A 227,413-nucleotide genomic window follows, 5' to 3' on the forward strand; every position below is an offset into this window, starting at 1 on the left:
ACGACAAGCGCTTCGGCGAGCTGAACGTGAACCCGGCATTTGGCGTGGGCGACTTGCGCGCCGTGCCGCCCGAGTGGCGCGAAGGCATCCCCGAGTACGTCAAAGACTACGTACCGCTCAACCAATTCATGTAAGTCATTCAAGGCCGCCCAAGCGGCCGAACGAGAAGAACAACACCATGCTGGATACCGATACCAAACGCCGAATCGATTCCTGCCGCGACATCCTCGTCGGCAAGGTGCCTGACCCCAAGAGCCAGGTCGAGCAGATCACGATCGCGCTGATCTACAAGTTCATGGACGACATGGATGCACAGTCCGAAGAGTTCGGCGGCAAGCGCAGCTTCTTCGTCAACGGCTTCGAGAAGTACAGCTGGAGCAAACTGCTGGCGCCCAGCATGGGCGGCCAGGACACGCTGAACCTCTACTCCGAGGCCATCGGCAAGATGACCGAGAACACCCATCTGCCCGGGCTGTTCCGCGACATCTTCAAGAACGCCTACCTGCCGCACCGCGATCCGGAGACGCTTAAGGCGTTTTTGAAGGAGATCGATGGTTTTTCCTACGATCATTCTGAGCGACTGGGCGACGCTTTCGAATACCTGCTGTCGGTGCTGGGCAGCCAGGGCGATGCGGGCCAGTTCCGTACGCCGCGACACATCATTGATTTCGTGGTTCGAGCTGTTGGCCCCCAAAAAGGTGACAGGGTTTTGGACCCTGCTTGCGGCACCGCTGGGTTCCTAATTTCGGCCTACAAACACATCCTTAGAGAGAACTCGCCAATCGAAGAACGAAATAACTGGCAATTACAGCAAGGTGCGTCAGTCGCTGAAACCTCAATTGAAAGTCCAATGCACTACAGCGGGGGGCTTTTGACCCCGATAGAGCGCCAAAGAATTCATGAAAACATTAGAGGATTTGATATTTCGCCGGACATGGTAAGGATTTCACTAGTAAATCTCTACCTGCACGGATTTCGCTCCCCACTGATCGAAGAGTATGACTCTTTAACTCAAGAAGATTACTGGCAAGAGAGTTATGACACGATCTTGGCCAACCCGCCTTTTATGACGCCTAAGGGCGGAATTAAACCCCATAAGAAATTTAGCCTGCAATCAAAACGGGCGGAATTACTTTTTCTTGACTACATCGTTGAACACTTGTCGCCAACGGGAAAAGCTGGGGTGATTGTGCCTGAAGGCATCGTTTTTGTCGGTCAATCCGCCTACATCGGGATGCGAAAGCGATTGATTCAGGAAAAATCTCTAATCGCAGTCGTTGAATTGCCTCATGGTGTATTCAAACCATACGCTAGCGTTAAAACTCACATCTTGATTATTGACAAGCAGATAGCCAAAAGCACTGATAAAGTTCTTTTTATAAACATTGGCGCTGACGGGTATACGCAAACAGACACTAGACAAGCAGTTGATGAGAACGATCTACCAGCAGCATTGGAGCTAATTGAGAATTTCAAGCGCAATCAGCTGGAAAGCACACGGACCTCATCAAAGCTAAATTTTATCACAGTCAAAAGAGAGCACATTCTTGCCTCAACCGGATGTCACTTGGTTGGTCGATGGTATATGCTCGAGAGAAAATTTCGAGAGCTGCGGGAACGCATGCCTAGCGCTAGAGAGTTGGGCGCGATTTGCAATATTCATCGGGGCAAGCACTCAAACATGAGTTCTCCGCCCGGAGACTTTCCACTTGTGGTTCCTGCAGCTGATAGAAAAACATCAGCCGATTTCTCCTTTGACTTCAAGGCAAGCTGTATACCCCTTGTATCCTCCTCTGGGCACGGCAAAGCTGACATTAAGCGCCTCCATTATCAAGAAGGAAAATTTGCTCTCGCAGACACTATGTGCTGCCTCGAAGCAAAAGAACCCGAGCAAGTGGAAATGAGATATATCCACGAATACCTGTCAAAGTTCAAAGATGAGCTATTAGTGCCAATGATGTGCGGCGCCACCAATGTAACTTTGGATGAGAACGATCTGAAGAAAATCCTCATTCCTTTGCCACCCATCGACGAACAGCAAAGTATTGTCCAAGGAATCCTTGCCAAAGAGGCCGCAGATAAGCTGCAAGCCATTGGGGAAGAAATCAGCTTTGGCATCACCTCATCCGAAGAAGTTGTCTCCAATATTAAGAAACAAATTGAAAGGCTACTTGCTATTCGAGATGCATCCCCTTCATTAAGCATTTCATGATGCACTATGCGTTTTCTGTCCGAGATAAAGGCGGAGGAATGATGGCCGCAATCAGGAGAAGAACATGAGCCAACCCTGGCCTTACCCCGGCGCACGCTGGTGGAAGTTCGATTTCCATACCCACACGCCGGCTTCCAAGGACACCGGGGCATGGCAGGCCGCTATCGGCACGCCCAATGAGCTGACACCGCAGAAATGGCTGCTCAAGTACATGGCCGCCGGGATCGACTGCGTAGCCGTTACCGACCACAACACCGGCGAGTGGATCGACAAGCTCAAGGCGTCCTATGCAGAGATGAAGCGCGAGGCCGACGCAGGTACGCCGCCGGCCGGTTTCCGCGAGCTGCACCTGTTCCCCGGTGTGGAAATCTCGGTGCAGGGCGGTTTTCACCTGCTGGCGATCTTCGACCCGTCCGCCACCAGCCAGACCATCAGCGACCTGCTGGCGCAGGTGGACTACCAAGGCACGCGTGGCGACAGCGATGGCGTCACCCGCATCGGCGCCGCCCAGGTGGTGGAGCGCATTCTGGCGGCGGGGGGCCTTGCCATTCCGGCGCACGTCGATGGCGACAAGGGCCTGCTACAGGTCGAGCCCGGTACGCGCAAATGCCTGATGGATACCACTACGGTCAAGCAGGTCTTGCAGGAGCCCGGCATTCTGGCGCTGGAGTGGACCGCCTCCAACAGCCCCGTGCCGATGGTGCTGGATGAACTGAAACTGCGCTTTGCCAGCGTGGTGGGCAGCGATTGCCACAGCTTCCAGAGGGCAGCGGTGCCGGGTTCGCGCTACACGTGGATCAAGATGGCGCGGCCTAGCTTGGAAGGCTTGCGTCTTGCCTTGCTGGATGGGCAGGAAGTCTCCGTTCGGCGCAGCGATGAGAGCGACGGCTTTGCGCCGTTCAATACGCCCGAGCATTTCATTGAGTCGATTGAAATCCGCGACGCGCGCTACATGGGGCGCGGCAAACAGCCTGCCAGCTTGCCGCTCAACCCCTACTTCAATGCTTTGATCGGTGGACGCGGCACCGGCAAATCGACCATCGTGCATGCCCTGCGCCTGGCCTATCGCCGTGAGAAGGAGCTGTCGTCCAGCTCGGAAGCCGGGCAGACCTTCAAGCGTTTCAATCAGGTCGCCAGGAGCCGCCATGACGAAGGCGGACTGCGGGCAGATACGGCCATCTGCGTGCAAGTGCAGCGCGATGGCATGCCCTATCGCCTGATCTGGCGGCAGGATGGCCAGGGCCATGCAGTGGAGGAATGGGACGCCGCTACGGGCAGTTTCAAGCCTTCGGCCAGTCAGGCCGTCACCGAGCAACGCTTTCCGGTGCGCCTGTTCAGCCAGGGGCAGATCGCCGCGCTGGCCGGTGACAGCCAGCAGGCGCTGCTCAAGGTGATTGACGATGCGGCGGGCACGCAATCGGAGCAAGCCGCTTTCGAGGAAGCCAAGCGTGCCTTCCTGGCCGCACGGGCGCAAATGCGCGAGCTGGACGGCAAGCTGCAAGGGCGTGAAGCGTTGACGCTGACCCTGCAAGATATTCAGCGCAAGCTGGCCCGCTTCGAGGGCGCCGATCATGCCGCCCTGCTGAAAAACTATCAGCGCACCAACCGGCAAAGCCGCGAGCTGGAACGCCAGTTCGACGCCTCCGCCGAACTGGCAACCCGCTTGAAAGCGCTTGCCGACGATCTGTTGGCGGAAGATTTGCCGGAAGGCTTGTTCGATACCGCCGAAGACGGACCCGCACTGAGCATTGTCCAGGCGCTGCACGCCGCCATCGCCAAGGCGCAGCAGGACGTCGAGCGCGCGGCAAACGTGCTGCAGGAGCGAGGGCAAGTCCTGAGAGGTGAACTGGAGGCTTCGCCCTGGTTTGCGCGGATCGACGCGGCCAAGATGGCTTACGAGCAGCTCAAGGCCGACTTGCAGCAACAAGGCGTCAGCGACCCCAGCGAGTACGGCCGTCTGGTACAAGAAAAGCAGCGCCTGGAAATCGAGCTGAAGAAGCTGGAAGCCTTGCAGAGGCAGCGCACCGAGTTGCGCGAAAAGGCCAAATCGCTGCTGGAGCAGGTGCAATCCGCCCGCCGTGCCATCAGCGCCCAACGGAGCGCATTTCTGCAGGCAACGCTGCAAGGCAATCCCTTTGTGCGCATCGAACTGATCCCTTACAGCCGGGACGCGCAGGGCATCGAGCGCTCCTTGCGGGAGGTGCTTGGGGCCGCAGAAGGCAAGTACGTGGACGACCTGTATCAGGAGCAAGAGGGGGCATCCCCCAAAGGGCTCGTGGCCGATCTGCTGGGCACGGTTGATCTGGTCGATCAGCCGGGCGTATGGGATACGGCGGCCTTCGAGCAGGCGCTATTGACGCAGAAGAAACGCCTGTCGCAAGCCGGTCGCGGGCAGGCGGAGTTTGGCGGGTGGTTCAATAAATTCCTGAAAGCGGAAGCCGACAAGCGCCCGGAATTCATCGACCACATCCTGTGCTGGTTCCCCGAAGATGGGTTGCAGGTGGAGTACAGCCGCAAAGGTGACGGGCGGGACTTTCAGTCCATCGGCCAGGCCTCCGCCGGGCAGCGTGCGGCGGCCATGCTGGCCTTCCTGCTGGCGCACGGCAACGAGCCACTGGTGCTCGACCAGCCAGAAGATGACCTGGATAACCACCTGATCTACGGACTGGTTGTGCAGCAGATCCGCAGCAACAAACTGCGCCGTCAGCTCATCATCGTGACCCACAACCCCAACATCGTGGTTAATGGCGATGCGGAGTTGATCCACGTACTGGATTTCAACCATCAGTGCCATGTGAAGCAAACCGGCTCGTTGCAGGATCAGGCCATGCGCCGCGAAGTCTGCCAGGTGATGGAAGGCGGCGAAGAAGCGTTCGAACGGCGTTACCAGCGCCTGGGAAGAGAGGTTTGACATGTTCGACAACATCGCCGACCTGATCGACAAGATTCGCCTGGGAGAGGACTCCTACCTGGAGTTGAAGGAAGTCCGCTTTGCTGGCCAAAAGGTGTCAGCACCCCATAAAGATTCGCTGGCCGATGAGTTGGCCGCCTTCGCCAACAGCCGGGGCGGGGTGTGCGTGCTGGGCGTGGACGACACCCGTGAAGTGCTCGGTATCCCGCTGGAGCGCCTGGACCTGGTGGAGGATTTCGTCCGGCAGATTTGCCTGGACAGCATCACCCCGCCGCTCGCGCCGGTGATCGAGCGTCTGAGCCTGCCCAGCACGTCAGGCGAGCCCTTGCCAGTATTGAAAGTCGATATCGCAAGCAGCCTGTTCGTGCATAAAAGCCCCGGCGGCTATTTGCACCGCGTGGGCAGCGCCAAGCGTGAAATGGCTCCGGACTATCTGGCGCGTTTGTTCCAGCAACGCAGCCAGGCGCGCATCATCCGCTTCGACGAGCAGCCGGTGCCTGGCGCCACACTCGACGACCTTGTAGATGATCTGTGGCAACGTTTTGCCAGTCCGCGCGTGCAGGATTCGCGCGAGGTGCTGCTGGATAAACTGGCCATGGCGCGCACCGATGCCGACGGCGCACTTCGGCCAACCATCGCCGGCGTGCTGATGGCAAGCGCTGACCCTCGCCGCTGGCTGCCAAATACCTTTATTCAGGCCGTGGCATACCGTGGCACCGAGGTGCTGCCGCAAGGCGACACGGCCTATCAACTCGACGCCCAGGACATCACCGGACCGCTGGATGCCCAGGTGCTGGCGGCTTGCCACTTCGTCCGCAAGAACATGCAGGTCTATGCCACCAAGAATGAGGGCCGGCACGATCTGCCGCAGTACGACATGACCGCCGTCTTCGAGGCCCTGGTCAATGCCGTTGCGCACCGGGATTACTCGATCCATGGCGCCAAAATCCGCCTGCGGATGTTTGCGGACCGGCTGGAGCTGTATTCGCCAGGCGCCATCCCCAACACCATGACGGTGGAGAGCCTTCCCTACCGCCAGGCCGCGCGAAACGAAGCCATCACCAGCCTGCTGGCCAAATGTTCCGTGCCCGAGGCGGACAAAGCGATCACGGGCCGCAGCGCCATGATGGACAAGCGTGGCGAGGGGGTTCAGATCATTCTGGATCAGAGCGAACGACTGTCCGGCAAGCGGCCGGTTTACAGGTTAGTGGATGACTCCGAGCTGTTGTTGATCATCCCCGCTGCCGAGCCTCCCGAAGCAGTTGAGTGAGATTGAGAGGATAAGGAAGCACCATGGCCAAGGCTGAAGCCAGCGTTGAAGAACTGGTCTCGATGATCGAGCGCGGTGAGCTGCGCTTGCCGGAAATGCAGCGGCAGTATGTCTGGCGCTCCACGCGCGTGCGCGACTTGCTCGACTCTCTGTATCGGGGCTATCCCTCGGGGGCGATCCTGCTGTGGGAAACCGATGAGGCCGTGCCCCTGCAGAGCTTCGCCGTCAGCCAAAGCAATAACCCTTATCAGAGCACCCGCCTGTTGCTCGATGGACAACAGCGTCTGACCTCGTTATCTGCCGTCATTCGTGGCGAGCCGGTGTCGGTGCGCGGTCGCCGTCGGCCCATCGATTTGCTGTTCAATCTGGAGCATCCCGACCAACTGGCCGTCGTGACCGAAGTGGATGAGAACGGCGATGACGCTGAGGTCGATGAGGAAGGCGAGCTGGGAGGCGACGAGGCCGACGCCAGCGAGGACGAACTGCTGACGCGCTTCAACAAAATGACCTTCGTGGTGGCGACCCGGAAGCTGGAGCAGTTGCCGCAGTGGGTGAAGGTATCCGAAGTCTTCAAGACCGACAGCGATGCGCCTTTCCTCAAACGTGCGGGCATCAGTGGCTTTGATGATCCGCGTTACGAGAAATACAGTCAGCGCCTCGCTCGGCTACGCGGCATCCGAAAGTACGTGTACCGCATGGACGTGCTGGAGCGAACACTGTCCTACGACGAGGTCACGGAAATCTTCGTGCGGGTCAACTCGCTGGGCGCCAAGCTGCGCAGCTCCGATCTGGCTCTGGCGCAGATCACGGCCAAATGGCGGCACTCGCTGCAGACCTTCCTGGACTTCCAGAGTGCTTGCGCCCAGAACGGTTTCGAGCTTGATCTGGGTTTGCACCTGAAGAATTTGATGGCCTTTGCTACCGGGCAATCCCGTTTTCTGACCGTCGGCAGCCTGACCCTGGACGTACTGCAGCAAGCCTGGAAAGAAGCCTGCGAGGGGATGGAATTTGCCCTCAATTTCGCACGCAGCAATCTGGGTATCGACAGCCCTGCCTTGCTGTCATCGCCCTTCTTACTGGTGGTACTTGCCTACATTGGGCATCGCCGTGACTATGCCCTCAGCACGGAAGAAGCGCAGCAGTTGCGCTACTGGGCCTTGGCCGCCAATGCCAAAGGCCGTTTCTCGCGGGGTTCCAGTGAGACCATTCTGGATCAGGATTTGGCGACTATCCGCAATGGCGGTGATATCAATGAACTGATCGACCGGCTGCGCCTGCAGTTCGGCCACCTTGAGATCACGCCGGAAGAGCTGGAAGGGCGCAACCAGCGCAGTGCGCTGTTCAAGACCATGTTCCTGGCATTTCGTGCGGCAGGTGCCAAGGATTGGCGCAGCCACCTTGCCATTGCTCTGGACCACTCGGGCAGTCAGCACCGCTTGCAGTTTCATCACATTTTCCCCAAGGCATTGCTGCGCGGCAGCTACACCCCTCGCGAGGCCGACGACATCGCCAACCTGGCTTTCATCGGCGGCAAAACCAATCGTGCGATCAGCGACAAAGCGCCTGTGACCTACCTGTTGCCGCTGGTGGCACAGCACGGTGCAGCACCATTCGCAGCACAGTGCATTCCGGTAGAGGAGGAACTGCTGGCACTGGATCACTACAAGGCGTTCTTGCAAGAGCGCCGTAAACGCATCGCGGCGGCACTGAATATTTTCATCCATGCGACCGCTTGAGCTGTCAGCGCCACCTTGTTGCCACACTGTGACCCACATGTCACCACAATGCTGCCGCCATGTTCAACACAATGCTGCCGCCATGTTCACCACATTGACGCCACTTTGTGCACACAGTGTTGCCACCATGCCTGACACATTCCGGGCGGGACGCAGCCTGAGAGTCGCTTGTCCCCGGCGCGATGAGCATATTCTTTGTGCTGGCTCGCGAGAGCACAAAGAATGTGGCCGCTGGGCTCGATTTCGCCAGAAATCGGGCGCGGCGGCGTGGGGACAACGAATGGTCGATGCGTCCAGCCTGCACCTTATGAAACCCCGCTGCGGCCATGCGCCGGGTTGCCGCCCTGTGCGGCTGGCGGGTGAGAGCATGCCGCACAGGGCATGCCTGCTCGGTGGAGGGAGACTGAACTGATATGGCCAACCCTCGCTCGCTGGTCTACGCGCTTTACACCCATTGGGACACCGTGGAGCTTCTGGTGCGGCTGTCGCGCGAGTTTGCCGTGCTGACCAGCGATCAGGTGTTGAACGGTATTGCCAAGGTATCCGGGCAACGGGATGCCGAAACGCAGGGCGCGGTACTGCGCGCCCTGGTCAATGCGGATATCCTGCAAACCTTGCCGCGCAGCAGCGATCTGCAGCTCAATGCCTATGTGCTGGAGTTCGTGCGCGGCCTCACCCGTGAACATGAGCTGGGCCTGGCTGCCGTACTGCAGGCGCGTGTTGCTGCGATCCGTGAAGCCACCGAAGCACTCAATGAAGGGATGCTCGGGGCCGACATGGATCGCGTGCGCGGGGCCGCCAACAAGCTGGCAGAACTCTTCCGCCAGATCAGCCTGCAGCTCGATCAGGACCGGCACGCGCTCTTTGAGCTGGCGGAAAACGCCAAAAGCGCCGACAGCAGCATGCCGATCAGCCAGCGCTACCGCGAGGTGCTGGAAGCCTACGATCATTATGTGGAGCCGATGAACCAGATGATGGACAGCGGCTCGCAGGGTACCTTTTATCGCTATCTGGAAGAAGCGGAGCGTGCGCTCGACCTGAGCCTAGAGCAATTGTCGGTACAGGGTGCGCTCTACTCGCATCGCCTGCAGTTACGTCAGGTGGCGCACCAGGCCAAGGAGCTGCGGCGCTTTGGCCGGCTGGTTGCGCAACAGTGCGCCGATACACTGCTGCCCTTGCGCGAAGAGCTGCGTCAGCACAATGCACTGACCAGTGCCATCAGCTTGCTGTTGGGGCAGGTGCGCAAACGCGGCCTGCGTCGCGCACTGTCGCGCCCGGCGGATGAGACCGCACTCCCCGTCTGGCGCAATGAGCGCGGTTTCAAATTGCAATTGGGCGATGAGGTACGGGCGGTCATGGCTGCCGCGCGCCAATACCAGCCGCAGGCGGTGGCCTTTCCGAAGGATGAGCCCGGCGATGACGCTCCCTTGCTGGAGCAGGTGGACGAAGCCGCTATTCGTGCGCATCTGGCCCGCAGCCTGCCGGTGGAAAATCTGCTCGATTGGCTGCGCCGCCATTACGCCCACCTGCAGGATGCCACCCTGCTGCGCCTGTTCCATGACCTGCAACATGAGCCCGGCTGGCAGTTCGAGGCAGCCAGCCAGCCTGAAAAAACCACGCTGCAGACGATTCGCGTCCTGCATCACCCTCACCGCGTGAGTATCCCGCAATGACGATCCCACATGCTCTGGCAGCCGCCCTGTCGCAAATGCCGGCATTGGCCGAGCTGTTCCGCTTGTTTCTCTCCGGCAAACACCTGAATCGAATGGCCGAGCCCGCGCTGTGGGCGGAGCTGGAACAGCACGAGGCCAGCTATGTCGGCTTGTTTGCCGCGCTGGGGTTCGAACTGCGCCTGGATGCCAGGGGCTTTGCCTGGTTTCACAACAGTGACGCCAACAGCAACATCGGCAAAATCAGCCGCCAGCTGGCCTTGCTGTTCATGGTGATCTTCGATGCCCAGGCCAACGCCGGCAAGGCCCTGCAGCGCTTTACCGATTGGCTGATCGACAGCGCCTGGCTGGCCGAGGTCTACAAGCAACAGCAAGACCTGCTGGATGCCGAGGGCCTCAACCCCGACGCCCTGGTGGAGCTGATGGGCCGCGCCTGCAACCTCGGCTTTGCCGTGCCAGAGCCGGCGGGCTGGCGACTGCTGCCCGCTGTATGCCGTTACCTCGATCATTTCGAAAGCCTGGCGTTGACGGCCAAGACCGATGGCGACGAAGAGAGCACGCCCGCAGCGGAAGACTGGACTGCGGATGCACCAGACGACGAGGAGAACAGCTGATGCAGTACGGCTTCCAACGTCTGGTCCTGCTGGGGAGTGCCGGCTACTCGCGCGCCGAGCTGCCGCTCGACGGTGCGGTCTCTCTGGTGGCGCCCAACAATACCGGCAAGACCAGCCTGATCAATGCCCTGCAGTTTCTGCTGATCATCGACCGCCGCCGTATGGATTTTGGTGCGCACGATGTGGATAAGAGCCGGCGCTTCTATTTCCCCAACAACAGCGCGTATGTGCTGCTGGAGGTGTCGCTGCCGGAGTCCGGCACCGTCGTGCTGGGCTGCGTGGGCAAAGGGGTAAGCTTCGAGTACGAGTATTTCGCCTATGCCGGGCCGCTGAAGGTCGAGGAGTTCTGCCTGCCGGATGGCACCTTGGTGGCACAACCGCAACTGGCCAGCCATCTGGCGAGCTTTGGGCGCCGGGTGTTCAGCTACAGCAGCAGCGAATTTGCCGACATGGTGTATGGCGGGCGCAGCCGCAAGCTTGCCAGCCAGCAGGATTTCTGCGTTTTCCGCCTGGAGCACGCCAGCGATGCCAGCGTTTTTCAGCGGGTGCTGACCCGTACGCTGCGCCTGGACAAACTGCGCTCCAGCGAGGTAAAGGACTATCTGCTGCAGATTTTCCGGCGCGATCTGCCGGATGCCAGCATCGACTTCAAGGCCGAATGGGACAAGGCGTTTGCCGACCTCAACGCCGAACGCAGCCAGTACCTGGCCGCCGTGCGGCTGCAAGCCACTCTGAGCGAACTGGAACAGAAGCAGGAGGCCCGCTTGGTGTTGCGCGGCAAATTGCTGTGCTGGCGCCCCTTGATCGACGCGGCACTGGGTCAGTGGCAACAGCATTACGAGACCCGCCAGCAAACCTTACAGCATGAGTTGGCGCAGTGCGAAGTCGAGCTAGCCCGCCTGCGCGAACAGGATATGCAGTCCGCACGCGAGCAGAATCAATGCGAGCAGGAACAAAAGCAGCTTCACCAGCAAAGCGAACAGCTGCGCAGGTTGCAGCAGCGTTTTGCCTTGATCCCCGACCGCGCCCTGCTGGAGGCGCGCCGCCACGAGTTGCTGGCGCAACGGGATGCGTTGGTGGTACGGATCGGCCAGGCCCAGAGCCGCACGCCTGCGGCCATCGAGCGCGAGCTGGCCCGGATCGAACGGGAATCCGCGCAGCTGGCGCAGGAGTTGCGCACCCAGGGGCAGAATCTCTATCAGCAATTGGCTGGTGTCGTATCTGCGGAACAACTCAACGCGCTGAACAAGGTGCTGGCCAAGCCGGTACTGACCCTGGGCAACGAAGATTTCCGCCTTGATGGCAAGGCCCTGCTTGCGGCCTTGGTCGATGCGAATGCCGGACAATTCAATTTGCCTGGCTTGCAATTGCGGCTGGAAGCCCTGCCGGCACAGTATCAGCAACGGACCCTGGCGGAACTGAGCGAATTGCAGCAGGAGTTGCAGCAACAGCAGGCTCAGCTGCAAGAACAATTGGCCACCGCACTGGCTCTGGAAAACGTCAAACAGCAACGCCAAGCGCTAGAGCAGCAACTAGCCGAACTGGATGCCGAATTGCGGGACTACGCGCAGATGGAGGAGTTGCAGCAGGGCGAGGCCGAGCGCAAGACACGGCTGCAGACACTGGCGGAAAGGCTCGCCGAACTCGGCACCCATTTGGCCCAGTCGGCAGAGCGGCACCGCGCATTGGATCAGCAGCGGCAGCAGCGGCAACAGGATTTGGCGGCCTTGCAGCAGCAACACCGGCAGATCGAGCAACGCCGTCATCAGCGCATCGACCACGAAGGCCCCTTCACCTGGCTGGCCGACCTGCCGCACAGCCCTTGGTTGGCCCAGCCCGAGTTCGCGCTGGAGCAACTGGCCGAGCGACTGCAGACCTATCAGGTCGACTGCCGCCAGTTGCTGGAGCTGGATGAGCAGATCCGCCATCTGCTGGGTGAAATCCATAGCGGCGGATTGACCAAGTATCAGTTTGTCGGCGAACCGGAAAGCGAGATTGTTCGTCTCGTTGAATTCGCCCATCACCTGCCGCAGGAAGCCGAAGCCCTGGAAAAGAAAGTACGCTCGGCGGTGGTGAATGTGGCCGCCTGCCTGCGCGAACTGCGCGACGGCCTGTTTGCTTTCAAGCGCCGGATGCGCGAGTTCAACCGCAAGATCAGCGGTCGGCAACTTTCCGATCTGGCAGTGTTCAAGATCGAACCCGAAGACGAAACCATTCTGGTCGAAGCCATCGAACTGCTGATCAGTACCGCCGCCACTGTGGACAGCGGCGAAACCTTCGAACTGTTCAACCAGCAGAGCGTGCTCGACGATGATCAACTCAATCGCGCCAAGACCCTGCTGATCGAAGAGGGCAACGCCCGCCATGGCCTGCGTGTGGCCGACCTGTTTCGCCTGCGCTTCTGGGTCGGCAAGGCAGATCGCGAGCCGGAAGCCTTCGATGACCTCGACAGTGCCGCCTCCAATGGCACCGTGCTGATGGCCAAACTGGTGACGGGGCTGGCGATGCTGCATCTGATGCAGGATCAGCGTCGCCCCATCCAGGGTATCTGCTACCTGGACGAGGCACTGGCCCTGGACGCCCGCAATCAGCGCAGCCTGATCGACACGGCGGCGGAGTTCGGCTTCTCGCTGATTTTTGCCTCACCCGCGCCGCTGACCACCGTGCGCTACTGCGTGCCGATTCACACGCGCAACGGCAGCAACCAGATCAGCCGTCATAGCTGGCAGATCATCGAACCGCTGGACGCCTGAGCATGGATCGAACCCTGCGCGCAGCCTTGCTCAAACTGCATGGCCAACAAACCCTGCCGGCCAGCCATTTCACCGCCGCTCAGCGCAGCGCTCTGGATCGCTTTGCCCGGCGGACCAGAGCGGTGACCTGCCAGCGTCAGGGGCGCGGTGATGTTTACCGTGTCAGCGATCCGCGACTATTCGATATCCACCTGAGCGCACTCTCCCCCCAAGTCGGGATGCTGGCCACGGACGACCTGCCGCTGCGGGCGCAACACATCGCCCACGCGCGCGACAGCAAAGCGCGCAATCATCAGCATGAGTGCTACTACCCCTTGCTCAAGGCCGTTGGCGAAAAGGTTCTCTGGCGGCAAGGCGAACACGGGAGCGAACTGCCACTCAGCCAGCTCACGCACCACTTCGGGGCTGCCAGCCTGCGCATTGAAACTGACGACACCTGGCAAAGTAGGCAGCCGCTCTGGCTGGTGGAGAACCAGGCACTGTTTGATCGCACGGATTGGCTGCCAGCAGGAACGCAAGCCACCCTGCTGTACTACGGCGGACAGCTTGATGGCCGGCTGCTCGCCTGGTTGGGGCAGCGCCCGCGTGCCAGCCGTGTCGTACTGTTCCCGGACTATGACGGTGTGGGGCTGGCCAATTTCGCGCGACTCTTTGCGCAGCTTGGCGACACTTGCGAATGCTGGCTGATGCCCGACTGGCAAAGCAAGCTGGCACGCTATGGCAGCCAGCGGCTCTGGCAGGATACGCTTCGGGAGTTCACCAGTGCCGTTCCACAGTTGCCTGACTATCTGGGTCCGTTAACCGAACAAATGCGCCAATCCGGACTGGCGCTCGAACAAGAAGCGGTCTGGATATCTGTTCTGTAGGTGCCTTTCGAGTAAGCGTGCTATGTCGCCTGGGGACATACCCGCTTCCAGAGCCTGTCTCAGAATCAGCTCCAGCCGCTGCCAATCTTGCGGCGAGGCGGCATTGCTACCAACGGTTTCTGTCAGGTGGAACATCAGTCCTTCCCGCAGTTCTTCGTCACCCACATCCGCTGCGGCCTGCTCCGCCAGCGCCAAGAGGACGTTGTGTGCCGATGCCAACGAGTCGATTGGCACCCCGGCCAATGCTGCATGGGTGCAGCGGGCTTTGGGCTCGGCAGCTCGTGATGACCGAGGAGTCGTCCAGGTGCAAGACATCAGGCCGCCGGTCGAGATCAACCGCCGTGGTGTTGGCTTTGTCAGCGAGGGCTGGAATTGAGGTTGGCGATCCAGGCCGCACCGGCGGCCAGTGCATCGGCCTCGCTGGGGTAAGTGGTCGATGGGCCGCTGATGATGCAGGGCTGGGTTTCGCCGTCGCCTTCCACCGTCCACAGATCCCAGGTTCCGTCATTTTTCCAGCTAGGGATGGCGATGTAGGGTTTGTCTTTCAGCGCAGCCAGCGCGGCATCCACTTCGGGGCGGATCTGCAACTCACCCGAGTAGATATAGGGTGTCGCGCAGCGGGCATCAGATCGGCTCATGTTCCTTGCTCCAGAAAAGCTCCAGTAGTGCGCTCGCCTGCAAGTAAATACCGGGGTTGCGTGCTTCACTCGGGCCAGCAATGTTGAGAATAGCGATGGGATGGCTAACCAACCAGTCTTGCCATGCCGCCAAAAGCTCTTCTGTAGGGTCATGCAAATCGCACAGCAGCAGCGGCTTGCCGTGTCCCGTCGCCAGATCGCGAGTGAGCAGGCTGCCACCTTCGATCCTGTCCCGGTAAATGATCAGTGTGGCATCAGCGTCCAGCACATTGCGTTTGGTGCGCTGGCGATAACCGCTGGATTCGGTTTCTAGCAACTGGTAGCGAGCATCCAGGAGGCCGTCAGCGGCCCGTCGGCCTGCCGGGCACCAGCCGCCGTGTGGAATTTGCTGGGCGATGGCGAAATCAAGCGCCGCCCGGTCTACGCCGGTTTGGCCGCCGGAGAGGATGCGCTGAATGCTCACCCTTGCTCCGTTGCGGCGACCGTGCAAGTCACTTGAACCTCTGCGCTGGGCTGATCTGCCGAGAGCTGGCCGATGCGCCCGCGCTGGCTGGCAAGCTTCAGTTGCTTGCGCACCTGTTCCAGGCTGCGTTTTTCAATGACGGATGTATAGCTCGCAGCCAATTCACCATCCGGGTCGATGAACAGCTCGATACGCGTCACCGGCAACCCGAACACTGTGAAGCTGCGTGCCGGTGTCAGCGACCAACTGCCGGGAGCATTGGGCGCAATGCCGTCCAGTACGTGCAACGGCAAGGCTTGACGGCATTCCACGGCGGCGACGATGGCTGGCTCGATCCGCAACCAGTGGTTGAGGTCTGGGGCAGTGCCATCCATCAGCACCACCGGCATGGCTGCCAGTAGCAACGCTTTCATCCCTTGATGTTCCTGATCCAGAAGCGGCGGTCATCGACCGTGAAGTTGGGGTCGTAGCCGACCAGGGTCAGCAGCGAACCGACATAGTAAAGACCGAACTGATTCATCAACCAACGCTCCATCGCGGGGTCGCCGGGCAACTTGCTGTAAGGCGGGGTCGGTCCATCGCTACGAACCTGACCGCTGATTTTGCCGGAAATTGAAAAGCTCTTCCAGGTCAGCACGAAGTTATTTGACTGTTTCGGCAGCTCCGGCGCGCAAAGCGACAGATTGCTGAAGCGCTCGGAGCGCTTGGCGTCGTGCCAGAGCACTGCGTCAAAGCGAATGCAATCACTGGCTTTGAGCGTGAGGCTACGGGTCAGCGTCATCTGATCAGCCGGAATTTGCAGATTGCTGATCACCACCTTGGCCACTCCGGGGCGCGACCGTCGGTAGACAGATTCTGGCGCAAGGCGTTATGGGAACGTCTCAGAAAACGGAAAATAAAGCACGTTAAGCCCATTGCAGACGCTAGATATTGACGAGTACGTCGGGTTTTCTCTTGTTTGAGTTGCCTCTTGTGGTAAGATAGTAATCAATTACTATCTTACAAGGAGTGCTTGTGGACACCCATCCAAAGCATCTGCCGGCCGATGAACGTCGTGCCGTAACTGTCGAGTCCGTCGTGGCGCTTGCCGGTTCACAAAACCCAAGCGAGATAACCACTGCGGCTATCGCTAAACACATGAACTTGACCCAGGGAGCGTTGTTTCGGCACTTCCCGAACAAGGAAGCCATTTGGCAGGCGGTCATGGAGTGGGTAGCAGAGCGCCTATTAGCCAGAATCGATCGATCCGCACAAGGAATCGAGTCGCCCTTGGCAGCCATGGAGGCGATGTTCATGAGTCATATCGAATTCGTAGCTGAGCACCCAGGCGTGCCAAGAATGATGTTTGGTGAGCTTCAGCGTGCCGAATCGACACCGGCCAAGCGCATGGTGCAAACCTTGATTCAGCGCTACGGCGAACGTTTGCATCGTCTCATCGAGAAAGGCAAGGCCAGCGGCGAGTTGTCTCCCTCGCTTGACAACGAGGCGGCGGCAACGCTGTTCATTGGCACGATCCAGGGCTTGGTCATGCAATCGCTGCTGGCGGGTGATGTGGGACGTATGCACCGCGATGCGCCGCGCGTCTTTGCAATTTATCGGCGTGGCATAAGGAGTGCGCAATGAAAAAGTTACCCTTGCAAGGCCGCACCCTGGCGCTGCTTGCCGTCATCATTCCTTTGTTGGTGCTTTTTATTTATGTCGGTCTGCGATCAGGGCCGCTCGCCCCGGTCGCTGTGACGGTGGCAAGTGTGGAATCACGGGCTATCACACCGGCGCTGTTCGGCATCGGTACGGTGGAGGCGCGCTACACCTACAAGATCGGGCCGACGTTTGCCGGGCGCGTCAAACGCCTGGAGGTGCATGTAGGCGACCAGGTCAAGGCCGGACAGGTGCTCGGCGAGATGGATCCGGTCGACCTCGATGATCGGGTGCGCTCACAGGAGTCGGCATTCAAGCGTGCGGAAGCGGCTTTGCGCGAGGCAGAAGCCCGGCAAGCCTACGCGCAAACCCAGGCGCGCCGCTATGAGCAATTGTTTGCGGTGCGCTCGACCAGCGAGGAAATCGTCACCACCAAGCGGCAGGAACTGCAGATCGCCGATGCCGCCCTATCCGCCGCTCGGGAAGATGTTGCCCGGGCACGCTCCGACCGCGAAGGACTCGTCGCGCAGCGGAGCAATCTGCGCCTGATCGCGCCGGCCGACGGTGTAGTCGCCGTGCGCGATGCCGATCCCGGCACGACCATCGTCGCGGGCCAGGCCGTGGTGGAAGTGATCGACACCAAGAGTTTGTGGATCAATGTGCGCTTCGACCAGATCAGCGCATCGGGGCTGGCTGGGGGGTTGCCGGCTCACATCGTCCTGCGTTCGCGTGGTGGCCAGACCTTGAAAGGTCGCGTGCTGCGGGTGGAACCCAAGGCCGACGCGGTAACCGAGGAAACGCTTGCCAAGGTGACATTCGATAACAAACCAGAACCTTTGCCACCGGTGGGTGAACTGGCCGAAGTCACAGTTGACTTGCCGGCGCTCCCGGCCGCTCCACTGATCCCCAACGCTGCCGTCCAGCGTGAGGGCGACAAAATTGGTGTCTGGCAAATCGTGGATGGTGATCTGCATTTCTCCCCGGTCAAGCTCGGTGCTTCCGACCTCAATGGTTACGTGCAGGTGCGCGAAGGGCTCAAGAATGGGGACCAGATTGTGACCTATAGCGAAAAGGCACTGACGGCGCGCAGCCGCATCCATGTGGTCGACCATATCCCAGGAGTGTCACGATGATCAGCCTTGCCGGCCGCGACATTCTCCATGCCTGGGGAAAGTTCGTCTTCACTGGCATCGGGCTGGGTCTGCTGATCGGCGTCACCCTGGTCATGGCCGGGGTGTACCGGGGCATGGTGGACGACGGCAAGGCGCTGCTCGACAACAGTGGTGCCGACCTTTGGGTGGTGCAAAAGGATACTCTGGGTCCTTATGCGGAGTCGTCAAGCCTCAACGATGACGTGTATCGCGCCATCCTCGCCATGCCGGGAGTCGCCCAGGCAGCGAACGTGACCTACCTGACCATGCAGGTACGCAAGGGCGAGAGTGATGTACGCACCATGGTGGTCGGCATCGCGCCCGGCGCGTTGGGGGCTACACCCGGATGGCCTCCTTATCTCGTCGCTGGACGCCAGATCACGCGCGGTCACTACGAGGCTGTGGCCGACATCGCCACCGGCTTCAAACTGGGAGATCGTCTTGCCATTCGCCGAAATCATTACACCGTCGTGGGGCTGACACGGCGCATGGTGTCGCCCAGCGGCGACCCGATGGTATTCATTCCGCTCAAGGATGCCCAAGAGGCTCAGTTCCTCAAGGACAACGATGCGATTTGGCAAAGCCGGCGTCGCACCGAAGCCAACCCGGCCTTCAATCGACCCGGTGTTCCAGGTTTGCTGGATGCCGTGATTGCTTCACAGAGCAGCAACGCGTTCGTCAATGCCGTACTGGTCACACTGAAACCTGGCCATGCGCCGGACGAGGTTGCCGAATCCATCCGGCGCTGGAAGCGTTTGACGGTCTACACCCGGGCACAGATGGAAGACATCCTCGTCGGCAAGTTGATCGCCACCTCGGCCAAGCAGATCGGCATGTTCTTAGTGATTCTGGCCATCGTTAGCGCGGCCATCGTTGCCTTCATCATCTATTCGCTGACGATGGACAAAATCCGCGAGATCGCGGTGTTGAAGCTGATCGGCACACGCAACCGAACCATCGCCGCGATGATCATGCAGCAGGCGATCGCCCTGGGCGTGATTGGTTTCGTGGTCGGCAAGATCACAGCCACTTTCTCAGCGCCGCTGTTTCCCAAGTACGTACTGCTGATGCCGTTCGACTCCATCGCCGGTTTTTTCGCCGTGCTCGTGATCTGCGTTCTAGCCAGCATCGTCGCCATTCGCATGGCACTCAAGGTCGATCCGGCCGAAGCCATTGGAGGTTGAGATGAGTGGTAAAGGCATCCACATCGAAAGTTTGAGCAAGCGGTATGGCGATGGTGACACCGCTGTCTTTGCCTTGAAAGACGTGAATATGCATGTTGCGCCAGGTGAAGTGGTGGGGCTGATCGGCCCTTCCGGGTCCGGCAAGAGCACGCTGCTCAAATGTCTGGGTGCGGTGATCGAACCGACCGCTGGTCGCATGACGCTGGGCGATGAAGTGATCTACGACGATGGCTGGAAAGTCCGCGACTTGCGCGCCTTGCGGCGCGACAAGATCGGTTTCGTTTTCCAAGCACCATACCTGATTCCGTTTCTCGATGTCACCGACAACGTGGCGCTGTTGCCGATGCTTGCAGGCGTCGCGAATGGAGAGTCGCGCGCGAAGGCACTGGAATTGCTCACGGCGCTTGATGTGCAACACCGAGCTCGCGCAATGCCCTCTCAACTCTCCGGTGGCGAGCAGCAACGGGTTGCCATCGCGCGCGGATTGGTCAATCGCCCGCCAGTGATCCTGGCCGATGAACCCACTGCGCCGCTGGATTCCGAGCGCGCCATGGCTGTAATCCGCATCCTCAACGACATGGCCCGCAAGTTCGAGACCGCCATCATCGTCGTCACCCATGACGAAAAGATCATCCCGACCTTCAAGCGCATCTACCACATCCGCGACGGTGTAACCCATGAGGAAGCTGGCGAAGGGCGGGAGTTCGAATGAGAGAACGATTGAATTACAGGAGAATTTCATGACCCACCGCATTTTAAAGTCCTGTTTCGATTCGTTGAGCCCTGCTCAGGCGCGATGCTTGAGCAGGAGTAAATGGGTTGTTACGGCAATAGGGCCGCGTTCTATCTCCCGGCCTTCTTCGCCTTGGGTCGATAGAAATCCTTGATTCTTTAGGCGGCCACCAACATATCGCCCAGCTTCTATCGCCCATCTATCGACGATAGCGCGCAGGTTGTCCGATAGGCTGCTCATGCCAGCGCCCAGTAGCGCCGCCAGCGCTTGTTACCCTCAAAGCGGACGTCCCCGCGCTCGATCAGCTCTTCCAGCGCGCGCTTGACTTGCTTGGGATGGATTTCGCCGCCGACGCGCTGATGGATGTCGCTGATGGCCGACCTGGGGTAGCGCTGCAGGTCTTCCAGTACCAGCGCGGCCAAGCGGTGCGGCTCAATGCGCTTGAGTGTGGTCTCGCCGGTGAACTGGAGGCTGCGCAGCAAGCTGGGGTCAACAAAATAGCGTGTTGCCTGGGTACGCCCGGCGCTTTGCACCAACTGCCAATCCAGCAGACGCTTGAGCCAGGGCTGCAATGCTTCAACCGATGGCAGCTCAAGCGACGTTGCCAGCTCGCGTGCCGTCAGGGCATCGTGTTGCGCCAACAGGCCCAATGCGATCCGCTCGCGCTGCGTGAGCTGATAGGTCTGGTCCGCTTTCGCAATGAAGTCGATGATCTCGGGCTTGAGAATGCGGCGGCGCACTGTAACCTGCACGCGGTCGTGGGTCTCGATCAACTCGGGAGCCGGGCGGCCTTGCGAGAGCAGCACTTCGAAGATCTTGTCGAAGCCGCTGCCTTCCCGCTCCATCAGCTTCAAGTCATGGAACAGGCGTGCCAGGTGTTCGTTGCGACGTACGGTAGTGTGGAGCACGTTCTGCGGCGAGACGCCCAGCGGTAGCGGTCCAGGGTTGACCACTTCCAGCCGGTCTGGATGCAGGTTCAAGAAGATGTCACCGCGCTGGGTGTAAGGACGGTGTACCAGCGCATCACCTCGGCTGCCACCACATCATGGGTGGCAGCATCCACCGCCAGATGCATCTTGCGCCATTCCCGCCGCCGCTCAGCGCCGTGTTTACGCACCTTCCATTCGCCATCGCCATAGACCTTCAAGCCGGTCGAATCGATGACCACATGCGCCACCGGGCCACGGCTAGGCGGCCGGTAGTTGACGATCACGGTCTTGGCTCGCTTGCTGATGCTGCTGTAATCCGGCGAGACAAGGTCCACCTTCAGCAGGCGGAACAGCGAGTTGACGAATCCTTCCAGCGCTCGCAATGGCAGCTTGAACACCGCCTTTCGCCTTGTCCAGTCTGGGCGATGGCCGCGTGTCCTGGCCTGCCGTGTTGCTGGTCGGCCCGGCGGGCATCGGCAAAACCGAGGCAGCACGCTGGCTTGCCGATCAGTTGTATTTGCCCTTTCGTGTATTCGATATGGCGAGTACGCAATCGAGTTCGCCGCTCGCCGGTTCGGAAGCGTTCTGGAGCAACTCCGAGCCAGGCCAGCTTTTCGAGCTGCTGGCCTACCAGCCACTGGCCAACCCGGTGGTGGTACTCGATGAACTGGACAAGGCCAGTAACGGCCGACCGCAATACGATCCGCTGGCGGCGCTCTATACGCTTCTGGAGCCTCGCAGTGCGCGGGATTTCATCGACCTGTCGATCCGTGATTTCTCCATCGACGCCAGTCATGTCAATTGGATGGCGACCGCGAATGAGCTGGAGGCCATTCCGGGGCCGCTGCGCTCACGGCTGACAGTGCTGCACATTCAAGCACCCAAGCCGGAGCAGGTCAGAAGCATTGCGCAGTCGATCTACAACCGGCTCCGCGACGAGTCGAGCTGGGGCACAGCTTTTGCCGATCGACTGGGTGATGATGTCCTGTCCCGTCTGCAAGCCTTGCCGCCGCGCAGTGTGCGCCTGATTCTGCAGCGGGCCTTGGGCTCGGCAGCTCGTGATGACCGAGGAGTCGTCCAGGTGCAAGACATCAGGCCGCTGGTGGAGATCAGCCACCGTGGTGTTGGCTTTGTCAGCGAGGGATGGAATTGAGGTTGGCGATCCAGGCCGCACCGGCGGCCAGCGCATCGGCCTCGCTGGGATAGGTTGTCGATGGGCCGCTGATGATGCAGGGCTCGGTTTCGCCGTCGCCTTCCACCGTCCACAGCTCCCAGGTTCCGTCATTTTTCCAGCTGGGGATGGCGGTGTAGGGTTTGTCTTTCAGCGCAGCCAGCGCGGCATCCACTTCGGGGCGAATCTGCAACTCACCCGAGTAGATATAAGGTGTCGCGCAGCGGGTATCAGATCGGCTCATGTTCCGTGCTCCAGAAAAGCTCCAGTAGTGCGCTCGCCTGCAAGTAAATACCGGGGTTGCGAGCTTCACTCGGGCCAGCAATGTTGAGAATAGCGATGGTATGGCTAAGCAACCAGTCTTGCCATGCCACCAACAGCTCTTCTGTAGGAGCATGCACATCGCACAGCAGCAGCGGCTTACCATGTCTCGTTGCCAGATCGCGAGTGAGCTGGCTGCCGCCTTCAAGCCTGCCTCGGTAAAGGATCAGCGTGGCGTCAGCGTCCAGCACATTGCGCTTGGTGCGCTGGCGGTAGCCGCTGGATTCGGTCTCCATCAACTGGTAGCGAGCATCCAGTACGCCATCAGCGGCCCGTCGGCCTGCCGGGCACCAGCCGCCGTGCGGAATCTGCCGGGCAATGGCGAAATCCAGCGCCGCCCGGTCTACGCCGGTCTGGCCGCCGGAGAGGATGCGTTGAATGTTCACCCTTGCCCCGTTGCGGCGATCGTGCAAGTCACTTGAACCTCTGCGCCGGGCTGATCTGCCGATAGCTGGCCGATGCGCCTGCGCTGGCTGGCAAGCTTCAGTTGCTTACGCACCTGTTCCAGGCTGCGCTTTTCAATAACCGCTGTATAGCTTGCACCCAGCTCACCATCCGCGTCGATGAACAGCTCGATCCGCTTCACCGGCAAGCCGAATGCCGTGAAGCTGCGTTCCGGCGTCAGCGACCAACTACCGGGAGCATTGGGCGCAATGCCGTCCAGCACGCGCAACGGCAAGGCTTGACGGCATTCCACGGCGGCGATGATGGCCGGCTCGATCTGCAACCAGCGGTTGAGGTCTGGGGTAGTGCCATCCATCAGCACCACCGGCATGGCCGCCAGCAGCAACGCTTTCATCCCTTGATGTTCCTGATCCAGAAGCGGCGGTCATCGACCGTGAAGTTGGGGTCGTAGCCGACCAGGGTCAGCAGCGAACCGACATAGTAAAGGCCGAACTGATTCATCAGCCAGCGCTCCATCGCCGGGTCGCTGGGCAGCTTGCTGTACGGTGGGATCGGTCCATCGCTACGAACCTGACCGGTGGTTTTGCCGGAGATGGAAAAGCTCTTCCAGGTCAGTACGAAGTTATTTGACTGTTTCGGCAGCTCCGGCGCGCAAAGCGACAGATTGCTGAAGCGCTCGGAGCGCTTGGCGTCGTACCAGAGCACTGCGTCAAAGCGAATGCAATCACTGGCTTTGAGCGTGAGGCTACGGGTCAGGGTCATCTGATCCGCCGGAATTTGCAGATTGCTGATCACCACCTTGGGCCACTCCGGGGCGCGACCGTCGGTAGACAGATTCTGGCGCAAGGCGTTATGCAGTGGAGTTCCCAGCAAGCTGTTGCGGTTTGCCGCGCTTGCGGGCGTAGCAACTTGCGACAGACTGGTTCCAATGGAGTGTCCTATTCCGTTCAGGGAGTCCAGCACCCCCTGCATGTCGGTTGTGGCACAACCTGTCAATACAAAAGGCAGAAGCAGCAAGCTCCGGTAGTGTTTCATCGCAGTTCCTCGCGAGGTTATCCGTTGAAGATGGCATTGAGCCGGGCACACCAGGTTTCCGCCGCCCGACGGCTCATGGGAAAACTGAGCACTGGTCGTTGCGGATCGGCGGTTTGCAGCTCGATGGCGAAGTCTTTGGTGCGTACCGTGCGCTCGAAGGTCGGCACGCTCATGCCGCTGGCGTTGACCTGACGGCTGCCGCCGTTCATCTCCATGCTCTCGACCTCGCGCCAGGTCATCCGCCAACCAAGCAGCCAGGAGAAGTCGTGGATTCGCCAGGCTTCATCCACGACTGAACAGACAGCCAGTTTGCGATGCTGCTGGTCAAACACCAGAAAGGCCGGCGCGGGGTAGCCCAAGAGTTGTCCAGCATCGAACGACAGGCCCTGCTGGGCGTTGATCCTGGCGACAAGGGCCTGACAGCGGGCCTGCAGACGCGCCAGAAAGCGGAAGGACAGCATGAAGATCGCCAGCGAAATCAGCAGATAGAGCATCAGCTCACTGGTCAACAGTCCCCAAAGCGATGTCTGTGACAGGCGCGCAGGCCCCACGCCGAACATCGCCAGTACAAGAATCAGCGTAAGAGCAGTGGCAGCAAGACCTGAAAGCCCAGCCACCGGAACTGCCAGCCCCGCAGCCGCCCCCATCCCAGCAGTCTTCCAGACGCTTGCCATACGTCATCACCTCCATGTTGTTACTCATAGAAGTCATTCTATGGCGCTTGAATTAAATTGTCACTTATAGTGCGGGTACCTATCGGGCGTAGCCCTATAGAGGGGGTACTCATAGAGTCATTTCTCTTTAAGAAGAGAGAAATATGGCCCTTGATCCCCGACTACGCTTCGGCTTGAAGCTGATAGAAATCAGAAAGACCAGAGGGTGGTCGCAAGAACGCCTGGCACTGGAAAGTGGCTTGGCGCGCAGCTATCTGGGGGGTGTTGAGCGTGGGCAACGCAACATCGCCTTACTCAACATCTTCAAGCTGGCCGAGGCGCTGGGGGTGGAGCCTTCAGTACTGCTGGAGGCGCCGGCTGCTGGACAGGAGCCTGCACCGTAACATCGTAGCGCTACGTTATCGTAGCGTTACGATGGTCACCGCATGATCGCTCGCGGCAGCTATCGCAGCCATCTGCTTTCAAGAATAAGTAAAGCCCACTACAATGGCGCTTACGCAATTTTTTTCGCGTTAAGGGTCATAAAAGTGACTTTTAATCTCTCGACTCCCGCTGAGATCCTGCATGCGCTGGGTGTTCGTCTGCGCGAGCAGCGGCTTGCCCAATCGCTTACGCAGCGTGAACTGGCGCAAATGGCAGGACTGTCCTTGGGGGCGTTGCGCAAACTCGAAAGCGACGGTCAGTGCTCACTGGAAACGCTGGTCCGTGTCGCGCAGGCACTTGGCTTGCTGGAGGCGCTGGACGATCTCTTCGTGCTCAAACGGCAATCCATCGCCCAGATGGAGCAGGTGGACCTTGTGAGCCGCCGCCAGCGTGCGCCGCGTAAGAGAGCATCATGAAGCTGCTTACCGTGCATTATTGCGGCTGGGGAGAAGACTGGCCGTTGGGACGCCTGGCCGATGATGGTCAATCCCTGCTCTTCGAATATTCTCCCGAAGCTCTGTCTCAGGGCTTGGAACTGTCGCCCTTGCACCTCAAGCTGCGTGCGGATGCCTACGGTGGTTTTCCGATCCATTTGCATCGCCTTCCGGGCCTGATCGCCGACAGTCTGCCTGACGGCTGGGGTTTGCTGCTGATGGATCGGTTGTTCCGTCAACACGGCTTGCGCCATCCCGGGCCACTGGACCGCCTGGCCTTCATTGGTGAGCGCGCCATGGGCGCGTTGCGCTTCGTTCCGGCAAGCGACGCCGGTGCCCGGGAGCCCGACTGGTCCTTGCTGGTGCTGGCCGAGCAAAGCCGTCTCGCGCTCGCGGGCGAGGCGGGGGCAGCCCTGCGCGAGCTCGCGCTCACCGGCGGCTCACCGCAAGGGGCCCGACCCAAGGCCTTGGTGCAGTACGACGCAATGACCGGGCAAGTCAGCACCCGTCCGGATGCGCCCGGCAGCCCCTGGCTGGTCAAGTTTCCGGCGCAGAACGAACACAAGGAGGTTTGCGTCATCGAGCAGCTCTATGCCGAGTTGGCTCGGGATTGCGGACTGGATGTGCCCGCAAGTCGCTGGTTCGACCTTGGCCCCGAACTGGCCGCCTTCGGCGTCGCGCGCTTCGACCGGGAGGGTGGGCAACGCGTCCCGGTACACAGTCTGGCGGGATTGTTGCAGGTGGATTTTCGCCTGCCCGGTGCCACCGACTACACCGCCTTCTTGCGGGCGACCCGTTTCCTGACACGCGACGAGCGCGAAGTGGAGAAAGCCTATGCACGCGCAGTCTTCAATGTGCTCTTTCACAACCAAGATGATCACCCCAAGAACTTCGCCTGGCGTCTCGGGCCTGACCGGCGCTGGCGGCTGGCGCCGGCCTTCGATCTGACCTTCAGTGAAGGCCCGATGGGCCAGCATCACCTGGACGTGTGCGGCGAAGGTGCTGCCATCGAACGCCGGCATTTATTGCGTCTGGCGGAGGAAGGTGGCGTCCCAAGGAAACGGGCGGAGGAGGTCATCGAACGGATGTTGCTGCAGGCAAGCTCATTGGGTGAGCGGTTGGAGCGTGCGCCGATCAGGCAGATGCTGGCGCAACAGATCAAGTCCACCATTGATGCCTGTCGCCGGCGCCTGGAAAGCTGAATCCGAGCCGTCGCAACGGCGCCAGATCACGGTTGAACATACTCAATGCTGAGTTTCTTGAGTACAAACATGAGTATGTTTTTTAATGGAGCAGCATGGTTAACTGTTCATTCAATGACTTGCAGTCACAATCGCTGTTCAACGTCTAATTTTTGCTGGATCTCGGTAGCGCTCAGTAGCGTTTGGTGGACAGGTTGACCCATTTTAAATCAATGGGTTGCGTAAACAATACGGTCTACTGAGCGTTCCTATTGTTCATCGAGGTCTGAAAAATTCGGGGGTAGCGTTGGGGGTACTCGTGTTCAACCGTGGGGGTACATCTCCCCGCAGTGGAGTCCAATGATGCCCGAGAATCTACTCACCGACGCCAAGGTCAGGTCGGCCAAATCGACTGATCGAGATTGGAAACTTTCAGACGGCGGGGGCCTGTTCCTGCTGGTCAAGCCCACCGGCGGCAAGCTTTGGCGGTGGAAGTATCGCCTGCAAGGAAAGGAGAACCTCTTTGCCATTGGCGGCTTTCCTCAAGTAAGCCTTGCGGAGGCGCGTGCGGCCCGTGAGAAGGCACGCGCCTTGGTCAAGCAAGGCATTCATCCTTCCCATGAGCGGCGGCAGGTCAAGGAGCGCAACCTGGAGGCGCTGGAGGAACGCAAGCGCGCTCGTGAAAGCTCGTTCGCCAAGGTGGCGCAGGCGTACCTGGCCGAGATCAAACCGGTCTTCACGCTCAGTTCCTATCGTACGAAAGAGTCCCGCATCAGGAAGTACCTGTCGCCCAAGTTCGATGGGATGCCGATGAGCGACATTGGCGTGAAGCAGATTCGCCCGCTGCTGGAGGAATGCAAAGCCCACGGCGCGTGGGCAGCCATCCACGTCAAGGGCGACCTGTCGGCCATCTTCGAGTTCACGGTGGTGCGGGGGCTGGTCGAGGCAAATCCAATTCCCAGCCTGCGCGGGCTGCTACGCGTGCCGTTCAGCGAGAGCAAGGCGGCGATGACGCGAGAGCAAATCCAGAGGTTCTATCAGGAGTTGCGCGGCTACCGGGGCTATCCGGAAACCTCACTGTGCCTGCGGCTGATTGCGCTGACGGCCTGCCGTCCAGGGGAAGCGGCGGATGCCGAATGGGACGAGTTCGACTTTGAGGATGCACTGTGGCGTCGGCCTGCGGCGAAGATGAAGGCGCGGCGTGACCATGTCAGCCCGTTGTCGGTACAGGCCATTACCGTGCTGAAGGATTTGCAGTGCATCACGGGCGATGGCCGCTATCTGTTCCCGCACCGGAGCGGCAAGGGCTTCACTACGCCCAACCGACTCACCTATGCCATGCGTGACATGAACCTGGGCCGGGGTACGACGCCGCATTGCTGGCGGACGACCTTTTCGACCTGGGCCAATGAGAACGGATACCGGCCTGATGCAATCGAGCGGCAGCTTGCTCACGTGGAAAGCAACAAGGTGCGGGCGACTTACAACAAGGCGCTGCTGCTGGATCAGAGAAGGACGCTGTTGCAGGACTGGGCGGGCTATCTGAGTGCGGCGGAGGACAGCGGTACTGCATAGGGACGATTTGGCCGGGTGTTGCAGAACGAATGGACGGGGACGGCCTTTTCCTTTACTGGATAGGGCCCGTTGTCCCCTGAGGGCCGTTCCCTTGCCGTTTGCCTTTGCCGAAAGATGGGCGCAGGGAATGGGGTAGTCACTTTGGGGTATTGAGGTAATTTTTATTGGATTACCCCATTTTGTGTCGCCGTATCAAGGTTCCCCTGGTTGTTCGGCAATGTTTATCAGTGGATGATATTATTGTAAGTCGACGTGTCTTTGGATTTATGCGCATGAAACGCTGCATTGTGGGTGTTCGACAACTGGATCGCCCGCCCCAGCAGGGCGGCGAGGTTCCCAGCATCTGGTTCCCATCCTTGGCGTCGCTGGCCGCCGTGCTATCGGATGACAACCGCCGTCTGCTGCACCTAATTCATAACAAGCAGCCTAAGTCTTTGACGGAGCTGGCTGAACTCAGCGGCCGCAAGGTGCCAAACCTGTCTCGCACTCTGAAGACGATGGCCAATTACGGACTGGTTTCACTGCAACGCAATGTTCGCGATGTTCAGCCGACTGCGTTAGCAACCGAATTTCTGGTTGTGTTGGATTGAGGGTCATGGACGAAGAGGATGACGTCGCTACACAGCTACAAGATCGCGCGTCGAGCACCGAACGACAGGCAGGAACAATGGGGAAAGGCCGCATGGAAGGAACTACATCCTATGAATAAGCAGGCGCTCAGCGAACGCGACATCTGCACCAAGTTCATCACGCCGGCTCTGGAAAAATCCGGATGGGATGTTCTGGCCCAGGTGCGCGAGGAGTTCCTGCTGACCAAGGGGCGCATCATTGTGCGCGGCAAACTGCACACACGTGGTCAGCACAAGCGCGCCGACTATGTGCTGTTCCACAAGCCCAACCTGCCCATTGCTGTCATCGAAGCAAAGGACAACAAGCATGCCATCGGTTCGGGCATGCAACAGGCCCTCGGCTATGCCGAAATGCTGCAAGTGCCTTTCGTATTCAGCAGCAATGGAGATGGCTTCCTGTTCCACAACAAGATCGCCAAGGACGGTGTGATCGAGCGCGAACTGAGCCTGGATGAGTTCCCCAGTGCCGATACGCTGTGGCAATGGTGGGCAGAGCATCAGGGGTTGAGCACGCAGCAACAGGCCCTGGTAGCCCAGGACTACTACAGCGATGGCAGCAACAAGACGCCCCGTTACTATCAATTGCTCGCCATCAACAAGACCATCGAGGCGATAGCCAAAGAGCAGAAGCGCATTCTGCTGGTGATGGCCACGGGCACAGGCAAGACCTATACCGCCTTCCAGATCATCTGGCGGTTGTGGAGGTCGCGTGCCAAGAAACGCATTCTGTTCCTGGCGGACCGCAACATCCTGGTCGATCAGACCATGACCAACGACTTCAAGCCGTTCGGCGCTGCGATGACCAAGATCCAAAAGCGGCAGGCCAACAAGTCCTATGAAATCTACCTGTCGCTTTACCAGGCCGTCACCGGTAACGAAGAAGAACGGAACATCTACAAGCAGTTCAGCCCGGAGTTCTTCGATCTGATCGTGATCGACGAATGCCACCGAGGCAGCGCCGCCGAAGATTCGGCCTGGCGCGAGATCCTGACGTATTTCCATTCCGCCACCCAGATCGGCCTGACCGCTACGCCCAAGGAAACCAGGGACGTTTCCAACATCGACTACTTCGGCGAGCCCATCTACACCTACTCGCTACGCCAGGGCATCGACGATGGCTTTCTCGCCCCCTACAAGGTAGTGCGCATCGACCTGGACAAAGACCTGACCGGCTGGCGTCCCGACAAGGGCATGCTCGACAAGCACGGCAACGAGATCGAAGACCGGATCTATAACCAGCGTGATTTTGACAAGACGCTGGTACTGGAACAGCGCACGCACATGGTGGCGCGCAAGATCAGCGAATACCTGAAGGCCAGCAACCGCTTCGACAAGACCATCGTCTTCTGCGACAACATCGACCATGCCGAACGCATGCGCCAGGCGCTGGTCAACGAAAACGCCGACCTGGTGGCACAGAACCATCGCTACGTCGTACGCATCACTGGCGACAATGAAGAAGGCAAGATGGAGTTGGATAACTTCATCTTCCCGGAAAGCAAATACCCAGTCATCGCCACCACGTCCAAGCTGATGACCACGGGCGTCGATGCCCAGACCTGCAAGCTCATCGTGCTGGATCAGCGCATCCAGTCGATGACCGAATTCAAGCAGATCATCGGTCGCGGAACGCGCATCAACGAGGACTTCGACAAGTACTGGTTCACCATCCTTGATTTCAAGAAGGCGACCGAGCTGTTCGCCGATCCGGCTTTCGATGGCGATCCTGTGCAGATTTATGAGCCAGGCCCAGGCGAGCCACCGCTTCCTCCAGATGAAGAAGATGGGGAGGTGTCGCCTGACGATGAATTCACCTATCCCACGCCGGACGACAACCCCACGCCCCCCGGTGGCGTAGCCGAACCGCTGCCAGGTGAGGAAGGCAGCAACGTGCGCCGTTACGTTGTCGCCAACGTCGAGGTCAAGGTGGTGGCCGAGCGGGTGCAGTATTTCGACGCCAACGGCAAACTGATCACCGAGTCTCTGAAAGACTACACCCGCAACACCATGGCCAAGGAATTCGCGTCGCTCGACGATTTCCTGCGCCATTGGAGCAAGGCCGAGAAGAAGCAGGCCATCATCGACGAGTTGGCTCATCAAGGCATCTTCTTCGAGGCTTTGGCCGACGAGGTAGACAAGCAAGCCGGCAAGGATTTCGACCCCTTCGATCTGCTGTGCCACGTGGCCTGGGATCAACCCCCACTCACGCGCAAGGAGCGGGCCGAACAGGTCAAGAAGCGCCATTACTTCGCCAAGTACGGCGAGCAAGCGCAAAAGGTGCTTGAAGCCCTGCTCGACAAGTATGCCGATGAAGGCGTGGCATCCATCGAGGAAACGCAGATCCTCGCCATCGCCCCCTTCAACCGCCTGGGCACACCGATCGAACTGGTGCGTGCCTTTGGCGGCAAGACCCAATACCAACAGGCCGTGGGCGAGCTCGAGCGTGAGCTCTACCGTGCCTGACCAGAACTAGACCCAGGAAGTATTCATGTCACTCACAACCCTCATCAAAGCCATACAGGACATCATGCGCAAGGATGTCGGCGTCGATGGCGACGCACAGCGCATCAGCCAGATCTGCTGGCTGTTGTTCCTGAAGATCTTCGACGACAAGGAACAGGAGTGGGAACTGACCCAGTCCAGCTACCGTTCGCCGCTGCAAAGCCGCTTTCGCTGGAGCAACTGGGCCAAGGATCCGGAAGGCATGACCGGCGAAGAGCTGATCGACTTCGTCAACAACGACCTGTTTCCCTCCTTGAAACAGCTTGCCACCAAGGCGGGCGTGTCCGCGCAGGGCCGGGTGATCGGCTCGGTGTTCGAAGATGCCTACAACTACATGAAGTCCGGCACGCTGCTGCGCCAGGTTATCAACACCATTGAAGAAGACGTGGATTTCAACTCGTCCAGCGACCGGCACCTGTTCAACGATATCTACGAGAGAATCCTTGCCGACCTGCAGTCGGCTGGCAACGCGGGCGAGTACTACACCCCGCGTGCGGTCACGCAATTCATGGTCGATATCCTCGACCCGAAACTCGGCGAAAGCATCCTCGACCCAGCCTGCGGCACGGGCGGCTTCCTGACCTGCGCCATCGAGCACCTCAAGAAGCAGGTCAAGACGCCAGATGACAACCGGCTGCTGCAAGAAAGTATCCACGGTGTCGAGAAGAAGCCCCTGCCGCACATGCTGGCCATGACCAACATGATGCTGCACGGCATCGACGTGCCCACCCGCATCCGCCACGACAACACGCTTTCCCGCCCCTTCAAGGACTATGGCCCCCGCGACCGGGTGGACATCATCATCACCAACCCACCCTTCGGTGGCATGGAAGAGGATGGTATCGAGAAGAATTTCCTCGCCAAGCACCAGACCCGCGAGACCGCCGACCTGTTTATGGCGCTGATCATGCACCTGCTCAGGCACGACACCGGCCGCGCCGCCGTGGTGTTGCCGGATGGCTTCCTGTTCGGCGAGGGGGTGAAAACCACGCTCAAGCGCGAACTGCTGGAAGAGTTCAACCTGCACACCATCGTGCGCCTGCCCAAAGGCGTGTTCGCCCCCTACACCAGCATCGCCACCAACATCCTGTTCTTCGAGAAGGGCGGCCCCACTAGGGATGTATGGTTCTTCGAGCATCCCTACCCGGCAGGTTACAAGAGCTATTCCCGCTCCAAGCCGTTGACCATTGAGGAATTCGATCTTGAGAAAACCTGGTGGGACGGCCCGCAGCGTAAGGGGCGCAAGACCACCGAGCATGCCTGGAAGGTCTCTGCCAAGGATCTGGCTGCTCGCAACTACAACCTGGACTGCAAGAACCCGCACGAGGTGGCTGTCGAACTGGGTGATCCGGACGAACTGATGGCCGAATACCAGGACATCACCCGCCAGTTGCAGGCCGCCCAGCAAGCGCTGAAAACCGAACTGCTGGCCGCGCTCAAGGCCACCAGCGGGGTAGCGGAATGAGCGACAAGCCCGTCTCCCTCGTTCCAGCTCCGGAAGGCTACGCCAACTGGTTGGGCGAGCTGAAGAACCGCATCCACAGTGCCCAGCAACGGGCCGCGCTGGCCGTCAACCGCGAGCTGGTGCAGCTCTACTGGCAGATCGGTCGTGACATCCTGCAGCGGCAGGCCGAGCAAGGCTGGGGGGCCAAGGTCATCGAGCGGCTGGCGCACGACCTCAGGACAGCCTTTCCCGAGATGAAGGGCTTCTCCCGCGCCAACCTGATGTACATGCGCTCCTTCGCCGACGCCTGGCCGGACGCGGCAATTGTCCAACAGGCTGTTGGACAATTGCCCTGGGGCCACAACCTGGTGTTGCTCGCCAAGCTGAAGCAGCGAGAGCAACGCCTGGCCTATGCCCAGCGTGCCGTGGAACACGGCTGGTCTCGCGCCACGCTGGAAATCCATATCGAATCCCGCCTGCTGGAGCGGGAAGGCCAGGCAATCACCAACTTCGCCGACCGCCTCCCCGCGCCGGGAACCGATCTGGCCCGGCAAGCCCTCAAGGATCCCTACCTGTTCGACTTCCTGGATGTTGGCCAGGAAGCCAACGAGCGGGAAATCGAGTCAGCGCTGGTCAAGCACATCACCCAGTTCCTGCTCGAACTAGGTGCGGGCTTTGCCTTCGTCGGTCGCCAGGTTCATCTGGAAGTGGGCGGTGACGACTTCTACATCGACCTGTTGTTCTACCACCTCAAGCTGCGCTGCTACGTGGTCATCGAGCTGAAAGCCGAGAAGTTCAAACCGGAACACCTCGGCCAGTTGAGCTTTTACCTCACCGCCGTCGATATGCAGGTCAAGGCCGAACAGGACAACCCCACCATCGGCCTGTTGCTGTGCAAGAGCAAGAACACCGTGGTGGCCGAATACGCATTGCGCGACAAGACCCAGCCCATCGGTGTGGCGGAATACCAATTGATCGAATCCCTGCCTGAAGAACTGCAAACCAGCCTGCCCAGCATCGAACAGATCGAACGCGAACTGGGGGGCGAGCATGAATAATCACGCTGCCGAACTACTGGAAAATCATTTCGATACCGCCTTTGCCGCACCCGATGGCATCAAGAAACTCCGCGAGCTGATCCTGACGCTGGCCATGCAGGGCAAGCTGGTGCCGCAGGATCCGAACGAGCAGCCTGCTAGCGAACTGTTGCAAAAAATCGAAGCCGAGAAACAGCGGCTGGTGAAGGAGGGCGAGATCAAGAAACCCAAGTCCTTGCCACCGATGAGGCAAGAAGAAAAACCTTATGCGCTGCCGAAGGGGTGGGAATGGGTGAGATTGGGAAACATCGGCCTTATCAATCCTCGCAACAACGCAGATGATGATATGTTGGCTGGGTTTGTGCCCATGCCGCTTATCCAGGAGGGTTACTCGGAATTTCACTCCTTTGAGGAGCGACCTTGGGGTGAGATAAAAAAAGGCTATACGCACTTCGCGGATGGCGATGTCGGGATGGCCAAAATTACCCCATGCTTTGAGAATGCGAAGTCTTGTGTATTTTCCAATCTCCCCAGTGGAGTCGGTGCCGGCACAACCGAGCTCCATATATTTCGCAACGCCTTTCACGCAGTTGACCCGCGTTACCTTCTCTTCTTCTTGAAGAACCCAAAATTCATTTCCGCAACAGCGGCAAGAATGACAGGTTCGGCGGGCCAGAAGCGTGTGCCAACGCCTTTGTTTGCGGGATTGGAATTGCCTTTACCTCCTATCTCCGAACAGTACCGCATCGTCGCTAAAATTGACGAACTGATGGCGCGTTGCGATGAACTGGAAAAACAGCGTACTGCGCAACGGGGGGCACGCCTGACCGTTCATGCCGCAGCCATCAAGCAACTGCTGAACATCGCCGAACCAGACCAACACCAGCGCGCCCAGGCCTTCCTCGCCGAACACTTCGGCGAGCTCTACACCGTCAAGGAAAACGTCGTCGAACTTCGCAAGGCCATTCTGCAACTGGCGGTGATGGGCAAACTCGTCCCGCAAGATCCGAACGACCAACCCGCCAGCGAACTGCTGCAAGAAATCGAAGCGGAGAAACAGCGGCTGGTGAAGCAAGGCAAGATCAAGAAGCCGAAGTTTTTGCCACTGGTGACGGAAGAAGAAAAGCCGTACGCGTTGCCGCGGGGGTGGGAGTGGGCAAGGTTAGGAAGCCTTGCATTGTCCAATGACTCAGGATGGAGCCCGCAATGCCTCCCGGGAATGCGCAAAGGCCAAGAATGGGGAGTTCTCAAAGTCAGTGCCGTCTCTTGGGGAAAGTTCAACCCGGATGAGAACAAGGCACTTCCTGCATCGCAGAATCCAAGGCTGGATTGCGAAGTCAAGAGCGGTGATTTTCTCATCTCGCGTGCAAATACAGACGAGCTCGTCGCACGCAGCGTAGTAGTCAATGAGGTACCTCCTCATCTGATGATGAGTGACAAAATAGTGAGATTCACGCTTAGCTGTAGCGTGAATAAGACATTTGTAAACATCGTAAACGGAGTTCCATATTCACGTGCTTATTACATGGAGAACGCATCTGGAACCAGCAGTTCCATGAAGAATGTGAGCCGGGAAACGATGAGTCTACTGCCAGTTCCACTCCCGCCATTGCAGGAGCAGCGTCGCATCGTCGCGAAAATCGATGAGTTGATGGGTTTCTGTGACTTTCTTGAGCAGCAGATCGATGCAGCAACCGGCAAGCAGACCGAATTGCTGAATGCGCTAATGCTCGCCCAATCACGAGACAACACAACGGAAGAGCAGCAGCAAGAGCCGCTTTCAACAGCCCAAGTCATCGATCTGGCAGCCTATCGCGCCAGCATCGGCTGCTATACATTCCGCAAACTCGCCAACGCCCAATACTTCGGTCGAACTGCTGCCGCCAAGGTGATGTACTTGGCTCAAGCTCATATTGGCCTAGTACTGGAGCTGAAGCCCGAGCGTGAAGCGGCCGGGCCACTGGATAAGTGGATTTATGATTTCGAGCGGCAAGGTCAAGACAACCGCTGGTTCGAGGTCAATGAAAAGACCTTGGCCAACGGCAGGAAGAAGACGGAATACCGCTGCTTGCCGGCGTTGTCGGCACCCGCAGCGAAAGCCGAAGCCCTGATGTCACCCGGCCAGAAGACTGAGTTTGACCGCCTGATCTACGCCCTGGCAGACAAGAAGACCGAAGAAGTCGAAATGATCGCCACGCTTTTCGCGGTCTGGAACGATTTTCTGATCGATGGTGTTCAACCGACGGATACGCAGATCATTTCCGATGTTCGCGAAAACTGGCACGAACGCAAAGCACGTTTCACCCCCGCCGAGCTTGGCCGATGGCTTGATTGGCTACGCAGAGAAAACATCATTCCTCGAGGACTGCCACCGAGAACCGTGCAGCAACCAAGATTAAACCTCGATGGATGATTTCTTTTAAACGATTGCGAGAATTAGGCAAAGAGTCGAGTAGATAAGGCATCTACAAATACTCAATGAATTGGTAAGCGAGGGAGGCGATGATTCTGACGGACAACGAAACCAAAGTCGATCTGCTCAATAACGAGGCTATTGCCTCAACGATCATTGAGTTGCTTCGCGCCAGACCTGACCTGTGCTGGGGCAAGAAGGCCTTGGACAAGATCATGAAGTGGGAAGGCCCGATGAAGTTCGGCGACTACCAAGAGGCGGGCATCACCTACACCTACAAGGTCAACAACCTCGCCGACTGGGCCAAGAAGCCCGAGGTGCAGGCCGCCTTCCCTGTCGTGAAGAGCGTCCTTGACGGCGCTGGCAGCAAGGAATCCAAGCACGCGGTCAAGCTGACCTCCCAAGGCTGGGAAGCGAAAGGACTGGACTGATGAGCTACGCGAACGAATGGGCCGCCGCCATTGAACGATCGAAGCGGTTTGGCCTCGAAGTGCCCGGGCACGAAGTGCAACCCGAGCACCGCTATCTCACCGATGCACGGCAAGCCGAATTTCCCTACGTCGTGCAGCGGGGCCTCGGTGATCTCGACTACCCAGACGTGGTGGCACAGTGCATGTCCATTCACTACCGCCTTGTGCCGGTGTTGGAGGCATGGCTAGGGTGCCCGGTTTTATACACCATCGGCTGGGTGGACGACGGCACCGCCACGGGCATGTTCAAGTTCGATGACACCTTCGTCGCTGACAAGCTCCAGAACGGGCACAGAGGCAGCACCGCAAACATCCACGCATGGCTAACGTTGCCCAGCATGGAAGTCATCGACGTGGCTTTGGCCACCACCATCGCGGTCGTGCAGAAACTGCCTCAAGGGCATGGAGCTGTGCTGGCGAAGCACGCTGACGAGCTGCGTGGCATGGCCTACAAGCCAATGCTGGTCGGCCCCGATTTCCTACGCAAGAGTGGCTTGCTTCAGGAGTGGGGCATCTACTCTCTGCAATAGGCAAATGGGACTTCCTGCCTTCGATGCGAACTGGCGCGAGAAGCAGCGGATCAAGCCTCGCATCTGTGTGCTGGAGGTTCGGGATCGGCTCAAGCCCGATGGCGAGCCGATAGCTCGGCTGTTTGTCCAGCGACAGGAGAACTATCGTCGCGACGACAGGGACGGTCAGATGTACGAGGCCTCGATTCGTCTGTCCTACCAGACCATCGAGCCCAAGCACTCGCTTCGATCCCGCATCAGCGGATCGTTCGAAGGCAGCTATTCGCGCGGTTTCCGCGAAGGCGAAGCCTCGGTGTCGCTGATAGGCGGTGCACTCTTCTTGGACCCTGCCGAGCTGCGCGGCCAGCGGATCGGCACCTACTTGATGAACGAGATCGTGGTCTGGGCGCAGCAATGGCCGGAAGCCAAGGTGAGGCCGATCAAGTTGCTGTCCGGGCAGGCGGAAGAGGAAAACCGAGACAGACGCAACCGCTTCTATGAGCGGTTCGGCCTGGTATTCGCATACAGCGACCCGGAGCACCGGGAAGGAGTGTCGAAGTCCATGCCAGTCAAGAAACTGACCCCTGTCACGTCCTGGGAGGTGAACATCCGGGAGAGATATCCTCGTGAATACCTGGCCGAACTGCTCTATGAGCGAGAGCGAATGGTGATGGAGGCATCGCAACGCGACACGGCCATCAAGAACCTCTCCGCGACGCTGGAAGATGCCAGGAATCACCCTGTTCGCTGGGCCGCACGCCGGCTGTGGTGGCGGTTGCAGCCCATCCTCCTGCAAGGCGCAATGCTGCTGGCGTTTGCGGGGCTCGTCTGGGCTAGCCTCCGGTCGAAATAGGTGAAAGCGAAATACGTCTCCACGGCGATTCATCACCGCGTCTCGATCAACTGGACGTTGACCGCCGCCATCACCAGCGCCCGCACCTCGACGGAGTGAACGATCAGACGGGCTCCATCATCCGCCTCGATCTGCACCATGTCGCGCCCCTCGGCGATGAACTCGGCCCGCAAAGCCCGGCCGATGTCAGCGAGCACGTCCTGCTGGTCAATGCGCTGGTGCATCGCGACTATTTCGCCAGCGCCTCGATCCGTATCCTGGTGTTCACCGACCGGGTGGAAGTCATCTGCCCGACAGCCTGAGCGTGGAGGATGTGCGCCAGGGCAAGACCAACCGGCGCAATCCGACGCTGACGGAACACGCTTTCCGGGTGCTGCCCTATCGCGGCCTGGGCAGCGGCATTCCGCGTGCGCTGGAGGCATGGCCGCGCATCGACCTGGCCGGTGACATGCGGGGCAAACAGTTCAGCGCGGTGGCGCACCGGCCGGAAGCGGAATGGGCGAGCGCGACCGACCAAGTCACGCAGGAGGTGCTTCGCCTTCTGTCCATGATGCAGGGCGACATGTCACGAGCCGAAATCCAGGACGTACTGGAACTGAAGCACCTGCCCCATCTGCGCGAGGCCTATCTGAATCCGGCGCTGGATCGAGGTTTGATCGAAATGACCCTCTCCGGCAAGCCCCGCAGCCGCCTGCAAAAATACCGCCTGACCGCCGCCGGCCGGCAGTGGCTGCAATCGCGGCAGAAGGACTAGTCATACGCTAAGCGATCCCCATATTCTCCGCGAACGTCTCTGCCGTATATCCGCGCCGGAACCTGCCCGCCTCTACCAGCCTGGGCACCAGTTCATCGAGCAGCAGATCCAGCGACTGCGGGGCGCCGCCCGGCAGCGCGATGAAGCCGTCGGCAGCCTCGGCGCCGATGCGCTCGATGATTTCGTCGAACGCATCATCGACCGTGCCGACGACGATCCAGTGGGCCGAACCCGCTGCTTCCGGGCGGGAGAGCAGATCGTTCAGGCTGGGCCGTTCGCGGACGACCAGGCGGCGCAGCAATTCGACGTGGGTGGGACTGCGCGCGCCGGCCGGAGGCTCGCCCAGCATGGCGGGTGTGATGGGCTGGTCGGGCGCGAGCTGCGCGAGGTCCAGCCCTAGCGCCTGCGAGGCGTAGTTGAGCTTGCGCGCGCTGTCCTGGCCTGCGTGAGTAGTTTCGTACAGTTCCCGCGCCTGGGCGCGGCTGGCGCCCAGATAGAGGCTGAGGCCAGGCAGCACACGCACTGCGCCGGGCGAGCGGCCACACGCGGCGGCACGCCGGCGCAGATCCTGGCGTAGCTGCGTGCCACAGGCGATATCTGGCGTGGCGGCAAACACGGCGTCGGCGACGCGGGCAGCGAAGTCACGGCCGGCATCGGAAGCGCCAGCCTGGAAGAGCGGGATGCGGCCGCCCGCGCGTGCAGGCACGTTGAGCGGGCCACGCACACAGAAATGCTCACCTTCGTGGCCGATGGCGTGGATGCACGAAGTGTCGGCATAGCGCCCGGTTCGACGGTCGGCCAGTACGGCTTCCTGCGGAAAGCTGCGCCACAGTGCGCGCACGACCTCGGTGAACTCGCTGGCCTTGCGGTAGGCCTCGGCCGACGTCGACATCGGAGCGCTGCCGAAATTCCAGGCGCCGTCCAGTGCGGTGACGATGTTCCAGCCCGCCCGCCCCGCGCTGATCCGGTCCAGTGACTGGATCTGGCGTGCGACGACGTAAGGCGGGTTGAACGAGGTGGCGGCGGTGGTGACGAGGCCGATGCGCGAGGTATCGCGGGCCAGTGCGGCCAGGAGCAGGGTGGGGTCCAGGCTGCTGAAGCCTGGGCCGTGCTCCAGCGCCGGCACATCGATGAAGAGGGCATCGGGGCGGAACACGAAGTCCAGGCAGGCAGCCTCGGCACGCCGAGCGACGCCGGCATAGAAGTCGGGACCATGGACTTCTTCCACCCGGCTGGCAGGGTGGCGCCAACCACCCGCGGACAGCCAGGTGGCGGCCAGGGAAAGTCCGATGCATAAAGAGGAATGGGGCATGGCAGGCTCCTTGTTCCGGGTCGATGAGGGATGTCAGTCCGCGTGCGTATCTGCGCCGGCCATCGGCACGACCAGCGGCGAACCGGTGACCGGATCGGGGATGACCACGCTGCGGATGCCGAATAGCCGCTGCACCAGTTCCGGTTCGATGATCTCGGCAGGCGGGCCGACGGCTTCCACGGCCCCTGCCCGCATGGCGACGATGTGGTCGGCGTAGCGTGCCGCCTGGTTCAGGTCGTGCAGGACCATGACCAGGGTCTTGCCGTCCTGGCGGTTCAGGCGGCGGCACAGGTCCAGCATGTCGAGCTGGTGGGCGATGTCCAGATAGGTGGTGGGTTCGTCCAGCAGCATGAGCGGCGCATCCTGGGCCAGCGCCAGGGCCAGCCAGACGCGCTGGCGCTGGCCGCCCGAGAGCGCGTCGACCGGGCGGTCGGCCAGTTCGACCAGGCGGGTGCGGATCAGGGCCTGCCGCACGGCAGCTTCGTCCTCGGCCGACCATTGCCGCCACAGCGACTGATGCGGATGACGGCCGCGCGCCACGAGCTCGGCCACGCGGATGCCGCCTGGCGCCAGCGGAGACTGGGGCAGCAGTCCGAGCCGGGTAGCCAGTTCACGCGCCCCGTAGCGGCGGATGTCCTTGCCGTCCAGCACGACCTGCCCCGCCTCCGGTGCGAGCAGACGCGCCAGCGCCCGCAGCAACGTGGACTTGCCGCAGGCATTGGGACCGACGATGACGGTGATGCGTCCGCGCGGAATGGCGAGATCCAGGCCCTGGCAGACCAGATGGCCGCCGTTGGCCAGCCTCAGGCCATGCGCCTGCACCGTGGGGATAAGGGTATCGGGAGGCAATGATGTCATGCGGGGCAGACCGTCTCAGGCGCTGCGGCGGCGCGTGAGCAGCCAGATCAGGTAGAGGCCGCCGAGCAGGCCGGTGAGCTTGCCGATGGGCAGGTTGAGTTCCAGGGGCTGGCTCTGGCCCAGCAGATCGGCGGCAGCGACCAGGCAGGCGCCCATGGCCGCCGAAGCCAGGACGGGCGGCCCGCCCGCGTCGAGCAGGCGGCGGGCGAGTTGGGGTGCGGCCAGGGCGATGAAGGCAATCGGCCCGGCCGCGCCGGTGGCCAGCGAGGCCAGCATCACGGCGCAGAGCACCATGCCCAGCCGCAGCCCTTCCACCGGCACGCCGAGCTGGCTGGCGAGGTCGTCGCCCATTTCCAGGATCGCCAGCCGGCGCGCGCACAGCAGCACCGGCGGAATGAACACGACGGCCGCGCCGATGGCCAGCCAGGCGTGGGTCCAGGCGCGCGCGTTGAGTGAACCGGCCAGCCAGAGATTGGCCAGGATCGCGTTGTCCAGATTGCCTTTGGCGAGCAGCAGGCCGTTGACGGCGTGCAGCATGGCGCCTGCGCCGATGCCGATCAGGACCAGGCGCTGCGACCCGAGCCGGCCATGGCGCCGCGCCAGCAGCCAGACCACGGCTGCCGTGAGCAAGCCGCCCGCCGTGGCGCCCAGCGCCGCCCCCGTGATGGAAGGGCCGTACAGCACGATCTGCAACAGGGCGCCGGTGGCCGCACCGGTCGTGAAGCCGATGAGATCGGGCGAGCCCAGCGGATTGCGCGACAGCGACTGGAACACCGCGCCCGACACACCCAGCGCCGCGCCGACGAACAGCCCGGTCAGCACACGCGGCAGGCGGATGTCCAGCAGCAGACGTTCGCCTGCCGTGGCTGCCTGGCCGCCGATCCAGATCTCCGCGATGCGGGCCAGCGTCAGCCCGCCGCGCCCCATGGCCAGCGCCGCCAAGCCCAGGAGAAAAGCCAGCAGCAGGAGCAGCGCGCAGGCCGCCGCGGCACGCGGCCGCGCCGCGATGGAGAAGCGGCCCAGCCGCCAGGCGATCGGCAGCGCGGCGCAGTTGCGTGGCGCGGACATCTAGCCGGCTCCCATGCGGCGCCGCGCCAGCGCGATGAAGACAGGCCCGCCGATGAGCGCAGCCATGATGCCGGCGCCGGCCTCGGCGGGATGGATGATGATGCGGCCCAGCGTGTCCGCGGCCAGCAGCAGGCAGGCGCCGACCAGCGCGGCGCAGGGAATCAGCCGCCGGTGGTCCGGGCCGCAGGCATGTCGCGCCAGGTGTGGCGCAGCCAGGCCGATGAAGGCCAGCGGCCCGGCCGCGGCAGTGGCGGCACCGGCGAGCAGCACGATGGCGAGGGCCGCGCCCAGCCACACCCGTTGCGGCCTCGCGCCCAGTGACTTGCCGAGGTCGCGCCCCAGGGCGAGTGCGTCGAGCGGGCCGGCCAGCGCCAACGCCGCCAGCCAGCCGAGCAGCATGGCCGGCAGGACGGCGGCCAGCACCTCCATGCCGCGTCCCTGCAGCGAGCCGGTCGCCCAATGGCGGAACTGGTCGAAGACGCGATCGTCGCTGTTGAGGGTGATGATCTGGGTCAGCGCGAACAGCACCGCGGACAATGCCGCACCGGCCAGCACCAAACGCAGCGGATCGTGGCCGCGATGCAGCCCGCCAATGAGGTAGACGGCGATGCCGGCCAGCGCCGCACCGCAAAAACCTGCCGCCATCTGGCCAGCCGGACCGTAGGCGCCGGCCCAGGCCACCGCGGCAACGATGGCCGCCGCCGCACCGGCGGTAACGCCCAGCAGGCCGGGGTCGGCCAGCGGGTTGCGGGTCAAGGTCTGCATCAGCGCGCCGGCCGCACCCAGCGCGCCGCCGGCGAGCAACGCCAGCAGCGTGCGCGGCACGCGCAGGTGGCGCAGCAGCAGATGTTCGCTGTCGCCGGCATCGAAGGCAGTCAGGGCTTGCCAGACGGTGGCGGCCGCGAGCGGACGGGCACCGACGGCCAGGCTTGCCACCGCGAGCAGCAGGATACCGGCCAGGCAGGTGGCGGCCAGGATCGCAGGGCAGCGGGTGTCGGCCGGCATGCGCATCAACGGGCGGCGAACCGCGCCAGCAGCCCGTCGATGATTTCGCCGGCGCTGTAGGCGTCGATGCGGAACGAGTTCCTGCCCAGCCCGTAGACTTGCCGGGCCCGTACCGATGGCAGGTTGGCGAGCACGGGATCGCGCAGCATCGCGGCGGCTCCGGAGTCATCCGCGCGCAGCACGAAGGTGGTCTGCGCGGTGAGGCGGGTCAGGGCTTCATAGGGCGCCCAGACGAAGTCGCCTGCCTGGCCCAGCGCGCCGTGCCAGGCAGGATCGGCGGATTCGATGCGAAAGCCCAGTGCCTGCAGCAGCCGCGCGTGCGGGCTGTTCGCGGTGGCGATGGGATTGTCCACGCCGGGGCCGTTGTAACTGACGATGTTGGCCAGGCCTTCCGGAATCCGCAAGTGGGCGCGGGCCTCCACCACCCGGGCGTCGAAGCGCGCAATGGCGTCACGGGCCTCGGCCTCCATGCCCAAGGCCAGGCCAAGCTGAACGGCCAGGCCCTGCCAATCCTGGCGGCCGTAATCGACCATGATGGCGGGGGCGATGGCTTGCAGACGGTCGAACTGTTCGCGGGCCGAATCGGCGCCGTTGCCCGAGACGACGATGAGATCGGGCTGGGCGGCATAGGCAACCTCGAGATCGACCTGCCCGGCCGGCCACAACCTGGTCACGCCGCGCTCGCGTGCCACCGCGGCCCATTGCTCGAAGAATGCGCCATTGGCGGAACTGGCACTGGCGGCAACCGGTGCGTCAATCGCCAGCAGGGTGCCGGTCGCGGTGACCGACGTCGACAGGATGCGGCGCGGGCGCCGGGCAATCTCGGTGACCGAGCCATCGGCATTCTCGAAGCGGCGCGGCCAGCCGGGCGCCTCGGCACCGGACTGCGCAGCCGCCGTCGCCCGGCGGCCGGGATGCAAGGCCAGCAGCGAGGCGGGAAGCAGCCATCGCGCTGCGGCGAGCGCGGTGATACCTGCAGCAGTCGTCGCCATGAAACGGCGCCGTCTCACCAGCTCAGCCTCGCATTGGCCATGACCGTGCGCCCGGTGCCGTAGTAGCACGAGGTGGCGGCGGTGCAGGTGGCGACGTAGCGCTTGTCGGCCAGGTTGCTGGCGTTGAGCGACAGGCGCAGGTTCATGTTGCCGACCTTGCCGACGTCGTAGCGGATCGCCGCGTCGTACAGCGTGTACGAAGGAATGTGCAGGTAGTTGGCCAGATCGCCCCGGGTCTCCCCCACGTAGCGCGCGCCTGCGCCCACGCCCAGCCCGCGCAGCGGCCCGCCCTGGATGGTGTAGTCCATCCACAGCGAACCCATCCAGTCGGGCACGCGGACCATGCGGTTGCCGGTGTAGCCATCGTTGTTGCGGACGACCTCGGAGCTCATCCGCGTGAGCGCGCCAATCACGCTGAACCCGGGCTGCGGCGTGATGCGGCCTTCCAGTTCGATGCCGCGCACGCGCACCTCGCCGGTCTGCACCTGGAAGCTTTCGTCGGCGGCGTTGCGCGGATCGGCTGTCAGCACGTTCTTCTGCGTCAGTTCATAGGCCGAGAGCGTGATCATGCCGTCGATGCGGGCCGGCTCGTATTTCACGCCGGCTTCCCATTGCTTGCCGGTCACGGGTTTGAAACTGCCGCCCTCGCGTTTCGTGCCAGCGGTGGGCTGGAAGGATTCGGCATAGCTCAGATAGGGTGCGATGCCATTGTCGAACAGATAGCTCACCCCAGCACGGCCGGTGAAAGCCTCGTCGCGCGTATCCTGCCGCTGCCCATTCAACCGATTGAGCGAATCGATACGGGTCTTGTCGTAGCGGCCGCCCAGCGTGAAGCGCCAGCGATCCAGCGCAATCTGGTCCTGCAGATAGATGCCGGCCTGGGTGTCGGTTTCGCGGGTGGACATCTGGGGAAGCAGCGTGGGTGCGAAATCGTAATGGGTATGGATCGGATCGTAGACGTCGATGGCGATGGCGGCGGGCGAGACCTGCGCGGCATGGCGCAGGAAGGTCCAGTCGCTTTCCTGCCAGTCGAAGCCGGCCACCAGCGTATGGACTGCCGCGCCGGAGCCGAACGTACCCTCCACCCGGGTATCGATGGTCAGCGCATCGGAATCGCCGATACCCTGCACCGCGCGCCGCTGCAGGCTGCGGCCGTCGATCAGGGTATTGAAATCGGTGAGCGGCGCACCGCGCCTGCCATTGCCCACGGTGGCCCGATAGAGCGAGTCCACGTGCGTGTAGCGGGCGTTCTGGCTCAGCTTCCAGGCATCGTTGAACTGATGTTCGAGCTGCCAGCCGGCCGCCCAGATCTCGCGGTCGTAGACATTCCAGTTCGGCTCGCCCAGGAAGGTGTCGTTCTTGATGTAGCCCCTGGCGCCCTTCACCACCGTCCCCTGATAAGGCAGGAACTGGAAGGTGCTGCCGCCGCTGTCCTTCTGGTAAAGGCCTTGCAGCGTCAGGCGGGTGGCGCCGCCGTTGAAGCGCAGCGTGGCGCTGGGTGCGATGAACCATTGCTTGTGATCGGTGTGGCGGATCTGCGTATCGCCGTCGGCATACAGGCCGACCAGCCGCCACATCAGATTCCCGTCGCCATTGGCGCCACCGATGTCGAACGCCGTCTGCCCGCGTCCGTGGCCGTCGACCTGCAGTTGCAGAACCTGCTCCTGGTCCAGCCTGGGCCGTTTGCTCACCTGGTTGACCATGCCGCCGGGCGCCAGTTGTCCGTAGAGCACGCTGGACGGCCCCTTGAGCACTTCCACCCGCTCCAGGTTCCAGGTATTGAAGGAGGTCCGGTTCCAGCTCAGGCTGCTGTCGGATGGCGCTCGCAGCCCGTCGAGCATGACGTTGGCGCCGAAGCTGCCTGCGTCGAAGCCACGGATGTACAGGTCATCCACCCGGTTGTCGATGCCCTGGCTTTCCGGCAGCACACCTGCGGTGTAGCGGGTGGCTTCGTTCAGGTTCTGCACGCCGCGCTGGTCCATTTCGCGGCGCTCGATCACCGATACCGATTGGGGTACTTCGACCAGCGGCGTGTCGGTCTTGGTCGATGCGCCGATGCTGTCTGCAGGCCGGTAGGCATTGACGGTGACCGGTGCCAGCATGACGGACGTTTCTTCGGCGTGGAGCGCGCCGACATGGACGAGCAGTGCAGCCAGCAGCGGATAGACCGCCGCATGGCGGGAAAGGGACGGCCGCAGGCGAATGAAGCAAGGCGAGGGGGTCGTGGCGATGGCCGGCACGAAGCATCTCCTGAGGATCAATGAGAGTGGTTCTTATTCATTTTTCCATGGGGATGCGAGGCAAGCCTTCGTGTGAACGGCAGAATTCTTCGCGATAACGGCAATGTGCGCAGCGCGCTGGCTAGAGACCTGCGCGCACCTGCCTGGGCGTCAAGCCGAACCGGCGGCGGAAGGCAGTGGCAAAACTGCCGGGATTGGTATAGCCGGCCAGTTCCGACGCCTGCGCCACGCTCAGCCCATCGTGCTCCAGAGCATGGCGCGCCAATGACAGGCGTTCGCGCTGCAGGAAATCGAACACCGTCATGCCCATCGCTTGCCGGAACTGCCGCTGCAGCGTGGTGGCCGTGGTGTTTGCGTGCCGGGCGATCTCGTCGATGCTGAGCGGCAGGGCTGCGTTTTCGCTCAGCCAGCACCTCAGTTCGAGCATGCGCCGGTGGACGACCGGGCGCAGCGGTCCGCCCGATGCTGCGCAATCGCCGGCCTGCGTACGGGAAAACGCCTCCATGACCAATTCGATGGCACGGCTTTCCAGGTACATGCCGATCAGCATGGACGGCATGAGCGGCGGATGCAGAAGCTGCTCGGCGAGCACGCGCGCCTTGCTGGAGGCGGTCCACAGCCGAGCTTCCAGATGCGCGGGAAGGGCCGGCGTGCGCTCTGCCCGTGCGCCAAAGGATTCTTCCAGCCATTGGTGACCCAGGCCGATGCAGATACGCCGCGACCAGTCGCCCCGGTGCGCGACTCGCCGGCATTCCTCGGGCTCGTGCAGCACCACCATGCCCGCATCCGCGCCCTGGGCATGCGCCAGCTTCAGCCCGCGCCCGCCGTAGGCGACATCGATGGCGCCATCCAGCACCATCACGATGCGTACGCCTTCGTCCACCGTGGCTTGCCGGGACACGCTTTCATCGTGCATGTCGCAGGCGGAGTTCAAACTGAGTCCGGGCCGCAGAACACGGTTCAGCCGCAAGAGCTGCATGGCGACCGGCTCGCGGCACACGCCGTTCGGGACGAGGGGCATGGCAGAGCCTGATGGGGGCAAGGGGAAACCGGTTAATGGTAATAATTATCAATTACTGCCACAAGCCCGTCGACTTTCCGGTCGTGCCGGACGTGTAGATGATCAACGCCGGATCATCCGCGGAGGTGTCGGCAATCGGCGCATGCGTCACGGCGTGGCGTCGAAGCGCATGAAAACCATGGTCAAGGGCCGCCAGCAGAGCACGCTGGTGTGGAATACGCCGGCAAGGCCTCCGCCGCGCTGGAGCAGATCAACGGCCACATCAACAGATCAGCGACCAGAACCTCCAGGTCGCCACCGCCACCGAGGAGCAATCCGACGTGGTCGGGGAGATCAACCACAACATCGAGGGCATCAGCCAGCTCACCGCCGGCACCACGCAGATCGCCGCTCAGTTGAACGAGGCCAGCGGCAACCTGCAGGCGCTGTCGACGCAGCTGGACGACCTGTTGGGCCGCTTCAGGCTGTGAGCCGCAGCCGCGAAGTGCGCGGGCGCCGCCGCGCCCGCATGCGGCGCGGCGGTAGCCGGGCGTTCACCGCCCTGTGACCGCCTTCAGCACATCCACCACCAGCCGCCAGCGGCTCAGCACCAGCGCCGAAAAGATCAACCCGCAGCCGAAGAGCTGCAGTTCGCTCATGCGTTCGCCGAACCACCATGCGGCGACCATCGCGGTCCACATCGGCTCCAGCATCAGGATCAGCGCGGCATGGCTGGGCGTGGTCAGGCTCTGGCCGTAGAGCTGGACGAAGAAGCGCAGGGTGGTCGCCAGCAGCGCGCTGGCGAGCAGCCAGCCCAGCACCGGCATCGACACCGCTTCGGGCCAGGTTTCGAACAGCGCCGACAGCGGCAGCATCAGCACGCCGACCGTCATCACCTGCACCGTGCTCAGCGCCAGCGGCGGCACGCTGCGCACTACCCGGCCGTTGAGATTGATCAGCACCGCGAACACCACCGCGGCAGCCAGGAAGAACCATTGCCCGGGCTCGAAGCGGAAACCGTGCTCCAGCGACAGACAGGCGAAGCCGGCCAGCGCCAGCGGCATCGACACCCAGGCGACGCGGGGCGGACGCTCACCGAAGAACAGGCGGCCGACGAGCGGCACCAGCACCACGCCCAGGCTGGAGATGAAGGCGCCTTCACCCAGGTGGCTGGCGTGGTGGAGGCCGCCGATCCAGAAGCCCATCGCCAGTGCGAACAACACGCCGATCAGCAGCGCGCCGCGCCAATTGGCTCCGCTCATCGCCCGCAGCTGCGTCCAGCTGAAGGCCGCCAGCACCACGCCGGCCAGCATGAAGCGGGTGCCGATGAACATCAGCGGCGGCAGGCCCGCGAGCGACTCCTTGGAGAAGATCCAGCCGGCGGCGGCCACCAGGGTCGCCAGCACGAGCAGCAGATCCGCCTTGAGCGGATGGCGGGTATCGGACATGGAGAACGGCCTCAGTCGCCGCTCGGCGGACGGGCGAGCTTGCGTTGCAGGGTGCGACGGTGCATCTGCAACGCCCGCGCGGTGGCCGAGATGTTGCCGTCGTGCTCGCCCAGCACGCGCTGGATGTGCTCCCACTCCAGCCGGTCGACCGACATCGGCGCATCGGGCGCATGCTCGTCGATGACGACGACTTCGGCCTGCAGCCCTTTGACGATGGCATCGACCTCGGCCGGCTTGGCCAGGTACTGGACGGCGCCGAGCTTCACCGCGTCGACCGCGGTGGCGATGCTGGCATAGCCGGTCAGCACCAGGATGCGCGCATCGGGGCTGGCTTCGAGCAGCGGGCGGATGAGCTTGAGGCCGGATTCGCCGCCGATGTTGAGGTCGAGCACGATGAACTCGGGCGCATGGTCCTGCGCCAGCTCGAGCGCGCCTTCGCTGTCGGTGGCGCCGTAGGTGTCGAAGCCGCGCTGCGCCAGCGCACGCGACAGCACCCGGTTGAAGGCGGGATCGTCATCGACGACGAGCAGGACGGGGGCGTGTTCGGGGCTCATGCGGCAGGCGGAGGGGTCAGGCGTGCAATGGTGCCACCTCCCGGGCGCGAAAGGAATCCGGCCCGCCATCCGTGTGAGCATGGACTGGATGCTTGCCTTAATTGCATTTGCTGCAATATAATTTATACAAATGTTGATGCACTGCTTGCATCGAATTCCTTTCGCCGATTCCTGACTGCCTGCTTCTGCGCCGGCGCGGTCGGCTTCATTCAACGGCCTGAGCGTCGCTTGAGTTCCTTTGTAGGCCCTGCGGGGCCGGCCGGCAGGTGATCCTGTTCCCTGACGGTTTGGTGTGCCGCTCGCCATCCGCTGGCAAACGCCGCACCACCGACAAACAACCCATGGCATGAACGACACGGACCGAAGCACCACGAGCATCTCCCCTTCCCTTCATTTCCGCTCCGCACGCCCCGGCGACGGCGCCGCCCTGTGGCAACTGGTCGATGCGACCGGCGCGCTGGAACTCAACTCGGCGTATTTCTATCTGCTGTTCGCGGCCGATTTCGGTGACACCTGCCTGGTCGCCGAACGCGACGGCCGCATCGTCGGCACCGTCGTCGGCTACCACCCGCCACGCCGGCCCGACACGGCCTTCGTCTGGCAGATCGGCGTACTGCCGGAACTCCGCGGCCAGGGCCTGGGGCTGAAGCTGCTGCAGGAATGGGCCGCGCTGCCGGCCAATCGCGGCTGCAAGTGGGTCACCGCCACCGTCGCCGACGACAACGCGGCGTCACAGGCACTGTTTCGCCGCTTCGCCCGCGACTGCGGCGCGGACTGCGAAGTCTCGCCGCTGTTCACACCGGAGCTGTTTCCCCGTCCGCACCCTGCGGAACCCCTGTACCGCATCGGTCCGCTCGACGGCTCGGCACACTGAGCCTCTGCACCGGGGACGGCGCCCGCCCGGCGCTTTGCCGGCGCCGTCGGCCGGCACCACTCGCGGGTACCCGCCCGCTGGCGCCACCACTCGAACCACTACAAGGAGGAGTCTGATGAACGTCTTCGAACGACACGAATCCGAGGTCCGCGGCTATTGCCGCAATTTCCCCGCAGTATTCACCACGGCCAAAGGTCCCTGGATGAGCGACCAGCGCGGCCGGCGCTATCTCGATTTCTTCTGCGGCGCCGGGGTGCTCAACTACGGCCACAACCCGGAGCCGATCAAGCGCGCGCTGACCGACTACCTGCTGGCGGACGGCATCACCCATACGCTGGACATGTACAGCACGGCGAAGGCGCGCTTCATCGAACGCTTCAACGCGCTGATCCTCGAGCCGCGCGGCCTGAGGTACAAGCTCCAGTTCCCCGGCCCCACCGGCACGAACGCGGTCGAGGCGGCGCTGAAGCTGGCGCGCAAGGTCACCGGCCGCGAGCAGGTGGTGAGCTTCACCAACGCCTTCCACGGCATGACGCTGGGTTCGCTGGCGGTGACCGGCAACGGCTTCAAGCGCGCCGGCGCCGGCGTGCCGCTGTCGCACGCGGCTTCCGTCCCCTTCGACGGCTATCTCGGCAGCGACGTCGACACCCTCGACTACTTCGAAGCGATGCTGCTCGACAACGGCAGCGGCATGGAAGTGCCGGCCGCGGTGATCGTCGAGACGGTGCAGGCCGAAGGCGGCGTCAACATCGCCAGCGCCGAGTGGCTGCGCCGCCTGCGCAAGATCACCCGCGACAACGGCATCGTCCTGATCGTCGACGACATCCAGGTCGGCTGCGGGCGCACCGGGCGCTTCTTCAGCTTCGAGGAAGCCGGCATCGAGCCCGACATCGTCACGCTGTCGAAGTCGCTGTCCGGCTACGGCCTGCCGCTCGCACTGGTGCTGATCCGCCCCGAACTGGACCAGTGGGAGCCGGGCGAGCACAACGGCACCTTCCGCGGCCATTGCCCCGCCTTCGTCACCGCCACCGCGGCGCTGGAGCACTTCTGGCAGGACGACCACCTGAGCCGGGCAGTGGAACAGAAAAGCGCGCTGGTACGGAAACGCCTTCAGCGCATGCTGAAGTCGCACGGTGTCGACGGCACGGTGCGGGGCCGCGGCCTGATCCAGGGCGTCGAGTTCGGCAACCCCGAACTCGCCGGCCGCGTCTCGCAGGCCTGCTTCGAGCGCGGCCTGATCATCGAGACCGCCGGCATCAACGACCAGGTGCTGAAGCTGCTGCCCAGCCTGACCATGGACGAAGCCACGCTGGGCAAGGGCCTGGACATCATCGACGACGCGCTGGCCTCGGTGCTGGCCGAAGACGTCGGCCAGGTCGCCTGAATCGCGCCAGCACTTCCCAAAACAAAACAGACATCGAGGACCCGAACCATGATCGTGAAGCATCTCGACGACATCCTCGGCACCGCCGCCGACGTGGACACCGACGGCTGGACCAGCCGCCGCCTCATCTACAAGCAGGACGGCATGGGCTATTCGGTCAACGACACCATCATCAAGGCCGGCGCCGAGCTCGAAATGGAGTACCGCAACCACCTCGAGACGGTCTATTGCATCGAAGGCGAGGGCGAGATCACCGATCTCGCCACCGGCCTCACCCATTCCATCCGGCCGGGCACGCTGTACGCCCTCAACGACCACGACCGCCACATCCTGCGCGCCAACAAGGGCGTGCCGATGCGCATGGTGTGCGTCTTCAACCCGCCGCTGAGCGGGCGCGAAGTGCATGACGAAAGCGGTGCCTACGCGCTGGCCGACTGAGGAGGAGCATGCCATGACGACGACCCTGTCAGCGCAGGCCGCACAGGCGCGGCCGCGGGACGACGACCGTTATCCGTCCCGCTTCTGGCCCGAGCCGCGCATCACCGAGCGCCGGGATCCGGTGGTCCATGGCGGCGTCGGCGACGGCCCGCTGGACGAGGCCGAGCTGCGCTTCTACCGCGACAACGGCTATCTGACTTTCGAGCAGTTGATCGGCGCCGACGAGCTCGACGCCTACCTCGCCGAGCTCGACGCGCTGCGCCGCGACGAAGCCGTCAGGCAGGCGGCGGAAGCCGTCATCGAACCCGACAGCGGCGAGCTGCGCTCGCTGTTCGAAGTCCACAAGCGCAGCGCCGTGCTGCGCCGGCTGTGTGCCCACCCCAGGCTGGTGGCGATCGCGCGCCAGTTGCTGGGCAGCGAAGTCTATCTGCACCAGTCGCGCATCAACTACAAGGGCGGCTTCCGCGGCAAGGAGTTCTACTGGCACTCCGATTTCGAGACCTGGCACATGGAGGACGGCGTGCCGGCAATGCGGATGGTGAGCTGCTCGGTGAGCCTGACGCCCAACACGCCGCACAACGGCCCGCTGATGATCATCCCCGGCTCGCACCAGCGCTACATCTCCTGCGTCGGCGCCACGCCGGAGGCGCACTACCTCGCCTCGCTGCGGCGCCAGGAGGTCGGCGTGCCCGACGATGCCAGCCTGAAGCAGCTGGTCGAGGACTTCGGCATCCTCGCCCCCACCGGCCCGGCCGGCTCGGTGACCTTCTTCGACTGCAACGTGATGCACGGCTCGAGCTCCAACATCACGCCGCTGCCGCGCAGCAACGTCTTCTTCGTCTACAACAGCGTGCACAACACGCCGGCCGCGCCCTTCTGCGGCTTGCCGCCACGGCCTTCGTTCATCGCCGAACGGCAGGACTTCACGCCCATCCAGACGGAGGTTTCACCATGAACGGGCAGCGACGCCTCCGCCGCGGCGGCCTGCTCGCCGCGCTGATCGCCACGGCGCTGGCCGGCATCGGCCCCGCCGCGGCCGAGACCACGCTGGAACGCATCCAGCGCGAAGGCAGCATCCGCGTCGGTTTCGCCAACGAGGCGCCCTACGCCTACGCCACCACCTCGGGCGAACTCACCGGCGAATCGCCCACCGTGTTCCGCCACATCATGAAGCAGCTCGGCGTCGGCAAGGTCGAAGGCGTGCTGACCGAATGGGGCGCGCTGATCCCCGGCCTGAAGGCCGGGCGCTTCGACGCCATCGTCGCGTCGATGTACATCACGCCCAAGCGCTGCAAGCAGGTGCTGTTCGCCAACCCCACCTACGGCGTCGGCGACGCCCTGGTGGTCAGGAAAGGCAACCCGGACGGCATCCACACCTATGCCGACGCCGCGAGCAGCGGCAAGAAGCTGGCCTTCGTCGCCGGCACGGCGGAGATCGAGCACGGCCAGTTGGCCGGCATGACTCGACAGCAGCAGATGATCGTGCCCGACTTCGCCGCTGCCGTCGCCGCGGTCAAGGCCGGCCGCGTCTCGGCCGCCGCCTTCAATGCGATGGCCGCAGGCGAGCTGGCGGGCAAGGACGAGGCGATCGAGCGTGCCGAACCCTTCACTTTCACCCACGAAGGCAAGCGCTATCGCGGCGAAGGCTCCTTCGCCTTCCGCCTGGAGGACACCGAACTGCGCGACGCCGTCAATCGGGAGCTCGCCAGGTTCGTCGGCACCGAAGAACACCTGGCGATGGTGAAGGCGTTCGGCTTCGACGCCTCCAACCTGCCCGAGATGACGGCCGATCAGCATTGTGCCGGCGAATAGGACGGGCCCGACCGGGTCCAGTCCTGCCGCCGGCGCGCTGGCCGCGGTCGCCATCCTCGGCTTTGCCGGCGGGCTGCTCGTCTCCAGCTTCGCCGGCTTTCGCGATTTCCTGCCCGAGCTGCTGCGCGGCGCGGCGACCACCGTACAGGTAGCCGCCGGCGGCAGCTTGGTCGCGGTCGTGGCCGCGCTGCTCGCTACCACGGCACGGCTCTACGCTCCACTGCCGCTGCGCTGGCTCGCAGTCGCCTACGTCGAGCTGTTCCGCGGCACCTCCGCCCTGGTGCAGCTGTTCTGGCTGTTCTTCGTGCTGCCGATGCTCGGCATCAGCCTGTCGCCGATGACGGCGGGCATTGCCGCGCTCGGCCTCAACATCGGCGCCTACGGCAGCGAAGTGATGCGCGGCGCGATCGAGGCCGTGCCGCGCGGCCAGTGGGAGGCCGCCAGCGCGCTGAACCTCGGCCGCTTCCGCACGCTGCGGCGGATCGTCCTGCCGCAGGCTTTCGTCGCCATGATCCCACCCTGGGGCAATCTCTTCATCGAGCTGCTGAAGGCGACGTCGCTGGTCTCGCTGATCACGCTGTCCGATCTCGCCTTCAAGGCCCAGCAACTGAACCAGACGACGCTGCGCACGGTGGAAATCTTCGGCATCGTGCTGCTGATCTACCTCGCGCTGTCGCTGCTGGTGACGCTGGCCATGCGCGCGCTGGAGCGCCGCGCCGGCCGCCGGCTGCTGCGTGGCAAGGAGGCGCGATGAACGCACATTGGGACTGGAACTACGTCCATGAGATCCTGCCGATTCTCGGCGAGGCCGCGCTGATCACGCTGCAGGCCACGCTGCTCGGCTTCGCCCTCGCGCTGGTGATCGGCCTCGTCCTCGCCGTCTGCCGCATGGCGGCCAATCCGCTGGTACGCCATGCCGCCGCCGCGGTGGTGGAGTTCATCCGCTCGACGCCGCTGCTGATCCAGATCTTCTTCCTGTACTACGGCCTGCCGGAATTCGGCCTCGCGCTCGACGCCATGCTGGCCGGCCTGATCGCGATCGGCCTGCACTACGGCGCCTACTGCGCCGAGGTCTATCGCGCCGGCATCGACAACGTGCCGCGCGGGCAGTGGGAAGCCGCGGCCGCGCTGAACCTGCCGCCGCAGGCCACCTTCCGCCGCATCATCCTGCCGCAGGCCATTCCGCCGATCGTGCCCGCCCTGGGCAACTACCTGGTCGCGCTGTTCAAGGAAACGCCGCTGCTGTCGGCGATCGGCGTGCTGGAGCTGATGCAGACGGCAAAGATCCTCGGCTCCGAGAGCTTCCAGTACACCGAGCCGATCACGCTGGTCGGCCTCTACTTCCTCGTCTTCAGCCTGCTTGCGAGCGCGCTGATCCGGCTCCTCGAACGCCGCCTCGGCGTGCGCGCCGCTCCCCGGTCATGAACGAATCCCCCGCCTCCTCATCCGAAACACCGATGGTGCGCTTCGAGCGCGTCTCCAAGCGCTACGGCGCGCTCACGGTGCTCGACCAGCTCGATCTCGACGTCGCCAGCGGCGAGAAAGTCGCCATCATCGGCCCGTCCGGCTCGGGCAAGACCACGGTGCTGCGGGTGCTGATGGCGCTCGAGCGCATCGACGACGGCGTGATCCACATCGACGGCGAGCCGCTCACCCACATGCCGCAGGGCGACGGCCTGGTGCCGGCCGACGCCCGCCATCTGCGCAAGATGCGCAGCCACATCGGCATGGTGTTCCAGCACTTCAACCTGTTCCCGCACATGAGCGCGGTACAGAACTGCATGGAAGCACCGATGAGCGTGCTCGGCCTCGGCAAGGAAGAGGCCCACACGCGCGCCGCCGAATTGCTGACCATGGTCGGGCTGGCCGACAAACTCGACCACCATCCCGCCCAGCTGTCCGGCGGCCAGCAGCAGCGCGTGGCGATCGCCCGTGCGCTGGCGATGCGCCCGCGCGTGATGCTGTTCGACGAAGTCACTTCGGCGCTCGATCCCGAGCTGTGCGGCGAAGTGCTGAACGTGATCCGCGAGCTGGGTTCGGCGCATCAGCTCACGATGCTGATGGTGACCCACCAGATGGGCTTCGCACGCGAATTCGCCGACCGCGTCTGCTTCTTCGACGCCGGGCGCATCGCCGAACAGGGCAGTCCCGAGGAACTGTTCGGCAACCCGCAGCACGAGCGTACGCAGCAGTTCCTGCGCGCCGTCATGGAAGCGATCTGATCCCGTTTTTCAGGGATTGGGAGCCTGCCCGAACCGGCGCATCAGCGTGCTCCTGAGGCTGGCGGTCGTCAGTTCGCCCATGTGGGTATCCACCAGCCTTCCTTGTTCATCGAAGAACAAGGTGGTGGGCAGGCCGCGCGAACCGAAGACCTGCATGGCCTGGGACGAGGGGTCGAGCAGCACATCCTTGAGCCTCAAGCGCTCGCCTTGCAGGAAAGCGAGCGCCTGCTGCGCACTTTCTCCCTGGTTGAGCATGACGAAGGCGACCTGCGGGAAATCCTGCTGCGCCTGCTCGAACACCGGCATCTCGCGGCGGCAAGGCGGGCACCAGCTCGCCCACAGGTTGAGCACGACCGGCCGCCCTGCATAAGCACTCAAGCTGAGCGGCCGGGCATCGAGCGTGCTCACCTGCACGTCGGGCAGCGGCGGCCCGGATTGGTGCAGCAGCGCCAGCACCCCGCCGCCGGCGAACCAGCCCAGCACGCCCGCCGCGATGCCCGCGACCACGGGGACGCGCAGCGCGGACATCGTGCGGCTTCGCCACCAGACGAACAGCAGGGCCGCGACAACGCCGATCCACCAGGTGAAACCGCCGTCGCCGATGGCGATCATGGAAGCCGGCGCCGCGGCGTATTCTTCCCACCACTGCACGATGTAGCCCAGACGGGCGGCCAGCACGCCCCAGAACACGCTGTCGAGCAGCAAACCGCCAGCCGCCTTCTTGCACGCCCCGTCCGGCAAGCGCCTGGCGACCAGCCGTGCCACTGCCCAGGCCAGCAGCACGGCGCCAAAGACGATGACGGCACGAACCGGAAACGGGCCGATGCCGATCATGTCGCAACTGCTTCATTCAAGCCGCAGAGGAAGGCATGCATGTCGGAGCCGTGTGCCCGTTCCCTGCGTGCCAGGGCGTTTTCACGTACGCTGGACGGGGAGATGATCTGGATGTGTTGCATGGCATCGAAGTGTGAAACATGAATCCGGTACAGCATATCGGCTCCCTGGCATTGCCATGGCCCCTGCTGCTCGCCGCGGGAGCCGCGGCCCTGGGTTTGGCGGTCGGCATGGTTCTGGACCGGCGCCAGGCCGCCGGGTTCTGGGCGATGGCCTGGCGGGTGCTGCTGGTCACGCTGCTTGCCGCGCGGCTGGCTTTCGTGTTCGAGTACCGCGAGGCCTTCCTGCAGGCGCCGCTGGACATCCGCGACGGCGGCTGGAACGGCCAGATCGGCGTGATCGCGGGCTGGCTCTACGCCCTGGCGCTGATGCGCAGGCAGCCATCCGTGCGCAGGCCACTGATGGCCGGCATGGGCAGCGGCACCGCCGCCTGGGTGCTCGGCTCCATGGCCTTGCTGGTGCACGCGGGCAACGACATCCGCCTTGCTGCGGCCACCGCCCGGACCCTGGACGGCACGCAGATCGAGCTGCAGTCCTTCTCGGGCAAGCCGACCGTCGTCAATCTCTGGGCCACCTGGTGCCCGCCGTGCCGGCGCGAAATGCCCTTGCTGCAACAGGCGCAGATCGAGCATCCACGGGTTCATTTCGTCTTCCTGAACCAGGGCGAGCCTGCCGAGGAAGTGCGGCGCTTCCTTGCCAGCCGGCAGCTCGAGCTGAGCCACGTGCTGCTCGACCCCAAAGGCCAGGCAGGCGCGAACCTGGGCGGGCAGACGGGCTTGCCCACCACGCTGTTCTTCGATGCCCGGGGACGCTTGAGCACACGCTACGTGGGCGAGCTTTCCCACGAGACGCTGGAGCAGATGCTGGCCTCAACCGGCGCCCGTCACGCTCCCGCGGCAGCGCGGTGACTACCGCCGGTTGTGCTCAAAGGCCACCGGGCCGGAGCGCGAGGCCGTGAGCTCCGATCGTCGAGTGCGCAGCTCGGCGACGGAAGCACCGCGACGGAAGCCCCCCGGTTCAGGCTGCGGGCGGGCTCAGCGGCACGACAACGCGTGCGATGGTGCCGCCGCCGGGGCGAGCAAGGAAATCCAGCCCCCCGCCGTGGTGCTCGACCGCCGCGTGCGCCAGCATCAGCCCGACGCCCATGCCTTCGGCGTGGCTGCCGAGCGGAGCATGGCGCGCTGCCTCGAGCCGCACGCCGTCGATGCCGGGGCCGCAGTCCAGCACCTCGATCCGCAGCATGCCGCCGTCCGGCGCGGCATGCATTTCCACCTCGGTGCCGGCCCGGCCCGCCGCCGCGTTGGCGTTGGCCGCGTTGTCGATGAGGTTCTGCAGCGCTTCGGCCAGGCTCGCGTCGGCAACGAGGCTGAGCGCGGACAGTTCGGGCGCGATGTCCAGCCGCAAGCCGGCTTCCGGGCGCAGGCGCTGCCAGCGCGCCGCCGCGGCGCGCAGCCATGGTCCGGCGTATTCCGCCCCGCCGCCTTCGGCGCGCTGCTGGCCGGCCTCGCGCGTCAGGCTGTTGAGGATGCCCCGGCAGTGCTCCAGCTGCTCGCGCATCAGGCCGAGGTCTTCGCGCACGCCGGCATCCAGATCCTGTCGCCGCAGCAGCTCATCGGTCAGGATGCGCAGCGTGCCGAGCGGCGTCCCCAGCCGGTGCGCGGCACCTGCGGCCAGATTGCCCAGGCCGACGACGTAGGCGTCGCGCGCCCGCGCGGCGCGCGCCTCGGCCAGCGCGGCCTCGCCTTTCGCCAGTTCGGCATTGAGCCTGACGATGAACCACACCACGGTTGCCGCAGCCAGCGCGAAGCTGATCCACATGCCGGCGAGATGCCAGCGCATCGCGGTGGCGGCATCGGCCAGATGCACCGGCCAATGGAACTCCCACAGCACCGCGTAGACGCCGACCGCCACCGCCGCCAGCAGCCAGGCCTGGCGCGCCGGCAGGACCGACGCCCCCACCGCCACCACCGGCAGCAGCAACGAAATGGCGGGGTTGGTGACACCGCCGCCGAAATACAGGAAAGCGCCCCAGCCGAGCAGGTCGAACAGCAACTGCACGCAGGCGCCGCCATGCCCGTCGAGCCAGCGCACCGGACCGGCAAGCAGGAGCAGGTTCGCCAGCGCGAGGATCAGCGCCACGCCCAGCAGCGGCTGCACGGGATGGAGCGGCGCCAGCAGCGGAAACACCAGCACCGCCATCGCCACCATCGCGGAGAACGACAGCCAGCGCAGGTGCAGCAGGCGGCGACCGCCGGTGCGCAGCGCGGCGATCTCGGGCTCGGCAGTTGCAGCGCCGGCGGGCTGCAGCTCCGTGGCAGCGGGCAGCGGGGTGTCGGGCGGGCGGTACGGCCGGTTCATTCGATCGAAATCCAGTTGCAGGAGAGTCCAGATACGGTCAGGGCATGACGAACATCCTTAACACAGATCAAGGATCGCAGTTCTGGCCCGATCTAGAGTCTCCCTGCGACAAAACGCCACAGGGCATCTTGTCAGAGGCATCCATTCCGCGCACAGGCGGGGCTCGGGTGTCCGGACGAACACCGATCAAGCCAGAACGGGAGCGACACGATCATGAATGAAGTAGTGAAGATGGACCAGGCCGGTACGATGCCCGACCCGAGCCGCCGCAAGTTCCTCAACACCGCCGCCTTCGCCGGCCTGGCCGGTGCCGGCCTGTCGGTCGGGCTTTCGGCATGCAACAACGAATCCGCCCCTGCCGCTGCGTCCGCCCCGGCGGCCGCACCCGCGCCTGCTGCGGCCCCGGCCGCCGCACACAGTTCGGTCCACCTGGCCCCGGGCGAGCTCGACACCTACTACGGTCTGTGGAGCGGCGGCCACACCGGCGACTTCCGTGTGCTCGGCCTGCCGTCCGGGCGCGAACTGCACCGCGTGCCATGCTTCGTGCCCGACGCGCTGGTGGGCTGGGGCATCACCAACGAATCGAAAGCCGTCATGGGCACCAAGCCCGACGGCAGCCTGCGCTACACCGTCGGCGACACCCACCACACCCATGCCTCCTACAAGGACGGCAACTACGACGGCCGCTATGCCTGGATCAACGACAAGATCAACAGCCGCATCGCCCGCATCCGGCTCGACTACCTGGTGTGCGACAAGATCACCCAACTGCCCAACGTGCAGGGCTTCCACGGCATCTTCCCGGACAAGCGCGACCCGGTCGACCCCGCCATCAACTACACCACCCGCGTGTTCTGCGGCGCCGAGTTCCATACTCCGCTGCCGAATGACGGCCGTGACATCGACTCGCCGGAACAATACCGCGCGCTCTTCAGCTGCGTCGATGCCGAGACCATGGAGGTCCGCTGGCAGGTTCTGATCGACGGCAACTGCGACCTCGTCGCAACCTCGTACGACGGCAAGCTCGCCGCCTCGAACCAGTACAACACCGAAGGCGGCTACCACTATGAAGGCATGATGTCGGCCGAACGCGACGCCTGCATCTTCTTCAACATCGGCCGCATCGAGCAGGCGGTCAAGGACGGCAAGTTCACCACCTACGGCGCCTCCAAGGTGCCGGTGGTCGATGGCACCAAGGCAGCCAACGCCGACCCCACGACCGCGCTGGTCGCCTATGTGTCCGTGCCGAAGAACCCGCACGGGGTCAACGCCAGCCCGGACGGCAAGTACTTCATCTGCGCCGGCAAGCTGTCGCCGACCGGCACCGTGATCGAACTCGCCAAGGTGCTGGACTGGTTCGACGGCAAGCTCGACGACGTCGACAAGGCCATCGTCGCCGAAGTCGAACTCGGCCTCGGCCCGCTGCACACCGCCTTCGACGGCCGCGGCAACGCCTACACCACGCTGTTCCTCGACAGCCAGATCGTGAAGTGGAACGTCGATGCGGCAATCAAGTTCCACGCTGGCGACACCAACGTGCAATACGTCGTCGATCGCCTGGACGTGCATTACCAGCCCGGCCACATCAACGCCTCGCAGTCCGAGACCATGTTCGCCGACGGCAAGTGGCTGTGCGTGGGTTGCAAGTTCTCCAAGGACCGCTTCCTGCCGGTCGGCCCGCTGCACGCCGAAACCGAGCAACTGGTCGATATCTCGGGCGAGAAGATGGTGCTGATGGCCGACCACCCGGTCCGCCCCGAGCCGCACGACTTCATCATCTTCAAGCGCGAGCTGCTGCAACCGAAGCAGGTCTATGACCTCGGCGACTTCCCGAACGCGGTCAAGGATCCGAAGGAAGCCGGCGTGTTCCGCGACGGCAACAAGGTCACGGTCAAGATCACCTCGCTGGCGCCGGCCTTCGAGCCGCGCGAGTTCAGGGTCAAGGTCGGCGACGAAGTCACCATCATCCTGACCAACCTGGACAAGATCGAGGATCTGACCCACGGCTTCGCGATCCCGAACTACAACGTCAACTTCATCGTCAATCCGCAGGAAACCAAGTCGGTCACCTTCACCGCCGACAAACCGGGCGTGTTCTGGTGCTACTGCACGCACTTCTGCCATGCGCTGCACCTGGAAATGCGCAGCCGCATGATCGTCGAAGCCTGACGATCGCACTCCGGCAACACGGAACACAGGGGGCGCCAGCCCCCTGTGGCCTTTCCGGGCACGCGGCACGCCCTCCGGGCAAATTGATCCGCGACAAATACAGCGCCACTCCGCTTTCCTAGACTTCATCGCAATTCACTTATGGAGAGCGCCATGAAGCTGCTGTCCGCACTGCGCGACTCCCTGTCCGCCCTGCTCCTTACCGCCGCCATCGCCTGTACCACGGCCCCCGTCCAGGCCCAGACCGCCTACGAGGCCAAGCTGGCGCCCGAAGTGAACACCGCCCCCGCGCTGTGCGACTACGTTCCCTGTAGCGAGGTGCTGCCCGGCGCGACGAGCTTTTCCGAGCGCAAGGGCCAGCCTTTCTACGTCGAGGGTTATGCCGAGGAGAACGGTACGCGCAAGCTGGTCGGCTACGTCGTGCTGTCGACCGACGTCACCGACACGCCGGCCTACTCCGGCAAGCCGGTGATCACGCTGATCGGCCTGACCCCCGACGGCCACTTCGCCGGCATCAAGATCCTCAAGCACTCCGAACCCATCCTGCTGCTCGGCATTCCCGAGTCCGCGCTGATCAAGTTCAACGACCAGTACCTGGGCAAGTTCGTCGGCGACAACATCGAGATCGGCCGCTCCCGCCCCGACGAGGACATCATCGGCCTGGATGCGATCTCCGGCGCCACCGTGACGGTCATCGCCCAGAACCAGGTGATGATGATGTCGGGTGCGGCAGTCGGCCGCCAGGTCGGCATCCTCGAAGCGACCGTGCGTCCGCAGGCGAGCTTCGTCGACCACGGCCGTGCGCTCGACTGGAACACCATGGTCAAGGAAGGCGTGGTCCAACGCCTGGCGGTGATGCCCGAGCAGGTCGGCCTCGAGCGCAGCAGCGAACCCTTCATCGAGCTGTGGTACGGCTATCTGAACCACCCCGAAGTCGGCCGCGCGATCATGGGCGAGACCGGCTGGCGCTCGCTGATGAGCCGGCTGGCCGAAGGCGAGCATGCGCTGTTCGTGATCCGCACCCGCGGCAACGAATCCTTCAAGGGCTCGGGCTTCGTGCGCGGCGGCATCTACGACCGCATCCAGGTCCGCCAGGGCCAGGACGCCTTCACCTTCCGCGACCTCGACTACCTGAACCTGTACGGCCTCGCCGCGCCCGGCGCACCGGCCTTCAACGAATCCGGCATCTTCATCATCCGTTCGCCGGCCTTCTCCGGCGCCTTCCCGTGGAAGTTCATCTTCCTCGGCAACCGCGTCGACCGGGCGACGGGAGCACGCACCTTCGTGAACTTCGACCAGGAATACTGGCTGCCCGCAAGCTATCTCGAAGGTGGTCGCCCGGTGGTGAAGAAACCGGATGCGCCCTGGATGCGGGTGTGGAAGACCCGCGCCGTGGAGATCGGCCTGTTCGCCGCACTGTTGCTTGCCGTAGCCGTGGTCTACGGCAACCGCGACGCGCTGACGCGGCGCTCGACGCGCAAGAACAAGTGGCCGGTCAACGCCTTCAAATACACCTTCTGGGTGATCAGCATCGTCTTCGTCGGTTTCGGTCTGCTCGCACAGCCCTCGATCACCCAGGTGCTGACCTGGTTCCATTCGCTGCTGTTTCAGTGGAAATGGGAGCTGTTCCTGACCGATCCCTTCATCTTCCTGTTCTGGATCTTCATCATCCTCACCACTTTCGTGTGGGGCCGGGGACTGTTCTGCGGCTGGATGTGCCCCTTTGGCTCGCTGTCGGAGCTGATCCACAAGGTGGCCGAAGCGATCGGCCTCAAGCGCTTCCAGTTCGAGCTGCCGATGAAGTGGCACAACCGCCTGAAGTGGGTCAAGTACGTGGTGTTCTTCGTCCTGCTGGCAGTATCGGTGTTCTCGATGGGCTTGGCCGAGATGCTGGCCGAGGTTGAGCCGTTCAAGACCACCTTCCTCGTCGGCATGTTCAACCGCGCCTGGCCCTACACCTTGTTCGTGGCGGTGCTGCTCGGCCTGTCGATCTTCATGGAGCGGCCGTTCTGCAAGTACCTGTGCCCGCTCGGCGCCTCGCTGGCGATGCCTTCGACCTTCCGCTGGTTCGGCCTCAAGCGCAAGCAGGAATGCAGCACCTGCAAGGCCTGCGCAGTGGGCTGCGGTTCGCTGGCGATCGACGAGCACGGCCGCATCGACCATCGCGAATGCATGCACTGCCTCGACTGCATGGTCCTCTACACCGACGAGAACACCTGCCCGCCGCTGGCGCAGGAGCGCAAGCGCCGCACCAAGGCCGGCCTGCCGCTGACGCCGATCGGCAAGGACGGCTACTACATCCCGATCCAGCCGGCGCCAGCCGCCCAAGGCCTGAGCGCCGTCGCATCGACGAGGAGCGCATCATGATCGACCCCCGCAGCATGACCGAGCCGGTGGAGCCGCCCTACCCCGGCGGCGTCCTGGCGCACATCGGCGCCGAGATATGGGACCACCTGTGGCCCTGGAGCCGCAGCGGCTTCCAGCGCCAGCGCACGATCCAGGCCGCCAGCCTGGCGATCGCGATCGCCGCCACCCTCGTCTGGGTGCTGGCGGCACTGGGCAACGACCTTGCCCCCAACACGATCATCGGCTGGTGGTTCGGCTGGAGCGTGTTCGAAGTCGTGGTCCGCCTCGGCTCCAAGCCCTACGTCAAGGAAGGCCCATGGTGGAGCCAGCGCTACCGCAAGGCGAGCGTGATGGACATGATCTGCTACGTCGGCTTCAAGAACCTGCTGATCGGCGCAACGCTGTTCATCGCCCTCAAGAGTCTCGGCCTGCTGGTGCTCTGAGTCTTCCTCCGCACGATCACCGTCCGTCCCCGCGGGCGGTGATCGTTTGCGACGCAGCCGGCGCCGCGGCCGCCAAGGGGCAGGTCCCCACTTTGCCAAGATCAAGGCACACTGAGACATTGCGTCGCATAATCGCCCCACGCTCAAGCACCGACGGATCAATGCCTCTGCCCGCCCGCCTCTTTCGCCTTGCTGCAGCTCTTGCCTTGCTGGCCACACTCGCCCTGCCGGCTGCTGCCGCGGTGTGGCGGGTGAAGGCGGGCGAATCCATCCAGGCCGCGATCGACCGCGCCGCACCGGGCGACACCATCGAAGTCGAACGCGCCCGCTACGTCGAGAACCTGCTGATCACCCGGCCGCTGACGCTGCGCGGCATCGACCGCCCGACGATATCGGGCGACCTGCGCGGCGACACCATCCGCATCAAGGCCGAGCACGTCACCATCGAAGGCCTGATCATCGCCGACTCCGGCGCCAGCCTGCGCGAGCAGAACGCCGGCATCTACGTCTGGCCGGGTTCGCACCACACCGTGATACGCAACTGCGACTTCTCCTACACCTTGTTCGGGCTGTGGATCGAGCAGTCGAACGACGTGCTGATCGAAGGCAACCTGATCACCGGCAAGCGCGAGCTGCGCTCCTCGCAGCGCGGCAACGGCATCCAGCTCTACAACACGCGTCGCGCGCGGATCATCGGCAACAACATCAGCTTCGTGCGCGACGCGCTGTACGTCGATGTTTCGCACGACGCGCTGTTCCGCGACAACCGCCTGCACCACAGCCGCTACGGCACGCACTACATGAACGCCTACGACAACGTCTGGGAAGGCAACGACAGCTGGATGAATCGCGGCGGGCTGGCGCTGATGGAAGTGCGCCGCCTGACCGTGCGCAACAACCGCGCCTGGGCCAACTCGGACCACGGCATCATGCTGCGCACCATCCAGGACTCGGTGATCGAGAACAACGTCGTCGCCGGCAACCAGCGCGGCTTCTTCATCTACGATGCCGAATACAACGCGCTGCGCGGCAACGCGGTGATCGACAACCGCGTCGGCATCCACCTGTGGGCGGGCTCGAAGAACAACCAGGTCGAAGGCAACGACTTCATCGCCAACCGCGAGCAGGTGCGCTACGTCGGCGCCCGCGACATGGTCTGGGGCGAGCAGACGGGCAACTACTGGAGCAACTACCTCGGCTGGGACCGCGACGGCGACGGCGCCGGCGACGTCCGGTACGAAGCCAACGACATGGTGGACCGCCTGTCCTGGCGCCACCCGATGATGAAGCTGCTGCTGGCCAGCCCCGCGGTGCAGACGCTGCGCCTGGTCGGCCAGCAGTTCCCGCTGCTGCGCGCGCCCAGCATCGTCGACCCCAAACCGCGCATGCAGCCGCACAACCCCGACTGGAGCCAATGGCGTGGCCGATATTTCCCCCGCTCCGAGTGACACGACCCGCGCGGTGATCACCGCCCGCGGCGTGCGCAAGCACTATGGCGCCATCCACGCGGTCGATGGCGTCGACCTGGACGTGCGCGAAGGCGAACTGTTCGGCCTGATCGGCCACAACGGCGCCGGCAAGAGCACGCTGTTCAAGATGATGCTCGGCCTGATCCCGCTTTCCGCGGGCGAGATCCGCATCGACGGCGCGCCGGTGAGCGGCGGCGACTTCCGCGCGGTGCGGCGCAAGATCGGCTACCTGCCCGAGAACGTGGTGCTGTACGACAATCTCACCGGGCTGGAGACGCTGCACTTCTTCGCCAGGCTGAAAGGCGTGGCCGGGCAGAATCATGCCGCCCTGCTCGAGCGCGTCGGCCTGGCCCACGCCGCCCGGCGGCGGGTGCGCGAGTACTCCAAGGGCATGCGCCAGCGCCTCGGCTTCGCCCAGGCCCTGCTCGGCCAGCCGCGCATCCTGTTCCTCGACGAACCCACCACCGGCCTCGACCCCGAGGCGATCCGCGGCTTCTACGCCATCCTGCGCCAGTTGAAGAGCCAGGGCGTGACCACGGTCATCACCTCGCACATCCTGGCCGAGATCCAGGAGCGGGTGGACCGCCTGGCGATCATGGCCGCCGGCCAGGTGCAGGCCAGCGGCACCGTGCAGGCCCTGCGCGAGCAGATGGCGCTGCCGCTGTGGTTCAGCGTGCGCGTGGCGCCCGAGGACTTCGAGGCGGTGCGCGCGGCGCTGGGCAGCCTGCCGGTGGGCGCGATCGAGGCGCGCGACGATCACGTCGCGGTGCAGTGCCCGCGCGAGGCCAAGATGGCGGTGATCGCCGCGCTGGCCGCGCTCGGCGACAAGGTGCGCGACCTCGGCGTGCGCGAACCTTCGCTCGAAGACGTGTTCTTCGGCTTCTCGGACTAAAGGGGCGGACCATGGAGTTTTCGCAGATCGCCGCCATCGCCGGCAAGGAATTCTGGGACCGCATCCGCAACCGCTGGGTGCTGGCGGTGGCGCTGGTGTTTACCGCCTTCGCGCTGTCGATCGCCTATTTCGGCGCCGCCCAGCAGGGCGCGGTGGGTTTCCGCTCGATCGAGGTGACCATCGCCAGCCTGGTCAGCCTGGTGATCTACCTGATCCCGCTGATCGCGCTGGTGCTCGGCTTCGACGCCATCGTCGGCGAGCGCGAGCGCGGCTCGCTCGACCTGCTGCTGTCGATGCCGATCACCCGCGTCGAGCTGCTGCTGGGCAAGTACCTCGGCCTGGCCGGCGCGCTGGCCTTTTCCACCATCGCCGGCTTCGGCCTGGTCGGCGTCGTGCTGTCGGCCCAGCTCGACCTCAATGCGCTGTACCACTACCTGGGCTTCATGATCAGTTCGGTGCTGCTCGGCTGCGCCTTCCTCAGCCTGGCGGTGATGCTGTCGGTGTTCGCCGCCGACCGCACCCGCGCCTCGGGCCTGGCGATCGCGATGTGGTTCTTCTTCGTGCTGATCTTCGACCTGCTGCTGCTCGGCGTGCTGGTCGTCACCGCCGGCCAGTGGGGCGGCGAGGCGCTGCCCTACCTGCTGCTGCTCAATCCGGCCGACGTCTTCCGCATCCTCAACATCTTCTCGCTCGAGGACGTGCGCACGCTGTACGGCCTGGCCACCGTGTTCCCGCCCGCGCTGGCCAGGCCCTGGCTGCTCGGGCTGGTGATGGCCGGCTGGATCGCGCTGCCGCTGGCCATCGCCGCCTGGCGCTTCCGCCTCGGCGCGGGCCGCGCCTGACAACCCAAGATTGCGACAGGAGAACAGACATGTGCACACACCACGGCTGCCGCCACACCCCCCGGTCATCCTTCGACCGGCGCCGCTTCCTGGCCGCCGGTGTCGCCACCGGCCTGCTCGCGGCCTGCGGCGGCACGGACGGCGGCAGCGCTTCGGTCGTCGCGCTCGAGATCGAGCGCAGCACCAGCTGCGCGCTCGACGGCATGCTGCTGGCCGACTACCCCGGCCCCAAGGCGCAGATCCATTACGCCGGCGTGGCCGAACCCGACTGGTTCTGCGACACGCTGGAGATGTTCAACATCCACCTCAGCCCGGAGCAGGCGCGCCGCGTCACCGGCATTTTCGTGCAGGACATGGGCAAGGCCGACTGGGACGCGCCGGCCGGCCACTGGATCGATGCCCGCCAGGCCTTCTACGTCTTCGGCTCGAAGCGGCTGGGCTCGATGGGGCCGACCGCCGCTTCGTTCGCAACCGAGGCCGACGCCCGGGCCTTCGCCGCACAGCACGGCGGCAAGGTGCTGAAGTTCAGCGACGTCACGCCAGACATGGCCATCCTCGATGGCGGCGCGCTGCACGACCAATCCATGTAAACAAGGCCACGACATGAGCGCAACGATCTACGACGCCCTTCCCCCCGAAGCCGCCCCCGAGCTCGAACGGCTCGCCCGCCTCGTCTATGAAACGCGCGAGCACCGGCGCACGGTGCTGCAGGCCGTCGGCGCAGCGGACGAACAGACCCTGCTCCAGCGCATCATCGACGGCGGCATCGACGAACACCCTGCCTATGAACACTATCTGGCGGCACGCATCCTCGCCGAGACGCACCAGGCTGCGCGCGAAGCGATGGCCGCCAGCCTGAAGGAGCTGAACCGCTGATGAAGCTGCATACGGCCATCCTCGAACACATCGGGCGCGAACATGCGGATGCGCTCGCCACGCCGCCACGGCTCACGCAGGACGCGCTGACCATCGCCCTGCACAACGGCGTCATGCTGACCGTGCGCTATGCCGCGCCCGATGCCTATTCGCTGCGCTGGAACAGCGGACCGGACACGCCGGAAATGGGCATCGACACCGCCCCCATCCACACCCGGCTGCCCACCCGCCCCAACCACCTGCACCGCGCCGACGGCACCGTGGCAGCCGATCCCGTCACCCGCATCGACGCCAGCCCCGAGGCCAACGTCGGCGCGCTGATCGCCGCCCTCATGCGCGATCCCCTGCTCGCTTCACAGCCATGACACCCGCCAGCCGCCGTCCCCTCCTGCTCGGCGCCGCGGCGCTATGCACGGCGGCGGCCGGCGCGCTGTTCGTACATTACGCGGCCAGGAGTCCGGCAGTGGAGTTCGTGCCGCCCGCCGAGGACATCTGCATCGTCGCGCCGGCACGGGTGTCGGCCGCCCATCCCTACGACCCCGCATCGGGCCTGGACATGCTTGCAGCGCGCCCGGTACCGGCGGATGCGCGCTGCCCGGTGTGCGGCATGTACCCGGCACGCTTCCCGAACTGGGCGGCGCAGATCATCTTCAGCGACGGCTCGGTGCATTTCTTCGATTCGCCGGTCGACCTCTTCGCCTTCCTCGACGAGCCGGCCCGCTTCGACGCCGAGCACACCGCGGAAGACGCCGCCGCGCTCTACGTTGCCGACCACCTCAGCGGCGGCTGGCTGGATGCGCGCAAGGCCGTCTTCGTCATCGGCTCCGGCGTACGCGGCCCGATGCGCGGCCCCGACCTGCCGGCCTTCGCCGAAGCTGCTGCGGCCCAGGCCTTCATCGCCGAACACGGCGGCCGCGCCCTGGCCTTCGACGAAATCGACCGCAGCACCGTGCGCGACCTGCGCAGCGCGGCCCACAGCGGGCACATGCACTGAAACCCCCGCACGCGGCAGCGCGTTGCCGTGCCGCGCAGACCCTGGCATGCCAGCCGGGGCCGGTAAACGAGAAACGGAGGCTTTCGCCGCCTCCGCCTGTCTGTCGTGCCCGATGCGCGAGCCGCCAGGGCTCGCGCATCGGGCATGGTCGTGGCTTACTGCGACTTCGCCACCATGAAGTCCACTGCGGCCTTGACGTCGTCGTCGGGCAGCGTCGCTGCGCCGCCGCGGGCCGGCATCATGCCTTTTTCGCCGGTGAAGCCTTCGATCGCGTGCTTGTACAAGGTCTCGGTACCCTGGGCGATGCGCGGTGCCCATTCGTCCTTGTTGCCGGGAATCGGCGCACCGGCGACGCCTGCGGCGTGGCACAGCGCGCAGGTTTTCTTGTAAACACTCTCGCCCCCGGCATTGGCCGGGGCAGCGGCCGCCGGAGCAGGTGCGGGGGCCGGTGCAGCGGCAGCAGGCGGGGCGGCGGGCGCGGGCGCAGCGGGCGCCGGTGCAGAACCGGCGGAACTGCCAGAATCCTGCCCGCCACAGGCGGCAAGCAGCCCGGCAAGGACGGTGGCGAGGATCAGCGGGGTCTTTTTCATTGGAGCTCTCCGGTGGGTATCTGACAAACGATGCGGCACAGGACACGGCGCATCGCACCCGGGAATGCTACGTGCCGAGCCGAGAGCCTGTGATTGACAGGAATCAATTTGTCCTGCTAAAGCATCGGTCCGGCGCATGCAGCACGGCCCGTGCCGAAGCCGACCGCTGCAAGCGCTGCAGAATCGAGGAAAATCCCCTGCGGGCAGCCCCGGTGCCGCGGCAGCCCCCCGGCCTGCATCCGCCCGACCTCTCCATGAACACTCTCGACCTCGCTTCTTCTTCGCCCCCCCATGTCGGCCGCTTCGCGCCCTCGCCCAGCGGCCCGCTGCATTTCGGCTCGCTGGTCGCAGCGGCGGGCAGCTATCTGGAAGCGCGCCGCCACGGCGGGCGCTGGCTGCTGCGGATCGAGGACGTCGATACGCCGCGCACCGTGCCCGGCGCGGCCGAAGGCATCATCGCCACGCTGGCGCGCTTCGGCTTCGAATGGGATGGCGAGATCGTCTGGCAGAGCCGCCGCAACGATGCCTACCGCGCCGCGCTGGAGCAATTGAAAGCGGCCGGCCACGCCTTTCCCTGCGCCTGTACGCGGCGCGAGATGGCGGATTCGGCGCTCGCCCGCGACGGTTCGCGGCGCTACCCCGGCACCTGCCGCGACGGCCTGCCGCCCGGGCGCATTGCACGCGCATGGCGGGTGCGGGCCGAGGGCGTGATCGGCTTCGACGACGCAATCCAGGGCTGGCAGCAGCAGGATCTCGCGCTCGACGCCGGCGACTACGTGGTGCTGCGCGCCGACGGCCTGTTCGCCTACCAGCTGGCCGTGGTGGTGGACGACGCCGAAGCGGGCGTCACCCACGCCGTGCGCGGCGCCGACCTGCTCGACTCGACCGCCCGCCAGATCCATCTGCAAGGTCTGCTCGGCATGCCGCAGCCGGCCTACGCCCACCTGCCGGTCGCCACCAACGCCGCGGGCGAAAAGCTGTCGAAGCAGACCCTCGCCCGCGCCATCGACGAACACCCGCCGGCTGCGGCACTGTGCGCGGCGCTGCGCTTTCTCGGCCAGGCGCCGGCGGCCGGACTCGATCACGCCCCGCTCGCCGAAGTCTGGCGCTGGGCCTTCCGGCACTGGCGGCTCGACGCCGTGCCGCGCCAGCGCCACGCTCCCGCAACCACCATCGACCCACCGAGGACATCATGCACCCCAACGACCTCTCCGCCGACCGCGGCGCCATCCGCGAACTGCTCTCCACCGCCCGCAGAATCGCGATCGTAGGCATCTCGCCGAAGCCCCATCGGCCGAGCAACGCGGTCGCGCGCTACCTGCGCGATGCCGGCTACACCATCATTCCGGTCAACCCGGCCCACGACGAGGTATTGGGCGAGAAGTGCTACCCCAGCGTGCGCGAAGCGCCCGGCCCGATCGACATCGTGGACGTGTTCCGCAAGCCGGACGAAGTGATGGCAGTGGCCGAGGACGCGATCGCCGCCGGCGCCGGCTGCCTGTGGATGCAGCTGGGCGTGATCGCGCCCGAGGCGGCGCAACGTGCTGCCGACGCCGGGCTGAAAGTGGTGATGAACCGCTGCGCCGAAGTCGAGCACATGGCGCTGAGCCGGCAGGGCTGAACACTGCCGTACAGGCAGCAAACCCGCACGGCAAGGCCTCAATGCTTGCCGCCGTAGCCCGCCAGGCCGATCGCCAGGCGGACGATCTGGTACGAAGCCCAGGTCAGGGCGCGCTGCAGCAGCGACAGCCGGCGCCAGTCCGACGGGCGCAGCTCCACCGCGCCGGCCTCCATCTCGCGCGCCAGGCTGGCACGCAGCCCGGCGGCGAAGGCCTCGTCGTCGACGACGACGTTGGCCTCGCGCGCCAGCAGCAGGCTGAAAGCATCGATGTTGCTCGAACCCACCGTCGCCCAGCGGCCATCCACCACTGCCACCTTGGCGTGCAGCTGGCTGCGCTGGTATTCGAACAGCCGGATGCCATGCTTCATGAAATACGGATAGAGCGCGCGCGTGGCGTGGCGCTGCAGCGGGTGGTCGCCCACGCCCTGCAGCAGCAGGACGACCTCCACGCCGCGCTCGGCGGCATCGACCAGTGCTTGGCGGAAACGCCGGCCGGGAAAGAAGTAGGCATTGGCGATGACGACCTCGTGCCGGGCGCTGCCGATCGCGTCCAGGTAGGCATTCTCGATCGCATGGCGAAAGCGCAGGTTGTCGCGCACGACGAAGGCGGCGCGGATGTCGCCGGCCGCCTCGGTCTGCGCCGGCGCGCCCAGCGGCTGATGCGAACGGCGGCGGAAGCTGACCCATGACAGCAGGCGCCACAGGCGCTGCGCGGACGCGAGGATCGGCGCCAGGATCGGCCCCTGCACATGCACGGCGTAGTCGTAGCGCGGATGCGCCGGGCCGTCGGCATGGAAATCATCGATGATGTTGATGCCGCCGACGAAAGCCTCGCGCCCGTCCACCACCACCACTTTGCGATGCAGGCGGCGCAGGCGATGGCGCCGCAGCGACAGCGCGCGCAGCTCGGGACGATAAATCAGCACCTTGACGCCATTTTCGAGCAGCCGCGGCATCAGGTGGGCGACGAAGCTGCGGCCGCCGAAGCCGTCGACCATCAGCCTGACCTCCACACCGCGCGCGGCGGCGCGTTCGAGCGCGGCGGCGATGCTGCGCCCGGTCTCGTCCGGCTCGAAGATGTAGCCCTGCAGGAATATCTCCTGTCCGGCGCGGTCGATCGCGTCCCGCAGTGCGGGGAAATACTGTTCGCCGTTTTCCAGCAGACGCACCGCGTTGCCGGACCGGAAGGAGATCAAGCCAGCGGCTCCAGTTCGGCCGTCAGCGCTGCGTGGTCGGAAATCTGCGCCCAGGGCGCACCGAAATGCACCTCGGCGCGCCGGATGCGGAAGCCCCGCACATAGATGCGATCGAGACGGAAGAAGGGCAGTGCGCTCGGAAAGCTGCGCGCCGGCCGCCCGCGGTCGCTGCCGAAGGCTTCGACCAGGCCGAGCCGGCTGGCCAGCAGGCGGTCGGCATGGTTGCGCCAGTCGTTGAAATCGCCGGCGATGATCAAGGGTTCACCGTCGGGCGCGACGTGCTCCATGCGTTCGGCCAGTGTTTCCATCTGCCGCCGCCGGCTGCCGCCCATCAACCCCAGATGCACGCAGACACAGTGTACCGGCGTGTCGAAGCCCGGCACTTCCACCTCGGCGTGCAGCAGGCCGCGGCGCTCGAAGCGGTGGTCGGACACGTCGTGGTTGGCATGGCTCAGGATCGCATGGCGGCTGAGGATGGCATTGCCGTGATGGCCGTGGTCATACACCGCATTGCCGCCGTAGGCGGTCTGGTGCCAGTTCTCCTCGGCGAGGAACTCGTGCTGTGGCAGGGCGGGCCAGCTCGGATGACGCTCGGGGTGGCGCAGGTGCAGCCCCTGCACTTCCTGCAGAAAAACGAGATCGGAATCCAGCGTCCGCAGGCGGTCGCGCAGTTCGTGCACCACCATGCGGCGGTTGAACTGCGAGAAGCCCTTGTGGATGTTGTAGGTACAGATGCGCAGATTCATGAGCGGAAGGGTCCCCGGTCAGCATGCGGTCACGGGACATCATATGCGGCCCGCACGTGGAAATTAAAGCGTTTCCGGCACGAAAAGCATGCACGGCACCTGCGGGATCACGATGTCAGGCCTTTTCGGGCGCGACCGGACGATGCCGCGCGGCGGCGCTTCAAGTGCGCTCCCACGGCGGCAGCGGCTGGAAATGCCCCAGCAGGGCGTCGAGAAAGACGCGCAGCTTGGGCAGGCGCACCCGGCTGGGGGTGTAGCAGGCGTACAGGTCGCGACCGAACACGATGTCCGGCTCGTAGTCGTCCAGCACGGTCTGCAGCACTCCCGATGCCAGCTCCCGATGGCACAGGTAGGTCGGCAGGATGGCGATGCCATGGCCGGCGCGCACCGCATCGAAGATGCAGTCGATGTTGTTGAAATGGATGCGGCTGCGCACCGGCACCACGGTCTCGACACCCTGGCCGTCGATCAGCACCCAGCGCTTGTTGTCGCCGAGCACATAGCTCAGGCACTGGTGCTGCAGCAGATCCAGCGGCTGGCGCGGGCAGCCATGGCGGGCGAGATAGGCTGGCGCGGCGCACACCACCCGGCGCAGGCTGACGATGCGGCGAGCCACCGCGTCGTCCGGCGGCAGGCGCGTCATGCGCAGCGCGAGGTCGATGTTGTCGCCGACCAGGTCGACGACCTGATCGGTGAGGATCAGCTCGATCTCGAGTTCCGGATGGGCGGCCACGACCTCCGGCAACAGCGGCGCCACGCAATGGCGGCCGAAGGCGACGGTGGCGCTCACCCGCAGCGTGCCGCAGGGCCGGTCACCGAGATTGCGCACCGCGAGCTCGGTGCTGTCCACCGCCTCCAGCGCACGCAGCGCATGCTGGCGGAACACTTCGCCGGCCGGCGTCAGCGCCAGCCGACGCGTGGAGCGCTCGAACAGCCGCGCCCCCAGACGGCGCTCCAGTTCGGCCATCTGCTTGCTGACTTGGGCGCGGGTGCAGCCCAGCGTGCGTGCAGCCGCCGCCATGCTGCCGCCTTCGGCGACGCGGACGAAGCAGTCCCAGGCAGGCAGCCAGTTCATCGGGCCTCCGTCCAGCGGTTCCCGGTTGGCTTCATTCTCGTTTTCTCCTGTGGTTCGGATGAAGACCCCTCCGGGACCCCTGTAGCGGCTTGAGCCGCGACGGCAGCGTTTGGAGCGGCAACAAGGCGGCGGGAGCAGCTCGGCGCCCCCGATTCAAGCCGCTGCGAAAAAGCTGGGTAGCCGACTGATCAGGTAGAGATGGTCTTCCTTCGGAGGCGACATCGTCAACGGTTCGTTGACACGACGCATCGAATCGCGGGCTTCTCCGTATACGATGAGGAAACTATCCTCACGCCATCTCCAGCCGCGCCGACGCCCTGTCTCTTCCATCCCACCGAACGGCTCCATTTCTCACTCCTCTCCGGATCGCTCCGAATGTTCCGCTCCCTGCGCCAGCCCGGCGTGCTCGCCATCACCCTCGCCGCCGCCGGCATCCTCGCCATCACGATGGGCGCACGCCAGTCGCTCGGCCTGTTCGTCAGCCCGCTCAACAGCGCCACCGGGCTGGGCATCGCCTCGATCAGCCTGGCGCTGGCCGTCGGCCAATTCACCTGGGGCGCGATCCAGCCCATCGCCGGCGCCGCCGCCGACCGCTGGGGGCCGCGCGCGGTGCTGGTCGCCGGCATCCTGGTGCTGGCGCTGGGCAGCGCCATCACGCCTTTCATGGATTCCACCTTCGGCCTGGTGGTGTCGCTCGGCCTGCTGTCGGCGATCGGCTCGGGTGCGGGCAGCTTCTCGGTGCTGATCGGCGCCGCCGCCCAGCGCCTGCCGGCGGAAGCGCGCGGCGCGGCCTCGGGCGTGATCAATGCCGGCGGCTCCTTCGGCCAGTTCGTGTTCGCGCCCTTGCTGCAGAAGCTGATCCAGCTGTTCGGCTGGATGGGGGCGCTGTGGTCGCTGGCGGTGATGACGCTGGCGGCGCTGCCGCTGATCGGCAAGGTGGCCCAAAGCGACCATGCGGCTGCACGGCCGGCAGAGGAAAAAGGCGGCCTGCGGCGTGCGGTGCGCGAAGCGATGGGCGATCGCAGCTATCTGCTGCTGCATGCGGGTTTCTTCACCTGCGGTTTCCACATCGCCTTCCTCGTCACCCATCTGCCGGGCGAAGTGGATCTGTGCGGCCTGCCACCCTCGGTGGCGAGTTGGTCGCTGGCGATCATCGGCCTCGCCAACATCTTCGGCAGCCTGTATGCCGGCTCCTGGGTGGCGCGCTATCGCAGCCGCAACGTGCTGGCGCTGATGTATGCCTCGCGCGCAGTGCTGGTGGCACTGTACCTGATGCTGCCGAAGACGGAATGGACCTTCTACCTGTTCGCCGCCGGGCTGGGCTTCACCTGGCTGGCCACCGTGCCGCCCACCGCGGCGCTGGTCGGCAAGCTGTTCGGCATCCGCTACCTCGGCACGCTGTTCGGCCTGACGCTGCTGTCGCACCAGATCGGCGGCTTCCTCGGCGCCTGGCTGGGCGGCATCAGCATCACGCTGACCGGCGACTACAGCTGGATGTGGTACGCCGACATCGCCCTGGCCGCGCTCGCCGCGGTGCTGAACCTGCCGATCCGCGAAGCACCGGTGGTACGCGTGCCGCAGCCGGCCTGATCCGAACGCTGCCGCCAGCCCGCAACGACGCCCCACTTCAACCGCCCACTGCCACCACGAAGGAAACACAACCATGAGCGTCCTGCGCCCCGACATCGACGTCGCCCTGCTGAACGAGCGCGGCGGCGAATACCTGCCCGGCTACCTCGGCATCGAGATCCTGAGCGTCGCCCAGGGAACTCTGAGCAGCCGCATGCCGGTGAAGAAGCTGCACATCGCCCCCAACGAGTTCCTGCACGCCGCCAGCGTGGTGGCGCTGGCCGACACCAGTTGCGGCTACGCCACCGTCGCCCATCTGCCGGAGGGCGCGGAATCCTTCACCACCATCGAACTGAAGAGCAACCACCTCGGCACCGTGCGCGAAGGCGCGATCCGCTGCGTCGCCACCGCCCAGCACCTCGGCCGTACCACCCAGGTGTGGGACGCGACCGTCAGCGACGAAGCCAGCGGCCGTACCATCGCGTTGTTCCGCTGCACGCAGATGATTCTGTGGCCGAAGTGATTCGTGCTGCTGCGGGCGTGGGCAGCGGCACCGCTCACGCCTTCGCCGGCGGCAGCTCAATGCGACGTGCCGCCGATTCTCGAAAATAACGACACGTTCTGAGGACATGTCGCCAGCAGCGACATATCACCCAGACGTGTCGCCGTTTCTCAGTTTTGTCGACACGTCGCAGCAAGGCCTGATGCAAAAAGGGCGGCTCCCGCGAGGAAAGCCGCCCTTTTCGTTCCTGCAGGTGCGTGTTCAGGACACGGCGAGCATGCGGTCGAGGGCGATGCGGGCCAGTTCGGCCTCGTGTTCCGGCACCTTGATCTGGTTGACGACCTTGCCGTCGGCGAGGTTTTCCAGCGTCCAGGCAAGGTGCTGCGGGTCGATGCGCTGCATGGTCGAGCACATGCACACCGTCGGCGCCATGAACTGGACGTGCTTGCCTTGCGGCTTCATTTCCTCGGCCAGCCGGCTGACGAGGTTCAGTTCGGTGCCCACCAGCCAGCGCGTGCCTTCGGGCGCGGCGGTGATGGTGTTGATGATGTACTCGGTCGAGCCGACATAGTCGGACTTGCGGCACACGTCGAGGCTGCTTTCGGGGTGCGAGATCACCAGGCCGCCCGGGTTCTTCTCGCGCCAGCGGTCGATATGCACCGGCTGGAACATCTGGTGCACCGAGCAGTGTCCCTTCCACAGCAGGATCTTCGCGCTGCGGATCTGCTCGGGCGTGAGGCCGCCGTATTCGAGGTCGGGATCCCACACCACCATTTCGTCGAGCGGGATGCCTTTCTTGAAGCCGGTCCAGCGGCCGAGGTGCTGGTCGGGGAAGAACAGCACCTTCTCGCGCTTGGCGAAGGCCCAGTCGAGGATGGTGGGCGCGTTGGTCGAGGTGCAGACGATGCCACCGTGCTCGCCGCAGAAGGCTTTCAGGTCGGCGGCGGAGTTGATGTAGGTGACCGGCGTGATCAGTTCGTCGGGCTTGTCCAGCACTTCGGCAAGCTCGCGCCAGCAGCGCTCGACCTTGGCCAGGTTGGCCATGTCGGCCATCGAACAGCCGGCGGCGAGGTCGGGCAGGATGGCGACCTGGCTTGGCTTGGACAGGATGTCGGCGACTTCGGCCATGAAGTGCACGCCGCAGAAGACGATGTACTCGGCTTCGGTCTGCGAGGCCAGGCGGGCCAGCTTGAGCGAATCTCCGGTGAGGTCGGCGTGCTGGTAGACGTCGGCACGCTGGTAGTGGTGGCACAGCAGCACCGCGCGATCGCCGAGGCGGGCGCGGGCGGCACGGATGCGCTCCTGCGCCTCGTCGTCGGCGAGCGCGTTGAAGCGGTCGAAGCTGATGGTGGCTACTTGCATGATGCGGGTCCGGTTCCTGTAGGAAGGGATGCAGGCCTGTCGGCCTTCGTGACTCGGAGCAGCCTCGCCCGGAGGGGTTCCGGTGGCGGGCGCCCGGATTGTAAGGAAAAGCTCAGCCCTGCCGCCAGGGCAGGCCGGCATGGCGCCAGCCGCCTACCCTGTTGCGCTGGCCGTTGGCGTCCTTGTCGCCTTCGAAGCCTTCGAGCACGTTGTAGCAGTTGCTGTAGCCGGCTTCGACCGCCACGCGGGCGGCATCGTCGGAGCGGCCGCCGGAGCGGCACAGGAACATCACCAGCGCCTCGGCATCGACCTGGTGCTTGAGCTGATTGACGAAATTGGCATTGCGCTGCATACCGGGCCAGGACAGCCACTCGATCTCGACCGCTCCGGGCACCCGTCCGACCCAGTCGAGCTCGGCACGCGTGCGCACGTCGACCAGCCTGGCGCCCGGCGCGAGCTGCAGCACCTGCCAAGCTTCGGCCGGCGTCAGCGCACCCTGGTAGGGCAGTTCGAGGTCTGCGGCGCGCTGGCGGGCCAGCGCCAGCAGGTCGGACAGGGTTCCCATGCGAGCATCCGTCTAGAATCGTGTATCGCGCGAAGTATAGCGCGTCCTTCCCAGGCTCCCGCATGAACCACGCTCATCCGCACCCGCCCACAGCCCGCGCACCGTTGCCGCCGAACGGCGACGAGGCCGTGCGCAGCCGGGGCATCCAGCGCACCACGCTGATCGCCATTGCCACCAACGCGCTGCTTTCGCTCGCGCAGATCACCGTCGGCCTGTTCGCCAATGCCTTCAGCCTGGTGGCGGATGCGGCCCACACGCTGTCCGATCTGGTCACCGACGTGCTGGTACTGTTCGCCGGCCGCCGCGGCGCCGACCCGGCCGACAGCAACCACCCTTACGGCCACGGCCGCATCGAAACGGTCATGACAATGCTGCTCGGCGCCGTGCTCGCGGCAGTCGGCATCGGTTTCCTGTGGAGCTCGGGGCTGCGCCTGCAGCACATGGACGCCTTGCCGGACCTGCATCCGGCCGCCCTCGCGATGGCATTGCTGACCCTGGCCGCCAAGGAAGGCCTGTTCCGCTACACGCTGGCCGCCGCGCGGCGGCTGAAGGCGCCGCTGCTGGAAGCCAACGCCTGGCATGCGCGCTCGGACGCGGCATCATCGCTGGTGGTGGCGATCGGCATCGGCGGCAGCCTGGCGGGCTACCCTTTCCTCGAGCCGCTGGCCGCCGCGCTGGTGGGCTTCCTGATCGTGGGCATGGGGGTCCGCCTGGCCTGGAAGGCCATCCGGGAACTGATCGATACCGGCTTGTCGGAAGACGAACTGGCGCGCATCCGGGAAACCATCGAAGCGACGCCCGGCGTCATCGGCCTGCACGACATGCGCACACGGCGCATGGCCGGCCGGGTGCTGTGCGACGCCCACGTGCAGGTCGAACCGCGGCTGACGGTATCCGAAGGCCATCGGGTGTCGGACGAGGTTTACCTTCACGTGCGCGCGGCCCACCCCGAAATACAGGACATGCTGGTGCATATCGACCCCGAGGACGACGGCGGTCCACGGGCGATGCCTGCCGGCCCGCTGCCCGCGCGCAAGGACGTCGCCGCCGCGATCGGCCAGTTGCTCGGCATCGGGCCCGGCAGCGATGCCCCCGCCCCCCTGCGGATACAGATCCACTACCTGGGCAAGCGGATCGACGTCGAGGTGCTGCTGCCTGCCGCCGTGCCTGCCGGGCAACTGGAAGCGCTTCGCCGGCGCACCGAAGCCTGGCTGGAAGCACATGCCGAATACCGTTCGATCCGCTTCTTTCAGCAAATCGCACCATGATGGTGCATGTGGCGTGAATCAGGCACTGCCATGGTGCATTCCCCTGGCGGGATGGCACCGCCATTGCGCATCAGCCCTTGTGGCACAATGAGCCGCGGACAGGAATTATGCCTGGCACGCTTGATGCTTACTCGAACGACGAATTCCCGCTCACGGGTCCAGTACCGGTGTGCAAACCACTACGCAACCAACGCCTCATCTCATCAGGAGTGAACATGAACGCCCAAGACGTCATGAAGATGATCCAGGAAAACGAAGTCCGCTTCGTGGATCTGCGCTTCACCGATACCCGCGGCAAGGAACACCACGTCGGCCTGCCGGTTTCCGCTTTCGAGGAAGAGCACTTCGAGCACGGCCACCCCTTCGACGGCTCCTCGCTGGCCGGCTGGAAGGGCATCCAGGCTTCGGACATGATCCTGATGCCGGAACCCGCGTCCGCCTACATCGACCCCTTCTTCGACGAAACCACGCTGGTGGTGACCTGCGACGTCATCGAGCCGTCCGACGGCAAGGGCTACGACCGCGACCCGCGCTCGATCGCCAAGCGCGCCGAGGCCTACCTGAAGAGCACCGGCATCGGCGACACCGCCTTCTTCGGCCCCGAGCCCGAGTTCTTCATCTTCGACTCGGTCGAATGGTCGGTCGACATGTCCGGCGTCTACAGCAAGATCATCTCGGAAGAGGCCGCCTGGTCCACCGCCGACAAGTTCGAAGGCGGCAACACCGGCCACCGTCCGCGCGTCAAGGGCGGCTACTTCCCGGTGCCGCCGGTCGATAGCCTGAACGACATCCGCGCCGCCATGGTGCTGGCACTCGAAGCCTGCGGCGTACCGGTCGAAGTGCATCACCACGAAGTCGCCAATGCCGGCCAGTGCGAGATCGGCACCAAGTTCAGCACGCTGACCAAGCGCGCCGACTGGACCCAGGTGCTGAAGTACATCGTGCACAACGTCGCCCACCAGTACGGCAAGACCGCGACCTTCATGCCCAAGCCCATCGTCGGCGACAACGGCTCCGGCATGCACGTGCACCAGTCGATCTGGAAGGACGGCCAGAACCTGTTCGCCGGCAACGGCTACGCCGGCCTGTCGGAAACCGCGCTGTACTACATCGGCGGCATCATCAAGCACGCCCGCGCGCTGAACGCGATCACCAACCCGGGCACGAACTCGTACAAGCGCCTGGTGCCGCACTACGAGGCGCCGACCAAGCTGGCCTACTCGGCCCGCAACCGTTCGGCTTCGATCCGCATCCCCTACGTCGCCAACCCGAAGGGCCGCCGCATCGAGGCGCGCTTCCCGGACCCGCTGGCCAACCCCTACCTGTGCTTTGCCGCGCTGCTGATGGCGGGCCTGGACGGCATCCAGAACAAGATCCACCCGGGCGATCCGGCCGACAAGAACCTGTACGACCTGCCGCCGGAAGAAGACGCGCTGATCCCGACCGTGTGCACCAGCCTCGACCAGGCGCTGGACTACCTCGACAAGGACCGCGAGTTCCTGACCCGCGGCGGCGTGTTCTCCAACGACTTCATCGACGCCTACATCGAGCTGAAGATGGAGGAAGTCAACCGCATGCGCGTCACCACCCACCCGGTGGAATTCGACATGTACTATAGCCTCTGACCCGAGGACTACTGCACAAGCCGGAGAGGACGGGCATTGCCCGTCCTTTTTTTATGGGGTCTAATCGAGCCACCATTCCATCAGAATGGCGCCGGTCCGACCCCGTCCGGCGCAGCGAACCGACGAACACCAGCATGCGCCTGCTTCGAATCCTCCCGCTGACCCTGCTGCTCCACACCGCCCTGCCCGCCCAGGCAGCGGTCTACAAGTGCATCGACGCCGAAGGCCGCGTGACCTACACCAACGACCCCAGCGCAGCGCGCGGCTGTACCGCGCTCGATACCGGCCAGTCGGTATCGACCGTGCCTGCCCCGGTGCGCCGCCCGGCGACGACGCCGGGCACCACGCCGTCCTCCTCGCCGTCGAACTTCCCCCGGGTCAGCCCCGACGACCAGCGCGCCCGCGACGACAGCCGCCGCCAGGTGCTGCAGTCCGAGCTGGAAAACGAGGAAACCGCGCTGGCGGCAGCCGAAGCCGCGCTGGCCGAACAGGAATCGATCCGCCTCGGCGACGAACGCAACTACCAGAAAGTGCTCGACCGCCTGCAGCCGTACAAGGACAAGGTCGAGCTGCACAAGCGCAACATCGAAGCCCTGCGCCGGGAGATTTCCGGCCTGCGGTGAGCCGGCGAAACGCCGCGCCACGGCTGGCTGCGCCATGAGGGTTTTCTGGCGCGTATCTTGCGTGTCACCCTGGAGACAAACAGGACGCGCACATGCCGAAGCATCCTCCCCCCATCGTCACCGGCCCTTTCGCCGGCCTCGAACTGCTGTCGTCGGCCGTCGTGCTGATCGATGAAAGGCTGGTCATCCGCTACATCAATCCCGGCGCCGAGAACCTGTTCGCGATCAGCCGGCGCAAGCTGCTGGAGCAACCCCTGAGCCGCCTGCTCGGCACGCCGCCCGGGCTCGGCTCGGCGCTGGAAAACGCCCTCCACACCAACTGGAGCTACACCGGCCAGGACATCACGATCTCGCGCGGCAACGCGGAGCCGATCCGGCTCGACTGCACCGTCAGCCCGGTCGAGACCGACGGCGTCCGCCTGCTGCTGGAATTCCGCCCGATCGACGCCCAGCTGCGCGTGGCGCGCGAAGAGCAGTTGCTGCAGCAGCAACAGGCCAACCGCGAACTGATCCGCAACCTGGCGCACGAGATCAAGAATCCGCTGGGCGGCATCCGCGGCTCGGCACAGCTGCTGCAGCACGAACTGGACGATCCGCAACTGCGCGAATTCACCGAAGTCATCATCGCCGAAGCCGACCGCCTGCAGGGCCTGATGAACCGGCTGCTGAACTCGCACTCGATGATGCGGCCGGCACCGCTGAACATCCACGACGTGCTCGAACGCGTGCGCCGCCTGATCCTGGCCGAATTCCCGGCGCTCGAGATCCGGCGCGACTACGACCTGAGCCTGCCCGACATCACCGCCGACCGCGAACAGCTGATCCAGGCCATCCTGAACATCGTGCGCAACGCCGCCCAGGCGCTGGAGGGGGCGGGCGAGATCCATCTGCGCAGCCGGGTGGCCCGCCAGGTCACGCTGGCCAAGCGGCGCTACAAGCTGGCACTGGAATTGCAAGTGATCGACAACGGCCCCGGCATTCCGGCGGAGATCCACGACAAGATCTTCTATCCGCTGATCTCGGGCCGGGAAGGTGGCAGCGGCCTGGGCCTGTCGCTGGCCCAGAGCTTCATCGAGCAACATCAGGGCATGATCGAGGTGGATAGCCGTCCGGGGCGCACCTGCTTCACGATCCTGCTGCCGATCTCCGATCGTGCGCTGGCCGCCGGCAGCGCACCAGAATAGTGCATACGACATGAACAAAGTCTGGATCATCGACGACGATCGCTCCATCCGCTGGGTCCTCGAGAAGGCATTGAGCCGCGAGGACATCCCCCATCGCAGCTTCAGCTCCGCCAGCGAGGCGCTGGAAGAGCTCGACCGCAGCGGCCAGCCGCCTGCGGTGATGCTGTCCGACATCCGCATGCCGGGCGAATCAGGCCTTGACCTGCTGCAGAAGGTCAAGGAGCGCCATGCCCAGCTGCCGGTCATCATCATGACCGCCTACTCCGACCTCGACAGCGCGGTGTCGGCCTTCCAGGGCGGCGCCTTCGAATACCTGCCCAAGCCCTTCGACGTCGATCAGGCGGTGACGCTGGTCAGGCGCGCACTGGAACAGGGCATGCCCGAGAAGAGCGGCTCGGAGGAGTCCGCGCTCGCGCCCGAGATCCTCGGCCAGGCGCCGGCCATGCAGGAAGTGTTCCGCGCCATCGGCCGCCTCGCACAGTCTCACGCCACGGTGCTGATCAACGGCGAATCCGGCAGCGGCAAGGAACTGGTGGCACGCGCGCTGCACCGCCACAGTCCGCGGCGCGACGCGCCCTTCATCGCCATCAACACCGCGGCGATTCCGCGCGACCTGCTCGAATCCGAACTGTTCGGCCACGAGCGCGGCGCCTTCACCGGTGCCGCCGCCCAGCGCCGCGGCCGCTTCGAACAGGCCGACGGCGGCACGCTGTTCCTCGACGAAATCGGCGACATGCCGGCCGAACTGCAGACCCGCCTGCTGCGCGTGCTGTCCGACGGCCATTTCTACCGCGTCGGCGGCCAGCAGCCGATCCGCGCCAACGTCCGCGTGATTGCCGCCACCCACCAGGACCTCGAGGAACGGGTGCGCCAGAACCTGTTCCGCGAAGACCTCTTCCACCGCCTCAACGTCATCCGCCTGCGCCTGCCGCCGCTGCGCGAACGGCGCGAGGACATCCCGCTGCTGGTGCGCCACTTCCTGCAGAAGAGCGCGCAGGAGCTCGGCGTCGAGCGCAAGAGCATCTCGGACGCGGCGATCGAGTACCTGCAGTCGCAGCCTTTTCCCGGCAACGTGCGCCAGCTCGAGAACCTGTGCCACTGGCTGACGGTGATGGCGCCGGCCCAGGTGATCGAAGTCGCCGACCTGCCGTCCGAGATCCGCAGCCAGCCGATGCGCGAAGTGCCGACGAGCTGGATCGACGGCCTCGCCGGCGAAGCCGACCGCCTGATCGCCGCAGCGCCGGGGACGGTGTTCGAACAGCTCACCCATACTTTCGAGCGCACCCTGATCCGCCGCGCGCTCGCCGCCACCGGCGGCCGCCGCATCGAGGCGGCACAGTTGCTGGGCATCGGCCGCAACACCATCAGCAGGAAGATCCAGGAGCTCGGCATGGACGAGGCCCCCGGCGGCGGAGATCACACGGCCGGCTGAGAAATCCGCAGGCCGGGCCGCCGCTCCGTCGCAATCACGCACCAAGCTCGTGCGCCCGGCACGGTTGACGGATAATGCGGCCAACCTGACCGACTCCCGCCCGACCGTGTCCGACACTTCCACCAACACCGCCAGCCTCCTGTCCCATCTCGGCCCGCTTGCCTCGCGCTTCGCGATCGCCTGGATCGACAGTTGCGCATCGACCAACAGCAGCCTGATGGAACGGATGCCGGGCGACGACGGCAGAGCGCATGTGCTGGTGGCCGACCGGCAGACGGCCGGCCGCGGCCGGCGCGGCCGCCAATGGCAGTCGTGGCCGGAAGGCAGCCTGACCTTTTCGCTGCTGTGGCGCTTCGCCGCCGGCACGCCGGCCCCCGCCGGGCTGTCGCTGGCCGCCGGCCTGGCGGTCGCCCGCACGCTCGAACGGATCGGCGTGTCCGGCGTGCAACTGAAATGGCCCAACGACGTCCTGGTCAACGGCGAGAAGCTGGTCGGCATCCTGGTCGAACTGCAGCCTGCGCGCGATCGTTCGCTGGCGGCGGTGATCGGTATCGGCATCAATATCAGCCTGCCGCCCGGCGCGCACGTCGAACACCATGCCGGCGTCACCGATCTGGCGCGTGCGCTGGAGTCGCCGCCGCCATCGCGCCCGGCGCTGCTGGCCCACCTGCTTGCCGAGTTGCAGCAGCTGTTCGATCTCTATGCCGTCGCCGGCTTCACTGCGCTGAAGAGCGCATGGGAGCAGCGCAACGCCTTCGCCGAGCTGCCGGTGCGCATCAGCGGCGAACACGCCGCGGTCGACGGCATCTGCCGCGGCGTCGATGACGACGGCGCCCTGCTGCTCGATACCGCCGACGGCATCCAGCGCATCCTGGCCGGCGATGTCTCGCTGCGCCCGCTCGGCGGAGAAAGCGCGTGATACTGCTGATCGACGCCGGCAATACCCGCATCAAATGGCGGCTGCAGGCCGCAGCGGGCGGCCTCATCCACGACGAAGGCGCGATCGCCCACGAAAACCTCGCCCCCCTCTCCCGCCTGCGCAGCACGGTGGCCGCCCCGCTCCGGGTGGTGGGCAGCAATGTCGCCGGCACCGAAACGGCCCGGCGCATCCGCGACGCGCTGGGCGTGGAGGGGATCGAATGGCTTCGCCCCGGCGCACAGGCCTGCGGCGTGCGCAACCTGTATGCCGAGCCGGGCCAGCTCGGCGCCGACCGCTGGGCCGCGCTGATCGGCGCCCACGACCTGCACGCCGGCGCCTGCCTGGTGGTGATGGCGGGCACCGCCACCACGGTGGACCTGCTGTCGGCCGACGGTGACTTCCTCGGCGGCCTGATCCTGCCGGGCGTCGAGCTGATGCAGCAATCGCTCGCCAACGGTACGGCGCAACTGCCGCTGGCCGCGGGCAGCTTTGCCGCCCAGCCGCGCTGCACCGCCGATGCGATCCGTTCCGGCTGCCTGCAGGCCCAGGCCGGCGCCATCGAACGCATGTTCCGCCAGATCGCCGCCCAGCCCGGCGCACTATGCCTGCTCGGCGGCGGTGCTGCCGATGCCTTTGCGGACCTCCTCGAACTTCCGCTGAAACGCTTCGACAACCTGGTCCTGCATGGGCTGGCCACGGTCGCCGCCCAGCCGGCTGGAAACACGGCATGAGCACGCATCGCATCCTCATCATCATCCTGCTCGCACTGAACGCGATCGCCTTCACCAGCGTCCAGGGATGGCTCGGCGGCGCCCCGCCCCGCACCGAACCCGAACGCTTCGCGCAACAGCTCGATCCGGAACGCATCCGCCTGGCTTCCGATCCGCCCGCTTCCGCCGCGCCGGAAGCCGAGGCCGCCACGGACACGGCCAGCTCGCAGCCGGAAAAACTGGCAAGCGCGGCAGCCGAAACCGGCTCCGCCGAGGCCACCCTTGTTGCGCTGCCGCCCGACGGCGGCGCCGAAGCCGGCTCGGCCGGGACCGCTGCGGCCGAAGCCCCGGTTCCGGAAACCCCGCCGGCCCCGCAAGCGGCTGCCGCCGCCCCCGTCCCGACGAGCTGCGTCGCCTGGAGCGAGCTCAGCGAAGCCCAGGCCGACGCGCTGATGCGCCGCCTGCGCGGCAGCGGGGCCAGCGCAGAGCGCAGCAAGATCGAAACGCCCAGTTCGTGGTGGGTGCGCATTCCGCCCCAGGGCAGCCGCGAACGGGCTGAGGAACAGGCCCAGGCGCTTCGCGCCCTCGGCGTCCGGGACTTGTTCATCGTGCAGGAGCGCGGGCCGGCGCAGTATGCGATTTCCCTCGGTGTGTTCAAGACCGAACCCCGGGCACGCCAGATGCTGACCGAGTTGCGCGCCCAGGGCGTGCGCAATGCCGGCGTCGAGCCGCGCATGAGCACCGCCTACCGGATCCAGGCCCAGCTCACCGCCGACGTGGCGCGCGAGGCCGAACGCGGCGTGCGCGGCCTCGCTTCGCGACGCACGACCTGCGCCCAGCGCTGATATCCACCGCCCCACCACCATGACCAGCACGCCGTTCTCGCCTCCCTTCATCGTCGGCCTGACCGGCGGCATCGGCAGCGGCAAGAGCGCCGCCGCCGACCTCTTCGTCGCCCATGGCGCCAGCCTGGTGGATACCGACGCCATCGCCCATGCGCTGACCGCAGCCGACGGCGCCGCGATGCCGGCCATCCGCGCACGGTTCGGCGATGCCGTCGCCGCCGCCGACGGCAGCCTGGACCGTGCCGCGATGCGTGCGCGCGTGTTTGCCCGGGATGAGGCACGCGAGCAGCTCGAAGCCATCCTGCACCCGATGATCCGCGACGAGAGCGCCCGCCAGTGCGCAGCCGCACGCGGCAGCTATGTCGTCCTGGCCGTGCCGCTGCTGATCGAGTCGGGCAGCTACCGCGCCCGCTGCGACCGGATCTGCGTGGTCGATTGCCCGCCGGCGCTGCAGATCGAACGCGTGCGGGCCCGCAGCGGGCTCGAGGAAGCACAGATCCGCGCCATCATGGCCGCCCAGGCCAGCCGCGAGCAGCGGCTGGCAGCCGCGGACGACGTCATCGACAACAGCGGCTCGCTGGAACATCTGCGCGCCCAGGTCGCTGCCCTGCATGCACGCTATGCCGCACTCGCCGCCCGGCAGCCTGACTGAAGACCACGTTGACAATATGGTCTTGGTACGGAGAGCCAAATGGGCTCTGTGCTATCATCGGCAAAATTTACGAGGCACGATTGTTGCGGAAAATGTGCGGTGATTAGCTACGAATATCCTCTCAACGAGCGCATCCGCACCCTGCTGCGACTCGAGGACCTTTTCGTCAAGCTCGCGCACTTCGTCGGGCGCGACGCCCCGCAGGACCATCACGTCGCGCTGCAGACCATTTTCGAGACGCTCGAAGTCGCCAGCCGCGCCGATCTCAAGGTCGATCTGGTGCAGGAACTCGAACGCCAGCGCCAGATCCTGATGTCCTTCCGCAACAACCCCGAGATCTCGGAAGAAGCCCTGTCCGGCGCGCTGTACGAGATCGAGCAGGCTTCCACCGGCCTGCTGGCGATGGCGGGCAAGATCGGCCAGTACCTGCGCGAGAACGAATGGCTGATGAGCATCCGCAGCCGCGCGGCGATACCCGGCGGCGTCTGCCAGTTCGACCTGCCGTCCTACCACTATTGGCTCAACCGCGACCCCGCCGCGCGCCGGCACGATCTCGACGCCTGGATGGCGCCGATGGCGCCGATCCGCGAAGGCCTGGAAATCGTTCTGCGCCTGCTGCGCGCCAGTGGCCGGCCGGAAGCGCAGACGGCGCGCAGCGGCGCCTACCAGTTGACCATGGCCGGGCGCAGCGCCCAGATGCTGCGTGTGCGCGTACCCCGGACCGATGCGGTGGTGCCCGAGATCAGCGCCAACAAGTACGCGCTGAACATCCGCTTCATGCTGCCCGAAACCGTCGCCCGCCCACGCCTGGCCGAACGTGACGTACAGTTCGAGCTCACTTTCTGCAGCCTCTGAGCGAAGCCATGGGCGACACGCCACGCACCGTATCATGCCCGACCTGCGGCAAGCCCGTGGTCTGGAGCGCCGAGAGCCGCTACCGGCCGTTCTGCTCGGCACGCTGCCGCCAGATCGACCTCGGCGCCTGGGCTTCCGAAGCCTATCGCGTTCCCACTTCGCCGCCCGATGCCAGCGACGCCGAGGACTTCCTGCCGCCCGGGCAGACACGCGACTGAAATCCCCCTGGGCGAAGAAGAACGTGCCGCATCATCACCAGCGAATCGGATGGAATGCCTCCAGGGGAACGGCTTCAGCCGGGGGCGCCGAACCGCAAGCTAGCTCTCGCAAGCGGCTTCAGCCGCGATAGCAGCCATGGGAGCGCATTGCAGCCCTTTTCGCGGCTAAAAAGCCGCTCCCACTGGTACGGTCCTTCAAGCTGTCAAACACTCCACGCCCCGCGGATTGCGGCAATGCCATGTGCACCGGCATCGCGCGCTTTTTCCATGTTCTCCGGCTGTAGACCGCCCAGGGCCAGTACCGGCAATGGCAGGCCAGCCACCAGTTCAGTGAAACGTGTCCAACCCAGTCCCGCTTGGCCGGGATGGCTGGCCGTCGGCGCCACCGGACCGAGCAAGGCGTAATCCAAGCCCAACGTCGCAGCCCGTTCGAGTTCGCCGCGATCATGGCAGGACGCGCCCACCCAAGGGCAATCCGGACGTTCATTCAGGATCGCCAGCATACGTGCGGGCAGATGCACGCCGTCGGCTCCGACTGTCCTGGCCAGGTCCGGATCGCCGTTGAGCAGCACCAGGCCGCCGCAGCCATGGACGCGCGCGACCACTTCGCGCGCGAAGCGCTCGCGCAGCGAACTGTCGAGCGCCGGCTCGCGTACCTGCACCAGCCGCAGCCCGTCCGCCAGCGCGCGATCGAGCGCGGCGAGCTGGGCATCGATACCCTGCTCGCCGGCATGGGTGATCGCCATCAGGCGCGGCAGGCGCAAGGCCTTCAGAATCGGGCCGTTGGCCGGCAGCATCGGTTCGCGCGTGGCCTGCTCCGGCAGCACCCAGTCGAGCACGCTGTGCACCTTGCCATGCGGTTCGCCTTCCCAGGCCGAGACCTCGAAGAAGTGCAGGCGGACGTGGGCGTGCTCGTACAGGTGTTCGCGCAGCATCCAGGGCCGCAGATGGGTGACGCGGATGCCGAGCTCCTCGTCGAGTTCGCGGCACAAGGCCTGCGCCGGCGTTTCGCCCGCCTCGACCTTGCCGCCCGGAAACTCCCAGTAGCCGGCATACACGGTGTCCGGCCCGCGCTGACCGAGCAGGTAGCGTCCGTCGGCACGCAGCAGCACGCCGGCGGCCACTTCGACACGCTTGCGCGTCACCGCCCGGCTCCTTCGCCGTGCTGCGTGGCTTCGCCGATCTGGCCCGCGTAATCGCGCGCGAACTGCCAGGCAACCCGGCCCGAGCGGGAGCCGCGCATCAACGCCCACTGCAGCGCATCCTGCCGCGCCTCGTCGATGCGCGCCTGCGGCAGCCCGAAGCTGGCGAGCCAGTGCCCGACAATGTCGAGGTATTCGTTCTGGCTGAAGGGATAGAAGGAAATCCACAGCCCGAAGCGCTCGGACAGCGAGATCTTTTCCTCGGTCGCCTCGCCGGGATGGATCTCGCCGTCGATGTGACGGGCCTGCAGGTTCTCGTCGTGGTACTCGGGCATCAGATGGCGGCGATTGGAGGTCGCATAGATCAGCACATTGTCCGCCATCGCCGACACCGAGCCGTCGAGCACGCTCTTGAGCGCCTTGTAGGCATCCTCGCCTTCCTCGAAGGAGAGGTCGTCGCAGAACAGGATGAAGCGCTCGGGGCGGCCTTCGACCAGTTCGACGATCTCCGGCAGATCGACCAGGTCGGTCTTATCGACCTCGATCACACGCAGGCCGCGATCGCTGTATTCGGCCAGCAAGGCCTTGATCAGCGAGGACTTTCCGGTTCCGCGCGCGCCGGTCAGCAGCACGTTGTTGGCCCGGCGCCCGGCGAGGAACTGCTGCGTGTTGCGGTCGATGCGTTCTTTCTGGTCGTCGACGTCCTGCAGGTCCGCCAGACGGATGCGGTGCGGCGAGCGCACCGGTTTGAGGACCGCACGGCCATGGCGCCGCTGCCAGCGGAAAGCCACCGCGGCATCCCAGTCGGGCGCCGTGGCCGGGCCGGGCAGCAGCGCCTCGAAGCGCTCCAGCAGCCGCTCGGCGCGGCTCATCAGGTCTGACAACTCAGTCATCGTGTTCGTCCTTGTTGTCGCCAGCGTTTCCCCGGCGCGGCCAGGTCGCCCAGACGATGATCAGCAGCAGCACGAGCGCCAGCCCTGCTTCGAGAAAGATCACCCACATCGCAAACCTCGGGGTCGGGATACCGCCACCGGTATACTGTTGTCCGAAAGTTTCGCAGTCTAACCGATCCCCTCCATGATTCCGGCTCCCTCCCGTCTGGCACGCCCCGCGCTGCCCTTCCTGTTTGCACTGCTCGGCGCTTGTGCGACCCCGCAACAGGCACCCGATACCGAAGCACAGTGTCCGCCGCAACGCGCCTGTCCGGCCTGTCCCGCTTGCCCACCCTCGACCGACAAGCCGGCGACGACGCCCACCCCGCCAGCCGGCGCAGCGGCAGAGCCTCCGCCCGCCGTTCAGGCAAGCTGGTCTGCCATCCCCGGCTGGAGCGAGGACGATCCGGCCGAAGCCTGGCCGGCCCTGCTCGCTTCCTGCTCCAGGCTCGCCCGGCAGGCGGGCTGGCAGTCCGTCTGCGCAGCGGCATCCGCGCTCGGCAGGACGCCCTCCAGCCAGCAGGCACGGGCGTATTTCGAGCAGCACTTCGTGCCCTGGCAGCTGTTCAACGGCGGCCCCTCGGCGGAAGGCCTGGTGACCGGCTACTACGAGCCGCTGATCCGCGGCAGCCGCAGCCGCTCCAGCCAGTATGCGTGGCCGATCCATGGCGTACCGGCGGACATGCTGACGATCGAGCTCGGCGACGTCTATCCCGAGCTCAGATCCATGCGCCTGAGAGGACGCATCGTCGGCAACAAGGTCCTGCCCTACTGGACGCGGGGACAGCTGGAGGAGCGCGGCAATCAGGTGCCCGCCCCGGTGCTGCTGTGGGCGAACGATCCGATCGACCTGTTCTTCCTGCAGGTGCAAGGTTCGGGGCGCGTCCGGCTGCCCGACGGCAAGACCGTCCGCATCGGCTACGCGGACCAGAACGGACACCCCTACCAGTCGATCGGCCGCTGGCTGGTGGCGCAGGGAGAGCTGAGCCTGGAGCAGGCTTCGATGGACGGCATCAAACGCTGGGCGCGCGACAACCCCGGACGCTTGCGCGAAATGCTCAATGCCAATCCGAGCTACGTCTTCTTTCGCGAACTGCCGGCTTCGGATGGCGGGCCGATCGGCGCACTCAGCGTTCCGCTGAGCGAAGGCCGCAGCATCGCGGTCGACCCGCGCTACGTCCCGCTCGGGGCGCCGGTGTTCCTGGCGACGAGCCATCCGCTGAGCACGCGTCCGCTGAATCGTCTGGTGCTGGCCCAGGACACCGGTAGCGCCATCAAGGGCGCGGTGCGGGCGGATTTCTTCTGGGGATTCGGCGAAAGCGCCGGGCGGGAAGCCGGCAGGATGCGCCAGCAGGGGCGGATGTGGGTGCTGCTGCCCAAGGGAATGAAGCCGCCCCGCTGAACGACCGCCCCTGGTACCTTTTCGGCGCCGGGGGCGGTTCGGGTCACTTGGACTTGGATGCGGTCTTGGGCTTCACTTCGGCAAGCGCCTTTTCGAGCTCCGCCGCAGGCATGTAGCCACCGATGCGGGTACCGTCGGCCAGGAAGATCGTCGGCGTTCCGCTGATGCGCAATTGCTGGCCCAGTTGCACGTTCTGCGCCACTGCGGTGACGTCGCAGTCGGCGGCGGCCGGCTCCTTGCCGTCCAGCACCCAGCCTGTCCATGCCTGGGCCCTGTCTTTTGCGCACCAGATGTTGTTCGACTTGTTGGCCGAATCCTCGCTGAGGATCGGATACAAGAAAGTGTAGATCGTGATGTCGTCCATGCCGGCCAGATCCTTGGCCAGGCGCTTGCAGTAGCCGCAGTTCGGATCCTCGAAAGTCGCGATCACGCGCGTACCCTTGCCCTTGACCTGCTTGACCGCACGCTCCAGCGGCAGCGAAGCGAAATCGATCGCGGACAGTTCGTTCAGACGTGCCTGGGTGACGTCGCGGCGAGTCTTCATGTCGATGATGCTGCCGTCGATGACGAACTCCGCCTTGGCATCGGTGTAGACGAGCTGGCCGTTCTTCAGCACCACTTCGTACAGCCCGCCGTACGGCGTTTCCGCCACCGACTCGACCGCGGGCGCGCCGATGAAGCTTTCCATGCCCTTCTTTACCGCCTCCTCCGAGGCCTGCGCGAACCCCATCGTCGTCAGGCCCAGCAGAAATGCGATCGAACGCGCCACGGCAGGTTGAGCAAACACAGTCATCGATATCTCCGGATGGTTTCAGAATCGCCCATTGGCCGCATAGCGCGTCAAGGCGTTGGTTAGGACAGGCAGGCTGCCGGTGAGGTTCATCCCGGTATTGCGCAGCGCAGCAAGAATCGGGTTGGGGTGATTGAAAAGACGGTTCAGGCCATGGGTGAGGTACTGCATCAGGAAAGGCTCTTCCGCGCGCGCGCGCGCATAACTGCGCAGGATGGCGAGTTCGCCGATGTCCCGCCAGGCGGGCGTCCGCGCGAGCACCTCGGCCAGTGCCTTCGCATCCTGGAAGCCGAGATTGATGCCATGGCCGGACAAGGGATGGATCGCGTGCGCCGCATCGCCGATCAGGGCGATCCGCGGCTTGACCACCGACGCGACCCGCATCAGCCGCAGCGGGAACGCAGCCCGCGGCGTGATCAGGCCGAGCTTGCCCAATGCGTGTCCCCCCGCAGCAGCCGCCTTGTCGCAGAAAGCAGCGTCATCGAGCGCAAGCAGGCTGTCGGCGACCTCGTCCGGCGCCGACCAGACCATGGACATCCGGTTTCCGGGCAAGGGCAGCCAGGCCAGGATGCCGTCGCCGCGGAACCACTGGAAAGCCGTCGCACGATGCGGCAGGGCGCAATCGAAATTCGCCACCACGCCGCGCTCGCCGTAGGCGGAGACGCTGGCCTCGATGCCGGCCTGCTGGCGTACCCAGGACTCACGCCCGTCGGCACCGACGACGAGGCGCGCCCGCAATACCTTGCCATCCTGCAGCCCCAGGGAAACCCCGTCGTCCGCAAGCGTGAGGCTGGCCGGCGAGGCCGGACAGAACAGCGTGACGTTGTGCTGCCGCTTGAGATTTTCCCAGAGCTCACGGTGAATGCGGCTGGACTCGCCGATCCAGGCAAGTTCGGACAGACCGCTGCCGTAGGCGGAAAAACGCAGCGTACCGCCGGCATCGCCGAAGATCCGCATTTCGGCAACGGCTTGCAGCCGCTCCCGTTCCAGATGCTGCCAGACGCCGAGTCCGTCCATGAAGCGGACGCTCGCCGGACTGTAGGCATACACCCGCTGATCCCAATCCACCGGCAGGCGTGGCGCACTCGCCTCGATGACGGCCACCTTCAGGTGAGTGCGGCGCAATGCAACCGCGAGCGCCGCGCCGGCCAATCCGCCGCCGACGACAATCAGGTCGAAATTCATTCAAGCATCCAGGCGTTGCCTTCGAACTCGGCATTGTGCCGAATGGCGGGGTCATCGTCACGCTCCGGCCCGTCACGAACGAGACTTCTGGTGCGTACGGAGTTGGATGTTGCGGCGTTTTTCTCCGCGTCCACGCACGAACGCCCGAGAGACTGTTGAGTTCTCGGGCGTTGTTGCGCATGGATTAGTCTGACGATGACCTACTTTCACGAGGGCGTGCCTCACTATCATCGGCGCGTTTGCGTTTCACGGTCCTGTTCGGGATGGGCAGGGGTGGTTCCACAAAGCTCTGGTCGTCAGACTGTGACTTGTTGCCTGCGCGTGCTGTCGGGCAGCGTGAGCGCGGGCCAAAGTGAGAAGAAGTGCGTGTGAGTTGTGTGATGTGCAACGAGTTCTAGTGTGCATTCAAGGTTATAGGATCAAGCCACACGGGCAATTAGTATCGGTTAGCTCAACGTGTTGCCACGCTTCCACACCCGACCTATCAACGTTGTGGTCTTCAACGACCCTTCAGGGGGCTCGGGGCCCCGGGGAAGTCTCATCTTGAGGCGAGTTTCCCGCTTAGATGCTTTCAGCGGTTATCTCTTCCGCACATAGCTACCCGGCGATGCGACTGGCGTCACAACCGGTACACCAGGGGTGCGTCCACTCCGGTCCTCTCGTACTAGGAGCAGGCCCTCTCAAACTTCCAGCGCCCACGGCAGATAGGGACCAAACTGTCTCACGACGTTTTAAACCCAGCTCACGTACCACTTTAAATGGCGAACAGCCATACCCTTGGGACCGACTACAGCCCCAGGATGTGATGAGCCGACATCGAGGTGCCAAACTCCGCCGTCGATGTGAACTCTTGGGCGGAATCAGCCTGTTATCCCCAGAGTACCTTTTATCCGTTGAGCGATGGCCCTTCCATACAGAACCACCGGATCACTATGACCTGCTTTCGCACCTGCTCGACGTGTGGGTCTCGCAGTCAAGCCACCTTTTGCCATTGCACTATCAGTACGATGTCCGACCGTACCTAGGTGACCTTCGTACTCCTCCGTTACCTTTTGGGAGGAGACCGCCCCAGTCAAACTGCCCACCATGCACGGTCCCCGACCTGGATTCACAGGCCTGGGTTAGAACCTCGACGACACCAGGGTGGTATTTCAAGGATGGCTCCACCGGAACTGGCGTCCCGGTTTCATAGCCTCCCACCTATCCTACACAAGTCCCGTCAAAGTCCAATGCAAAGCTACAGTAAAGGTTCATGGGGTCTTTCCGTCTAGCCGCGGGGAGATTGCATCTTCACAAACATTTCAACTTCGCTGAGTCTCAGGAGGAGACAGTGTGGCCATCGTTACGCCATTCGTGCAGGTCGGAACTTACCCGACAAGGAATTTCGCTACCTTAGGACCGTTATAGTTACGGCCGCCGTTTACCGGGGCTTCGATCAAGAGCTTGCACCCCATCACTTAACCTTCCGGCACCGGGCAGGCGTCACACCGTATACGTCCACTTTCGTGTTTGCACAGTGCTGTGTTTTTAATAAACAGTCGCAGCCACCGATTCTCTGCGGCCCCTTCGCCCTTCGGATGTGCTCCTACAAGCTAACGGGGCATACCTTCTCCCGAAGTTACGGTATCAATTTGCCGAGTTCCTTCTCCTGAGTTCTCTCAAGCGCCTGGGTATTCTCTACCAGCCCACCTGTGTCGGTTTGCGGTACGGTCGATTCTAGACTGAAGCTTAGAGGCTTTTCCTGGAAGCAGGGTATCAGTTGCTTCGGCTCCTAAGAGCCTCGTTATCACGCCTGAGCTCAGCCCGGCGGATTTGCCTACCGGGCACGCCTACACGCTTGAACCACCTATTCCAACAGATGGCCAACCTAACCTTCTCCGTCCCCCCATCGCATCTAGAACCGGTACGGGAATATTGACCCGTTTCCCATCGACTACGCATTTCTGCCTCGCCTTAGGGGCCGACTCACCCTGCGCCGATGAACGTTGCGCAGGAAACCTTGGGCTTACGGCGAGGGTGCTTTTCACACCCTTTATCGCTACTCATGTCAGCATTCGCACTTCCGATACCTCCAGCATCCCTTACGAGACACCTTCGCAGGCCTACGGAACGCTCCCCTACCACGTGTCAAAGACACATCCGCAGCTTCGGTTCATGGCTTGAGCCCCGTTACATCTTCCGCGCAGGACGACTCGACTAGTGAGCTATTACGCTTTCTTTAAAGGGTGGCTGCTTCTAAGCCAACCTCCTAGCTGTCTATGCCTTCCCACCTCGTTTGCCACTTAGCCATGCATTTGGGACCTTAGCTGGCGGTCTGGGTTGTTTCCCTCTTGACACCGGACGTTAGCACCCGATGTCTGTCTGCCGTATATCACTTTGCGGTATTCGGAGTTTGCTATCGCGGGGTAGATCGCAGTGACCCCCCCAACGATTACAGTGCTCTACCCCCGCAAGTGTCCGTACGACGCACTACCTAAATAGTTTTCGGGGAGAACCAGCTATTTCCGGATTTGTTTAGCCTTTCACCCCTATCCACAGCTCATCCCCTAACTTTTCAACGTTAGTGGGTTCGGACCTCCAGTGCGTGTTACCGCACCTTCATCCTGGCCATGGATAGATCATCCGGTTTCGGGTCTACGCCCAGCAACTACGACGCCCTTATCAGACTCGCTTTCGCTACGCCTCCCCTATTCGGTTAAGCTCGCTACTGAACGTAAGTCGCTGACCCATTATACAAAAGGTACGCAGTCACCCCTGCACGATGGACTCTCGACGAGTCCATCGTGCAGGGGCGCCTTTCGTCTCGCTACGCGAGCCGAAGTCACCTTCTACACTGATGAACTCATCAGGATCTATTTCATCTTTGAGTTCTTTTGAGTCGCGCTGCGCGCGCCTCGAAAGAACCGAAAGCCCATTGTGCAGGGGCTCCCACTGTTTGTATGCATGCGGTTTCAGGATCTATTTCACTCCCCTCCCGGGGTTCTTTTCGCCTTTCCCTCACGGTACTGGTTCACTATCGGTCGATCACGAGTATTTAGCCTTGGAGGATGGTCCCCCCATCTTCAGACAGGATTTCTCGTGTCCCGCCCTACTTGTCGCACGCTCAGACCCGCCACCGGCTTTTCGCATACGGGACTATCACCCTGTATCGTCGGACTTTCCAGACCGTTTTGCTGAGCTGATGGTTTAGTCGTGCAGGCTACTCCGCGTTCGCTCGCCACTACTTGCGGAATCTCGGTTGATTTCTGTTCCTGCGGCTACTTAGATGTTTCAGTTCGCCGCGTTCGCCTCCTCTGGCCTATGTATTGAGCCAGGGATGACCCTTGCGGGCCGGGTTTCCCCATTCGGACATCGTGGGATCAAAGCTCTATTGCCAGCTCCCCCACGCTTTTCGCAGGCTTACACGTCCTTCATCGCCTGTGATCGCCAAGGCATCCACCACATGCACTTAGTCGCTTGATCCTATAACCTTGGTGCCTCCAAAGAAGCACCCCGTCACAGGTCGAACTCGTTTGTGCGGTCCAGACTGTGCTGACAACGCAGCCTGAACCAATGCAATCACACAACTGCAGTACGCACCGGCTACAGTACGCACTGCACTTCTTCCACTTTGTTAAAGAGCAAACCTCAAACCGGCTTCTCGCCGATCAAGAAGTCAGAGATGAGACCTGAGCCCAAACCCCATCTCTGACTTCCCGAAACACGCATGACCTGGTGGAGCTGGTCGGGATCGAACCGACGACCTACGGCTTGCAAAGCCGCCGCTCTCCCAGCTGAGCTACAGCCCCCTTGTCTTCATCAACCAAGCCATCAAGCAACCCTGACATCCTGGTGGGTCTGGTTGGGTTCGAACCAACGACCCCCGCCTTATCAAGACGGTGCTCTAACCAGCTGAGCTACAGACCCTCTTCTCATGCACCTTCGAGGCTCTTCGCCTGAACAACCGATAAGTTGTGGATACTTGGCCGCTGCGGCCCTCTTCTCTTGAAAGGAGGTGATCCAGCCGCACCTTCCGATACGGCTACCTTGTTACGACTTCACCCCAGTCATGAATCTCACCGTGGTAAGCGCCCTCCCGAAGGTTAAGCTACCTACTTCTGGTGAAACCCACTCCCATGGTGTGACGGGCGGTGTGTACAAGACCCGGGAACGTATTCACCGCAGCATGCTGATCTGCGATTACTAGCGATTCCGACTTCACGTAGTCGAGTTGCAGACTACGATCCGGACTACGATCGGCTTTTTGGGATTGGCTCCACCTCGCGGCTTGGCAACCCTCTGTACCGACCATTGTATGACGTGTGAAGCCCTACCCATAAGGGCCATGAGGACTTGACGTCATCCCCACCTTCCTCCGGTTTGTCACCGGCAGTCTCACTAGAGTGCCCAACCAAATGATGGCAACTAGTGACAAGGGTTGCGCTCGTTGCGGGACTTAACCCAACATCTCACGACACGAGCTGACGACAGCCATGCAGCACCTGTGTCCAGGCTCCCGAAGGCACGCTCGCCTCTCAGCAAGCTTCCTGGCATGTCAAGGGTAGGTAAGGTTTTTCGCGTTGCATCGAATTAATCCACATCATCCACCGCTTGTGCGGGTCCCCGTCAATTCCTTTGAGTTTTAACCTTGCGGCCGTACTCCCCAGGCGGTCGACTTCACGCGTTAGCTGCGTCACTCAGTGCATTGCTGCTCCGAACGACTAGTCGACATCGTTTAGGGCGTGGACTACCAGGGTATCTAATCCTGTTTGCTCCCCACGCTTTCGTGCATGAGCGTCAGTACAGGCCCAGGGGGCTGCCTTCGCCATCGGTGTTCCTCCACATCTCTACGCATTTCACTGCTACACGTGGAATTCCACCCCCCTCTGCCGTACTCTAGCCTGCCAGTCACAAGCGCAGTTCCCAGGTTAAGCCCGGGGATTTCACGCCTGTCTTGGCAAACCGCCTGCGCACGCTTTACGCCCAGTAATTCCGATTAACGCTCGCACCCTACGTATTACCGCGGCTGCTGGCACGTAGTTAGCCGGTGCTTCTTAGTCCGGTACCGTCATCCACATCCTATGTTAGAGAATGCGATTTCTTCCCGGCCGAAAGAGCTTTACAACCCGAAGGCCTTCTTCACTCACGCGGCATGGCTGGATCAGGGTTGCCCCCATTGTCCAAAATTCCCCACTGCTGCCTCCCGTAGGAGTCTGGGCCGTGTCTCAGTCCCAGTGTGGCGGATCATCCTCTCAGACCCGCTACAGATCGTCGCCTAGGTGGGCCTTTACCCCACCTACTAGCTAATCTGACATCGGCCGCTCCAATCGCGCGAGGCCCGAAGGTCCCCCGCTTTCTCCCTCAGGACGTATGCGGTATTAGCACATCTTTCGATGTGTTATCCCCCACGACTGGGTACGTTCCGATGCATTACTCACCCGTTCGCCACTCGCCGCCAGGCCGAAGCCCGCGCTGCCGTTCGACTTGCATGTGTAAAGCATGCCGCCAGCGTTCAATCTGAGCCAGGATCAAACTCTTAAGTTCAATCCTACAAAGTACTCAAAATACTGACTTGCAGTATGAGCACCCAATCATTGTGAAACCGTGGCACAACGCCACTGGACCACAACCACCAAGCACCCACACTTATCGGTTGTTCAAGTTGTTAAAGATTCGTGCCGTCAGCACAGAAGCGAAATTATGATCAACAAACAAAACCTTGTCAACCTCCCGAACCGCTTCCCAAAAAACACAATCACGGAAAACGCCGGAAAAACCTCACCCCCAATACCGCCGCAAACCCCGCCGCACCCGCCAAACAACCACCGGCGCCGCGAGAAAGATCGGCATTATAGACAACAAAAATAAACCGTCAAGGCAAAACTTCAACAGAAATACTGATCAGCCCATGAAACAAAAACACACCAATCCATGAACAAGCAATCCGCTCGCCCGCCCCCCCAGGCACGCAGGCCCGTCACGCCGCCACTACGCCGCAGACACCACCGCCAGCCTGAACCACAGCGCGTAAAGCGACGGCACGAACAACAGCACAAGTAGGATGGGTAGAGCCTAGCGAAACCCATCATTTGCGGGGCGCAGAGGTGATGGGCTTCGCCTGCGGCTCCACCCATCCTACGGCTGCCGTCAGAAACCCTGGCCGCCCGCGTAGTTCTCGAAGCGGGTGTTCTCGCCGATGAAGGTCAGCCGGACCGTACCCGTCGGGCCGTTACGGTGCTTGCCGATGATCAGCTCGGCCGTGCCCTTGTCCGGCGAATCCGGGTTATAGACCTCGTCCCGGTAGATGAACATGATGATGTCCGCGTCCTGCTCGATGGCGCCCGATTCGCGCAGATCCGACATCACCGGGCGCTTGTTGGGCCGCTGCTCCAGACTGCGGTTGAGCTGGGACAGCGCGATGATCGGTACGTGCAGTTCCTTCGCCAGCGATTTCACCGAGCGCGAGATTTCCGACAGTTCGGAGGCGCGGTTGTCACCTTCCCGGGTGCCGCTCATCAGCTGCAGGTAGTCGATCACCACCAGGCCGAGCCGGCCGCACTGGCGCGCCAGCCGGCGCACCCGCGCGCGCAGGTCGATCGGATTGAGGCCGGGCGTCTCGTCGATGTAGAGCGGCGCGTCGTAGAGCTTGCCCATCGCCATCGTCAGCCGCTGCCAGTCGTCGTCGGTGAGCCGCCCGCTGCGGATCTTCTGCATGTCGATGCGGCCGACCGAGGAAATGAAGCGGGTCGCCAGCTGCGTGCCCGGCATTTCCATCGAGAAGATCGCCACCGGCAGGCGCTGCTCGATGGCGATGTGCTCGGCGAGATTCAGTGCAAACGTGGTCTTGCCCATCGCCGGGCGGCCGGCGACGATGATCATGTCCGAAGGCTGCAGACCGGAAGTCTTGTCATCCAGATCCACCAGCCCGGTCGGCACCCCGGTGACTTCGGACGGATTGTCGCGATCGTAGAGCTCCTGCACCCGATCGACGACCTGCTTGAGGATGGGCTGGATCGACACGAAACCGCTGGCATGGCGCGCGCCGGCTTCGGCGATCTCGAACACCTTGGCCTCGGCCTCGTCGAGCAGGGCCTTGGCATCCTTGCCCGACGGGCTCAGCGCGCTCGCGGCGATCTCGTCCCCCACCGCCACCAGCTTGCGCAGGATCGCCCGCTCGCGGACGATCTCGGCATAGCGCCGGATATTCGCTGCCGACGGCGTGTTGTTGGCGATTTCCGCGAGATAGGCGAGCCCACCCGCCTGCTCGGCCTCGCCGCTCTTTTCCAGCGACTCGTAGACCGTGACGACGTCGGCCGGCCGACCCTGATCGATCAGCCTGGTGATGTGCCGATAGATGCGGCGATGGTCGTCCCGGTAGAAATCCGCCTCGTTCGCCAGGTCGGCGACGCGCTCCCAGGCCTGGTTGTCGAGCAGGATGCCGCCGATCAGCGACTGCTCCGCCTCGAGCGAATGGGGCGGAAGCTTGATGTGCGCGATCTGGGGATCGGGCAGGTAATCAGGGAAACCGGAAGACGAAGAACTCATCACGAACACCCTTGGGGAGCAGCATCCCGCATTCTAGTTAGAAGGGGCATACGGTGCTGCGCCCACATTGGAGCCCGGTGCCGCAGCAGCACCAGGCACAAACACTGCACCAGGAAGCAAAAAGGGCCGCCTCGGAAGGCAGCCCTTTTCATCTGCGTACGAAAACTCGCAGGAATTACTGCTGGTCGCCGACCACTGCAACGGTGATGGTGGCCACGACGTCGGCGTGCAGGCCGACTTCGAGCTGGACTTCACCGACTTGCTTCAGCGGGCCTTCCGGCATGCGGATGGAGGCACGATCGATTTCGAAACCCTGGGTGCCCAGCGCTTCGGCGACGTCGGCATTGCCGACCGAACCGAACAGGCGGCCGTCCATGCCGGCCTTGCGGGTGACCTGGACCGACACGCCTTCCAGCTTGCCGGCCAGTTCCTGGGCGGCGGCCAGCTTTTCGGCCTGGACGCGCTCGAGTTCGGCGCGGCGGGCTTCGAACTCGGCCATGTTGGCTTCGGTGGCGCGCTTGGCCTTGCCTTGCGGAATCAGGTAGTTGCGGGCGTAGCCGTCCTTGACCTTGACCACGTCACCCAGGGCACCGAGGTTGACGACCTTTTCGAGAAGAATGATCTGCATGTGTTCGCTCCTCTCTTACTGGTGCAGGTCGGTGTAAGGCATCAGGGCCAGGAAGCGGGCACGCTTGACGGCGACCGACAGCTGGCGCTGGTAGCCCGCCTTGGTGCCAGTGATGCGCGCCGGCATGATCTTGGCGTTTTCGGTGATGAAGTCTTTCAGGATGTCCACATCCTTGTAGTCGACTTCTTCGATCTTCTCGGCGGTGAAGCGGCAGAACTTGCGGCGCTTGAACAGACCACGGCCGCCGCGATCATCCTTCTTCTTGAACTTGGACTTGGGCTTGAAAGCCATTTCAGTTTCCTTCCAGAAATTCGATTGTATTCAGGTGCAGCACCGGGCTTCGACTGCGCAGGCTCCTCGCCGCGAGGAAGCCGCTGATCCGCACCGCCGCCCCGGGTTTCGCCGCTGCCAGCACACCGGCGAGATCGCCGACCGCCACCGCCTGCATCTCGACCGAAACGTCGCGGGCCAGGCCCGCCTCGATCTGCTTCGATTCATGTGCCAGCACACAGCTTGCAACCGGCACACCTGCAGGGGTTCGACGCAAGGGCAGCAACTCTGCCAGACGCGCGTCGAGGCGCAGTTCGTTCAACCCGGGATCAGGCAACTCAGGCGGCAGCCGCTTCGCTGTCGGCCGGCTTGGCTTCTTCGGTCGAAGTGGTCAGCGAGCGCGACTTTTCTTCCTTCATCATCGGCGAAGGCGTGGTGACGGCCTTCTTCATCTTGATGATGAGGTGGCGCAGCACGGCATCGTTGAACTTGAAGGCGTGCTCGAGTTCGGCCAGCGTTTCGCCGTCGCACTCGATGTTCATCAGCACGTAGTGGGCCTTGTGCACCTTCTGGATCGGGTAGGCCATCTGGCGGCGGCCCCAGTCTTCCAGGCGGTGGATCTGGCCGTTGCGGCCGGTCACGAGCGTCTTGTAGCGCTCGACCATCGCCGGCACCTGCTCGGACTGGTCCGGGTGGACGATGAAGACGATTTCATAATGTCGCATGCAAACTCCTTGCGGTTGGTTGTTGCAGCTCCCCGGCATGCGGTCCGGTGGAGCAAGGAAAGCCCGGCAGTCTAACAAGAACGTCTGAAAAATCAAAGCCCGGATGCCATTCCTTCCTCGCAAGACTGCTTACACTCTGCCGCAGCGCACGAATCGCCGCCTCGACTAGCATCCGGTCATCGAACGACATCATTCACGCAAGGGCACAGACGAGGCAGACCATGAATCCCACTCCCTTCACTCGCAGGATCCTTGCCGCCCTGATCTGTGGCGGCATTCTCGCCGCTGCGGCACCGGCGATGGCAGGCGGCCACGATCGCGGCTGGCACCAGAAGAAGCATCACCACGCGCAGCATCGCGGCTGGGACAAGCGCACCGTGTATCGCGAGAAGGTCATCATCCGCGAACGCCCGCGCCATTTCCGCGAACGCGAGGTGCACCACCACCATCACTACGCGCCGCCCTACCGCGAACGCAGCTATGGCTATGCCTACGGCCGTGCGCCCGCGGTGGTGATCGGCTTCGACGTTCCGCCGATCGTCATCCCGCTGCGCTGAGGGCACGCCGGCCGGCCCCGTTCAGCGCGGCCGGCTGTCCCAGATCTTCTGCAGGCGCTTGACCGATACCGGCATCGGCGTGCGCAATTCCTGCGCGTACAAGCCCACGCGCAGTTCTTCCAGCAGCCAGCGGAACTCCTCCTGCGCCGGGTCTTCCACACCGGCGCGGCGGCGCGCCTGGCGCTCCCGCTCCCAGGCCTGCGCCAGGCCTTTCCATTCGGCCATCGACTGCGCGTCACGCGCCGGATTGTTGCGGAGTTTGTCCAGCCGCACCGAAGCGCCTTTCAGATAGCGCGGGAAATGCGCCAGCCGCTCCCACGGGAACGCCAGCAGGAAATCCTTCGGCAGCAGCGCCGCCAGTTGCGCCTGGATGTCCGCCACCGCGTCGGGGAAGGTCTTCAAACCTGCCAGACGCTTCTGCAAGGCCGCGTGTTCGGCCAGCAATTGCCCGGTCAGGCGCATGAACTCCTGCGCGACCAGGCTGACACGGGGCTTGGCCTCGGCGCAGCGCCGCGTGAAGCCATCGGCACTGGCCGGCAAGGGTTCGAGCAGGCAGCAGCGGGCCAGCGTCGCTTCGACCAGGCGCGCCTTCAATTCGGTTTCGGTGCCGAAATTCATGTATTGCAAAGCCAGCTCGCGCAGCCCGGGCAGGCGCTCGACCGCCTTCACCTGATCCTTCAGGTTGAGCGCGAACAGCCGCGCCAGGCCGCGCCGATGCACGCGCGCCGCTTCCTCCGGAGTGTCGTAGGGGCGCAGCGACACGCTGTCGCCGTCGTCGTACAGGGCAGGGAAACCGATCACTTCCCGCCCGGCGACGCGCACCTCCAGCAACTCGGGCAGATCACCAAAAGACCAGGCGGTGAAGCCGGAGAGGCTTGGCACCGGGGTTTCGGCCACCGGCACAGAGCTCTCCTGCCCGGCGCGCCCCTGCTCCTCCGTCTTGCCCACCCGATCCTTCGCTGACGCAGCCGTTCGCGCCTCGCCGCCCGTCCGGCCAGCCGCAACATGCTGTGCAGTTTTTCCGCCCCCGGCCATGCCCGCCCCGGATAGCGCCTCCGCCATCGCGCCGCCGATCCTCGCCGCCGAAAACCGTGCCGCCACCTGGTCGCGGAAGCGCGCACGCAGTTCCATCAGGTTGCGCGACTGCCCCATCACCCGGCCGTGCTCATCGACGACGCGGAAGTTCATGAAGCAGTGCGGCTTCAGGTTCTCCGGCCGGAAGCTCTCGAGCGGCAGCTTCAACTGCACGCGCTCCTCGACGAAACGCTGCAGCATCTTCAGCAAGGGCTCGCCGGTATCGAACTCGCCCGCTTCGCAGGCCGCCATGAAGGCCGCCGCGCTGTCGGCCACCGGCTGCAGGCGGTGGCGGTGCTTCTGCGGCACGGTCTTCATCAGCGCCGCGACCTTTTCCTCCAGCAGGCCGGGCACCAGCCATTCGCAGCGGCTGGCGGGAATCTGGTTCAGCATCGCCAGCGGCACCGTCAGCGTCACGCCGTCGTCGGCCTCGCCCGGCTGGTGCAGATAGGCCAGCTTGAGCTTCTGGCCGAGCACTTCCATCGCCGCCGGGAAGCGGTCGGTGGTGACGCCTTCGGCTTCGTGCCGCATCAACTGCTCGCGCGACAGGTGCAGCAGCTTCGGCTCGGCCTTCTCCGCTTTCTTGCGCCAGGCTTCGAAACCGGCGACGTCGCAGACTTCCCCCGGCAGCTTGCTGTCGTAGAAAGCTTCGATCAGCGCCTCATCCACCAGCACGTCGGGACGGCGCGACTTGTGTTCCAGGCGCTCGATTTCCGCCACCAGGCGCTGGTTGTGGGCCAGGAAAGCCATGCCGCGCGCGGCGCCGTCGGCGATCTCGCCCTGCACCAGGCCTTCGCGGATGAAGAATTCGCGGCACAGCGCCGGGTCGATGTCGCGGTAGGCGACACCGCGGCGCGGATAGATCACCAGGCCGTACAGCGTGCCGCGCTCCCAGGCCCGCACCGCGCCGGAGGTCTTCGACCAGTGCGGCTCGAACACCTGCCGCCGCAGCAAGTGGGCACCGACCTCCTCGACCCATTCCGGCTCGATGCGGGCGATGCAGCGGCCGAACAGGCGCGAGGTCTCGACCTGCTCCGCCGCCATGATCCACTTGCCGGCCTTCTTCGCCAGCGCCGAGCCGGGATGCGGCCAGAACTTGATGCCGCGCGCACCGAGATAGGCGCCGGCCTGTTGCCCCGAAGCATCCTCGATCCGGCAGCCGACGTTGCCGAGCAGGCCGGCGAGCAGCGCCTTGTGGATGGCTTCGTAATTGGCCGGCTGGTCGTTTTCCTTCCAGCCGTGCTCGGCGCACAGCGCATGCAGCTGGGCGAACACGTCGCGCCACTCGCGCATCCGCATGGGGTTCAGGAAGTGCTTCTTGCACCAGGCTTTCTGCTTGCTGGACGATTCGTGGCGCTGCACTTCGTCCCAGGCCTTCCACAGCTGCCAGTACCACAGGAACTCGGACTTCTGGTCCTGCTCGCCGCCGCGGAAACGGGCATGGGCCTGGTCGGCCGCGCCTGGGCTGTCCTGCGGGCGCTCGCGCGGGTCCTGCACCGACAGCGCGGCGGCGATCACCAGCACTTCGGCCAGCGCGCCGCGGTCGCGCGCGGCCAGGATCATGCGGCCGATGCGCGGATCGAGCGGCAGCTTCGCCAGCTCGATGCCGCTCGGCGTCAGCCTGCGTTCATCGTCGTCGGTGACCGCACCGAGTTCGGCGAGCAGCGCGTAACCGTCGCCGATCAGGCGCGAGCCGGGCGCGTCGATGAAGGGGAAATCCTCCACCGCGCCGAGCTTCAGCGATTTCATGCGCAGGATCACGCCGGCCAGCGAGGAACGCAGGATCTCGGGATCGGTGTGCGCTTGGCGGCGCTTGAAGTCGTCCTCGTCGTAGAGGCGGAAGCAGATGCCGTCCATGACCCGGCCGCAGCGGCCGGCACGCTGCTGCGCCGCCGACTGGGCGATCTTCTCGATCTGCAGTTGCTCGACCTTGTTGCGCGCCGAATAGCGCTTGACCCGCGCCAGGCCGGTATCGACCACGTAGCGGATGCCGGGCACGGTCAGCGAAGTTTCGGCGACGTTGGTCGACAGCACCACCCTGCGCCCGTTGGACGGCGAAAACACCCGCGCCTGCTCCTGCGCCGACTGGCGCGCGAACAGCGGCAGGATTTCGGTGCCGGGCAGGTGATGTGCCTTTCTCAGCGCCTCGGCGGCCTCGCGGATCTCGCGCTCGCCGGGCAGGAAGACCAGCACGTCGCCCGGGCCGCAGCGCTGCGCCTCATCGACCGCATCGACCAGCGCATCCAGCAGATCGCGGTCGCGGCTCCTGCCGCCATCCTCCCGGCGCCGCTCGCCACGCTCCCCCCTCGTTGCAGCCGGGCGCGCCGCCGTGGCGGCATCCCCGTCGCTTTCCACCGGCCGGTAGCGCAGCTCGATCGGATACAGGCGGCCAGAGACCTCGATCACCGGCGCGGGCCGGCCGGCGGCAGCGGCGAAATGCCTGGCGAAGCGTTCCGCATCCAGCGTCGCCGAGGTCACGATCAGCTTCAGGTCGGGCCGGCGCGGCAGCAGCGTCTTCAGGTAGCCGAGCAGGAAGTCGATGTTCAGGCTGCGCTCGTGCGCCTCGTCAATGATCAGGGTGTCGTAGGCGGCGAGCAGCGGGTCGGTCTGCGTCTCGGCGAGCAGGATGCCGTCGGTCATCAGCTTGACGTGGCTGCGCTCGCCGGTCCTGTCGGTGAAGCGGATCTTGTAGCCCACCGCCTGGCCCAGCGGGCTGTTCAGTTCCTGTGCGATGCGGCTCGCGGTGGCGCGCGCCGCCAGCCGGCGCGGCTGGGTGTGGCCGATCAGGCCGGCCACGCCGCGCCCCAGCGTCATCGCGATCTTGGGCAACTGGGTGGTCTTGCCCGAGCCGGTTTCGCCGCAGACGATGATGACCTGGTGCTCGGCCATCGCCGCCGCGATCTCGTCGCGCCGCGCCGACACCGGCAGTTCGGGCGGGAAGTCCGGCACCGGCAGGGCGGCGCGGCGGGCGGCGAAGGCAGCGCGCGAGCGCTCCAGCAGGGCATCCAGATCGGCCTGCAGGCGGGCATGCCGCTCCTGCGCCTTCGGCTCTGCGCCCGGACCGCGTGCCAGCTCGCGGCTCAGCCGCCGCAGGCGCGGGCGGTCGGCGCTGAGGCAGTCGCCGAAAGCCTCGCCGGGCTTGCGTACTTCGGACGGGCGGCGTGCGCCCCGGTGTTCAGCCCTCATGGATGGACGGTCGTTTTCATCAGGCCGCGCATTATCCCCCGCATCGCCCCCTGCGGGCACGGCGGTGCGACAATGGCGGGGTTTCCGTTCGCCTTCAGCCTCCGTGCCGACCATGACCGCCCGTCCGCTCGCCGCCATCGTCTATGCTCCCACCGACAACATCGAGCTGCTGCTCGCCGAAGCGGTCCGCCGCCTCGCCTCGCGCGGCGTGAAGCTGGGCGGCGTGCTGCAGCACGACATCGCCGACGCCCATGCCACGTCCTGTGGCATGGAGCTCGAGAATCTCGAGACCGGCGAGCGCATCCCGCTGACGCTGGAGCCGGACAACAGCAATTCGGCATCCTGCCGCCTCGACCCCGATGCGCTGGCGCGCGGCGCGGTCGCGGTGCGCGGCGCACTCGGCCGCGGCGCCCAGCTCATCGTCATCAACAAGTTCGCTGCGCAGGAAGTGTCGGGCGCCGGCCTGCGCGACGAGGTCGGCGAAACCATGCTCGCCGGCGTGCCCCTGCTGACCGCGGTGGGAGAGCGCTTCCTCGACGAATGGGCGGCTTTCACCGGCGGCGAATACACCCGCCTGAAGCCCGCGCTCGACGACATCCTGGCGTGGTGGGACGCCGTGCGGGCCGGAGCCTGAGGTGCAGTGCCGCGCCGGCTGCGCTGCCTGCTGCATCGCGCCATCGATCACGTCGCCGATTCCCGGCATGGAAAACGGCAAGCCCGCCGGCATGCGCTGCATCCAGCTCGACGGCGACGACCGCTGCCGCCTGTTCGGCGACCCGCGCCGCCCCGCGGTATGCGGCAGCCTGCAGCCATCGCTCGAGATGTGCGGCAACGGCCGGGCGCATGCACTGCGCTTTCTCGACCGCCTCGAAGCGATGACATCGCCGTGACCCCGGCCGCACTGCAACATTCCCGGCGGTATAATCGCGCGCTCCCTCCCCAGCCCCTCCCGCAGCCGCATGGATCTCCCTCTTCTCCTCGTCGCGCTCATCCTCGGCATCGTCGAAGGCCTCACCGAATTCCTGCCGGTGTCGTCCACCGGCCACCTGATCATCGTCGGCGACCTGCTCGGCTACAACGACGACACCAGCAAGGTGTTCAAGATCGTCATCCAGCTGGCCGCGATCCTCGCCGTGTGCTGGGACTATCGCGAACGCCTGATCAAGGTCGCCGTCGGCCTGCCCACGGAGCCGGCCGCGCAGCGCTTCGTCGGCATGCTGTTCATCGCCTTCCTGCCGGCCGCGGTGCTCGGCCTGATGTTCCATTCCACGATCAAGGGCCTGCTGTTCAACCCGATCACGGTCGCCACCGCGCTGGTGGTCGGCGGCCTGATCATCCTCTACGTGGAAAAGCGCGCCTACCATCCGCGCATCAACGACGTGGACGAGATGGGCTGGGGCGACGCCCTCAAGGTCGGCTTCGCCCAGGCGCTGGCGATGATCCCCGGCACTTCGCGCTCGGGCGCGACCATCATGGGCGGCGTGGTCTTCGGCCTGTCGCGCAAGACGGCGGCGGAGTTCTCCTTCTTCCTCGCCATCCCGACGATGTTCGCCGCCACCGCCTACGACCTGTACAAGAACTGGGACCTGCTGCGGCTGGAAGACCTGCCGGTGTTCGCGGTCGGCTTCGTCGCCTCCTTCGTCGCCGGCATGTGGGCGGTGAAGAGCTTCATCAAGTTCATCTCCAACCACACTTTCATCGCCTTCGCCTGGTACCGCATCGCCTTCGGCCTGTTCGTGCTGGCGACCTGGTATTTCGGCTGGGTGGAATGGTCGGAAATCTGACGGAGACAGCGTGATGATCGTCTACCTGCACGGCTTCCGCTCGGCACCGGCCTCGATCAAGGCCCGGGCGCTGAAGGCGCGCATGATCGAATGCGGACTCGGCGAGTACTTCTGGTGCGAGCAGTTGCCGGTGTCGCCGCGCGCGGCGATCGCGCTGGCCGAAAGCGCCATCGAGCGCGCCCGGGCGGCCGGCCTGACACCGACCGTGGCCGGCAGCTCGCTCGGCGGCTACTACGCCACCTGGCTCGCCGAACGCCACGGCCTGCGCGCGGTGCTGGTCAATCCGGCAGTGGTCGCGCCGCTGTCGCTGGAGGCCTACGTCGGCATCCAGGACAACCTCTACACCGGCGAGCGCTTCGAATTCACCCACGGCCACATCGACGAACTACGCGCGCTCGAAGTGCCCGCCATCACCCGGCCCGAGCGCTACTGGCTGCTCGCCGAAACCGGCGACGAAGTGCTCGACTACCGCCATGCGGTGGAGAAATACGCCGGCGCCCGCCAGACGGTGCTCGAAGGCGGCGACCACGGCTTCTCGCGCTGGAACGACTACCTCGACGCCGTCATCGACTTCGCCGGCCTCGGCGGCGCCCCGCGCTGATCACGGCTTCACCGTACCGGCGCGCACCCTGACTGCTGTCGCACAACGCCCCGCCTGATTTTCGTACGAACGCCCGGCGCCCTCTTCCCCCTTCCGGCACCCATGAACACCTCCGCCATCGAGCAGGCCGAACGGCGCCGCGGCATGCTGGCCGCGCTGGCTGCATTCTCCATCTGGGGCCTGTCGCCGCTGTACTTCAGGGCCGTCGGCAGCATCCCGCCCTTCGAGATCGTCGCCCACCGCATCCTGTGGTCGCTGGCCTTCCTTGCCGGCCTGCTCGCCTTCCTGCCCTTCACCGGCGGCTTCGCGCGCGTCCGCGAAGTCTGCCGCCAGCCGCGCCTGCTCGGCCTGCTGGCGCTCACCGCGCTGCTCACCGGCAGCAACTGGCTGGTGTTCATCTGGTCGATCGACGCCGGCCGCCTGCTCGAAGCCACGCTCGGCTACTTCATCAACCCGCTGGTCAGCATCGCCCTCGGCGCCGCCATCCTCGGCGAGCGCCTGCGCCCGCTGCAGCGCGTCGCGGTGGCGATCGCGATCGCCGGCGTAGCCTGGCGGGTGTGGCAGCTCGGCAGCCTGCCGTGGATCTCGCTCTATCTGGCCGGCACCTTCGGCCTGTACGGCCTGCTGCGCAAACGCGCGCCGATCGAAGCCGTCAGCGGGCTGTTCATCGAAACGCTGCTGGTCGCGCCGCTGGCGCTCGCCGGCCTGGCCTGGATGCATGCCGGCGGCACGCTCGGCTTCGGCAGCGGCGCCGCCGCCGACTGGCTGCTGCCCCTGAGCGGCATCATCACCGCGCTGCCGCTGATGCTGTTCACCGCCGGTGCGCGCCGCCTGCCGCTGGCGACCATCGGCTTCATGCAATACCTCGCCCCCAGCCTCGGCTTCATCATCGCGATCAGGATCTTCCGCGAGCCTTTCGATGCCGGCCAGTTGATCGGCTTCCTGCTGATCTGGACCGCGCTCGCGGTCTATTCGGTGGACATGGTGCGCGCCGCGCGCCGGCCGCGCTGACGTCCCCCGTGCAACCGCCGCGCCGCACGGCGGTCGACACGGCTTTAGGGCAAGCCGCCCGAATCCAGTAAACTACGCAGCTTGCTTTTTTCAGGCGGATGCCGATGTTCGTGCTGTATGAAGAGGACGGGGCCTTCAAGGCCGGCACGATCCTCGCCGACAACCAAGCCACGCTGCAGGTCGAGAACACCCACGGCAAGCGGGTGAAGCTCAAGCGTGCCAACGTGCTGCTCGAATTCCGCGAGCCCGGGCCCGCCGACCTGCTGAGCCGCGCCGAAGCCGGCGCCGAGGAGCTCGACATCGAGTTCCTGTGGGAAGTGTGCGGCGACGACGAGTTCGCCTTCGCCGATTTCGCCGCCGAATACCAGGGCCATCCGCCCAGCGCGGTCGAAGCCGCCACCCTCCTGCTGCGCCTGCATTCGGCGCCGATCTGGTTCCATCGCAAGGGCAAGGGGCGCTTCCGCAAGGCACCGGCCGAGATCCTGCAGGCGGCGCTCGCCGGCCTGGAGAAGAAGCGCCAGCAGGCCGCGCTGATCGAGCACATGCGCGCCGAACTGGTCGAGGGCCGGCTGCCGCCCGAGCTGGCGGCGCTGCTGCCGCAGGCGCTGTACCGCCCCGACCGCAACCGCAACGAGATCAAGGCGCTGGAAGCCGCCTGCGTCGATACCGGGCTGTCGGCCGCACGCCTGCTGCTCAAGTGCGGCGCGCTGGGCTCGAGCTACGACTTCCACTACAAACGCTTCCTGTTCGAGCATTTCCCCGACGGCGCCGATTTCCCCGCCTTCGCCCCGGCGGTGCTGCCGGCCGGGCTGCCGCGCGCCGAGGTCGCCGCGTTCTCGATCGACGACGCCTCGACCACCGAGATCGACGACGCCTTCTCGGTCGTGCCGCGTGCCGAAGGCGGCTGGCGCATCGGCATCCACATCGCCGCGCCGGCGCTGGGCTTCGCCCGCGGCACCGAGCTCGACGCCGTCGCCCGCCGCCGCCTGTCGACCGTCTACATGCCCGGCGGCAAGATCACCATGCTGCCCGACGAAGTGGTGCAGACCTTCACGCTGAGCGAAGGCCGCGACTGCCCGGCAGTGTCGCTGTACCTCGACATCACCCCCGGCCTCGCCATCGTCGGCGAGGAAAGCCGGGTCGAGATGGTGCCCATCGTCGCCAACCTGCGCCATCACGACATCGAGCCGCTGTTCAACGACGACACCGTGCACGGCGACGGCCCGGACTTTCCGTGGAAGCGCGAGCTGACGCTGCTGTGGGATCTGGCAACGGTGCTCGAAGCCGGCCGCGGCAAGGCCGGCGGCAACGAGGACCGCATCGACTTCGGCTTCAGCGTGGACTGGAACCAGGACACCGCCGACGGCCCCGGCTTCGTCAGCATCGGCCGGCGCCTGCGCGGCTCGCCGATGGACAAGCTGGTCGCCGAGTTGATGATCCATGCCAACGTCACCTGGGGCCGCCTGCTCGACGAAGCCGGCGTGCCCGGCCTGTACCGCGCCCAGGGCGGCGGCAAGGTGCGCATGACCACCGTCGCGGCGCCGCACGAAGGGCTGGGCGTGGAGTGCTACGCCTGGTCCAGCTCGCCGCTGCGGCGCTACGTCGACCTGGTCAACCAGTGGCAGATCATTGCCGTGCTGCAGGGCACCGAGCCGGCCTTCGCGCCGAAGTCGGCCGACCTGATGGCGGCGCTGCGCGACTTCGAGCTGACCTATGCCGAATACGCCGAATTCCAGCGCGGCATGGAGCGCTACTGGTGCCTGCGCTGGCTGCGCCAGCACGGCCGCGGCGAAGTCGACGCCACGGTGCTGCGCGAGAACGTCGTACGCCTGAACGAAATTCCGCTGGTGTTCCGGGTGCCGTCGATGCCGCTGCAACTGCCGGGCAGCCAGGTACGGCTGGTGGTGGAGGGCACCGACCTGCTCGATATCGAGGTCGACGCGCGCTTCCTGCGCACCCTGGCCGAACCCGAGCAGCAGGACGAAAGCCAGACCGCGGACGCCTTCGGCCCGCTCTGAGCCCCGGCGATGGCACAGGCCCTCAGCGCTCGCACACCAACGGCCGCCGCCCTGCGCAAGGGCAATCGCCTGCTGGCCGGGGCCTTCGCCGTTTCGCTGGCGGTGCACGCCCTGCTGCTGAGCCTGCAGTTCCGCATGCCGGACGCCAAGCCGGCGGCCAGGGATCCGGGGCTGGCCGTGGTGCTGGTCAACGCCCGCCATGCCCGGGCGCCGGAAAAAGCCGACGTGCTGGCGCAGGCCAACGTCGATGCCGGCGGCACCTCTGAACAGGAAGCCCGCCCCACCTCGCCGCTGCCGCCCCAGCCGGCGCAGCGCGAAGGCGACGCCCTGGTCGAAGCCAAGCAGCGCACGCAGGAACCGGTGCGCGAGCAGAAGCAGGTCATCACCCGCGAGAAATCCCCCGCCAAGGTCGCTGCCGCGCCGGCCAAGGCCGAACAGCCCGCCCCGGCACCGCAGCCCAGCGGCCTGGATCTGCTCGACAGCGCCGCCGCGATCGCCCGCCTCGAAGCGGAGATCGACCGCAAGCTGGACGAAATCGCCAAGCGCCCGCGCAGGACCAGCATCGGCTCCAAGGCCAGGGAATACCGTTTCGCCCAGTACGTCGAGGACTGGCGCCTGAAGGTCGAGCGCGTCGGCACGCTGAACTATCCGGAAGCCGCACGCGGCCGCCTCTACGGCAGCCTGCTGCTGAGGGTGTCGATCAAGGCCGACGGCAGCGTCGAGGAAGTCGTCGTCAATCGCAGCTCCGGGCACAGGCTGCTGGATGACGCCGCCGTGCGCATCGTGCGGATGGCCGCCCCCTACGCCCCCTTCCCGCCCGACATCCGCCGGGATACGGACATCATCGAAATCACCCGCACCTGGACCTTCACCAACAACAATCAGGTTCGCGCCAACTGAGACATCCGCCATGGACCGCTACGCCGTCATCGGCCATCCGATCGCCCACAGCAAGTCGCCGCAGATCCACGCCGCCTTCGCCCGCCAGACCGGGCAGGACATGAGCTACGAGGCCATCCTGGCACCGCTCGACGGCTTCGCCGCCACGGTGCAGGCCTTTCGCGACGGCGGCGGCCGCGGCATGAACGTGACCGTGCCCTTCAAGCTCGAGGCCTTCGCCCTCGCCGACCGCCTCACGGCGCGCGCGCAGGCCGCCGGCGCAGTCAATACGCTGGCCTTCGGCGACGACGGCATCCTCGGCGACAACACCGACGGCGCCGGCCTGGTGCGCGACCTGACGGCCAACCTCGGCTGCACGCTCACGGGCCGGCAAGTGCTGCTGCTGGGTGCGGGCGGCGCCGCACGCGGTGCGCTGCTGCCGCTGCTGGCCGCGGGCCCGGCGGCGCTGACGATCGCCAACCGCACGCTCGCCAAGGCCGAAGCGCTCGCCGCCGCCTTCCTGCCCAACGCGGCAGCGACACGGCTGTCCGCCTGCGGCTTCGACGAACTGGCCGGCCGGCGTTTCGATCTCGTCATCAACGCCACCGCCGCCAGCCTGGCCGACGAAGCGCCGCCGCTGCCGCCCGGCCTGTATGCCGACGGTGCCTTGGCCTACGACATGATGTACGGCCGCGGCGACACGCCGTTCATGGCCGCAGCCCGTGCCGACGGCGCCGCAGGCGTGGCCGACGGCTTGGGCATGCTGGTCGAGCAGGCGGCCGAAAGCTTCACGCTGTGGCGCGGCCTGCGCCCGGACGGCGCCACCGTCCTCGCCGAGCTGCGGCGCCGGCTCGGCGCCGGCTGAAACCGGCATGCCCACCCGGCCCGGCTGGCTCGGAGTGCTCTGGCGCGGGCTGCTCGTGCTCGCGCTGCTGTTGCTGTTCTGGCAACTCGTGCTGTTGACCCAGGTCATCTGGTGGAGCCGCTTCGATCCGGGCAGCACCAGCTTCATGCGCATGCGGCTGGCCGAACTGCGCGAATCCGATCCCGAAGCCACGCTGCGCCACCAGTGGGTCGATTACGAACGCATTTCCATCCACCTGAAGCGCGCCGTGGTCGCCGCCGAGGACGACCGCTTCCTGGACCATGGCGGCTTCGACTGGACGGGCATCCAGCGTGCGCTGGAAAGGAACGAGCAGCGCGGCCGCCTCGCTGCCGGCGGCTCGACGATCTCCCAGCAGCTCGCCAAGAACCTGTTCCTGTCGCCATCGAAGAGCTGGCTGCGCAAGGGCCAGGAAGCCGTGCTGACGGTGATGATCGAGACCACCTGGGACAAGCGCCGCATCCTCGAGGTCTACCTGAACGTGGTCGAATGGGGCAACGGCATCTTCGGCGCCGAAGCGGCAGCGCAACGCTACTACGGCACCTCGGCGGCGAACCTGGGGCCGGCGCAGGCCGCCCGGCTGGCGGTGATGCTGCCCAACCCCCGGCGCTACGAGCACAACTACGGCCCCCGCCTGGCCGCCCACGCCAACCGCATCCAACGCCGCATGCAGGCCTCGCAAGTCCCCTGAGCGGCATTCCCTCGCCGCCATTCGTTGCAATGCAGCAAATTTTCCACGCGACGGTGTACAAGGGTCGCAAGCGTCACATCAAGCCCGTAGAATCCAGGGTTCCGTCCCCCCAGCCGGCAGCCCCCCATGACGCAGGAAGAGGAACTCCATCCCGACGACGTCCAGCAGCACCTGCGCGAAGTGCAGGAGCTGCTCGCACGCCAGAAAGTCGTCGAAGACCTCGTCCACCGCCAGGACATGCCGCGCCACGAACTGGTCGAGACGCTGGTGCACAAGCAGCACGAAGCCGCGCTGCAGACCAAGCTGGACGAACTGCACAACGCCGACATCGCCTACATCCTGGAGGCGCTGCCGCTGGAGGAGCGCCTCTACGTCTGGGATCTGGTCAAGGCCGAGCGCAACGGCGAGATCCTGCTCGAAGTCTCGGACGCGGTGCGCGAATCGCTGATCGAGACGATGGCGCCCGAAGAGCTGAAGGCCGCCGCCGAATCGCTCGACGCCGACGAACTCGCCGACCTCGCGCCCGACCTGCCGCCGGAAGTCATCCAGGACGTCTTCCAGTCGCTCGACACCGAAGGCCGCGAGCAGCTGCGCACGGCGATGTCCTATCCCGAGGACTCGGTCGGCGCACTGATGGACTTCGACATGGTGACGGTGCGCGAGGACGTCAGCCTCGAAGTCGTGCTGCGCTACCTGCGCCGCTTCGACGACCTGCCCGACCACACCGACAAGCTCTTCGTCGTCGATCGCGAAGACCACCTGAAGGGCATCCTGACCCTCGAGACGCTGCTGATCAGCGACCCGGAGCTGGAGGTCGCCGAAGTGATGCGCTCTGAAACGGTGATCAGCTTCACCCCCGAAGACGAGGCCGACGACGCCGCCCAGGCTTTCGAGCGCTACGACCTGGTTTCCGCACCGGTTGTCGATGGCGAGAAGCGCGTGATCGGCCGCCTGACCGTGGCCGACGTGGTCGACTACATCCGCGAGGAGTCCGAGGCGGAAATCCTGAGCAATGCCGGCCTGCGCGAAGAGGAGGACATCTTCGCCTCGGTGTGGGATTCGGTGAAGAACCGCTGGGCCTGGCTGGCGATCAACCTGGTCACGGCCTTCGTCGCCTCGCGCGTGATCGGCCTGTTCGAGGATTCGATCGAGAAGCTGGTGGCGCTGGCCACGCTGATGCCGATCGTCGCCGGCATCGGCGGCAATTCGGGCAACCAGACGACGACGATGATCGTGCGCGCGATCGCGATGGGCCAGGTCGAGCAGTCCGCCATGCAGCGCCTGCTGAAGAAGGAACTGGGCGTGGCGCTGATCAACGGCGTAGTATGGGGCGGGCTGCTGGGCCTGCTGGCATGGTGGCTGTACGATAGCGTTTCGCTGGGCGCCGTGATGACCGGCGCGATGACGCTGAACCTGCTGCTGGCAGCCAGCGCCGGCGTTCTGATCCCGATGCTGCGCCAGCGTCTGGGCGCCGACCCGGCGATCGGCGGCTCGGTGATGATCACCGCGCTCACCGATTCGGGCGGTTTCTTCATTTTCCTGGGGCTGGCGACGCTGTTCCTGCTCTGAGCGGCCATGCCCGCCAGCGCGGCCCCATCGGGAGCAATCCCCTGCGGGAGGTGTCCCGCCCGCAGCGAACAGGAGCTCGACCCGCCATGAATGACGATCCGAATCCCGCCGGCCTCCACCGCCTGATCACCGGGCAGATGGCGGACGCCCTGATCTATGCCGACCGCAACGGCATCATCCGCGTCTGGAACAGCGCCGCCGAGGCGCTGTTCGGCTTTCCGGCCGCCGCAGCCATCGGCCAGAGCCTGGACCTGATCATCCCGGAACGGCTGCGCGCGGCGCACTGGACCGGCTTCGACCGCGCACTGGCGAACGGCGCCACCCGCCTCGGCCGCCGCGCGATGCTGACCCGCGCACAGAACCAGGCGGGCGAAACGATCTACGTGGAAATGAGCTTCGCCGTCGTCGCCGATCCGGCAACGGGCGTGCTCGGCTCGGTGGCGGTGGCCCGCGACGGCACCGCCCGCCGTGAACTGGAGCTCGCCCGGCGCGCGGCTTCCTAAGCCAGCGCCGCGAACACCTCGCGCGCCGTCGCCACGGTCGCGTCGATCTCGGCCTCGCCGTGCGCGGCCGACACGAAGCCGGCTTCGAAGGCGGACGGCGCGAAATAGTGGCCGGCGTCCAGCATGGCGTGGAAGAAACGGCTGAAGCGATCCTTGTCCGCCGCCATCACTTCGGCGAAGGAAGCCGGCACCTTGTCGGCGAAATACACGCCGAACATGCCGCCGACCGAATCGGCGCTGAACGTCACGCCCGCCGCCCGCGCCGCAGCGCTCAAGCCATCGGCCAGGCGCCTGGCGCTGGCCGTCAGGCCCTCGTAGAAACCCGGCTCGCGCGTCAGCTTCAGCGACACCAGGCCCGCCGCCACCGCCACCGGGCTGCCCGACAGCGTGCCGGCCTGGTACACCGCGCCCAGCGGCGCGATCTTTTCCATGATGTCGCGGCGGCCGCCGAAGGCCCCTACCGGCATGCCGCCGCCGATCACCTTGCCCAGCGTGGTCAGGTCGGGCGTGATGCCGTACAGGCCTTGCACGCCCTGCGGGCCGACGCGGAAGCCGGTCATGACCTCGTCGAAGATCAGCACCGCGCCATACTGCGTGCACACCCGGCGCAGGCCTTCGAGGAAGCCGGGGCGGGGCTTGATCAGGTTCATGTTGCCGGCCACCGGCTCGACGATGACGGCAGCGATCTCGCCGCCGCGGGCCTTGAACACATCCTCGACCTGCTGCAGGTCGTTGAAGTCGAGCACGATGGTGTGCTTGGCGAAGTCGGCCGGCACGCCGCCCGAGGACGGGTTGCCGAAAGTCAGCAGGCCCGAGCCGGCCTTCACCAGCAGGCTGTCGGCATGGCCATGGTAGCAGCCCTCGAACTTGACGATCGCGTCGCGGCCGGTGAAGCCGCGCGCGAGGCGGATCGCGCTCATCGTCGCCTCGGTGCCGGAACTGACCAGGCGCACCATGTCGACCGAAGGCAGCAGCGCACAGATCAGTTCGGCCATCTCGATCTCGCCTTCGGTCGGCGCGCCGAAGGACAGGCCTTTCAGCGCCGCCTCGCGCACCGCCTCGACGATCGCCGGGTGGGCGTGGCCGGCGATGGCCGGCCCCCAGGAGCCGACGTAGTCGATGTAGGCCTTGCCGTCGGCATCCCATACGCGCGCGCCCTCCGCCCGTTCGAGGAAGCGCGGCGTGCCGCCGACCGAGCGGAAGGCACGGACCGGCGAATTGACGCCGCCGGGAATGGTCTGCTGGGCACGCTGGAAGAGGGTTTCGTTACGACTGGTCATGGTGCGATCTATCCTGGACTGCATTCGGAAAGGCGCCATTGTCGCGCCCACAGCCCCCCCGGTCCACCACACGGATCAAGAACGCCCTCCCTTGCCGCGGCTTCGCGCACCGGCGCGGCGACGGCAGAAAAGGCGAGCAGCGGGCGAGCGGCGCCGAAAATCAGGGCGAGACGAACAAGGCCCGGTAGGCGGCGGCCCGCGCCGCCGGGTCGGGCGCCGCGAATACGTCGCCGATCACCGCGATCAGGTCCGCGCCGGCGGCGACCACTGCGGCGGCGTTGCCCAGCGTGATGCCGCCGATCGCCGCCACCGGCAAGCCCAGCTCCGCCTTCGCCTGGCCGAGCAGCGAGAACGGCGCGGGCGGCGCGGAAGGCTTGGTGGAGGACGGGAACATGGCGCCGAAAGCGACGTAGTCCACGCCGGCGGCAGCGCCGGCGCGGGCGCGCGACAGGTCGGCGTAGCAGGTCACGCCCAGAATGCAGCCGCTGCCGAGCGCCCGCCGGGCGGCGGCGGGATCGCCGTCGTCGCGGCCGAGATGGACGCCGTCGGCACCGACTTCGAGCGCCAGCGCGAGATCGTCGTTGATGATCAACGGCACGCCCGCCGCACGGCACAGCTCCCGCAGCGCCGCGGCCTGCGTGCGCCGCTGCGCCGCTGCGGCGAGCTTGTTGCGGTATTGCAGCAGTGCCGGCCGGCCGGCCAGCACCTGCGCGGCCAGGGCGACGAGCCGCTCGTCGTCGGTTTCGTCGGGCGTCACCGCATACAGGCCGCGCAAGGCCATGCTCTCACTCATCGCCCTCTCCATCGTTGCCGCTCTTGCCGCGCGCCCAGAAGAAACGGTCGGGCAACGCCCGTCCCATGCCGGCCCGGTAGGCATGGCGCAGCGCCTGCTGGGTGAACTCCTGCGCTTCGCGCACCGCCTCGGGCAGGGCCATGCCGTGCGCCAGCGCCGCCGCAGCGGCGGCCGCCAGCGTGGTGCCGGCGCCGAGGAAGCGCCCGCCGAGACGCGGCCAGACGTCGGTGCGCAAGCTACCTTCTTGCCCGAGCAGGCGATTGACGACCTCGGGCGCGTGCTCGCCGCCGCCGGTCAACAGGATGTATTCGGTGCCGCAGTCGAGCACCCGTTCGATGGCATCGTCGAGCCCCGGCAGTTCGTCGCTGTCGTCGCCGCCATCGGCGACGCCGGCCAGGCGGCACAGCTCGTGCCGGCCGACCACCAGCAGCGTGGTCTGCGGCAGCACCAGGTCGGCCAGCGCCGCGGCCATTTCGTCGCCGGCCTCGCCCAGGTCGCCGGCGGCATACAGCGCCGGCTCGACCACCAGCGGCAGGCCGGGGTAGTCGGACAGTACCTCGGCGATGGCGAGGGCATTGTCGACGCTGCCGCAGAAGCCGAGCTTGAAGCCTTCGACCGGGATGTCCTCGAGCACCGCACGCGCCTGCGCGACGACGATCTCGACATCCTGCGGCCATATTTCGTCGGCGCTGCGCGTATCCCGCAAAAGGGCCGCGGTCTGCACCGGCAGGGGGTGGCATCCCATGCTCGACAGGGTCAGCACGTCGGCCGCGAGGCCGCTGCCGGCCGTCGCATCTCCCGCACCGAAACACAGCACGGCCGGCGGCAAGTCCGGAATTTCAATCGGCATGGGTGAGAAGTCCGCCACGGAAGCGGCATTTAGGAATGGGTTAAGATGCGCCTGATTTTACCCTCAGCCTCAACCTGGGTCGAACCATGGCCGACACTGCTTACAAGACCTGGATGTGCCGGATCTGCGGCTTCATCTACGACGAAGCCGCGGGCCTGCCGGACGAAGGCATCCCGCCCGGCACCCGCTGGGAGGACATTCCGGCCGACTGGACCTGCCCCGACTGCCAGGCCGGCAAGGACGATTTCGAACTGATCGAGATCTGAGCCCCCGGCCCCTCGGCACGATGAACAACCAAGGATGACTTGAATGGACATTGCCGGACTGAAAGTCATGGTCATCGACGACAGCAACACCATCCGCCGCAGCGCCGAAATCTTCCTCGGCCAGGCCGGATGCGAAGTCCTGCTCGCCGAAGACGGCTTCGACGCCCTGGCCAAGATCACCGACCACAAGCCAGACGTGATCTTCGTCGACATCATGATGCCCCGGCTGGACGGCTACCAGACCTGCGCGCTGATCAAGAAGAACGCGCGCCTGACTTCCACCCCGGTGATCATGCTGTCGTCCCGCGACGGCCTGTTCGATCGCGCCCGCGGCCGCATGGTGGGCTCGGACGAATACCTCACCAAACCTTTCACCAAGGACAGCCTGCTCAAGGCCGTCTCGACCCACGCCCGCCGTGACGCGGCGCGCTGAATCCCTTTTCCGCAGGACTTCGACAATGCCGATCAGCACGATTCTCGTGGTGGACGACTCCCCCACCGAACGCCTGGCCCTGCAGGAGCTGCTGTCCCGCGAGGGCTACAAGGTCCTGACCGCCGAATCCGGCGAACAGGCCGTGGAGCGCAGCAAGGCCGACAAGCCCGATCTGATCCTGATGGACGTCGTCATGCCCGGCATGAACGGCTACCAGGCCACCCGCACCATCTCGCGCCACGAGAGCACGCGCAGCATCCCGATCATCCTGTGCACCAGCAAGGGCCAGGAGACCGACAAGATCTGGGGCATGCGCCAGGGTGCCCTGGCCTACCTGGTCAAGCCGGTCGACCACGACGAACTGCTCGCCCGCATCCGGGCCATCGGCTGAGGCGGCCATGGCCAGACGAAGCAGCCTGCGCGAATTCCAGGAACGCCTCGCCCGCCGCCTCGCCGAAGCCCGCACGGCCGACCGCCGCGGCCTGCTCGGCTTCCAGGCGGGCAGCGAGAACTGGCTGATCGACCTCGCCGAGGCCGGCGAGATCCTGCCGCCGCCGCCGCTGGCCGCGGTACCGCTGACGCAGCCCTGGTACCGCGGCCTGGCCAATGTGCGCGGCACGCTGTACGGCGTCGTGGACCTGGCCAGCTTCCACGGCCAGGCGCCGACACCCCTCGGCGGGCGCTCGCGCCTGCTGCTGGCGGGCACCCGGCTCGGCATCCACAGTGCGCTGCTGGTGACGGCGTCGGCCGGCCTGCGCAGCGCCGACGATTTCGAGGCCGACCCTGGCGCTGGCGACGCGCGCCCCTGGGTCGGCAAGCGCCTGCGCGACGCCCGGGGCCATCCCTGGCTGCAGCTCGACGCCGCCAGACTGCTGGCAGCCCCCCGCTTCCTGGACGCCTCGGTCGAATGAATCCTCCGGCCTTCCGCCCGACTCCCGCTTACCCCACGCACATGGTGGAGCACGCAACATGGCATTGAAACTCTTCGGCAAGAAAACGGCCTCCGCAGACAACGACAGCGCGACCATCATGGAGTCGCCGCCGGCCCGCAAGGCGGAGCAGCCGCCGGCCGGCACGACGGGGATGCGCAACTACGGCATCCTGTTCGGCATCTTCGCCCTCGCCACCGCCGGCCTGGTGGTGTTCCAGCAGCGCGAATCGGCCAACGCCACGCTGCAGATCAGCGCCTCGAGCGAAATCCAGATGCTGTCGCAGCGTATCGCCAAGTCGGCCCAGCTCGCGCTGCGCGGCGACAACGCTGCCTTCGCCGAACTCGGCAGCAGCCGCGACCGCTTCGCCACGCTGCTGCAGGCGCTCGAACAGGGCGGCAGCATCGACGCCACCAGCATTCCGCCGGTGACGGCCTCGCTCCGCCCGCAGGTCGAAGCGCTGAGCGCCGCCTGGCAGGGCACCGAGCGCAACGCCGCCCAGTTGCTGTCGCAGCGCCAGAGCCTGGTCACGCTCGGCAGCGCCGTCGCCACGATCACCAAGGATGACGCCGCGCTGCTGGAGCAGAGCGAAAGGATCGCTCGCCAGCTCGGCGCCGACGGCGCCGCGGCAGGCCCGGCCAGCCGCAGCATGATGCTGAGCCAGCGCATCGCCAAGAATGCCAACGCCCTGCTGGTGGGCGACAGCATCGAGCCGGAAGTCGCCTTCGTCCTCGGCCGCGACATCGAAACCCTGCGCAGCGAGATCGACGCGCTCGCGCAGCTCGCCGGCGACGGCGAGCTGCGCGACAGCGTCGCCGCGCTCGCCGCCGCGGCCACGCCCACCTTCGAAGCCGCCGGCGAGATCCTCGGCAACATCCAGAAATCCGTGCAGGCCAAGCAGGCCGGCAGCCGCATCTTCGGCGACTCGGTGCCACTGCTCGCCCGCAGCACCGAACTGACCGAGGGGCTCAAGCAGGCCCACGGCGGCCTCGGCTTGCTCCACGCCCTGATCGCCGCCAGCGCGCTCGCCAGCGTGCTGGCGCTGCTGGCGATGGCCCGCGCCTACCGCAGCGACATGGCCCGGCGCCGCGCCGCCGCCGAGCAGCAGCGCCAGGACGCCGAGAACGAGCGCAACCTCACCCAGCAGGCCATCCTGCGGCTGATGAACGAAATGGGCGACCTCGCCGACGGCGACCTCACCGTGCGCGCCACCGTCACCGAGGACATCACCGGCGCCATCGCCGACTCGGTCAATTACACCGTCGAAGAGCTGTCGGTGCTGGTCAGCCGCATCAACGACGCCGCCACCCGCGTGACCTCGGCCACCGAAGCCGCGCAGCGCACCTCGCGCGAACTGCTCGGCGCCACCGAACGCCAGTCGCGCGAAATCGAGGAAGCCGGCGCCACCGTGCAGCGCATGGCGCAATCGATGACCGACTCGTCCGAGCGCGCACTGCAGTCCGCGCAGGTGGCGAGGCGTTCGCTGGATGCCGCGCGCAAGGGCGCGAACGCGGTGGAAAACACCATCCGCGGCATGAACGGCATCCGTGGCCAGATCCAGGAAACCTCGAAGCGCATCAAGCGCCTGGGCGAATCCTCGCAGGAGATCGGCGAGATCGTCGAGCTGATTTCGGACATCACCGAGCAGACCAACGTGCTCGCGCTCAACGCCGCCATCCAGGCCGCCTCGGCCGGCGAAGCGGGCCGGGGCTTCACCGTCGTCGCGGAAGAAGTGCAGCGCCTGGCCGAACGCTCGGCGGAAGCGACCAAGCAGATCGCCGCGATCGTCAAGACCATCCAGACCGACACCCAGGACGCGGTGGGCGCGATGGAAAACGCCACCCGCGACGTCGTCGCCGGCACCCAGCTGTCCGACGCCGCCGGCCAGGCACTGTCCGAGATCGACCAAGTCTCGCTCGAAGCCGCCCGCCTGATCGAGCGGATCTCGACCGACACCCAGGAACAGGCCGCCACCGCCAGCCGCGTCGCCGAGACGATGAAGAACATCCTCACCGTCACCGAGCAGACCACTTTCGGCACCCAGCAGACCGCGGTGTCGATCGGCCAGCTCGCCGATCTCGCCGTCGAACTGAAGGGCTCGGTCTCGGGCTTCAAGGTCTGAGCCCCATCACCGCGGCAAGCACGGAACGCAAGCCATGACACAAGCCACCGAGACGGATCTGGGGCCGCTGACCTGGGTCAAGGGCGAGATCGACGCCGCGCTGCAGCGCGCCGCCGACGCCCTGGCCGAAGCCCACGGCGCCGAGGACGCCGCCGCCCGCCTGCAGTTCGCGCAGACCCATCTGCACCAGGTCCGCGGCGCGCTGTCCATCATCGGCCTCGACGGCCCGACCCAGTTCGCCGACGGCATCGAGCAGTTCCTCGGCCAGATGTCGCGCGGCGAATGCCCGACCGACCCCGGGCATCTGTCGCTGGCCTCGCGCGCCGTCGCCAGCCTGGGCAACTATCTCGAGGAAATCGCCCACGGCGCCGCCGACCAGGCACTCAGGCTGGCTCCTCTGTACGAGGAGATCGCCGCCGCCCGCGGCCTGCCGCTGCCTTGTGCCGCCGACCTCTTCCACCCCGACCTGTCGCGCCGGCCGCCGCGGCGGGAAAAGGCGCCGCCCGCGCTCGATGCCACCGTTGCCCAGGCCGCACTGCGCCATGCGCGCTCGCGCTTCGAACGCGGCCTGCTCGAATGGCTGCGCGGCGACGCACGCAAGGGCGCACAGGTGATGCGCGACGCCATCGCCACCGTCGAAGTCCTGCAGCCGACACCGGCCCAGCGCAGCCTGTGGTGGGCCGCGCTGGCCTTCTACGACGGCCTGATCGACGGCAGCCAGCGGATCGACACGCCGCTCAAGCGCCTGTGCGCCCAGATCGACGCACAGTTCCGCCGCCTGCTCGGCGGCACCCCGACCGTACCCGACCGCCTGTTGCGCGACATCCTCTACCGCGTCGCGACGATGCCGGCGAACACCCCCCAGCAACAGGCGGTGCGCGCCTGCTGGCAGCTCGACGCCCTGCTGCCGCCGGATGGCGCCACCGTCAGCGACATTCCCGTCGGCCCGCTGCTCCGGACCCTGCGGCAAGCGCTGGACGGCGTACGTGCGCAGTGGGATGAATTCTGCGGCGGCACCGCCATCGCCCTGGCCGCGTTCGACGAGAAACTGGCCGCGCTCGCGCGCGCCGCTCGGCCGCTCGGCCGCCCGGCCACGCAAGGCCTGCTCGACGGCCTGCGGCAAACGGCGCAGTGGCTGCGCCGCGACCCGCTGCAGCACTCCGATGCGCTGGCGCTCGAAGTCGCCACTGCGCTGCTGCTGCTCGAAACCGATTTCGGCGAGCACATCCCGGACACCGGCCTGGCCGCGCAGATGGACCAGCGCCTGGCACGGCTGCAAGCCCTGCAGCGCGGCGAAACACCAGCCGCCGACCTTGCCGTCACCGGCCTCGGCGGCGCCCGCGAAAACCAGGAGAAGCAGGCGCTCGCCCAGCTCTGCCACGAGATGCGCGCCAGCCTCGCCCAGGTCGAACAGGCGCTGGACGACTATTTCCGCAACCAGGCCAGGCACGAACCGCTCGCCCAGCTTCACCGGCCGCTGCAGCAGATCGTCGGTGCCCTGGGCCTGCTCGGCGAAACCCGCGCGCTCGAACTGGTGCGTGACGCCGGCGCCCGCATCGCCCACCTCGCCAAGGCCCCGTCCGAGGCCGACCTCGGCACCTTCGAAACCCTGGCTCATCAGCTGTCGGCGCTCGGCTTCTATCTCGAAGCCCTGCCGCTCGGCACCGCCAGGCTGGACGAACTGCTCGACCCCGAACATCGGCGCACGTCCGATTCAGGCCCGGAAACGGACACGAAAGACGACGCCGTGGCGCCGCCATCCATCGAGATGCAGCCGGCCCCGCCGACCGAGGCGCCTGCCGTGCCGCCATCCACCGCCGGCGCGGCCCAAGCGGACGGCAGCGGCCTGCCCGGCCCATCGCCTGCCTCGCCCGCGCAGCAGGCAGCCGAAGCGATCCCCGCCAGCGCAGCGCAGCCGGCAGTTGCCGGCCTCGCCGCCGACAGCACGCTGGACGAGGCCTCGCTCGAAGAACTGGAAGCACTGGTGCCGCCCGAACCCGCGCCGCTCGAGGCCGCGGCGGCCCCCGCCATCCCGCCCCCTTCGCTGCCCGGCAGCGACGCCGAGATCGATGCGGAACTGCTGTGCATCTTCATCGAGGAAGCGACCGAAGTCCTCGCCACCATCGGCGAGCAGCTCGAACTCGCCCGCAGCGAGCCGCGGCAACTCGAACACCTGACCACGATCCGGCGCGGCTTCCACACCCTCAAGGGCAGCGGCCGCATGGTCGGGCTGAGCGCCCTGGGCGAAACCGCCTGGGGCATGGAACAGACGCTGAACCGCTGGCTGCAGCTCGACTGGCCGCTGACGCCCGCCGTGCTGCACCTCATCGACGCGGCACACCAGGTGTTCTCGGCCTGGGTCGAAGTGCTCCGCGACGGCAGCGGCGCCATCCCGGACACGCAGGCCCTGCTTGCCGAAGCCGAGCGCCTGCGCAACGGCGAAACGGCGATCGTCGAACCTGCGGACATCGAAGCGCCCCGGCCCGACGGCCTTGCCGCCGCGGACGACGGCCCCGAATTCCCCGCTCTCGACCTGTCGGCTGACGGCGAAATCCTGCCGCTGCCAGCGGCAGACACGGCCGAAGCCGAAGCCGAAGCCGAAGCCGAAGCCGAAGCCGAAGCCGAAGCCGAAGCCGAAGCCGAAGCCGAAGCCGAAGCCGAAGCCGAAGCCGAAGCCGAAGCCGAAGCCGAAGCCGAAGCCGAAGCCGAAGCCGAAGCCGAAGCCGAAGCCGAAGCCGAAGCCGAAGCCGAAGCCGAAGCCGGCAGCGATGATGCTGTGCCGGATGCCACCCCGGCAATGGCGATCGCAGCGTCCGCAGCCGGCCTGCCGGAAACCGATGCCGCGGAAGCCCTCGATCTTCTGCCGCAGCAGGATACGGCGCCGCTCGAGGCCTCGGCCGCGCCCTCTGCGACCGAGGCCGCGCCCCAGCCTGCGGCCGATGTCGTCCGCATCGGCGACGTCGACATCTCGCCCGCACTGTTCGCGCTCTACCAGGCCGAGGCGCTGCAGCACATCGCCACGCTGGAGCAGGAAATCGCCCAGCTTTCGCGGCACCCGGAGGAATCGCCGAGCGAGGCCGCACTGCGCGCCGCCCACACCCTGGCCGGCATCTCGGGCACGGCACAACTGCCGCCCCCGCGGGAACTGGCGCGCGCACTCGAAAGTGCGCTTGGCCGCCTGCGCGACCAGGGCAGGACGACGGCCGACGACGAACTGGCCCTGCTCCGCGACGCCGCCGGCATGCTGCGGACGATGCTGGCCGAGATCGGCATGCAGACGATGCCTGCCCGCGCGGAAGCCCTGGCGATCGAGCTGGAGGCATGCGGTTATGCCCGCGCCGCGCCGAAAGCCGACGATGTCGCCGGGCCTGCTGCCGAAGCGGTTCCGGTACCGGCCCCGGCGCCCGAACCCCGCAACACGCCGGCGGCAAGCCTGCTGCCGCCGCCGCAGGACGAACTCGACCCGCAACTGCTGCCGATCTTCCTCGAGGAAGCCGCCGATCTGTTCGGCACGCTGCATGCCGCGCTGCGCGACTGGCAGGCCGTCCCCGGCGCCGCGCAGCCGCCCGCGACCATCGCCCGCCTGCTGCATTCGCTGAAAGGCAGCGCGCGCATGGCCGGCGCGATGACGCTCGGCAGCCATCTGCACGAGCTCGAATCCCGCCTCGAAGACGGCCTGGCCGACAAGGCCGACGCCCGGACGCTGGCCGACGACCTGGCCCTCGGCCTCGATGCCGCCGAACAGATGATCGACGGCATCGCCGGCCTGCAGACCGACGCACCGGCGCAGCCGGCGGCGGACATCCCGACCGCCGCGAGCGCAGCGGCCGCGCCTGCGCCCGCCCCCGCTGCCGAAGCCGAGCCCATCGCCGCGGCGACGCTGCGCGTGCGGGCGGAGCAGGTCGACCGTTTCGTCAACCAGGCCGGCGAAATCGGCATCGCGCGCACCCGCATCGAAGGCGAACTGCGCACGCTGCGCCGCTCGCTGCACGATCTCACCGAGAACGTCATCCGCCTGCGCAACCAGTTGCGCGAAGTCGAGATCCAGGCCGAAGTGCAGATGCAGTCGCGCATCGCCCAGGCCGAATCGCAGCACGGCGAATTCGATCCGCTGGAAATGGACCGCTACACGCGCCTGCAGGAACTGACGCGGATGATGGCCGAGAGCGTCAACGACGTGACGACCGTGCAGCAGACCCTGCTGCAAGACCTCGACGGCGCCGACCTCGCGCTCGGCAGCCAGGCGCGCACCGCCCGCGAGCTGCAGCAAGGCCTGATGCGCGTGCGCATGCTGCCTTTCGACAGCCTCGCCGACCGCCTCTACCGCGTCGTGCGCCAGAGCGCGAAGGAGCTCGGCAAGCGCGCCAGGCTCGACATCCGCGGCGGCCGCATCGAGATCGACCGCAGCGTGCTGGAACAGATGGCGGCACCGCTCGAACACCTGCTGCGCAACGCCGTCGCCCACGGCATCGAGGCGCCGCAGCAACGCCACGACGCGGGCAAGCCCGAGATCGGCCAGGTCGTGCTGAGCGCGACCCAGGAAGGCAACGAGATCGCCATCGAACTCAGCGACGACGGCCGCGGCCTCGACTTCGAGCGCATCGCCGAGCGCGCCCGCGCCGGCGGCCTGATCGGCGCCGACGAGCACCCCGACGCCAGGCGCCTGACCAACCTGATCTTCCTGTCCGGCTTCAGCACCGCCCGGCAGGTGTCGGAAGTGTCCGGCCGCGGCGTCGGCATGGACGTGGTCAAGTCGCAGACCGCCGCGGTCGGCGGCCGCATCGACGTCAGCAGCCAGGCCGGCCGGGGCACCAGCGTCCGCATCCACCTGCCGCTGACGCTGGCGGTGACGCAGGCCCTGCTGGTGCAGGCCTGCGGCCGTACCTGGGCAATCCCGTCGAACCTGGTGGCGCAGGCCATGGAGCTGAAGCCCGACGCCCTGCGCCGCGTGCAGGCCGAACATGGCATCGACTGGCAGGGCGAGCGCTACGCCTACCGCTACCTGCCGCGCCTGCTCGGCGATCGCGACTCCCGGCCGGAAGAGCAGCGCTACAACTGGCTGCTGCTGCTGCGCGCCGGCGCCCAGACGCTGGCGCTGCACGTCGACAGCCTGCAGGGCAACCAGGAAATCGTCGTCAAGAACGCCGGCCCGCAGCTCGCCCGCATCGTCGGCATGGCCGGTGCCACGATCCTCGCCGACGGCGAGATCGCGCTGATCCTGAACCCGGTGGCGCTCGCCAGCCGCAGCCTGGGCAGCGAGAGCGGCGAAAGCGACGAGAGCGAAGCGGGCATCCGGACCGAAGCCCCGCCCGCGCTGGTGCGCCAGCCCACGGTGATGGTGGTCGACGACTCGCTGACGGTACGCCGCGTCACCGGCCGCCTGCTGGAACGCGAAGGCTACCGCGTGATCACCGCCAAGGACGGCGTCGATGCGCTGGAGCAACTGGTCGACATCCTGCCCGACGTCGTGCTGTCTGACATCGAGATGCCGCGCATGGACGGCTTCGACCTGGTCCGCAACCTCCGCGCCGACGAACGCACCCGCGCACTGCCGGTGATCATGATCACCTCCCGCCTGGCCGACAAGCACCGCCGCTACGCCGAGGAAATCGGCGCCAACCACTACCTGGGCAAGCCCTACCAGGAAGAGGAACTGCTCGCGCTGCTGGCGGGCTACACGCAGGCGCAGGCCGAAACCGCCTGAGGTTTCGTGGGCTTCCGCCCGGTGGCGCCGGGCGGAAGCCCACGGCACGCCCCGCCGTCGTGCGCCAAGGATCGTGCAGCGATTTCGCACGGACCTGCTATTCTCGAATCGGATGGCGTTCGATGAACGTCGTCATACGGCGTGCTTGCCCCACCCCTGAACAGTCGCGCCCCTCTCCTCTCCGCCACGAGGATCTTCCACCATGTCCGACGCCAGCCCCCGCGAAATCACCTTCCTGATTCCGGGCCAGCGCCCGGCATCCCGCAGCGGCGACATCGCCGCCGCAGCGGCCCCGGCGGACCTGCCCGGCCGCCGCAAGGACTTCGTTCAACTGGCCACGCGCCGCGACGGCGGACCGATGCTGCGCACCAGCGCCACCATCGGCGAGGACGTGGTCGTGCTGCACATCGAAGGTGGACCGGAACTGGTGCTGCATCCGCTGACGGCGCGCGACCTGCTGCTGGCGCAGGCCGACGGACAGCCGCTGAAACGCGGCGAGAAGGGAGAGGCGGACTATCCCGATGTGGTGCCGGTGCCGGCCGAACTGCAATGGCGCGGGCTGGAAAAGGCGGCGGTTTCGCGCGGCCCGGGCTTCCTGGGAAAGGTACTGCTGCGGGCAGTGGAGATCGTGACCGGCCTGTTCTCCGATCGCGATGCGGCCAGACAGGCCGCCAGGACCATCGCGCAGCGGATCGACGGCGGCGTCACGCCCGGCGTCTACAAGCTGGCTCGCGAGCGGCTCGGCAAGCTCGAAAAGGGCAAGGCGCTCGCCCGCATCGAGGCGCCGGCGCCCGGCCAGCCCGTGCTGGTGCTGCTGCACGGCACTTTCGTCGACACCGCCAGCACCTTCGGCAAGCTATGGGAGCATCACCCGGCACAGGTGGGCGAACTGTTCGCCCACTACGCCGGCCAGGTCTATGCGCTGGACCACGCGACGCTGGGCGAGGGCCCGGTCGGCAATGCGCTGCAACTGGTCCGGGCGCTGCCCAAGGGCGTGCCGCTCAAGCTGCATCTGGTCTCGCATTCGCGCGGCGGCCTGGTGGCCGAAGTGCTGGCGCGCATGGCAGCCGCGCGTGAGGTCACCGATGCGGACCGTGAGATCTTCAAGGACGAGAAGCACCGCGATCAGCTCGTACAGCTGGAGGCCCTGGCCAAGGCGCTGGCCGAACGCGAGGTGACGATCGAGCGCGTGGTGCGCGTGGCCTGCCCGGCTCGCGGCACGCTGCTGGCATCGCGCCGGCTGGACGCCTACCTGTCGATAGTGCGCTGGTCCTTGAAGCTGGCCGGCATACCGGTGTTGCCGGCACTGACGGATTTCCTGGCTGCCGTCGCACGCGAGCGCTTCGATCCGGAGACGCTGCCCGGCCTGTACGCGATGACGCCGGAGAATCCGCTGGTCCAGTGGCTCAACGATGCCCAGACGCTGGTTCCGGGCAAGCTGCGCGTGGTGGCCGGCGACATCGAGGGCGATTCGGTGCTGAGCTGGCTCAAGACCCTGCTGGCCGATGCCTTCTACTGGACCGACAACGACATCGTGGTCCAGACCAGTTCGATGTACGGCGGCTCGCCGCGCAACGAGGGCGCGAGCTATCTGCTCGACAAGAGCGCGGACGCCACCCATTTCAACTACTTCCGCAACAAGCTCACTGCCGACGCCATCGTCGATGGGCTGCTGCGCGACGCGCCCGCGGGCTTCGCGCCGATCGGCCCGCTGTCGTGGAAGGGCGAAAGCGCGGACGGGCGCCGCGCCGCAATGCGCAGCCAGTCCGTGCCGATGCCGGAGCGGCCGGCGGCGTTCCTGCTGCCGGGCATCCTGGGCAGCCACATCCAGGTCGATGGCAAGCGCGTCTGGCTGAGTTGGCGCGTGCTCGGCGGCCTGCTGCGGCTGGCCTACGAACCGGGGCAGCACAACATTCGCGACGATGGGCCACTCGGCAATTTCTACGACGAGTTGATCGACTACCTCGAACAGAGCCACGAGGTGATCCCCTTCGGCTTCGACTGGCGCCGGCCGCTGGAGGAAGAGGCACGCCGGCTCGGCCAGCGCGTCGCCGCGGCGCTGGACGCACGCGCGGCCAGCGGGCAGCCGGTGCGCTTCGTCGCGCATTCCATGGGCGGGCTGCTGGTGCGTACCATGATGCTGGAGTGCCCGGAGGTCTGGCAGCGCGTGTGCCTGCACGAAGGCGGGCGCCTGCTGATGCTGGGCACGCCGAACGGCGGTTCCTGGGCGCCGATGCAGGTGCTGTCCGGCGACGACAATTTCGGCAACCTGCTGGCCAGCGTGGGCGCACCCTTCCGCGATCGCAAGGCGCGCCAGGCCATGGCGGAGTTTCCGGGCTTCCTGCAGTTGCAGGCGGGCCTGACGAATCCCCGGCTGGAACTGTCGAAAGCAGAAACCTGGAAGAAGCTGGCAGACGAAGACCTGCGGCGCGTACGCGAGGCCAGCCTGTGGCACGACGTCGGCCTGCAGCTCGGCGCTTACGAATGGGGCGTGCCGACGAAGGACGTTCTGGATCAGGCCGTCGCGCTGCGGCAGCGGCTGGACGAGCAGCGCGACAGGGACTTGCGGCGCTGGGCCGATCGCCTGCTGCTGGTTGTGGGGCAGTCGCGCTACACCCCCGATGGCTATGAATGGGCGAACGACGGCCTCGTTTACCTCGACCTCCGCGACGGCGGCGACGGCCGGGTGACGCTGACATCGGCGAGGCTGCCGCAGGTACGGACCTGGACGCTGGATGTCGAGCACGGCAAGCTGCCCTCGCACCGCAGATCTTTCGAGGCCTTCCGCGAACTGCTGGAGAAAGGCGATACCTCACAGCTGAAGCTGCTGACGACCGAGACCCGGCGCGACGGCAGCCGGGAAGAGGCGCTCGAAACCGTATCGCACGTGCGCAGCCGCCCTTCGCGCGGCCGCCTGGCCGGCGAGCGCCCGGCCGATTCGATGGACGCGGTGTTCGCACTGACGCAAAGGCAGCAGGACGACACGGCCGCACGCCAGGCAGCGCCCGCACTTCGCGTCACGGTGCTCAACGCCAACCTGGCTTTCGTGCGCCAGCCGCTGCTGGTGGGACACTACACGGCATCGCGGCTGTCGGGCGCCGAAGTGGCGGTGAACGCGCTGGTGGGCGGCGTGATGGAGGATGCGCTGTCGGTCGGCCGCTATCCGCAGACGATCGGGGCGGCGCAGATCTTCCTGAACCACGCGGCGCCGCAGCACGATGCCCTGCTGCCCCAGCCCGAGGGCGTGATCGTGGTCGGCCTCGGCGCCGAAGGCAATCTGACCGAAGCGACGCTGGCCGAGTCGGTCTGCCAGGGCGTGCTGGCCTGGGCCGAACGCCAGGCCGAAGCCGACCAGGGTCCTGCCGGCATCGAACTGGCAGCCGTGCTGATCGGCAGCGGCGGCATCGGCATCCAGCCGGGCAACTCGGCGCGCGCCATCGCCCATGGCGTGCGCGCCGCCAACAGCCGCATCGCGCAGTTGAACCAGCGCCGCAGGCGCACGGCCTGGCCGCACGTCGCCCATCTGCAGTTGGTCGAGCTCTACCTGGAGCGCGCCGCCGAAGCCTGGCGCGGGCTGCAGGTGCATGCCACGGCGAGGCCGGGCGAGCTCGACATCACGCCGACGGTCGAAACCGGCACCGCATCCCTGCGCCGGCAGGTGGATTCGGCCTACCGCGGGGCTGCATACGACTTCATCTCCATCACCTCGATGGGTGGCCGCCCGGACCACCAGACCGCTGCCGCGCAGCAAGCCGCCGAGCCGCTGGGCAGCACCGACATCCAGTTCCGCCTGGACACGAAGCGGGCACGCACCGAAGTACGGGCACTGAGCTCGCAGCCACGCCTGCTGCAGGAGATGCTGCGCCGGGCCTCGAACGACCACCAGTGCGGACCGCAGATCGGGCGCACCCTGTTCCAGCTGCTGGTACCGCTGGAGATCGAGCCCTTCCTGGCCGGGCGCAGCCAGATGGTGCTGGAGGTGGACAAGGGCACGGCCGTCGTCCCCTGGGAACTGCTGGACACCGCGCCGGAACGCGGCCGGGAGCACGAGCACATGCCCTGGGGCATCCGCAGCCGGCTGATCCGCAAGCTCAGGACCAGCAGCTACCGCGATGCGGTGCGCGACACCGGCCGTGAAGACCATGTGCTGGTCGTCGGCGAACCGAAATGCGATCCGGCACGCTACGGCCGGCTCGAAGGCGCGCTGAACGAGTCCCGTGCCGTCAGCAAGCTGATGAAGAGCCGGCGCGGCGTCGGGGCGGACCATACCTTCGATCTGCTGGGCGGGCATGATGCGACGACGATCATCAATGCGCTGATGTCCCACCCCTACCGGATCGTGCACGTGGCAGGCCATGGCGAGCCCGGCGCCGAAGGCGGCGTGGTGCTGTCCGAAGGCACGGTGCTGGGACCGCGCGAAATCAGGCAGATGCGCGCAGTGCCGGAACTGGTGTTCGTCAACTGCTGCCATCTGGCGGCACTGCCCGCACAGCAATTCGCCCAGGCGCCGGACCCGTTCAACCGCAGCGACTTCGCCGCCAGCACGGCCGAGGCACTGATCGAAATCGGCGTGCGCTGCGTGGTGGCAGCGGGCTGGGCAGTGGACGACGAGCCGGCCCAGCTGTTTGCGGAAACCTTCTACCAGGCCTTGCTGGACCGCAGGACTTTCATGGAAGCCGTCGGCAATGCGCGCGAGGCGACCTGGCGCAGCCATCCCGGCAGCAACACCTGGGCGGCCTACCAATGCTACGGCGACCCGGAATGGCGCCTGCGCAGCCCGAACGACGACGATGCCGCACAACCCGCAGCGACCACGGATGTGCAGAGCGAATACAGCGGCATCGCCTCGGCGACGGGCCTGAAGATCGCGCTGGAGAAGATCGCCACCGATGCCCGATATGGCCAGGGCGACCGCAGCGTGCTGCAGGAGCACGTGCGTCACCTTGCTGCACGCTTCGGCGCCGGCTGGGGGCGGAGCATCGGATCGGTGGCCGAGGCGCTCGGCGCCGCATGCATCGAGACCGGGCTCGTCGATGAAGGCATCGAATGGTATGAGCATGCACTGACCATCGAAGACGGCAGCGCCTCGCTCAGGGCTGCCGAACAACTGGCCAACCAGCGCGCGCGGCAGGCCTGGAAGCGCGTTTCAAAGCTGAATGTCGACGCCGGTACGCCAAAGTCGAAACAGGGCAGAATCCGCAAGGAGCTCGACGACAAGTTCGAATCCGCTCGCGATGAGATCACGAACGCACGGCATGCGCTCGAAACCCTGGTGAAGTTGAAGCCGACGATCGAACGCCATTCATTGATCGGCTCGGCCTGCAAACGCCTTGCCATGGTCGAGCGCAAGGCATGCGGAATCGCGCAGGCATGGCTGGAAGCGGCCGGCAAGGACGAAGCCGCGAACAAGGATGTGCAGCAGCAACTGACTGCTTGCCAGGCGGCTGAGGACAAAGCGCTGGAAGCGATGGCAACTGCCTACAAGCGCGGCAAGGAACTTGCCCTCGAACAGGGTCACCAGCAGTTCTTCTATCCCGCAATCAACTACATCGCGGCCGTGCTGGTATGCCCGCAAAGGCCCGGCAAGACAGGGTTCCCGGCCGAGGACGTGGCGGCCGTGCGCCAGTCACTGGACGAGCAGCTCGCACGCAAGGCCGATTTCTGGCTGGTGGCCAGCCGCATCGAACTCGACCTGTATCTCGCCATGGCCGAAGGCCGGCTGCAGCAGGCGCTGCCGCAGATCGAAGCGCTGTTCCAGGATCTTTACAGCCGCGTGCCCTCGCCCAACGCATGGGCGACGCTATATGACCAGGAGAAATTCGTGGTCGAACGTTGGTGCGCCCGGCACGGCGATGCAAAAGGCGACATCGAGGCAAGCAAGCGTCTGCTGCAACTTCTGCAGCAACACGCGGAAGGCAGATGATGCAGCCGCTTCGTCGTTACCTCGTGAGCGCCGCCGCCATCCGCCGCAGTGCCTCGTCCAGCGTCGCGCGCGGGCAGCCGAAGTTCAGCCGCAGCCAGCCGGGTGCGCCGAAGGGACGGCCGTCCGACAGGCCGACGCCGGCGGCCTCGAAGAAGGCGGCGGGGTCGTCGATGCCGCGCGCGGCCATCAGGCCGCGGCAGTCGATCCAGGCCAGGTAGGTGGCTTCGGGCGAGGTCATCGCCAGGCCCGGCATCGCCGTCGCCGCTTCCAGCACGCGGGCGCGGTTGCCGCGCAGGTAGTCGAGCAGCGCGGCGCGCCACGGTCCGCCGTCGCGGTAGGCGGCTTCGGTCGCCACCATGCCCAGCACGTTGGCGTGCGGGATCAGGCCGCGCATCGCATGCCGGTAGCGGCGGCGCAGCACGGCGTCCGGGATGACCGCGAAGGCGCAGTACAGCGCGGGAATGTTCCAGGTCTTGGACGGCGCCATCAGCGTGATCGTGCGCCGCGCGGTGGCCTGGTCCAGCGCGGCGATGGGGCGGTGCGGGCGTTCGCCGTCGAGCACCAGGCCGCAGTGGATCTCGTCCGAGCAGATCAGCAGATCCCGGCGCTCGGCGAAATCGGCCAGCCGGCGCAGTTCATCGGTGTCGAACACGCGGCCGACCGGGTTGTGCGGCGAGCACAGCAGCAGCATGCGGCTGCGCGCGTCCGCTGCACGCTCCAGCGCCTCCCAGTCCCATTGCCAGCGGCCGTCGCGCAGCACCAGTTCGCAGCGCTGCAGCACACGGCCGGTGTTGGCCGGCGCGGACAGGAAGGGAGGGTACACCGGCGTGGCGGTCAGCACGCCGTCGCCCGGCTCGCCGGCCAGCAGGCAGGCGAGGTTGAAGCCCGTCACCACGCCAGGCAGCCACACCAGCCAGTCGGGCTCGATCGTCCAGCCATGGTCGCGCTGCAGGCCCTCGACCACCGCCTGCTCCAGCGAAGGCCAGGCATCGGTATAGCCGAACACGCCATGGTCGAGCCGTCGGCGCAGGGCTTCGACGACGGCGGGCGGCGCGGCGAAATCCATGTCCGCCACCCACAGCGGCAGCACGTCGCGGCCGGCGTAGCGGCCCCACTTCTCGCCCGGCATGCAGCGGCGATCGATGATGCGGTCGAAGTCGAACGGGACGGCGGAATGGTCTGGGGCGTTCATGGTCGGCAGGCAGTCGGGAACAGGGTTCTGCATTGTCCCGCAACTGAACGATGTATCCAGTGTTTCGATCAGGCCTTCAACACGCCGAAGCGCTTCAGCGTGCGCTCGCGCGCCGCCGCATGGTCGACGACCGGCGCGGGGTAGTCGACGCCGATCCGGGTGCGGCACGCATTCTGGTCGACGCCGCCCATGGTCCATGGCGCATGGATGAAGGCATCGGGCACGCGCGCCAGTTCCGGCAGGTAGCGGCGGATGAAGCGCCCCCCCGGGTCGAACTTCTGCGATTGCGTCACCGGATTGAAGATGCGGAAGTACGGCTGCGCGTCGCAGCCGGTCGACGCGGCCCACTGCCAGCCACCATTGTTGGCGGCGAGGTCGTAGTCGTTCAGGTGTACGGCGAAATGGCGCTCGCCCAGGCGCCAGTCGATGCCGAGGTCCTTGCTCAGGAAAGAGGCGACGATCATGCGCAGACGGTTGTGCATGTAGCCGGTCTGCGCCAGTTGCCGCATCGCGGCGTCGACGATCGGGTAGCCGGTGCGCGCCTCGGCCCAGGCGGCGAACAGCGCGGGCGCGTCGTCCCACGCCACGTCGTCGTATTCGGGCCGGAAGGCCCGCGCCACCACACGCGGGTGATGCCACAGGATCTGGTGGTAGAAATCGCGCCAGATCAGCTCGCCCAGCCAGGCTTGCGCCCCTTCACCGCCATGGCGCCAGGCGTGCGCGGCGAGCGGGCGGATCGACACGGTGCCGAAGCGCAGATGGACCGACAGGTAGCTGACGCCCTTGATCGCCGGAAAATCCCGCGCCTGCGCATAGCGTCCGATGCGCGCGGCGAAGTCCTCGAACAGCCTGCGCCCGCCGCTCATGCCCGTCGGCATCCGCAGCTCGGCAAGGCCGGCCGGCTCGAAACCGATGCCGGCGAGGCCAGGCAGCGCTTCGCCCGCGGGTTTGGGCGCCAGGCGGTGCGCATGGCGCTCCACCGGATAGGGCTTCACCTGGAAATCGTCGACCGCCTTCAGCCACGCGTTCCGGTACGGGGTGAACACGCTGAAAGGCTTGCCGGCCTGGGTCAGCACCTCGCCGCGCTCGAAGACCACCTGGTCCTTGAAGTCCTCGTAGCCGATGCCGGCCTCGGCCAGCCGCTGCGCCACCCGGCTGTCGCGCACGATCGCGTCCGGCTCATAGTCGCGATTGACGAAGACCTTGTCCACACCCAGCTCCACCGCGAGACGCGGGATCTCGTCCTCGGCGCATCCATGGCGCACGATGATGCCCGCGCCCTGTCCGCCGGCCGCGCGCGACATGGCGTCGAGCGCGGCATCCAGCTCGGCGAGGCTGGCATGGATGAACTCGACGCGACGGTCGCGGCGCGACGGCAAGGTGTCGAGGATGGCGGTATCGAACACGAAGGCGCAATGCACGCGGCCGGCGAAACGCAGCGCCCGATACAGCGCGGCGTGATCGAAGCTGCGCAGGTCGCGGCGAAACCAGACGAGGGCTGAATTCATCATTGCGATCCGGATGGACGGGAAGCGATTATCGGCTCACCCGGCCGTTTCTGCGATGCAGGCCCGCAGCAGAGCCGGAATCGCGGCCGGCATCCTTTCCTCGCCACACAAGAACGCGGGCGAAGTGCGTAAAATGGCAGGCATGGAAACCCCCACGGCCAACTTCACGCATCACTTCCTGATCGCCATGCCCCACATGGCCGATCCCCATTTCGCCCGCGCGCTGACCTACATCGCCGAGCACAACGAGCAGGGCGCGCTGGGCATCATCGTCAACCGCCCGATCGACATGACGCTGGCCACGCTGTTCGAACGCATCGAGGTGCCGCTCGAAGCCGAAGGCTTCGACACCCAGCCGGTGTATTTCGGCGGGCCGGTGCAGACCGATCGCGGCTTCGTGCTGCACCGGCCGCTCGGCGACTGGCACTCGACGCTGAAGGTCAGCGACGAGGTCGGCCTCACCAGCAGCCGTGACGTGCTGCAGGCCATCGGCGCCCAAGGCGAGCCGCGCGAAGTGCTGGTCACGCTCGGCTACGCCGGCTGGACACCCGGCCAGCTGGAACAGGAACTGATGGACAACGCCTGGCTGACGGTGCCGGCGGACATGTCGATCGTGTTCGAGCTGCCGCCCGAAGAACGCCTGGCTGCCGCGATGCAGAAGCTGGGTGTCGATTTCGCCAACCTCAGCGAGGTCGCGGGGCATGCCTGACGCGGCATCCGCCGCCCTGCCTTCCCTGCCCGCACGCGGCACCCTGCTCGGCTTCGATTTCGGCCTGGCACGCATCGGCGTGGCCAGCGGCGAACTCGAAACCGGCCAGGCCAGCGCGCTGGCCACGCTGCACGACGAATCCAACGAAGCCCGCTTCAAGGCCATCGCCAGGCTGATCGCCGAATGGCGGCCGGTGGCGCTGGTGGTCGGCATTCCCGTCCATCTCGACGGCAGCGAACACGAGCTTACCGCCCGTTGCCGCCGCTTCGCCAACCAGTTGCACGGCCGCTTCAACCTGCCGGTCTTCCCCGCCGACGAACGCCTGTCCTCGGTCGCCGCCGAGTCGGAACTCTGCCGCGCCGGCCTCGAGGGCTGGCGCGAACGCAAGGCGGTGCTCGACGCCGCCGCCGCCCGGATCATCCTGCAAACCTTCCTGGACGCCCATCGCCATGAACATTCTCGATGCTGAAGCCCTGTGCCGGCAGCTCGCCGAGCAGATCCGCCCCCACGTCACGCCGGCCACCGCGCTGGTCGGCATCTACACCGGCGGCCTGTGGCTGGCCGAACGCCTGCACAAGGAACTCGGCATCAACCCGCCGCTGGGCGCGATCGACGTTTCCTTCTACCGCGACGACTACGGCAGCAAGGGCCTGCACGCCAAACCGCAGCGCACCGAGATCCCGTTCAGCGTCGAGAGCGCGCACATCATCCTGGTCGATGACGTGCTCTACACCGGCCGCACCACCCGCGCCGCGCTGAACGGCCTGTTCGATTTCGGCCGCCCGGCCAGGATCGAGCTGGCGGTGCTGGTCGACCGCGGCAGCCGCGAACTGCCGATCGCCGCCCGCTACTGCGCCCACACCCTGCCCGACGCCCTGCCGCGCGACCAGAACCTGGAGCTGCAGCGCGACGAGGCCGGCAAGCTCACGCTGGAGCTGACCCAGCTCGCCTGATGCCCGAGCTGCCGTGACACGCTTCCGACAAAAACTCCCCATCGCCAATCGCTGATTCCGAGGCAAGCCCGATGCGCAACCCCCAGCTCAACAAGCACGGCGAACTTCAGCATCTGCTGACGCTCGACGGTCTCCCCCGCGACATCATCACCGCCATCCTCGACACCGCCGCGCCCTTCACCGAAGTGGCCGAGCGCGAGGTCAAGAAGCTGCCGCTGCTGCGCGGCAAGAGCGTGTTCAACCTGTTCTTCGAGAACTCGACGCGCACCCGCACCACCTTCGAGATCGCCGCCAAGCGCCTGTCGGCCGACGTGGTGAACCTGAACATCAACACCAGTTCGGCCTCGAAGGGCGAGAGCCTGCTCGACACCGTCGACAACCTGTGCGCGATGCAGGCCGACATGTTCGTCGTCCGCCACGCCGCCAGCGGCGCGCCGATGCTGATCGCCCAGCACCTGCAGGCCACCGGCCGCGACCACATCCATGTCGTCAATGCCGGCGACGGCCGCCATGCGCACCCGACGCAAGGCCTGCTGGACATGTACACCATCCGCCACTTCAAGCAGGATTTCGCCAACCTGACCGTGGCCATCGTCGGCGACGTGCTGCACTCGCGCGTCGCGCGCAGCCAGATCGCCGCGCTGACCACGCTCGGCGTGCCGGAAGTGCGCGTGATCGGCCCCAGGACCCTGCTGCCGACCGACGTCGAGAAGCTCGGCGTGCGCGTGTTCCACGACATGCGCGAAGGCCTGAAGGGCGTGGACGTGGTGATGATGCTGCGCCTGCAGAACGAACGCATGAACGGCGCCCTGCTGCCCACGCCGCAGGAATACTTCAAGGTCTGGGGCCTGACCGCCGACAAGCTGGCGCTGGCCAGGCCCGACGCCATCGTGCTGCACCCCGGGCCGATGAACCGCGGCGTCGAGATCGATTCGGCCGTGGCCGACGGCGCGCAGGCGGTGATCCTGCCCCAGGTCACTTTCGGCATCGCCGTGCGCATGGCGGTGATGAGCATGCTGGGCAGCCACTGAGCCCCGGACAGAACAGGCACAAGGATTCGCGAATGAACATCCTGATTTCCAACGGCCGCGTCGTCGATCCGGCCAGGCGCACCGACGCGGTGCAGAACGTCTATGTCGCCGGCGGCAAGATCGTCGCCCTCGGCACCGCCCCCGACGGCTTCGTCGCCGAACGCACCCTCGACGCCGGCGGGCTGGTCGTCGCCCCCGGCTTCATCGACCTCGCCGCGCGCCTGCGCGAGCCCGGCTTCGAATACCGCGCCACGCTCGAATCCGAGATGGAAGCGGCGATGGCCGGCGGCGTCACCAGCCTGGCGATCCCGCCCGACACCGACCCCGCGCTGGACGAGCCGGGTCTGGTCGAGATGCTGACCTACCGCGCCAAGAAGCTGAACCGCGCCCACATCTACCCGGTCGGCGCGCTCACGCTCGGCCTCAAGGGCGAGCGCCTGTCCGAGATGGCCGAACTGGTCGAGGCCGGCTGCGTCGCCTTCTCGCAGGCCAACGTGCCCATCGTCGACAACGGCGTGCTGATGCGCGCGATGCAGTACGCCGCCACCTTCGGCTTCCGCGTCTGGCTGCAGCCGCTGGCGCCCTTCCTCGCCCGCGGCGGCAACGCCCACGACGGCGAAGTCGCCACCCGCCTCGGTCTCGCCGGCATGCCGGTGGCGGCCGAGACGGTGGCGCTGTACACCTACCTCGAACTGGCCAAGATCACCGGTGCGCGCTTGCACATCACCCGCCTGTCGTCCGCCGCCGGGCTGGAACTGATCGAGCGCGCACGCGCCGAAGGCATGGACGTGACTTGCGACGTGTCGATCAACCATGTGCACCTGTGCGACATGGACATCGGCTACTTCGATTCCAACTGCCACCTGATCCCGCCGCTGCGCAGCCAGCGCGACCGCGAAGCGCTGTGCAGGGGACTGGCCGACGGCCGCATCGATGCGCTGTGCTCGGACCACACGCCGGTGGACGACGACGGCAAGCAGACGCCCTTCGCCGAATCCGAACCCGGTGCCACCGGCCTCGAACTGCTGCTGCCGCTGACGCTGAAATGGGCGGAGCGCGCCGGCCTGCCGCTGCTCGACGGCCTCGCCCGCATCACCTCGGATGCGGCGAAGATCATCGGCATCACCAAGGCCGGCCACCTGTCGCCGGGCGCGCGCGCCGACGTCTGCGTGTTCGACCCCGCCGCCCACGTCACCATCGCCCACGACACGCTGAAGAGCCAGGGCAAGAACACGCCCTTCCTCGGCATGGAACTGCCGGGCAAGGTGCGCTATACGCTGGTCGAAGGCCAGGTGATGTACGAGGGCTGAACGGGTAGGATGGGTAGAGCGAAGCGAAACCCATCATTCACGGCGGAGGCCTTCCCTGTTTTGATGGGTTTCGCCTGACGGCTCTACCCATCCTACCTATTTTCTGCAGCCCCATCCGCAGCGATACATGAGGAGTACGACATGGGCCTGGCTCTGCGCGACGATCAGACTTACACCTACGCCGATTACCTGACGTGGCCGGACGACGTTCGCTACGAATTGATCGATGGCGTCGCCTACGCGATGTCGCCAGCACCGCTGCGGGTGCATCAGGAATTCCTGCTGCAAATTGCAGGCCAGGCGCATAGTGCGCTGGACGGCAAACCCTGCCGCCCCTTCATCGCGCCCTTCGACGTGCGCCTGCCGCGCGGCGACGAGGCCGACCGCGATGTCGACACCGTGGTTCAGCCCGATCTCGTCGTGGTCTGCGACCGCGCCAAGCTCGACGAGCGCGGCTGCCGCGGCGCGCCGGACTGGGTGGTCGAAGTCCTGTCGCCCTCGACCGCCGGCCACGACCTCATCATCAAGCGCCAGCTGTACGAGCGCGCCGGCGTGCGCGAATACTGGCTGGTGCATCCGGTCGACCACGTCGTCACCGTCTATCGCCTTCAGGACGGCGCCTTCGGCGCACCCGACATCCACGAGTTGAAGGAAACGCTCGCCGTCGGCGTGCTGCCCGAAATCGTCATCGACTGGGAGCGCGTGCTGCGCAACGTGGGCTGAAGCCTGTTGCGGTTCAGCCGCCGAACAGCAGCGGCGCGAAGTTGCCGCGCATGCCTCCGAGCAGCATCAGCACGATCTGCAGCACCAGCAGCAGGATCAGCGGTGACAGATCGACGTTGGCGATCATCGGTACGATGCGGCGGAAGGGGCGCAGGAAAGGTTCCGCCAGCGCATGCAGCAGCGGCGCCAGCGGCGCATGCGGGCTGACCCATGACAGCACTGCCGAGCCGAGCACGACCGCGAACAGCAGATACACCATCATGCGGACCAGCTCGATCAGGCCCACGCCCCACAGGCCCAGCAGCACCGAACCCATGTTGCCGCTGAACACCGCGCCGCGCAGGCTCAGTTCGATGGCGACCAGCAGCACCTGCACGACCCAGGCCGGCAACAGGCTGGCCATGTCCAGCCCGAACAGGCCGGGCACGAAGCGGCGCAGCGGCCGCACCAGCCAGTCGGTGGTGGAAACGACGAACTGGCCGATCTGGTTGCGGAAGGAAATGCGCTGCCACTGCATGTAGAAGCGTGCCAGCAGCATCAGCGTCAGGAAGCCGCCGGCAGCGTCGATGACCAGCAGCAGGATGTTGGCGAGCATCGTGGATCAGTCCTTGCCGAGTTCGGCACCCAGTTCCTGTCCGCGCGCCCGCGCCGCGCCGACCGCCTTGACCAGCGCGCCGTGCCAGCCGGACTCGGCCAGGCTGTTCAGCGCCGCCGCGGTGGTGCCGCCCTTGGAAGTCACCTTCTCGCGCAGTACCGCGGGCGAATCCTCCGAACCGGCCGCCAGCCTGGCCGCGCCGAGCACGGTGTCGATCGCCAGCCGGCGCGCATCGGCCTCGTCGAAGCCGAGCGCACGCCCGGCGTCTTCCAGCGCCTCGATGAAATGGAACACATAGGCCGGGCCGCTGCCGGAAATCGCCGTCACCGCGTCCATCTGGTCTTCGGAGTCGGCCCACACCACGCTGCCGACCGCGGCCAGGATGCGCTCGGCAGCCTCGCGGCCGTCGGCATCGACGCTCGGATCGGCATACAGCCCGGTGACGCCGGCGCCGATCAGCGCCGGCGTGTTGGGCATGCAGCGCACCAGCCGGGAATACGGCTGGCCCGGCGCGCCCAGCCAGCGGCCGAGGTCGGCCAGGCGCAGGCCGGCAGCGACGCTGATGACGAGCTGGCCGTTCAGCTTGCCGGCGATCGGCGCCAGCGCGGCCTTCATCTGCTGCGGCTTCACCGCCAGCATCAGCACGTCGCAGTCCAGCGCGGTCGCATCGAAAGAGTCCACCGCGCGCAGGCCGAAACGTTCGGCCTGCCGCGCACGCGTCTCGGCACCGAGGTCGACGACCTGGATGCCTGCCGCGTCGAAGCCGCGCTCGATCATGCCGCCGATCAGGGCCGTCGCCATGTTGCCGCCGCCCAGGAAAGTGATCTTCATGCTGTCCTTCTCTCTGTGAATGCCGGGCCAGACGCCCGGCTGCCATGCAATGAATCCGCCCGCCGGCTCACGCCTGCGCCGCCGGCCGCGTGCGCTCGCCGAAAATCGCCGTGCCCACGCGCACCATCGTCGCACCTTCGGCCACCGCCGGCTCGACGTCGTGCGACATGCCCATCGACAAGGTGTCGAGCACCAGCCCTTCGTCCGCCAGTTCCGCCTTCAGCGCGCGCAGCAGCGCGAAGCGCGAGCGCAGCAAGGCTGCGTCGTCGGTCGGCTCGGGAATGCACATCAACCCGCGCAGCCGCAGGCGCGGCAGCGCGGCCACCGCCTTGGCCAGCGCCGCGGCCTCGTCCGGCGCGACGCCGCTCTTGCTGTCCTCGCCGCTGACATTGACCTGGATGCAGACGTTCAGCGGCGGCAGATGCACGTCGCGCTGCGCCGACAGGCGCTCGGCGATCTTCAGCCGGTCGATGCTGTGCACCCAGTCGAAGGCATTTGCCACCGACCGCGTCTTGTTGCTCTGCAGCGGGCCGATGAAATGCCATTCGAGCGGCCCGTCCAGCCCCTCCTTCGGCATCGACCCGCGCAGCGCCTCGACCTTGGCGACGCCTTCCTGCACGTAGTTCTCGCCGAAGGCGCGCTGGCCCGCGGCGGCGGCTTCGCGCACCGCGTCGGCCGGCCAGGTCTTGCTGACGGCGAGCAGCCGGACCGAAGCCGGATCGCGCCCGGCCGCCTTCGCCGCCGCTGCAACGCGGGCCTGCACGGCCCGCAGGCGCTGCTCGATTGTCGTCATGTCCGTGGTCTACTTCCTCTGGCTGAAGCGGCGAAAAGTATAACATTCCGCACCGATCGATCTTTTTGGGCGCCGCCCTCCCAGGAAACACGATGGACATCACCGAACTGCTCGCCTTCGCCGTCAAGAACAAGGCTTCCGACCTGCACCTTTCGGCCGGCCTGCCGCCGATGATCCGCGTCCATGGCGACGTGCGCCGCATCAACCTGCCGCCGATGGAGCACAAGGACGTGCACGCCATGGTGTACGACATCATGAACGACGGCCAGCGCAAGCAGTTCGAGGAAACCTGGGAGTGCGACTTCTCCTTCGCCGTGCCCAACCTCGCCCGCTTCCGCGTCAACGCCTTCAACCAGAACCGCGGCGCCGGCGCGGTGTTCCGGGCCATTCCGTCCAAGGTGCTGACGCTCGAGGAGCTGAACTGCCCGAAGATCTTCAAGGAGATCGCCGACACCCCGCGCGGCATCGTGCTGGTCACCGGCCCCACCGGCTCGGGCAAGTCGACCACGCTGGCGGCGATGATCGACTACATCAACGAGAACGAGTACGGCCACATCCTGACCGTCGAGGACCCGATCGAATTCGTGCATGAATCCAAGCGCTGCCTGATCAACCAGCGCGAGGTGCACCGCGACACGATGTCCTTCAACAACGCCCTGCGCGCCTCGCTGCGCGAAGACCCGGACGTGATCCTGGTGGGCGAAATGCGCGACCTCGAAACCATCCGCCTGGCGCTGACCGCGGCCGAGACCGGCCACCTGGTGTTCGGCACCCTGCACACCTCGTCGGCGGCCAAGACCATCGACCGTATCGTCGACGTCTTCCCCGCGGCCGAGAAGGACATGGTGCGCTCGATGCTGTCCGAATCGCTGCGCGCGGTGATCTCGCAGACCCTGCTCAAGACCAAGGACGGCCAGGGCCGCGTCGCCGCGCACGAGATCATGATCGGCACCCCGGCGATCCGCAACCTGATCCGCGAGAACAAGATCGCGCAGATGTACTCGTCGATCCAGACCGGCCAGAACGTCGGCATGCAGACGCTGGACCAGTGCCTGGCCGACCTGGTGCGGCGCAACATCGTATCGCCGGTCGAAGCGCGCCTGCGCGCCCAGAACAAGGACAGCATCGCCGGCTGAACGCAGGCTGCCATCCCGCCTTCACGCCTCCCGCCCCCCAAACCTCGCACCAGACTCCGCAGGAGACCACGCCCCGATGGAACGCGACCAGGCACTCAAGTTCATGCACGACCTGCTGCGGCTGATGCTGCAGAAGAACGGTTCCGACCTGTTCCTCACCGTCGGCTTCCCGCCGGCGATCAAGATCGACGGCCGCATCACGCCGCAATCCAACCAGGCGATGCAGCCCCAGCACACCGCCGAACTCGCGCGCGCGATCATGAACGACCGCCAGGCGGCCGAATTCGAGGCCACCAAGGAATGCAACTTCGGTATCTCGCCGGCTGGCATCGGCCGCTTCCGCGCCAACGCCTTCGTGCAGCAGGGCAGGGTCGGGCTGGTGCTGCGCACCATCCCGCAGCGCATTCCCAGCCTGGAAGAACTGGGCATGCCCGCGGTACTGAACGACGTGGCGATGAGCAAGCGCGGCCTGGTGGTGTTCGTCGGCGGCACCGGCACCGGCAAGACGACTTCGCTCGCCGCCATGGTCGATTACCGCAACGAGAACAGCTACGGCCACATCATCACGGTCGAGGATCCGATCGAATTCGTGCACCCGCACAAGAGCTGCATCGTCACCCAGCGCGAGATCGGCATCGACTCCGACTCATGGGAAACCGCACTGAAGAACACCTTGCGCCAGGCGCCGGACGTCATCCTGATGGGCGAGATCCGCGACCGCGAGACCATGGACTACGCCATCGCCTTCGCCGAGACCGGCCACCTGTGCCTGGCCACGCTGCACGCCAACAGCGCCAACCAGGCGATCGACCGCATCATCAACTTCTTCCCCGAAGAGCGCCGCCAGCAACTGCTGATGGACCTGTCGCTGAACCTGCGCGCGATGATCTCGCAGCGGCTGCTGCCGCTGAAGGAACGCAAGGGCCGCGTGCCGGCGGTGGAAGTGATGCTGAACTCGCCGCTGATCGCCGACCTGATCTTCAAGGGCAACATCCCCGAGATCAAGGAGATCATGAAGCGTTCGCGCGAAATCGGCATGCAGACTTTCGACCAGGCGCTGTTCGACCTCTACGAGGCCGGCAGGATCACTTACGAAGACGCGCTGCGCAACGCCGACTCCATCAACGACCTGCGCCTGCAGATCAAGCTCCACAGCAAGCTCGGCGAACAGCCGAGCGGCAGCGGCCTGCAGGACCTCGGCCTGGTCTGAGGCTCAGCCACCCTGCTCCGGCGCGCGGTCCTTGCGCCGGTTGCTGCCGGCGACCATGCGGTACTCGTACAGCCGGCACTCCAGCGCACCGTTGAACAAAGGCGTGCGCTTGCTGGCCTTCAGGCCGATCAGCTTCGGCATCGCCGGATCGGCGCTGAAGAAATGGCAGCGCCAGCCGCCCCAGCGCTGCTTGAGCGCATCGCCCAGGCGCGGGTAGAAGGCGGCCAGTTCCTCGGCCTCGCCGATGCGCACGCCATAAGGCGGGTTCGCCACCATCACGCCTTCGGGCGCGGGCGGCGTGCGCTCCAGCAGGTCGGCGCGGTCCAGCGTCACGCACTTCGCCAGCCCGCCCGCATCCAGATTCACCCGCGTGCGCCGCGCCCACTCGCCGACGATGTCCGAACCGAAGATCGGCAGCGCGCGCGGCGCCTGTCGCCTCGATTCGGCGGCACGGCGCACCGCCGCCCAGCCGGCACGGTCGTGGTGGCGGAACTTCTCGAAGCCGAAGCCGCGCCCCAGCCCCGGCGCGATGTCGAGCGCCATCATCGCCGCCTCGATCAGGAAAGTGCCGCTGCCGCACATCGGATCGAGCAACACTTCGCCCGGCGTCCAGCCGGACAGGCGCAGGATGCCGGCGGCCAGGTTCTCCTTCAGCGGCGCCTCGACCGCGGCGGGCTTGAAGCCGCGCTTGTACAGCGGCTCGCCCGAAGTATCGACGTACAGCGTCGCCGTGTCCTCGGTCAGGAAGAGATGGATGCGCACCGCCGGATTCGCCGTATCGACGCTCGGTCGCCGGCCGCTGACGGTGCGAAAGTGGTCGCACACCGCGTCCTTGACCCGCAGCGTGATGAACTCCAGGCTCTTCAGCGGCGACTTGCGCGCCGTGACGTAGATGCGGATCGTGTCGTCGGCGGTGAACCACTTCGCCCAGGTCACGCTGTAGGCGAGCTTGTAGATGTCGATCTCGGCCCGGTAGCGGCCCTGCGCCACCCGCCACAGCACGCGCGTGGCGAGCCGGCTTTCCAGGTTGGCGCGATGGCAGGCCGCCCAGTCGCCCTGCCAGGCCACCCCGCCATGCACCGTCTGCACGCCTTTCGCGCCGAACGATTGCAGTTCGTCGGCGAGCAGGGCTTCGAGGCCTCGCGGACAGGGTGAAAAGAAGGCTTCGGCCATTGCGGGCTCCGGGCAGAGAGGGGACCGCATTGTACCGCCCGCCGCGAGCCCGCCGGACGGAATGCCTCATGTCCGGCGCCGCGAACGCCGCATGGGCGGGAAATATGCATTTCGGTGTTTTCCGTGCATCTCGGCCCCCGCGTGAGGCTATTATTCAAAATGTAAGCAAAACGCCGGGCGACAGCGACCATCGCATCGTCCACTGTCGCGAGGACCGCCATGGACATCAGACCTCTGCAGCAATCGCCTGCCCCGCGGACAGCCCGGATGTCATCCTTGCTGCTCGGCCTCGCCCTGCTCGGCCACTGCGCAGCCGCCCAGGCACGGCAGGATTTCGACTACATCGTCCAGCCCGGCGACAACCCGTGGAACATCACCACGCGTTATCTCAAGCACATCAACTATTGGCCGCGGATCCAGGATTACAACCAGATCCTCCAGCCGACCAGGATCCCGCCCGGCACCCGGCTGCGCATGCCGTTCGCGTGGATGCGGGCCGAAGCCGTGCCGGCGCGCGTGCTCGACGTGCTCGGCACCGTCGAGCACGACAGCGGTGGCCGGACAGGCCCCCTCTCGCCCGGCATGACACTCTCCGCCGGCGCCCTGATCCGCACCGGCCATGACGGCAGCGTGACGCTGCAGCTCCCGGACGGCAGCCGCAGCCTGATCGAAGCCAACTCCGAACTTCAGATCCGCACGCTGCATCGCCTGCAGGCTTCGGACGGGCAACTGGTCGGCATCGCACTGAAGCACGGCCGCATCGACAACAGCGTGCAGTCCGTCCGGCACAATGGCGGCCGCTACACCATCGAGACACCCGCTGCGGTGGCCGCCGTCCGCGGCACCGAATTCCGTGTCGCGGCGCTGGCCGACGGCATGCTGGCGGAAACGCTCAGCGGCGAGGTCTCGCTGCGCAACCATCGCGGCGAAACCCGCCTCGGCACCGCCACGGGCGCATATGCAGCCGCAGGCAAGGCGCCCGGGCAGGCCGTCCGCCTGCTGCCTGCGCCGGGCTTGGAAGCCGTGCCCGGCGTCATCGACCGCCTGCCCTTCCGCCTGCCGATCGAAGCCGTCGCAGGTGCGGTGCAGTACCGCACCCAGATCTCTCCGCAGCAGAACTTCACCGCGCTCGCTTCGGACCTCGTCGGCGACGAGGCCGCGCTGCTCGGCGGTGCCGCGCTGGCCGATGGCCGCTACCACGTGCGCGTGCGCGCGATCGACAGCCGCGGCCTGGAGGGCTTGAGCGCCGAGCGCGAGATCGTCGTCGATGCGCGCCCGGAACCGCCCTTCCCCAGCCAGCCTGCAGCAGGCGGCTTCGCCGTGGAAGAAAACGTCACCTTCCGCTGGGCTCGCGTCCCCGATGCCCGGGCCTACCATTTCCAGCTCGCCACCGACAGCGGCTTCGGTACGCCGGTCGTCGCGCACGAAGGACTCGACGGCACCGAACTCGTTCTCGACCACGGCCTGCCCGCCGGCGATTACTTCTGGCGCATTGCCGTCAGCACGGCGGCCGAAGGCCGCGGGCCGTGGTCCGACCCCCAGCCCTTCCGGCGCCCGCCAGCCGGCCCCTCCGCCACAGAGGCCGAAGTGGACGGCGACACGCTCCGGCTGCACTGGCGCGCTGGCGGCGAGGGCGACCGCTACCAGGTCCAGCTCAGCCGCAAAGCCGATTTCAACTCGCCCGAGCACGAATTCGACACCACCACCCCCGAAATCGCCCTCCACCAGCCCGAAGCGGGAACCTGGCATGTGCGCATCCGCATCCAGGAACCAGGCAGCCCGCCCGGCCCCTGGGGCCGGCCGCAACAGATCGACGTGCCGCACAGCCGCTGGCAGGCGCTTTTCCTGCTGCTGCCGGTGATTCTCGCCCTATGATCTCCATCACTTCTCCATCCACGGGAAGCGCGCCTCCGCCCGGGGAAAGCGAAGGCGGGGCGCCGCCATGGCTCCAGCTCGATGGATGGCATCGCATGCGCATGATCCCGAACCTCTCAACCGGGGCCGAAGGAGGCTAGCCCAGTGAGCCGCAGCCACCTGGCCGAGGCCTCCGGACGCCATCTGCCATGGGCAGCGGCAGCCATGCTTGCCTGCGTCCTGTCGCTGCTTTCCTGGCAGCCGGCGCAGCGCCTCGACCTGCTCGCCTACGACACGCTCGAACCGCTGTTCCGCGGCAAGGCCCGCACACAGGATGCGGTCGTGATCGCGATCGACGACGCCGCGCTCGACGCGCTCGGACGCTGGCCCTGGAGCCGTGCCGTGCATGCACGGCTGATCGATCGGCTCAGCGCCGCCGGCGTATCCGCCATCGGCATGCCGATCCTGTTTGCCGAGCCCTCCGCCGACGACGGGCAACTGGCCGCAGCGATTGCCGCCTCCGGCCGCGTGGTCCTGCCGGTCGCGCCGCGCCAAGCCGGCGATGCCGGCGGCGTGGCCGATCTGCTGCCCACCGCCGAACTCGGCAGCGCCGCGGCCATGCTCGGCCATGTCGATGTGGAACTCGACGCCGATGCCCTGGTGCGCCGTACCTACAGCCGCGCCGGCAGCGGCACGCCGCGCTGGGAAGCGCTTGCCCTGGCGACGCTACACCTGTCCAGCCCGGCCGGCCACGCCGCCGCCGTCGGGCAGCAGGCACAGAGCGGCGTGCGGGTCCGCAGCACCGCCTCCAGTCCGCTGTGGGTACGCGAAGGCGAGCTCCTGCTTCCCTATCCAGGCCCGGACACCCGGCCGCCCCGCATTTCGTATCACAGCCTGCTCGAACGCCCTGAACTGGCCGAACAGCTGCGCGGCAAGGCCGTGTTCGTCGGCCCCACGGCCAACGGCCTCGACGCCAGCCTGCCCACCCCCGACTCCCGCCACAGCCAGCCGATGGCAGCGGTCGAATTCCATGCCCGCGCTTACGACGCCCTGCACGGCGGCCTGGTCTATCGCAGCGCGGGCAGCAGCGCCACCCTGAGCTTCGCCCTGGCCTTGCTGGCGCTTGCCGTCGTCGTCCACGCCCGCATCCAGTCGCCTGTCATCGCCGCCGCCGCAGTGGCCAGCCTCGCGCTGCTTCCGCTCGCCGCCAGCGGCATGACGCTCAATGCCTGGCAGCTGTGGGTTCCGCCCACCCCGGCGCTGGCCAGCCTGCTGTCCGGCAGCCTGCTGTGGTTCGGGCTGTACCTGCAACGCACTCGCGGCAGGCTGCGCCACGTCCAGCAGGACGCCGACGCCACGCTGCGTTCGATCGCCGACGCGGTATTCACCATCGACGAAAGCACCCGCGTCACGCTGACCAACCCGGTCGCGGAGCGCCTGACCGGGCTGAACCGCGACGAAGCACAGGGCAGCCTGGTCGGCGACCTGGTCCGGGAACATACCGGCCAGACCCCGCAGATCGTCGGCGCCGTACTCGCCTGCCTGCAGAACCGGCAGACGATACGCCTGCCGGAGCCGATCGACTGGCAGGGCCCCGACGGCAGCCACTATGCCCTCAAGCTCACCGCGACCCCGGTCGGCGGTGCCGGCGGCGGCGCAGTGCTGGCGCTCAACGACGTCACCGACGCCATCGCCGCCACCATCCGGCTGCAGCACGAGGCCACCCACGATCTGCTGACCCGGCTGCCCAACCGCGCCCTGCTGCTCGACCGCCTGCGCCTGGCGCTGGCCAACGCGCAGCGCCACAACAGCATGCTGGCGCTGCTGTTCGTCGATCTCGACCGTTTCAAGCGCATCAACGACAGCCTGGGACACGATGCCGGAGACGCGGTGCTGCGGGACGTGGCCGCCCGCCTGCAGGCTTCGGTGCGGGCCGGCGACACCATCGCGCGCTGGGGCGGCGATGAATTCATCATCCTGCTCGACAAGCTGGAGGACCGCAACGCGGTGATCGCCGTGGCGCTCAAGGTGCTCGAAATCCTCGATCGCGAATTCGAAGCCGACGGCAACACCGGCCTGCTGCTGTCATGCAGCATCGGCATCAGCGTCGGACCCGAGGACAGCCCGAATGCCGAAACCCTGCTGTCGATGGCCGACAAGGCCATGTACCGGGGCAAGATCGAAGGCGGCAGCCGCTACACCTTCTACTCGCCGGAGATGAACACCTGGTCGCGCGACCGCCTGGACATGGAAACCGCGCTGCATCATGGTCTGGCCAACCAGGAGTTCGAACTGTTCTACCAGCCGCAGATCGAGATCGCCAGCGGCCGCCTGGCCGGCCTCGAATCGCTGATCCGCTGGCAACGCCCGGGCAAGGGGCGGGTGATGCCGGACGAGTTCATCACCGCCGCGGAAGAATCGGGCATCATCCGCGGCATCGGCGAATGGGCGATCCATGCCGCGATGAGACAGACCGCGCACTGGAACCGCGAAGGACTGCTCACGGTGCCGCTCGCGGTCAACGTATCGGCACGCCAGTTCTCCGACATGGCCATCGTCGACACCATCCGCGAAGGCCTCGCCGACAGCGGGCTCGCGCCGTCGATGCTGAAGGTGGAACTGACCGAATCGACCGCGATGCGCAATCCCGGCTACGCCGCCGAGCTGCTGCACAGCATCCACAACCTGGGCGTCAGCATCGCGGTGGACGATTTCGGCACCGGTTACTCCTCGCTGTCGCTGCTCAAGCGCTTTCCGGTATCGGAGCTGAAGATCGACAGGAGCTTCGTCGGCGACGTCAGCGACCACGACGCCGCCGCCATCGTGCGCGGCACCATCGCACTGGCCCACGGCCTCGGCATGACCGTGGTGGCCGAAGGCGTCGAGACCCAGGCGCAGCTGCGCTTTCTCGCCGACCACGGCTGCGACGTCGTGCAAGGCTACCTGTTCGCCCAGCCCCTGCCGCCGGACGAGATACGCAACTGGCTCAGCGGCCCGCCGCCGCATGCGCTGCACGCCATCAGCCTGCTCGGCAACAAGTGAGCACCCGCGGCGCGGCCTCGCCCTCCTTGCCGGCGAGCCGCTACAATCGGCAGCCTGCCCCGGCACCTCATCACCAGCACGATGTCCCCACCCGCTCCGCGTCCCGCCGACCGCCGCATCACCGGCCTGCTGCTCGCCGGCGGCCAGGGCAGCCGCATGGGCGGCGTCGACAAAGGGCTGGTCGAACTGGCCGGCCGGCCGATGGCGGCACATGTGCTCGAACGCCTGGCGCCGCAGGTCGACGAACTGATCGTCAATGCCAACCGCAACCTCGACGCCTGGCGGGCCTTCGGCCACCCGGTGTTCAGCGATGACATCGGCGGCTTCGGCGGCCCGCTGGCCGGCCTGCATGCCGCGCTGCTGCACGCCCGCCACCCGCTGGTGGCCACCGTGCCCTGCGACTCGCCCTTCCTGCCGGCCGATCTCGTCGACCGCCTGGCCGGCGCACTGCACTCGGCCGGCGCCCAGCTCGCCGTCGCGCGCACTTTCGACCGGCTGCAGCCGGTGTTCTGCCTGTGCCGCCGCGAACTCGCCGGCCCGCTCGCCGACTACCTTCACGGCGGCGGGCGCGGCGTCGCCCGCTGGCACGACACGCTGGACGTGGTAGAAGTGTCCTTCGACGACGAAGCCGCTGCCTTCCGCAACATCAACACCCCCATCGAACTCGCGGAAGCCGGCCGCAGCGTGAGCCTCGACGGCACCCCGGCCATCACCGGCATTCAGCAAAGGAACCCGACATGAAGCAGTACGACTACATCGCAATCGGCGGCGGCAGCGGCGGCGTCGCCAGCGCGCGGCGCGCGGCGGAATACGGCGCCCGCGTGCTGCTGGTCGAAGCCGCGCGCCTCGGCGGCACCTGCGTCAACGTGGGCTGCGTGCCCAAGAAAGTGATGTGGTACGCGTCGAACATCGCCCAGACCCTGCGCGACGCCTCCGGCTATGGTTTCGACGCACCGGCACGCCGCTTCGACTGGAACACGCTGAAGGCCCGCCGCGACGCCTACATCGCCCGCCTCAACGGCATCTACGCCAACATGCTGGACACGGCCGGCGTCGACGTCGTCGAAGGCTTCGCCCGTTTCGTCGACGCCCATACCATCGAAGTCGACGGCCAGCGCTACAGCGCGCCGCACATCGTCATCGCCACCGGCGGCCGCCCGGCAGTGCCGGACATCGCAGGCGCCGAACTCGGCATCGACTCGGATGGCTTCTTCGCCCTCGACCGGCAGCCGCGCCGCGTCGCCGTCGTCGGCGCCGGCTACATCGCGGTGGAACTGGCCGGCGTGTTCAACGGCCTCGGCACCCAGGTCGACATGCTGGTGCGCGGTCCTCACCTGCTGCGCCCCTTCGACGCCATGCTGCGCGACGAACTGGCCGAACAGATGCAGGCCAGCGGCGTGCGCCTGAACTTCGGCGTCCAGCCCGAGGCCGTCAGCCGCCAGGCCGACGGCAGCCTGCGCATAGCCTGCGGCGACGGCAAGGTCTTCGAGGCCGACGCCCTGGTGTGGGCCACCGGCCGCCGCCCCAACACCGACCGCCTGAATCTCGCCGCCGCCGGCCTCGCCGCCGACGACAAGGGCGTCATCCACACCGACGCCTTCCAGAACACCACCGCACCCGGCATCTACGCCATCGGCGACATCACCGGCCAAGCCGAGCTCACGCCGGTCGCCATCGCCGCCGGGCGCAAGCTGGCCGCGCGCCTGTTCCTGAACCAGCCCGACAGCCGGCTCGACTACGACTGCATCCCCACGGTCATCTTCAGCCACCCGCCGATCGGCACCGTCGGCCTCACCGAGGACGAAGCCCGCAAGCGCTTCGCCGAGGTCAAGGTCTACACCACCCGCTTCACCGCCATGTACCACGCGCTGACCGAACACCGCCCCAGGACGGCGATGAAACTGGTGTGCGAAGGCGCCGACGAACGCATCGTCGGCCTGCATGCCATCGGCGACGGCGCCGACGAAATGCTGCAAGGCTTTGCCGTCGCCGTCCGCATGGGCGCACGCAAGGCCGATTTCGATCGCACCATCGCCATCCACCCGACCAGCGCCGAAGAGCTCGTCACGCTGCGCTAGGAGCGCCGGAACCATGCCGATGAGCTACGAACAGCACCTGGACGAAGTCGCCACCCTGCTCTACGAACGCTACGAGCAAAGCGAAGACGCCGCGATCAAGCTGGTCATGGCCGCCCAGGAGGACGATTTCTTCAGCGGCCACGACGACGATCCGTCGATCTGTACCCAGGAACGCGCCGAGGCCGACGCCCGCGCGGTTTACCGCAAATACGGCCAGCCGCGCCCGGCGGCCCCGGCTGGCACGCAGGGGACGCCAGGGCGGCGGCCGAAAAGAAGATGACGCATCAGGGCAAGCCGCCGCCTGCATCCTGCAACCGCCGGACGACATGATCGCGGCCGACTTGCCGCACAGCCTTGCAAGCGCTTCCGCCTACTTCAGATCGGCCAGCGAAGCACCAAAGTTGATGTGGAAAGGCTGGCCGTCGATGACCAAGGCCGGAACCGACTGGACGCCGAAGCCCTCTGCTTCGGCAATGCGGGATTTCTGCTCGCCCAGATGCACGACCTCGACGTCGTAGCGCGCGGGGTCGAGCGCAGCGGCAACCTGCTGCTCCGCGGAAATGCAGATCGGGCAACCGGCATGGAAGAACAAAGCCTTGCTCATGATGACGCTCCTTGGGTTTCTGGATGTAATGGATGCAAACATGCATCGACTCGATGCATTTAAAGCATAGGCATCGTACACCCGCTGGTCAAGCAATGCTTCGAGGCGATACATTATTGCCATGACCACCGCCACCCTTTACCTCGAACGCCTGGGCGCGCTGCTCCAGCAATCCTTGCGCGAAGACGCCGCGCGCCACGGCCTGCTGCCGATCCACCTCCAGGTGCTGCAATACCTGGCGCAGGCCAACCGCTACAGCGACCTGCCGATCGCCATCGCCGACTATTTCGGCATCACCCGCGGCACCGTGTCGCAGACCCTGGCCGTGCTCGAGCGCAAGGCGCTGGTCGTCAAGCAGGCCGACGCCCGCCACGGCAAGCGCATCCACCTGAAGCTGACGCCCGCCGGCATGGCGGTGCTGCAAAACAGTTGGGCCGAGCGCGTGCAAGGCGCACTCGACATGCACGCCGACGGCGCCGCGCTCGCCGACACCCTGCGCAGCCTCCTCGTCGCGCTGCAGCGCCTCAACGGCCAACACGCCTTCGGCATCTGCCGGCAATGCGCCCACTTCCGCACCGACGGCGACACCACGCACTGCGGCCTGACCGGCGAAGCGCTGGCCATCGAGCAGACCGGGAAAATATGCCGGGAATGGGCAACGCCCGCCTGAGGGATGGCCGCTCCGAGAACCAGGCCATACGCCTGCCAGTGGGCATGGCTTACGGCGGCGTGCGCGAACTGGAGATTCGCCGTGAAGGCGATGTGATCACCTTGCGCCCCACTCGCCCGAGATGGGAATCCCTGGCCTTGCTGGCCAAGACCGACGCGGATTTCCTCCAGGAGCGGACGGCGGCGGTGGATGATGAAGGCCGGTTCGAGTTGTGAAGACCTACATGCTCGACACGAACATCTGTTCGTTCATCCTGCGGAGATGCCCGCATCGGTTCTGCAGCGCCTGGCAGCCAGCGGCCGGCATCGCAGACGCCCCCTGGCGGCGACCTCGATCTGCCATCGAACGCCTGCTTTCAAGCTAGAATGAAAGCATCAATTCTGTACAGCCATCATCATGACCATCACTGCACGGGACATCGTTTCGCTGACCACCGCCCGCGCCCAGTTGTCGGAGCTGGCGGATCAGGTCAAGGCAGGCGCGGAGAAGATCATCACCAAGAATGGTGAGAGCTATGTCGCACTGATCGATGCGCAACGCCTGGACCACTACCATCGGCTCGAACGCGCGCACATCCACATGCTGCTGATCGACGATGCCGCAAGTGGCTTGCGAGATGTCGCCGAGGGCCGCAGCCGGGACGCCCGCGCGGCAATCGCCGATTTCAAGGCACGCCGCGCCAAGGAATGAGCAGGATTGCTTCTGTCCTCCTCACCCGAAGCTTCGAGCTTCATCTCGAAGCCATCGAACGCTTTCTGGACGAGACTGATGCGTCCGGGCATTTCGATGCACTCCTCGATACCCTGCACGACGTGGTGATCCCGAACCTCGAGCGCCACCCGGACATGGGCCGCGATTTCCTCGTCCGCCCTGTGCAATCAGTCGAAGCGGCCTCACAACTCGAACGGCTCGTCTCCCAACTCGAAATGCTGGACCCCACGGGCAGCCTGCGGGAATACGTGACGGCACGGCATCTGGTGCTGTATGCGCACATCGGCGATACCGTGCATCTGCTCGCCATCCGTCACCATCGCCAGTTATCGTTCGATTTCGAATCACTGGGCATGTGAAGCAGCCAAGGAAACCACCGATGACTTCCGCTCTCGAATTCCACTCCGTCAGCAAGACTTTCCATTCGCGCGGCAAGACCGTGCAGGCGCTGCGCGACGTCAGCTTCGACGTCACCGAAGGCGAAGTCTTCGGCTTCGTCGGCCCCAACGGTGCAGGCAAATCGACCACGATCAAGGTGATGCTCGACGTCATCAACGACTACGAAGGCGAGGTAAGGCTGTACGGCGTGTCGGCACGCGAGGCGGCCTCGCGCAAGGGCATCGCCTACGTACCGGAATCGCCCGCGCTGTACGAGCAGTTCACGCCGATGGAGATCCTGCGCATGGCGCTGGACATGTACGACATCCGCCGCCCGGACGCCGAGGTCTGGTGCATGCAGTGGCTGGAGCGCTTCTCGGTGGCGCAGAACGCCCGGCGCCGCATCCGCGAACTGTCGAAAGGCAACGCGCAGCGCGTGGCGCTGGCCCATGCGCTGGTCGTCAGCCCGCGCCTGCTGGTGCTGGACGAGCCGCTGTCGGGCCTGGACCCGGTGGGGCGCAAGGACGTGGTGGACATCCTGGCCGACTACAAGCGCGAAGGCGGCGCGATCTTCTTCACCTCGCACGTGCTGCACGACGTCGAGCGCATCGCCGACCGCTTCGGCTTCATCCACCAGGGCGAACTGCTGACCACCCGCTCGCCGCGCGACCTGGTCAGCGAGCGCGCCGACCGTTTCATCGTCCGCTATCAGGCCAACGCGCCGCTCGATGGCGAGCATGCAGCGATCCGTGAAGGCGAGTACGAACAGGAGATGGACGAATCCGCCCTGCCCGGCTTCCTCGCCCGGCTGCAGACGGCCGGCGGCCGGCTGGTGACGGTCAAGCCGGCGGTCTCGCTGGAGACGGTGTTCTTCAAGATCCTGGAAGAACGGCAGCCGGCCTGAACAGCGAAGCCGGCAGTGCGGGCCTAAGCGCCCTCCACCCCCTCGAACACCTCGGCCGCCGGGCAGCGGAAATCGACGCTGGCCAGTTCCAGTTCTTCATCCGCTGCGAACGGATACAGCACCCAGTGCCCGGTAGCGTCGCGGCGGAAGACCTCGACACGGCGCTGCTCGACCGAAACCAGCACGTATTCCTGCAGCGACTCCAGCGTGCGGTAGGCGGCGAACTTGTCGCCGCGGTCGTAGGCTTCGGTGGTCGGCGACAGCACCTCGACGACCAGCACCGGATGGCGCTTGACGTGGCTTGCCCCGGGCTGGCGGTCGCGCGGGTCGCAGGTGACGAGGATGTCGGGGTAGTAGAAGCTGTTGGCGGCGTCGACGCGGACCTTCATGCCGGAGATGAAGACCTTGCAGGGCTTGCCGCGCAGATGGGCATGCAAGCCCACGAACAGGTTGCCTGCCGACGTGCCGTGCGCATCGGAGGCGCCGCTCATGGCAAACACTTCGCCGTCCACGTATTCGCTGCGGAAGGGCTGTTCGCTTTCCCAGGCCAGGTAATCGTCTGGCCCGAACGGAATCTTGGGCTCGGGCAGGCTCATGGTTTTCCTCGCTGCACTTCAGGGAACACCTCAGGGTTTCACGCCGTCGAGCATAGCCACCCGGCACGGGTGCCGCAATCTCGCGGGCCGGCCGGATTCCGCCATGCGCTCGTTCAGAACGGCTTGAGCACGACGAGGAAGACCACGACGAAGAGAACGACCACCGGAATCTCGTTGAACACACGGAACCACACGTGGCTGCGGGTATTGCGGCCCTCGGCGAAGGCGCGCAGCAGGCGGCCGCAGTAGAGGTGGTAGCCGATCAGGAAAACGACGAGCAGGGTCTTGGCATGCAGCCAGCCGCCGGCGAAGCCGTAGCCGAACCACAGCCAGAAGCCCAGCACCACGGCGAGGATGCCCAACGGCGTCATGAAGCGGTAGAGCTTCATCTCCATCATCGCCAGGCGCTCGCGGGTGGCGGCGTCCTCGACCATGGCGTGATTGACGAACAGGCGCGGCAGGTAGAACAGGCCGGCGAACCAGCTCACGACGAAGATGATGTGCAAGGCCTTGATGGTCAGCATGTCGATGAAATCTCGATGATGGAAAAAAAGAGGAAGACGGAGGCAGCGGCTCAGCGCCGGCCCGGCAGGGCGCGCAGTCCATCCGCCACCGTCGGGTAGCGCAGCGCCGTACGCAATTCCCGCTTGATGCGGCGGTTGTCGAGCCGGCGCGATTCGCCCATGAAGGACAGCGTCAGCGGCGACAGCCGCTGGACGATCTGTTCGCGCGGCAGCCGCGGCGGACGCGGCAGCGCCAGCGCGTCGGCCACCGCATCGAAATACTCGCCCATCTTCAGGCCGGAATCGTCGCTGGCGTTATACACGCGGCCTGCACCGGCACGGAACATCGCCATACAGGCCAGCCTGGCGAGATCGTCTGCGTGGATGTGATTGGTGAAGACGTCGTCTTCCGCAGCGAGCACCGGGTCGCCGCGCCGCAGGCGTTCGAGCGGCAGGCGGTCCGCGGCGTAGATGCCGGGCGCCCGCAGCACGCTGACGCGCACGCCGCTGCGGCGCCCGAAGCGGCGCAGCCGGCACTCGGCATCGACTCGCCGCAATGCCCGCGCGGTGCTGGCGCGGCAGGGCCGCGTCTCGTCGACGAAAGCGCCGCCGCAGTCGCCGTAAACCCCTGTCGTACTTATGTATACGAGGCCCTGTGGTAGACTCCGGCCCGCGCCGGACGCGGCCAGGAAGCGCGTCATCCGGGTGTCCGTGGCCCCCTGCGCAGGCGGCGGGGCGAAGTACAATACGACATCGGCAAGCCCGGCCAGCCTGGTCAGGCTCCTGCGGTCGTCGAGATCGGCCCGTACCGGCACCGCGCCCGCAATCCGCAGCGCGTCGGCCGCATCGGCATGGCGTACGAGGGCGAGAACACGAAAGCGCTGCGTCAACCACGGCAGGCAGCGGGCGGCGACATCGCCACTGCCGACGATCAGGACTCTTTTCATCCCGTCATTATCACACGCACCATGAGCTACCGGATTTCCCTCCAGCCTGGCGATCATTCGTTCGACGCCGCCGACGGCCAGACCGTCCTCGAAGCAGCACACGATGCCGGCCTGCTGCTGCCGCACAGTTGCCGCGACGGCGCCTGCGGCGCCTGCAAGGGCAGGATCGTGCAGGGCTCGGTGGATTACGGCAAATACTCCGCCGGCGCGCTGAGCGCCGCCGACCAGGCCGAGGGCTATGCGCTGTTCTGCTGTGCGAAGCCGCTTTCCGACCTGGTGCTGGAAGCGCGCAACGTCACCCGTGCCGGCGACATCCCGGTCCGGAAGCTGCCCAGCCGCGTGCAGAAGCTGCAGCGGCTGGCCGACGACGTGATGCTGCTCGACCTCAAGCTGCCGGCGAGCGAGACCTTCCGTTTCAAGGCCGGCCAGTACATCGACATCCTGCTCGCCGACGGCCAGCGCCGCAGTTTCTCGATCGCCAATGCGCCGCACGACGCCAGCCATATCGAATTGCACGTGCGCCGCATCGATGGCGGCCGCTTCACCTCCCACGTCTTCGAGGGCATGAAGGAAAAGGACATCCTGCGCATCGAGGGCCCGCTGGGCAGTTTCTGGCTGCGCGAGGATTCGCAGCGCCCGATCGTCATGGTCGCCGGCGGCACCGGCTTCGCGCCGATCAAGAGCATCGTCGAACATGCGGTCGAGACCGGCCTGCAGCGCCCTGTCACGCTGTACTGGGGTTCGCGCGACCGCGCCGGTCTGTACCTGGACGAACTGGCGCGCGGCTGGGAAAGCCGCCTGCCGAACCTGCGCTACATCCCGGTGCTGTCGGACGAAAAGCCCGGCGACGCTTGGGACGGCCGCCGCGGCCTGGTGCACCAGGCCGTGCTGGACGACTTCGCCGACCTGTCGGGCCACGAGGTCTACGCCTGTGGCGCGCCGGCGATGATCGATGCGGCACGCGCCAGCTTCCATACGGAACGCGGCCTGCCCGAGGGCGCCTTCTTCGCCGATGCCTTCACCTTCGCCAGCCCGGCAAACTGACCCGCCCACCGGAGCCGCAATGAGCCAGACCGTCCTGCTGACCCGCGAACCCGTGGTCAACAAGCGCCACGCCATCACCGCGAACCGCATCATCGCCCACGGCCCGAACGTCGCTGCGGTGGTCGAGGTGCTGAACGCACGGACGGCGGCTTGGCCGGCTCATCACGCCGTCTTCGTCAGCCTCGGCCGCCTGGTGCCGACACCCGAACTGCTGAACTGGCAGATGCCGGACAACGCCTCGATCGAGATTCCCGCCCAGACCCTGGGCCATCCGCAAACGCAGGCGCTGATGGCCCAGTTGCAGGAAGCCGGCCGGCCGATGAACCTGACCTGGTATACGCCCGGCACGGCGCTGCCGGCCGGCATCGACTGGCGCTTCGTGCTGATGGATGCGCGCCGCGTCTCCTCGCCGGCCGGCGCGCCCGGCCTCAAGCTGGCCTGGGGCCTGGCCGAAGCCGGCGGCTTCCGCCCGGCGATCGGCGCCGGCTTCGACGGCGCATCGGGCTGGTTCTTCCTGCACGGCCACCCGCCCGCCAAGGAGTTGTCGCCCAGCCACGCCCAGATCATTCGTCTGCTCAACCTGGTGCGCAACAATGGCGAAGTCCGCGACATCGAGGTGGTGCTGAAGCAGGACGTCGCGCTGTCCTACAAGTTGCTGCGCTACATCAACTCGGCCGGCTTCGGCCTGATGTGCGAGATCCAGTCCTTCCGCCACGCGGTCAGCATCCTCGGCTACACCGCACTCAACAAATGGCTTTCGCTGCTGCTCGTCACCGCCAGCCGCGATCCGAGCGCGCCGGCGATGATACAGACTGCGATCGCCCGCGGCCGCTTCATGGAAGAGATCGGCGCCGACTACTTCGATGCCGCCGAACGTGACAACCTCTTCATCACCGGCGCGTTCTCGCTGCTGCCGCTGCTGCTCGGCACTTCGATGCAATCGGTGCTCGACGAAATGAACCTGCCCGCCGGCATCACCGATGCCCTGGTGCATGGCGAGGGCGAATTCGCCCCCTTCCTGCGGCTGGCGCAACAATGCGAGAGCTTCGACGGCAGCGGTCTGACCAAGGCAGTCGACGACCTTCACCTGCCCTGCGAGCGCGTCAACCACGCCTTGCTGACCGGCCTCGGCTTCGCCGACAGCCTGCAGGCCTGAGAAGGCTGACGCCAATTGCAAACTCGGTCACATGCGGAACCGGCACGGCCCGCTAAAATCCCCCCAAGCCACCCCGACCCGCGCGCCTCGCCGCCCATGCTTCCCGCCGTATTCTGCACTCTCGAACGCCAGCCCCGGACCGATGGTGCGGTGACCATCCTGCGCCTGCTGGCGGCCAGTTCGCCCAACTGGCCGGAAGTTGCCCTCGTCGCCGCCCGCGACCCCGTGCTGAGTCTCGCACTGCTGATTGCCCAGCCGCTGGCCGACAACGAGCTTGGCGACGGACTCAACAGCGTGCTGCGCCGGCGCCTCGAACGCATCGGCATCGATCTGCTGCGGGCCTGGCTGGTGGGGCTCGGACACGCGGCCGGCCATGACCCGGCCGCATCCGAGCAAACCTTGCTGCGGGCCGAATGCGCGCTGCATCTCGCGATCGAGACACGCTATGCACGCCCCGACGAAGCCTACCTGGCCGGGCTGTGGCACGGCTTCGCCCCCCCTTCGCCGGATGTCGGCAAGGCCACCACCCCGGCCCGGCACGCCCCTTCGCTGGCCACGCTGGTCGATCACTGCGGACTGCCCGGCAGCCTCGGCGATGCGCTCGAACTGGGCACCGTACTGGAAGAGCAGTTCGCGAGCGCGCACCCTTTGCTGCCCATCGTCGCCGCGGCGCTGCGGCTGGCCGACCCGCAATGGCAGGAACGGCTGCCCGAAGCCGCGCGCCTGACCGGGCTCCATGAAGGGGTGTTGAGCAGCCTGCGCACCGATGTGGACTACATCGTCTCCGGGCATGCCGCCTATCCGCCGCGGTCCGCCCCGACAGCCGAGGCGGCGGCAGCCGGTACCGCAGCGCTGGCCGACGACCCTTACCGCAGCGCCGGCATGCTCGGCCTGTTGACGGCGGCATTCGTCGACCTCGACCCCGCACAGGTCGAAGACCGTCTTGCCATTGCCTGCCCGCTGTTCGGCCTGCACCGCATCCCCACGCTGCTGGCGGCCGACGAGGACGGCATCCTGCGCCCCATGCTGCCCGCCGCGGCAGGCAGCGCCGCCGCGCTCATCGACGAACTGCGGCTCAGGCTGGACGACGAGACCAGCGCCGTCGCACTGTGCGCGCGCAATGAACACACCACCCGCTTCGTCCGGCACGGCAGCCGCAGCGGACGCAGCCTGGCCGACTGGCAGATCGCCCGCTGGCTCGGCCTCGAAGGCTTCTGCTGCCTGCCCCTCACCACCAACGGCCAGGCCGTGGTGGCGCTGATCGGCATGGATCATGAAGGCGAACTCGACAGCGATCTTTGCTGGCGCTACGCCGCGCTGCTCGGTGCCGCAGCGCGCTCGCTGCGTGCCGCGCAGCGAGCGCAGAACGAGATCAGCCGCCGCGAAGCCACGCTGCACCAGCGTTTCCACGACCATCTGCGCAAGATCGTGCACGAAGCGAGCAATCCGCTGACGGTCATCAAGAGCCGGCTGGAGATGCTCGGCATCCAGCGCCCGGACGACACACCGCTGAAGGACGAACTGGTGCAGCTCAACACCGAGCTGGATCGCATCGACAATCTGCTGCGCAGCGCCAGCGCGTTGCCGCAGGAAGCCCCCGAGACACCGCGCTGCCAGGTACCGGCACTGCTGCTCGACATGCGCTCGATCTACGGCGACACGCTGTTCGGCCAGCGCGGCATCCAGTTCGAGCTGCGCGCGCCCAGGCAGCTTCCGCCCGCGGCGATTCCCGCCTCCGCGCTCAAGCAGGTATTGCTCAACCTGTTCCGCAACGCCTCCGAAGCGCTGCAGCCCGGCAGGCGCCTGGTGGTGTCGGCGCTGTCGCAGATCACCGTCGATGGCCGTGCCAGCCTCGAGATCCGTCTCGTCGACAACGGCCCCGGCCTGCCGCCGGAACGCATGGCCGATCCCTTCTCGCCGCAGCGCAGCCAGAAGGGCGGCAAGCATCAAGGCATCGGCCTCAGCATCGTGCACGACATCCTGTCACGCTGGGGCGCGACGCTTCTCTGCCGGAGCCAGCCGGGCAACGGCACGAGCTTCCAGATCTTTCTGCCACTGGAACAATTGGCCTGAATATTGCATCATGTTGTGACAAATAGCATTTAGACATAATTTTGGCGACTCATGTCGATTCCGGGCGATAAACCTTTCCAGCCCACAAAAAGCCTCGGCCCTGTGGAACCCGATTTCCGCATCCTGATCGTCGATGATGATCCGGCGCTGCGGCGCACCTTCCCCCACGTCCTCGCCCACCCCGGCCGCAGCTTCGACGAAACGGGCAGCATCGCCGAAGCCATCGTCCGGCTGGAACAGCATCATTACGACCTGATCCTGCTCGACTACCGGCTGCCGGACGCCTCCGGCCTCGCCCTGCTCGACTGGCTGGTCGAGCGCCGGCGGGACGAAGCCGTCATCATCATCAGCGGCGAAGACGCCATCGATGCCGCGATCGGTGCGCTGCGCCGCGGCGCCGACGACTATGTGCGCAAGCCCTACCACGTCGCCCAGTTGCAGCGCACGGTGGAAAGCACGCTGCACAAGGGCGCGCTCGAGAAGGCCAACCGGGCGATGAGCCAGCGCCTCAGGGCCTCCGAGCAGTTGCACCGCTACCTGGTCGAAAGCTCGCCCGATCTCATCTTCACCCTCGATGCCGAAGGCCGCTTCAGCTACATCAACCCACGCATCAAGCCGCTGCTCGGCTTCGAACGCAATGCGCTGATGCGGCGCCCGTTCACGACCCTGGTCATGCCCGAGGACATCGACCGGATCTGCAACCTGCTCAATCAGCCCAGCCGGATGCCGGGTGAGAGCTTCAACGTCGAACTGCGCCTGCGCTGCAGCCGCGGCGGCGGCAGCAGCAGCATCGACGACTGCATCACGGTCTCGCTCACCGGCCTGCCGATGCTGGCCCAGCCCGGCGACAGCCGCAGCGCCGGGCTCTACGGCGTCGCCCGCGACATCTCCGAACGCAAGCGGGCCGAGGAGATCATCTCCTTCCAGGCCTATCACGACCAATTGACGCACCTGCCGAACCGGGTGCTGTTCAAGGACCGCCTCGAACTGGCGATCGCGCAGGCCCAGCGCCGCACCGGCACCCTGGCGGTGATGTTCATCGACATCGACCGCTTCAAACTGGTCAACGACACCTATGGCCACGCCGAAGGCGATGCCCTGCTGCGCGCGATCGCGGCCCGCCTGTCGACCACACTGCGCCGCGGAGACACGCTGGCCCGGCTCGGCGGCGACGAATTCACGGTCCTGCTGCCCGACATCAACGTTCCCGAAGACGCGGAAACCATCGCCACCAAGATCCTCGACACCCTTGCCGCACCGATCACGCTCAGCCAGGGCGAATATCGCGCGACCATGAGCATCGGCATTGCCCTGTTCCCGCGCGACGGCACCACGGCCGAAGACCTGACACGCCACGCCGACATCGCCATGTACCAGGTCAAGCGCTCGGGCAAGAATGCCTTCCGCTTCTTCGATCCGACGCTGAACGCCCATCATCACGAGCGCATCACGCTGGAAAACGACTTGCGCAACGCCCTGCTGCGCGGCGAGTTCGAACTGCACTACCAGCCCCAGGTCAGCGTCGCCCGCCGCCAGATCGTCGGCATGGAAGCGCTGCTGAGATGGCGGCACCCGGTACTCGGCGCCCTGTCGCCCAACACTTTCATCCAGGTCGCCGAAGAACTGGGCATGATCGGCGAGATCAGCCGCTGGGTCATGGAAGAAGCTTGCACCCAGCTGGCGCAGTGGCGCAGCGCGGGCCACCTGGAACTGCGCATGTCGGTGAACCTGTCGCCGCTGGATTTCGACAAACGCGACATCGTCAGCTCGATCACCGAGTGCCTGGCCCGCCATGCGCTGCCGCCGGGCCAGATCGAGCTGGAGATCACCGAGAGCCTGATGATGAACGACACCGCCGACGTCGCCACCAAGGTCCGGGAACTGCGCAGCGCCGGTCTCAGTGTCGCCATCGACGACTTCGGCACCGGCTACTCGGCGCTCGCCTATCTGCAGAAATTCCCGGTCAGCACGCTGAAGATCGATCGCAGCTTCGTCCGCGACCTCGACGGCCCGAGCATCAATCCGATCATTTCGGCCATCACCGGCATCGCCCGCGGCTTCGCCCTCGACATCGTCGCCGAGGGCGTGGAGCAGCCCGAACAGGCCGAAGCCCTGCAACTGCTGGGCTGCGACGTCATGCAGGGCTACTGGTTCGCACGCCCGGCACCGGCCCACGAAGCGCTGGAATGGCTGGCACAGCCGGCGCGGCTGTTCAACGGCCACTGACTCCCGGCGCCGCAAACACGAAGGGCCCCCGCGCACCACCGCTGCGCGGGTCGCAAGAGGGCCAAGCTTTGCACGGCTGGCCCGTTCCGCAGGCGCGGAGCAGTGCTCCGCGGGCCCCCTGCTCCACCCCCGAGGGGGCGCTTTTTGCCTCGGGACGGCCCGGCAGCAAAAAAGCCGGCATCGCTGCCGGCCTGCGCCAGAGCACCGCCTGCAGGCGGCACCCAATCATCCCGGAACCGGGATCACTTCTGCGACAGGATCCACTCCACCAGCGCCTTGGCGTCGGCGTCATTGACCTGCGGGTTGGGGGGCATCGGAATCTGGCCCCAGTTGCCCACGCCGCCCTTCTGGATCTTGGTGGCCAGCGTGGCGGCTGCATCGGCCTGGCCGGCATACTTGGCCGCGACATCCTTGTAGGACGGACCGACCAGCTTCTTCTCCACCGAATGACAGGCCATACAGTTCTTGGCTTTGGCAAGATCGGCACTGGCGAAGGCCGACGCGCTCGAAAGAAGACCCGCGGCTAGCGCGGCAGCGACGAACAATTTCATGTTTACTTCCTCGTTGATGGTGTTGGCCCTGTAGGGGCGGCCCGATGTTAACCCAGCACCAGACCCATTCCTACCCGAAATCCCCACATAAAACAGCATCTTCGCAAGAAACCCACATGATCGACCCATTAATTTGACGCATATCAAGACTACAGGCCAAGGCTACTGCCTGACCTCCATGCGCTCGTCCACCAGCAGGCCTTCGCGGCTGGCGCGGAAGGGGTTGATGTCGAGCCCGCCCCGGCGCGTATAGCGCGCCCACACCGCCAGTTCGCGCGGCTTGCAGCGCGCCATCAGGTCGCAGAACACGCGCTCGACGCACTGCTCGTGGAACTCGTTGTGGCCACGGAAGGACACGATGTAGCGCAGCAGGCCTTCGCGCTCGATCGCCGGTCCGGTGTAGCGCACCACCAGCATGCCCCAGTCGGGCTGGCCGGTGACCAGGCAGTTCGATTTCAGCAGGTGGGAATACAGCGTCTCCGTCACTTCCCCGCCGCCGGCACGCAACTGTTCGGGTGCGGGCTGGTAGGTATCGATATCGACTTCCAGGCCATCGAGGCAGATCCCGTCCGGATAGGCCGAAGCCCGTTGCGGGCGCAGCGTCAGGGGTTCGACGCTCACCGCCACCTGCGCACCGGCAGCGGCCGAGAGGTCGCGCGCGATGAGGCTGCGCACCTCGTCGGCATCCGTGCACTGCTGCTGGTTGAAGGCGTTGAGATAGAGCTTCAGCGACTTGGATTCGATCAGCCGCGGCGAAGACGCCGGCACGCGGAAACCCGCCAGCGCCACCACCGGCTTGCCGCGCGGATCGAGCCAGGACAGCTCGTAGGCATTCCACAGGTCTTCGCCGACGAAAGGCAGCGCATCGGGCTTCAGCCCCAGTTCGTCGCGCTTCAGCTGCCGTTCGATCGGGAACAGCAGTTCGGGCGCATAGGTATCGCGGTAGGCGACGGCACGGCCGAGCGGAGAGGATTCGGCGCCGTGCGGGCGGCTGCCAGCGGGATTCGCGGAAGTATTCATCGGAGTGCTCGTTCCGGCAAGGAATGATCGAACAGGGCATCGAGATCGCAGGCGGCTTCGACTGCGTCGGCCAGGCGGTCCAGGTCCGCTTCGCGGCGCGCGGCCAGGTCGACCCGCTGCACATCGCCCAGCCCCGCCCAGGCGAGCAGGGCGGCCAGCGCCTCGGGCGCATCGAACAGGCCGTGCAGGTAGGTGCCGAGGATCTGGCCGTCTTCCGATACCGCACCATCGGCGCGCCGGCCTGCCGCCCCCGCGTCCAGCCGCAGCGCCGGACGCTGCAGCGCCGGGCCGGCGGACACGCCCATGTGGATTTCGTAGCCGCGCACCGGCGCTTCGCCGCCGAGCGCGGCATCGAGCCGGCCAGCGGCATTGACCAGTTGCTTGTGCGCTTCCAGCCTCGTTTCCATCTCCAGCCAGCCCAGCCCGGAGGTGGTGCCGGGCGAACCTTCCAGCCCGAGCGGATCGGCCAGCTGCCGGCCCAGCATCTGGAAACCGCCGCAGATGCCGACGACTTTGCCGCCATAGCGCAAATGGCGCCGGATCGCCTCTTCCCAGCCCTGTTCGCGCAGCCAGGCCAGATCGGAGCGTACGCTCTTGGAGCCGGGCAGCACGATCAGATCGGCCGGCGGAATCGCCTGCCCCGGCCCGACCCAGCGGAAATCGACCTGCGGATGCAGGCGCAGCGCGTCGAGATCGGTATGGTTGGAGATGCGCGGATACACCGGCGCCACCACGCGCAGCGTGTCCCCTTCCGCACCCGCCTCTGCGCGCACGTCGGCGGCGCCATCGGCCAGCGCATCCTCGGCATCGAGGAACAAGCCGTGCAGATAGGGCAGCACACCGAACACCTTGCGCCCGGTGCGTGCTTCCAGCCAGTCGAGGCCGGACTGCAGCAGGCCGATGTCGCCGCGGAAACGGTTGATGATGAAGCCCCGCACCCGCGCCTGCTCGGACGGCGACAGCAGTTCGAGGGTGCCGACCAAGTGGGCGAAGACGCCGCCGCGGTCGATGTCGGCCACCAGCACCACCGGCACGTCCGCCGCCTCGGCAAAGCCCATGTTGGCGATGTCGCGGTCGCGCAGATTGATCTCGGCCGGACTGCCGGCGCCTTCGACCAGCAGCGCATCGTACTTTGCGCACAGGCGGTCCCAGCTCTGCAGCACCGCTGCCATCGCGGTGGGCTTGTAGGCGTGATAGTCACGCGCCGACAGGTTGGCGACCGCGCGGCCGTGGATGATGACCTGGGCGCCGATGTCGCTGGACGGCTTGAGCAGCACCGGATTGAAGTCGGTATGCGGCTCGACGCCGGCGGCAGCGGCCTGCAGCGCCTGGGCACGGCCGATCTCGCCGCCGTCGACGGTGACGGCGGAATTCAGCGCCATGTTCTGCGGCTTGAACGGTGCCACGGCCAGGCCACGGCGGCGCAGCGCACGCGCCAGCCCGGCGACCAGCGTGCTCTTGCCGGCATCGGAAGTGGTGCCCTGCACCATCAGGGAGATCGGAGGGGACATGGCGTAGAATCCGGGGTCCTCGGGTAAAGGGGGGCGCCTGGCCGGGCACTCGGCCGGAGCGGCCGGCCAGGCGCACGAAGCTCGTGGGCGGAAATCAGGCGCAGGATTATCGCCGATACCGCTGTTCCAGGCACGGCACCGCTCCTGAGCCGGGCGCCCCCCGGCCGGGCACCCCTTTCCCCTGCCCGCTCCCGGGGAGGAAGAAAACAGTACGGCTTCATGCATCCTCCCAGCCTTTTACTCCAGCCCTGCCCTCATCCTCGATGCTGCTTTCGCTCCCGACCGTCCTTGCGCTGAAAATGGCCGCCGGCCTGCTGGCCGACCGGCTGTTCGGCGAAGTCCGCCGCTTCCATCCGCTGGTGGGCTTCGGCCGCTGGGCACGCGCGGTCGAAGCCACCGTGCGCCGCCTGCTCGGCGAGCAGCGCTTCGCCGGCGCGCTGGCCTGGGCGCTTGCCGTGCTGCCCTGGGCGGCGCTGGCGCTGTGGCTGCGCGGCCTGCACCCGCTGGCGCACTGGCCGGTGGACATCGTGCTGCTGTATTTCGCCCTCGGCGGGCGGAGCCTCGCCGAGCACGCCGAAGCCATTGCCGTGCCGCTCGACGCCGGCGACCTGGACGAAGCACGCCGCCGCGTGGGCTGGATCGTCAGCCGCGACACCCGTGCGCTGGACGCCGAAGGCGTGGCCCGCGCAGGCACCGAGTCGGTGCTCGAAAACGGCAACGACGCGGTGTTCGGCGCGCTGTTCTGGTTCCTGCTGGGCGGCGGCGTGGGCGTGCTGCTGTTCCGCCTGGCGAACACGCTGGATGCGATGTGGGGCTATCGCACGCCGCGCTACCTGCACTTCGGCTGGGCTGCTGCGCGCATCGACGACCTGCTCAACGCCGCGCCCGCCCGCCTCACCGCGCTGACCTATGCCCTGCTCGGCGACACCCGGCGCGCGCTGGCCTGCTGGCGTGCGCAGGCGCCTGCCTGGGACAGCCCCAACGCCGGGCCGGTGATGGCCGCCGGTGCGGGCGCGATCGGCGTCGCGCTGGGCGGCGCGGCGATCTACCACGGCGAGCTGGAGCAGCGTCCACCGCTCGGTGAAGGTCCGCCGCCGGATGCCCGCGCCATCCGCGCCGCCGTCTCGCTGGTGCGGCGCGGCGTGCTGCTGTGGTGGATCGTCACCGCGGCGATGGCACTCGCCGTCTTATCACTCGCAGGCCTGCCCCATGCTTGAGCACGGCGGACGCCTGCGCCGCGCCGCGCAGCAATACGGCATCGCCCTGGACGACTGGCTGGACCTGTCCACCGGCATCAACCCCAGCGTCTATCCCGTGCCCGACATCCCACTGTCGGCCTGGCATCGCCTGCCCGAAGACGATGACGGCCTGGAAGCCGCCGCTGCGCGCTACTACGGCAGCGATGCGCTGCTGCCGGTGGCGGGCTCTCAGCCGGCGATCCAGGCCCTGCCCGCCGTGCTGCCCGGCCGGCGCGTCAGCCTGCTGGCACCGAGCTACGCCGAGCATGCCCACGCCTGGCGGGGGCGCGAACCACGATGGTTCGGCGACGACATCGATGCCGCCGAAGCGGCCGTGAATGCCAGCGACATCGTCGTGCTGGTGCAGCCCAACAACCCCACCGGCCTGCTGTTCGAGCGCGGCCGCCTGCTGGACTGGCGCACCCGGCTTGCCCGGCGCGGCGGCTGGCTGGTGGTGGACGAAGCCTTCATCGACACCACGCCCGAAGCCAGTCTGGTACCGGAAACCGGCGCCGACGGCCTGGTGGTGCTGCGCTCGCTGGGCAAGTTCTTCGGCCTCGCCGGCGCGCGCGTCGGCTTCGTCTTCGCCCCTGCGACGGTGCGCCGGCAGTTGGCCGAAATCCTCGGTCCATGGACGGTCAGCGGCCCGGCACGCCATGCGGCGGGCGCCGCGCTGGCCGACACTGCATGGCAGGCACAGGCACGCACGCGGCTGGCGGCCGACGGCGAACGCCTCGCCGGGCTGCTGCACACCGCCGGACTGGGTCGGCCCGGCGGCCCCAGCCTGTTCAAATGGCTGCCGACGCCCCGCGCCGCCGAATTGCACGGCGCACTTGCCCGGCACGGCGTCCTCGTCCGCCTGTTCGACGGCGAGCCGCCCGGCAGCGCCTTGCCCGCCGTGCCGCCTTCCCTGCGCTTCGGCCTGCCGCCCGACGAAGCGGGCTGGCAGCGGCTGGGGCGCGCACTGCGCGAATGCGCACCGGAGCGTTCCACACCATGACCCTCACACGCCTGCTCGCCTTCTTCGCTGCCGCCGCCTGCCTGGGCCCGGGCGCGGCCCTTGCCTCCCCCGCCGCGGTCGAAACCATCGACGACAGCGGCGCAGCCATCAGGCTCGAACGCCCGGCGCAGCGCATCGTCAGCCTCGCGCCTCACATCACCGAGCTGCTGTTCGCCGCGGGCGCCGGCCCGCAGGTCGTCGGCGTGGTCGCCTACAGCGATTTCCCGCCCGAAGCGAAGTCGCTGCCGCAGGTGGGCGGCTACACCCAGATCAACCTGGAAGCCGTGGCCGCGCTGCGGCCCGACCTCGTCGTCGCCTGGCGCAGCGGCAACCGCAACGCCCACCTCGACCGCCTGCGCGCGCTGGGCGTCCCGGTCTTCATCAACGAACCGCGCAGCCTCGACGACGTCGCCCTCAGCCTGGAAAAGCTCGGCCGCCTGGCCGGCACCGACGCCGCCGCCACCGAAGCGGCGCAGGCTTTCCGCGCCCGCCATGCCGGCCTCGCCGCGCGCTACCGCGACCGGCCGCCGGTGCGCACTTTCTATCAGGTCTGGAACGAACCGATGGTGACGATCAACGACGAGCACCTGATCGCCGACGTCATCCGCCTGTGCGGCGGACGCAACGTGTTCGGCAGCCTCGACACGCTGGCACCGAAGATCGGCATCGAAGCCGTGCTCGCCGCGAATCCGGAAGCGATCGTCGCCAGCGGCATGGGCGAGGCGCGCCCCGACTGGCTGGACCAGTGGAAGCGCTGGCCGGATCTGACCGCCAACGCCAACGGCCACCTGTTCTTCGTCCCGCCCGACCTCCTGCAGCGCCACACACCCCGCATCCTGGACGGCGCTGCCCGCCTGTGCGAGCAGCTCGAATCGGTGCGGGCCGACCGCGGCGACGCACCGGCCACACGCTGACAGCCGGCAGAGTGGGCAGAGCGGAGCGAAACCCATCGCGCCCCCATCGATCCTGACGCCCCAATCCCGGAATGGCGGCTTTCGCCTTCGGCTCCACCCTCGCGCTTCAGTCGCAATGAGACGCTCATCGGCAAGTCAGAAACACGGACGGGCAGCGAAGAAAATCAGTTTTCGTTAATATTCCGTGCAGGACATCACACGCAGGAGACGCCCGATGCGCACGCCACAACCCGACTCGCCCCCGTCCTGTCGCTCACGCCGGCGCTTCATGCAAGCGGGGCTTGCCGGCACGGCCGCATTCGGCCTCGCCGGCAACTGGTCGCGGCTGTCGGCCTTCGCCGCCGACATCGACAATTTCGTCCGCGGCCCCGCCGTGCCCGACATCGCGCCCACACAACTGTCGGAACACGTCTGGATGATCTGGTCGAAGGACGGCTTCCCGACACCGGAGAACCAGGGAATGATGAGCAACATCACCTTCGTCCTCAGCCGCGAAGGCGTGGTGGTGCTCGACCCGGGCGGTTCGGTGCAGATCGGCGAGATGGCGCTGCGCATGCTCCGCCGCATCACCGACAAGCCGGTGGTGGCGGTCTTCAACTCCCACTACCACGGCGACCACTGGCTGGCGAACCACGCTTTCGAGGACGCCTTCGGCAAGGGTCTGCCGATCCATGCCCATCCGGTGACGAAGCGGGAAATCGAAGGCATCCAGGGCAGCGCCTGGCACAGCCTGATGGAGCGCTGGACCAACCAGGCCACCGTCGGCACCCGCATCGTGCCGCCCACGCACACCGTCGAGCACGGCGCCGAATTCGACTTCGGCGACGTCACGCTGCGCATCCACCACTACGGCACTGCCCACACGCCGGGCGACATCTGCGTCGAAGTCGTGCAGGACGGCCTGACCCACGTCGGCGACATCGCCATGGACCGCCGCATCGCCAACATGGACGACGGCTCCTACGTCGGCACCTTCCGCTTCTACGACGAACTGGAAAGGAACGCGCCCTCGCGCATCTGGGTGCCCGGCCACGGCCACCCCGGCGCCGAGGTGCTGAACTGGAACCGTGCGCTGTTCGAAGGCATCTACGAAAACTGCCTGCAAGCGGTCGAAGACGGCCGCGACGCCGACAGCGCGCGCGAGGCGGTGTTGAAAGACCCCCGCGTCGCCAGCCGCGCCGCCGATACCGCGGGCTTCGAATCGAACATCGGCAAGTACGTCAGCCTGGCCTATCTGGAAGCCGAGCAGAACGCTTTCTGAACCGCATCATGCGCGCCTTCCGATCCGCCAGTTCCTCCGGCAGGTCCCGGCGCGCTCAGCCTTCGAACATCTCGTAGCGCCTGCGCCTGTTCTTGCGCCACGTCCGCCACCAGGCACGGTCGAAGGACATCGCCAGGCGCGGCAGCATCGGCGCGAGGAAATGCACGGCGGCCGAGGTCCCTTCGCCTTCGGGCACCCGGCAGGGCACGCGCAGCGCGCTCAAACGCTGCTGCAAGGACGGATGAAAGGCATAGCGCTCGTCCAGGCTCTCCTCGACCGCCACCGCATGGTCGGACACCGTGCGCATGAAGCCCGCTTCCACGCCAAGCGCCATGTCGCGGAACGGCCACAATGCCGGCCGTGCGCGGCTGGCGTTGTAGGCCTCGATCTGCGGCCAGAAATCGTGTTCGAGGAAATGCGACTTGAGGCTGACTTCGACCAGCGCCTCGCCCATCAGGTCATGGCCGACGAGTTCGGCCGCAATGGCATCCGCCTCGAACTCCTCGATGCGCGCCAGGCGCAGCATCTGGACACAGAAGCCGATCGACTTCTCGTCCAGCCACGGTGCAATGCAGGCAAACCCGGCGCTCGCGCGATCCAGGGTCCGCGCCCACCACGCGCGCAATGCCCCGGCGACACCGGCCCAACCGCGCCGTTGGGCCGAAAGATGCCCGAGCTCATGGGCCAGCACTGCTGTGAACTGTGCCGGCGACAGGCTGTGCGCAAGCGGCAGGCCGATCATCAGGCAGGTGTCCAGCGGCCCGGCCACACCCCAGGCTGGCCGCTGGTGGATGTGCGCGTTCATGTCGTCGGTGATGAACACATGCTGGATCGGCTCGATGCCCAGCCGGGCGGCCATGGTATCGAGCAACGCAAACAGCTGCCCGGCCGTCTCGCGTGTCAGGCAGACGCCCTGCGGCCGGGGAGGCGCGCTGAACAGGACGTCGGCGATCGCGGCGCTGCACAGCAACAGCAGCACCGCGCACAGGCTCCACAAGCCGCTGGCGAAGGGATGGCCGCTGACGACCGCTTCCCAGCTGCAGCCCAGCGCATGCGCCACCCCGCCGACCAGGGCGGCGAGCAACAGCATGCCCCCGGCAAGACCGGCCAGGGCGAGCAAGGTCAGGCGCCGGGCGAGACGTGCGCGCAACACGAACAGCCTTTTGCCGGAAGCGGGCGATTTCATGGGAAATGGAGTACCTGAGAACATAGAGCACCATTCTGGACAGGGGACTTTAACGCATTCCACACAAGGTTCTCGCCTGGCGCAGCCGGGCTTCCGGCACCGTTCAACAGCTTCCGCCATCCGGGCAGACGCGGCACTCCCTCCGTGCTTCTTCCACACACGAGCAGCGGCGCCCATGTATTCTTTTTGAATATGCCCTGGAAATTATTCGACATGTATTTTCATTTTGCAACACATTTTTCCTGCATAATTTATTTTTGCTCTGCAACAAGGGCTTTTGGGCGATACGGTACGAGCCAGGCCACGACTGCTGCCGGCTGGAGCCCTGGCAGCCTGGGCGTCGATCCTGGCACAGGCGGCAATGCCTTCCGGGATACGCCTTCACGCTGCTGTGCACAAAAAGCTCGCATCAAGCCCGCATAGTCTCTATAGTGCCGGCTCGCCGCGGCTTGACCGATCGACCGCGGCGGCTCCTGCAACGATCCGGCCGGCGCCCGCCCCGGATCTCTCTCCCGCCAGCCCGGATTGGTGTCGCCACGCATGCGCGACGGACTGGCGCCGGAAACCATCGAATGAATTCCGAAGTCGTCACTTTCGCCAGCCTCGGGCTGGCCGAACCCATCCTGCGCGCCATCGGCGAAGCCGGCTATACCTCGCCGACGCCGATCCAGGCCCAGGCCATTCCGCAAGTGCTCGCCGGCGGCGACCTGCTCGCCGCCGCCCAGACCGGCACCGGCAAGACCGCCGGCTTCACGCTGCCGCTGTTGCACATCCTGTCGCAGACCCACGCCCACCCGCATCCGCCCGGCCGCCCACGCTGCCTGATCCTGACGCCGACGCGCGAACTCGCCGCGCAGGTCGAGGAATCGGTCAAGACCTACGGCAAGCACCTGCCACTGGCTTCGCTGGTGATGTTCGGCGGCGTCAACATCAACCCGCAGATCGGCGCGCTCAAAAAGCGCGTGGACATCCTGGTCGCCACGCCCGGCCGCCTGCTCGACCACGTCGGGCAGAAAACCGTGGACCTGTCCGGCGTCGAGATCCTGGTGCTGGACGAAGCCGACCGCATGCTCGACATGGGCTTCATCCGCGACATCCGCAAGGTGCTTGCGCTGCTGCCGAAGAAGCGCCAGAACCTGCTGTTCTCGGCCACCTTCTCGGACGAGATCCGCCAGTTGGCCCACGGCCTGCTGCACGATCCGGCCACGGTCGAAGTCGCGCCGCGCAACACCACCGCCGAACGCGTCGACCAGGCGGTCTACATGATCGGCCAGAAGCAGAAGCGCGAACTGCTCGCCCACCTGATCAAGGAAAAGCAGTGGTTCCAGGCGCTGGTGTTCACCCGCACCAAGCACGGCGCCAACAAGCTCGCCGAATACCTCAGCAAGCACGGCATCGCCGCCGCCGCGATCCACGGCAACAAGAGCCAGGCGGCGCGCACGCGGGCGCTGGCGCAGTTCAAGGACGGCTCGCTGCCGGTGCTGGTGGCAACCGACATCGCCGCGCGCGGCCTCGACATCGACCAGTTGCCGCAGGTGGTCAACTTCGAACTGCCCAACGTGCCGGAAGACTATGTGCACCGCATCGGCCGCACCGGCCGCGCCGGCGCCGCCGGCAATGCCATCTCGCTGGTCGACGATGAAGAGATCAAGCTGCTAAGCGCGATCGAGCGCCTGATCAAGCGTCGCATCGACCGTGCCGTGGCCGAGGACTTCGTGCCCAGCGCCGGCGCCGAGGCCGCGCACGACGCCGACCACCAGCGCGAACCGCTGCAGCGCCGCGGCGGCCGCTCGGGCCAGGCCCGCAACGGCACCCCGTCCGGTGCGCCACGAGGCGATCGTGCCACCCCCGGCAACCGTGGCGCCGGCCAGGGCAAGCCGGGTGCCCGCCCGCAGCCGCGCCGCGGCGAGGCGGACGGCAACCGCGCACCGCGCAGCGCCGAGCCACGCGAAATCAACGGCAACCGCATGCAGCCGTCGCGCCCCGAAGTGGACGGCAACCGCATTTCCCACGCATCCCGCCGTGGCGACGTCGATGGCAACCGCGCTGTCGACAACCGCCGCGCGGACGTCGATGGCAATCGCGCCCGCCCCGGCCGCAATCGCCCCGCCGCGCCGCGTGCCGCGCTGTTCTCCGCCAAGCCGGGCAGCGGCAACCGCTGAGCACGAGCCACCGGGGCTGCGCGCTCGATCGCGCCCCCGGCCCGCGCGCGGCGGGCGCCGGCTTGCCAAACCCTGTCCCCTCACTTAAGCTTCGCGCGCATTCGATCCAGGTGCCCTGTGCCGCCGCCGTGCGCCCAGGGTGAAACGGGAAGTCCGGTGACGCCGCCTCCAGCGGCCATTCCGGCGCAGCCCCCGCTGCTGTAGTCCTGACGGATTCCGCCCCCCTGCCACTGGGCTTCGCCCGGGAAGGCTGCGGACATCCGGACGAAGGAGAGCCAGAAGACCGGCCTGGTCGATTGAAGGTCACTGCCCCGGGGTGCGGGCGATCACCGTCTGGCCTGGCCGTCCCGGCCCCAGCCTTCCGCTGTCCGTCCCTACCCCATGCAGGCCGATCGTCGCCGCACCCGCGCAGCCGCAGCCATGGACCAGGACACCCAGCACCACCACATCCCTTCTTCCCACGCCTCCAGGGCCGGCACGGTGCAAGCGCCCGGCATTGGCGCCTGAGATGGCCGTGCGCCTGCTCGCTGCGCTGCTGGCCCTGCTGTCCGGCTCCGTCGCCTTCGCTGCAGCCGGCGCGGCGCTGCCGCGCGTGATGTCGACCAACCTGTGCGCCGACATGCTGGTGCTCGGCCTGGCCGAACCGGCGCAGATCGTCTCGGTGTCGCGCAAGAGCCAGGACCCGCGCCGCACCGCGATGTACGAACAGGCCCGCCGCCATCCCGCCAACGACGGCAGCGCCGAGGAAGTGCTGGCCTTGCGCCCCGACGTCGTGCTCGCGTCGCGGCGCTGGCAGGCGCGCCACCAGGCCGCGCTGTTCGAACGCCACGGCATCGGGATCGTCACCGTGCCCTACCCGACCGACTGGAACGGCATCTTCGCCAGCACCCGGCACATCGCCGGCCGGCTCGGCCGCGCCGCCGCCGGCGAGGCGCTGGTGGCCGACGTGCAGGCCCGCATCGCCCACCTGCAGGCAAGCACGCATCCGGCCCGCGCGCTCTACCTGCGCCCCAACGGCGGCAGCGCCGGCGCCGGCACCTATGTCGACGCGGTGTTCCAGGCCGCCGGCGTGCGCAATCACGCCACCGAGTCCGGCCGCCGCGGCTGGGGCCGGGTCGCGCTGGAGGACGTGGTCGCCGACCCGCCCGACGTCTTCGTCGTCAGCAGCATGCTCAACGACACCACCTATGCCCGCTCCGGCTTCGCCCGCCATCCGCAGATGCGGACGCTGCTCGCCGAACGGCCGGTGGTGCGCATGGACGGCAACGACTGGGGCTGCAGCAACTGGCAGTTGATCGAGGCCGCCGAAGACATCGCCGCACAATTGGCCCGCCTAAGTCCGCCGGTCCCGATGTCCCGCAGCCGGGCATCTCTAAGCCGGGCGCCCCTCTCCCCTGTCGGAGCCGGGGGTGCAGAAGAAGCGGCAAGCGCCAGGCAGCAAATCACCGCCTCACCGGCACGGGTGCCGCAATGACGGCCGGCCAAGCCACATCCCGGCCCCCGCTGCCACGCACCAGCCAAGTCGCGCTGCCGCTCAATGGCCTGCTCGCGCTGGCCCTGCTCATGCTCGCGCTGGTCTCGCTCGGCATCGGCCCGGTGCAGCTGGCGCTCGCCGACGTCGCCGCCGCACTGCTGCCGGTCGGCGATGGCGCATCCGAAGCGCTGGCCCGCCAGCATGCCATCGTCGCCGAGATCCGCCTGCCGCGCGTGCTGCTGGCGATCCTGGTCGGCGCTTCGCTCGGCATGTCGGGCGCGGCGCTGCAGGGCCTGCTGCGCAATCCGCTCGCCGAGCCGGGTCTGCTCGGCATCAGCTCCAGCGCCAGTCTGGGCGCGGTGCTGTGCCTGTACTTCGGCCTCGCCCAGCTGACGCCCTGGCTGCTGCCGGCGGCGGCGATGGGCTGCGCCGCGCTGGCGACGCTGGTACTGTACCGCATCGCCCGCCGCGGCACCGGCAACCTGACCCTGATCCTGGCCGGTGTGGCGCTGTCCTCGCTGGCCGGCGCCTTGACTTCGCTGGCCATCAACCTCGCCCCCAACCCGACCGACGTCCAGGACATCGTGCTGTGGCTGCTCGGCTCGCTGGCCGACCGCAGCTTCGACGACATCCGCCTGTGCCTGCCTTTCGTGCTCGCCGGCCTGGCGCTGCTGGCCACCTGCGGACGCGACCTCGACGCGCTGTCGGTGGGCGAGGACGAGGCCGCCAGCATGGGCGTCAATCTCGCCCGCCTGCGCGCGCAGGTCGTCGTCGGCACCGCGCTGTGCGTCGGCGCCAGCGTTGCCGTGACCGGCGCGATCGGCTTCGTCGGCCTGGTCGTGCCGCACATGCTGCGCCGCGCGGTGGGCTACCACCCGGCGCGCCTGCTGGTGTCGAGCGCACTCGGCGGCGCGGTGCTGCTGCTGGCCGCCGACGTGGTGCTGCGGCTGGTCAGCGGCGGCTTCGAACTGATGCTGGGCGTGGTCACGGCACTGATCGGCGCACCCTTCTTCTTCGTGCTGGTGCTGCGCGAACGGCTGGGGCGGGCATGACGCGGCTGCTCATCGAATCCCTCTTCGTGCGCCAGGGCAGCGCGACCCTGGTCGATGGCGTCTCCGCCGAAATCGGCCAGGGCGAGCTGTTCGGCCTGATCGGCCCCAACGGCGCCGGCAAGAGCAGCCTGCTGCGGGCGGTGGCACAGTTGCTGCCGCACCAGGGCACGATCCGGCTCGACGGCACACCGCTCGCCACGCTGCCGCCGCGCCAGCGCGCCACCCGGCTGGCCTATCTCGCCCAGGGCGACCATGCCGCCTGGCCGCTGACGGTGCGCGACTTCGTCGCCCTCGGCCGCCTGCCGCACCGCCCGCGCTGGCGCGCGGCGCCGGACGGCGACGAGGTCGTCGCCCAGGCGATCGCCCGGATGCGGCTGGAAGCGCTGGCCGACCGCCGGCTCGACCAGTTGTCCGGCGGCGAACGCGCCCGCGCCCGGCTGGCCCGCGCGCTGGCCGTCGATGCCCCCCTGCTGCTGGCCGACGAGCCAGTCGCGGCGCTCGACCCCTTCCACCAGTTGAGCGTGATGGAACTGCTGCGCGAGCAGTGCGCGCTCGGCCGCACCGTGATGGTGGTGCTGCACGACCTGACGCTGGCCAGCCGCTTCTGCCACCGCGTGCTGCTGATGGACCACGGCCGCGCCGTGGCCTGCGGCGCACCGCGCAGCGTGCTCACCGCCGCCAACCTGCAGCGCGTCTACCAGGTGCAGGCGATGCTGGGCGAACACGAGCGCCAGCCCTACGTCGTGCCCTGGCGCTGCCGGCCCGAAGGCGCGGCGCAGGCACCTGAAAACGATGCGGACGCATCGGCGTCTGCACCCTCCAGCAAAGATTCGCATGCCGGAACGGCTGTTCCGCCCGCAAGTGCATTCGCATCCCCTAGCCGCTGAATTCCCGAACCTCCAGGAGAAGCTCCATGTCCGTCCAGGCCAGAATCCCCGCCACCATCGTCACCGGCTTCCTCGGCAGCGGCAAGACCACGCTGCTGCGCCACATCCTGAACAATGCCGACGGCCGCCGCATCGCCGTGATCGTCAATGAGTTCGGCGAGCTCGGCATCGATGGCGACATCCTGCGCGGCTGCGGCATCGGCTGCGACGAGGACGGCCGGGAACGCCCCGGCGAGCTGTTCGAACTCGCCAACGGCTGCCTGTGCTGCACGGTGCAGGAAGAGTTCTACCCGGTGATGCGCGAACTGATCGCGCGCCGCGGCGACATCGACCACATCCTGATCGAGACTTCCGGCCTGGCCCTGCCCAAGCCGCTGGTGCAGGCCTTCAACTGGCCCGAGATCCGCAACGCCTGCACGGTGGATGCGGTCGTCACCGTGGTCGACGTGCCCGCCGCCGCGTCCGGCCAGTTCGCCGCCAATCCGCCGGCGGTCGATGCCCAGCGCCGCGCCGATCCCAACCTGGACCACGAATCGCCGCTGCACGAGCTGTTCGAGGACCAGCTGTCGGCCGCCGACCTGGTCGTGCTGTCCAAGACTGACCTCGCCGACGCCGAGGCCCGCGCCCGCGTCGAAGCCCTGGTGCGCGAGGAGCTGCCGCCCGAAGTGAAGATCGTCGCCGCCGACCAGGGCCGCATCGAGCTCGGCATCGTGCTCGGCCTGGGCGCCGCCTCGGAAGAGAACATCCACCTGCGCCAGAGCCACCACGACCACGAGGAAGGCGAGGCGCATGACCACGATCACGACGCCTTCGACTCGGTGGTGGTCGACCTGCCGCTGGTCGAGCGCGAGCGCCTGCTCGAGATCCTGCACACACTCACCGCCGAGCACGCCATCTATCGCGTCAAGGGCTTCGCCGCCCTGCCCGGCAAGCCGATGCGGCTGGTGGTGCATGGCGTCGGCCGGCGCTTCGACAGCTACTTCGACCGCCGCTGGCTGGCGGACGAAGCGCCGCGCACCCACCTGGTGCTGATCGGCGAAGACCTCGATGCCGGCACCCTGCGCGACGCCCTGGCCGCGGCCGCCATCGCTGCCGACGCCCCTGCCGGGGCCGCCTGATGCACCTGCTCGCGGCCCAGCCCGGCGGCTTCGTCGACGACGCCTCGATCATCACGCGCATCGCGCAGGATCCGGCCGACATCGCCATCCTCAGCGCCGCCGACACCACGCTGGCGCTGCTCGCCGCCGCCTGGCCGGCCGCGAGCGACGGCATCGAAGCTTTCCCGACCCTGCGGCTGGCCAACCTGCTGCACCTGCGCCAGCCGGCGTCGGTCGACCTCTACCTCGACGACGTGCTGCAGCACGCCCGCGTCATCGTCATCGACCACCTCGGCGGCGAAAGCTACTGGCCCTACGGCACCGAACGCATCGGCGAGTTGTGCCGCGCACGCGGCATCGCGCTGGTGATGTTCTCCGGCGACACCACCGAAGACAGCAACCTGCTGCAGAAGAGCACGGTCGATGCCGAGACCTGCCGCACGCTGTGGCGCTACCTGCGCGAAGGCGGGCCGGCCAACGCGCGCGCCTTCCACCAGTTCCTCGCCGCTCAGTTCTTCGACCTCCCGCTGCAGGTGCCGCCGCCGCGGCCGCTGCCCGCGGTGGCGGTGTTCCACCCGCGCCAGGAACTCGGCTCGGTGGAGAGCTGGCGCGGCGACTGGCAGCCCGGCGCGCCCTGCGTCGCCGTGCTGTTCTACCGCGCCCACCTGCAGGCCGGCAACACCGCGGTGTTCGCCCACCTGTGCGACACGCTGGCCGCGCGCGGCATGAACCCGCTGCCGATCGCGCTGCTGTCGCTGAAGGACGCGCTGTGCGCCGACACCCTGCGCCGGCTGTGCCGCGAGCACGAAGTAGCACTGATCCTCAACACCACCGCGTTCTCGCAGTCCGCACTCGACGATCCCGGCGACCATGCGCTGGTCGACGACATCCCGGTGCTGCAGGTCATCCTGTCCGGCGGCAACGAGGAAGGCTGGCGGGCAGATCCGCACGGCCTGGCGCCGCGCGACATCGCCATGCACATCGCCCTGCCCGAAGTGGACGGCCGCATCATCAGCCGCGCGGTCAGCTTCAAGGGCCTGTCGCACCGCTGCGAACAGACCCAGTGCGACGTCGTGCAATACCGCCCGCAGCCCGAGCGCATGGCTTTCGTCGCCGAACTGGCGCGGCGCTGGTGCCGGCTGCGGGCACAGCCGAACGCCGGCAAGCGGCTGGCGCTGGTGCTGGCCAACTACCCCAGCCGCGAAGGCCGGCTGGGCAACGGCGTCGGCCTCGACACCCCGGCCTCGGTGATCGCCATCCTCGAACGCCTGCGCGACGAGGGCTACGCCACCGAGGCCATCCCGGCCGACGGCGACGCGCTGATGGTGCAGTTGAAGGAGGGCATCACCAACGACCCCGAGCAGTGGGCGCTGCGCCCGGCGCGGCAGAGCCTGGCGATGGAAGCCTACCTCGCCTTCTTCGAGCGCCTGCCGCAGGCCGTGCGCAACGCGGTGAACGAACGCTGGGGCCAGCCGACCGACGATCCGATGACGCGCCAGGGCCGCTTCATGATCGCCGGGCTGCGCTGCGGCCAGGTCTTCGTCGGCATCCAGCCCGCGCGCGGCTACGAGCTCGACGCCCAGGCCAGCTACCACGACCCCGACCTGGTGCCGCCGCACCACTATCTCGCCTTCTACTGCTGGCTGCGCGAAGTCTGGCGCAGCGACGCCATCGTGCACGTCGGCAAGCACGGCAACCTCGAATGGCTGCCGGGCAAGAGCGTGGCGCTGTCGGACGAATGCTGGCCCGACCTCGCCTTCGGCCCGCTGCCCCACCTCTACCCCTTCATCGTCAACGACCCCGGCGAAGGCACCCAGGCCAAGCGCCGCGCCCAGGCGGTGATCATCGACCACCTGATGCCGCCGCTGACCCGCGCCGAAAGCTACGGCCCGACGCGCGACCTCGAGCGCCAGGTCGATGAATACTACGAAGCGCTGATGCTCGATCCGCGCCGTGCCGAGCTGCTGCGTCGCCAGATCCTCGACCACATCCTGCGCCACGACCTGCATCGCGACCTCGGCTTCGACGAGCCGCAGACGGCCGAAGAAGAACAGCGCCTGCTCAACCGCACCGACGCCTACCTGTGCGACCTGAAGGAAGCCCAGATCCGCGACGGCCTGCACATCTTCGGCCGCTCGCCCACCGCGCGGCTGCGGCGCGACACCCTGCTCGCGCTGGCACGCCATCCGGTCGGCGACGGCCGCGGCGGCAAGGAAGGCCTGACCCGCGCGCTGGCCGCCGATCTCGGCCTGTGCGGCGAGGATGGCAACCGCTTCGACCCGCTCGATTCCGACTGGGGCCAGCCCTGGCAAGGCCCGCGTCCGGCCGTGCTCGCCACGCTCGGCGACGGCCTGTGGCGCAACGCCGGCCACACGCGCGAACGGCTGGAGCTGTTGGCGCTGCAGGTGCTGGAACAGGGCCTGCCGGAAGGCTCTGGTGAACAGACATCCACACGGTTTTCCCCTTCCTTCCCTACGGAGGAGAACCAGGAAAAAAGGGAAGCAGTCGAGGAAGCACCCCGTTGGCCCCGTACTGCTGCCGTGCTCGAGCGCATCGACCACGAACTGCGCCCGCGCCTCGACGCCTGCGGTCAACAGGAACTGCTGCAGCTGATGCGCGGTCTCGCCGGCCGCTTCGTGCCACCGGGGCCGAGCGGCGCGCCCACCCGCGGCCGCCCCGACGTGCTGCCGACCGGGCGCAACTTCTATTCGGTCGACACCCGCGCCGTGCCCACGCAGACGAGCTGGGCGCTCGGCCTGAAATCCGCCGCGCTGCTGGTCGAACGCTACGTGCAGGAGCACGGCGACTACCCGCGCGCGATCGGCCTGTCGGTATGGGGCACGGCAACGATGCGCACCGGCGGCGACGACATCGCCCAGGCCTTCGCGCTGATCGGCGTGCGGCCGAAGTGGGCCGACGGCAGCCACCGCGTGGCCGACTTCGAGATCCTGCCGATGTCGCTGTTCGACCGCCCGCGCATCGACGTCACACTGCGCGTGTCCGGCTTCTTCCGCGACGCCTTCGCCAACGTCATCCGCCTGTTCGACGCCGCGGTGCAGGCCATCGCCGAACTCGACGAGGCCGAGGACATCAACCCGATCCGCGCCCGCATCCTGCGCGAAGCCGCCATGCTCGCGGCCGAAGGCATGGACGCGGCCGAGGCCCGCCGCCACGCCGGTCACCGCATCTTCGGCGCCAAGCCCGGTGCTTACGGCGCCGGCCTGCAAGGCCTGATCGACGGCCGCAACTGGGACGACGACGCCGACCTCGCGACCGCCTGGCTCGAATGGGGCGGCCACGCCTACGGCCAGCACGACTACGGCAGCGAGGCCCGCGGCACCTTCGCCCGCCGCCTGTCAGGCATCGATCTGGTGATGCAGAACCAGGACAATCGCGAGCACGACCTGCTCGACTCCGACGACTACTACCAGTTCCAGGGCGGCATGACCGCCGCGGTACGCCACCTCTCCGGCAACCAGCCGGCAGTCTATTTCGGCGACCACGCCAACCCGCAGGCACCGGTGGTGCGCTCACTGGAAGAGGAAATCAGCCGCGTCGTGCGCTCGCGCGTGACCAACCCCAAATGGATCGCCGGCATCAAGCGCCACGGCTACAAGGGCGCGTTCGAGATGGCGGCCACGGTCGATTACCTGTTCGCCTTCGACGCCACCGCCCGCGTCGTCCGCGACGACCAGTACGCCCGCGTCGCCGACGCCTACATCGAAGACGCCCACACCCGCGACTTCCTGCAGCGCCACAACCCCGACGCGCTGCGCGAAATGTGCGAACGCCTGCTCGAAGCCATGCAGCGCGGCCTGTGGCAATCGCCCGGCGACTGGCGCGAACGCATCGAACAGCACCTGCTCGCCGCCGAACAGCATCTGGAAAACCGATGAACCCTTCTTCCATTGACGCCCTCTTCGCCCCGGCTTCCGCCGCGCCCAGCTACCCCTTCGCCGCGCTGCACGGCCAGCCGCAGCTGCGCACCGCGCTGCTGCTCGCCGCCGTCGATCCGCTGATCGGCGGCGTGCTGATCGAAGGGCCGCGCGGCACCGCCAAATCCACCAGCGCGCGTGCGCTCGCCGAGCTGCTGCCGCGCGAGCACGGCGGTGGACGCTTCGTCGACCTGCCGCTGGGCAGCAGCGAGGAACAACTCGTCGGCTCGCTCGACCTCGAAGCCGCGCTGCAGCACGGCCGCGTCGCCTTCCGCCCCGGCCTGCTGGCCCGGGCGCACGACGGCGTGCTGTACATCGACGAAGTCAACCTGCTCGCCGACGGCCTGGTCGACCTGCTGCTCGACGTCTGCGCCAGCGGCATCAACCGCGTCGAACGCGACGGCGTCTCGCACCAGCACCCGGCGCGGCTGACCCTGGTCGGCACCATGAACCCCGAGGAAGGCGAACTGCGCCCGCAACTGCTGGACCGCTTCGGCCTGTTCGTGCGCCTGGGCGACACCCTCGCCACCGCCGAACGCCAGGCCATCGTGCGCGCCCGGCTGGCCTTCGACACCGACCCGGCCGCCTTCGCCCGCCGCTTCGACGCCGAACAGCGCGACCTCGCCCGGCGCATCGCCCGTGCCCGCAGCGCGCTGGCCGGCATCGGCTTCGGCGACGCCGCCCACGAGCGCGTTGCCGCGCTGTGCCACGCCGCCCAGGTCGAAGGCGTGCGCGCCGACCTCGTCATGCTGCGCGCCGCGCGCGCCCACGCCGCGCTCGACGGCCGCGGCGAAATCGCCGATGCCGACATCGACGCCGTGGCCGAACTGGTACTCGCCCATCGCCGCAAGGCGGCCGACGACGTTCCGCCGCAAACGCCGCAACACCGCGACGACACGGCTCCGGCCCAAGGCGACGGCAGCCGATCCACGAACGGACAAGCAAGCACCAGCACGTCCGACGACTCAGGCCAGCCGGACCCAAGCGATCAGCCGGACGACTGGGGCGCGCTGCCGCCGCAGCCGGTGCCGATCCACACGGTCAAGAACGTGAGGCCGCTGCATGCAAAAAAGCCCTGACGCGTCCGGCGGCCACGCCCGGCAGGGCCGCCGCCGGACGCGCACCCAGCCCCGCGAAGAAAGGCCGCCCCGGCCCGGCCACCGGCACGCGCCTCGACTGGCCGCGCACGCTGGCGGCCAAGGCCGACGCCGCGCTCGCCCCCGCCCACCTGCGTTGGCGGGCGCCGCCAACCGGCGGCGGCGTGCTGCACTGCATCCTGCTCGACTGCTCGGCGTCGATGCTGCAGGGCCGGCGGCTGTCGCTGGCCAAGGGCCTGCTGCTGCGCTGGACCGCCGGCTTCTACCGCCGCCGCGAAGAGCTCGCGGTGATCGGCTTCTCCGGCCAGCAGGCGCGCGTGCTGCAGCCGCCGCGCAAGGCCGTCGCCTTCAACGAAGCCTGGATCGCCGCCATTCCCGGCGGTGGCGCCACGCCGGCACGCTCGGCGGTGGCGCTTGCCGACGCCTTGCTGCGCAAGCGGCGGCGAGCCGCGCCCGAACAGCACGTCGCGCTATGGCTGCTGACCGACGCCCGCTTCGACGACATCCCCCCGCGCCCGCGCGATGCGGACATCTGCACCGTGATCGATTTCGACGATGCGGCGGTTGCGCTCGGCCGCGCCGCGCGCATCGGCTCAGCCTGGGGCGCGGAAGTGGTTCGCGCCGCCGATCTTGCCTGAAGCCGATGGAGCCCCCGCCCCTCACCTGTAACCCGCAGCGCCCACCCCCATCCTTTCCAAGGAGAAAACCATGCACATCGAACCCGGAATCGTCGAAGGCGCCAAGATGCTCCTGAGCTACGGCACCGCCGCCGCGGCGCTCGCCTGCACCGCAAAGACCTCGCTCGACACCATCAGGCGCGACGGCGCCGCCTCGCTGCTGCTGCGCGCCGCACTGGGCAGCCTGCTGGTGTTCTGCTTCTTCGAAGTCTTCCCCCACCACCCGGTCGGCGTCTCGGAAGTCCACCTGATCCTCGGCACCACGCTGCTGCTGATCTTCGGCCTCGCCCCGGCGGCGATCGGGCTGGCCGGCGGCCTGCTGGCGCAGGGCATGCTGTTCGCGCCCTTCGACCTGCCGCAATACGGCATCAACCTCACCACGCTGCTGGTGCCGCTGTTCGCCACCGCCGTATTGGCCAGGAAGATCATCCCCGCCGACACGCCATATGTGGACATCCGCTACAGCCAGGCGCTGAAGCTCTCGCTCGCCTACCAGGGCGGCATCGTCGCCTGGGTCGCCTTCTGGGCCTTCTACGGCCAGGGCATCGGTGCCGACAACCTGTCGCAGGTCGTCTCCTTCGGTGCCGCCTACATGACCGTGGTCATCGTCGAACCGCTGATCGACCTCGCGGTACTGGCCGCGGCGAAATTCCTCAACGGTCTGCGCAATACGATGTTCGTGGAGAAGCGCCTGTATACCGGGGCGCAGGGATAAACGAACAGCAAAACGGCGGGCGCACCAAACGCCCGCCGTTTCAGGGTGGCCAGCCCGCAGGATGTTCGCACTGCGGCAGCGAATGGCATCAGCCGCCGGACGCCCACGGCGCCCCTTTCAACTCCACGACATTTCCCTCCGGATCAGCCACATAGATCGACGGCCCGTCGCCTTCCGCTCCATAGCGGGATTCGACAGCGCCGGGCTCGACCCCCTTGCTCTCCAAGTGGCGGATGATCTCCTCTGCATCGAAGGGATCGATGCGAAGGCAGAAATGATCCAGATTCCTGCCCGCCTTCCCCGGCGCAGCCCCGCCCATGCTTCCCAGGCGGCCATCCACCGGAATCAGGTCTATCAGCGAAGCACCCGCCCTGAGCTGATACAGGCCAAGCTCTTCCTGAACCCTTTCCAACGAGCAGCCGATCACATCGACATAGAAATCGAGCATCGGCCGAACATCGGCCACCCTCAGCACGAGGTGGTCTATATGCTTTATTTTCAGCATCTCAATTCCTCTCTTTCAGGTCGATACGCTATCGAATCACCACAAGTCATGGGCGAGTGTGTGTAGCAGGAGAAGAAAATGTGCCCCTCATCAACGACTGCCGCGGCTTGCCGAAAACCGGATAGACGCCCTCGACATCTCGACAAAGTTGCACAGCCGGTATCCCTGCGGCTGCCAGGCGGCGCCCGCTTCGCTGCAATCCCGCCGCTCAGTCTGCCCGCAGCAGGACGGTGGCATGGCGCTGGCCGGTGCCGGGATCGAGGATGACGACGTCGATCCGCGAACCATCGCTGGAAACGACAAAGCTCGAATGCAGCAGATAGCCGTTCAAGGTATGCGTACCCTCGCCGCGATTGCCGTTCAGCAGCGCACGGCCGGCAACGTAGCCGTCCTCCCCCATGCCCTGGAAGACGAGTTGCTGGCCCTGCTGGACGATTTCGATCTGGCCGCCCCCGGTGTCGTGCCACAGTCCAGTAAGGGGCCGCATCGTTCCGGCGGGCGCCGGCAGCGCCGCGGCAGGCGTGGGCGCGGCTGCGTAATCGATCTGCGGCATGTCCCGCATCGTCGGCGAGTCGACGGCCGATGGCTCCGGCATCCAGACCTCGTCCTGCTGATCGGCGAGGTATCCGCCGACCAGCAGGACACCGAGCCCCGCAGCGATCCACCAGCGCTTCGAGTAACTGCCGCCAGGCTCGGGCGGCGGCGGTGGCACCGGCCGTGGTTCGGGTATCGCGAGAATGCGCCGCAGGGTGGCGACCAGTTGGCCGACATCGTATTCCCAGCGCTTGTCGGACAGTTCGACCGCGTTGCGCCGCGCCAGCTCGGCGAGGTCGCCGGGCAGCGCTTCCGCCGAGGGCATCCCGGCGCCCTCGACCAGCACCGGAATCACCCGCACGCCGGGACGCTTCAAGGCGGTGGCGATCTCGATCCGGGTGTAGTCGGCCGGGTCGTCGAGCCGGCGGCCGCCGGTTTCGCCGACGACGGAAAGCCATTGCGGACCGATCACCGCCAGCAGAACCGCACAGGCTTGCAGCGCATGCTCGATGGCATCGACGAAATCGGCTCCCGGCTCGATCGTCTCGACATCACGAAAGATCGGCACCTGCTCCAGATGGTCGCGAAGGTGGTCACTGAGCCGACCAGCGGCGCTCTGGCTGTCCTGACGCCTGTAGCTGACGAAGATCCCTTGCATCACACTCTCCCGGCAAGCCGCAGCTCGCTACCTGAACATAGCCTGTCCACAGCACCTGTGCGAGCGAGACAGCCTACGCCAACTCGCGAATCTTCACACGGGACCCGAACCGGGGTTTCTTCGCCGCTCAGGCCAGTTGCACGATCTGATTGAGCAGTGCCAGCACTTCGGCAAAGCGGGCATCGTCGATCCGCTTCATCGGGTGGGGCGCACCGCCGCGCAGGCGCCAGTCGAAGGATTTGGGCTGGTGGCAGAGCACGTAGCTGGTTTGCCCGACCTTTCGGCCGCTGGCCGCGCCCACCGCCACTGCGAAGGGGTTGTCGGCATCGTAGGCCGCGGTGGTCATGGGTAGGCCGATGACCAGGGAGGTACGCGCATTGAACACTTTGGGCGACAGCACGAGGAAAGGATGCACGTCACGCATTTCATGGCCGCGCTGCGGATTGCAGTCGATCCAGATGACGTCCTGGCGATCGGGCGCTCAGGGTCGAAGCGGGCCAGGCGCTGTTCCAGCGTCAGGGCCGCATCGCGCAGCGGCGTGATGATGATCCGCTCACCTTCCACGCTGATGCGCACCTGCTGATCGACGTGCAGGTGCGCGGCGCGGGCCACGGCCGCGGGCAGGCGCACGCCGAGGTTGTTGCCCCAGTATTTGATGTCGAGGACGGTGTCGGCCATGCCGGTCTCCAGCAAATGTTTAAACAAAATATAAACATGCCTGGCCGTATCAACAACCGCGCTGTCGACGTCGACGCTCCATCAGGCCAGGTACCAGCTTTGAGTCACCCCCCACGCCGATACACGCAATACGCTTCATCCACCGTCCCCTGATCCAGATGCTGTTCGACGATGCGGTCGATGGCGGCCTCGTCCAGCTTGCCGTACCAGGTTCCATCGGGATGGACGATCATCAGCGGGCCGTGGTTGCAGGGGTATTGGCAACTGGTCTGCAGCATCATCACGGTTTTCTGCAGCTTGCCGCTGGCGCGCAGGCGGTCGCCCAGGTGTTGCCAGAGCGTGGCCGCGCCGAGGGCGGCGCAGCGCGGCCCGAGGCAGAACAGCACGTGGCGCTGGTGCGGCGGGATGTTGGACCAGGCGATGGGGTCGCGCTGCCAGTCCTCGCCCGCCGTGTCCGCGACGTCGGGCAGTCGGCCGGCGGCACAGGTCTGGCGTGCCAGCAAGGTCGATAGTTCCGGCAGGCTGCCCAGCGCGGGGGCGAAGGCGATTTCCGGCAGCGGCCGATCTGACGACTGGCGCGCGCGCCAGCGCAGGGCGACTTTCTGCAACCAGCGCAGCAGGGATTTGTCGCCGGGGATGAATACCGGCTGCACGACGATCCGGCGCGCGCCGGCGCAGGCGTCCAGCGCTTCGGGCAGCGACGGGCTTTCGCGGTCGACGAAGGCGCCTTCCACCTGCGCGCCCGGCAGAGCCGTGCGCACGCCTTCGACCATGGATTGCATTTCTTCCCTGGCGGCGGGGCCGAGGCCGCCGCGCCCCAGCAGGATGATCGCGGTATCGGCGGGCAGGGTTTGCGGGGATTCAGACGGGATCATCGGGCATGAATTCGATATGGGGCCTGCCGGTTCGCGGGTGCAGGCGGATGGCGGCGCGGACGCCGTAAACGCTGGCGATAGTTTCTTCGGTCAGCACCTCGGCGGGAGTGCCGCTCGCGGCGAGGCGGCCGTTCTCCAGCAGGTAGAGCCGGTCGCAGTAGTGCGCGGCGATGTGCAGCTCGTGCAAGGCGGCGATGGCGGTGACGCCCAGGCTGCGGATCAGGTTCATGATCTCGAACTGGTAGCGCACATCCAGGTGGTTGGTCGGCTCATCCAGCACCAGCAGACCGGCCTGCTGGGCGAGCGCGCGGGCCATCAGCACGCGCTGCTTCTCGCCGCCGGACAGGGTGGCGAAGCTGCGCTCGGCCATTGGCAGCACGCCGGTGCGCTGCATCGCGGACTGCACGATGCCGGCATCGTGCCGGTCGTCGCGGGCGAAGGGCGATTTGTGCGGCGTGCGCCCCATCGACACCATTTCGCACACGCTGAAGCCGCCGAAGCCGCCGCCGGCGTCGACACCGCCGCCCTGCTCCTGCGCCAGCACCGCCATCAGGCGGGCGTTCTCGCGCGCGGAGATTTCCCACACGTCACGGCCATCGACCGCCACTGCGCCCGCCGTCGGCCGCAGGATGCGGTAGATCATTCGCAGCACGGTGGATTTGCCGCTGCCGTTGGGGCCGATCAGGCCGACCAGTTCGCCTTCGCCGACATGCAGCGACACGTCCTCGACGATCGTCCGCGCCGTGCCGGAATGGGGTGGACGCCAGCGCAGATCGCGGGCCTGCAGCTTCATCGCCCCACTCCGGGCGACATGCCGCGCCGATACAGCATCCAGACGAAGAAAGGCCCGCCGATCAGCGAGGTGATGATGCCCACCGGCAGTTCGGTGGGTGCGAAGGCGATGCGCGCGCCCGCATCCACCCACACCAGGAAGATGGCGCCGACCAGCGCCGCCACCGGCAGCACGCGGCGGTGCTCGGTGCCCACCAGCATGCGGGTGACGTGCGGCACCATCAGGCCGATGAAGCCGATGGCGCCGCTGACGGCCACCATCACGCCGGTCAGCAGCGACACCAGCACGAACAGGCCGCGCCGCATCCGCGTCGTATCCACGCCCAGGGTGCTGGCGGTTTCGTCGCCGGCGAGCAGGGCATTCAACCCGCGCGCCTGCAGCAGCAGCCAGGCGATGCCCGCGACCAGCACCAGCGCCGGCAGGCCGAGTTCGTCCCAGCGGGTGCCCGCCAGGCTGCCCAGCGTCCACGACAGTACCGCATTGGCCAGCTCCCGCTGCCCGGCGGTCAGCGTGACGAGGCTGGTGACGCCGCTGAGGCAGTAGCCGATCGCCACGCCGCCCAGGATCAGCCGCGGCGCCAGCAGCCTGCCGCTGCTGTGCGCCAGCCAATACACCGCGACGCAGGCCAGCAGCGCGCCCGCGAACGCGCCCAGCGGCAAGGCGTAGACACCGGCAAAGCCCAGCACACCATAGGCCAGCACCAGCACCGCGCCGACCGAGGCGCCGGACGACACGCCGAGCAGATAGGGGTCGGCCAGCGGGTTGCGCACCATCGCCTGCATGGTCACGCCGACCACCGCCAGCCCGGCGCCCACCAGCGCCGCCAGCAGCACGCGCGGCATGCGTATCAGCCACACGATCTGGTGCTGGGCGTGCGTCCATTCGCCTGCCGCGGAGGGCAATCCCAGGCGCAGCACGAGCTCGTGGCCGGCGATGCGCCAGACGCTGCCCGGCGCAATATCCACCGGCCCCAGCGTGATGCCGAAGGTGATCGACAGCAGCAGCAGGCCCGCCAGCGCCGCCAGCAGCACCGGCATGCGGCGGCGGACCGATGCGGGCACAGGCGCCCGGCTGCCCGGCGCTGCGGACCTGCCTGCGCGAACCTCCGCTCCACTTGCCTGCATCACTGCACGCGCCCGGGGTGGAAAGCCTGCGCCAGCGTGCGCACACGTGCCACGTTGCCCGGTCCGGGCGTGGCTTCGGCATAGGTCAGCACCACGAAGCTTCCGCGCCGGATCGCTTCCACTTCGGACAGTTCGGGCTTGGAACGCAGGAAGTCGATCTTGCCCTGCGGGCCGGGGTGGTCGTAGTCGATGATGACGATCCACTCGGGGTTGCGCTCGACGACGTCTTCCCAGTTGCCGCGCGGCCAGTTGCTCGGGATGTCGTCGAAGATGTTGCGCCCGCCGGCCGCTTCGATCATCGCGTTCGGGATGCCGAAGCGGCCCGAGGTGGTGAAGTTGTCGGTGCCGCCGTCATAGACGAACACCTTCGGGCGCGATTCGATGCCTTTCAGGGCATCGGTGACGGCCTGCAGCTCGGCGCGCTGCTGCTCGACCAGCGCCTGGGCATGCGGTTCGATGCGGAAGATCCGCCCCAGGTTGAGCATGTCGTTGAAAGTATCTTCCAGCGATACCCGGGTGCGCGCCACCTTGCGCACGCAGGACTCGGTCAGGATGTAGGACTGGATGCCGAACTCGCGCAAGGCCGCGGGCGTCACTTCGCCTTCGCGGAAGCCGTAGCTCCAGCCGGCGAAGACGAAATCGGCACCGGCGCCGACGATTGCTTCGATGTTCATGCCCTGGCGGGACAGCTCGGGCACGCCGGCCAGTTGCTCGCGGTATTGCGGCGCGATGTTCTTGTTGCCGCGGATGCCGCTGTAGCCGACCAGCCTGTCGCCCAGGCCGAGGTACAGGAACATCTCGGTGATGTTGACGTCGTGCGTGACCGCCCGCTGCGGCACGGTGTCGTAGCGCACCGTTTCGCCGCAGACGTCGATGCTGACCGGCTGCACCCGGCTTTCGGCCGCCAGCGGCGCCGACATGGCCGGCGGTATATCCGGGGCGCAGGCGGCCAGCACACCCGCGCCGGCCGCCAACAGGAAACGCTCGATCCACATTGCTGTTCCCTCAACGGCCAGCAGCATCAGAACTTCATTTCGGCGATCAATTCCACCCGGCGGTCGTCGCCCATGATGAAATTGCCGCCATAGGAAGCCGCCGCATAGACCTTGTCGGTCAGGTTGCGGCCCAGCAGCCGCAGCGTGGTGTTCTGGTCGTATTGCCAACTGACGGCGGCGTCGAACACGGTGTAGGACGGCAGCGTCAGCGAGTTGGCGTTGTTGGCGTAACGCTTGCCGACATGGCGCGCACCCAGCGAAGCCTGCCAGTCGCCGATCTGGTAATGGCCCCACAGGTTGGCGATGTGCCTGGCCACGTTGCTCGGCCGGTTGCCGGCACGGTCGGCACCGCCGGCTTCGACCAGTTCGTCGAACTCGGCATCGACCAGCGCGTAGTTGCCTTCGAGCGTCAAGGCGCGGGTCGGCCGCAGCACCGCGCTCAGCTCGATACCCTTGGAATGCTGGCTGCCGCCCTGCACCGAGATCGCCGGCTGCACCGGGTCGCGGGTGATGATGTCGTCCTTCTCGATGCGATAGATCGCCGCCGTCCATTCGCCCAGGCCCTGGCCGAACTGCTGCTTCAGGCCCACTTCGACCTGCTTCGCCGAAGCGAGCTTGAACGCGCTGTTGGCCAGGCTCAGCGACAGCATGTTGTCGATCGGGTCGTAGCCCTTGCTGACCTGGCCATAGACACTGAGATCCTCGCTGACGAAGTGCGTCAGCCCCAGCCGCCACGAGGTGCCGGACAGCTTCTTGCCGAAGGACACGCCGGTCAGCCGGTCGCGGCGGTCGTAGTCGCTCAGGTCGCGGCGCGCGCCGAACAACAGCTGCCACTTGCCGCTGAAGCGCCAGGCATCCTCGAAGTAGAAAGCGTGCTGGGTGGTATCGGTATCGGTCTTGGGCTGGGTGATACCCGGATTCACCCACACGCCATGGATCGGATCGCGCGCCGAGACGGTGGACGAGCCGCCGTAGGGCGCGTTGTTGGAAAGCCTCAGGTCGGCCTGCGAGTATTCCCAGCCCATCACCGCCTTGTGCTCGCCGGCGGTGATGGTCGCCTCCAGGCGATTACCCGTTTGCTCCAGGTCGTGGAAAATTTCCAGATAGTCGGAGCGCGACACCGTGTCCGTCGCCGGGTCGTATCGATAGCCCTCGACGTTCCTCCAGTGCCGGTCGGAGGCGAAGTGATAGACCTCGTTGCGGATGCTCAGCCACTCGTTGGCCGTCCATTCGGCCCGCGCGCGCAGGCGGGTGTCCTTGTAGCGGACCACGCCGTCGCTGACGTTGTAGTTCTCGTGGCGCAGATGCTTCAGCACCTTGCCGTTGTAGACCGGCGTGCCCCAGTAGTCGCCCGGCCTCTGTTCGCTGATGTCGGCCAGCAGTTCGAAACGCAGGTCGCCCGACGGCTGCAGGCGCAGCGTGCTCATGAGCTTGCCGCCCTGCGAACGCGCATGGTCTCGCTTGGCGTCCGACTGATGGCCATAGACGTCGACGCGGTAGCTGGCGATTTCGCCGATGGGGCCGGCGGCGCCCACGCCCAGGCGGTAGGTGTCGTACTGGCCCACGCCCAGCAGCAGTTCTGTGGAGCGCTCGCGGCTGGGCTGCTTGCGCACCGCGTTGATGACGGCACCCGCCGTGCCGGCGCCGGAGACGATCGAAGCCGGGCCGCGCAGCACTTCGATGCGCTCATAGCCCCAACTGGTGTTGGGATAGTTGATCGTGCCGGCGGCGGTGCCGATGCGCGTGCCGTCCTCGGCGACGCCGACCGAGTTCACGCCCGCGAAACCGCGCGCGGAGAAGGACAGGCCGCCGTTGCCGCCGGTGCCCTGCGACGTCAGGCCGGTCGTGCGGGTGACGGCTTCCGCCATGCCGAAGTCGCCGCGCCGGCGCATCGTGTCGGCATCCATCTGCTCCAGGCTGGCGGGCAGCTCCTGTGCGGACAAGCCGGTGCGGCTGCCGGTCGCGGACGGCTGGCTCAGGCCCAGGCCGCCTTCGGGCGCGGCCGTCACCTCCACGGGTGACAAGGTGGTTTGCGCCATAACGGGCGCCGACAGCCACGGGTTGCAGAACATCGCCAGCAGGGCGAACGGAACGGGCCGAAGCTGCGCTGCGGTACGGCAGGAGACACGAGATTTGGTGAGTTTCATGGTCAGATCGAAGTTCTGACCGTCTGGACATGCGCGGCGGCACTTCACGGCATCCCTGCGCGCAGCGCCCGGAAATGCCTTGAGCCACCACCTGCTTCCCCGCAGACGGTCTGTTGCCGAATGCCGCACATCCAACGCGGGATGCACGGCGCCAACAGGCCGGTCTCCGGGCTCGCACAGCGTATCCGGGCGCGCAGCGCCGGATACCGGACTCACCGCCTTCCCGATGCGTTCGCGCGCTTCCGTGCCGGAAGCCACGTGGCGCATCAGTGGCTGGCCCCGGCGTCGATCGCTCGACGGCCGGAGCCGGGGTGAATCCCGATGTGCTTACCGTTGCGGGGGCAGCCAAGGCCTTGCACGGCCGGAACGATGATCGCTCCGGCCGTACGCACCTTGTTCCCGTTTAACCGGGCGGCTTCATCGGGGGAGCCGCCCGGCACCTGTAGTTCTTTCCGCAGCGCGATCTGGCACGAACCTGCGCGAAGTCGCGTTGCAGGCAAGCAGTATATAGCAGCGGCGAGCAGTCGATCACGACCGTGGCACGCCTGCCGAATGTGAATTCCGCCCGCCATGTCCTGCGCAATCCGCAATGTCGGCTCGAACACCCGTGCGCCAGAGAATCCACGATGCTAGAGTGGTCAACGGCCCTGGTGCCCACAAACAATACCGATAATCCACTGGAGGAAGACACAATGACCTTGCCGACTCGTGTACAGGCGCACAAGCTGTCCCCGAACGCCTCGCTTTGCATTCCCGGTTTCAACCTGATCGGCGCGGACTCGCCCGCCGTCGAGGCGATGACCGATTTCACCCGCGTCAACGCAGTCACCATCACCACCGACGATCCGGTCAGCGAAGCCAACACCCGCATGATTTCGCGCGGCGTGCGCCTGCTGATGGTGCTCGACGGACGGGAGCGGGTCGCCGGCCTCATCACCGCGCGCGACATCCTCGGCGAAAAGCCGCTGCAGATCGCCCGCTCGCGTTCCTGCAGGCATGACGAACTGACGGTCGGCGACCTGATGACGCCGATCGCCACCATCGACACGCTGTATCTCGGGGAAATCCTGACCGCCCGCGTCGCCGACGTGCTGGAGGCACTGAAGAAGCTCGGCCGCCAGCACATCCTGATCGAGGATACCGACCCCGCGACCGGCCAGCCGCGCGTACGCGGCCTGTTCTCTGCCACCCATATCGGCCGCCTGCTCGGCGTGCCGGTGCTCGGCTTCGACCTGCCGCGCACCTTCGCCGAAATCGAGGCGGCGCTGGCGGGCTGAATCCTGGCGAACTGAATTCGCGGCCTGCGGCGGCGGCGGACGAAGCCCTCCGCCCGCCGCAGTTCATCCAGATGATGCCTTACTCGTCCGTCTCAGGCACATAGATGAAGGAGCCGTCCTTCATCCGATAGGCCACACCGGCACGCGAGCCTTCGCCGGTGCCGATCTCGCCGCTGGCCTGGTAGTGCTCGATGATCTCGCCTTTCTTGACGATCATCTCCATATTGGGCTGGCCGGGGTTCTTGATGACGGTGACGTCTTCCTGGACGAAGGGATTCATCGGGTTGCTGGCGACGGCGAGCAGCAGCGCGGCGATGATGACCAGGAACACGTCGATCAGGTTGACCACCGACAGGATGGGATCGTCGGCCTCGATGTCGTCCATCAGGCGCAGGCCGGCACGGCGAGGGCCGCCGGCACCGCGCGCCCTGGCCGGCGGCAGCGCCGCCGCGGGAGCGTTCGGGCGGATGCTCACAGCACGCCCTCCGCAGCCAGCGGTGCCACGGGGTCGTCGTACTCCTGCGCCTCGGGCAGGTTTTCGTGCTCGATCTCGGCCAGTTCGGTCGCCAGCCAGCGCCGCCGCACGCTGGCGATGCCATAGGTGATCGCCGAGGCGATCAGGGCCAGGATCACCGCCGAGAAGGCGACCATCAGGTTGCGGCTGACTTCCTGCAACTGGCCATCGGCCAGCGCCATCAGCGCCGGCCCCATCGGGATCATCGTGGCGACGAGACCGAGCATCGGACCGACCCGGCTGGCGATGCGCAGCATTTCGAGGCGCTTGACCGCGATCGCTTCGAGCGCGGTCAGGTGCAGGCCCGGGCGCTCGCTCAGCGCCGCGCGCAGTTCGAAGGCGCGCAGTTCGCCCCGCTGCCGCTGCCTGGCCTGCACGACGAAGCAGCCGAGCGCGTAGAAGGCGTAGAAGAACAAGGCGGCAACCAGCAGCAGCACCGGCAGCAGGAACAACTGGGACAGGCCGTACATGGCCGATTCGACGATTTGCGACATGCTTCTTTTTCTCCGGGGAAAGTGGAAATACGCGGACGACGAAAACGGAACGCGTCATCGCCTGCCCGATTGGATGTTCGAACAGCAGCGCCTCGGCCTCCCGGTCGAAGTGCCGTCCGAGGAGAGCTGGGGCTGCGCCCTACCATTTGCCTTCCAGCGCCAGCAGCCAGGTGCGTTCGCCACCGTCGCGCCCGTCCAGGCGCCAGCTTTCCGCGCCATGGCGCGCATGGCGGTGCTGGCGCTCGTCGGCGCCGAGCACGTTGTCCACCGACAGGCGCAGATCGACGCCGCGGGCGATCTGGCGGGTGACATGGGCGTCCAGCCGGGAGCCGCTGCGGATGCGGGCGATGCGCTCGTCGCCCAGGCGGGTGCGCGCCGGGCCGCTGTGCTTGAGCTGGAAGCCGAAGCGGGTGGCCGCGCCCGCCGGCGCGTGCTCGTAGCTCAGGCTGAAGAGATGGCGCGGGGTGTCGTTGGCGATGCGGCGGATGCCCAGGCGCGCGTCATCCACCCTTGCGTGCGGCAGGGTCAGCGTGGCGCGCAGGCTGCCGCCGTCCAGCGCCCTGGCAAGCAGCGCAGCGTCGAGCCTGGCGCTCAGTTCCACGCCCCAGTGGCGGGCGTCGCCGGCGTTGTACGGGCGCTCCACCCAGCGTCCGGCCTCCAGCGCGCTGCGGCGCTCGATGAAGTCGCGCGTACGGCGCGCATACAGGTTCATGCCGAGCACACTCTTCTCGCCAGCGAGATAGCGTTCGACACCGAACTCCACGCGCAGCACGCGCTCGGCCGAGAGATCGGGATTGCCGCCGACGTCGGCTTCCAGCGGGGTGTTGTACTCGGTACTGCGCGTGACCAGCGGCGTGATCTCGTCCAGCTTGGGCACGCGCAGGCCGGTGCCGGCCGAGGCGCGCAGCACCCAGGCCTCGGCCGCCTGCCAGCGCAGTGCGAGCGAGGGCGACGCCGCCCGTTCGCCGTGCCAGCCGCTGCCGGCATGCTGGCGGGCGGCTTCCAGGCGCAGGCCGGCGGTCAGCGTGAGCGCCTCGCTCAGCGTCCATTCGTCCTGCAGCCACAGCGCGGCATTGCGCTCGCGCACCACATGGCGGTGGTTCGCGGCATCCAGCGCCTGCCGGTCATGGCGGGAAAAGGCCGCGCCCTCCAGCGCCAGCGACAGCAGGTGGGTCTCGGCCAGCGCCTGGTCCAGCCGCAGCGAGCCGGTGAATTCGCGTTCGTGGCGGTCGAGGGCTTCGGACCAGGCCGGCGACAGCGGCCCGGTGCGCCGGGTGCGGGTGTCGCGCTCGCCGTCCATCAGCGCCAGCCGGGTGCTGAGCTTGCCGTCCGCACCGACGCGGGTTTCGCCGTCGGCGCGCAGCCGAGCGATGCGAAAGGCGCTGCGTTCGCGGTCGTGGCGGGCGGCCGCCAGGGGCTCGCCGGCCCCGCCGCGCTCGGCCGTCTGCCGGCGCAGGCCATCGTTGCGGTAATAGCTCGGCCACAGGCTCAGGCGGGTGTCGCCGGCTTTCCACGACAGCCGCGGCGACAAGATCAGCTCATCGACACTGTAATGGCCGGACAGCGCTTCGGCGGACCACGCGGCCGGCAGCATGCGCCACTGCCGGCTGTCGACCGGCATGCGGTGGCGGTTCACGGTGACCGGCAGCAGCCAGCTGAAGCCGCCCTCCCCGCCGCCGAGGCTGGCGGTGAGCTGGGCGTTGGGCTCGTCGCCGCGCTGGCCGCCGACCACGCGCAGCGAGGCGCTGCGCTGGCTCACCGGCGCCTTCATGACCAGGTTGACGACGATTTCCGCCGTGGCGCCGAATTCGGCCGAGCTGCCGCGCAGCAGTTCGATGCGCTCCAGTTCGCCGGCCGGCAGGCGGCCGACCAGGGTCAGCGCATGGCGGCCGCTGGCGGTGGGGCGTTCGCCATTGACCAGGATCAGCACCGCGTCGCGCGCCACCCCACGGGCGCCGGCAGCGGCAGAGTCCGCGCCGTGGCCGGCGCGCTCCAGGCCGGGCAATTTGCGCAACACCTCGGCCACCGACAGGCCGCCCAGGCTGCGGATTTCGTCCGTGTCGATGACCAGCTTCACGCCGGGGGCGAGGCGCTGTTCGGTCAGGGCGTCGAAAGTGGCGCTGACGCCGACTTCGGGCAGCAGCGTGGCGTCGGGCTCCACCGCCCAGCCGGCCAGGGCCAGCGTGCAGGCAGCCGCACCGGCGGCGGTCCTGCATGCGATGGCAGCGGCTGGCCTCATGGCGCCAACGGCCGGACACGCCACTGGCGCAGCATGCCGCCCAGGAAGGCGAGCAGGGTCAGCGCGGCGAGCAGCAGTTCGAACCAGGGCGCGGGCGCGGCGCCCTGCTCGGCCTGGACCTGCTCCAGCACCTGGCCGGTGACCTGCTCGGGCGCGGCGGCACCGGCAGCCTCGCCCTGCGCCGGCTCGCCGGCGGACTCGAGGCCGAAGCCCACGGCCAGCGTCTGCACGTAGTCGCCGACCATGCTGCTGGCAGGCTGGTAGTCGAGGCGCTCGATGGCGTCCTGGTACACCTCCACCAGCTTGCGCAGGGTCTGCTCGTCGGTCTGCCAGTACTCCTTGCGCGCCGCTTCCAGCATGCGCTCGGCGATCTGCGCCTTGGCGGTCGGGTTGTGCTGCTCGAACCACTCGTCCATCTTCATGTCGAGCGAGTCGTCGATATAGACGTCGAAGAAGCCCTGCCACTGGTCGTCGCGGACGATCTCGGGCGCCACCGCGGTCCAGCCCCAGAAGTTGTTGACGGTGTCGACCACATTCATCGTGCCGGCATGGCCTTCCTGCTGCATGGCGCCGATCCACTGCGGATGGAAATAGCGCGAGCGCAGTTCGCCGGCGAGGAAGCGCGCGGCGGATTCCACCTTGCTGCTGTCGGCGTCGCGCAGGTTGCTGATGTACAGCTCGGGGCTCTTGCCGCCGAGATGGCGCACCGCCAGGCCGATGCCGCCCAGGTACTGGAAGGGGTCGTCGGTGGTGAGCATGCCGTACAGGTTGGACGAGCGCGCCAGCACCGCCGCCTCGACCTCGCGCAGTTGCTCGGCGTAGAGGTTGATCTGCGCCGGCTTGCTGCCCCAGCGCGACTCGGTGGGGCCGAAGGCGTACTGCATGCGCTGCAGGTAGAGCTCGGCGAGCTTGCCTTCGTCCTCCCAGGTGTCGGTGGCCAGCGCGGCGTCTTCCAGCCCGGTGCCGTAGCTGCCGCTTTCGCCGGAGAAGATCCGGGTCAGCGCGTGTTCGCGCGCGTCCTCGGCGGAGAAACCCTGCTCCAGCAGGCGCTTTTCCAGCGCCAGGGTGTTGCTCCGCACCGCATTGTCCGGCTCGTCCAATTCGGCGACGCGTTCCACCGCGCGCGCCAGGTGCAGCATCACGTTGGGGAAATGGTCGCGGTACAGGCCGGTGGCGGACAGCACCACGTCCACCCGCGGACGGCCGAGCTCGGCGCGCGGGATCACTTCGATGTCGCTGATGCGGCCGAAGCGGTCCCATACCGGCTTGACGCCGAGGGCGTGGAAGGCCTGCGCTTCGAGCACGCCGAGGTGGCGCATTGCCTCCACCGACCACAGCGAGAACGCCACCTTGCGCAGCTCGCTGCCGTGCTGGGCGCGGTGCGCGGCGAGCAGCTGGGCGAAGGCTTCGGCGCCGGCGGCATAAGCTTGCTCGGTGGGCAGGCGCGAGGGATCGAAGCCGTACAGGTTGCGCCCGGTGGGCAGGCTCTCCGGGTTGCGCACCGGGTCGCCGCCGTAATGGGTGTCGATGAAGCGCCCATCCAGCGCCGCCAGCAGGCCGACGTGCTCGCCGGCGGCCGACAGCGCATCGAAATGGCCGCGCGCCTCGGTCAGCAGCTCGGCGAGTTCAGGATCTGCGGAGCCGGCCGGTACGGCAGCAGTCTTCCCGGCATCGGTCGCCGCGGCACGGGCCGCCCCGGCGTCAACAGCTACGGCAGGGGCTTCCCCGTCTCCCGCCGCCGCAGGCTGATCGGCCGAAGCAGCAGCACCAGATCCGGCACCAGCCGGCGCAGCGCCGGCCTTTGCCGCCGCTTCCAGCAGATGGCCGGCGAGCAGGCGGTAGGGCGGCGTCTCGGCGAGCTTGCGGAAGTCGTCGACGAACAGTTCCTTGGGGTCGTCCAGGCCGAGCTTGCCGTACAGGCGCTCGCCCAGCATCTGCATCACCGTGCTCAGGCGGTGTTCGGCCTGCGGCGCCTGACCGAAGGTGTGCAGGCCGAGCGGCTGGGCGGTCTGCGCCAGCGCGTGCAGCCAGTCGTGCAATTCGCGCTCGAAGGGCACGAAGTCGGCGCGGGCGCGCTCGGCGGTCCAGCCGATGTCCTCGATCAGGTTCAGCCGCGCGGCTTCGTCGACGATCGCGGCAATGGTGCGCTCCTTCACCGCGCCGTCGTCGAGCAGGCCGTACTCGTGCAGCAGGTCGTGCAGCGGCATCAGCTTTTCGTGCAGGCCGGCGGGGGCGAAGGACGGCGTCTGGTGGCTGATGACGGTCGCCCGCCCGCGGCGCTTGGCCTGGGTGGCCTCGCCGATGTTGTCGACGATGTAGGGGTAGACGATCGGCGTGTCGCCGAGCGTGAGATAGGGGTCGTCGTGGATCGACAGCCCGCGCTCCTTGCCCGGCGTCCATTCCTGGCTGCCGTGGGTGCCGAAGTGGATCAGCGCGTCGGCGTCGAACTGCGCGCGGGCGTACAGATAGGCAGCGAGATAGAAATGGGTCAGCGGCACCCGGGTGTCGTGGTAGATGGCCTTTTCCGCCGGTTCGCCGGCGCGGCCGCGCGGCGGCTGCGGCAGGATGGCGAGATTGCCCAGTTGCAGGCGCGGGATGGCGAAAGCGCGCTCGCCTGCGGCGCCGATCAGCATCGGATCGTCGGCCGGCACGCCCCAGTGCGCTTCGATGCGGCTGCGCACCGACGCCGGCAGGGCCTCGTACCAGGCGAGGTAGTCGGCCAGCGGCAGGCGCGCAGCCAGATTGCGCGCCACCAGCTCGTCGAGGCGGCGCACCGCATCGGCACGATAGAACGGTGCCAGCATGTCGGCGGCGGCATCGACCATGCCCTGCTCGTCCAGCGGCTCGACCGCATAGCCGGCGCCGCGCAGCGTCTCCGTCAGCAGCGCCAGGCTGCGCGGCACGTTCATGAACGAGGCCGACAGGTTCTTCTCGCCTTCCGGATAGTTGTAGAACATCAGCGCGACGCGCTTGTCGGCGTTGGCCTTGGCGCGCAGGCGGATCAGCTTGAACACCTTGTCCACCAGCGCGTCGGCCTGCTCGGGGATCAACACCGCATCGCCGTCCTCGATCGCGGCGACCATCAGCGGGTCGGTGAGCCCCGCAAACTCCGGAATCGCCAGGTAGAAGGGCACGCCGCTGGTCGGCACGCCGACCGGGTCCGCGCGCCAGTCGTCGGCATCTCCGCCGCGCCAGGTCAGGGCCTGCAGCACCGGCACGCCGAGGCGCAGATAGTCCTCGCGCCGGCTGCCCTGGTACATCACCTGCAGGTTGACGATGAGATCCACCACCGGCTTGCCATCCTCGCCGTACAGCAGATCGAGCGCGCCGGCGCCCGCGGTGGTCGGGTGGAAATACACCAGCGGCAGCGCGCCGCGCGCTTCCAGCCGGCGCACCAGTTCGTCCACATGGGCCATGCCGAGGTTGCCGATGTAGGCGCGATGGATGGCGATGCCGACCGCCGGCCCGCGCCCGGCGCGCTCCGCGCCCAGCCAGGCACGGTAGGCCGCCAGGTTGGCGACCACCAGATCCGGGTGGTCCGGATGATAGAAGCCGGCTTCCGGGTAGATCGACGGCGCGGGCACCTCGACACCACGCTCGCCTGCCAGGTGATGGCGCACCCAGGCGAACAGGCCGGCGAAGTTGCGCTGGCCGCCGTTGCGGTAATAGTCGTGCAAGCTCTGGCCGTGGGCGGGGTCGAGGCCGCCGCCGGCCTGCGGCCCGCGTGCCGACGACAGCAGCCAGGGCACCCCCGCCTGTTCGAGCAGCGGCCCCATGCGCTCGAGCAGGCGGCGGCCGTCTTCCTCGCGCGGCGCGTCGATCAGCACGAGATCGGCCTCTCCCAGCGCGGCGCCGATACGGGTGTCGTCATCGCGGTCGATGTTGAGCGCATCCACGTCGACGCCGGCAGCCTTGCCGATCTCGCCCAGCGCGGTGAATTTGCCGGCGAGGACGAAATCGCTGCTCACCACCGCCACCCGCGGTGCGCCGGTGGCGGCACGCAGAGCGAACAGCGCCACGACGGCAATCAACAGCACGGCAACGAACACCAGCAACGCGCGGCGGCGGGGAGTCCCCGTGGGCGGGTTCGGCTGTTCTGCAGGAAATTGGGAGGATTCCGGAGTCATGGGCTGGCAGGAGTCGTAAACAAGGCAAAACCGGCGAACGGCTCAGCGCGCGTCCGCCGGCGGGATGGCAGGCTCAGAACGAACCGTGCAGCGACACGCGCAGCGTGCGCGGCGTTTCGGAATAGCTGAAGGCGTCGGATTTATCCACCAGGCGGACGTCGGTCAGGTTGTCCACACCGAGACTGACGCCCAGGTGCTCGTTGATGCGGTAACCGGCGCTGGCATGCAGCAGATTGTAGGACGGCGCCCGGTCGCCATCGAGATGCTGGCGGCCGATGTGCTCGGCGCGCAGCGCGGCATCCCACGGCCCTTGCTTCCAGCCCGCGCGGGCATTGAGCAGGATGCGGGAGCGGCCATTGAGCTCGTCGCCGGTCTCCTTGTCCTTGGTATCGAGCCACTGCGCGTTGCCGCCGAGGTAGAAGCCACCTCCGAGCTGCCATTTCGCTGCCGTTTCGACGCCGATGATGCGTGCTTCGACAACGTTGTCGTACAGATAGTGGCGGCGCGGGATCGGCAGCCCGCCGGAGGGCGGCGTGATGCGCAGCAGGCGCGTGGTGATCAGGTCCTTGACGTCGTTGTGGAACACCGTGGCTTCCCATTCGAGGCCGCCGTGGGCGTAGGCCACGCCGAGTTCGACCGAGCGGCTGGTCTCCGGCTTGATGTCGGCGTTGCCGTAGAAGGAGTGCGGCCCTTCGTGGCCTTCGTAGTTGGGCGAGATCTGCTTCAGCGTGGGCGCGCGGAAGCCTTCGCCGTAGCCGCCGCGCACGGTCCAGCGCTCATCGACGTGCCACACCAGGTAGGCGCGCGGACTCGTCTCGCCGCCGAAAATGCTGTGGCGGTCGTGGCGCACGCCGAGCGTCAGCATCACCGAGTCCGACAGGCCGATCTCGTCCTGCAGGTACAGCGCCTTGTGCGTGGCGTCGTCCTTGCCCCCGGCAAGGCCGGCGTTCTTCATCTCTTCCTTGCGCGCGTCGAAGCCGATCGTCAGGTGCTGGGCGCTGCCGATGCCGAAGCCGACGCGGCCATCGACACCGCGCTCTTCCATGCTCTGCGGCCGCGTCGGCGCCACGCCGTTGGTGCGCCGGCTCTTCACCGAGAAGTCCGACTCCCATACCCGCAACTGGCTGTCGACCTCGCCCCAGTCGCCTTTCCAGGTGGCGATGGACTGGGTGCGCTCGATGTCGTAGGTATCCCTGTAGTAGGTGCCGCTGCTGATCTGCTGGCGGGTGCGCTCCTCGTCGGCGACGCGGTGCTCCAGGTCGAGGATGTGGCCGGCCAGCGGCGCCCACGACAGCAGCAGATGGCCGGCATCCAGCTCGGTGCCCTCGATTTCGGACAGCCGGCGGTTTTCCTTCAGCTTCAGCGGGTCGCGGTCGAGATGGGTCGCCGACAGGCCGATGCGCAAGCTGTCGCCGAGCGGGCCGGACAGATGGACACCGCCGCCCACCGCATCGCCCCCGCCGGCGCCGCGGGCATCGCTGCCGGACAGGCGCACGCTGCCCTGCCAGTGGTCGGCGGGACGGCGGGTGATGGTGTTGACCACGCCGCCGAGCGCGTCCGAGCCGTACAGCACCGACATCGGCCCGCGCACCACCTCGATGCGCTCGACGTCGTCGACCGGCGCCCAGTCGTACTGGTAGTCGGAGTGCCCCACCCAGTCGTCGGTGGAGATCACGCGCAGGCCGTTGACCAGGTAGAGCGTGTGCTTGCCGTCCATGCCGCGCAGCGACATGGTCTTGCGCCCGCCGACGCTGCGGCCGAGCAAGCCGACGCCGGGGGTCTCGCGGATCGCGCCGAGCACGTTGTCAGCACCGCTGACGCGGATGTCCTCGCGCGACACCACCGAGGCGGCGGCCGGCACGTCGCGGATGGCCTGCTCGCGCTGGGTGGCGGTGACCACGACCTCGCTCAGGCGCTGGCCGTCCTCGACCGCCAGCGCGGCCGCAGGCGCCAGTCCGGCAAGGGCCAGCAGCGCGCCATACAGCGGCGCCGGTCGAAGCGGCACCTTCATTCCATCACCACGCCCGGACGCACGGGCAGACAACAGCTTCAGCATGGGTATCTCCATCGGAATCTGGCTGGCTGCCTAGCCGCGCGGGCGTCGGTTGCTTGCTGAACATCGGATCGAAAGGCACGCGCATGGCCGGGAGCGGATCACGCGGCCAAGCGGCTGCCCGTGTGCCACACCGCATCTGGCAGGCATCGCACGGAACGGCAGGATTATACCAATAAATGACAATCATTCTCGTTTGATCGAGATCAATTCAGCACCGACAAAACAGGCTTCCATTGACCTGGATCAAGACCCGCGGAAGAGGCCCACCGACGATCTGGCCTACACTGAAAGAGCTTTACGGCACACTCCAGGAGGAAGTCTCATGACGATGATGAAAGCAACCGTTTTCGTAGCCCCTGGCCGCATCGAACTGGTGGACAAGCCCATTCCCGACATCGGGCCGAACGACGCCCTGGTCCGCATCACCACCACCACGATCTGCGGAACCGACGTACACATCCTCAAGGGCGAATACCCGGTGAAGCCCGGCCTGACGATCGGCCACGAGCCGGTGGGCGTGATCGAAAAGCTCGGCAGCGCGGTGCAGGGCTATACCGAAGGCCAGCGCGTGATCGCCGGCGCGATCTGCCCGAACTTCAACAGCTATGCCGCGCAGGACGGCGCGCCGTCGCAGGATGGCAGCTACCTGATCCCGAGCGGGCAGTGCGGCGCCCACGGCCACAAGGCCACCGCTGGCTGGCGCTTCGGCAACATGATCGACGGCACCCAGGCCGAATACGTGCTGGTGCCCGACGCCCAGGCCAACCTCGCGCCGATTCCCGACGGCCTCAGTGACGAGCAGGTGCTGATGTGCCCGGACATCATGTCCACCGGCTTCAAGGGCGCCGAGAACGCCAACATCAAGCTCGGCGACACCGTGGTGGTGTTCGCCCAGGGCCCGATCGGCCTGTGCGCCACCGCCGGCGCGCGCCTGCTGGGCGCGACCACCATCATCGCAGTGGACGGCAACGACCACCGCCTGGGCATCGCCAAGGTGATGGGCGCCGACGTGACGCTGAACTTCCGCAACTGCGACGTGGTGGATGAGGTGATGAAGCTCACCGGCGGCCGCGGCGCCGACAGCTCCATCGAGGCGCTGGGTACCCAGGCCACCTGGGAGCAGTCGCTGAAAGTGCTGAAGCCGGGCGGCACGCTGTCCAGCCTGGGGGTGTATTCGGAAGACCTGAAGATCCCGATGGCCCACTTCGCCGCCGGCCTCGGCGACCACACCATCCGCACCGCGCTGTGCCCCGGCGGCAAGGAGCGCATGCGCCGGCTGATGAACGTGCTCGCCGCCGACCGCCTCGACCTCGGCGTGCTCGTCACCCACCAGTACAAGCTCGACGACATCGTCGCCGCCTACGAGCTGTTCGCCAACCAGAGGGACGGCGTGCTGAAGGTCGCGATCAAGCCTTCCTGACCGCCCGTGTTGCAGTTGCAGCGGCAAGCGCCCGGCCCGACAGGGTCGGGCGTTTTTTCTGCCGGATGCGGCTCGGCCCACAGTCCGCGTTCAGACCCACACCGCCGACGGGCGGCAGACCTGTACCCACCAGCGCCTGCCGGGTCATTTCGCCCTCGATTCGAGCCAGCAGCATCCCAACTTGCGGGGTAACTTGCGGGGTCGCCGGCGTGGGTCTCGGGATCACCGCCTTGAACTCGTTGCCAGCCGCGTCATTCACCAAGCACGTCTCCGGCCAATCTTCCAGAACGCGTGGGATGCCGGTGCCGATACCACGATACGGCAGGATGTTCACAGCGTGATCGGTGAGGGTAGGATTGCGCCGATTCGATTTCCCTCGACGGATTTGCTCAGTGCTCAAGCTGTCGGGCAAATGGCCTGGGCTGATGATCTCGATGCGGTCGGAGAAGATCAACAAGCGGATCGAAGCGCTGGTGAAGTAATCGCGGTGGAGTCCCCGACGTATTTCGTCATCCTGCAGATGCTCCACAGCCTCGGCTTGCGCGCGCTGGAACTTCCCGCCTCCGAGCGTGGCACGGACCTCGCACAGCTCGAGCTCGCACTCAAGGCCGGGCAGCTTCGTGCGGTCATCAGCATTGCAAACATCAACAATCCGACGGGCATCACGCTGTCGATGGAGGACAAATCGAAGCTGGTGGCGCTGGCGGAACGATACGATGTCGCCTTGATCGAGGATGACATCTACGGCGACACCCATTTCGATGCCATCCGCCCCAGGCCGTTGCGCGCATTCAGCGACAAGGTCATCCTGTGCAGCAGCTTTTCCAAGACACTTGCCCCCGGCATCCGCGTCGGCTGGGTGGCGGGCGGGCGCTGGTCCTCGGCAATCGCATCGATGAAATACAGCTCGACGTTGGGAACGGCCATCTACCCGCAGGCTGCGATCGCCGAATTCCTCCGCACCGGCGGATACGACGCGCATCTGCGCAAGCTCAGGCATACCTTGCACAAGCAGATCGATTCGCTGCCCGGCCGAAGACCGGTAGTCGGAATGCCCCATCCAGTCGTCCGCCGCCAGCGCGGCATCGCTCACCTCCGGTCGATGCCCGACGCACCTTCGTCCCGAAAACACCCCCGCACCACAGTCCAGGCGGCAAGGCTGCCGACGACACAGGCGCAGCCGCCGGCCAGCAGGGCCGTGGACACGGCGAAGCGCCTGGCGACGTAGCCCATCTGCAGGCCGCCGAGCGCCGGCCCCAAGGCCGACTGCAGCAGCCAGCATGCCGAGACGCGCCCGCGCAGCGCATCCGGCGTGTGCTGCTGCAGCAGCGCGCCGCGCACGATGTCGCCAACGGTATCGGCGCTGCCGGCCAGCGCCAGACAGGCCAGCATCATCCACAGGCTGCCGGTGAGGCCGGCCGCGGCCACCGCCAGCCCCCACAGCACCGCCGTCGCTGCCAGCACGCGGCCGGGACGGCGCAGCGTGCGCGTCCAGCCGGATGACAGCGCTGCCACCAGCGCGCCCAGCGCCGGCGCCGCATGCAGCACGCCGACCAGCGCCGCATCGCCGCCCAGCGTCTCGCTGGCAATCTGCGGCAGCAGCACGAAGGGCATCGCCAGCAGGCTGGCGGTCAGATCGAGCAGCAGCATGCCGGAGATCACCGGGCTGCGGCGGATGAAACGCAAGCCATCGCGCCACTCCGCCAGCGCCCCGTGCCCTTGCTCCTGTCCTTTGCCGGGCGGCTCATCGGCCGCGCGGGCGGCATTCAGCCGTGGCAGCCGCGCAAGCAGCAGCGGCGTGATCGCCGACGCTGCCATCACCACCGCGTAGCAGCTTGCAAGCCCGGCACCGGCGATCAGCAGCCCGGCCATGATCGGCCCGATCAGCGCGGCAAGCTGCAGGGCGATGGCGCTCAAGGCGCCGGCGGCGGCAAGCTGCCCGCGCGCCACCAGCGACGGCAGCACCGCCATCAGCGCCGGCGCACCGATGCCGCTGCTGAGGCCGCCGGCCAGCGCCGCCAGGTAGATCGCGCCGACGTGGGCCTGCGGCAGCAGCGTGTTGCCCAGCAGCAGGCCGACGACGCCGACATAGGCGATCCGGCTGCCGACCATCAGCGTGCGCCGGTCGTGCCGGTCGGCCAGGCGGCCGCCGAACACCAGTCCGGCAAGCTGCCCGCCGGCCAGGCAGAAGCCGACCAGGGCCACATGCAGCGAGGACTGGGTGAGCGCATGGACCTGCCAGGCCACGGCGACGGCGTTGATGCCGTACACCATCAGTGCCACCGTCCGCGCCAGGTACAGCAGGCGGAAGCCCGGGTTGGTCCGCAGCGGGCCGATGTCCACCACGAATCGGGCCAGGCGCGGCCCGCTGGCCTGGGCCTTTGCAGTCCGGGTCCCACCCGGCAGGATCTTTGCTGGTCGGAGCTTTTCTGGCCGGGCGCTGCCACCCGGCCCGGGACAGGACTCGCCCGCCGACTCGGGACAGGCGGCCCCCGCAGGCGAGGTGCGTGACGCCCTGCCCGCGCCGAAAGAAGCCGGTTCAGTCATCGGCAGGCACGTTCTTGAACTCGGTTTCACTGCGCCCGCGCCGCCAGTAGGCCACCACCAGATGTTCGGCCGGCGTGAGGCCGCGTTCCTTGCGCACGTACGCACGTACTGCGCGGAAGGCGTCGAACTCCAGGCCGGCCCAGACGAACAGCCGCGTGCCGGACTCCGGCCAGGCCACGGCGCGCACGGCATCTGGCAGCAGGGTGGTGGTACCCGGCGCCTGCGAGCCGCGCAGCAGCCAGCGCAGTTCGATGCCGGCCGGCACGCGCAGCGCCAGGCGGTCGCTTGCGTCCTGGACTTCGACCAGCGCCACGCCACGTGCGTCGGCCGGCAGGTTCTCCAGAATGCGTGCAATGGCCGGCAGCGCGGTCTCATCGCCGGCGAGCAGAGTCCAGTCGGCCTCGCGTGCGCCCAGGCCGCCCGGCCCGCGCATGCCGACCCGGTCGCCGGGGCGGGCGCGCTGCGCCCAACTGCCGCCAGGGCCGGCAGGTTCATGCACCACCATGTCGATCTCCAGCGTGCCCGCCGCCGGATCGATGTCGCGGATGGTATAGGTGCGCATGTCCAGCCGCTTGTCGCCCTCCGGCATGCGCAGCAGGCCGTTGGCATCCAGGGTCGGCCATTCCGGCTCGGTGTTGCCCGGCTGCGGCAGCAGCAGCTTGCAATGCAGATTGCCCAGGCCGGCATAGCGTTCGAGCCGTTCGCCGGCAAGGGTGATGCGGCGCATGCGCGCAGTCAGGTCGCGCGCGGCGATCACCCGCAGCACACGGAAGGCCGGCGGCTCGCGCAACTGGCTGCCGTCGCCATACCAGCGGATTTCGACCGCCTGGGAAGAAAACTCCAGCAGGTGGCTCGCCACCACGGCCTTGAGGTCGTACAGTGCATCCATCGTCGCGGCTTCGGCGCGGATGTCGAGTTGCTCGCCGTCGACGCGGATATGGATCAGGCCGCCGTGGATGGCGAGTTTCCAGTCGGCGCCGTCGCGCTGGAATTCGAAACCGTGTTCGCGCATGTGTTCGCCCAGGCGCATCAGGGTGTGTTCGGCTTCGGCCAGGCGCACCTGCGCCTGCGCAACAAGCTGGGTCATGATGAAGACTCCTCGGTCGAGGGGGAAATGGATTCAGGCCGGCGGCGCCTCGGCCGGGCCATCGATCAGCACCATCGTGCGTCCGCGCTCGCAGTGCTGCACGCGCGCTTCCACGCCATAGACGGTGCGCAGCATCTCCGGCGTGATCGCGGCCTGCGGCGTGCCGCAGGCGTGCAGACGGCCCCGGTGTATCACCAGGATGTGGTCGGCCCACTGCGCCGCCAGGGCGAGGTCGTGCAGCACCGTGATCACCAAGTGGCCGCCGTCGGCCAGCCGGCGCACCGTGTCCATCACCCGCCACTGGTGGCGCAGGTCGAGCGCGCTGGTGGGCTCGTCGAGCAGCAGGATGGGAGAGTCGCGCGCGATCGCCTGGGCCAGCGCGGCAACCTGGCGCTGGCCGCCGGAAAGCTGATCGAGCCGCCGCATCGCGAGGTCGTCGATGCCCAGGCGTTCGAGCACCGCCATCGCCGCGAGCTCTTCCTCGCGCGCCGGCAGGGCGCGGGCCTGCATCGCCGTCAGGGTGACTTCCAGCACGTTCAGCGCGGCGGTTTCCGGCAGGCTCTGCGGCATGTAGCCGATGGTGCGCGCCAGCGCGGCCGCTGGCATGGCGAGCAGGTCCTGACCGTCCCAGCGTGCCTGGCCGCTGGCCGGCACCAGCCGGGCGAGTGCACGCAGCAGGGTGGACTTGCCGGTGGCATTGGGGCCGACCAGGGCCACCAACTGGCCCGGCAGCAGCGGCGGCAGGCTCAGGTCGCCGAGCACCGGACGGTTGCGGTAGGACACCGTGAGGTGCCGGACTTCCAGCGCCGGCGTGGTATTCGTGGTGCTCATCGCCTCATCTGCGCCGGTGGCGCCGGGTGATCAGGACCAGGAACACCGGCAGGCCGACCAGCGAGGTGGCGATGCCCACCGGCATCAGCACGCCGGGCACCAGGGTCTTGCTGATCACCGAGGCCAGCGACATCAGCAGCGCGCCGCAGACCACGCTGGCCGGCAGCAGGAAGCGGTGGTCCTCGCCGACCAGCAGGCGCGCCATGTGCGGCCCGACCAGGCCGACGAAGCCGATCGTGCCGACCAGCGCCACCGCCGTCGCCGCCAGCAGGCTGGCGCGCACCAGCGCCCACAGCCGCAGGCGGTCGACGTTGATGCCGAAGCTGCGCGCGCGGTCGTCCCCCAGCCGCAGCGCGGTGAGCCGGCGCGCGGCACGCCACGAGAACGGCATCGTCACGACCAGCACGGCGGTCAGCAGGCCGACGTTGGTCCAGTCGGCGCGCGCCAGGCTGCCCATGGTCCAGAACACCAGTTGCTGCAGCGCGTCCTCGCTGGCAACGAACTGCAGCAGCGACAGCAGCGCGCCGGCGGCAAAGCCGATGGTGATGCCGAACAGCACCAGCGTCTCCGGCCCGGCCTGGTGGGTGCGCGCGAGCAGTTGCAGCAGCAGCAGGGCACCGAGCGCAAACACGAAGGCATTGGCCGGCACCAGCCAGGCCAGATCGAAGCCTGGAACGCCCACCCCGAGCACGATCGCAAGCGCGGCGCCGAGTGCCGCCGACGACGACACGCCAAGGGTGAACGGCTCGGCCAGCGGGTTGCCGAGGATGGTCTGCATCTCGACCCCGGCGAGCGCCAGCGCCATGCCGACCAGCACCGCCAGCACCGCGATCGGCAGCCGTACCTCCCACAGGATCACGCGCTGGCCGCGCCCCAGCGATCCGGCATCGAACAGCCCGCGCAGCGCATCCACCACGCCGAGCGAGGATGGACCGCTGACGAAGTCGGTCAGTGCGCTGGCCAGTGCAAGAATCAGCAGCAAGGCCACCAGGCCGCGGCGGCGCCAGATCAGTCGGCGGTACTCGTCCAGCGTGTCGAGCCCGGCTGTCGACACCACCACGGCCGGATGACAGGCCTCACGCGTCATCGATTGCTCCGGCCGGGAACGACGAAACCGGCGGGCTGCCCCGGCCCGTTGGTCCAGAAGGTGCCGCGCAGCGGCGTGGCGAGGAAGCGGCTGTTGATCTCGTCCATCGTCGCCTGCGGGTCGATGTCGGCATACAAGTCGGGCAGCACCCATTTGGCGACGGCTTCGAGCGCGACGATGCTCAGGCCGCCGGTGAGCGGAAACCAGATGCCGTGGGTGCGCCCATCCTCGACCGCGCGCATGCCGGACATTCCCTTGCGCTGCAGTACCCGGCCCAGCGAGGCCTGCGCGGCGGCCGGCGTGGTATTCACGCCGAGCACCAGCCCGCCGCGCTCGGCGAGGTAGGCGCCGCCCGCGCCGATATAGACCTCCGGATCCTGATCGAGCACGTATTCCAGGCTCAGCTGGCCGAACATGCCAGGCAGCACTTCCTCGCCGATGTGGCGCCCCCCGGCGATGGTGACGAGGTCGCCGATGCTCTCGCCGCTTCCCACCGAAGAGCAGCAGGCGGCACTGCCCGCGTGCGGCTCGAGCAGCACCACGGGGCGCCGCTGCACGGTCGCGGCGCGGCTGCGGATGCGCTCGAGGCGCTCCTGGAAGAAGGCCATGTAGGCATCGGTCTGTTCGCTGCGGCCGATCAGCACGCCGAGCTGCTGCAGGCCGTCCAGTGGCCGCTCGCTGCGGAAGCTGGGGGTCAGGCGCAAAACCACCACGCCGATGCCGGCCGCCTCCAGTTGGCGAATCAGGCGCCCGACGGCCATGAAACGCGGATGCAGCACGACAAGGTCGGGCTTCAGCGCGATGACGCGTTCGAGCGGGAAGTTGTTCGGGTCGTCGACGCTGAGCTGCAGGATGTCGTCGAAAGCGGGATCGGCCTCGCGCAGCGCGCCCAGCGTGTCCGCATCCAGGCGCCAGCGGTTCCACGCCACCAGGCGCTGCGCCGGACGGTCGTCGATGAGGGCGAGGGTGATGAAGTCCGAGGTGTCGGTCAGCACGATGCGCTGCGCGGGCTGGGACAGCACCACGCGGCGGCCGGCCTGGTCGGTCACCGCCACTTCCGCCGCCGCCCCCAGCGACAGCGCGGACAGCAGGCCGGCCAGAACGGCACGCAGGGCCCCGCACAAGCGCCGCATGCCCATCAGAAGCCCGCGTTCAAGGCCACCCACAGGCGGCGGCCCTCGTCCTGCATCCAGTTGCCGTCGAGGCCGGTGGTGCGCGTGCGGTTGTCGATCGCGACCATGCGGTCGGTGACGTTGAGCAGCGCGGCCTTGAGCGTCAGCGTGGGGCTGAAGGCGTACTGCCCGCCGATGTCCAGCGTGGCCGAGGCCGGGCGCTCGCGCACGTTCGTCGCGCCGTTGCGGAAGCCGGCGTAGTAGGACTTGCCGTAGTAGTTGGCACGCAGCCAGGCGGAGAAGGCATCATTGGGCGTCCAGTCGAGCTGGGCCTTCAGCATGTGCCTGGGCGTCTTGTCCAGCGGCTTGCCGTCGAGGGAGCTGTTGTCGTAGGAGAACTCGCCGCCGCCCTCGCGCTCGGACTTCACGTAGGTGTAGTTGCCGTCGAAGCCCAGCGTGCGGGTGAGCGGAAAGTTCAGCGCCACTTCCAGGCCGCGGATGGTGACGTTGTCGATGTTGTCGTAGACGTAGATGCTGCGCGAGGGCATGCGCGGATCGTCCACGCCGGTGTCGTAGCTGGCGACCTTGTTCTTGAAGTCGTTGTTGAACACCGTCGCGCTGAGGCTGGAACTCGGCGCCCACTGCCAGGCCACGCCGAACTCCTGCGTCAGGCTGGTTTCCGGATCGAGGTTCGGATTGCCGCACAGATTGCCGCGCTTGGGCGTGTTGCCGCCGGTGGTCATGCAGTAGCCCGCCACGCTCTGGCGCAGCGTCGGCGCCTTGAAGCCGCTGGCGACGCCGCCGCGCAGGGTCCACGCCTCGTCGAGCTGATACACCCCGTACAGCCGCGGCGACCAGTGCGAGCCGTAGAGTTCGTGGTGGTCGAGACGCACGCCGGCCGTCAGCGTGAAGCGATCGCTGAAGAAGAAATCGTCTTCCGCCGACAAGGCCCACGAATCGATGTCTACCTTGTCCACGTTCGGTGCCGGGAAACCCGGGATGGAATCCTGCTGGCTGATGCCTTCGACGCTGCTGAGCTGGTACTGGGCGCCGAGGCGCAGCAGGTGGCGGCTGAAGGGCAGCGACAGCTGGCCGTCGAACACGCGGTTGGTCACTTCCGGCCGGGCGACGTTGCGCGCGCCATTGGTGTAGTCGTTCTGCTTGCCCACTTCCTGGCTGAGCACCACGCGGGACGTGCCGAAGGACCAGCGCCCTTCGTGCGTCAGCGAGATGTGGTCGCGGCTGTGGCGGGTCTCGGTGCCATCCGCGGTCGCGGCGATGGAATGGCCCGGCTCGCGCAGGTAGCTGAAGTCCTCGGTGCCCACGTCCAGGGTCAGGTCCTGCTTGTCGCTCAGCTTTGCGCTGAGCTTGGCGCCGATCGAGCGGTCGCGGCTGCCGTGGGCGCCGCTGACGAAAGGCAGGGGGTAGTAGATGTCGTCCTCGTAGCGGCGCACGTACTGGCCGTAGACCTGCAGGCCGAGCGCATCGGCCTTGATCGGCCCACCCACCCAGAAGTCGGCCTGGCGGCTGTCGCCGAGATCGGAATGTTCCTGCTTGGTCGCCGACAGCGTGACCGAGCCGCGCCACGCGGCCGGCACCTTGCGGGTGATGATGTTGATCACGCCGCCCATCGCGTCGGCGCCGTACAAGGTGCCCATCGGGCCGCGCACCACCTCGATGCGCTCGATCGCATCGAGCGGCGGCAGGAAGTTGGCCTGTACACCGCCGGTGCCGCGGTTCATGGTCTCGCGCGTGCCCTGCCGCTTGCCGTCCACCAGGATCAGGGTGTATTCGCCGGGCATGCCGCGGATCGAGATGTCGCTGGAATTGGGGCTGTCGCCATTGACGTTGACGCCTTCCAGGCGGTTGATGGCCTCGACCGCGCTGCCGACCGGCAGCTTGTCGAGCTCCTCGCGGGTGATCACGGAAATCGACGCCGGCGCGTCCTTGACCATTTGCTGCTTGCCGGCGGCGGAGACGACGACCGCGCTCAGCATGCTCTCTTCCTGGGCATGGACGGAAGCGCTGGCCGCCATTGCCGCAATGGCGGCCAGGATGCAGCGGGCAAGCGGCAGGACGGAACGATGGGAATGGATGTCGGCGGTGGGTTTCATGGGCGTGGGCAGCTTCGGCTTCGGTAGGATCTGGAGTCGCGCACTGCGCGAGCGACAGGCACGCACGGAACCCGAGCGTGCTTCGGCAGGCATTTCAGCATTCCATCGCCTTGCCGTGGTTTGCCGGACACGCACGAATGTTTGCCGGATGCGCTTTGAGGCCACAGCGCCGTTCAGATGCGTGCCCGCACCATCTTGGGCGACAGTCCGAAGCGGCGCTTGAAGGCCGTGGCGAAATTGGCGGCGCTGTTGTAGCCCGCCACATGGGCGGCCTGGGCCACGCTCAAGCCGCGCTGTTCCAGGTCGATGCGCGCCTTGTGCAGGCGCGCATCGCGCCGGAATTCGATGATCGACGTTCCATAGGCAGCGCGGAAATGGCGTTGCAGCGCGCTGGCACTGAGCCCCGCCCAGCGGGCGATCCCGTCCAGGCTCAGCTCCAGCGCCGCATCGCTGGCGAGGAAATCGCGCAATCGGGCCAGGCGCTCGTGCTGGCACGGGCGCAGTCCGGCATTGCCGGCCTGCGCCGTCAGGCTGCCCAGCGCCTCATGGGCCAGTTCGACCGCCCGGCTGTTGATCAGCAAGCGCCCCAGCGGTGCCGGGCCGGCCGTCAACTGCATCAGCTGCTCGGCCAGCGCCACGGCGCGCGGCGACGGCCGCCAGGGCTGTGTCGCCAGATTGCGATCGAGAAAGCTGCGCACGCGCGGGTCCGTCCCGGCATCGGCAAGCCCTTGCTGCTGCAGCCATTCGGACGACATGAACAGGCTCACCTTGCGCTCGAGCTTGCCCCGCTGCCAGCGGCGCTCGAAAGTCTCCTGCCGCGTGGTGCCGACCATCATGCCGCATGCTGCGGCTTGCCGCTGCCCCGCCGACAGATCGACGCGCTGCGCGCCGAAGGACACATCGACATTGCCGGCCAGCAATACCGTGATACGCAGCCCCGGGGCCAGCGAGACCCGCGAGCGCAGGTCGCGAAGATCGCAGACCTGGGTGCAATGCACGTCGAGCCCGTGCCCGCCGCCCAGGCGGAACATGCTGCCGGCGAGCACCGGTTCGTCCGACGCCATCCGCGCACCGACGAAATGGTAGTCGCCCGCGCAGAACTCGCCGGCGCGCATCGTGCCGGGCGGCAGCAAAAGATCACGGGCGATTCCCGCGCCCATCGTTTGATTCAAGGCCATCCATGCTTCCAGTCAGATGAGCCAGACTCGCGGAAAGCCCGGAGATCAGCTCCCGAAACAAGTAATGATGACCATTATCATTTACTTTCGTGACTGCCTGCGCAAGCTTTTCGTGCATTGCAGCCGGCGCAGGCCTCCTTGTCGCACGCAACGCGACATGGCACCTTGCTACGAAAAGCGCAGTGGGGTTTTGCCGCTCAACGCATGTCGCCGCGCCAGGCTTCGGCGACGGCTTCCATCGCGGCGACGATCGGCGGCTCCTTGACCCTGTCCTTGCGGCAGATGAAGCCCAGCGCCGCCGGCACCATGACGGCGTCGGCGATCACCACGCCGTCGGCGTGGGCAGCGTGCAGAGCCAAGCTGTCGCGCGCCAGCGAAAGCGCGACGCCCGACCTGACCAGGTCCATCATCGAAGGCTCCAGGTCGACCTGGGCCACGACCTTGAACTCGACATTCTCCGCCGCGGCGATACGGTTCAACAGGCGGTGATGCACCGACTCCGGCGGCGTCCAGATCCAGGGCAGCTGGGCCAGCGCCCGCCAGCCCTTGCCCCGCACCTGCCCGCCCCAGCTCGGCGGCGCGACGACGCGGTAGATGAAACCCGTCAGCACGAGGACGTGGAAGCGGTCCCGCAAGTCTTCCAGGCCCGGCGCGCCCATCGCGAAGGCGGCATCCAGGCTGCCCGCCTCCACCTCCCGCGCCATCGCGCCCGACATGCCGTGGCTCAGCATGAAGGACACGCCGGGATGGCGCTCCGCAAGCAGGCGCAGGCACACCCCCAGGCGCAGGAACTCCGGATCGACGATGGTGCCCAGGCGCAGCGTGCCCATCAGGCTGCCCTTGAGGTCGGCCGCCGCGGCACGGAACTCGGAAGCCGCCGCCAGCGCCCGCTCGGCCGCCGGCAACAGCTGGCGGCCTGCCTGGGTCAGGCGGACGCCGCGCGGCAAGCGTTCGAACAGGCTCAGGCCGAGGGATCCCTGCAGCTTCTTGAGCTGCAGGCTCAGGGCCGGCTGGGTGATGCACAGCCGGTCGGCCGCCCGCGTCAGGTTCCCCTCCTGGGCAGTCATCACGAAAGCCCGTAGGCCCGAATAGTCCATTTGATATTAGCAATCGAAATAACTAATCCAATGATAACTCATTGGACCGGATGGTTTTCGGCGGTTTTAAATCCCTCGCGCTGCACCCTTGCGCCCTTTCGCAATGAAGGGGGGATTTTCTTTCGTCATAACCAGAAGAGGAGATATCGTGAGCCTGCTGATCGTCATCGCGGCACTTGCCTTCCTGATGTTCGTGGCCTACCGCGGCTACAGCGTCATCCTGTTTGCCCCGGTCGCAGCGCTAGGCGCGGTGTTCCTGGTCGATCCATCCCTGGTGGCGCCGATGTTCTCCAGCGTCTTCATGGAAAAGATGGTGGGCTTCGTCAAGCTCTACTTCCCGGTCTTCCTGCTGGGCGCCATTTTCGGCAAGGTCATCGAGTTGTCGGGCTTTTCCAAATCGATCGTCTCCACGGTGATCGGACTCGTCGGCCAGAAGCGGGCGATCCTCTCCATCGTGCTGGTCTGCGCGCTGCTGACCTACGGCGGCGTGTCGATGTTCGTCGTCGTCTTCGCCGTCTATCCCTTCGCCGCCGAGATGTTCCGCCAGAGCAACATCCCCAAGCGCCTGATTCCGGGCACGATCGCGCTGGGCGGCTTCACCTTCACGATGGACGCGCTGCCCGGCTCGCCGCAGATACAGAACATCATTCCCAGCACCTTCTTCAAGACCGACACCTGGTCCGCGCCCTGGCTGGGCGTCACCGGCGCGGTGTTCATCCTGATCACCGGCCTGATCTATCTGGAAGTGCAGCGCCGCCGCGCCGCGGCCGCCAGCGAAGGCTACGGCAGCAGCCTGATGAACGAGCCCGAGCCCTTCGACCACGACAACATGCCCCACCCCGCGATCGCGCTGCTGCCGCTGGTGCTGGTCGGCGTGATGAACAAGGTCTTCACCAGCCTGATCCCGCGCTTCTACGGCGACATGCACGAAATGACCCTGGCGGGCGCCACCACATCGATAACGACCGACGTTTCCAAGGTTGTCGCCATCTGGGCGGTGGAGGCGGCCCTGCTGGCGGGCATCCTGACGGTGATGGTGTTCGCCTTCAAGACGGTGGCCAGACGCTTCGCCAAAGGCACCCAGTTGGCGATCGGCGGCTCGCTGCTGGCGACGATGAATACCGCCTCGGAATACGGTTTCGGCGCTGTCATCGCCGGACTGCCCGGCTTCCTGGTGGTGGCCGAAGGCCTCAAGGCGATTCCCGATCCCTTGATCAACCAGGCGGTGACGATCACCTCGCTGGCCGGCATCACCGGCTCCGCCTCCGGCGGCATGAGCATTGCGCTCGCCGCCATGGCCGACACCTTCATCCAGAACGCGACGGCGGCGGGCATTCCGATGGAAGTGCTGCACCGGGTATCCGCCATGGCTTCCGGCGGCATGGACACCCTGCCGCACAACGGTGCCGTCATCACGCTGCTCGCGGTGACGGGCCTGACCCACCGCCAGTCCTACAAGGACATTTTCGCCATCACCATCATCAAGACGATAGCGGCCTTCTTGGTCATCGCCGTGTACTACACATTCGGCATCGTCTGAGGCGCCCCCCGCGCAGCTGCGCCGGGGGCTGGCTCCAAAGGCCCGGGATATTAGCAATCAAAATATCAAATCTAATAATAAGTCATTGGACCAGTCCCCCCGCAGTCGTTTTAATGCAAAGCACCAAGCCCCCACACACCACAGAAGGAGAAATCGATATGAGCTTTACCTACGCCTCGCCCCAAAGCCGCGTCGGCCACTGGATCGACAACGAATTCCGCCCCGGTGAAGGCGGCGAGACCGCGGTTTACGATCCCGCCCTGGGCAAGGTTTCGCGCCAGGTCGCGCTTGCAACCCGGGCCGAAGTCGATGCCGCCGTCGCCTCCGCTGCCGCCGCCCAGCCCGAGTGGGGCGCGCTGGCCGTCCAGCGCCGCGCCCGCGTGCTGTTCCGGATGAAGGAACTGGTCGAGCGCCACACCGGCGACCTCGCCCGTCTGGTCACCCGCGAGCACGGCAAGACCTTCCCCGACGCCAGGGGCGAAGTGCAGCGCGGCCTGGAAATCATCGAGTTCGCCTGCGGCATTCCGCAGCTTCTGAAGGGCCAGTACTCCGACAACGTGGGCGGCGGCATCGCCAACTGGAACCAGCGCATGCCGCTGGGCGTCACCGCCGGCATCACCCCGTTCAATTTCCCCGTCATGGTGCCGATGTGGATGGCGCCGGTGTCGATCGCCTGCGGCAACGCCTTCGTGCTGAAGCCCTCCGAGCGCGACCCCTCGCCCTCGCTGCTGCTCGGCGAGCTGTTCCGCGAAGCCGGCCTGCCGGCAGGCGTGTTCAACGTCGTGCAGGGCGACAAGACCGCGGTGGATGCGCTGCTGAACCACCCCGACGTGCAGGCGGTCAGCTTCGTCGGCTCGACCCCGATCGCGAAATACATCTACGAGACCGCCGCGCGCAACGGCAAGCGCGCCCAGGCCCTGGGCGGCGCCAAGAACCACATGGTGGTGATGCCCGACGCCGACCTCGACCAAGCGGCTGACGCGCTGATCGGCGCCGCCTACGGCTCGGCCGGCGAACGCTGCATGGCGATCTCGGTCGCGGTCGCGGTCGGCAGCATCGCCGACGAGCTGATCGCCAAGGTGAAGAGCCGCGCCGAAAAGCTCAAGGTCGACGACGGCGAAGCCAGCGGTGCCGACATGGGCCCGGTGGTCACGCAGGAGGCCAAGGCGCGCATCGAGGACTACATCGCTTCCGGCGTCGAACAGGGCGCCAGCCTGGTGCTCGACGGCCGCGGCCTGGTCGTGCCCGGCCGCGAAGACGGCTACTTCCTCGGCGCCACGCTGTTCGACCACGTCAAGCCCGGCATGAAGATCTACGACGAGGAAATCTTCGGCCCGGTGCTGTGCGTGGTCCGCGTCGATACCTTCGCCGAGGCGGTGGCGATGATCAACGCCCACGCCTTCGGCAACGGCGTCGCCTGCTACACCCGCGACGGCCGCACGGCGCAGGAATTCGCCCAGAAGATCCAGGTCGGCATGGTCGGCATCAACGTGCCGCTGCCGGTGCCGATGGCCTGGCATTCGTTCGGCGGCTGGAAGCAGAGCCTGTTCGGCGACCACCACGGCTACGGCGAGGAAGGCGTGCGCTTCTACACCCGCTACAAGAGCATCATGCAGCGCTGGCCCGACAGCGGCTCCAAGGGGCCCGAGTTCGTGATGCCGGTCAACTGACCCGGCAAGTCCTCCTCAGCGGACCGCCCGCCACCCCCCGGCGGCGGGCGCCACGAAACTCGACCCCCAGGAGTGCCCCCATGAAAGACTTCGGTGAATTCGATTACATCGTGGTCGGCGGCGGTGCCGCCGGCTGCGTGCTGGCCAACCGCCTGTCGGCAGACTCCGACGTGAGCGTGCTGCTGCTCGAAGCCGGCAACGACGAAAGATGGATCTGGACCAGGATCCCGGTCGGCTACCTGTACTGCATCAACAATCCGCGCACCGACTGGTGCTACAAGACCGAACCGGAGCCGGGCCTCAACGGCCGCTCCATCATCTACGCCCGCGGCAAGGGCCTGGGCGGCAGCACGCTGATCAACGCCATGCTCTATCTGCGCGGCCAGGCGCGCGACTACGATTCCTGGGCCGAAGCCACCGGCGATGCCGGCTGGGCCTGGAAAGAAGTCATGCCGCTGTTCAAGCGCGTCGAGAACCATTGGACCGGCGGCAACGACCTCCACGGCGGCAAGGGCGAATGGCGGGTGGAACAGCAGCGCCTGAGATGGGACATCCTCGACCGCTTTGCCGAAGCGGCAACGCAGGCCGGCGTTCCGGCCACGCCCGACTTCAACGGCGGCAACAACCTCGGCGTCAGCCAGTTCGAAGTGAACCAGAAGCGCGGCACGCGCTGGAGCAGCGCACGCGGCTTCCTCGATCCGGTGCGCAAGCGCCCGAACCTGCGCATCGTCACCGGTGCGCTGTCCGACAAGCTGGTGCTGGAAGGCCGCCAGGCACGCGGCATCGAATTCCGCCTCGGCAACGAGGCCTGCGTGGCACGCAGCCGCATCGAGGTCGTGCTCGCCGCCGGCGCCGTCGGCTCTCCAGCCATCCTGCAGCGCTCCGGCATCGGCGATCCGGCCCTGCTGCAGGAACTCGGCATTCCGGTCGCCCATGCGCTGCCCGGCGTCGGTCGCAACCTGCAGGACCATCTGCAGATCCGCAGCGTATACAAGGTGCAGGGCATCAAGACGCTGAACCGCCAGGCCAACAGCCTGTGGGGCAAGGCCATGATGGCGCTGGAATACGCCTTCAAACGGAGCGGCCCGCTGACGATGGCACCCAGCCAGCTCGGCCTGTTCGCGCATTCCGACCCCTCGGTGCCGACACCCGATCTGGAATACCACGTCCAGCCGCTGTCGCTGGACAAGTTCGGCGACCCGCTGCACAAATTCCCGGCCTTCACCGCCAGCGTCTGCGACCTGCGCCCGCAATCCCGCGGCCATATCGACATCCGCGACCGCGACCCCGCCAGCGCACCGAAGATCGCCCCCTGCTACCTGACGCACGAGGCCGACCGCCAGAAGGCCGCGCGCGCGTTGCGCCTGACCCGCAAGATCGCCAGCCAGCCGGCGCTGGCGCCCTTCCAGCCGGTCGAATACCTGCCGGGGCCGGACTTCACCACCGACGAGCAGTTGATCCATGCCGCCGGCAACATCGGCACCACCATCTTCCACCCGGTCGGCACCTGCAGGATGGGACGCAGCGACGACGATTCCGCCGTCACCGACTCCGAACTGCGGCTGCGTGGCATCGCCGGCGTGCGCGTCGTCGATGCTTCGATCATGCCCAGCATCACCTCGGGCAACACCAGCTCGCCGACCATCATGATCGCCGAACGGGGCGCGCAACTGATCCGCGCGGCGCGCGGACGCTGAAGGACGGCCACGCTCCGCAGCGCTGCGGGCCGCTGCCTCCCGCCGCCTTGTTGGCCCTGGGAGGCCCCGGCGGCGAAAATGAGAACGGCGGCCGCGGCATGTCCCTGCGCAGGCCGCCGCATACCATCAATGGAGAGATGCCGATGAGCAGACACCCCGAATCCATCCCGACACCGCCGGCATCGGCCCCGGCAGCCAATGACTGCGTGATCCTGCGTGAAATCCCCACCGCCTGCGGCCGGCGCTTCGGCCATGCGACGCTGAACGCGCCCAGGAGCCTCAACGCCCTGTCGCTGCAGATGATCGACCGCCTCGCGCCGCAGCTCGACGCCTGGGCGGCCGACCCCGCCATCGTCGGCGTGCTGCTCGACGGTGCGGGTGAGAAGGCCTTCTGCGCCGGCGGCGACGTCGCCGCGCTCCACCATGCGATCAAGGCCGCACCCGCAGGCGAGGCACCGGCCGAGGTCAAGGCCTTCTTCGAGCGCGAATACCGCCTCGACCACCGCATCCACACCTACCCCAAGCCGGTGCTGTGCTGGGGCCAGGGCATCGTCATGGGCGGCGGCATCGGCCTGATGGCCGGCGCCTCGCACCGTGTCGCCACCCCCACCACCCGCATGGCGATGCCGGAGATCACCATCGGCCTGTACCCGGACGTCGGCGGCAGCTGGTTCCTGCGCCGCATGCCGGGCCGCAGCGGGCTGTTCCTGGCGCTGACCGGCGTACCGATCAACGCCGCCGACGCCCGCTTCGCCGGGCTGGCCGATTTCATCATCGACGACGCCCAGCGGACGCAGTTGCCGGCGCTGCTCGCCGAGACCCGCTGGGAAACACCGGATGCGGCCGGCAACACCGCCAACCACGCCCGCCTCGGCGCCCTGCTCGACCGCCTGGCCGAATCCACAGCAGTGCCGGACTCGCCATTGCGGGCACATTACGACCGCATCGAGGCATTGATCGGCCACGACGGGTTGGCAGCCATCGCCGCCCG

Annotated in this window: 200 protein-coding genes, 2 tRNA genes, 3 rRNA genes, 3 pseudogenes and 2 riboswitches (2 of these 210 running past the window's edge); of the genes and pseudogenes, 125 read left to right on the forward strand and 83 right to left on the reverse strand. The window is 66.7% G+C overall.

Annotated elements, in window-relative coordinates; translation table 11 throughout:
* The 9 genes from ACNQFN_RS19760 to ACNQFN_RS19800 all read left to right on the forward strand — a co-directional run.
* On the forward strand, positions 1-134 hold the final stretch of the coding sequence (locus tag ACNQFN_RS19760; RefSeq protein WP_418647356.1) for a DEAD/DEAH box helicase family protein. Its footprint begins 2,422 nt before the window's first position; 134 of the gene's 2,556 nt are visible here — the last part of the coding sequence; its start codon lies beyond the left edge, outside the window; its stop codon occupies positions 132-134.
* Between the two features lie 44 nt (positions 135-178).
* A complete protein-coding gene (locus ACNQFN_RS19765; protein ID WP_418647357.1) occupies positions 179-2,212 on the forward strand; it encodes an N-6 DNA methylase in 2,034 nt (677 codons plus the stop codon).
* Positions 2,213-2,276: 64 nt separating this feature from the next.
* The gene (locus ACNQFN_RS19770) at positions 2,277-5,123 is read left to right on the forward strand and encodes a TrlF family AAA-like ATPase (protein WP_418647358.1); all 2,847 of its coding nucleotides are present in this window, start codon (positions 2,277-2,279) and stop codon (positions 5,121-5,123) included.
* 1 nt (position 5,124) lies between these two features.
* On the forward strand, positions 5,125-6,393 hold the full coding sequence (locus ACNQFN_RS19775; RefSeq protein ID WP_418647359.1) for an ATP-binding protein: 1,269 nt from the start codon (positions 5,125-5,127) through the stop codon (positions 6,391-6,393).
* A gap of 23 nt (positions 6,394-6,416) precedes the next feature.
* Complete coding sequence (locus ACNQFN_RS19780) at positions 6,417-8,129, forward strand: GmrSD restriction endonuclease domain-containing protein (protein ID WP_418647360.1); 1,713 nt, start codon at positions 6,417-6,419, stop codon at positions 8,127-8,129.
* Between the two features lie 413 nt (positions 8,130-8,542).
* Positions 8,543-9,802 (forward strand): hypothetical protein, encoded by a 1,260-nt coding sequence (locus ACNQFN_RS19785; protein WP_418647361.1) that lies wholly within the window; start codon positions 8,543-8,545, stop codon positions 9,800-9,802.
* On the forward strand, positions 9,799-10,413 hold the full coding sequence (locus ACNQFN_RS19790) for a condensin complex protein MksE (protein WP_418647362.1): 615 nt from the start codon (positions 9,799-9,801) through the stop codon (positions 10,411-10,413). The genes ACNQFN_RS19785 and ACNQFN_RS19790 overlap by 4 nt, the downstream gene beginning before the upstream one ends.
* Positions 10,413-13,166: a hypothetical protein gene (locus ACNQFN_RS19795; protein ID WP_418647363.1), complete on the forward strand. Its 2,754-nt coding sequence runs from the start codon at positions 10,413-10,415 to the stop codon at positions 13,164-13,166. The genes ACNQFN_RS19790 and ACNQFN_RS19795 overlap by 1 nt, the downstream gene beginning before the upstream one ends.
* A 2-nt stretch (positions 13,167-13,168) precedes the next feature.
* Positions 13,169-14,032: a DUF7281 domain-containing protein gene (locus ACNQFN_RS19800; RefSeq protein WP_418647364.1), complete on the forward strand. Its 864-nt coding sequence runs from the start codon at positions 13,169-13,171 to the stop codon at positions 14,030-14,032.
* 356 nt (positions 14,033-14,388) lie between these two features.
* Here ACNQFN_RS19800 and ACNQFN_RS19805 read toward each other — a convergent pair whose 3' ends face one another.
* The 4 genes from ACNQFN_RS19805 to ACNQFN_RS19820 are packed head-to-tail and all read right to left on the reverse strand — an operon-like array spanning position 14,389 to position 15,947.
* Positions 14,389-14,670 (reverse strand): hypothetical protein, encoded by a 282-nt coding sequence (locus tag ACNQFN_RS19805; RefSeq protein ID WP_418647365.1) that lies wholly within the window; start codon positions 14,668-14,670, stop codon positions 14,389-14,391.
* Entirely contained in the window at positions 14,657-15,133 is a 477-nt protein-coding gene (locus ACNQFN_RS19810) for a putative molybdenum carrier protein (RefSeq protein ID WP_418647366.1), read from the reverse strand. The genes ACNQFN_RS19805 and ACNQFN_RS19810 overlap by 14 nt, the downstream gene beginning before the upstream one ends.
* A complete protein-coding gene (locus ACNQFN_RS19815; RefSeq protein WP_418647367.1) occupies positions 15,130-15,546 on the reverse strand; it encodes a hypothetical protein in 417 nt (138 codons plus the stop codon). Before ACNQFN_RS19815 ends, ACNQFN_RS19810 begins: the two co-directional genes overlap by 4 nt.
* Positions 15,543-15,947: a hypothetical protein gene (locus ACNQFN_RS19820; protein WP_418647368.1), complete on the reverse strand. Its 405-nt coding sequence runs from the start codon at positions 15,945-15,947 to the stop codon at positions 15,543-15,545. The genes ACNQFN_RS19815 and ACNQFN_RS19820 overlap by 4 nt, the downstream gene beginning before the upstream one ends.
* A 200-nt stretch (positions 15,948-16,147) precedes the next feature.
* Between ACNQFN_RS19820 and ACNQFN_RS19825 the strand changes: the two genes are divergently transcribed.
* The 4 genes from ACNQFN_RS19825 to ACNQFN_RS19840 are packed head-to-tail and all read left to right on the forward strand — an operon-like array spanning position 16,148 to position 19,818.
* Positions 16,148-16,756, forward strand: coding sequence for a TetR/AcrR family transcriptional regulator (locus tag ACNQFN_RS19825; RefSeq protein WP_004393990.1), 609 nt, complete (start codon positions 16,148-16,150; stop codon positions 16,754-16,756).
* Complete coding sequence (locus ACNQFN_RS19830) at positions 16,753-17,904, forward strand: efflux RND transporter periplasmic adaptor subunit (protein ID WP_418647369.1); 1,152 nt, start codon at positions 16,753-16,755, stop codon at positions 17,902-17,904. The genes ACNQFN_RS19825 and ACNQFN_RS19830 overlap by 4 nt, the downstream gene beginning before the upstream one ends.
* Positions 17,901-19,106 (forward strand): ABC transporter permease, encoded by a 1,206-nt coding sequence (locus ACNQFN_RS19835; RefSeq protein ID WP_418647370.1) that lies wholly within the window; start codon positions 17,901-17,903, stop codon positions 19,104-19,106. The genes ACNQFN_RS19830 and ACNQFN_RS19835 overlap by 4 nt, the downstream gene beginning before the upstream one ends.
* Position 19,107: 1 nt before the next feature.
* The gene (locus tag ACNQFN_RS19840; RefSeq protein ID WP_011222066.1) at positions 19,108-19,818 is read left to right on the forward strand and encodes an ABC transporter ATP-binding protein; all 711 of its coding nucleotides are present in this window, start codon (positions 19,108-19,110) and stop codon (positions 19,816-19,818) included.
* 257 nt (positions 19,819-20,075) lie between these two features.
* Here the strand turns inward: ACNQFN_RS19840 and ACNQFN_RS19845 are convergent, their stop codons facing one another.
* Positions 20,076-20,819 (reverse strand): ATP-binding protein, encoded by a 744-nt coding sequence (locus tag ACNQFN_RS19845; RefSeq protein WP_418647371.1) that lies wholly within the window; start codon positions 20,817-20,819, stop codon positions 20,076-20,078.
* A 44-nt stretch (positions 20,820-20,863) separates the two neighbouring features.
* Positions 20,864-21,172: pseudogene (locus tag ACNQFN_RS19850) on the reverse strand (transposase); the annotation flags it as partial.
* A gap of 29 nt (positions 21,173-21,201) precedes the next feature.
* On the opposite strand from ACNQFN_RS19850, the gene ACNQFN_RS19855 reads away from it, so the two are divergent.
* Positions 21,202-21,921: an AAA family ATPase gene (locus ACNQFN_RS19855; RefSeq protein WP_418647372.1), complete on the forward strand. Its 720-nt coding sequence runs from the start codon at positions 21,202-21,204 to the stop codon at positions 21,919-21,921.
* Here the strand turns inward: ACNQFN_RS19855 and ACNQFN_RS19860 are convergent.
* From ACNQFN_RS19860 to ACNQFN_RS19880, 5 genes are read right to left on the reverse strand one after another with little or no spacing between them, the layout of a single operon-like run.
* Positions 21,902-22,183 carry a hypothetical protein gene (locus ACNQFN_RS19860; protein WP_418647373.1) on the reverse strand — a complete coding sequence of 94 codons (282 nt, stop codon included), beginning with the start codon at positions 22,181-22,183 and terminating at the stop codon, positions 21,902-21,904. The genes ACNQFN_RS19855 and ACNQFN_RS19860 overlap by 20 nt on opposite strands.
* Positions 22,170-22,646 (reverse strand): putative molybdenum carrier protein, encoded by a 477-nt coding sequence (locus ACNQFN_RS19865; protein ID WP_418647374.1) that lies wholly within the window; start codon positions 22,644-22,646, stop codon positions 22,170-22,172. The genes ACNQFN_RS19860 and ACNQFN_RS19865 overlap by 14 nt, the downstream gene beginning before the upstream one ends.
* Positions 22,643-23,059: a hypothetical protein gene (locus tag ACNQFN_RS19870; protein ID WP_418647375.1), complete on the reverse strand. Its 417-nt coding sequence runs from the start codon at positions 23,057-23,059 to the stop codon at positions 22,643-22,645. The genes ACNQFN_RS19865 and ACNQFN_RS19870 overlap by 4 nt, the downstream gene beginning before the upstream one ends.
* Complete coding sequence (locus tag ACNQFN_RS19875; protein WP_418647376.1) at positions 23,056-23,700, reverse strand: hypothetical protein; 645 nt, start codon at positions 23,698-23,700, stop codon at positions 23,056-23,058. Before ACNQFN_RS19875 ends, ACNQFN_RS19870 begins: the two co-directional genes overlap by 4 nt.
* A gap of 17 nt (positions 23,701-23,717) precedes the next feature.
* Positions 23,718-24,374 (reverse strand): hypothetical protein, encoded by a 657-nt coding sequence (locus ACNQFN_RS19880; RefSeq protein WP_418647377.1) that lies wholly within the window; start codon positions 24,372-24,374, stop codon positions 23,718-23,720.
* 143 nt (positions 24,375-24,517) lie between these two features.
* On the opposite strand from ACNQFN_RS19880, the gene ACNQFN_RS19885 reads away from it, so the two are divergent.
* The 14 genes from ACNQFN_RS19885 (at position 24,518) to ACNQFN_RS19950 (ending at position 38,598) form a co-directional block, all read left to right on the forward strand.
* Positions 24,518-24,757, forward strand: coding sequence for a helix-turn-helix domain-containing protein (locus tag ACNQFN_RS19885; RefSeq protein ID WP_011806687.1), 240 nt, complete (start codon positions 24,518-24,520; stop codon positions 24,755-24,757).
* Between the two features lie 42 nt (positions 24,758-24,799).
* A complete protein-coding gene (locus tag ACNQFN_RS19890; RefSeq protein ID WP_418647378.1) occupies positions 24,800-25,213 on the forward strand; it encodes a helix-turn-helix domain-containing protein in 414 nt (137 codons plus the stop codon).
* Positions 25,210-26,433: a type II toxin-antitoxin system HipA family toxin gene (locus ACNQFN_RS19895; RefSeq protein WP_418647379.1), complete on the forward strand. Its 1,224-nt coding sequence runs from the start codon at positions 25,210-25,212 to the stop codon at positions 26,431-26,433. Before ACNQFN_RS19890 ends, ACNQFN_RS19895 begins: the two co-directional genes overlap by 4 nt.
* A gap of 339 nt (positions 26,434-26,772) precedes the next feature.
* Positions 26,773-27,987: a tyrosine-type recombinase/integrase gene (locus ACNQFN_RS19900; RefSeq protein ID WP_418647380.1), complete on the forward strand. Its 1,215-nt coding sequence runs from the start codon at positions 26,773-26,775 to the stop codon at positions 27,985-27,987.
* A 272-nt stretch (positions 27,988-28,259) separates the two neighbouring features.
* On the forward strand, positions 28,260-28,577 hold the full coding sequence (locus ACNQFN_RS19905) for a MarR family transcriptional regulator (protein ID WP_088178901.1): 318 nt from the start codon (positions 28,260-28,262) through the stop codon (positions 28,575-28,577).
* A gap of 111 nt (positions 28,578-28,688) precedes the next feature.
* A complete protein-coding gene (gene hsdR / locus ACNQFN_RS19910) occupies positions 28,689-31,079 on the forward strand; it encodes an EcoAI/FtnUII family type I restriction enzme subunit R (RefSeq protein WP_418647381.1) in 2,391 nt (796 codons plus the stop codon).
* A 25-nt stretch (positions 31,080-31,104) separates the two neighbouring features.
* A complete protein-coding gene (locus ACNQFN_RS19915; protein ID WP_418647382.1) occupies positions 31,105-32,583 on the forward strand; it encodes a type I restriction-modification system subunit M in 1,479 nt (492 codons plus the stop codon).
* A complete protein-coding gene (locus ACNQFN_RS19920) occupies positions 32,580-33,620 on the forward strand; it encodes a PDDEXK nuclease domain-containing protein (protein ID WP_418647383.1) in 1,041 nt (346 codons plus the stop codon). The genes ACNQFN_RS19915 and ACNQFN_RS19920 overlap by 4 nt, the downstream gene beginning before the upstream one ends.
* Positions 33,613-36,012, forward strand: a complete 2,400-nt coding sequence (locus ACNQFN_RS19925; protein WP_418647384.1) for a restriction endonuclease subunit S — start codon at positions 33,613-33,615, stop codon at positions 36,010-36,012. The genes ACNQFN_RS19920 and ACNQFN_RS19925 overlap by 8 nt, the downstream gene beginning before the upstream one ends.
* Positions 36,013-36,101: 89 nt before the next feature.
* Positions 36,102-36,443 (forward strand): hypothetical protein, encoded by a 342-nt coding sequence (locus tag ACNQFN_RS19930; protein WP_083953716.1) that lies wholly within the window; start codon positions 36,102-36,104, stop codon positions 36,441-36,443.
* Positions 36,443-37,012, forward strand: coding sequence for a hypothetical protein (locus ACNQFN_RS19935; RefSeq protein ID WP_068638859.1), 570 nt, complete (start codon positions 36,443-36,445; stop codon positions 37,010-37,012). The genes ACNQFN_RS19930 and ACNQFN_RS19935 overlap by 1 nt, the downstream gene beginning before the upstream one ends.
* A gap of 4 nt (positions 37,013-37,016) precedes the next feature.
* Positions 37,017-37,844, forward strand: a complete 828-nt coding sequence (locus tag ACNQFN_RS19940; RefSeq protein ID WP_418647385.1) for a GNAT family N-acetyltransferase — start codon at positions 37,017-37,019, stop codon at positions 37,842-37,844.
* Positions 37,845-37,939: 95 nt separating this feature from the next.
* The gene (locus tag ACNQFN_RS19945; RefSeq protein ID WP_418647386.1) at positions 37,940-38,146 is read left to right on the forward strand and encodes a hypothetical protein; all 207 of its coding nucleotides are present in this window, start codon (positions 37,940-37,942) and stop codon (positions 38,144-38,146) included.
* Between the two features lie 11 nt (positions 38,147-38,157).
* A complete protein-coding gene (locus ACNQFN_RS19950; protein ID WP_418647387.1) occupies positions 38,158-38,598 on the forward strand; it encodes a Fic family protein in 441 nt (146 codons plus the stop codon).
* A 7-nt stretch (positions 38,599-38,605) separates the two neighbouring features.
* On the opposite strand, the gene ACNQFN_RS19955 is transcribed toward ACNQFN_RS19950, so the two are convergent.
* The 7 genes from ACNQFN_RS19955 to ACNQFN_RS19985 form a co-directional block, all read right to left on the reverse strand.
* Positions 38,606-39,910: an NtaA/DmoA family FMN-dependent monooxygenase gene (locus tag ACNQFN_RS19955; RefSeq protein ID WP_068638867.1), complete on the reverse strand. Its 1,305-nt coding sequence runs from the start codon at positions 39,908-39,910 to the stop codon at positions 38,606-38,608.
* Positions 39,911-39,943: 33 nt separating this feature from the next.
* Positions 39,944-40,768, reverse strand: a complete 825-nt coding sequence (locus tag ACNQFN_RS19960; RefSeq protein ID WP_068638869.1) for an ABC transporter ATP-binding protein — start codon at positions 40,766-40,768, stop codon at positions 39,944-39,946.
* Positions 40,769-40,783: 15 nt separating this feature from the next.
* The gene (locus ACNQFN_RS19965) at positions 40,784-41,836 is read right to left on the reverse strand and encodes a FecCD family ABC transporter permease (protein ID WP_418647388.1); all 1,053 of its coding nucleotides are present in this window, start codon (positions 41,834-41,836) and stop codon (positions 40,784-40,786) included.
* Positions 41,837-42,841: a FecCD family ABC transporter permease gene (locus ACNQFN_RS19970; protein ID WP_418647389.1), complete on the reverse strand. Its 1,005-nt coding sequence runs from the start codon at positions 42,839-42,841 to the stop codon at positions 41,837-41,839.
* Between the two features lie 5 nt (positions 42,842-42,846).
* Positions 42,847-43,833: a Fe2+-enterobactin ABC transporter substrate-binding protein gene (gene fepB, locus ACNQFN_RS19975; protein WP_418647390.1), complete on the reverse strand. Its 987-nt coding sequence runs from the start codon at positions 43,831-43,833 to the stop codon at positions 42,847-42,849.
* 14 nt (positions 43,834-43,847) lie between these two features.
* Positions 43,848-46,073 (reverse strand): TonB-dependent siderophore receptor, encoded by a 2,226-nt coding sequence (locus ACNQFN_RS19980; RefSeq protein ID WP_418647391.1) that lies wholly within the window; start codon positions 46,071-46,073, stop codon positions 43,848-43,850.
* Positions 46,074-46,194: 121 nt separating this feature from the next.
* On the reverse strand, positions 46,195-46,932 hold the full coding sequence (locus ACNQFN_RS19985) for a helix-turn-helix domain-containing protein (RefSeq protein WP_418647392.1): 738 nt from the start codon (positions 46,930-46,932) through the stop codon (positions 46,195-46,197).
* 482 nt (positions 46,933-47,414) lie between these two features.
* On the opposite strand from ACNQFN_RS19985, the gene ACNQFN_RS19990 reads away from it, so the two are divergent.
* Entirely contained in the window at positions 47,415-47,564 is a 150-nt protein-coding gene (locus tag ACNQFN_RS19990; protein WP_217999662.1) for a hypothetical protein, read from the forward strand.
* A gap of 63 nt (positions 47,565-47,627) precedes the next feature.
* Here ACNQFN_RS19990 and ACNQFN_RS19995 read toward each other — a convergent pair whose 3' ends face one another.
* Both ACNQFN_RS19995 and ACNQFN_RS20000 read right to left on the reverse strand, forming a co-directional pair.
* Positions 47,628-48,521: a DMT family transporter gene (locus tag ACNQFN_RS19995; protein ID WP_068638877.1), complete on the reverse strand. Its 894-nt coding sequence runs from the start codon at positions 48,519-48,521 to the stop codon at positions 47,628-47,630.
* An 11-nt stretch (positions 48,522-48,532) separates the two neighbouring features.
* Positions 48,533-49,075: a response regulator transcription factor gene (locus ACNQFN_RS20000; RefSeq protein WP_068638879.1), complete on the reverse strand. Its 543-nt coding sequence runs from the start codon at positions 49,073-49,075 to the stop codon at positions 48,533-48,535.
* Between the two features lie 346 nt (positions 49,076-49,421).
* Between ACNQFN_RS20000 and ectA the strand changes: the two genes are divergently transcribed.
* The 8 genes from ectA (at position 49,422) to ehuA (ending at position 55,805) form a co-directional block, all read left to right on the forward strand.
* Entirely contained in the window at positions 49,422-49,949 is a 528-nt protein-coding gene (gene ectA / locus ACNQFN_RS20005) for a diaminobutyrate acetyltransferase (protein ID WP_418647393.1), read from the forward strand.
* 115 nt (positions 49,950-50,064) lie between these two features.
* Entirely contained in the window at positions 50,065-51,333 is a 1,269-nt protein-coding gene (gene ectB / locus ACNQFN_RS20010; RefSeq protein WP_418647394.1) for a diaminobutyrate--2-oxoglutarate transaminase, read from the forward strand.
* A gap of 48 nt (positions 51,334-51,381) precedes the next feature.
* A complete protein-coding gene (locus tag ACNQFN_RS20015; protein WP_068638884.1) occupies positions 51,382-51,771 on the forward strand; it encodes an ectoine synthase in 390 nt (129 codons plus the stop codon).
* Between the two features lie 13 nt (positions 51,772-51,784).
* On the forward strand, positions 51,785-52,726 hold the full coding sequence (thpD, locus tag ACNQFN_RS20020; RefSeq protein WP_418647395.1) for an ectoine hydroxylase: 942 nt from the start codon (positions 51,785-51,787) through the stop codon (positions 52,724-52,726).
* Positions 52,723-53,583, forward strand: coding sequence for an ectoine/hydroxyectoine ABC transporter substrate-binding protein EhuB (gene ehuB, locus ACNQFN_RS20025; RefSeq protein WP_068638892.1), 861 nt, complete (start codon positions 52,723-52,725; stop codon positions 53,581-53,583). The genes thpD and ehuB overlap by 4 nt, the downstream gene beginning before the upstream one ends.
* Positions 53,570-54,337 carry an ectoine/hydroxyectoine ABC transporter permease subunit EhuC gene (gene ehuC, locus ACNQFN_RS20030; protein ID WP_083953718.1) on the forward strand — a complete coding sequence of 256 codons (768 nt, stop codon included), beginning with the start codon at positions 53,570-53,572 and terminating at the stop codon, positions 54,335-54,337. The genes ehuB and ehuC overlap by 14 nt, the downstream gene beginning before the upstream one ends.
* Positions 54,334-55,008 (forward strand): ectoine/hydroxyectoine ABC transporter permease subunit EhuD, encoded by a 675-nt coding sequence (gene ehuD, locus ACNQFN_RS20035; protein WP_068638893.1) that lies wholly within the window; start codon positions 54,334-54,336, stop codon positions 55,006-55,008. The genes ehuC and ehuD overlap by 4 nt, the downstream gene beginning before the upstream one ends.
* Complete coding sequence (ehuA, locus tag ACNQFN_RS20040; protein ID WP_068638894.1) at positions 55,005-55,805, forward strand: ectoine/hydroxyectoine ABC transporter ATP-binding protein EhuA; 801 nt, start codon at positions 55,005-55,007, stop codon at positions 55,803-55,805. The genes ehuD and ehuA overlap by 4 nt, the downstream gene beginning before the upstream one ends.
* 9 nt (positions 55,806-55,814) lie before the next feature.
* Here ehuA and ACNQFN_RS20045 read toward each other — a convergent pair whose 3' ends face one another.
* Positions 55,815-56,639, reverse strand: coding sequence for a TlpA disulfide reductase family protein (locus tag ACNQFN_RS20045; RefSeq protein ID WP_068638895.1), 825 nt, complete (start codon positions 56,637-56,639; stop codon positions 55,815-55,817).
* Between the two features lie 140 nt (positions 56,640-56,779).
* Between ACNQFN_RS20045 and ACNQFN_RS20050 the strand changes: the two genes are divergently transcribed.
* Entirely contained in the window at positions 56,780-57,607 is an 828-nt protein-coding gene (locus ACNQFN_RS20050) for a TlpA family protein disulfide reductase (protein WP_418647396.1), read from the forward strand.
* Positions 57,608-57,716: 109 nt separating this feature from the next.
* On the opposite strand, the gene ACNQFN_RS20055 is transcribed toward ACNQFN_RS20050, so the two are convergent.
* Positions 57,717-59,057 carry a sensor histidine kinase gene (locus ACNQFN_RS20055; protein ID WP_418647397.1) on the reverse strand — a complete coding sequence of 447 codons (1,341 nt, stop codon included), beginning with the start codon at positions 59,055-59,057 and terminating at the stop codon, positions 57,717-57,719.
* Positions 59,058-59,270: 213 nt separating this feature from the next.
* Here ACNQFN_RS20055 and nosZ point away from each other — a divergent pair, with 213 nt between their 5' ends.
* The 10 genes from nosZ to ACNQFN_RS20105 all read left to right on the forward strand — a co-directional run bounded on the left by nosZ (position 59,271) and on the right by ACNQFN_RS20105 (position 69,088).
* Positions 59,271-61,226, forward strand: a complete 1,956-nt coding sequence (nosZ, locus tag ACNQFN_RS20060; protein WP_418647398.1) for a TAT-dependent nitrous-oxide reductase — start codon at positions 59,271-59,273, stop codon at positions 61,224-61,226.
* 153 nt (positions 61,227-61,379) lie between these two features.
* The gene (locus ACNQFN_RS20065) at positions 61,380-63,593 is read left to right on the forward strand and encodes a NosR/NirI family protein (RefSeq protein WP_068638901.1); all 2,214 of its coding nucleotides are present in this window, start codon (positions 61,380-61,382) and stop codon (positions 63,591-63,593) included.
* Entirely contained in the window at positions 63,590-64,015 is a 426-nt protein-coding gene (locus ACNQFN_RS20070) for a transcription regulator (protein WP_068638902.1), read from the forward strand. Before ACNQFN_RS20065 ends, ACNQFN_RS20070 begins: the two co-directional genes overlap by 4 nt.
* Before the next feature lie 161 nt (positions 64,016-64,176).
* A complete protein-coding gene (locus tag ACNQFN_RS20075; protein WP_418647399.1) occupies positions 64,177-65,463 on the forward strand; it encodes a nitrous oxide reductase family maturation protein NosD in 1,287 nt (428 codons plus the stop codon).
* The gene (locus tag ACNQFN_RS20080) at positions 65,435-66,376 is read left to right on the forward strand and encodes an ABC transporter ATP-binding protein (protein ID WP_068636619.1); all 942 of its coding nucleotides are present in this window, start codon (positions 65,435-65,437) and stop codon (positions 66,374-66,376) included. Before ACNQFN_RS20075 ends, ACNQFN_RS20080 begins: the two co-directional genes overlap by 29 nt.
* Before the next feature lie 11 nt (positions 66,377-66,387).
* A complete protein-coding gene (locus ACNQFN_RS20085; protein WP_068636620.1) occupies positions 66,388-67,218 on the forward strand; it encodes an ABC transporter permease in 831 nt (276 codons plus the stop codon).
* Between the two features lie 29 nt (positions 67,219-67,247).
* Positions 67,248-67,808 (forward strand): nitrous oxide reductase accessory protein NosL, encoded by a 561-nt coding sequence (locus ACNQFN_RS20090; RefSeq protein WP_418647400.1) that lies wholly within the window; start codon positions 67,248-67,250, stop codon positions 67,806-67,808.
* 13 nt (positions 67,809-67,821) lie between these two features.
* Positions 67,822-68,094: a hypothetical protein gene (locus ACNQFN_RS20095; protein WP_068639282.1), complete on the forward strand. Its 273-nt coding sequence runs from the start codon at positions 67,822-67,824 to the stop codon at positions 68,092-68,094.
* Positions 68,094-68,459 carry a hypothetical protein gene (locus tag ACNQFN_RS20100; RefSeq protein ID WP_068639283.1) on the forward strand — a complete coding sequence of 122 codons (366 nt, stop codon included), beginning with the start codon at positions 68,094-68,096 and terminating at the stop codon, positions 68,457-68,459. Before ACNQFN_RS20095 ends, ACNQFN_RS20100 begins: the two co-directional genes overlap by 1 nt.
* Positions 68,456-69,088 carry a nitrous oxide reductase accessory protein NosL gene (locus ACNQFN_RS20105; protein WP_418647401.1) on the forward strand — a complete coding sequence of 211 codons (633 nt, stop codon included), beginning with the start codon at positions 68,456-68,458 and terminating at the stop codon, positions 69,086-69,088. Before ACNQFN_RS20100 ends, ACNQFN_RS20105 begins: the two co-directional genes overlap by 4 nt.
* A 155-nt stretch (positions 69,089-69,243) precedes the next feature.
* Here ACNQFN_RS20105 and ACNQFN_RS20110 read toward each other — a convergent pair whose 3' ends face one another.
* Entirely contained in the window at positions 69,244-69,678 is a 435-nt protein-coding gene (locus ACNQFN_RS20110; RefSeq protein ID WP_418647402.1) for a c-type cytochrome, read from the reverse strand.
* Between the two features lie 254 nt (positions 69,679-69,932).
* On the opposite strand from ACNQFN_RS20110, the gene gluQRS reads away from it, so the two are divergent.
* Both gluQRS and ACNQFN_RS20120 read left to right on the forward strand, forming a co-directional pair.
* Entirely contained in the window at positions 69,933-70,949 is a 1,017-nt protein-coding gene (gene gluQRS, locus ACNQFN_RS20115) for a tRNA glutamyl-Q(34) synthetase GluQRS (RefSeq protein ID WP_068639290.1), read from the forward strand.
* The gene (locus ACNQFN_RS20120; RefSeq protein WP_068639286.1) at positions 70,871-71,299 is read left to right on the forward strand and encodes a CoA-binding protein; all 429 of its coding nucleotides are present in this window, start codon (positions 70,871-70,873) and stop codon (positions 71,297-71,299) included. The genes gluQRS and ACNQFN_RS20120 overlap by 79 nt, the downstream gene beginning before the upstream one ends.
* Positions 71,300-71,337: 38 nt before the next feature.
* Here the strand turns inward: ACNQFN_RS20120 and clsB are convergent, their stop codons facing one another.
* The 3 genes from clsB to ACNQFN_RS20135 form a co-directional block, all read right to left on the reverse strand.
* Entirely contained in the window at positions 71,338-72,492 is a 1,155-nt protein-coding gene (gene clsB / locus ACNQFN_RS20125; protein WP_418648940.1) for a cardiolipin synthase ClsB, read from the reverse strand.
* Positions 72,492-73,241, reverse strand: a complete 750-nt coding sequence (locus tag ACNQFN_RS20130) for an endonuclease/exonuclease/phosphatase family protein (protein ID WP_068639287.1) — start codon at positions 73,239-73,241, stop codon at positions 72,492-72,494. Before ACNQFN_RS20130 ends, clsB begins: the two co-directional genes overlap by 1 nt.
* Before the next feature lie 160 nt (positions 73,242-73,401).
* Entirely contained in the window at positions 73,402-74,316 is a 915-nt protein-coding gene (locus ACNQFN_RS20135) for a LysR family transcriptional regulator (protein WP_418647403.1), read from the reverse strand.
* Positions 74,317-74,691: 375 nt separating this feature from the next.
* On the opposite strand from ACNQFN_RS20135, the gene ACNQFN_RS20140 reads away from it, so the two are divergent.
* Both ACNQFN_RS20140 and ACNQFN_RS20145 read left to right on the forward strand, forming a co-directional pair.
* On the forward strand, positions 74,692-75,906 hold the full coding sequence (locus ACNQFN_RS20140) for an MFS transporter (RefSeq protein WP_068639289.1): 1,215 nt from the start codon (positions 74,692-74,694) through the stop codon (positions 75,904-75,906).
* Between the two features lie 73 nt (positions 75,907-75,979).
* Entirely contained in the window at positions 75,980-76,408 is a 429-nt protein-coding gene (locus ACNQFN_RS20145; protein ID WP_068639292.1) for a PaaI family thioesterase, read from the forward strand.
* 240 nt (positions 76,409-76,648) lie between these two features.
* Here ACNQFN_RS20145 and nadA read toward each other — a convergent pair whose 3' ends face one another.
* Entirely contained in the window at positions 76,649-77,749 is a 1,101-nt protein-coding gene (gene nadA, locus ACNQFN_RS20150; protein ID WP_068639293.1) for a quinolinate synthase NadA, read from the reverse strand.
* A 112-nt stretch (positions 77,750-77,861) separates the two neighbouring features.
* On the reverse strand, positions 77,862-78,314 hold the full coding sequence (locus ACNQFN_RS20155; RefSeq protein ID WP_418647404.1) for a rhodanese-like domain-containing protein: 453 nt from the start codon (positions 78,312-78,314) through the stop codon (positions 77,862-77,864).
* 62 nt (positions 78,315-78,376) lie between these two features.
* Here ACNQFN_RS20155 and ACNQFN_RS20160 point away from each other — a divergent pair, with 62 nt between their 5' ends.
* From ACNQFN_RS20160 to yacG, 11 genes are all read left to right on the forward strand, one after another.
* Positions 78,377-79,582: a cation diffusion facilitator family transporter gene (locus ACNQFN_RS20160; protein WP_418647405.1), complete on the forward strand. Its 1,206-nt coding sequence runs from the start codon at positions 78,377-78,379 to the stop codon at positions 79,580-79,582.
* Positions 79,583-79,797: 215 nt separating this feature from the next.
* The gene (glnA, locus tag ACNQFN_RS20165; protein ID WP_068639296.1) at positions 79,798-81,207 is read left to right on the forward strand and encodes a type I glutamate--ammonia ligase; all 1,410 of its coding nucleotides are present in this window, start codon (positions 79,798-79,800) and stop codon (positions 81,205-81,207) included.
* A gap of 134 nt (positions 81,208-81,341) precedes the next feature.
* Positions 81,342-81,830: a DUF4124 domain-containing protein gene (locus tag ACNQFN_RS20170; protein ID WP_068639297.1), complete on the forward strand. Its 489-nt coding sequence runs from the start codon at positions 81,342-81,344 to the stop codon at positions 81,828-81,830.
* A gap of 92 nt (positions 81,831-81,922) precedes the next feature.
* The gene (glnL, locus tag ACNQFN_RS20175) at positions 81,923-83,014 is read left to right on the forward strand and encodes a nitrogen regulation protein NR(II) (protein ID WP_068639298.1); all 1,092 of its coding nucleotides are present in this window, start codon (positions 81,923-81,925) and stop codon (positions 83,012-83,014) included.
* Between the two features lie 10 nt (positions 83,015-83,024).
* The gene (gene ntrC, locus ACNQFN_RS20180; RefSeq protein ID WP_068639299.1) at positions 83,025-84,446 is read left to right on the forward strand and encodes a nitrogen regulation protein NR(I); all 1,422 of its coding nucleotides are present in this window, start codon (positions 83,025-83,027) and stop codon (positions 84,444-84,446) included.
* Between the two features lie 106 nt (positions 84,447-84,552).
* Positions 84,553-85,365 carry a biotin--[acetyl-CoA-carboxylase] ligase gene (locus tag ACNQFN_RS20185; RefSeq protein ID WP_068639309.1) on the forward strand — a complete coding sequence of 271 codons (813 nt, stop codon included), beginning with the start codon at positions 84,553-84,555 and terminating at the stop codon, positions 85,363-85,365.
* The gene (locus ACNQFN_RS20190) at positions 85,362-86,096 is read left to right on the forward strand and encodes a type III pantothenate kinase (RefSeq protein ID WP_068639300.1); all 735 of its coding nucleotides are present in this window, start codon (positions 85,362-85,364) and stop codon (positions 86,094-86,096) included. The genes ACNQFN_RS20185 and ACNQFN_RS20190 overlap by 4 nt, the downstream gene beginning before the upstream one ends.
* Complete coding sequence (locus tag ACNQFN_RS20195; protein ID WP_418647406.1) at positions 86,093-86,920, forward strand: SPOR domain-containing protein; 828 nt, start codon at positions 86,093-86,095, stop codon at positions 86,918-86,920. Before ACNQFN_RS20190 ends, ACNQFN_RS20195 begins: the two co-directional genes overlap by 4 nt.
* 19 nt (positions 86,921-86,939) lie before the next feature.
* Positions 86,940-87,572, forward strand: coding sequence for a dephospho-CoA kinase (coaE, locus tag ACNQFN_RS20200; RefSeq protein WP_068639302.1), 633 nt, complete (start codon positions 86,940-86,942; stop codon positions 87,570-87,572).
* Positions 87,573-87,671: 99 nt separating this feature from the next.
* Positions 87,672-88,427 carry a cell division protein ZapD gene (zapD, locus tag ACNQFN_RS20205; RefSeq protein WP_068639303.1) on the forward strand — a complete coding sequence of 252 codons (756 nt, stop codon included), beginning with the start codon at positions 87,672-87,674 and terminating at the stop codon, positions 88,425-88,427.
* A gap of 8 nt (positions 88,428-88,435) precedes the next feature.
* Entirely contained in the window at positions 88,436-88,645 is a 210-nt protein-coding gene (yacG, locus tag ACNQFN_RS20210; protein WP_068639304.1) for a DNA gyrase inhibitor YacG, read from the forward strand.
* A 203-nt stretch (positions 88,646-88,848) separates the two neighbouring features.
* Here yacG and ACNQFN_RS20215 read toward each other — a convergent pair whose 3' ends face one another.
* Both ACNQFN_RS20215 and ACNQFN_RS20220 read right to left on the reverse strand, forming a co-directional pair.
* A complete protein-coding gene (locus tag ACNQFN_RS20215; protein WP_068639305.1) occupies positions 88,849-89,790 on the reverse strand; it encodes a Nudix family hydrolase in 942 nt (313 codons plus the stop codon).
* Positions 89,787-90,680, reverse strand: coding sequence for an ATP-binding protein (locus ACNQFN_RS20220; RefSeq protein ID WP_068639306.1), 894 nt, complete (start codon positions 90,678-90,680; stop codon positions 89,787-89,789). The genes ACNQFN_RS20215 and ACNQFN_RS20220 overlap by 4 nt, the downstream gene beginning before the upstream one ends.
* 421 nt (positions 90,681-91,101) lie before the next feature.
* On the opposite strand from ACNQFN_RS20220, the gene ACNQFN_RS20225 reads away from it, so the two are divergent.
* The gene (locus ACNQFN_RS20225; protein WP_068639310.1) at positions 91,102-92,121 is read left to right on the forward strand and encodes a murein transglycosylase A; all 1,020 of its coding nucleotides are present in this window, start codon (positions 91,102-91,104) and stop codon (positions 92,119-92,121) included.
* 43 nt (positions 92,122-92,164) lie between these two features.
* Here the strand turns inward: ACNQFN_RS20225 and ACNQFN_RS20230 are convergent, their stop codons facing one another.
* The 12 genes from ACNQFN_RS20230 to rpsF form a co-directional block, all read right to left on the reverse strand.
* On the reverse strand, positions 92,165-92,914 hold the full coding sequence (locus ACNQFN_RS20230) for a DsbC family protein (RefSeq protein ID WP_068639307.1): 750 nt from the start codon (positions 92,912-92,914) through the stop codon (positions 92,165-92,167).
* A gap of 18 nt (positions 92,915-92,932) precedes the next feature.
* The gene (locus tag ACNQFN_RS20235; RefSeq protein ID WP_068639308.1) at positions 92,933-94,096 is read right to left on the reverse strand and encodes a UbiH/UbiF family hydroxylase; all 1,164 of its coding nucleotides are present in this window, start codon (positions 94,094-94,096) and stop codon (positions 92,933-92,935) included.
* Between the two features lie 187 nt (positions 94,097-94,283).
* Positions 94,284-94,397, reverse strand: a 5S ribosomal RNA gene (gene rrf, locus ACNQFN_RS20240).
* A 114-nt stretch (positions 94,398-94,511) separates the two neighbouring features.
* Positions 94,512-97,558 (reverse strand): 23S ribosomal RNA (locus ACNQFN_RS20245).
* Between the two features lie 250 nt (positions 97,559-97,808).
* A tRNA-Ala gene (locus ACNQFN_RS20250) sits at positions 97,809-97,884 on the reverse strand.
* Between the two features lie 41 nt (positions 97,885-97,925).
* A tRNA-Ile gene (locus ACNQFN_RS20255) sits at positions 97,926-98,002 on the reverse strand.
* Positions 98,003-98,083: 81 nt separating this feature from the next.
* Positions 98,084-99,619, reverse strand: a 16S ribosomal RNA gene (locus ACNQFN_RS20260).
* Together the 16S, 23S and 5S rRNA genes with 2 tRNA genes alongside form the textbook arrangement of a ribosomal RNA operon.
* 603 nt (positions 99,620-100,222) lie before the next feature.
* Positions 100,223-101,620: a replicative DNA helicase gene (gene dnaB / locus ACNQFN_RS20265; RefSeq protein WP_174524505.1), complete on the reverse strand. Its 1,398-nt coding sequence runs from the start codon at positions 101,618-101,620 to the stop codon at positions 100,223-100,225.
* A gap of 175 nt (positions 101,621-101,795) precedes the next feature.
* Positions 101,796-102,248, reverse strand: a complete 453-nt coding sequence (gene rplI / locus ACNQFN_RS20270) for a 50S ribosomal protein L9 (protein ID WP_068635351.1) — start codon at positions 102,246-102,248, stop codon at positions 101,796-101,798.
* Between the two features lie 15 nt (positions 102,249-102,263).
* A complete protein-coding gene (gene rpsR / locus ACNQFN_RS20275) occupies positions 102,264-102,539 on the reverse strand; it encodes a 30S ribosomal protein S18 (protein ID WP_002933051.1) in 276 nt (91 codons plus the stop codon).
* 1 nt (position 102,540) lies between these two features.
* Positions 102,541-102,855 (reverse strand): primosomal replication protein N, encoded by a 315-nt coding sequence (priB, locus tag ACNQFN_RS20280; RefSeq protein ID WP_068635350.1) that lies wholly within the window; start codon positions 102,853-102,855, stop codon positions 102,541-102,543.
* 1 nt (position 102,856) lies between these two features.
* Positions 102,857-103,243 carry a 30S ribosomal protein S6 gene (gene rpsF, locus ACNQFN_RS20285; RefSeq protein WP_068635349.1) on the reverse strand — a complete coding sequence of 129 codons (387 nt, stop codon included), beginning with the start codon at positions 103,241-103,243 and terminating at the stop codon, positions 102,857-102,859.
* Between the two features lie 221 nt (positions 103,244-103,464).
* On the opposite strand from rpsF, the gene ACNQFN_RS20290 reads away from it, so the two are divergent.
* Positions 103,465-103,800 carry a hypothetical protein gene (locus ACNQFN_RS20290; protein WP_068635348.1) on the forward strand — a complete coding sequence of 112 codons (336 nt, stop codon included), beginning with the start codon at positions 103,465-103,467 and terminating at the stop codon, positions 103,798-103,800.
* Positions 103,801-103,821: 21 nt separating this feature from the next.
* Here ACNQFN_RS20290 and hrpA read toward each other — a convergent pair whose 3' ends face one another.
* On the reverse strand, positions 103,822-108,060 hold the full coding sequence (hrpA, locus tag ACNQFN_RS20295) for an ATP-dependent RNA helicase HrpA (RefSeq protein ID WP_418647407.1): 4,239 nt from the start codon (positions 108,058-108,060) through the stop codon (positions 103,822-103,824).
* A 112-nt stretch (positions 108,061-108,172) separates the two neighbouring features.
* Between hrpA and ACNQFN_RS20300 the strand changes: the two genes are divergently transcribed.
* The 11 genes from ACNQFN_RS20300 (at position 108,173) to ACNQFN_RS20350 (ending at position 117,999) form a co-directional block, all read left to right on the forward strand.
* Complete coding sequence (locus ACNQFN_RS20300; protein WP_418647408.1) at positions 108,173-108,694, forward strand: DUF2478 domain-containing protein; 522 nt, start codon at positions 108,173-108,175, stop codon at positions 108,692-108,694.
* Between the two features lies 1 nt (position 108,695).
* On the forward strand, positions 108,696-108,950 hold the full coding sequence (locus tag ACNQFN_RS20305; protein ID WP_068635346.1) for a YkgJ family cysteine cluster protein: 255 nt from the start codon (positions 108,696-108,698) through the stop codon (positions 108,948-108,950).
* A 69-nt stretch (positions 108,951-109,019) separates the two neighbouring features.
* A complete protein-coding gene (locus tag ACNQFN_RS20310; RefSeq protein ID WP_068635345.1) occupies positions 109,020-109,844 on the forward strand; it encodes an undecaprenyl-diphosphate phosphatase in 825 nt (274 codons plus the stop codon).
* 13 nt (positions 109,845-109,857) lie between these two features.
* Positions 109,858-110,445 carry a YqiA/YcfP family alpha/beta fold hydrolase gene (locus tag ACNQFN_RS20315; protein WP_068635344.1) on the forward strand — a complete coding sequence of 196 codons (588 nt, stop codon included), beginning with the start codon at positions 109,858-109,860 and terminating at the stop codon, positions 110,443-110,445.
* A 144-nt stretch (positions 110,446-110,589) separates the two neighbouring features.
* Positions 110,590-111,456 (forward strand): EamA family transporter RarD, encoded by an 867-nt coding sequence (gene rarD, locus ACNQFN_RS20320; RefSeq protein WP_418648941.1) that lies wholly within the window; start codon positions 110,590-110,592, stop codon positions 111,454-111,456.
* A 104-nt stretch (positions 111,457-111,560) separates the two neighbouring features.
* Positions 111,561-113,474, forward strand: a complete 1,914-nt coding sequence (locus ACNQFN_RS20325) for a ribonuclease catalytic domain-containing protein (protein WP_068635343.1) — start codon at positions 111,561-111,563, stop codon at positions 113,472-113,474.
* 9 nt (positions 113,475-113,483) lie between these two features.
* Positions 113,484-114,374: an energy transducer TonB gene (locus ACNQFN_RS20330; protein WP_068635342.1), complete on the forward strand. Its 891-nt coding sequence runs from the start codon at positions 113,484-113,486 to the stop codon at positions 114,372-114,374.
* 10 nt (positions 114,375-114,384) lie between these two features.
* Positions 114,385-115,218: a shikimate dehydrogenase gene (gene aroE, locus ACNQFN_RS20335; RefSeq protein ID WP_068635341.1), complete on the forward strand. Its 834-nt coding sequence runs from the start codon at positions 114,385-114,387 to the stop codon at positions 115,216-115,218.
* A 7-nt stretch (positions 115,219-115,225) separates the two neighbouring features.
* A complete protein-coding gene (mtgA, locus tag ACNQFN_RS20340) occupies positions 115,226-115,927 on the forward strand; it encodes a monofunctional biosynthetic peptidoglycan transglycosylase (RefSeq protein WP_068635340.1) in 702 nt (233 codons plus the stop codon).
* Between the two features lie 126 nt (positions 115,928-116,053).
* Positions 116,054-117,496, forward strand: a complete 1,443-nt coding sequence (gene mgtE, locus ACNQFN_RS20345) for a magnesium transporter (protein WP_068635339.1) — start codon at positions 116,054-116,056, stop codon at positions 117,494-117,496.
* A gap of 86 nt (positions 117,497-117,582) precedes the next feature.
* On the forward strand, positions 117,583-117,999 hold the full coding sequence (locus ACNQFN_RS20350; RefSeq protein WP_068635338.1) for a PAS domain S-box protein: 417 nt from the start codon (positions 117,583-117,585) through the stop codon (positions 117,997-117,999).
* On the opposite strand, the gene hemL is transcribed toward ACNQFN_RS20350, so the two are convergent.
* The 3 genes from hemL to thiD form a co-directional block, all read right to left on the reverse strand.
* A complete protein-coding gene (gene hemL / locus ACNQFN_RS20355) occupies positions 117,996-119,279 on the reverse strand; it encodes a glutamate-1-semialdehyde 2,1-aminomutase (protein ID WP_068635337.1) in 1,284 nt (427 codons plus the stop codon). The two genes, ACNQFN_RS20350 and hemL, sit on opposite strands and share 4 nt — an antisense overlap.
* A gap of 160 nt (positions 119,280-119,439) precedes the next feature.
* Positions 119,440-120,072, reverse strand: coding sequence for a thiamine phosphate synthase (thiE, locus tag ACNQFN_RS20360; protein WP_068635336.1), 633 nt, complete (start codon positions 120,070-120,072; stop codon positions 119,440-119,442).
* Positions 120,065-120,922, reverse strand: coding sequence for a bifunctional hydroxymethylpyrimidine kinase/phosphomethylpyrimidine kinase (gene thiD / locus ACNQFN_RS20365; RefSeq protein ID WP_174524504.1), 858 nt, complete (start codon positions 120,920-120,922; stop codon positions 120,065-120,067). Before thiD ends, thiE begins: the two co-directional genes overlap by 8 nt.
* Positions 120,923-121,008: 86 nt before the next feature.
* On the opposite strand from thiD, the gene ACNQFN_RS20370 reads away from it, so the two are divergent.
* The 7 genes from ACNQFN_RS20370 to ACNQFN_RS20400 all read left to right on the forward strand — a co-directional run bounded on the left by ACNQFN_RS20370 (position 121,009) and on the right by ACNQFN_RS20400 (position 136,299).
* Positions 121,009-121,188: a rubredoxin gene (locus ACNQFN_RS20370; RefSeq protein ID WP_068635335.1), complete on the forward strand. Its 180-nt coding sequence runs from the start codon at positions 121,009-121,011 to the stop codon at positions 121,186-121,188.
* A 43-nt stretch (positions 121,189-121,231) separates the two neighbouring features.
* Positions 121,232-121,621, forward strand: coding sequence for a twitching motility response regulator PilG (pilG, locus tag ACNQFN_RS20375; RefSeq protein ID WP_068635334.1), 390 nt, complete (start codon positions 121,232-121,234; stop codon positions 121,619-121,621).
* A gap of 25 nt (positions 121,622-121,646) precedes the next feature.
* Positions 121,647-122,012 carry a response regulator gene (locus ACNQFN_RS20380; protein WP_068635333.1) on the forward strand — a complete coding sequence of 122 codons (366 nt, stop codon included), beginning with the start codon at positions 121,647-121,649 and terminating at the stop codon, positions 122,010-122,012.
* A 7-nt stretch (positions 122,013-122,019) separates the two neighbouring features.
* Complete coding sequence (locus ACNQFN_RS20385; protein WP_068635332.1) at positions 122,020-122,532, forward strand: chemotaxis protein CheW; 513 nt, start codon at positions 122,020-122,022, stop codon at positions 122,530-122,532.
* Between the two features lie 58 nt (positions 122,533-122,590).
* Entirely contained in the window at positions 122,591-124,672 is a 2,082-nt protein-coding gene (locus tag ACNQFN_RS20390) for a methyl-accepting chemotaxis protein (protein ID WP_068635331.1), read from the forward strand.
* A 34-nt stretch (positions 124,673-124,706) separates the two neighbouring features.
* On the forward strand, positions 124,707-130,376 hold the full coding sequence (locus ACNQFN_RS20395) for an Hpt domain-containing protein (RefSeq protein WP_418647409.1): 5,670 nt from the start codon (positions 124,707-124,709) through the stop codon (positions 130,374-130,376).
* A 202-nt stretch (positions 130,377-130,578) separates the two neighbouring features.
* Positions 130,579-136,299: a DUF7379 domain-containing protein gene (locus ACNQFN_RS20400; RefSeq protein ID WP_418647410.1), complete on the forward strand. Its 5,721-nt coding sequence runs from the start codon at positions 130,579-130,581 to the stop codon at positions 136,297-136,299.
* 16 nt (positions 136,300-136,315) lie between these two features.
* Here ACNQFN_RS20400 and ACNQFN_RS20405 read toward each other — a convergent pair whose 3' ends face one another.
* The gene (locus ACNQFN_RS20405; RefSeq protein ID WP_068635361.1) at positions 136,316-137,491 is read right to left on the reverse strand and encodes a MalY/PatB family protein; all 1,176 of its coding nucleotides are present in this window, start codon (positions 137,489-137,491) and stop codon (positions 136,316-136,318) included.
* Positions 137,492-137,559: 68 nt separating this feature from the next.
* Positions 137,560-138,999: a cryptochrome/photolyase family protein gene (locus ACNQFN_RS20410; RefSeq protein WP_068635360.1), complete on the reverse strand. Its 1,440-nt coding sequence runs from the start codon at positions 138,997-138,999 to the stop codon at positions 137,560-137,562.
* 133 nt (positions 139,000-139,132) lie between these two features.
* Here ACNQFN_RS20410 and ACNQFN_RS20415 point away from each other — a divergent pair, with 133 nt between their 5' ends.
* The 6 genes from ACNQFN_RS20415 (at position 139,133) to ACNQFN_RS20440 (ending at position 143,725) form a co-directional block, all read left to right on the forward strand.
* Positions 139,133-139,708, forward strand: a complete 576-nt coding sequence (locus ACNQFN_RS20415; protein ID WP_068635359.1) for a YqgE/AlgH family protein — start codon at positions 139,133-139,135, stop codon at positions 139,706-139,708.
* Entirely contained in the window at positions 139,701-140,177 is a 477-nt protein-coding gene (ruvX, locus tag ACNQFN_RS20420; RefSeq protein ID WP_068635328.1) for a Holliday junction resolvase RuvX, read from the forward strand. The genes ACNQFN_RS20415 and ruvX overlap by 8 nt, the downstream gene beginning before the upstream one ends.
* Positions 140,158-140,661 carry a bifunctional pyr operon transcriptional regulator/uracil phosphoribosyltransferase PyrR gene (pyrR, locus tag ACNQFN_RS20425; RefSeq protein ID WP_068635327.1) on the forward strand — a complete coding sequence of 168 codons (504 nt, stop codon included), beginning with the start codon at positions 140,158-140,160 and terminating at the stop codon, positions 140,659-140,661. Before ruvX ends, pyrR begins: the two co-directional genes overlap by 20 nt.
* A 71-nt stretch (positions 140,662-140,732) precedes the next feature.
* On the forward strand, positions 140,733-141,692 hold the full coding sequence (locus tag ACNQFN_RS20430) for an aspartate carbamoyltransferase catalytic subunit (RefSeq protein WP_068635326.1): 960 nt from the start codon (positions 140,733-140,735) through the stop codon (positions 141,690-141,692).
* A gap of 32 nt (positions 141,693-141,724) precedes the next feature.
* On the forward strand, positions 141,725-143,002 hold the full coding sequence (locus ACNQFN_RS20435) for a dihydroorotase (protein ID WP_068635325.1): 1,278 nt from the start codon (positions 141,725-141,727) through the stop codon (positions 143,000-143,002).
* 141 nt (positions 143,003-143,143) lie between these two features.
* On the forward strand, positions 143,144-143,725 hold the full coding sequence (locus tag ACNQFN_RS20440; protein ID WP_068635324.1) for a Uma2 family endonuclease: 582 nt from the start codon (positions 143,144-143,146) through the stop codon (positions 143,723-143,725).
* A gap of 13 nt (positions 143,726-143,738) precedes the next feature.
* On the opposite strand, the gene ACNQFN_RS20445 is transcribed toward ACNQFN_RS20440, so the two are convergent.
* The 3 genes from ACNQFN_RS20445 to ACNQFN_RS20455 all read right to left on the reverse strand — a co-directional run bounded on the left by ACNQFN_RS20445 (position 143,739) and on the right by ACNQFN_RS20455 (position 145,944).
* Positions 143,739-144,320 carry a YggT family protein gene (locus ACNQFN_RS20445; RefSeq protein WP_068635323.1) on the reverse strand — a complete coding sequence of 194 codons (582 nt, stop codon included), beginning with the start codon at positions 144,318-144,320 and terminating at the stop codon, positions 143,739-143,741.
* Positions 144,321-144,326: 6 nt separating this feature from the next.
* Entirely contained in the window at positions 144,327-145,151 is an 825-nt protein-coding gene (gene proC / locus ACNQFN_RS20450) for a pyrroline-5-carboxylate reductase (protein ID WP_068635322.1), read from the reverse strand.
* A gap of 67 nt (positions 145,152-145,218) precedes the next feature.
* Positions 145,219-145,944, reverse strand: coding sequence for a YggS family pyridoxal phosphate-dependent enzyme (locus tag ACNQFN_RS20455; RefSeq protein WP_418647411.1), 726 nt, complete (start codon positions 145,942-145,944; stop codon positions 145,219-145,221).
* Between the two features lie 92 nt (positions 145,945-146,036).
* Between ACNQFN_RS20455 and ACNQFN_RS20460 the strand changes: the two genes are divergently transcribed.
* Both ACNQFN_RS20460 and ACNQFN_RS20465 read left to right on the forward strand, forming a co-directional pair.
* On the forward strand, positions 146,037-147,080 hold the full coding sequence (locus tag ACNQFN_RS20460; protein WP_068635320.1) for a type IV pilus twitching motility protein PilT: 1,044 nt from the start codon (positions 146,037-146,039) through the stop codon (positions 147,078-147,080).
* 76 nt (positions 147,081-147,156) lie between these two features.
* Complete coding sequence (locus tag ACNQFN_RS20465; RefSeq protein WP_068635319.1) at positions 147,157-148,290, forward strand: PilT/PilU family type 4a pilus ATPase; 1,134 nt, start codon at positions 147,157-147,159, stop codon at positions 148,288-148,290.
* A gap of 3 nt (positions 148,291-148,293) precedes the next feature.
* Here the strand turns inward: ACNQFN_RS20465 and ACNQFN_RS20470 are convergent, their stop codons facing one another.
* Positions 148,294-149,463 carry a THUMP domain-containing class I SAM-dependent RNA methyltransferase gene (locus ACNQFN_RS20470; RefSeq protein WP_418647412.1) on the reverse strand — a complete coding sequence of 390 codons (1,170 nt, stop codon included), beginning with the start codon at positions 149,461-149,463 and terminating at the stop codon, positions 148,294-148,296.
* Positions 149,464-149,730: 267 nt separating this feature from the next.
* Here ACNQFN_RS20470 and ACNQFN_RS20475 point away from each other — a divergent pair, with 267 nt between their 5' ends.
* The 5 genes and pseudogenes from ACNQFN_RS20475 to ACNQFN_RS20495 all read left to right on the forward strand — a co-directional run.
* Complete coding sequence (locus ACNQFN_RS20475; protein WP_418647413.1) at positions 149,731-151,338, forward strand: FecR domain-containing protein; 1,608 nt, start codon at positions 149,731-149,733, stop codon at positions 151,336-151,338.
* Positions 151,339-151,482: 144 nt separating this feature from the next.
* Positions 151,483-154,359, forward strand: coding sequence for an EAL domain-containing protein (locus ACNQFN_RS20480; protein ID WP_245650845.1), 2,877 nt, complete (start codon positions 151,483-151,485; stop codon positions 154,357-154,359).
* A gap of 81 nt (positions 154,360-154,440) precedes the next feature.
* Positions 154,441-155,100, forward strand: a complete 660-nt coding sequence (mobA, locus tag ACNQFN_RS20485; RefSeq protein WP_068635316.1) for a molybdenum cofactor guanylyltransferase MobA — start codon at positions 154,441-154,443, stop codon at positions 155,098-155,100.
* Positions 155,097-156,437, forward strand: a complete 1,341-nt coding sequence (gene gorA, locus ACNQFN_RS20490) for a glutathione-disulfide reductase (protein ID WP_068635315.1) — start codon at positions 155,097-155,099, stop codon at positions 156,435-156,437. Before mobA ends, gorA begins: the two co-directional genes overlap by 4 nt.
* A 13-nt stretch (positions 156,438-156,450) precedes the next feature.
* A pseudogene (locus ACNQFN_RS20495) lies at positions 156,451-156,654 on the forward strand (hypothetical protein); the annotation flags it as partial.
* A gap of 153 nt (positions 156,655-156,807) precedes the next feature.
* Here ACNQFN_RS20495 and ACNQFN_RS20500 read toward each other — a convergent pair.
* Positions 156,808-157,041, reverse strand: coding sequence for a thioredoxin family protein (locus ACNQFN_RS20500; RefSeq protein ID WP_068635313.1), 234 nt, complete (start codon positions 157,039-157,041; stop codon positions 156,808-156,810).
* Positions 157,042-157,162: 121 nt separating this feature from the next.
* On the opposite strand from ACNQFN_RS20500, the gene ACNQFN_RS20505 reads away from it, so the two are divergent.
* The 5 genes from ACNQFN_RS20505 to ACNQFN_RS20525 all read left to right on the forward strand — a co-directional run bounded on the left by ACNQFN_RS20505 (position 157,163) and on the right by ACNQFN_RS20525 (position 159,704).
* Positions 157,163-157,711 (forward strand): MarR family winged helix-turn-helix transcriptional regulator, encoded by a 549-nt coding sequence (locus ACNQFN_RS20505; protein WP_418647414.1) that lies wholly within the window; start codon positions 157,163-157,165, stop codon positions 157,709-157,711.
* On the forward strand, positions 157,693-157,926 hold the full coding sequence (vapB, locus tag ACNQFN_RS20510) for a type II toxin-antitoxin system VapB family antitoxin (RefSeq protein ID WP_068635311.1): 234 nt from the start codon (positions 157,693-157,695) through the stop codon (positions 157,924-157,926). The genes ACNQFN_RS20505 and vapB overlap by 19 nt, the downstream gene beginning before the upstream one ends.
* Positions 157,927-158,107: 181 nt before the next feature.
* Positions 158,108-158,401 carry a type II toxin-antitoxin system Phd/YefM family antitoxin gene (locus ACNQFN_RS20515; RefSeq protein ID WP_068635310.1) on the forward strand — a complete coding sequence of 98 codons (294 nt, stop codon included), beginning with the start codon at positions 158,108-158,110 and terminating at the stop codon, positions 158,399-158,401.
* The gene (locus ACNQFN_RS20520) at positions 158,398-158,781 is read left to right on the forward strand and encodes a type II toxin-antitoxin system RelE/ParE family toxin (RefSeq protein ID WP_068635309.1); all 384 of its coding nucleotides are present in this window, start codon (positions 158,398-158,400) and stop codon (positions 158,779-158,781) included. The genes ACNQFN_RS20515 and ACNQFN_RS20520 overlap by 4 nt, the downstream gene beginning before the upstream one ends.
* Positions 158,782-158,801: 20 nt before the next feature.
* Entirely contained in the window at positions 158,802-159,704 is a 903-nt protein-coding gene (locus ACNQFN_RS20525; RefSeq protein WP_418647415.1) for an ABC transporter ATP-binding protein, read from the forward strand.
* A gap of 23 nt (positions 159,705-159,727) precedes the next feature.
* Here ACNQFN_RS20525 and ACNQFN_RS20530 read toward each other — a convergent pair whose 3' ends face one another.
* The 3 genes from ACNQFN_RS20530 to ACNQFN_RS20540 form a co-directional block, all read right to left on the reverse strand.
* Positions 159,728-160,300 (reverse strand): Uma2 family endonuclease, encoded by a 573-nt coding sequence (locus tag ACNQFN_RS20530; protein ID WP_418647416.1) that lies wholly within the window; start codon positions 160,298-160,300, stop codon positions 159,728-159,730.
* A 113-nt stretch (positions 160,301-160,413) separates the two neighbouring features.
* Positions 160,414-160,824, reverse strand: coding sequence for a CopD family protein (locus tag ACNQFN_RS20535; protein ID WP_068635306.1), 411 nt, complete (start codon positions 160,822-160,824; stop codon positions 160,414-160,416).
* A 50-nt stretch (positions 160,825-160,874) separates the two neighbouring features.
* Positions 160,875-161,750 (reverse strand): NAD(P)H-binding protein, encoded by an 876-nt coding sequence (locus ACNQFN_RS20540; protein WP_418647417.1) that lies wholly within the window; start codon positions 161,748-161,750, stop codon positions 160,875-160,877.
* 21 nt (positions 161,751-161,771) lie between these two features.
* Here ACNQFN_RS20540 and ACNQFN_RS20545 point away from each other — a divergent pair, with 21 nt between their 5' ends.
* The 4 genes from ACNQFN_RS20545 to ACNQFN_RS20560 all read left to right on the forward strand — a co-directional run bounded on the left by ACNQFN_RS20545 (position 161,772) and on the right by ACNQFN_RS20560 (position 168,249).
* Positions 161,772-162,794 carry a CDP-6-deoxy-delta-3,4-glucoseen reductase gene (locus ACNQFN_RS20545; RefSeq protein WP_068635304.1) on the forward strand — a complete coding sequence of 341 codons (1,023 nt, stop codon included), beginning with the start codon at positions 161,772-161,774 and terminating at the stop codon, positions 162,792-162,794.
* Positions 162,795-162,813: 19 nt separating this feature from the next.
* Complete coding sequence (locus ACNQFN_RS20550) at positions 162,814-163,950, forward strand: EAL and HDOD domain-containing protein (protein ID WP_068635303.1); 1,137 nt, start codon at positions 162,814-162,816, stop codon at positions 163,948-163,950.
* A 96-nt stretch (positions 163,951-164,046) separates the two neighbouring features.
* Positions 164,047-166,023 (forward strand): ATP-binding protein, encoded by a 1,977-nt coding sequence (locus tag ACNQFN_RS20555; RefSeq protein ID WP_068635302.1) that lies wholly within the window; start codon positions 164,047-164,049, stop codon positions 166,021-166,023.
* A gap of 51 nt (positions 166,024-166,074) precedes the next feature.
* Entirely contained in the window at positions 166,075-168,249 is a 2,175-nt protein-coding gene (locus tag ACNQFN_RS20560) for an EAL domain-containing protein (RefSeq protein ID WP_418647418.1), read from the forward strand.
* A gap of 242 nt (positions 168,250-168,491) precedes the next feature.
* Here the strand turns inward: ACNQFN_RS20560 and ACNQFN_RS20565 are convergent, their stop codons facing one another.
* From ACNQFN_RS20565 to ACNQFN_RS20575, 3 genes are all read right to left on the reverse strand, one after another.
* Positions 168,492-168,800: a c-type cytochrome gene (locus tag ACNQFN_RS20565; protein WP_068635300.1), complete on the reverse strand. Its 309-nt coding sequence runs from the start codon at positions 168,798-168,800 to the stop codon at positions 168,492-168,494.
* Positions 168,801-168,962: 162 nt separating this feature from the next.
* A complete protein-coding gene (gene queF / locus ACNQFN_RS20570) occupies positions 168,963-169,820 on the reverse strand; it encodes an NADPH-dependent 7-cyano-7-deazaguanine reductase QueF (RefSeq protein WP_068635299.1) in 858 nt (285 codons plus the stop codon).
* Complete coding sequence (locus ACNQFN_RS20575) at positions 169,817-171,331, reverse strand: cobyric acid synthase (protein ID WP_068635298.1); 1,515 nt, start codon at positions 171,329-171,331, stop codon at positions 169,817-169,819. The genes queF and ACNQFN_RS20575 overlap by 4 nt, the downstream gene beginning before the upstream one ends.
* Positions 171,332-171,594: 263 nt before the next feature.
* On the opposite strand from ACNQFN_RS20575, the gene cbiB reads away from it, so the two are divergent.
* From cbiB to ACNQFN_RS20595, 4 genes are all read left to right on the forward strand, one after another.
* Positions 171,595-172,548 (forward strand): adenosylcobinamide-phosphate synthase CbiB, encoded by a 954-nt coding sequence (gene cbiB / locus ACNQFN_RS20580; protein ID WP_068635297.1) that lies wholly within the window; start codon positions 171,595-171,597, stop codon positions 172,546-172,548.
* Positions 172,541-173,569, forward strand: a complete 1,029-nt coding sequence (gene cobD, locus ACNQFN_RS20585; RefSeq protein ID WP_068635296.1) for a threonine-phosphate decarboxylase CobD — start codon at positions 172,541-172,543, stop codon at positions 173,567-173,569. Before cbiB ends, cobD begins: the two co-directional genes overlap by 8 nt.
* Positions 173,566-174,483 (forward strand): cobalamin-binding protein, encoded by a 918-nt coding sequence (locus ACNQFN_RS20590; RefSeq protein ID WP_418647419.1) that lies wholly within the window; start codon positions 173,566-173,568, stop codon positions 174,481-174,483. Before cobD ends, ACNQFN_RS20590 begins: the two co-directional genes overlap by 4 nt.
* Positions 174,484-174,697: 214 nt before the next feature.
* The gene (locus ACNQFN_RS20595; protein WP_068635294.1) at positions 174,698-175,744 is read left to right on the forward strand and encodes an MBL fold metallo-hydrolase; all 1,047 of its coding nucleotides are present in this window, start codon (positions 174,698-174,700) and stop codon (positions 175,742-175,744) included.
* A gap of 55 nt (positions 175,745-175,799) precedes the next feature.
* On the opposite strand, the gene ACNQFN_RS20600 is transcribed toward ACNQFN_RS20595, so the two are convergent.
* Positions 175,800-176,930, reverse strand: a complete 1,131-nt coding sequence (locus ACNQFN_RS20600; protein ID WP_068635293.1) for a M48 family metallopeptidase — start codon at positions 176,928-176,930, stop codon at positions 175,800-175,802.
* 572 nt (positions 176,931-177,502) lie between these two features.
* On the opposite strand from ACNQFN_RS20600, the gene ACNQFN_RS20605 reads away from it, so the two are divergent.
* The 9 genes from ACNQFN_RS20605 (at position 177,503) to ACNQFN_RS20645 (ending at position 190,026) form a co-directional block, all read left to right on the forward strand.
* Positions 177,503-179,092: a DEAD/DEAH box helicase gene (locus ACNQFN_RS20605; protein ID WP_068635292.1), complete on the forward strand. Its 1,590-nt coding sequence runs from the start codon at positions 177,503-177,505 to the stop codon at positions 179,090-179,092.
* Between the two features lie 91 nt (positions 179,093-179,183).
* Positions 179,184-179,399: riboswitch (cobalamin riboswitch) on the forward strand.
* Positions 179,400-179,600: 201 nt separating this feature from the next.
* A complete protein-coding gene (locus ACNQFN_RS20610; RefSeq protein ID WP_418647420.1) occupies positions 179,601-180,566 on the forward strand; it encodes an ABC transporter substrate-binding protein in 966 nt (321 codons plus the stop codon).
* Positions 180,563-181,618 (forward strand): FecCD family ABC transporter permease, encoded by a 1,056-nt coding sequence (locus ACNQFN_RS20615; RefSeq protein ID WP_068635290.1) that lies wholly within the window; start codon positions 180,563-180,565, stop codon positions 181,616-181,618. The genes ACNQFN_RS20610 and ACNQFN_RS20615 overlap by 4 nt, the downstream gene beginning before the upstream one ends.
* Complete coding sequence (locus ACNQFN_RS20620) at positions 181,615-182,505, forward strand: ABC transporter ATP-binding protein (protein ID WP_083953454.1); 891 nt, start codon at positions 181,615-181,617, stop codon at positions 182,503-182,505. The genes ACNQFN_RS20615 and ACNQFN_RS20620 overlap by 4 nt, the downstream gene beginning before the upstream one ends.
* Positions 182,506-182,531: 26 nt before the next feature.
* Positions 182,532-183,623: a cobalamin biosynthesis protein CobW gene (cobW, locus tag ACNQFN_RS20625; protein WP_068635289.1), complete on the forward strand. Its 1,092-nt coding sequence runs from the start codon at positions 182,532-182,534 to the stop codon at positions 183,621-183,623.
* Positions 183,623-187,498, forward strand: a complete 3,876-nt coding sequence (cobN, locus tag ACNQFN_RS20630; RefSeq protein ID WP_418647421.1) for a cobaltochelatase subunit CobN — start codon at positions 183,623-183,625, stop codon at positions 187,496-187,498. Before cobW ends, cobN (ACNQFN_RS20630) begins: the two co-directional genes overlap by 1 nt.
* The gene (locus ACNQFN_RS20635) at positions 187,495-188,616 is read left to right on the forward strand and encodes an ATP-binding protein (RefSeq protein ID WP_068635287.1); all 1,122 of its coding nucleotides are present in this window, start codon (positions 187,495-187,497) and stop codon (positions 188,614-188,616) included. Before cobN (ACNQFN_RS20630) ends, ACNQFN_RS20635 begins: the two co-directional genes overlap by 4 nt.
* A gap of 182 nt (positions 188,617-188,798) precedes the next feature.
* Complete coding sequence (locus tag ACNQFN_RS20640) at positions 188,799-189,272, forward strand: vWA domain-containing protein (protein ID WP_418647422.1); 474 nt, start codon at positions 188,799-188,801, stop codon at positions 189,270-189,272.
* Positions 189,273-189,342: 70 nt separating this feature from the next.
* Entirely contained in the window at positions 189,343-190,026 is a 684-nt protein-coding gene (locus ACNQFN_RS20645) for an energy-coupling factor ABC transporter permease (protein ID WP_418647423.1), read from the forward strand.
* Positions 190,027-190,114: 88 nt separating this feature from the next.
* On the opposite strand, the gene ACNQFN_RS20650 is transcribed toward ACNQFN_RS20645, so the two are convergent.
* From ACNQFN_RS20650 to ACNQFN_RS20690, 9 genes are all read right to left on the reverse strand, one after another.
* Positions 190,115-190,531 (reverse strand): VOC family protein, encoded by a 417-nt coding sequence (locus ACNQFN_RS20650; protein WP_068635285.1) that lies wholly within the window; start codon positions 190,529-190,531, stop codon positions 190,115-190,117.
* Positions 190,532-190,739: 208 nt separating this feature from the next.
* Positions 190,740-191,723 (reverse strand): toll/interleukin-1 receptor domain-containing protein, encoded by a 984-nt coding sequence (locus tag ACNQFN_RS20655; protein ID WP_418647424.1) that lies wholly within the window; start codon positions 191,721-191,723, stop codon positions 190,740-190,742.
* 127 nt (positions 191,724-191,850) lie between these two features.
* Positions 191,851-192,147 (reverse strand): type II toxin-antitoxin system PemK/MazF family toxin, encoded by a 297-nt coding sequence (locus tag ACNQFN_RS20660; RefSeq protein WP_418647425.1) that lies wholly within the window; start codon positions 192,145-192,147, stop codon positions 191,851-191,853.
* The gene (locus ACNQFN_RS20665; RefSeq protein WP_157659090.1) at positions 192,066-192,401 is read right to left on the reverse strand and encodes an AbrB/MazE/SpoVT family DNA-binding domain-containing protein; all 336 of its coding nucleotides are present in this window, start codon (positions 192,399-192,401) and stop codon (positions 192,066-192,068) included. Before ACNQFN_RS20665 ends, ACNQFN_RS20660 begins: the two co-directional genes overlap by 82 nt.
* 104 nt (positions 192,402-192,505) lie before the next feature.
* Complete coding sequence (locus ACNQFN_RS20670; protein ID WP_418647426.1) at positions 192,506-193,276, reverse strand: CbiX/SirB N-terminal domain-containing protein; 771 nt, start codon at positions 193,274-193,276, stop codon at positions 192,506-192,508.
* Positions 193,263-194,069, reverse strand: a complete 807-nt coding sequence (locus ACNQFN_RS20675; protein WP_418647427.1) for an ABC transporter ATP-binding protein — start codon at positions 194,067-194,069, stop codon at positions 193,263-193,265. Before ACNQFN_RS20675 ends, ACNQFN_RS20670 begins: the two co-directional genes overlap by 14 nt.
* Positions 194,066-195,130, reverse strand: a complete 1,065-nt coding sequence (locus tag ACNQFN_RS20680; RefSeq protein WP_217999559.1) for a FecCD family ABC transporter permease — start codon at positions 195,128-195,130, stop codon at positions 194,066-194,068. The genes ACNQFN_RS20675 and ACNQFN_RS20680 overlap by 4 nt, the downstream gene beginning before the upstream one ends.
* Positions 195,131-195,192: 62 nt before the next feature.
* The gene (locus tag ACNQFN_RS20685; protein WP_418647428.1) at positions 195,193-196,215 is read right to left on the reverse strand and encodes an ABC transporter substrate-binding protein; all 1,023 of its coding nucleotides are present in this window, start codon (positions 196,213-196,215) and stop codon (positions 195,193-195,195) included.
* Positions 196,215-198,335 carry a TonB-dependent receptor gene (locus tag ACNQFN_RS20690; RefSeq protein ID WP_418647429.1) on the reverse strand — a complete coding sequence of 707 codons (2,121 nt, stop codon included), beginning with the start codon at positions 198,333-198,335 and terminating at the stop codon, positions 196,215-196,217. The genes ACNQFN_RS20685 and ACNQFN_RS20690 overlap by 1 nt, the downstream gene beginning before the upstream one ends.
* Before the next feature lie 139 nt (positions 198,336-198,474).
* Positions 198,475-198,794, reverse strand: a riboswitch (cobalamin riboswitch).
* 233 nt (positions 198,795-199,027) lie between these two features.
* Between ACNQFN_RS20690 and ACNQFN_RS20695 the strand changes: the two genes are divergently transcribed.
* Positions 199,028-199,612, forward strand: a complete 585-nt coding sequence (locus tag ACNQFN_RS20695) for a CBS domain-containing protein (RefSeq protein WP_068635272.1) — start codon at positions 199,028-199,030, stop codon at positions 199,610-199,612.
* Positions 199,613-199,691: 79 nt separating this feature from the next.
* Here the strand turns inward: ACNQFN_RS20695 and ACNQFN_RS20700 are convergent, their stop codons facing one another.
* The 5 genes from ACNQFN_RS20700 to ACNQFN_RS20720 form a co-directional block, all read right to left on the reverse strand.
* The gene (locus ACNQFN_RS20700; RefSeq protein WP_245650842.1) at positions 199,692-200,087 is read right to left on the reverse strand and encodes a DUF2149 domain-containing protein; all 396 of its coding nucleotides are present in this window, start codon (positions 200,085-200,087) and stop codon (positions 199,692-199,694) included.
* Positions 200,084-200,620 (reverse strand): MotA/TolQ/ExbB proton channel family protein, encoded by a 537-nt coding sequence (locus ACNQFN_RS20705; protein ID WP_068635271.1) that lies wholly within the window; start codon positions 200,618-200,620, stop codon positions 200,084-200,086. The genes ACNQFN_RS20700 and ACNQFN_RS20705 overlap by 4 nt, the downstream gene beginning before the upstream one ends.
* Before the next feature lie 139 nt (positions 200,621-200,759).
* Complete coding sequence (locus ACNQFN_RS20710; RefSeq protein WP_418647430.1) at positions 200,760-202,859, reverse strand: TonB-dependent receptor plug domain-containing protein; 2,100 nt, start codon at positions 202,857-202,859, stop codon at positions 200,760-200,762.
* Positions 202,856-206,908, reverse strand: a complete 4,053-nt coding sequence (gene cobN, locus ACNQFN_RS20715) for a cobaltochelatase subunit CobN (protein WP_418647431.1) — start codon at positions 206,906-206,908, stop codon at positions 202,856-202,858. Before cobN (ACNQFN_RS20715) ends, ACNQFN_RS20710 begins: the two co-directional genes overlap by 4 nt.
* 151 nt (positions 206,909-207,059) lie before the next feature.
* The gene (locus tag ACNQFN_RS20720; protein ID WP_418647432.1) at positions 207,060-209,042 is read right to left on the reverse strand and encodes a TonB-dependent receptor plug domain-containing protein; all 1,983 of its coding nucleotides are present in this window, start codon (positions 209,040-209,042) and stop codon (positions 207,060-207,062) included.
* A 322-nt stretch (positions 209,043-209,364) separates the two neighbouring features.
* Here ACNQFN_RS20720 and ACNQFN_RS20725 point away from each other — a divergent pair, with 322 nt between their 5' ends.
* A complete protein-coding gene (locus tag ACNQFN_RS20725; protein WP_068635262.1) occupies positions 209,365-210,462 on the forward strand; it encodes an NAD(P)-dependent alcohol dehydrogenase in 1,098 nt (365 codons plus the stop codon).
* Here the strand turns inward: ACNQFN_RS20725 and ACNQFN_RS20730 are convergent.
* Positions 210,449-210,991, reverse strand: a complete 543-nt coding sequence (locus ACNQFN_RS20730) for an ATP-binding protein (RefSeq protein WP_157659088.1) — start codon at positions 210,989-210,991, stop codon at positions 210,449-210,451. The two genes, ACNQFN_RS20725 and ACNQFN_RS20730, sit on opposite strands and share 14 nt — an antisense overlap.
* Between ACNQFN_RS20730 and ACNQFN_RS20735 the strand changes: the two are divergent.
* Positions 210,983-211,429, forward strand: a pseudogene (locus tag ACNQFN_RS20735) (aminotransferase class I/II-fold pyridoxal phosphate-dependent enzyme); the annotation flags it as partial. The gene ACNQFN_RS20730 and the pseudogene ACNQFN_RS20735 sit on opposite strands and share 9 nt — an antisense overlap.
* A 122-nt stretch (positions 211,430-211,551) precedes the next feature.
* Here the strand turns inward: ACNQFN_RS20735 and ACNQFN_RS20740 are convergent.
* The 8 genes from ACNQFN_RS20740 to ACNQFN_RS20775 form a co-directional block, all read right to left on the reverse strand.
* A complete protein-coding gene (locus ACNQFN_RS20740; RefSeq protein ID WP_418647433.1) occupies positions 211,552-212,805 on the reverse strand; it encodes an MFS transporter in 1,254 nt (417 codons plus the stop codon).
* 196 nt (positions 212,806-213,001) lie between these two features.
* Complete coding sequence (locus tag ACNQFN_RS20745; protein WP_418647434.1) at positions 213,002-214,096, reverse strand: DUF2218 domain-containing protein; 1,095 nt, start codon at positions 214,094-214,096, stop codon at positions 213,002-213,004.
* Between the two features lie 33 nt (positions 214,097-214,129).
* Entirely contained in the window at positions 214,130-214,927 is a 798-nt protein-coding gene (locus ACNQFN_RS20750) for an ABC transporter ATP-binding protein (protein ID WP_068635257.1), read from the reverse strand.
* Between the two features lie 4 nt (positions 214,928-214,931).
* On the reverse strand, positions 214,932-216,014 hold the full coding sequence (locus tag ACNQFN_RS20755) for a FecCD family ABC transporter permease (protein ID WP_418647435.1): 1,083 nt from the start codon (positions 216,012-216,014) through the stop codon (positions 214,932-214,934).
* Positions 216,011-217,153 carry an ABC transporter substrate-binding protein gene (locus tag ACNQFN_RS20760; RefSeq protein ID WP_068635256.1) on the reverse strand — a complete coding sequence of 381 codons (1,143 nt, stop codon included), beginning with the start codon at positions 217,151-217,153 and terminating at the stop codon, positions 216,011-216,013. The genes ACNQFN_RS20755 and ACNQFN_RS20760 overlap by 4 nt, the downstream gene beginning before the upstream one ends.
* Positions 217,153-219,240, reverse strand: coding sequence for a TonB-dependent receptor domain-containing protein (locus ACNQFN_RS20765; protein WP_068635268.1), 2,088 nt, complete (start codon positions 219,238-219,240; stop codon positions 217,153-217,155). The genes ACNQFN_RS20760 and ACNQFN_RS20765 overlap by 1 nt, the downstream gene beginning before the upstream one ends.
* Before the next feature lie 173 nt (positions 219,241-219,413).
* Positions 219,414-220,418, reverse strand: a complete 1,005-nt coding sequence (locus ACNQFN_RS20770; RefSeq protein WP_068635255.1) for a helix-turn-helix transcriptional regulator — start codon at positions 220,416-220,418, stop codon at positions 219,414-219,416.
* Between the two features lie 197 nt (positions 220,419-220,615).
* Positions 220,616-221,515: a LysR family transcriptional regulator gene (locus ACNQFN_RS20775; protein ID WP_068635254.1), complete on the reverse strand. Its 900-nt coding sequence runs from the start codon at positions 221,513-221,515 to the stop codon at positions 220,616-220,618.
* 148 nt (positions 221,516-221,663) lie between these two features.
* On the opposite strand from ACNQFN_RS20775, the gene ACNQFN_RS20780 reads away from it, so the two are divergent.
* The 4 genes from ACNQFN_RS20780 to ACNQFN_RS20795 all read left to right on the forward strand — a co-directional run.
* Positions 221,664-223,055: a GntP family permease gene (locus ACNQFN_RS20780; RefSeq protein WP_068635253.1), complete on the forward strand. Its 1,392-nt coding sequence runs from the start codon at positions 221,664-221,666 to the stop codon at positions 223,053-223,055.
* Positions 223,056-223,213: 158 nt separating this feature from the next.
* Entirely contained in the window at positions 223,214-224,725 is a 1,512-nt protein-coding gene (locus ACNQFN_RS20785; RefSeq protein ID WP_068635252.1) for a CoA-acylating methylmalonate-semialdehyde dehydrogenase, read from the forward strand.
* Positions 224,726-224,805: 80 nt separating this feature from the next.
* Positions 224,806-226,422 carry a GMC family oxidoreductase gene (locus tag ACNQFN_RS20790; protein ID WP_068635251.1) on the forward strand — a complete coding sequence of 539 codons (1,617 nt, stop codon included), beginning with the start codon at positions 224,806-224,808 and terminating at the stop codon, positions 226,420-226,422.
* 143 nt (positions 226,423-226,565) lie between these two features.
* Positions 226,566-227,413, forward strand: the 5' portion of a protein-coding gene (locus ACNQFN_RS20795; RefSeq protein WP_083953447.1) for an enoyl-CoA hydratase/isomerase family protein. It continues 337 nt past the right edge of the window; the window shows 848 of its 1,185 coding nt (coding positions 1-848); the start codon lies at positions 226,566-226,568; the stop codon falls past the right edge of the window.

This window comes from Thauera butanivorans (assembly GCF_048398245.1).
Taxonomy (GTDB): Bacteria; Pseudomonadota; Gammaproteobacteria; order Burkholderiales; family Rhodocyclaceae; genus Thauera; species Thauera butanivorans.

Excerpts from the sequence above, each read along its gene's own strand:
- ACNQFN_RS19860 (WP_418647373.1), bottom strand. The coding sequence starts at position 22,183 with ATGAGCCGATCTGATACCCGCTGCGCGACACCTTATATCTACTCGGGT.
- ACNQFN_RS20095 (WP_068639282.1), top strand. The coding sequence starts at position 67,822 with ATGAGCGCAACGATCTACGACGCCCTTCCCCCCGAAGCCGCCCCCGAG.
- ACNQFN_RS20395 (WP_418647409.1), top strand. The coding sequence starts at position 124,707 with ATGACACAAGCCACCGAGACGGATCTGGGGCCGCTGACCTGGGTCAAG.
- ACNQFN_RS20085 (WP_068636620.1), top strand. The coding sequence starts at position 66,388 with ATGGAGTTTTCGCAGATCGCCGCCATCGCCGGCAAGGAATTCTGGGAC.
- ACNQFN_RS20065 (WP_068638901.1), top strand. The coding sequence starts at position 61,380 with ATGAAGCTGCTGTCCGCACTGCGCGACTCCCTGTCCGCCCTGCTCCTT.
- ACNQFN_RS20470 (WP_418647412.1), bottom strand. The coding sequence starts at position 149,463 with ATGGCCGAAGCCTTCTTTTCACCCTGTCCGCGAGGCCTCGAAGCCCTG.
- ACNQFN_RS20105 (WP_418647401.1), top strand. The coding sequence starts at position 68,456 with ATGACACCCGCCAGCCGCCGTCCCCTCCTGCTCGGCGCCGCGGCGCTA.
- ACNQFN_RS19985 (WP_418647392.1), bottom strand. The coding sequence starts at position 46,932 with ATGGTGCTGGATGGCGCCATCGATGTCGCCTACGGCGGGCGCGGGCTG.
- ACNQFN_RS19970 (WP_418647389.1), bottom strand. The coding sequence starts at position 42,841 with ATGCCGGCCGACACCCGCTGCCCTGCGATCCTGGCCGCCACCTGCCTG.
- ACNQFN_RS20790 (WP_068635251.1), top strand. The coding sequence starts at position 224,806 with ATGAAAGACTTCGGTGAATTCGATTACATCGTGGTCGGCGGCGGTGCC.
- ACNQFN_RS20750 (WP_068635257.1), bottom strand. The coding sequence starts at position 214,927 with ATGAGCACCACGAATACCACGCCGGCGCTGGAAGTCCGGCACCTCACG.
- ACNQFN_RS20155 (WP_418647404.1), bottom strand. The coding sequence starts at position 78,314 with ATGGGAACCCTGTCCGACCTGCTGGCGCTGGCCCGCCAGCGCGCCGCA.
- ACNQFN_RS20370 (WP_068635335.1), top strand. The coding sequence starts at position 121,009 with ATGGCCGACACTGCTTACAAGACCTGGATGTGCCGGATCTGCGGCTTC.
- ACNQFN_RS20045 (WP_068638895.1), bottom strand. The coding sequence starts at position 56,639 with ATGATCGGCATCGGCCCGTTTCCGGTTCGTGCCGTCATCGTCTTTGGC.
- ACNQFN_RS20705 (WP_068635271.1), bottom strand. The coding sequence starts at position 200,620 with ATGTCGCAAATCGTCGAATCGGCCATGTACGGCCTGTCCCAGTTGTTC.
- nosZ (WP_418647398.1), top strand. The coding sequence starts at position 59,271 with ATGAATGAAGTAGTGAAGATGGACCAGGCCGGTACGATGCCCGACCCG.
- ACNQFN_RS19905 (WP_088178901.1), top strand. The coding sequence starts at position 28,260 with ATGAAACGCTGCATTGTGGGTGTTCGACAACTGGATCGCCCGCCCCAG.
- ACNQFN_RS19835 (WP_418647370.1), top strand. The coding sequence starts at position 17,901 with ATGATCAGCCTTGCCGGCCGCGACATTCTCCATGCCTGGGGAAAGTTC.
- hemL (WP_068635337.1), bottom strand. The coding sequence starts at position 119,279 with ATGACCAGTCGTAACGAAACCCTCTTCCAGCGTGCCCAGCAGACCATT.
- ACNQFN_RS20325 (WP_068635343.1), top strand. The coding sequence starts at position 111,561 with ATGTTCGTGCTGTATGAAGAGGACGGGGCCTTCAAGGCCGGCACGATC.
- ACNQFN_RS20530 (WP_418647416.1), bottom strand. The coding sequence starts at position 160,300 with ATGAGCCTGCCCGAGCCCAAGATTCCGTTCGGGCCAGACGATTACCTG.
- ACNQFN_RS20000 (WP_068638879.1), bottom strand. The coding sequence starts at position 49,075 with ATGAGCCCCGAACACGCCCCCGTCCTGCTCGTCGTCGATGACGATCCC.
- vapB (WP_068635311.1), top strand. The coding sequence starts at position 157,693 with ATGGGCAACGCCCGCCTGAGGGATGGCCGCTCCGAGAACCAGGCCATA.
- ACNQFN_RS20455 (WP_418647411.1), bottom strand. The coding sequence starts at position 145,944 with ATGACGACAATCGAGCAGCGCCTGCGGGCCGTGCAGGCCCGCGTTGCA.
- ACNQFN_RS19785 (WP_418647361.1), top strand. The coding sequence starts at position 8,543 with ATGGCCAACCCTCGCTCGCTGGTCTACGCGCTTTACACCCATTGGGAC.
- pyrR (WP_068635327.1), top strand. The coding sequence starts at position 140,158 with ATGAACATTCTCGATGCTGAAGCCCTGTGCCGGCAGCTCGCCGAGCAG.
- ACNQFN_RS20635 (WP_068635287.1), top strand. The coding sequence starts at position 187,495 with ATGAACCCTTCTTCCATTGACGCCCTCTTCGCCCCGGCTTCCGCCGCG.
- gorA (WP_068635315.1), top strand. The coding sequence starts at position 155,097 with ATGAAGCAGTACGACTACATCGCAATCGGCGGCGGCAGCGGCGGCGTC.
- pilG (WP_068635334.1), top strand. The coding sequence starts at position 121,232 with ATGGACATTGCCGGACTGAAAGTCATGGTCATCGACGACAGCAACACC.
- ACNQFN_RS20405 (WP_068635361.1), bottom strand. The coding sequence starts at position 137,491 with ATGAACGCCCCAGACCATTCCGCCGTCCCGTTCGACTTCGACCGCATC.
- ntrC (WP_068639299.1), top strand. The coding sequence starts at position 83,025 with ATGAACAAAGTCTGGATCATCGACGACGATCGCTCCATCCGCTGGGTC.
- ACNQFN_RS20090 (WP_418647400.1), top strand. The coding sequence starts at position 67,248 with ATGTGCACACACCACGGCTGCCGCCACACCCCCCGGTCATCCTTCGAC.
- ACNQFN_RS20435 (WP_068635325.1), top strand. The coding sequence starts at position 141,725 with ATGAACATCCTGATTTCCAACGGCCGCGTCGTCGATCCGGCCAGGCGC.
- ACNQFN_RS20300 (WP_418647408.1), top strand. The coding sequence starts at position 108,173 with ATGACCGCCCGTCCGCTCGCCGCCATCGTCTATGCTCCCACCGACAAC.
- ACNQFN_RS20130 (WP_068639287.1), bottom strand. The coding sequence starts at position 73,241 with ATGAATCTGCGCATCTGTACCTACAACATCCACAAGGGCTTCTCGCAG.
- ACNQFN_RS19800 (WP_418647364.1), top strand. The coding sequence starts at position 13,169 with ATGGATCGAACCCTGCGCGCAGCCTTGCTCAAACTGCATGGCCAACAA.
- ACNQFN_RS20595 (WP_068635294.1), top strand. The coding sequence starts at position 174,698 with ATGCGCACGCCACAACCCGACTCGCCCCCGTCCTGTCGCTCACGCCGG.
- rarD (WP_418648941.1), top strand. The coding sequence starts at position 110,590 with ATGCTGGCCGCGCTGGCTGCATTCTCCATCTGGGGCCTGTCGCCGCTG.
- ACNQFN_RS20760 (WP_068635256.1), bottom strand. The coding sequence starts at position 217,153 with ATGGGCATGCGGCGCTTGTGCGGGGCCCTGCGTGCCGTTCTGGCCGGC.
- mobA (WP_068635316.1), top strand. The coding sequence starts at position 154,441 with ATGTCCCCACCCGCTCCGCGTCCCGCCGACCGCCGCATCACCGGCCTG.
- ACNQFN_RS20695 (WP_068635272.1), top strand. The coding sequence starts at position 199,028 with ATGACCTTGCCGACTCGTGTACAGGCGCACAAGCTGTCCCCGAACGCC.
- ACNQFN_RS20725 (WP_068635262.1), top strand. The coding sequence starts at position 209,365 with ATGACGATGATGAAAGCAACCGTTTTCGTAGCCCCTGGCCGCATCGAA.
- ACNQFN_RS20475 (WP_418647413.1), top strand. The coding sequence starts at position 149,731 with ATGTCATCCTTGCTGCTCGGCCTCGCCCTGCTCGGCCACTGCGCAGCC.
- ACNQFN_RS20665 (WP_157659090.1), bottom strand. The coding sequence starts at position 192,401 with ATGGCCGACACCGTCCTCGACATCAAATACTGGGGCAACAACCTCGGC.
- ACNQFN_RS20605 (WP_068635292.1), top strand. The coding sequence starts at position 177,503 with ATGAATTCCGAAGTCGTCACTTTCGCCAGCCTCGGGCTGGCCGAACCC.
- ACNQFN_RS20555 (WP_068635302.1), top strand. The coding sequence starts at position 164,047 with ATGCTTCCCGCCGTATTCTGCACTCTCGAACGCCAGCCCCGGACCGAT.
- ACNQFN_RS19930 (WP_083953716.1), top strand. The coding sequence starts at position 36,102 with ATGATTCTGACGGACAACGAAACCAAAGTCGATCTGCTCAATAACGAG.
- ACNQFN_RS19840 (WP_011222066.1), top strand. The coding sequence starts at position 19,108 with ATGAGTGGTAAAGGCATCCACATCGAAAGTTTGAGCAAGCGGTATGGC.
- ACNQFN_RS19965 (WP_418647388.1), bottom strand. The coding sequence starts at position 41,836 with ATGTCCGCGCCACGCAACTGCGCCGCGCTGCCGATCGCCTGGCGGCTG.
- ACNQFN_RS19915 (WP_418647382.1), top strand. The coding sequence starts at position 31,105 with ATGTCACTCACAACCCTCATCAAAGCCATACAGGACATCATGCGCAAG.
- ACNQFN_RS20525 (WP_418647415.1), top strand. The coding sequence starts at position 158,802 with ATGACTTCCGCTCTCGAATTCCACTCCGTCAGCAAGACTTTCCATTCG.
- ACNQFN_RS19875 (WP_418647376.1), bottom strand. The coding sequence starts at position 23,700 with ATGAAACACTACCGGAGCTTGCTGCTTCTGCCTTTTGTATTGACAGGT.
- ACNQFN_RS20400 (WP_418647410.1), top strand. The coding sequence starts at position 130,579 with ATGTCCGACGCCAGCCCCCGCGAAATCACCTTCCTGATTCCGGGCCAG.
- ACNQFN_RS20385 (WP_068635332.1), top strand. The coding sequence starts at position 122,020 with ATGGCCAGACGAAGCAGCCTGCGCGAATTCCAGGAACGCCTCGCCCGC.
- ACNQFN_RS20655 (WP_418647424.1), bottom strand. The coding sequence starts at position 191,723 with ATGCAAGGGATCTTCGTCAGCTACAGGCGTCAGGACAGCCAGAGCGCC.
- ectB (WP_418647394.1), top strand. The coding sequence starts at position 50,065 with ATGAACGTCTTCGAACGACACGAATCCGAGGTCCGCGGCTATTGCCGC.
- ACNQFN_RS20520 (WP_068635309.1), top strand. The coding sequence starts at position 158,398 with ATGAGCAGGATTGCTTCTGTCCTCCTCACCCGAAGCTTCGAGCTTCAT.
- ACNQFN_RS20350 (WP_068635338.1), top strand. The coding sequence starts at position 117,583 with ATGAATGACGATCCGAATCCCGCCGGCCTCCACCGCCTGATCACCGGG.
- ehuD (WP_068638893.1), top strand. The coding sequence starts at position 54,334 with ATGAACGCACATTGGGACTGGAACTACGTCCATGAGATCCTGCCGATT.
- ACNQFN_RS20770 (WP_068635255.1), bottom strand. The coding sequence starts at position 220,418 with ATGGCCTTGAATCAAACGATGGGCGCGGGAATCGCCCGTGATCTTTTG.
- ACNQFN_RS20445 (WP_068635323.1), bottom strand. The coding sequence starts at position 144,320 with ATGCTCGCCAACATCCTGCTGCTGGTCATCGACGCTGCCGGCGGCTTC.
- ACNQFN_RS20645 (WP_418647423.1), top strand. The coding sequence starts at position 189,343 with ATGCACATCGAACCCGGAATCGTCGAAGGCGCCAAGATGCTCCTGAGC.
- ACNQFN_RS20160 (WP_418647405.1), top strand. The coding sequence starts at position 78,377 with ATGAACCACGCTCATCCGCACCCGCCCACAGCCCGCGCACCGTTGCCG.
- ACNQFN_RS20070 (WP_068638902.1), top strand. The coding sequence starts at position 63,590 with ATGATCGACCCCCGCAGCATGACCGAGCCGGTGGAGCCGCCCTACCCC.
- ACNQFN_RS20550 (WP_068635303.1), top strand. The coding sequence starts at position 162,814 with ATGAGCCAGACCGTCCTGCTGACCCGCGAACCCGTGGTCAACAAGCGC.
- ACNQFN_RS20745 (WP_418647434.1), bottom strand. The coding sequence starts at position 214,096 with ATGACCCAGCTTGTTGCGCAGGCGCAGGTGCGCCTGGCCGAAGCCGAA.
- ACNQFN_RS20465 (WP_068635319.1), top strand. The coding sequence starts at position 147,157 with ATGGAACGCGACCAGGCACTCAAGTTCATGCACGACCTGCTGCGGCTG.
- ACNQFN_RS20535 (WP_068635306.1), bottom strand. The coding sequence starts at position 160,824 with ATGCTGACCATCAAGGCCTTGCACATCATCTTCGTCGTGAGCTGGTTC.
- ACNQFN_RS20380 (WP_068635333.1), top strand. The coding sequence starts at position 121,647 with ATGCCGATCAGCACGATTCTCGTGGTGGACGACTCCCCCACCGAACGC.
- ACNQFN_RS20315 (WP_068635344.1), top strand. The coding sequence starts at position 109,858 with ATGATCGTCTACCTGCACGGCTTCCGCTCGGCACCGGCCTCGATCAAG.
- dnaB (WP_174524505.1), bottom strand. The coding sequence starts at position 101,620 with ATGAGTTCTTCGTCTTCCGGTTTCCCTGATTACCTGCCCGATCCCCAG.
- ACNQFN_RS20390 (WP_068635331.1), top strand. The coding sequence starts at position 122,591 with ATGGCATTGAAACTCTTCGGCAAGAAAACGGCCTCCGCAGACAACGAC.
- ACNQFN_RS20560 (WP_418647418.1), top strand. The coding sequence starts at position 166,075 with ATGTCGATTCCGGGCGATAAACCTTTCCAGCCCACAAAAAGCCTCGGC.
- ACNQFN_RS20575 (WP_068635298.1), bottom strand. The coding sequence starts at position 171,331 with ATGTCCCCTCCGATCTCCCTGATGGTGCAGGGCACCACTTCCGATGCC.
- ACNQFN_RS19770 (WP_418647358.1), top strand. The coding sequence starts at position 2,277 with ATGAGCCAACCCTGGCCTTACCCCGGCGCACGCTGGTGGAAGTTCGAT.
- ACNQFN_RS20720 (WP_418647432.1), bottom strand. The coding sequence starts at position 209,042 with ATGCTGAAGCTGTTGTCTGCCCGTGCGTCCGGGCGTGGTGATGGAATG.
- ACNQFN_RS20785 (WP_068635252.1), top strand. The coding sequence starts at position 223,214 with ATGAGCTTTACCTACGCCTCGCCCCAAAGCCGCGTCGGCCACTGGATC.
- ACNQFN_RS20310 (WP_068635345.1), top strand. The coding sequence starts at position 109,020 with ATGGATCTCCCTCTTCTCCTCGTCGCGCTCATCCTCGGCATCGTCGAA.
- ACNQFN_RS20055 (WP_418647397.1), bottom strand. The coding sequence starts at position 59,057 with ATGAACCGGCCGTACCGCCCGCCCGACACCCCGCTGCCCGCTGCCACG.
- gluQRS (WP_068639290.1), top strand. The coding sequence starts at position 69,933 with ATGAACACTCTCGACCTCGCTTCTTCTTCGCCCCCCCATGTCGGCCGC.
- proC (WP_068635322.1), bottom strand. The coding sequence starts at position 145,151 with ATGAAGATCACTTTCCTGGGCGGCGGCAACATGGCGACGGCCCTGATC.
- cobW (WP_068635289.1), top strand. The coding sequence starts at position 182,532 with ATGTCCGTCCAGGCCAGAATCCCCGCCACCATCGTCACCGGCTTCCTC.
- ACNQFN_RS19805 (WP_418647365.1), bottom strand. The coding sequence starts at position 14,670 with ATGAGCCGATCTGATGCCCGCTGCGCGACACCCTATATCTACTCGGGT.
- aroE (WP_068635341.1), top strand. The coding sequence starts at position 114,385 with ATGGACCGCTACGCCGTCATCGGCCATCCGATCGCCCACAGCAAGTCG.
- ACNQFN_RS20100 (WP_068639283.1), top strand. The coding sequence starts at position 68,094 with ATGAAGCTGCATACGGCCATCCTCGAACACATCGGGCGCGAACATGCG.
- ACNQFN_RS20410 (WP_068635360.1), bottom strand. The coding sequence starts at position 138,999 with ATGAATTCAGCCCTCGTCTGGTTTCGCCGCGACCTGCGCAGCTTCGAT.
- ehuA (WP_068638894.1), top strand. The coding sequence starts at position 55,005 with ATGAACGAATCCCCCGCCTCCTCATCCGAAACACCGATGGTGCGCTTC.
- ACNQFN_RS20330 (WP_068635342.1), top strand. The coding sequence starts at position 113,484 with ATGGCACAGGCCCTCAGCGCTCGCACACCAACGGCCGCCGCCCTGCGC.
- nadA (WP_068639293.1), bottom strand. The coding sequence starts at position 77,749 with ATGCAAGTAGCCACCATCAGCTTCGACCGCTTCAACGCGCTCGCCGAC.
- ACNQFN_RS19895 (WP_418647379.1), top strand. The coding sequence starts at position 25,210 with ATGAAGCTGCTTACCGTGCATTATTGCGGCTGGGGAGAAGACTGGCCG.
- ACNQFN_RS19890 (WP_418647378.1), top strand. The coding sequence starts at position 24,800 with ATGATCGCTCGCGGCAGCTATCGCAGCCATCTGCTTTCAAGAATAAGT.
- ectA (WP_418647393.1), top strand. The coding sequence starts at position 49,422 with ATGAACGACACGGACCGAAGCACCACGAGCATCTCCCCTTCCCTTCAT.
- ACNQFN_RS19900 (WP_418647380.1), top strand. The coding sequence starts at position 26,773 with ATGATGCCCGAGAATCTACTCACCGACGCCAAGGTCAGGTCGGCCAAA.
- ACNQFN_RS20600 (WP_068635293.1), bottom strand. The coding sequence starts at position 176,930 with ATGAAATCGCCCGCTTCCGGCAAAAGGCTGTTCGTGTTGCGCGCACGT.
- cobD (WP_068635296.1), top strand. The coding sequence starts at position 172,541 with ATGCTTGAGCACGGCGGACGCCTGCGCCGCGCCGCGCAGCAATACGGC.
- ACNQFN_RS20145 (WP_068639292.1), top strand. The coding sequence starts at position 75,980 with ATGAGCGTCCTGCGCCCCGACATCGACGTCGCCCTGCTGAACGAGCGC.
- ruvX (WP_068635328.1), top strand. The coding sequence starts at position 139,701 with ATGCCTGACGCGGCATCCGCCGCCCTGCCTTCCCTGCCCGCACGCGGC.
- mtgA (WP_068635340.1), top strand. The coding sequence starts at position 115,226 with ATGCCCACCCGGCCCGGCTGGCTCGGAGTGCTCTGGCGCGGGCTGCTC.
- queF (WP_068635299.1), bottom strand. The coding sequence starts at position 169,820 with ATGAATACTTCCGCGAATCCCGCTGGCAGCCGCCCGCACGGCGCCGAA.
- rplI (WP_068635351.1), bottom strand. The coding sequence starts at position 102,248 with ATGCAGATCATTCTTCTCGAAAAGGTCGTCAACCTCGGTGCCCTGGGT.
- ACNQFN_RS20675 (WP_418647427.1), bottom strand. The coding sequence starts at position 194,069 with ATGAAGCTGCAGGCCCGCGATCTGCGCTGGCGTCCACCCCATTCCGGC.
- ACNQFN_RS19935 (WP_068638859.1), top strand. The coding sequence starts at position 36,443 with ATGAGCTACGCGAACGAATGGGCCGCCGCCATTGAACGATCGAAGCGG.
- ACNQFN_RS20610 (WP_418647420.1), top strand. The coding sequence starts at position 179,601 with ATGGCCGTGCGCCTGCTCGCTGCGCTGCTGGCCCTGCTGTCCGGCTCC.
- ACNQFN_RS20755 (WP_418647435.1), bottom strand. The coding sequence starts at position 216,014 with ATGACGCGTGAGGCCTGTCATCCGGCCGTGGTGGTGTCGACAGCCGGG.
- ACNQFN_RS19885 (WP_011806687.1), top strand. The coding sequence starts at position 24,518 with ATGGCCCTTGATCCCCGACTACGCTTCGGCTTGAAGCTGATAGAAATC.
- hsdR (WP_418647381.1), top strand. The coding sequence starts at position 28,689 with ATGAATAAGCAGGCGCTCAGCGAACGCGACATCTGCACCAAGTTCATC.
- ACNQFN_RS19830 (WP_418647369.1), top strand. The coding sequence starts at position 16,753 with ATGAAAAAGTTACCCTTGCAAGGCCGCACCCTGGCGCTGCTTGCCGTC.
- ACNQFN_RS19960 (WP_068638869.1), bottom strand. The coding sequence starts at position 40,768 with ATGACATCATTGCCTCCCGATACCCTTATCCCCACGGTGCAGGCGCAT.
- ACNQFN_RS19925 (WP_418647384.1), top strand. The coding sequence starts at position 33,613 with ATGAATAATCACGCTGCCGAACTACTGGAAAATCATTTCGATACCGCC.
- ACNQFN_RS20615 (WP_068635290.1), top strand. The coding sequence starts at position 180,563 with ATGACGGCCGGCCAAGCCACATCCCGGCCCCCGCTGCCACGCACCAGC.
- ACNQFN_RS20590 (WP_418647419.1), top strand. The coding sequence starts at position 173,566 with ATGACCCTCACACGCCTGCTCGCCTTCTTCGCTGCCGCCGCCTGCCTG.
- ACNQFN_RS20430 (WP_068635326.1), top strand. The coding sequence starts at position 140,733 with ATGCGCAACCCCCAGCTCAACAAGCACGGCGAACTTCAGCATCTGCTG.
- ACNQFN_RS20120 (WP_068639286.1), top strand. The coding sequence starts at position 70,871 with ATGCACCCCAACGACCTCTCCGCCGACCGCGGCGCCATCCGCGAACTG.
- ACNQFN_RS20660 (WP_418647425.1), bottom strand. The coding sequence starts at position 192,147 with ATGCGTGACGTGCATCCTTTCCTCGTGCTGTCGCCCAAAGTGTTCAAT.
- glnA (WP_068639296.1), top strand. The coding sequence starts at position 79,798 with ATGAACGCCCAAGACGTCATGAAGATGATCCAGGAAAACGAAGTCCGC.
- cbiB (WP_068635297.1), top strand. The coding sequence starts at position 171,595 with ATGCTGCTTTCGCTCCCGACCGTCCTTGCGCTGAAAATGGCCGCCGGC.
- ACNQFN_RS20505 (WP_418647414.1), top strand. The coding sequence starts at position 157,163 with ATGACCACCGCCACCCTTTACCTCGAACGCCTGGGCGCGCTGCTCCAG.
- ACNQFN_RS20230 (WP_068639307.1), bottom strand. The coding sequence starts at position 92,914 with ATGACTGTGTTTGCTCAACCTGCCGTGGCGCGTTCGATCGCATTTCTG.
- ACNQFN_RS19920 (WP_418647383.1), top strand. The coding sequence starts at position 32,580 with ATGAGCGACAAGCCCGTCTCCCTCGTTCCAGCTCCGGAAGGCTACGCC.
- glnL (WP_068639298.1), top strand. The coding sequence starts at position 81,923 with ATGCCGAAGCATCCTCCCCCCATCGTCACCGGCCCTTTCGCCGGCCTC.
- ACNQFN_RS20515 (WP_068635310.1), top strand. The coding sequence starts at position 158,108 with ATGACCATCACTGCACGGGACATCGTTTCGCTGACCACCGCCCGCGCC.
- ACNQFN_RS20540 (WP_418647417.1), bottom strand. The coding sequence starts at position 161,750 with ATGAAAAGAGTCCTGATCGTCGGCAGTGGCGATGTCGCCGCCCGCTGC.
- ACNQFN_RS20775 (WP_068635254.1), bottom strand. The coding sequence starts at position 221,515 with ATGGACTATTCGGGCCTACGGGCTTTCGTGATGACTGCCCAGGAGGGG.
- ACNQFN_RS20685 (WP_418647428.1), bottom strand. The coding sequence starts at position 196,215 with ATGCTGCTGGCCGTTGAGGGAACAGCAATGTGGATCGAGCGTTTCCTG.
- ACNQFN_RS19775 (WP_418647359.1), top strand. The coding sequence starts at position 5,125 with ATGTTCGACAACATCGCCGACCTGATCGACAAGATTCGCCTGGGAGAG.
- ACNQFN_RS20140 (WP_068639289.1), top strand. The coding sequence starts at position 74,692 with ATGTTCCGCTCCCTGCGCCAGCCCGGCGTGCTCGCCATCACCCTCGCC.
- ACNQFN_RS20110 (WP_418647402.1), bottom strand. The coding sequence starts at position 69,678 with ATGAAAAAGACCCCGCTGATCCTCGCCACCGTCCTTGCCGGGCTGCTT.
- ACNQFN_RS19955 (WP_068638867.1), bottom strand. The coding sequence starts at position 39,910 with ATGCCCCATTCCTCTTTATGCATCGGACTTTCCCTGGCCGCCACCTGG.
- coaE (WP_068639302.1), top strand. The coding sequence starts at position 86,940 with ATGACCAGCACGCCGTTCTCGCCTCCCTTCATCGTCGGCCTGACCGGC.
- rpsR (WP_002933051.1), bottom strand. The coding sequence starts at position 102,539 with ATGGCTTTCAAGCCCAAGTCCAAGTTCAAGAAGAAGGATGATCGCGGC.
- ACNQFN_RS20235 (WP_068639308.1), bottom strand. The coding sequence starts at position 94,096 with ATGAATTTCGACCTGATTGTCGTCGGCGGCGGATTGGCCGGCGCGGCG.
- ACNQFN_RS20440 (WP_068635324.1), top strand. The coding sequence starts at position 143,144 with ATGGGCCTGGCTCTGCGCGACGATCAGACTTACACCTACGCCGATTAC.
- ACNQFN_RS19765 (WP_418647357.1), top strand. The coding sequence starts at position 179 with ATGCTGGATACCGATACCAAACGCCGAATCGATTCCTGCCGCGACATC.
- yacG (WP_068639304.1), top strand. The coding sequence starts at position 88,436 with ATGGGCGACACGCCACGCACCGTATCATGCCCGACCTGCGGCAAGCCC.
- ACNQFN_RS20075 (WP_418647399.1), top strand. The coding sequence starts at position 64,177 with ATGCCTCTGCCCGCCCGCCTCTTTCGCCTTGCTGCAGCTCTTGCCTTG.
- cobN (WP_418647421.1), top strand. The coding sequence starts at position 183,623 with ATGCACCTGCTCGCGGCCCAGCCCGGCGGCTTCGTCGACGACGCCTCG.
- ehuB (WP_068638892.1), top strand. The coding sequence starts at position 52,723 with ATGAACGGGCAGCGACGCCTCCGCCGCGGCGGCCTGCTCGCCGCGCTG.
- ACNQFN_RS20050 (WP_418647396.1), top strand. The coding sequence starts at position 56,780 with ATGAATCCGGTACAGCATATCGGCTCCCTGGCATTGCCATGGCCCCTG.
- ACNQFN_RS19790 (WP_418647362.1), top strand. The coding sequence starts at position 9,799 with ATGACGATCCCACATGCTCTGGCAGCCGCCCTGTCGCAAATGCCGGCA.
- ACNQFN_RS20015 (WP_068638884.1), top strand. The coding sequence starts at position 51,382 with ATGATCGTGAAGCATCTCGACGACATCCTCGGCACCGCCGCCGACGTG.
- ACNQFN_RS19940 (WP_418647385.1), top strand. The coding sequence starts at position 37,017 with ATGGGACTTCCTGCCTTCGATGCGAACTGGCGCGAGAAGCAGCGGATC.
- ACNQFN_RS20545 (WP_068635304.1), top strand. The coding sequence starts at position 161,772 with ATGAGCTACCGGATTTCCCTCCAGCCTGGCGATCATTCGTTCGACGCC.
- ACNQFN_RS20765 (WP_068635268.1), bottom strand. The coding sequence starts at position 219,240 with ATGAAACCCACCGCCGACATCCATTCCCATCGTTCCGTCCTGCCGCTT.
- ACNQFN_RS20170 (WP_068639297.1), top strand. The coding sequence starts at position 81,342 with ATGCGCCTGCTTCGAATCCTCCCGCTGACCCTGCTGCTCCACACCGCC.
- ACNQFN_RS19995 (WP_068638877.1), bottom strand. The coding sequence starts at position 48,521 with ATGTCCGATACCCGCCATCCGCTCAAGGCGGATCTGCTGCTCGTGCTG.
- fepB (WP_418647390.1), bottom strand. The coding sequence starts at position 43,833 with ATGGCGACGACTGCTGCAGGTATCACCGCGCTCGCCGCAGCGCGATGG.
- hrpA (WP_418647407.1), bottom strand. The coding sequence starts at position 108,060 with ATGAGGGCTGAACACCGGGGCGCACGCCGCCCGTCCGAAGTACGCAAG.
- ACNQFN_RS20415 (WP_068635359.1), top strand. The coding sequence starts at position 139,133 with ATGGCAGGCATGGAAACCCCCACGGCCAACTTCACGCATCACTTCCTG.
- ACNQFN_RS20135 (WP_418647403.1), bottom strand. The coding sequence starts at position 74,316 with ATGAACTGGCTGCCTGCCTGGGACTGCTTCGTCCGCGTCGCCGAAGGC.
- ACNQFN_RS20460 (WP_068635320.1), top strand. The coding sequence starts at position 146,037 with ATGGACATCACCGAACTGCTCGCCTTCGCCGTCAAGAACAAGGCTTCC.
- thiE (WP_068635336.1), bottom strand. The coding sequence starts at position 120,072 with ATGAGTGAGAGCATGGCCTTGCGCGGCCTGTATGCGGTGACGCCCGAC.
- ACNQFN_RS20565 (WP_068635300.1), bottom strand. The coding sequence starts at position 168,800 with ATGAAATTGTTCGTCGCTGCCGCGCTAGCCGCGGGTCTTCTTTCGAGC.
- rpsF (WP_068635349.1), bottom strand. The coding sequence starts at position 103,243 with ATGCGACATTATGAAATCGTCTTCATCGTCCACCCGGACCAGTCCGAG.
- ACNQFN_RS19870 (WP_418647375.1), bottom strand. The coding sequence starts at position 23,059 with ATGAAAGCGTTGCTGCTGGCGGCCATGCCGGTGGTGCTGATGGATGGC.
- ACNQFN_RS20670 (WP_418647426.1), bottom strand. The coding sequence starts at position 193,276 with ATGATCCCGTCTGAATCCCCGCAAACCCTGCCCGCCGATACCGCGATC.
- ACNQFN_RS19795 (WP_418647363.1), top strand. The coding sequence starts at position 10,413 with ATGCAGTACGGCTTCCAACGTCTGGTCCTGCTGGGGAGTGCCGGCTAC.
- ACNQFN_RS19880 (WP_418647377.1), bottom strand. The coding sequence starts at position 24,374 with ATGGCAAGCGTCTGGAAGACTGCTGGGATGGGGGCGGCTGCGGGGCTG.
- ACNQFN_RS20710 (WP_418647430.1), bottom strand. The coding sequence starts at position 202,859 with ATGAGGCCAGCCGCTGCCATCGCATGCAGGACCGCCGCCGGTGCGGCT.
- ACNQFN_RS20620 (WP_083953454.1), top strand. The coding sequence starts at position 181,615 with ATGACGCGGCTGCTCATCGAATCCCTCTTCGTGCGCCAGGGCAGCGCG.
- ACNQFN_RS20220 (WP_068639306.1), bottom strand. The coding sequence starts at position 90,680 with ATGACTGAGTTGTCAGACCTGATGAGCCGCGCCGAGCGGCTGCTGGAG.
- ACNQFN_RS19815 (WP_418647367.1), bottom strand. The coding sequence starts at position 15,546 with ATGAAAGCGTTGCTACTGGCAGCCATGCCGGTGGTGCTGATGGATGGC.
- ACNQFN_RS20690 (WP_418647429.1), bottom strand. The coding sequence starts at position 198,335 with ATGAAACTCACCAAATCTCGTGTCTCCTGCCGTACCGCAGCGCAGCTT.
- ACNQFN_RS19780 (WP_418647360.1), top strand. The coding sequence starts at position 6,417 with ATGGCCAAGGCTGAAGCCAGCGTTGAAGAACTGGTCTCGATGATCGAG.
- ACNQFN_RS20500 (WP_068635313.1), bottom strand. The coding sequence starts at position 157,041 with ATGAGCAAGGCTTTGTTCTTCCATGCCGGTTGCCCGATCTGCATTTCC.
- thpD (WP_418647395.1), top strand. The coding sequence starts at position 51,785 with ATGACGACGACCCTGTCAGCGCAGGCCGCACAGGCGCGGCCGCGGGAC.
- thiD (WP_174524504.1), bottom strand. The coding sequence starts at position 120,922 with ATGCCGATTGAAATTCCGGACTTGCCGCCGGCCGTGCTGTGTTTCGGT.
- mgtE (WP_068635339.1), top strand. The coding sequence starts at position 116,054 with ATGACGCAGGAAGAGGAACTCCATCCCGACGACGTCCAGCAGCACCTG.
- ACNQFN_RS20195 (WP_418647406.1), top strand. The coding sequence starts at position 86,093 with ATGAGCACGCATCGCATCCTCATCATCATCCTGCTCGCACTGAACGCG.
- ACNQFN_RS20650 (WP_068635285.1), bottom strand. The coding sequence starts at position 190,531 with ATGCTGAAAATAAAGCATATAGACCACCTCGTGCTGAGGGTGGCCGAT.
- ACNQFN_RS20290 (WP_068635348.1), top strand. The coding sequence starts at position 103,465 with ATGAATCCCACTCCCTTCACTCGCAGGATCCTTGCCGCCCTGATCTGT.